The sequence below is a fragment of the Micromonospora sp. WMMD1274 genome, assembly GCF_049179035.1.
GTDB lineage: Bacteria > Actinomycetota > Actinomycetes > Mycobacteriales > Micromonosporaceae > Micromonospora > Micromonospora tulbaghiae.
On sequence record NZ_JBMHMG010000001.1, the window covers coordinates 634,106 to 862,545 of the forward strand.

General features: G+C 73.0%; 202 protein-coding genes and 1 pseudogene (2 of these 203 running past the window's edge). 83 read left to right on the plus strand and 120 right to left on the minus strand.

All coding sequences use genetic code 11. The features are described 5' to 3' along the window. Positions 1-679 carry the 3' portion of a DUF3159 domain-containing protein gene (locus ACN27D_RS02480; protein WP_421498449.1) on the plus strand. It extends 11 nt beyond the left edge of the window, so 679 of the gene's 690 nt are visible here — the last part of the coding sequence; its start codon lies off the left edge, out of view; it ends in the stop codon at positions 677-679. 288 nt (positions 680-967) lie between these two features. Here the strand turns inward: ACN27D_RS02480 and ACN27D_RS02485 are convergent, their stop codons facing one another. Beyond that, a complete protein-coding gene (locus ACN27D_RS02485) occupies positions 968-3,865 on the minus strand; it encodes a glycoside hydrolase family 48 protein (protein WP_358174707.1) in 2,898 nt (965 codons plus the stop codon). A gap of 853 nt (positions 3,866-4,718) precedes the next feature. Between ACN27D_RS02485 and ACN27D_RS02490 the strand changes: the two genes are divergently transcribed. Beyond that, a complete protein-coding gene (locus ACN27D_RS02490; RefSeq protein WP_120569055.1) occupies positions 4,719-6,212 on the plus strand; it encodes a GH1 family beta-glucosidase in 1,494 nt (497 codons plus the stop codon). A 46-nt stretch (positions 6,213-6,258) separates the two neighbouring features. Here ACN27D_RS02490 and ACN27D_RS02495 read toward each other — a convergent pair whose 3' ends face one another. Genes ACN27D_RS02495 through ACN27D_RS02505 form a run of 3 tightly spaced genes read right to left on the minus strand, consistent with a single transcriptional unit; the run spans position 6,259 to position 10,734 of the window. Beyond that, a complete protein-coding gene (locus tag ACN27D_RS02495; RefSeq protein ID WP_199733231.1) occupies positions 6,259-6,672 on the minus strand; it encodes a roadblock/LC7 domain-containing protein in 414 nt (137 codons plus the stop codon). Positions 6,673-6,677: 5 nt separating this feature from the next. Next, entirely contained in the window at positions 6,678-9,332 is a 2,655-nt protein-coding gene (locus tag ACN27D_RS02500) for a nitrate- and nitrite sensing domain-containing protein (protein ID WP_393157593.1), read from the minus strand. A 31-nt stretch (positions 9,333-9,363) separates the two neighbouring features. Then, positions 9,364-10,734 carry a gluconokinase gene (locus ACN27D_RS02505; RefSeq protein ID WP_358174577.1) on the minus strand — a complete coding sequence of 457 codons (1,371 nt, stop codon included), beginning with the start codon at positions 10,732-10,734 and terminating at the stop codon, positions 9,364-9,366. Between the two features lie 260 nt (positions 10,735-10,994). On the opposite strand from ACN27D_RS02505, the gene ACN27D_RS02510 reads away from it, so the two are divergent. Next, positions 10,995-12,914: a chorismate-binding protein gene (locus ACN27D_RS02510; protein WP_393157597.1), complete on the plus strand. Its 1,920-nt coding sequence runs from the start codon at positions 10,995-10,997 to the stop codon at positions 12,912-12,914. 66 nt (positions 12,915-12,980) lie between these two features. On the opposite strand, the gene wrbA is transcribed toward ACN27D_RS02510, so the two are convergent. Beyond that, positions 12,981-13,598 carry an NAD(P)H:quinone oxidoreductase gene (gene wrbA / locus ACN27D_RS02515; RefSeq protein WP_120569050.1) on the minus strand — a complete coding sequence of 206 codons (618 nt, stop codon included), beginning with the start codon at positions 13,596-13,598 and terminating at the stop codon, positions 12,981-12,983. A gap of 85 nt (positions 13,599-13,683) precedes the next feature. On the opposite strand from wrbA, the gene ACN27D_RS02520 reads away from it, so the two are divergent. Further along, positions 13,684-14,175: a GNAT family N-acetyltransferase gene (locus ACN27D_RS02520; protein WP_421498450.1), complete on the plus strand. Its 492-nt coding sequence runs from the start codon at positions 13,684-13,686 to the stop codon at positions 14,173-14,175. Positions 14,176-14,378: 203 nt separating this feature from the next. Continuing rightward, positions 14,379-15,482: a winged helix DNA-binding domain-containing protein gene (locus ACN27D_RS02525; RefSeq protein WP_421498451.1), complete on the plus strand. Its 1,104-nt coding sequence runs from the start codon at positions 14,379-14,381 to the stop codon at positions 15,480-15,482. Positions 15,483-15,562: 80 nt separating this feature from the next. Here ACN27D_RS02525 and ACN27D_RS02530 read toward each other — a convergent pair whose 3' ends face one another. The 4 genes from ACN27D_RS02530 to ACN27D_RS02545 are packed head-to-tail and all read right to left on the minus strand — an operon-like array spanning position 15,563 to position 19,906. Continuing rightward, positions 15,563-16,771, minus strand: coding sequence for an ABC transporter ATP-binding protein (locus ACN27D_RS02530; RefSeq protein WP_120569047.1), 1,209 nt, complete (start codon positions 16,769-16,771; stop codon positions 15,563-15,565). Between the two features lie 9 nt (positions 16,772-16,780). Then, positions 16,781-17,617 (minus strand): carbohydrate ABC transporter permease, encoded by an 837-nt coding sequence (locus tag ACN27D_RS02535; RefSeq protein WP_026268483.1) that lies wholly within the window; start codon positions 17,615-17,617, stop codon positions 16,781-16,783. 1 nt (position 17,618) lies between these two features. After that, complete coding sequence (locus tag ACN27D_RS02540; RefSeq protein WP_357897472.1) at positions 17,619-18,626, minus strand: carbohydrate ABC transporter permease; 1,008 nt, start codon at positions 18,624-18,626, stop codon at positions 17,619-17,621. Further along, positions 18,623-19,906 (minus strand): ABC transporter substrate-binding protein, encoded by a 1,284-nt coding sequence (locus ACN27D_RS02545; RefSeq protein WP_421498452.1) that lies wholly within the window; start codon positions 19,904-19,906, stop codon positions 18,623-18,625. The genes ACN27D_RS02540 and ACN27D_RS02545 overlap by 4 nt, the downstream gene beginning before the upstream one ends. 395 nt (positions 19,907-20,301) lie before the next feature. Here ACN27D_RS02545 and ACN27D_RS02550 point away from each other — a divergent pair, with 395 nt between their 5' ends. The 3 genes from ACN27D_RS02550 to ACN27D_RS02560 all read left to right on the plus strand — a co-directional run bounded on the left by ACN27D_RS02550 (position 20,302) and on the right by ACN27D_RS02560 (position 21,408). Then, positions 20,302-20,733 (plus strand): hypothetical protein, encoded by a 432-nt coding sequence (locus ACN27D_RS02550; protein ID WP_120569044.1) that lies wholly within the window; start codon positions 20,302-20,304, stop codon positions 20,731-20,733. A gap of 47 nt (positions 20,734-20,780) precedes the next feature. Then, entirely contained in the window at positions 20,781-21,056 is a 276-nt protein-coding gene (locus tag ACN27D_RS02555) for a hypothetical protein (protein ID WP_013287312.1), read from the plus strand. Between the two features lie 70 nt (positions 21,057-21,126). Next, complete coding sequence (locus ACN27D_RS02560) at positions 21,127-21,408, plus strand: SCO0607 family lipoprotein (protein ID WP_421498453.1); 282 nt, start codon at positions 21,127-21,129, stop codon at positions 21,406-21,408. A 12-nt stretch (positions 21,409-21,420) separates the two neighbouring features. Here the strand turns inward: ACN27D_RS02560 and ACN27D_RS02565 are convergent, their stop codons facing one another. From ACN27D_RS02565 to ACN27D_RS02575, 3 genes are all read right to left on the minus strand, one after another. Beyond that, positions 21,421-22,122: an AMIN-like domain-containing (lipo)protein gene (locus ACN27D_RS02565; RefSeq protein WP_421498454.1), complete on the minus strand. Its 702-nt coding sequence runs from the start codon at positions 22,120-22,122 to the stop codon at positions 21,421-21,423. Between the two features lie 389 nt (positions 22,123-22,511). Beyond that, positions 22,512-23,297: a DUF4184 family protein gene (locus tag ACN27D_RS02570; RefSeq protein WP_421498455.1), complete on the minus strand. Its 786-nt coding sequence runs from the start codon at positions 23,295-23,297 to the stop codon at positions 22,512-22,514. A gap of 22 nt (positions 23,298-23,319) precedes the next feature. Further along, complete coding sequence (locus ACN27D_RS02575) at positions 23,320-24,018, minus strand: HAD family hydrolase (protein ID WP_318334730.1); 699 nt, start codon at positions 24,016-24,018, stop codon at positions 23,320-23,322. A gap of 138 nt (positions 24,019-24,156) precedes the next feature. Here ACN27D_RS02575 and ACN27D_RS02580 point away from each other — a divergent pair, with 138 nt between their 5' ends. Continuing rightward, positions 24,157-25,482 carry a hypothetical protein gene (locus ACN27D_RS02580; protein WP_421498456.1) on the plus strand — a complete coding sequence of 442 codons (1,326 nt, stop codon included), beginning with the start codon at positions 24,157-24,159 and terminating at the stop codon, positions 25,480-25,482. A gap of 41 nt (positions 25,483-25,523) precedes the next feature. On the opposite strand, the gene ACN27D_RS02585 is transcribed toward ACN27D_RS02580, so the two are convergent. Beyond that, entirely contained in the window at positions 25,524-28,244 is a 2,721-nt protein-coding gene (locus ACN27D_RS02585) for an MGH1-like glycoside hydrolase domain-containing protein (protein WP_364809151.1), read from the minus strand. 42 nt (positions 28,245-28,286) lie between these two features. On the opposite strand from ACN27D_RS02585, the gene ACN27D_RS02590 reads away from it, so the two are divergent. The 4 genes from ACN27D_RS02590 to ACN27D_RS02605 all read left to right on the plus strand — a co-directional run bounded on the left by ACN27D_RS02590 (position 28,287) and on the right by ACN27D_RS02605 (position 35,149). Continuing rightward, positions 28,287-30,230 (plus strand): amylo-alpha-1,6-glucosidase, encoded by a 1,944-nt coding sequence (locus ACN27D_RS02590; RefSeq protein WP_421498457.1) that lies wholly within the window; start codon positions 28,287-28,289, stop codon positions 30,228-30,230. Between the two features lie 130 nt (positions 30,231-30,360). Continuing rightward, a complete protein-coding gene (locus ACN27D_RS02595; protein WP_421498458.1) occupies positions 30,361-31,686 on the plus strand; it encodes a glycosyltransferase family 4 protein in 1,326 nt (441 codons plus the stop codon). Between the two features lie 80 nt (positions 31,687-31,766). Next, complete coding sequence (locus ACN27D_RS02600) at positions 31,767-34,220, plus strand: protein kinase domain-containing protein (RefSeq protein ID WP_421498459.1); 2,454 nt, start codon at positions 31,767-31,769, stop codon at positions 34,218-34,220. A gap of 119 nt (positions 34,221-34,339) precedes the next feature. Beyond that, positions 34,340-35,149: a metal-dependent hydrolase gene (locus tag ACN27D_RS02605; protein WP_091427497.1), complete on the plus strand. Its 810-nt coding sequence runs from the start codon at positions 34,340-34,342 to the stop codon at positions 35,147-35,149. 1 nt (position 35,150) lies between these two features. Here ACN27D_RS02605 and ACN27D_RS02610 read toward each other — a convergent pair whose 3' ends face one another. Further along, the gene (locus tag ACN27D_RS02610; RefSeq protein WP_421498460.1) at positions 35,151-35,636 is read right to left on the minus strand and encodes a hypothetical protein; all 486 of its coding nucleotides are present in this window, start codon (positions 35,634-35,636) and stop codon (positions 35,151-35,153) included. Between the two features lie 383 nt (positions 35,637-36,019). Here ACN27D_RS02610 and ACN27D_RS02615 point away from each other — a divergent pair, with 383 nt between their 5' ends. From ACN27D_RS02615 to ACN27D_RS02645, 7 genes are read left to right on the plus strand one after another with little or no spacing between them, the layout of a single operon-like run. Next, a complete protein-coding gene (locus ACN27D_RS02615) occupies positions 36,020-37,066 on the plus strand; it encodes a LacI family DNA-binding transcriptional regulator (protein WP_364809597.1) in 1,047 nt (348 codons plus the stop codon). 40 nt (positions 37,067-37,106) lie between these two features. Then, a complete protein-coding gene (locus ACN27D_RS02620; RefSeq protein WP_121686106.1) occupies positions 37,107-38,702 on the plus strand; it encodes an FAD-dependent oxidoreductase in 1,596 nt (531 codons plus the stop codon). Between the two features lie 21 nt (positions 38,703-38,723). Next, positions 38,724-40,007, plus strand: a complete 1,284-nt coding sequence (locus ACN27D_RS02625) for an ABC transporter substrate-binding protein (RefSeq protein ID WP_120569026.1) — start codon at positions 38,724-38,726, stop codon at positions 40,005-40,007. An 11-nt stretch (positions 40,008-40,018) separates the two neighbouring features. Further along, positions 40,019-40,966: a carbohydrate ABC transporter permease gene (locus ACN27D_RS02630; RefSeq protein ID WP_120569025.1), complete on the plus strand. Its 948-nt coding sequence runs from the start codon at positions 40,019-40,021 to the stop codon at positions 40,964-40,966. Next, positions 40,956-41,798 (plus strand): carbohydrate ABC transporter permease, encoded by an 843-nt coding sequence (locus tag ACN27D_RS02635; protein WP_120569024.1) that lies wholly within the window; start codon positions 40,956-40,958, stop codon positions 41,796-41,798. Before ACN27D_RS02630 ends, ACN27D_RS02635 begins: the two co-directional genes overlap by 11 nt. Continuing rightward, complete coding sequence (locus ACN27D_RS02640; protein WP_421498461.1) at positions 41,795-42,715, plus strand: ROK family protein; 921 nt, start codon at positions 41,795-41,797, stop codon at positions 42,713-42,715. Before ACN27D_RS02635 ends, ACN27D_RS02640 begins: the two co-directional genes overlap by 4 nt. Beyond that, positions 42,712-45,066, plus strand: coding sequence for a DUF4127 family protein (locus ACN27D_RS02645; protein ID WP_421498462.1), 2,355 nt, complete (start codon positions 42,712-42,714; stop codon positions 45,064-45,066). Before ACN27D_RS02640 ends, ACN27D_RS02645 begins: the two co-directional genes overlap by 4 nt. A 36-nt stretch (positions 45,067-45,102) precedes the next feature. On the opposite strand, the gene ACN27D_RS02650 is transcribed toward ACN27D_RS02645, so the two are convergent. The 8 genes from ACN27D_RS02650 to ACN27D_RS02685 form a co-directional block, all read right to left on the minus strand. Next, entirely contained in the window at positions 45,103-45,819 is a 717-nt protein-coding gene (locus tag ACN27D_RS02650; RefSeq protein WP_421498463.1) for a VOC family protein, read from the minus strand. Positions 45,820-45,903: 84 nt separating this feature from the next. Continuing rightward, complete coding sequence (locus ACN27D_RS02655; RefSeq protein ID WP_120569019.1) at positions 45,904-46,497, minus strand: nucleotidyltransferase family protein; 594 nt, start codon at positions 46,495-46,497, stop codon at positions 45,904-45,906. A gap of 140 nt (positions 46,498-46,637) precedes the next feature. Beyond that, positions 46,638-48,338, minus strand: coding sequence for a bifunctional 3'-5' exonuclease/DNA polymerase (locus ACN27D_RS02660; RefSeq protein ID WP_421501099.1), 1,701 nt, complete (start codon positions 48,336-48,338; stop codon positions 46,638-46,640). 61 nt (positions 48,339-48,399) lie between these two features. Beyond that, on the minus strand, positions 48,400-49,356 hold the full coding sequence (locus ACN27D_RS02665) for a carbohydrate ABC transporter permease (RefSeq protein ID WP_013475962.1): 957 nt from the start codon (positions 49,354-49,356) through the stop codon (positions 48,400-48,402). A gap of 13 nt (positions 49,357-49,369) precedes the next feature. Then, positions 49,370-50,311 (minus strand): carbohydrate ABC transporter permease, encoded by a 942-nt coding sequence (locus ACN27D_RS02670; RefSeq protein ID WP_120569017.1) that lies wholly within the window; start codon positions 50,309-50,311, stop codon positions 49,370-49,372. 22 nt (positions 50,312-50,333) lie between these two features. After that, positions 50,334-51,746 (minus strand): N-acetylglucosamine/diacetylchitobiose ABC transporter substrate-binding protein, encoded by a 1,413-nt coding sequence (gene ngcE / locus ACN27D_RS02675; protein ID WP_120569016.1) that lies wholly within the window; start codon positions 51,744-51,746, stop codon positions 50,334-50,336. Positions 51,747-51,769: 23 nt separating this feature from the next. Beyond that, positions 51,770-52,519 carry an SIS domain-containing protein gene (locus tag ACN27D_RS02680; protein WP_120569015.1) on the minus strand — a complete coding sequence of 250 codons (750 nt, stop codon included), beginning with the start codon at positions 52,517-52,519 and terminating at the stop codon, positions 51,770-51,772. Next, complete coding sequence (locus ACN27D_RS02685) at positions 52,516-53,463, minus strand: MurR/RpiR family transcriptional regulator (protein ID WP_120569014.1); 948 nt, start codon at positions 53,461-53,463, stop codon at positions 52,516-52,518. Before ACN27D_RS02685 ends, ACN27D_RS02680 begins: the two co-directional genes overlap by 4 nt. Before the next feature lie 157 nt (positions 53,464-53,620). Between ACN27D_RS02685 and ACN27D_RS02690 the strand changes: the two genes are divergently transcribed. After that, positions 53,621-54,610: an N-acetylglucosamine kinase gene (locus tag ACN27D_RS02690; protein WP_421498464.1), complete on the plus strand. Its 990-nt coding sequence runs from the start codon at positions 53,621-53,623 to the stop codon at positions 54,608-54,610. A 139-nt stretch (positions 54,611-54,749) separates the two neighbouring features. Here ACN27D_RS02690 and ACN27D_RS02695 read toward each other — a convergent pair whose 3' ends face one another. From ACN27D_RS02695 to ngcE (ACN27D_RS02710), 4 genes are all read right to left on the minus strand, one after another. Further along, the gene (locus ACN27D_RS02695) at positions 54,750-55,232 is read right to left on the minus strand and encodes a hypothetical protein (protein WP_421498465.1); all 483 of its coding nucleotides are present in this window, start codon (positions 55,230-55,232) and stop codon (positions 54,750-54,752) included. Between the two features lie 85 nt (positions 55,233-55,317). Next, positions 55,318-56,223 (minus strand): carbohydrate ABC transporter permease, encoded by a 906-nt coding sequence (locus ACN27D_RS02700; RefSeq protein WP_120569012.1) that lies wholly within the window; start codon positions 56,221-56,223, stop codon positions 55,318-55,320. Then, a complete protein-coding gene (locus tag ACN27D_RS02705) occupies positions 56,220-57,128 on the minus strand; it encodes a carbohydrate ABC transporter permease (RefSeq protein ID WP_350816443.1) in 909 nt (302 codons plus the stop codon). Before ACN27D_RS02705 ends, ACN27D_RS02700 begins: the two co-directional genes overlap by 4 nt. Then, complete coding sequence (gene ngcE / locus ACN27D_RS02710; RefSeq protein WP_421498466.1) at positions 57,128-58,543, minus strand: N-acetylglucosamine/diacetylchitobiose ABC transporter substrate-binding protein; 1,416 nt, start codon at positions 58,541-58,543, stop codon at positions 57,128-57,130. Before ngcE (ACN27D_RS02710) ends, ACN27D_RS02705 begins: the two co-directional genes overlap by 1 nt. A gap of 163 nt (positions 58,544-58,706) precedes the next feature. Here ngcE (ACN27D_RS02710) and ACN27D_RS02715 point away from each other — a divergent pair. Then, positions 58,707-60,090, plus strand: a pseudogene (locus ACN27D_RS02715) (acyltransferase family protein). A 3-nt stretch (positions 60,091-60,093) separates the two neighbouring features. Here the strand turns inward: ACN27D_RS02715 and ACN27D_RS02720 are convergent. Continuing rightward, on the minus strand, positions 60,094-61,389 hold the full coding sequence (locus ACN27D_RS02720) for an aspartate aminotransferase family protein (RefSeq protein WP_120569009.1): 1,296 nt from the start codon (positions 61,387-61,389) through the stop codon (positions 60,094-60,096). Between the two features lie 117 nt (positions 61,390-61,506). Here ACN27D_RS02720 and ACN27D_RS02725 point away from each other — a divergent pair, with 117 nt between their 5' ends. Further along, on the plus strand, positions 61,507-62,469 hold the full coding sequence (locus ACN27D_RS02725; RefSeq protein ID WP_421501100.1) for a hypothetical protein: 963 nt from the start codon (positions 61,507-61,509) through the stop codon (positions 62,467-62,469). Between the two features lie 57 nt (positions 62,470-62,526). On the opposite strand, the gene ACN27D_RS02730 is transcribed toward ACN27D_RS02725, so the two are convergent. Then, a complete protein-coding gene (locus ACN27D_RS02730) occupies positions 62,527-63,213 on the minus strand; it encodes a Tat pathway signal sequence domain protein (RefSeq protein WP_120569007.1) in 687 nt (228 codons plus the stop codon). Between the two features lie 347 nt (positions 63,214-63,560). On the opposite strand from ACN27D_RS02730, the gene ACN27D_RS02735 reads away from it, so the two are divergent. From ACN27D_RS02735 to ACN27D_RS02745, 3 genes are all read left to right on the plus strand, one after another. After that, entirely contained in the window at positions 63,561-64,316 is a 756-nt protein-coding gene (locus ACN27D_RS02735; protein ID WP_421498467.1) for a TetR/AcrR family transcriptional regulator, read from the plus strand. A gap of 184 nt (positions 64,317-64,500) precedes the next feature. Next, positions 64,501-65,130 (plus strand): DUF6230 family protein, encoded by a 630-nt coding sequence (locus ACN27D_RS02740; RefSeq protein ID WP_120569005.1) that lies wholly within the window; start codon positions 64,501-64,503, stop codon positions 65,128-65,130. 1 nt (position 65,131) lies between these two features. After that, a complete protein-coding gene (locus tag ACN27D_RS02745) occupies positions 65,132-65,677 on the plus strand; it encodes a DUF6114 domain-containing protein (protein ID WP_121686066.1) in 546 nt (181 codons plus the stop codon). 36 nt (positions 65,678-65,713) lie between these two features. Here ACN27D_RS02745 and murD read toward each other — a convergent pair whose 3' ends face one another. Next, positions 65,714-67,060 (minus strand): UDP-N-acetylmuramoyl-L-alanine--D-glutamate ligase, encoded by a 1,347-nt coding sequence (murD, locus tag ACN27D_RS02750; RefSeq protein ID WP_358192961.1) that lies wholly within the window; start codon positions 67,058-67,060, stop codon positions 65,714-65,716. 87 nt (positions 67,061-67,147) lie between these two features. On the opposite strand from murD, the gene ACN27D_RS02755 reads away from it, so the two are divergent. Continuing rightward, a complete protein-coding gene (locus ACN27D_RS02755; protein WP_421498468.1) occupies positions 67,148-68,497 on the plus strand; it encodes a hypothetical protein in 1,350 nt (449 codons plus the stop codon). Between the two features lie 116 nt (positions 68,498-68,613). Here ACN27D_RS02755 and ACN27D_RS02760 read toward each other — a convergent pair whose 3' ends face one another. From ACN27D_RS02760 to ACN27D_RS02770, 3 genes are all read right to left on the minus strand, one after another. Continuing rightward, positions 68,614-70,437 (minus strand): PucR family transcriptional regulator, encoded by a 1,824-nt coding sequence (locus ACN27D_RS02760; RefSeq protein WP_421498469.1) that lies wholly within the window; start codon positions 70,435-70,437, stop codon positions 68,614-68,616. 99 nt (positions 70,438-70,536) lie between these two features. Further along, complete coding sequence (argG, locus tag ACN27D_RS02765) at positions 70,537-71,988, minus strand: argininosuccinate synthase (protein WP_120569000.1); 1,452 nt, start codon at positions 71,986-71,988, stop codon at positions 70,537-70,539. Positions 71,989-72,045: 57 nt separating this feature from the next. Further along, complete coding sequence (locus ACN27D_RS02770) at positions 72,046-72,858, minus strand: TrmH family RNA methyltransferase (protein WP_368666032.1); 813 nt, start codon at positions 72,856-72,858, stop codon at positions 72,046-72,048. Between the two features lie 102 nt (positions 72,859-72,960). On the opposite strand from ACN27D_RS02770, the gene ACN27D_RS02775 reads away from it, so the two are divergent. Beyond that, entirely contained in the window at positions 72,961-74,793 is a 1,833-nt protein-coding gene (locus ACN27D_RS02775) for a thiamine pyrophosphate-requiring protein (protein WP_252447645.1), read from the plus strand. Between the two features lie 4 nt (positions 74,794-74,797). Here the strand turns inward: ACN27D_RS02775 and ACN27D_RS02780 are convergent, their stop codons facing one another. Then, entirely contained in the window at positions 74,798-75,358 is a 561-nt protein-coding gene (locus tag ACN27D_RS02780) for a dihydrofolate reductase family protein (RefSeq protein WP_357897423.1), read from the minus strand. Between the two features lie 115 nt (positions 75,359-75,473). Between ACN27D_RS02780 and ACN27D_RS02785 the strand changes: the two genes are divergently transcribed. Beyond that, on the plus strand, positions 75,474-76,106 hold the full coding sequence (locus ACN27D_RS02785; protein WP_357897421.1) for a thymidylate kinase: 633 nt from the start codon (positions 75,474-75,476) through the stop codon (positions 76,104-76,106). A 12-nt stretch (positions 76,107-76,118) separates the two neighbouring features. Here the strand turns inward: ACN27D_RS02785 and ACN27D_RS02790 are convergent, their stop codons facing one another. From ACN27D_RS02790 to ACN27D_RS02805, 4 genes are all read right to left on the minus strand, one after another. Next, positions 76,119-78,329: a transglycosylase domain-containing protein gene (locus ACN27D_RS02790; protein WP_421498470.1), complete on the minus strand. Its 2,211-nt coding sequence runs from the start codon at positions 78,327-78,329 to the stop codon at positions 76,119-76,121. Between the two features lie 90 nt (positions 78,330-78,419). After that, positions 78,420-79,223 carry a hypothetical protein gene (locus ACN27D_RS02795; protein WP_121685176.1) on the minus strand — a complete coding sequence of 268 codons (804 nt, stop codon included), beginning with the start codon at positions 79,221-79,223 and terminating at the stop codon, positions 78,420-78,422. 125 nt (positions 79,224-79,348) lie between these two features. Next, the gene (locus tag ACN27D_RS02800) at positions 79,349-80,455 is read right to left on the minus strand and encodes an SPFH domain-containing protein (RefSeq protein WP_121685175.1); all 1,107 of its coding nucleotides are present in this window, start codon (positions 80,453-80,455) and stop codon (positions 79,349-79,351) included. A gap of 5 nt (positions 80,456-80,460) precedes the next feature. Next, positions 80,461-80,934 carry an NfeD family protein gene (locus tag ACN27D_RS02805; protein WP_120568994.1) on the minus strand — a complete coding sequence of 158 codons (474 nt, stop codon included), beginning with the start codon at positions 80,932-80,934 and terminating at the stop codon, positions 80,461-80,463. Positions 80,935-81,032: 98 nt separating this feature from the next. Between ACN27D_RS02805 and ACN27D_RS02810 the strand changes: the two genes are divergently transcribed. Continuing rightward, complete coding sequence (locus tag ACN27D_RS02810) at positions 81,033-82,343, plus strand: serine hydrolase domain-containing protein (RefSeq protein ID WP_421498471.1); 1,311 nt, start codon at positions 81,033-81,035, stop codon at positions 82,341-82,343. Positions 82,344-82,705: 362 nt separating this feature from the next. Here the strand turns inward: ACN27D_RS02810 and ACN27D_RS02815 are convergent, their stop codons facing one another. Then, positions 82,706-83,518, minus strand: a complete 813-nt coding sequence (locus ACN27D_RS02815) for a DUF3097 domain-containing protein (protein ID WP_421498472.1) — start codon at positions 83,516-83,518, stop codon at positions 82,706-82,708. Between the two features lie 161 nt (positions 83,519-83,679). Here ACN27D_RS02815 and ACN27D_RS02820 point away from each other — a divergent pair, with 161 nt between their 5' ends. Continuing rightward, positions 83,680-84,474 carry a hypothetical protein gene (locus ACN27D_RS02820; RefSeq protein WP_121685435.1) on the plus strand — a complete coding sequence of 265 codons (795 nt, stop codon included), beginning with the start codon at positions 83,680-83,682 and terminating at the stop codon, positions 84,472-84,474. Positions 84,475-84,537: 63 nt separating this feature from the next. On the opposite strand, the gene ACN27D_RS02825 is transcribed toward ACN27D_RS02820, so the two are convergent. From ACN27D_RS02825 to fabG, 4 genes are read right to left on the minus strand one after another with little or no spacing between them, the layout of a single operon-like run. Continuing rightward, positions 84,538-85,401 carry an HAD-IIA family hydrolase gene (locus ACN27D_RS02825; protein ID WP_192580785.1) on the minus strand — a complete coding sequence of 288 codons (864 nt, stop codon included), beginning with the start codon at positions 85,399-85,401 and terminating at the stop codon, positions 84,538-84,540. Next, the gene (locus ACN27D_RS02830; RefSeq protein ID WP_393377240.1) at positions 85,350-86,381 is read right to left on the minus strand and encodes a ferrochelatase; all 1,032 of its coding nucleotides are present in this window, start codon (positions 86,379-86,381) and stop codon (positions 85,350-85,352) included. The genes ACN27D_RS02825 and ACN27D_RS02830 overlap by 52 nt, the downstream gene beginning before the upstream one ends. Positions 86,382-86,438: 57 nt before the next feature. Continuing rightward, on the minus strand, positions 86,439-87,206 hold the full coding sequence (gene fabI / locus ACN27D_RS02835) for an enoyl-ACP reductase FabI (protein ID WP_120568990.1): 768 nt from the start codon (positions 87,204-87,206) through the stop codon (positions 86,439-86,441). 23 nt (positions 87,207-87,229) lie between these two features. Next, a complete protein-coding gene (gene fabG, locus ACN27D_RS02840) occupies positions 87,230-87,934 on the minus strand; it encodes a beta-ketoacyl-ACP reductase (protein ID WP_120568989.1) in 705 nt (234 codons plus the stop codon). A gap of 351 nt (positions 87,935-88,285) precedes the next feature. On the opposite strand from fabG, the gene ACN27D_RS02845 reads away from it, so the two are divergent. Then, positions 88,286-88,474, plus strand: coding sequence for a hypothetical protein (locus ACN27D_RS02845; protein ID WP_120568988.1), 189 nt, complete (start codon positions 88,286-88,288; stop codon positions 88,472-88,474). Positions 88,475-88,495: 21 nt separating this feature from the next. Here ACN27D_RS02845 and ACN27D_RS02850 read toward each other — a convergent pair whose 3' ends face one another. From ACN27D_RS02850 to ACN27D_RS02860, 3 genes are read right to left on the minus strand one after another with little or no spacing between them, the layout of a single operon-like run. Further along, positions 88,496-89,446, minus strand: a complete 951-nt coding sequence (locus ACN27D_RS02850) for a VWA domain-containing protein (protein ID WP_013287373.1) — start codon at positions 89,444-89,446, stop codon at positions 88,496-88,498. Next, positions 89,443-90,390 carry a DUF58 domain-containing protein gene (locus ACN27D_RS02855; RefSeq protein WP_421498473.1) on the minus strand — a complete coding sequence of 316 codons (948 nt, stop codon included), beginning with the start codon at positions 90,388-90,390 and terminating at the stop codon, positions 89,443-89,445. Before ACN27D_RS02855 ends, ACN27D_RS02850 begins: the two co-directional genes overlap by 4 nt. After that, positions 90,369-91,475 (minus strand): AAA family ATPase, encoded by a 1,107-nt coding sequence (locus tag ACN27D_RS02860; protein ID WP_421498474.1) that lies wholly within the window; start codon positions 91,473-91,475, stop codon positions 90,369-90,371. Before ACN27D_RS02860 ends, ACN27D_RS02855 begins: the two co-directional genes overlap by 22 nt. 254 nt (positions 91,476-91,729) lie before the next feature. Between ACN27D_RS02860 and ACN27D_RS02865 the strand changes: the two genes are divergently transcribed. From ACN27D_RS02865 to ACN27D_RS02875, 3 genes are all read left to right on the plus strand, one after another. Beyond that, complete coding sequence (locus ACN27D_RS02865; RefSeq protein ID WP_120568985.1) at positions 91,730-91,939, plus strand: hypothetical protein; 210 nt, start codon at positions 91,730-91,732, stop codon at positions 91,937-91,939. 73 nt (positions 91,940-92,012) lie between these two features. Next, positions 92,013-92,540 (plus strand): PH domain-containing protein, encoded by a 528-nt coding sequence (locus ACN27D_RS02870; protein ID WP_120568984.1) that lies wholly within the window; start codon positions 92,013-92,015, stop codon positions 92,538-92,540. A gap of 284 nt (positions 92,541-92,824) precedes the next feature. Next, complete coding sequence (locus ACN27D_RS02875) at positions 92,825-94,192, plus strand: PH domain-containing protein (RefSeq protein ID WP_421501101.1); 1,368 nt, start codon at positions 92,825-92,827, stop codon at positions 94,190-94,192. 33 nt (positions 94,193-94,225) lie between these two features. Here ACN27D_RS02875 and ACN27D_RS02880 read toward each other — a convergent pair whose 3' ends face one another. Further along, the gene (locus ACN27D_RS02880) at positions 94,226-95,296 is read right to left on the minus strand and encodes a phosphatase PAP2 family protein (RefSeq protein WP_120568983.1); all 1,071 of its coding nucleotides are present in this window, start codon (positions 95,294-95,296) and stop codon (positions 94,226-94,228) included. Positions 95,297-95,411: 115 nt separating this feature from the next. Between ACN27D_RS02880 and ACN27D_RS02885 the strand changes: the two genes are divergently transcribed. Next, entirely contained in the window at positions 95,412-95,816 is a 405-nt protein-coding gene (locus ACN27D_RS02885; RefSeq protein WP_121686027.1) for a thioesterase family protein, read from the plus strand. Then, positions 95,813-96,640 (plus strand): MBL fold metallo-hydrolase, encoded by an 828-nt coding sequence (locus ACN27D_RS02890; protein WP_121686023.1) that lies wholly within the window; start codon positions 95,813-95,815, stop codon positions 96,638-96,640. The genes ACN27D_RS02885 and ACN27D_RS02890 overlap by 4 nt, the downstream gene beginning before the upstream one ends. A gap of 13 nt (positions 96,641-96,653) precedes the next feature. Here ACN27D_RS02890 and ACN27D_RS02895 read toward each other — a convergent pair whose 3' ends face one another. Together ACN27D_RS02895 and ACN27D_RS02900 are read right to left on the minus strand one after the other, a co-directional pair. Continuing rightward, positions 96,654-97,556: an aminoglycoside phosphotransferase family protein gene (locus tag ACN27D_RS02895; protein ID WP_421498475.1), complete on the minus strand. Its 903-nt coding sequence runs from the start codon at positions 97,554-97,556 to the stop codon at positions 96,654-96,656. 7 nt (positions 97,557-97,563) lie between these two features. Further along, positions 97,564-98,073, minus strand: coding sequence for a MarR family winged helix-turn-helix transcriptional regulator (locus ACN27D_RS02900; protein WP_421498476.1), 510 nt, complete (start codon positions 98,071-98,073; stop codon positions 97,564-97,566). Between the two features lie 82 nt (positions 98,074-98,155). Here ACN27D_RS02900 and ACN27D_RS02905 point away from each other — a divergent pair, with 82 nt between their 5' ends. Beyond that, a complete protein-coding gene (locus ACN27D_RS02905) occupies positions 98,156-99,382 on the plus strand; it encodes a multidrug effflux MFS transporter (protein WP_252454381.1) in 1,227 nt (408 codons plus the stop codon). Positions 99,383-99,398: 16 nt separating this feature from the next. Here ACN27D_RS02905 and ACN27D_RS02910 read toward each other — a convergent pair whose 3' ends face one another. Next, positions 99,399-100,328 (minus strand): carbohydrate kinase family protein, encoded by a 930-nt coding sequence (locus tag ACN27D_RS02910; RefSeq protein ID WP_421498477.1) that lies wholly within the window; start codon positions 100,326-100,328, stop codon positions 99,399-99,401. Between the two features lie 335 nt (positions 100,329-100,663). Between ACN27D_RS02910 and ACN27D_RS02915 the strand changes: the two genes are divergently transcribed. Beyond that, on the plus strand, positions 100,664-101,785 hold the full coding sequence (locus tag ACN27D_RS02915) for a lytic polysaccharide monooxygenase auxiliary activity family 9 protein (protein ID WP_421498478.1): 1,122 nt from the start codon (positions 100,664-100,666) through the stop codon (positions 101,783-101,785). A 58-nt stretch (positions 101,786-101,843) separates the two neighbouring features. Here ACN27D_RS02915 and asnB read toward each other — a convergent pair whose 3' ends face one another. After that, the gene (gene asnB / locus ACN27D_RS02920; RefSeq protein ID WP_120568977.1) at positions 101,844-103,805 is read right to left on the minus strand and encodes an asparagine synthase (glutamine-hydrolyzing); all 1,962 of its coding nucleotides are present in this window, start codon (positions 103,803-103,805) and stop codon (positions 101,844-101,846) included. A 113-nt stretch (positions 103,806-103,918) separates the two neighbouring features. On the opposite strand from asnB, the gene ACN27D_RS02925 reads away from it, so the two are divergent. From ACN27D_RS02925 to ACN27D_RS02935, 3 genes are all read left to right on the plus strand, one after another. Further along, positions 103,919-105,394 carry an aminopeptidase P family protein gene (locus ACN27D_RS02925; RefSeq protein WP_421498479.1) on the plus strand — a complete coding sequence of 492 codons (1,476 nt, stop codon included), beginning with the start codon at positions 103,919-103,921 and terminating at the stop codon, positions 105,392-105,394. Positions 105,395-105,661: 267 nt separating this feature from the next. Beyond that, positions 105,662-107,407 (plus strand): hypothetical protein, encoded by a 1,746-nt coding sequence (locus ACN27D_RS02930; RefSeq protein WP_421498480.1) that lies wholly within the window; start codon positions 105,662-105,664, stop codon positions 107,405-107,407. Positions 107,408-107,692: 285 nt separating this feature from the next. Next, positions 107,693-109,582, plus strand: a complete 1,890-nt coding sequence (locus tag ACN27D_RS02935) for a hypothetical protein (protein WP_421498481.1) — start codon at positions 107,693-107,695, stop codon at positions 109,580-109,582. A 71-nt stretch (positions 109,583-109,653) separates the two neighbouring features. On the opposite strand, the gene pulA is transcribed toward ACN27D_RS02935, so the two are convergent. Together pulA and ACN27D_RS02945 are read right to left on the minus strand one after the other, a co-directional pair. Next, positions 109,654-115,149: a pullulanase-type alpha-1,6-glucosidase gene (pulA, locus tag ACN27D_RS02940; protein ID WP_421498482.1), complete on the minus strand. Its 5,496-nt coding sequence runs from the start codon at positions 115,147-115,149 to the stop codon at positions 109,654-109,656. Between the two features lie 143 nt (positions 115,150-115,292). Next, the gene (locus ACN27D_RS02945) at positions 115,293-115,982 is read right to left on the minus strand and encodes a cellulose binding domain-containing protein (RefSeq protein WP_421498483.1); all 690 of its coding nucleotides are present in this window, start codon (positions 115,980-115,982) and stop codon (positions 115,293-115,295) included. Between the two features lie 153 nt (positions 115,983-116,135). Here ACN27D_RS02945 and ACN27D_RS02950 point away from each other — a divergent pair, with 153 nt between their 5' ends. After that, positions 116,136-116,735 carry a GNAT family N-acetyltransferase gene (locus ACN27D_RS02950; protein WP_421498484.1) on the plus strand — a complete coding sequence of 200 codons (600 nt, stop codon included), beginning with the start codon at positions 116,136-116,138 and terminating at the stop codon, positions 116,733-116,735. A gap of 39 nt (positions 116,736-116,774) precedes the next feature. Here the strand turns inward: ACN27D_RS02950 and ACN27D_RS02955 are convergent, their stop codons facing one another. Next, positions 116,775-117,428 (minus strand): GOLPH3/VPS74 family protein, encoded by a 654-nt coding sequence (locus ACN27D_RS02955; RefSeq protein ID WP_421498485.1) that lies wholly within the window; start codon positions 117,426-117,428, stop codon positions 116,775-116,777. A 198-nt stretch (positions 117,429-117,626) separates the two neighbouring features. Here ACN27D_RS02955 and ACN27D_RS02960 point away from each other — a divergent pair, with 198 nt between their 5' ends. Further along, on the plus strand, positions 117,627-119,138 hold the full coding sequence (locus tag ACN27D_RS02960; RefSeq protein WP_013475927.1) for an APC family permease: 1,512 nt from the start codon (positions 117,627-117,629) through the stop codon (positions 119,136-119,138). A gap of 52 nt (positions 119,139-119,190) precedes the next feature. Here ACN27D_RS02960 and ACN27D_RS02965 read toward each other — a convergent pair whose 3' ends face one another. Together ACN27D_RS02965 and ACN27D_RS02970 are read right to left on the minus strand one after the other, a co-directional pair. Next, the gene (locus ACN27D_RS02965; RefSeq protein ID WP_030274248.1) at positions 119,191-119,580 is read right to left on the minus strand and encodes a hypothetical protein; all 390 of its coding nucleotides are present in this window, start codon (positions 119,578-119,580) and stop codon (positions 119,191-119,193) included. A 41-nt stretch (positions 119,581-119,621) separates the two neighbouring features. Further along, on the minus strand, positions 119,622-120,428 hold the full coding sequence (locus ACN27D_RS02970; RefSeq protein ID WP_357897397.1) for a hypothetical protein: 807 nt from the start codon (positions 120,426-120,428) through the stop codon (positions 119,622-119,624). Between ACN27D_RS02970 and ACN27D_RS02975 the strand changes: the two genes are divergently transcribed. The 3 genes from ACN27D_RS02975 to ACN27D_RS02985 all read left to right on the plus strand — a co-directional run bounded on the left by ACN27D_RS02975 (position 120,427) and on the right by ACN27D_RS02985 (position 122,007). After that, on the plus strand, positions 120,427-120,615 hold the full coding sequence (locus tag ACN27D_RS02975; RefSeq protein WP_141708223.1) for a hypothetical protein: 189 nt from the start codon (positions 120,427-120,429) through the stop codon (positions 120,613-120,615). The genes ACN27D_RS02970 and ACN27D_RS02975 overlap by 2 nt on opposite strands. A 41-nt stretch (positions 120,616-120,656) precedes the next feature. Further along, the gene (locus tag ACN27D_RS02980; protein WP_421498486.1) at positions 120,657-121,529 is read left to right on the plus strand and encodes a hypothetical protein; all 873 of its coding nucleotides are present in this window, start codon (positions 120,657-120,659) and stop codon (positions 121,527-121,529) included. A gap of 235 nt (positions 121,530-121,764) precedes the next feature. Then, complete coding sequence (locus ACN27D_RS02985) at positions 121,765-122,007, plus strand: hypothetical protein (RefSeq protein ID WP_421498487.1); 243 nt, start codon at positions 121,765-121,767, stop codon at positions 122,005-122,007. Between the two features lie 242 nt (positions 122,008-122,249). Here ACN27D_RS02985 and ACN27D_RS02990 read toward each other — a convergent pair whose 3' ends face one another. Both ACN27D_RS02990 and ACN27D_RS02995 read right to left on the minus strand, forming a co-directional pair. Further along, on the minus strand, positions 122,250-122,903 hold the full coding sequence (locus ACN27D_RS02990; protein WP_421498488.1) for a DedA family protein: 654 nt from the start codon (positions 122,901-122,903) through the stop codon (positions 122,250-122,252). Between the two features lie 23 nt (positions 122,904-122,926). Continuing rightward, on the minus strand, positions 122,927-123,283 hold the full coding sequence (locus ACN27D_RS02995; RefSeq protein ID WP_120568965.1) for a VOC family protein: 357 nt from the start codon (positions 123,281-123,283) through the stop codon (positions 122,927-122,929). A gap of 156 nt (positions 123,284-123,439) precedes the next feature. Here ACN27D_RS02995 and ACN27D_RS03000 point away from each other — a divergent pair, with 156 nt between their 5' ends. Further along, complete coding sequence (locus tag ACN27D_RS03000; RefSeq protein ID WP_421498489.1) at positions 123,440-126,295, plus strand: aconitate hydratase; 2,856 nt, start codon at positions 123,440-123,442, stop codon at positions 126,293-126,295. Between the two features lie 65 nt (positions 126,296-126,360). Here the strand turns inward: ACN27D_RS03000 and ACN27D_RS03005 are convergent, their stop codons facing one another. Continuing rightward, entirely contained in the window at positions 126,361-126,675 is a 315-nt protein-coding gene (locus ACN27D_RS03005; protein WP_387374084.1) for a hypothetical protein, read from the minus strand. 88 nt (positions 126,676-126,763) lie between these two features. Here ACN27D_RS03005 and ACN27D_RS03010 point away from each other — a divergent pair, with 88 nt between their 5' ends. The 4 genes from ACN27D_RS03010 to ACN27D_RS03025 all read left to right on the plus strand — a co-directional run bounded on the left by ACN27D_RS03010 (position 126,764) and on the right by ACN27D_RS03025 (position 129,178). After that, positions 126,764-127,531 carry a Scr1 family TA system antitoxin-like transcriptional regulator gene (locus tag ACN27D_RS03010; protein ID WP_421498490.1) on the plus strand — a complete coding sequence of 256 codons (768 nt, stop codon included), beginning with the start codon at positions 126,764-126,766 and terminating at the stop codon, positions 127,529-127,531. Next, positions 127,522-127,707, plus strand: coding sequence for a DUF397 domain-containing protein (locus ACN27D_RS03015; protein ID WP_421498491.1), 186 nt, complete (start codon positions 127,522-127,524; stop codon positions 127,705-127,707). Before ACN27D_RS03010 ends, ACN27D_RS03015 begins: the two co-directional genes overlap by 10 nt. Positions 127,708-127,923: 216 nt before the next feature. Next, a complete protein-coding gene (locus ACN27D_RS03020) occupies positions 127,924-128,889 on the plus strand; it encodes a trypsin-like serine peptidase (RefSeq protein ID WP_355116921.1) in 966 nt (321 codons plus the stop codon). Positions 128,890-128,971: 82 nt separating this feature from the next. Next, positions 128,972-129,178 carry a hypothetical protein gene (locus tag ACN27D_RS03025; RefSeq protein ID WP_145751957.1) on the plus strand — a complete coding sequence of 69 codons (207 nt, stop codon included), beginning with the start codon at positions 128,972-128,974 and terminating at the stop codon, positions 129,176-129,178. Between the two features lie 88 nt (positions 129,179-129,266). Here ACN27D_RS03025 and ACN27D_RS03030 read toward each other — a convergent pair whose 3' ends face one another. Next, positions 129,267-129,497 carry a hypothetical protein gene (locus tag ACN27D_RS03030; protein ID WP_120568960.1) on the minus strand — a complete coding sequence of 77 codons (231 nt, stop codon included), beginning with the start codon at positions 129,495-129,497 and terminating at the stop codon, positions 129,267-129,269. A gap of 95 nt (positions 129,498-129,592) precedes the next feature. On the opposite strand from ACN27D_RS03030, the gene ACN27D_RS03035 reads away from it, so the two are divergent. Next, positions 129,593-130,294, plus strand: a complete 702-nt coding sequence (locus ACN27D_RS03035) for a TetR/AcrR family transcriptional regulator (RefSeq protein WP_421498492.1) — start codon at positions 129,593-129,595, stop codon at positions 130,292-130,294. Positions 130,295-130,307: 13 nt separating this feature from the next. On the opposite strand, the gene ACN27D_RS03040 is transcribed toward ACN27D_RS03035, so the two are convergent. Next, complete coding sequence (locus tag ACN27D_RS03040) at positions 130,308-130,712, minus strand: SRPBCC family protein (protein WP_120568958.1); 405 nt, start codon at positions 130,710-130,712, stop codon at positions 130,308-130,310. 83 nt (positions 130,713-130,795) lie between these two features. Here ACN27D_RS03040 and ACN27D_RS03045 point away from each other — a divergent pair, with 83 nt between their 5' ends. Next, positions 130,796-131,266, plus strand: coding sequence for a YfbM family protein (locus tag ACN27D_RS03045; protein ID WP_258544911.1), 471 nt, complete (start codon positions 130,796-130,798; stop codon positions 131,264-131,266). Positions 131,267-131,346: 80 nt separating this feature from the next. Then, entirely contained in the window at positions 131,347-132,123 is a 777-nt protein-coding gene (locus tag ACN27D_RS03050; protein ID WP_421498493.1) for a hypothetical protein, read from the plus strand. A gap of 10 nt (positions 132,124-132,133) precedes the next feature. On the opposite strand, the gene ACN27D_RS03055 is transcribed toward ACN27D_RS03050, so the two are convergent. Then, positions 132,134-132,865: an SDR family oxidoreductase gene (locus ACN27D_RS03055; RefSeq protein ID WP_121683060.1), complete on the minus strand. Its 732-nt coding sequence runs from the start codon at positions 132,863-132,865 to the stop codon at positions 132,134-132,136. A gap of 95 nt (positions 132,866-132,960) precedes the next feature. On the opposite strand from ACN27D_RS03055, the gene ACN27D_RS03060 reads away from it, so the two are divergent. After that, the gene (locus ACN27D_RS03060; RefSeq protein WP_421498494.1) at positions 132,961-133,809 is read left to right on the plus strand and encodes a LysR family transcriptional regulator; all 849 of its coding nucleotides are present in this window, start codon (positions 132,961-132,963) and stop codon (positions 133,807-133,809) included. 8 nt (positions 133,810-133,817) lie between these two features. Here the strand turns inward: ACN27D_RS03060 and ACN27D_RS03065 are convergent, their stop codons facing one another. From ACN27D_RS03065 to ACN27D_RS03100, 8 genes are all read right to left on the minus strand, one after another. Next, a complete protein-coding gene (locus ACN27D_RS03065) occupies positions 133,818-134,297 on the minus strand; it encodes a GNAT family N-acetyltransferase (RefSeq protein WP_145751945.1) in 480 nt (159 codons plus the stop codon). Between the two features lie 28 nt (positions 134,298-134,325). After that, on the minus strand, positions 134,326-134,934 hold the full coding sequence (locus ACN27D_RS03070; RefSeq protein ID WP_013287415.1) for a GTP-binding protein: 609 nt from the start codon (positions 134,932-134,934) through the stop codon (positions 134,326-134,328). Continuing rightward, positions 134,915-135,304, minus strand: coding sequence for a DUF742 domain-containing protein (locus tag ACN27D_RS03075; protein ID WP_013287416.1), 390 nt, complete (start codon positions 135,302-135,304; stop codon positions 134,915-134,917). Before ACN27D_RS03075 ends, ACN27D_RS03070 begins: the two co-directional genes overlap by 20 nt. Further along, positions 135,301-135,726 (minus strand): roadblock/LC7 domain-containing protein, encoded by a 426-nt coding sequence (locus tag ACN27D_RS03080; RefSeq protein ID WP_013287417.1) that lies wholly within the window; start codon positions 135,724-135,726, stop codon positions 135,301-135,303. Before ACN27D_RS03080 ends, ACN27D_RS03075 begins: the two co-directional genes overlap by 4 nt. 66 nt (positions 135,727-135,792) lie before the next feature. Further along, positions 135,793-138,264, minus strand: a complete 2,472-nt coding sequence (locus ACN27D_RS03085) for a nitrate- and nitrite sensing domain-containing protein (protein WP_421498495.1) — start codon at positions 138,262-138,264, stop codon at positions 135,793-135,795. Between the two features lie 80 nt (positions 138,265-138,344). Next, positions 138,345-139,904, minus strand: a complete 1,560-nt coding sequence (locus ACN27D_RS03090; protein ID WP_421498496.1) for a prenyltransferase — start codon at positions 139,902-139,904, stop codon at positions 138,345-138,347. Continuing rightward, positions 139,901-140,776: a terpene synthase family protein gene (locus ACN27D_RS03095; RefSeq protein WP_421498497.1), complete on the minus strand. Its 876-nt coding sequence runs from the start codon at positions 140,774-140,776 to the stop codon at positions 139,901-139,903. The genes ACN27D_RS03090 and ACN27D_RS03095 overlap by 4 nt, the downstream gene beginning before the upstream one ends. After that, the gene (locus ACN27D_RS03100) at positions 140,773-142,110 is read right to left on the minus strand and encodes a cytochrome P450 (protein ID WP_199733040.1); all 1,338 of its coding nucleotides are present in this window, start codon (positions 142,108-142,110) and stop codon (positions 140,773-140,775) included. Before ACN27D_RS03100 ends, ACN27D_RS03095 begins: the two co-directional genes overlap by 4 nt. 312 nt (positions 142,111-142,422) lie before the next feature. Here ACN27D_RS03100 and ACN27D_RS03105 point away from each other — a divergent pair, with 312 nt between their 5' ends. Continuing rightward, on the plus strand, positions 142,423-142,671 hold the full coding sequence (locus ACN27D_RS03105) for a DUF2630 family protein (RefSeq protein WP_013287422.1): 249 nt from the start codon (positions 142,423-142,425) through the stop codon (positions 142,669-142,671). 46 nt (positions 142,672-142,717) lie between these two features. Here ACN27D_RS03105 and ACN27D_RS03110 read toward each other — a convergent pair whose 3' ends face one another. From ACN27D_RS03110 to ACN27D_RS03120, 3 genes are all read right to left on the minus strand, one after another. Next, the gene (locus tag ACN27D_RS03110; protein ID WP_120568948.1) at positions 142,718-143,647 is read right to left on the minus strand and encodes a serine protein kinase RIO; all 930 of its coding nucleotides are present in this window, start codon (positions 143,645-143,647) and stop codon (positions 142,718-142,720) included. A 219-nt stretch (positions 143,648-143,866) separates the two neighbouring features. Then, positions 143,867-144,511 (minus strand): HAD family hydrolase, encoded by a 645-nt coding sequence (locus ACN27D_RS03115; RefSeq protein ID WP_013287424.1) that lies wholly within the window; start codon positions 144,509-144,511, stop codon positions 143,867-143,869. Between the two features lie 59 nt (positions 144,512-144,570). After that, positions 144,571-145,416: a carbon-nitrogen hydrolase family protein gene (locus ACN27D_RS03120; RefSeq protein WP_030274210.1), complete on the minus strand. Its 846-nt coding sequence runs from the start codon at positions 145,414-145,416 to the stop codon at positions 144,571-144,573. 104 nt (positions 145,417-145,520) lie between these two features. Between ACN27D_RS03120 and ACN27D_RS03125 the strand changes: the two genes are divergently transcribed. The 6 genes from ACN27D_RS03125 (at position 145,521) to mug (ending at position 149,917) form a co-directional block, all read left to right on the plus strand. Then, positions 145,521-146,093 carry a TetR/AcrR family transcriptional regulator gene (locus ACN27D_RS03125; RefSeq protein ID WP_013287426.1) on the plus strand — a complete coding sequence of 191 codons (573 nt, stop codon included), beginning with the start codon at positions 145,521-145,523 and terminating at the stop codon, positions 146,091-146,093. A 104-nt stretch (positions 146,094-146,197) separates the two neighbouring features. Continuing rightward, positions 146,198-147,115 carry a TIGR04222 domain-containing membrane protein gene (locus tag ACN27D_RS03130; RefSeq protein WP_114920964.1) on the plus strand — a complete coding sequence of 306 codons (918 nt, stop codon included), beginning with the start codon at positions 146,198-146,200 and terminating at the stop codon, positions 147,113-147,115. Continuing rightward, the gene (locus tag ACN27D_RS03135) at positions 147,112-147,930 is read left to right on the plus strand and encodes a DUF692 domain-containing protein (RefSeq protein ID WP_421498498.1); all 819 of its coding nucleotides are present in this window, start codon (positions 147,112-147,114) and stop codon (positions 147,928-147,930) included. The genes ACN27D_RS03130 and ACN27D_RS03135 overlap by 4 nt, the downstream gene beginning before the upstream one ends. Further along, entirely contained in the window at positions 147,927-148,373 is a 447-nt protein-coding gene (locus ACN27D_RS03140) for a hypothetical protein (RefSeq protein WP_421498499.1), read from the plus strand. Before ACN27D_RS03135 ends, ACN27D_RS03140 begins: the two co-directional genes overlap by 4 nt. A gap of 31 nt (positions 148,374-148,404) precedes the next feature. After that, positions 148,405-149,166 carry an SDR family oxidoreductase gene (locus ACN27D_RS03145; protein WP_358194510.1) on the plus strand — a complete coding sequence of 254 codons (762 nt, stop codon included), beginning with the start codon at positions 148,405-148,407 and terminating at the stop codon, positions 149,164-149,166. A gap of 130 nt (positions 149,167-149,296) precedes the next feature. Then, on the plus strand, positions 149,297-149,917 hold the full coding sequence (gene mug / locus ACN27D_RS03150) for a G/U mismatch-specific DNA glycosylase (protein WP_121683069.1): 621 nt from the start codon (positions 149,297-149,299) through the stop codon (positions 149,915-149,917). A 133-nt stretch (positions 149,918-150,050) separates the two neighbouring features. On the opposite strand, the gene ACN27D_RS03155 is transcribed toward mug, so the two are convergent. The 3 genes from ACN27D_RS03155 to ACN27D_RS03165 all read right to left on the minus strand — a co-directional run bounded on the left by ACN27D_RS03155 (position 150,051) and on the right by ACN27D_RS03165 (position 153,204). Continuing rightward, a complete protein-coding gene (locus ACN27D_RS03155; RefSeq protein ID WP_421501102.1) occupies positions 150,051-152,033 on the minus strand; it encodes an ABC transporter ATP-binding protein in 1,983 nt (660 codons plus the stop codon). Positions 152,034-152,165: 132 nt separating this feature from the next. After that, positions 152,166-152,933: an enoyl-CoA hydratase/isomerase family protein gene (locus ACN27D_RS03160; protein WP_421498500.1), complete on the minus strand. Its 768-nt coding sequence runs from the start codon at positions 152,931-152,933 to the stop codon at positions 152,166-152,168. Between the two features lie 43 nt (positions 152,934-152,976). After that, positions 152,977-153,204 (minus strand): helix-turn-helix domain-containing protein, encoded by a 228-nt coding sequence (locus ACN27D_RS03165; RefSeq protein WP_007072022.1) that lies wholly within the window; start codon positions 153,202-153,204, stop codon positions 152,977-152,979. Positions 153,205-153,526: 322 nt separating this feature from the next. On the opposite strand from ACN27D_RS03165, the gene ACN27D_RS03170 reads away from it, so the two are divergent. Next, on the plus strand, positions 153,527-154,138 hold the full coding sequence (locus ACN27D_RS03170; protein ID WP_121683073.1) for a cadmium resistance transporter: 612 nt from the start codon (positions 153,527-153,529) through the stop codon (positions 154,136-154,138). 139 nt (positions 154,139-154,277) lie between these two features. Here the strand turns inward: ACN27D_RS03170 and ACN27D_RS03175 are convergent, their stop codons facing one another. Further along, positions 154,278-155,885: an ABC-F family ATP-binding cassette domain-containing protein gene (locus ACN27D_RS03175; protein ID WP_121685548.1), complete on the minus strand. Its 1,608-nt coding sequence runs from the start codon at positions 155,883-155,885 to the stop codon at positions 154,278-154,280. A 247-nt stretch (positions 155,886-156,132) separates the two neighbouring features. Between ACN27D_RS03175 and ACN27D_RS03180 the strand changes: the two genes are divergently transcribed. Next, on the plus strand, positions 156,133-157,047 hold the full coding sequence (locus ACN27D_RS03180) for a neutral zinc metallopeptidase (RefSeq protein WP_120573680.1): 915 nt from the start codon (positions 156,133-156,135) through the stop codon (positions 157,045-157,047). Between the two features lie 70 nt (positions 157,048-157,117). Here the strand turns inward: ACN27D_RS03180 and ACN27D_RS03185 are convergent, their stop codons facing one another. The 12 genes from ACN27D_RS03185 to ACN27D_RS03240 all read right to left on the minus strand — a co-directional run bounded on the left by ACN27D_RS03185 (position 157,118) and on the right by ACN27D_RS03240 (position 171,264). After that, positions 157,118-158,335, minus strand: coding sequence for an RCC1 domain-containing protein (locus tag ACN27D_RS03185; protein ID WP_421498501.1), 1,218 nt, complete (start codon positions 158,333-158,335; stop codon positions 157,118-157,120). 159 nt (positions 158,336-158,494) lie between these two features. Next, the gene (locus tag ACN27D_RS03190) at positions 158,495-159,133 is read right to left on the minus strand and encodes an acVLRF1 family peptidyl-tRNA hydrolase (protein ID WP_350816774.1); all 639 of its coding nucleotides are present in this window, start codon (positions 159,131-159,133) and stop codon (positions 158,495-158,497) included. An 86-nt stretch (positions 159,134-159,219) separates the two neighbouring features. Continuing rightward, complete coding sequence (locus ACN27D_RS03195) at positions 159,220-162,915, minus strand: M12 family metallo-peptidase (RefSeq protein ID WP_421498502.1); 3,696 nt, start codon at positions 162,913-162,915, stop codon at positions 159,220-159,222. 352 nt (positions 162,916-163,267) lie between these two features. After that, positions 163,268-163,939 carry a LysE family transporter gene (locus tag ACN27D_RS03200; protein WP_421498503.1) on the minus strand — a complete coding sequence of 224 codons (672 nt, stop codon included), beginning with the start codon at positions 163,937-163,939 and terminating at the stop codon, positions 163,268-163,270. Between the two features lie 579 nt (positions 163,940-164,518). Further along, a complete protein-coding gene (locus ACN27D_RS03205) occupies positions 164,519-164,947 on the minus strand; it encodes a metal-sulfur cluster assembly factor (protein ID WP_421501103.1) in 429 nt (142 codons plus the stop codon). 11 nt (positions 164,948-164,958) lie between these two features. Continuing rightward, complete coding sequence (gene sufU / locus ACN27D_RS03210) at positions 164,959-165,432, minus strand: Fe-S cluster assembly sulfur transfer protein SufU (RefSeq protein ID WP_252449348.1); 474 nt, start codon at positions 165,430-165,432, stop codon at positions 164,959-164,961. After that, complete coding sequence (locus ACN27D_RS03215) at positions 165,432-166,736, minus strand: cysteine desulfurase (RefSeq protein WP_421498504.1); 1,305 nt, start codon at positions 166,734-166,736, stop codon at positions 165,432-165,434. The genes sufU and ACN27D_RS03215 overlap by 1 nt, the downstream gene beginning before the upstream one ends. 8 nt (positions 166,737-166,744) lie before the next feature. Then, positions 166,745-167,518 (minus strand): Fe-S cluster assembly ATPase SufC, encoded by a 774-nt coding sequence (gene sufC / locus ACN27D_RS03220; RefSeq protein ID WP_421498505.1) that lies wholly within the window; start codon positions 167,516-167,518, stop codon positions 166,745-166,747. Then, complete coding sequence (locus ACN27D_RS03225; protein ID WP_120568930.1) at positions 167,518-167,862, minus strand: non-heme iron oxygenase ferredoxin subunit; 345 nt, start codon at positions 167,860-167,862, stop codon at positions 167,518-167,520. The genes sufC and ACN27D_RS03225 overlap by 1 nt, the downstream gene beginning before the upstream one ends. Beyond that, entirely contained in the window at positions 167,862-169,004 is a 1,143-nt protein-coding gene (gene sufD, locus ACN27D_RS03230; protein ID WP_393377184.1) for a Fe-S cluster assembly protein SufD, read from the minus strand. Before sufD ends, ACN27D_RS03225 begins: the two co-directional genes overlap by 1 nt. A 56-nt stretch (positions 169,005-169,060) precedes the next feature. Beyond that, a complete protein-coding gene (sufB, locus tag ACN27D_RS03235) occupies positions 169,061-170,491 on the minus strand; it encodes a Fe-S cluster assembly protein SufB (protein WP_013287447.1) in 1,431 nt (476 codons plus the stop codon). Continuing rightward, complete coding sequence (locus ACN27D_RS03240; RefSeq protein ID WP_357381045.1) at positions 170,488-171,264, minus strand: helix-turn-helix transcriptional regulator; 777 nt, start codon at positions 171,262-171,264, stop codon at positions 170,488-170,490. Before ACN27D_RS03240 ends, sufB begins: the two co-directional genes overlap by 4 nt. Before the next feature lie 98 nt (positions 171,265-171,362). Between ACN27D_RS03240 and ACN27D_RS03245 the strand changes: the two genes are divergently transcribed. Then, positions 171,363-172,325 carry a COX15/CtaA family protein gene (locus tag ACN27D_RS03245; protein ID WP_421498506.1) on the plus strand — a complete coding sequence of 321 codons (963 nt, stop codon included), beginning with the start codon at positions 171,363-171,365 and terminating at the stop codon, positions 172,323-172,325. 74 nt (positions 172,326-172,399) lie between these two features. Then, positions 172,400-174,067: a right-handed parallel beta-helix repeat-containing protein gene (locus tag ACN27D_RS03250; RefSeq protein WP_121685540.1), complete on the plus strand. Its 1,668-nt coding sequence runs from the start codon at positions 172,400-172,402 to the stop codon at positions 174,065-174,067. Between the two features lie 47 nt (positions 174,068-174,114). Here ACN27D_RS03250 and ACN27D_RS03255 read toward each other — a convergent pair whose 3' ends face one another. From ACN27D_RS03255 to ACN27D_RS03265, 3 genes are all read right to left on the minus strand, one after another. After that, positions 174,115-175,029: an ATP-grasp domain-containing protein gene (locus tag ACN27D_RS03255; protein WP_421498507.1), complete on the minus strand. Its 915-nt coding sequence runs from the start codon at positions 175,027-175,029 to the stop codon at positions 174,115-174,117. A 10-nt stretch (positions 175,030-175,039) separates the two neighbouring features. Then, positions 175,040-175,372, minus strand: coding sequence for a hypothetical protein (locus ACN27D_RS03260; RefSeq protein WP_013287454.1), 333 nt, complete (start codon positions 175,370-175,372; stop codon positions 175,040-175,042). 219 nt (positions 175,373-175,591) lie between these two features. After that, positions 175,592-176,551 (minus strand): heme o synthase, encoded by a 960-nt coding sequence (locus tag ACN27D_RS03265; RefSeq protein ID WP_120568925.1) that lies wholly within the window; start codon positions 176,549-176,551, stop codon positions 175,592-175,594. Between the two features lie 263 nt (positions 176,552-176,814). Between ACN27D_RS03265 and tkt the strand changes: the two genes are divergently transcribed. From tkt to pgl, 6 genes are all read left to right on the plus strand, one after another. Then, positions 176,815-178,953, plus strand: a complete 2,139-nt coding sequence (gene tkt / locus ACN27D_RS03270; protein ID WP_121685538.1) for a transketolase — start codon at positions 176,815-176,817, stop codon at positions 178,951-178,953. A 16-nt stretch (positions 178,954-178,969) separates the two neighbouring features. After that, a complete protein-coding gene (gene tal, locus ACN27D_RS03275; RefSeq protein ID WP_121685550.1) occupies positions 178,970-180,148 on the plus strand; it encodes a transaldolase in 1,179 nt (392 codons plus the stop codon). A 101-nt stretch (positions 180,149-180,249) separates the two neighbouring features. Continuing rightward, positions 180,250-181,821, plus strand: a complete 1,572-nt coding sequence (locus tag ACN27D_RS03280) for a glucose-6-phosphate isomerase (protein WP_421498508.1) — start codon at positions 180,250-180,252, stop codon at positions 181,819-181,821. Between the two features lie 50 nt (positions 181,822-181,871). Beyond that, positions 181,872-183,386 (plus strand): glucose-6-phosphate dehydrogenase, encoded by a 1,515-nt coding sequence (zwf, locus tag ACN27D_RS03285; RefSeq protein ID WP_421498509.1) that lies wholly within the window; start codon positions 181,872-181,874, stop codon positions 183,384-183,386. 31 nt (positions 183,387-183,417) lie between these two features. Next, positions 183,418-184,434: a glucose-6-phosphate dehydrogenase assembly protein OpcA gene (locus ACN27D_RS03290; protein WP_091331179.1), complete on the plus strand. Its 1,017-nt coding sequence runs from the start codon at positions 183,418-183,420 to the stop codon at positions 184,432-184,434. 69 nt (positions 184,435-184,503) lie between these two features. Beyond that, entirely contained in the window at positions 184,504-185,274 is a 771-nt protein-coding gene (gene pgl, locus ACN27D_RS03295) for a 6-phosphogluconolactonase (RefSeq protein ID WP_120568921.1), read from the plus strand. 141 nt (positions 185,275-185,415) lie between these two features. Here the strand turns inward: pgl and ACN27D_RS03300 are convergent, their stop codons facing one another. From ACN27D_RS03300 to rapZ, 8 genes are all read right to left on the minus strand, one after another. Further along, entirely contained in the window at positions 185,416-185,760 is a 345-nt protein-coding gene (locus tag ACN27D_RS03300; RefSeq protein ID WP_091420426.1) for an RNA polymerase-binding protein RbpA, read from the minus strand. Positions 185,761-185,890: 130 nt separating this feature from the next. Next, positions 185,891-186,151: a preprotein translocase subunit SecG gene (gene secG / locus ACN27D_RS03305; protein WP_013287463.1), complete on the minus strand. Its 261-nt coding sequence runs from the start codon at positions 186,149-186,151 to the stop codon at positions 185,891-185,893. A 95-nt stretch (positions 186,152-186,246) separates the two neighbouring features. Continuing rightward, positions 186,247-187,038, minus strand: a complete 792-nt coding sequence (tpiA, locus tag ACN27D_RS03310) for a triose-phosphate isomerase (protein WP_120568920.1) — start codon at positions 187,036-187,038, stop codon at positions 186,247-186,249. After that, on the minus strand, positions 187,039-188,238 hold the full coding sequence (locus ACN27D_RS03315; RefSeq protein ID WP_121685536.1) for a phosphoglycerate kinase: 1,200 nt from the start codon (positions 188,236-188,238) through the stop codon (positions 187,039-187,041). 52 nt (positions 188,239-188,290) lie between these two features. Beyond that, positions 188,291-189,295: a type I glyceraldehyde-3-phosphate dehydrogenase gene (gene gap, locus ACN27D_RS03320; RefSeq protein WP_120568918.1), complete on the minus strand. Its 1,005-nt coding sequence runs from the start codon at positions 189,293-189,295 to the stop codon at positions 188,291-188,293. 264 nt (positions 189,296-189,559) lie between these two features. Further along, entirely contained in the window at positions 189,560-190,540 is a 981-nt protein-coding gene (gene whiA, locus ACN27D_RS03325) for a DNA-binding protein WhiA (protein ID WP_018788213.1), read from the minus strand. A 54-nt stretch (positions 190,541-190,594) separates the two neighbouring features. Further along, positions 190,595-191,599, minus strand: coding sequence for a gluconeogenesis factor YvcK family protein (locus ACN27D_RS03330; protein ID WP_120568917.1), 1,005 nt, complete (start codon positions 191,597-191,599; stop codon positions 190,595-190,597). Next, the gene (gene rapZ / locus ACN27D_RS03335; protein WP_120573677.1) at positions 191,596-192,477 is read right to left on the minus strand and encodes an RNase adapter RapZ; all 882 of its coding nucleotides are present in this window, start codon (positions 192,475-192,477) and stop codon (positions 191,596-191,598) included. Before rapZ ends, ACN27D_RS03330 begins: the two co-directional genes overlap by 4 nt. Positions 192,478-192,706: 229 nt before the next feature. Here rapZ and recQ point away from each other — a divergent pair, with 229 nt between their 5' ends. Beyond that, positions 192,707-194,560 carry a DNA helicase RecQ gene (gene recQ / locus ACN27D_RS03340; RefSeq protein ID WP_421498510.1) on the plus strand — a complete coding sequence of 618 codons (1,854 nt, stop codon included), beginning with the start codon at positions 192,707-192,709 and terminating at the stop codon, positions 194,558-194,560. A 157-nt stretch (positions 194,561-194,717) separates the two neighbouring features. Here recQ and ACN27D_RS03345 read toward each other — a convergent pair whose 3' ends face one another. The 5 genes from ACN27D_RS03345 to rsgA all read right to left on the minus strand — a co-directional run bounded on the left by ACN27D_RS03345 (position 194,718) and on the right by rsgA (position 202,981). Further along, positions 194,718-195,368, minus strand: coding sequence for a C39 family peptidase (locus ACN27D_RS03345; protein WP_421498511.1), 651 nt, complete (start codon positions 195,366-195,368; stop codon positions 194,718-194,720). Between the two features lie 745 nt (positions 195,369-196,113). After that, positions 196,114-198,060, minus strand: a complete 1,947-nt coding sequence (gene uvrC, locus ACN27D_RS03350) for an excinuclease ABC subunit UvrC (RefSeq protein WP_421498512.1) — start codon at positions 198,058-198,060, stop codon at positions 196,114-196,116. A gap of 83 nt (positions 198,061-198,143) precedes the next feature. After that, positions 198,144-198,632 carry a Rieske (2Fe-2S) protein gene (locus tag ACN27D_RS03355; protein WP_121683574.1) on the minus strand — a complete coding sequence of 163 codons (489 nt, stop codon included), beginning with the start codon at positions 198,630-198,632 and terminating at the stop codon, positions 198,144-198,146. Between the two features lie 118 nt (positions 198,633-198,750). Beyond that, positions 198,751-201,693 carry an excinuclease ABC subunit UvrA gene (gene uvrA / locus ACN27D_RS03360; protein ID WP_421498513.1) on the minus strand — a complete coding sequence of 981 codons (2,943 nt, stop codon included), beginning with the start codon at positions 201,691-201,693 and terminating at the stop codon, positions 198,751-198,753. Between the two features lie 208 nt (positions 201,694-201,901). Beyond that, on the minus strand, positions 201,902-202,981 hold the full coding sequence (rsgA, locus tag ACN27D_RS03365; protein WP_121683572.1) for a ribosome small subunit-dependent GTPase A: 1,080 nt from the start codon (positions 202,979-202,981) through the stop codon (positions 201,902-201,904). A gap of 238 nt (positions 202,982-203,219) precedes the next feature. On the opposite strand from rsgA, the gene ACN27D_RS03370 reads away from it, so the two are divergent. Both ACN27D_RS03370 and ACN27D_RS03375 read left to right on the plus strand, forming a co-directional pair. Further along, positions 203,220-203,936 carry a maleylpyruvate isomerase family mycothiol-dependent enzyme gene (locus ACN27D_RS03370; RefSeq protein ID WP_421498514.1) on the plus strand — a complete coding sequence of 239 codons (717 nt, stop codon included), beginning with the start codon at positions 203,220-203,222 and terminating at the stop codon, positions 203,934-203,936. A gap of 8 nt (positions 203,937-203,944) precedes the next feature. After that, complete coding sequence (locus tag ACN27D_RS03375; RefSeq protein WP_120573676.1) at positions 203,945-204,598, plus strand: MBL fold metallo-hydrolase; 654 nt, start codon at positions 203,945-203,947, stop codon at positions 204,596-204,598. Between the two features lie 45 nt (positions 204,599-204,643). Here the strand turns inward: ACN27D_RS03375 and ACN27D_RS03380 are convergent, their stop codons facing one another. Together ACN27D_RS03380 and ACN27D_RS03385 are read right to left on the minus strand one after the other, a co-directional pair. Beyond that, the gene (locus ACN27D_RS03380) at positions 204,644-205,252 is read right to left on the minus strand and encodes a DedA family protein (RefSeq protein WP_421498515.1); all 609 of its coding nucleotides are present in this window, start codon (positions 205,250-205,252) and stop codon (positions 204,644-204,646) included. An 89-nt stretch (positions 205,253-205,341) separates the two neighbouring features. After that, positions 205,342-206,016, minus strand: coding sequence for a class I SAM-dependent methyltransferase (locus ACN27D_RS03385; protein WP_421498516.1), 675 nt, complete (start codon positions 206,014-206,016; stop codon positions 205,342-205,344). A 180-nt stretch (positions 206,017-206,196) separates the two neighbouring features. On the opposite strand from ACN27D_RS03385, the gene ACN27D_RS03390 reads away from it, so the two are divergent. Next, complete coding sequence (locus tag ACN27D_RS03390) at positions 206,197-206,400, plus strand: cold-shock protein (RefSeq protein WP_013287480.1); 204 nt, start codon at positions 206,197-206,199, stop codon at positions 206,398-206,400. Positions 206,401-206,449: 49 nt separating this feature from the next. Here the strand turns inward: ACN27D_RS03390 and ACN27D_RS03395 are convergent, their stop codons facing one another. The 5 genes from ACN27D_RS03395 to ACN27D_RS03415 all read right to left on the minus strand — a co-directional run bounded on the left by ACN27D_RS03395 (position 206,450) and on the right by ACN27D_RS03415 (position 211,699). Next, complete coding sequence (locus ACN27D_RS03395; protein WP_358174342.1) at positions 206,450-207,724, minus strand: MFS transporter; 1,275 nt, start codon at positions 207,722-207,724, stop codon at positions 206,450-206,452. Positions 207,725-207,776: 52 nt separating this feature from the next. Beyond that, entirely contained in the window at positions 207,777-208,352 is a 576-nt protein-coding gene (locus ACN27D_RS03400; RefSeq protein WP_120568909.1) for an ArsR/SmtB family transcription factor, read from the minus strand. 97 nt (positions 208,353-208,449) lie between these two features. Continuing rightward, entirely contained in the window at positions 208,450-209,358 is a 909-nt protein-coding gene (locus ACN27D_RS03405; RefSeq protein ID WP_120568908.1) for a hypothetical protein, read from the minus strand. Positions 209,359-209,528: 170 nt separating this feature from the next. Next, positions 209,529-211,178 carry a CocE/NonD family hydrolase gene (locus tag ACN27D_RS03410; RefSeq protein ID WP_393377148.1) on the minus strand — a complete coding sequence of 550 codons (1,650 nt, stop codon included), beginning with the start codon at positions 211,176-211,178 and terminating at the stop codon, positions 209,529-209,531. 2 nt (positions 211,179-211,180) lie between these two features. After that, on the minus strand, positions 211,181-211,699 hold the full coding sequence (locus ACN27D_RS03415) for a MarR family winged helix-turn-helix transcriptional regulator (RefSeq protein WP_091420471.1): 519 nt from the start codon (positions 211,697-211,699) through the stop codon (positions 211,181-211,183). Between the two features lie 136 nt (positions 211,700-211,835). Between ACN27D_RS03415 and ACN27D_RS03420 the strand changes: the two genes are divergently transcribed. Then, on the plus strand, positions 211,836-213,962 hold the full coding sequence (locus tag ACN27D_RS03420) for an MMPL family transporter (RefSeq protein WP_120568906.1): 2,127 nt from the start codon (positions 211,836-211,838) through the stop codon (positions 213,960-213,962). 54 nt (positions 213,963-214,016) lie between these two features. Here the strand turns inward: ACN27D_RS03420 and ACN27D_RS03425 are convergent, their stop codons facing one another. Beyond that, positions 214,017-214,886, minus strand: a complete 870-nt coding sequence (locus tag ACN27D_RS03425; protein WP_121683568.1) for a lytic transglycosylase domain-containing protein — start codon at positions 214,884-214,886, stop codon at positions 214,017-214,019. Between the two features lie 32 nt (positions 214,887-214,918). Then, positions 214,919-216,391 carry a DedA family protein gene (locus ACN27D_RS03430; RefSeq protein ID WP_421498517.1) on the minus strand — a complete coding sequence of 491 codons (1,473 nt, stop codon included), beginning with the start codon at positions 216,389-216,391 and terminating at the stop codon, positions 214,919-214,921. 131 nt (positions 216,392-216,522) lie between these two features. Here ACN27D_RS03430 and typA point away from each other — a divergent pair, with 131 nt between their 5' ends. Beyond that, positions 216,523-218,391 (plus strand): translational GTPase TypA, encoded by a 1,869-nt coding sequence (gene typA, locus ACN27D_RS03435; RefSeq protein WP_121682992.1) that lies wholly within the window; start codon positions 216,523-216,525, stop codon positions 218,389-218,391. Between the two features lie 583 nt (positions 218,392-218,974). Here the strand turns inward: typA and ACN27D_RS03440 are convergent. Further along, positions 218,975-219,640 (minus strand): class I SAM-dependent methyltransferase, encoded by a 666-nt coding sequence (locus tag ACN27D_RS03440; RefSeq protein WP_121686264.1) that lies wholly within the window; start codon positions 219,638-219,640, stop codon positions 218,975-218,977. Between the two features lie 73 nt (positions 219,641-219,713). Here ACN27D_RS03440 and ACN27D_RS03445 point away from each other — a divergent pair, with 73 nt between their 5' ends. Further along, entirely contained in the window at positions 219,714-220,577 is an 864-nt protein-coding gene (locus ACN27D_RS03445) for a serine hydrolase (protein ID WP_421498518.1), read from the plus strand. Positions 220,578-220,582: 5 nt separating this feature from the next. Here the strand turns inward: ACN27D_RS03445 and ACN27D_RS03450 are convergent, their stop codons facing one another. Continuing rightward, the gene (locus ACN27D_RS03450; protein WP_121686262.1) at positions 220,583-221,380 is read right to left on the minus strand and encodes a tyrosine-protein phosphatase; all 798 of its coding nucleotides are present in this window, start codon (positions 221,378-221,380) and stop codon (positions 220,583-220,585) included. Positions 221,381-221,424: 44 nt separating this feature from the next. On the opposite strand from ACN27D_RS03450, the gene ACN27D_RS03455 reads away from it, so the two are divergent. Together ACN27D_RS03455 and ACN27D_RS03460 are read left to right on the plus strand one after the other, a co-directional pair. Beyond that, complete coding sequence (locus ACN27D_RS03455; protein WP_421498519.1) at positions 221,425-222,522, plus strand: mandelate racemase/muconate lactonizing enzyme family protein; 1,098 nt, start codon at positions 221,425-221,427, stop codon at positions 222,520-222,522. A gap of 57 nt (positions 222,523-222,579) precedes the next feature. Continuing rightward, positions 222,580-223,710: an NlpC/P60 family protein gene (locus ACN27D_RS03460; RefSeq protein WP_421498520.1), complete on the plus strand. Its 1,131-nt coding sequence runs from the start codon at positions 222,580-222,582 to the stop codon at positions 223,708-223,710. A 57-nt stretch (positions 223,711-223,767) separates the two neighbouring features. Here ACN27D_RS03460 and ACN27D_RS03465 read toward each other — a convergent pair whose 3' ends face one another. Then, positions 223,768-224,766 (minus strand): TerC family protein, encoded by a 999-nt coding sequence (locus tag ACN27D_RS03465; protein ID WP_013287495.1) that lies wholly within the window; start codon positions 224,764-224,766, stop codon positions 223,768-223,770. Between the two features lie 390 nt (positions 224,767-225,156). Here ACN27D_RS03465 and ACN27D_RS03470 point away from each other — a divergent pair, with 390 nt between their 5' ends. After that, positions 225,157-225,450 (plus strand): antibiotic biosynthesis monooxygenase family protein, encoded by a 294-nt coding sequence (locus ACN27D_RS03470; RefSeq protein ID WP_013287496.1) that lies wholly within the window; start codon positions 225,157-225,159, stop codon positions 225,448-225,450. Between the two features lie 108 nt (positions 225,451-225,558). On the opposite strand, the gene ACN27D_RS03475 is transcribed toward ACN27D_RS03470, so the two are convergent. The 4 genes from ACN27D_RS03475 to uvrB form a co-directional block, all read right to left on the minus strand. Then, positions 225,559-226,458 (minus strand): DUF5753 domain-containing protein, encoded by a 900-nt coding sequence (locus ACN27D_RS03475; RefSeq protein WP_421498521.1) that lies wholly within the window; start codon positions 226,456-226,458, stop codon positions 225,559-225,561. An 85-nt stretch (positions 226,459-226,543) separates the two neighbouring features. Further along, complete coding sequence (locus ACN27D_RS03480; RefSeq protein WP_120568895.1) at positions 226,544-226,912, minus strand: VOC family protein; 369 nt, start codon at positions 226,910-226,912, stop codon at positions 226,544-226,546. A 24-nt stretch (positions 226,913-226,936) separates the two neighbouring features. Continuing rightward, positions 226,937-227,773: a helix-turn-helix domain-containing protein gene (locus ACN27D_RS03485; protein ID WP_421498522.1), complete on the minus strand. Its 837-nt coding sequence runs from the start codon at positions 227,771-227,773 to the stop codon at positions 226,937-226,939. A 25-nt stretch (positions 227,774-227,798) separates the two neighbouring features. Next, positions 227,799-228,440, minus strand: partial view of an excinuclease ABC subunit UvrB gene (gene uvrB / locus ACN27D_RS03490; RefSeq protein WP_120568893.1) — the end only. Its footprint extends 1,464 nt past the window's final position; 642 of the gene's 2,106 nt are visible here — the last part of the coding sequence; the start codon falls outside the window, past its right edge — the gene reads right to left on this strand; the stop codon is at positions 227,799-227,801.

Consider the following 228,440-nt stretch of genomic DNA (forward strand, 5'->3'; position numbering starts at 1 on the left):
GCCGCAGCGGCAACCGGCGGACGGGCCGCGGCCGGAGTCGCTGGCCGACCTGCTCGGCGGCCGGCGCGGGGCGGTGGACGCGACGCTTCCCCCGCTGGCGTTCGGGCTCGGCTGGGTGCTCGGTGGCCTGGGCGGCGGCGTGCTCGCGGCGGTGCTGACCGGCACGGCGGTGGCCGGCTGGCGGTGGCGGCGCGGCGACCGTCCCCGCTCGGTGCTGGTCGGGCTGCTCGCGGTCTGCGTGGCCGCGCTCGTCGCGTTGCGTACCGGCCGGGCCGCCGACTTCTTCCTGCTCCAGATCGCCGCCAACACCGCGAGCGCGCTGGCCTGGGCGGTGAGCATCGTGGTGCGGTGGCCGCTGCTGGGTGTGGTGGTCGGCACGGCGCTGGGCCAGCGCACCCGGTGGCGGCGCGACCCGGCGCTGCTGCGGGCGTACGGCCGGGCCAGCTGGGTGTGGGCGGCCACCTACGTGCTGCGGGTCGCGGTGCTCGTCCCACTGTGGCTGTACGGGCAGGTGGTCGCGCTCACAGTGGCGCGGGCGGCGCTGACCTGGCCGCTGATCGCGGCGGCGCTGACGGGGAGCTGGGTGGTGATCCGGCGCTCGCTGCCGGCCGGACATCCGGGGCTGCGGCACCCGGTGGACCCGGCGGACGCGGACGGTGTGGCGGCGCGCACAGAATAATGGAGAGGCCGCCACGGGGGGAGCGGCCTCTCCGTCAAATACGTTACTCCGTCCAGGGCCCGGATGTGATCCCGTGGACCGCTGAATTTTCCGTGCCTTTTCGCGCCATGGGTCGTCGCCGGGCGGAGTGGTGGGCCGGCCGGTCCGCTGCGTCGGCCGGACGGCCGGCCCACCCGGCCTGACCGTGGGCGTCAGGCCGTTCGCCGACCCGGCCGCTCCGTTCCCCCATCGGCCGGGTCGGCCTCCTCCGTGGGCGGGCTCTCACCCGCCCACGAAGGAGGGGTCACCTCACCCCTGCGGGAAGTAGGTGCCGTAGTCGGCGTACGCCATGGCGATGTCCGCCTGCGCCCAGAACCGGTGGTAGTTGAAGACCGGCTCGGGACCGCCGTCCAGGTACGCCTGCACCTTCGGCCAGTCCGGGTCGTTCTTGTAGAACGAGCGGATGTCCAGGAAGCTCTTGCCCGGGGCGATCGCGTCGCCGTTGGGCATCTTCCCGGTCCAGCCGTTGGGGACGTAGAGACCCTGGCCGTCGGCGGCGTTGTAGACGTCGTCGAAGCGCTTGTAGTCGCCGCGCTTCTCCGGCGTCGAGACGCCCTTGCTGTCGGCGGACGCCGAGAGCGCGTCCAGCAGACCCTTGGCGGTGTCCTTCGCCGCGGTGTTGCCGGACTTGGCCGCGTACGCGATGAGCGTGCGGGCGTAGGCGCCGGCGACGCCGACGTCCTGGCCCTTGACCGTCACCTCGACGTGCAGGTTGGTGTTCGGCTGCGGGCTGCTCGGGTTCCAGTTGGCCGGCTGGCCCGTCCACTTCATGTCCGACGGGATCGACCAGTTGGTGCCGACAGTGGTGTTGGCGATCGCCCACGGCACCCACTTGTCCAGCAGCGCCTTGGCCTTCGCGTTGCCGGTCTCCAGGTACAGCTCGGCGATGCGCTGCATCGACCAGGCCTGCATGCCGAACCACTGGTTCGACGGCGGGTCGTTGTAGACCGGGTCGACGTCGTAGAACATGCCGTAGAAGGTGGCGGTGCCGGCCGGCGGCTGGGCGTAGCTGCCGTCCCAGCTGTTGGTGGCGCCACCGGCGATGCCGCCCTCGGCGGACTGGAGCCAGGTGTAGAACTCCAGCTGCCGGTCGAGGCTCTTCTGCCAGTCGGAGACCGCGGTCGGCGACTTCGGCTTCAGCTCCGCGACGTTGGTCATGGCCCAGGCCGCAAACGGGTTCTGGTAGCCGAAGTGGCTGTGGCTGGAGCCGATCCGCCACGACCAGTTCTGCGAGGTGTCGTACGCGCCACCCCAGGCGTAGTACCAGGAGAGCAGGTAGTGCGCCGAGTCACGGCCGCTGGCGGCCGGGCAGGTGGACGCCCCGACGCAGTTGCCGATCTTCTTGAAGTACTTGTCGAACAGCGCGTAGCGCAGGTAGTCGCCCATCTTGGCGGCCTTGGCCACGGTGGCCGCCACGTCGGCCTGCTTGCCCTGCGCCTTGGCCCAGGTCAGCGCCCAGTAGGCGGCCTGGACGGCACGCGCGTCGGCGTCCGGGGCGTTGGTGTACTTCCACTGCTTGGCCGGGGCGCTGGACTCCTTGACGAACAGGTCCAGGTAGCCGTTCGGGCCGCCGTGCTTGAACGTGTCGCAGGACGGCTGCGGCACGGTCTCCCACACCGACTCCTGGGTGCCCCGCTGGAAGGTGTTGATGTACGCGGGCCGGGTGGTGCCGTCGCCGCAGCGGCCGTAGCCGTAGGTGTTGTCCACGTCGAGCAGCCAGTGCATGCCGTAGATGTCACCGGTGCCGTAGGTGGACTGCAGCTCCGAGCGCAGCGGATCCTGGCCGACCGGGACGCTGGCCTCCAGCGCCGACGGGTACTGGCTGGGCAGGTTGTGCTCGGCGGCGTACTGCGGGGTGCCGGGCGAGCCGGCGGTGGCCTGGTCGGCGTGCGACGGGATGATGTACTTCTCCATCACCGTCCAGGCGTTGTTGAACGGGGCCCAGTTCTGGGTGACCCGGCCGTACTGCGCCTCCAGCCAGAGCCAGAAGCTGAACGCCTCCGAGGTGGTCTCGTGGCCGTGGTCGGGTGCCTCGACGATCAGCGTCTCGATCGAGTGGTACGGCACGCCCTCGGGGCTGAAGTAGCCCGAGTTCTTGATCTTGCCGTACTGGTCGAGGAACTTCTTGATGTAGGCGTTGTCGCCGCCGGGGGTGTCGTTGTCCGCCTCGGTGGCGACGACGGAGATCGGGGCGTAGCCGGTGGCCGACGCGGTGATCGTGGCGGTGCCGCCGACCGTGTCGGAGTCCTCCGCGGCCGACACCGTGGCGGTGACGCCGGTGCTCCAGTTGCTCGAGGTGAGCGTCAGCGTGGACGGCGACACGGTGATGTCGCTGTCACCGGTGACGGCGAGGGTCACCGGCACGTTGGCCGTCGGCGCCGCGCTGAGCGTGTACCGGACCGTGGCGCTGCCGCCCTCGGCGACGGTGACCGCGGACGGGCTGGCGACCAGCCTCGGCCCGCTCGCCGCCGTCACGGTGAACGACTTCTCCGAGACGGCCGTGCCGCCCGCGTTGTCGTACGCCTTGGCCTGCACGGTGTAGCTGCCGGCCGGCAGGTCGAGCAGGTCGTAGCCGTACGGCGCGGTGGTGTCGGTGTTGACCAGCAGGCCGTTGCGGTAGAACTCGACCTTGCTGATGGTGCCGTCGGTGTCGCTCGCGGTCGCGGTCAGCGGCACGTCCGCCGGCGCCTCGAACGGGCCGGACGGCACGCTCAGGGAGACCGTCGGCGGCTGGTTGGTCTGCGCGCCGTTGCAGGCGACCCCGTTGAGGGTGAACGCGGTGGGCTTCGGGTTGCTGCCGCTGAAGCTGCCGTTGAAGCCGATGCTGGTGGACGCGCCGGTGGGCAGGCTGCCGTTCCACGACTCGTTCGTGGCGGTCACCTCGCTGCCGGACTGGCTCCACCGGGCCGACCAGCCCTGAACCACGCGCTGGCTGCTGTTCGGGAAGGCGAACTTCAGCGACCAGTTGTTCAGCGCGTCGCCCAGGTTCTTGATGGTGACGTTGGCGGTGAACCCGTTGTTCCAGTCGTTCGACGCATACGTCACGTCGCAGGCGGGCGCGGCCTGGGCGGCGCCCGCGGGCAGGGCCACCCCGCCTATGACGAGGGCGGCGGCGGCGAGCATCGCCGTGCGGCGACGTCTGGCCAGAAGTCTCATGTGGGCGGTGTCTCCTCGGACCGGGCCGGGACCTGGGGCCCCGGCGGGGCGCCTCCACGCGCCGACGGGGCGTACGCGGGGGGACGGAGGCGTCCGGAAAGGTGGTCGTCCCGGCCGTGCCGGGGATCGGGGCGCCGCACCGGTTCGTCACCGGGTGCCCTCGGCGGCCCGCGCTCGCGTTCACTGGCTCCGCGTGGCGTGACGAGAGTGTGACATGGAAGCGCTCCCACCACAACGGCCAGCGTAGATACGCGCTTCCATGTTTCGATCTCGTTTAGGGGCTTTTCCAAACCCGTGACGGGCGTTACAGTCGCAGCATCGCCGATGGGAGCGCTTCCATCGACGGAGATACAAGTACTGGATCGCCGGGTGCACCCGTGCCCGGCGCGTCGGCCAGAGGCCGACGGCGGACCAGCCCGGACGCCGCCGCCGGCCGTCACCCGCCAGACGGAGGGAGGTGGAACCAGAGCCACTCGCGTGGCCCGGCTCCCGCGCGACGCGCACGACGGACGCCAATTCCACTTCGTGCGTGTGTGCACCATCGGTGGGGACGGGGGTTGCCCTCCCCCGTCCCCACACTAAACCCCCGTTGTCGACGGCAAAAGAGGCCGACGGGACAGGCGTGACACGCCACCCGGACGGCCTTTCTCGCTATCCGCCCCACCCCTCGCCGCTCACGCCGCCGCGAGCGACGTTCCCGAGCGACGCCCCCGCCCACCCACTTTCCGGCCGCCCGCCGGCCGCGCCGCACGTCGCCGCGACCGCCGGATCGGGCCGGCCGCTCCCTGGCTATGATGGGAGCGCTCCCGGCCCAGGGCGGCCCGTCACTCCGAGGAGAAACCTCATGTCGTTACTCACCCGACGGCGCCTGCTCCGCCGCGCCGCCCTGTCCGCGACCGCGGCCGGCGCGGCCCGGACCGGGCTCGCCGGCGCCACCGCGGCCGGGATCGCCGCGTCGACCGTCGCGCTCGGCGGCTGCGACAGCCCGCCCGAGCGCACCACCGACCCGGAGCCGGACCGCGGGCTGCGTTTCCCGGACGGCTTCGCCTGGGGGGCGGCGACCTCGGCGTACCAGATCGAGGGGGCCGCGAAGGAGGACGGGCGGGGTGAGTCCGTCTGGGACACCTTCAGCCACACGCCGGGCCGGACCCGCAACGGCGACACCGGCGACGTCGCGGCCGACCACTACCACCGGTACGCGCAGGATCTGGACCTGATGCGCGACCTGGGGCTGCGCAGCTACCGGTTCTCCATCTCCTGGCCGCGTATCCAGGCCGACGGCTCCGGCCGCCCCAACCAGCGCGGCCTCGACTTCTACCGCCGCCTGGTGGACGGGCTGCACGAGCGCGGCATCGCCCCGATGGCCACGCTGTTCCACTGGGATCTCCCCCAGGCCCTCCAGGACGCCGGCGGCTGGGAGAACCGGGACACCGCGGAGCGCTTCGCCGAGTACGCCGACATGGTGTTCCGCGCCCTCGGCGACCAGGTGCCGGTCTGGCTGACCATCAACGAGCCGAAGACCGTGGTGCAGAACGGCTACATCTGGGGCCACCACGCGCCGGGCATCCGCGACGAGGACGCGGCGTACCTGGTCGCCCACCACCTCCAGCTCGGCCACGGCCTCGCCGTGCAGGCGCTGCGCGCCTCCGGTGGCACCGGCCGGATCGGCCCGGCGCTCAACCTGCACCCCTGCTACCCCGCCGACGACTCCGCCGAGTCGGCCGCCGCGACCCGCCTCTACGACGGCTACGAGAACCGCCTCTACCTCGACTCGATCTTCAAGGGCGCGTACCCGCAGGACGTGCTGGACGACCTCGGCCCGGCCAGCCGGATGGCCCGCGGCGTCCGCGACGGCGACCTGAAGATCATCTCCAGCCCGGTCGACCTGCTCGCCGTGCAGTACTACACGCCGATCTACGTCACCGCCGACGGCGGCACGGTCCGCAAGTGGCCCACCTCCGAGGCGGAGTGGCAGCAGATCTACCCGGAGGGCATGTACGACATCCTGACCCGGGTCACCCGCGACTACGGCCGGGTGCCGATCACCATCACCGAGAACGGCCTGCCCTGCCCGGACGTGCCCGGCGCGGACGGCAACGTCGACGACGCCGGGCGGGTCACCTTCCTGCGCGACCACTTCGCCGCCGCCCACCGGGCCATCGGCGACGGGGTGCCGCTGGAGAGCTACCACGTCTGGTCGCTGCTGGACAACTTCGAGTGGGCCGAGGGGTACGAGCAGCGCTGGGGCCTGGTGTACGTCGACTACGCCAGCCAGCGGCGGGTGCTCAAGCGCAGCGCCCACTGGTACCGCGACGTGATCCGCCGCAACGGCCTGTAGGCGACGGTGCCCGGCCGGCGCGATGCCGGCCGGGCACCGGGCCGCCTCAGCGCGGCAGCGCCTGCTGGAGTTCGGCGCGCAACGCCGGGGTGAGCATCTCGCCCGCCTGCTTGGCCAGCCGCGCCATCTCGTAGCCGACCACGCCGATGTCGGCGTCCGCCCCGGCCAGCGTGGCCAGGATCGAGCCGTCCCGGATCTGCATCACCAGGAAGTAGCCGCGCCCCATCTCGACCACCGTCTGCTTGACGACGTCACCGTCGAACATCTGGGCCGCACCGGCGGTGATGCTCATCAGGCCGGAGGTCACCGCGGCGAGCTTGTCCGCGTTGTCGCGCGGCAGGTGCGCCGAGATCGCCACCAGGAGCCCGTCGGAGGACACCACCACCGCGTGCGCCACCCCGGGAACGCGCTCCGCGAACGCGTTCACCAGCCAGCTCAGGTCGCGTGCCTCCTGGCTCAACGTCGTCACTGTCGTCGTCCTCCTTCATCGCGCGGCAGGTACATCTCGGTGGTCTCCTCGGCCTCGGCCCGCCGTACCCCGCTGTAGAGGCGCGACAGCATGCCGCCGACCGCCTCCGGGTCCGGCTCGTGCCGCACCACCGGGCGGTCGGCCGGGGCGGCCGAGGCGAGCTGGGCCATCGGCACGCGTACCGGCAGACCCCGCTCGTTCGTCCCTCCGGTCACCGGCGTCGCCGCCGGCGCCGGCGTCACACCCAGCGCCGACGCGGCCGGACCCTGCCGGCTGAACCACCCGCCGCCCGCCGCGCCGGCGTCCGGCGTGAGCACGTCCTCGGCCCGTCCCGGGCGGGGACGCGGCGCGGTCACCGGCGCGGCGGGCGGCGCCGGCGCAGCCGCCCCGGCGTCCGTCCCGTCGCCCAGCGGCCGCCCGGTCAGCGGGGACACCGGCAGCGCCGCGGGCTGGCCCGGCGCCGGACGCCATCCGGCCACCGGCAGTTCGGCGGTCGCCGCGGCGAGCGCAGCGGACGCGGTGACCGGGCCGGTGAGCATCGCCTGCGCCGTCCCGCGCACGAGCCGATTCGGCTCCGGCCGGCCCGCCTCCGGCGCGGGCGCCTCGGCCAGCAGCGCGACCGGGATCCGCACCCGGGCCACCAGGCCCTCCCGGCCCGAGCTCAGCCGCACCCGTACGCCGTGCCGGGCGCTGAGGTGGCTCACCACGAACAGGCCCATCCGTTCCGAGGCCGACACGTCGGCGGCCGGCGGCTCGGCGAGCACCGCGTTCGCCTCGGCCAGCGCCGGCGGGCTCATGCCCAGCCCCTCGTCGACGATCTGCACGAGCGCGCCCCGGCCGTCCGGTTCGACGACCACCCGCACCGCGGTGTCCGGACGGGAGAAGGCGGTGGCGTTCTCCAGCAGCTCCGCGAACAGGTGCACCAGGTCGCCCACCGCGTGCCCGACGACGTGCAGGTCGGTCCGGTTCTCGTGGCGCACCCGCTGGTACTGCTCGATCTCCGCGCTCGCGGCCAGCAGCACCGCGCCCAGGCCCACCGGGCGGTTCCACCGCCGGGTCGACTCGCTGCCGGCCAGCACCAGCAGGCTCTCGTCGTTGCGGCGCATGCGGGCGGCGAGGTGGTCGAGCTTGAACAGGTTCTCCAGCTGGTCCGGGTCGCTCTCCTCGCGTTCGAGCTCGTCGAGCAGCTCCAGCTGCCGCTCGACGAGCACCTGGCTGCGCCGGGCCAGGTTGACGAACATGGCGTTGACGTTGCGTCGCATCATCGCCTGCTCGACCGCCACGTCGACGGCGCTGCGGTGCACCGCCACGAACGCCTCCGCCAGCTCGCCGATCTCGTCCTGCGAGTCGATCACCGAGGGCGGCACGTCGATCGCGCCGACCGGGCGGTCGACTGTGCGCAGCCGTTGCAGCGTCAGCGGCAGATCCACCTGGGCGATCCGCAGCGCCTGGCCGCGCAGCTGCCGCATGGAGCGGGCCACCGACCGGCCGACCAGCAGCGAGATCAGCACCGCGGCCAGGAGCACCGTGGCGATCGCGCCGCCCACCAGCAGCGTGTCGCGCAGCTGGCGGGCGCTGGCGTCGTCGGCCTGGCGTACCGCGTCGGCGACGATCTCGCTCTCCAGCTGGCGGAACAGCTCCTGCCGCTGCTCGCTGGCCGCCCACCACTGGGTCGCGTCGAGCAGGGCCGGCTTCGTCTCGCCGCCGCCGGGCAGCGTCCGTTCCTCCATCCGGGTGGCGGCGACGAAGGCCGGATCGACCGAGGTGCGGTCGTAGCGACGGATCTGGTCGGCGGTCGCCGCGACCCGGAACGCGCCGAGGGCGGTGAGTTGCTGGGCTCGCAGGTCGCTGAGCGTCACCTGGTCGTCGGGCTCGTACCGGCCGGACCGGGCGGCGGCGTAGAGCTCCGCCCGGATGCGCGAGGACAGTTCCTTCACCCGGGACAGCTGCGCGTACCGCAGCACCGCCTCGGTCAGCTCCTGCCGGCCGCCGCCGGGCGACGGCTCGGCCAGCAGGTTCAGCAGCGCCGCGATCGACCGGTGGTAGTTGCTCAGCACGGTGTCGCTGGAGAGCACCGCGGGCGCCACCGCCGCCCGGATGTTCACCACCTGGTCGTACGCCTCGACCGCCTCGGAGTAGGAGACCCGCCAGGCCGCGTCGGCGTCGGCCAGCGGAGCGGCGGCGGCACGCAGGTCGGTCATCGCGCGGTCGGTGGCCTCCTGGAGCGGCTTCAGCGCGGCCACCGCGGCGTCCCGGTCGGTGCCGGCGCGGCGCAGCGCGGCCAGCTCGCCCGCGGTGCGGTCCCGCTCGTGCTGGAGCCGGTCGACGGCGGTGGAGATCTGCCGCCCGATGCCGACCTGCTCGGCGAAGGCGCTCAGCGTGGTGGTCTGCCCGACCAGCCCGCGGGTCTGGATGCCGGCCAGGACGAGGAACGCCAGTGAGGGGATCACCAGCACCGTGGCGAGCTTGGTGCCCATCCGCCAGTCCCGCAGCCGGAACCCGGAGCGCCGCCGGTGCGGCTGAGGGGCCGCGCCGCGCACCGGGTCGGGACCTGCGCCCACGGTTGCCTCCTCCTCCCGCCCCACCACGTCGGGGAGCGGAGTCCATCCAATCAGGCCGTCGGTCGGTGTCAACGGCCGCCCGGACGGCATGACCAGGACGGTCAGCGCCGCGGGTGGACGGTCACGCGTGCGAGGCGGCCTCGCCCGTCCGGCCGATCCCGGCGATCTCGTCGGCCTCCGCGATCCGGCCGAGCGCGACGAGCGCGGCGCCGGTCGCACCGATCTCCGGGTTGCGTTGCCAGCACACCCGGCGGGGCGCGAGCACGTCGAGGAACGCCCCGCGCCACCACGGCGAGGCGGTCAGCGCCCCACCGCCGAGGACCACCTCCATCGGCTCGCCGATACCGGCCTCCAGCAGCGTCAGGTCGTCGGCGACGAGCCGGCACAGTCCGCTCATCAGCCCGGCCAGGATGTCCACGGCGGTGGTGCCGAAGCTGAGCCCGCGCAGCTCCCCCGAGCCCGCCGGGGCGACACCCGGCGGCCGGTCGCCGCCGAAGCGGGGATTCGCGCGCACCGAGCCGGCGGCGCGGTCCAGCGCCGCCTCCAGGTCCGAGCCCTCCGGCAGCCGCAGCTCACGCGCCGCCCAGGCGAACAGGTTGCCGCCGCTGGAGTACGCCGCGCCGGTCACCACGTGGTCGTGGTCGACCCGGTACCGCCACAGCTGCCCGGGCAGCGGCGGCGGCTCCGCGCCGGCCGGCACGGCCTGGATCATGCGGACCGCGGCGGAGGTGCCGACTGTCACCGCCGCGCGGGTCGGGTCGACGCATCCCGAGCCGACGTTGGCGGCCGCGCCGTCGCCCACCGGCGGCGCCCACCGCGCGCCGGCCAGCTGCGGCCAGCGCCGCGCGTACGCCGCGTTCAGCCGGCCGTGCCAGCCCCGGGGGGCCAGTGGCGGCAACCGATCCGGGCGTACGCCGGCCAGCTCGCACGCCTCCGGATCCCAGTCCATGCGGCGCAGGTCGAGCAGCCCGGTGCCGGAGGCCAGCGAGATCGACATCGGGGCGTCGTCGAGCAGCGTGCCGAGCGCGTACTCGGCGAGCCCGGTGAAGCGTGCGCACCGGTCGACGCGCTCGCGCAGCCAGGGCAGCCGCACCGGCCAGTAGCAGCGGTGCCACCAGGTGCCGGTCCGCCGGTGGAAGTCCGCCGGGTCGGCCGGGCCGGTCGCGCCGGCCGGCGGCTCCGGCCGGGTGTCCAGCCAGGTCAGCACCGGCCCCGACGGTGTGCCGTCGGGCGTCAGCGGCAGCACCGAGTGCCACTGCGCAGAGGTGGCCACGAGGTCCACGTCCCGCAGGTGCCCACCGGCGGCCAGCTCGTCCAGGCACTCCACCAGGCACGCCAGGTAGGCCGGGCCGTCGAGCGTCCCGGTGCCGTCGTCCCCGGTGACCAGGTGCACCCGGCGGCGGGCCAGCGCGCCCGGGCGCGGCACGGCGTCCGCGTCGAGCACGAGGCCGCGCACCGAGGAGGTGCCCAGATCCAGAGCGAGAATGTCCATCGCCGGTCAACCTACCCGGCGGGACCGGCGGCCACTCCAAGATCCGTACCCGGTGACGCGCGATCGGGTTCCACGGCGCCTGTCGATCGCGTACAGTGACCGTCATGCCCGCGCACCTGTCCTGCTGGTGGCCCGCCGACCCGGCGGCCCACCCCCGCGCGTAGCTTCCCCACGCGGCCGCCCGACGAGGCGGCCGCCGGTCTCCCCCCGGCATCCCGGGTCGCCTTCACCGGCGGCCACCGGCCCACCGAGGAGACCCGATGATCCGCCTGTCCGACCCGCTCGCCGCCGTCGCGGCCGGCCGCGACCCCGGCCCGTTCGCGCTCGTCCGCCGCGAGGGCGCCGACCACGTCGACCTGTTCACCGGCCCGGTACGCACCGCCGGCGCGCTCGCCGACCTGCCGCTGCCCGAGGACGGCGCCGGCCCGCACACGCTGGCCCTGGTGCCGTTCCGGCAGGTCACCGAACGCGGTTTCGAGTGTGTCGACGACGGGCTGCCGCTGGAGTTCCTGGCGGTCGAGGCGCACCGGCGGATACCCCTGGCCGAGCTGCTCGACGACCTGCCCGACGCCGAGGTGCGCACCCGCGACGCCGGCTTCGACATCGCCGACGACGAGTACGCGGCGATCGTGGAACGGGTGCTGGCCGACGAGATCGGCCGGGGCGAGGGAGCCAACTTCGTCATCCACCGCACCATGCGCGCCACGGTGCAGGGCGACCCGCTGGCCGCGGCCCTGGCCGCGCTGCGCCGGCTGCTGCTGCGCGAGCGGGGCGCGTACTGGACGTTCCTGGTGCACACCGGCACCCGGATCCTGGTCGGCGCCAGCCCCGAGCGGCACGTCAGCGTCGCCGACGGGCTGGTCGAGATGAACCCGATCAGCGGCACGTTCCGGCACCGGGGCGAGACCGTCGACCGCTCCGCGCTGCTGCGCTTCCTGCACGACCCGAAGGAGGTGGAGGAGCTGTACATGGTGCTGGACGAGGAGCTGAAGATGATGGCCGTGGTCGCCGAGCACGGCGGCCAGGTGGTCGGGCCGTACCTGAAGGAGATGGCGCACCTGGCGCACACCGAGTACCTGCTGGCCGGGCGCTGCTCCCGGGACGTACGCGACGTGCTGCGGGAGACCATGTTCGCGCCCACCGTCACCGGCAGCCCGATGGAGAACGCCTGCCGGGTGATCGCCCGGCACGAGCGCACCGGCCGGCGCTACTACGCCGGGGTGCTCGCCCTGCTGGGCCGCGACGAGCAGGGCCGGCAGACGCTGGACGCGCCGATCCTGATCCGTACCGCCGAGATCTCGCCCGAGGGCGCGCTGCGGGTGCCGGTCGGCGCGACGCTGGTCCGGCACTCGACCACCGCCGGGGAGGTGGCCGAGACGCACGCGAAGGCCGCCGGTGTGCTGGCCGCGCTGGGTCTCGGCCCGGACGCGCCGCGCTCCGCGACCGAGCCGGCCGTCCGGTACGCCGACGACCCCGAGGTACGCGCCGCGCTGGCCGCCCGCAACGCCCCGCTGGCCCGGTTCTGGCTGGAGCAGCGGGAGCCGGGCGCGATCGCGCTGCGCGGGCTGGCCGGGCGGCGGGCGCTGATCGTCGACGGCGAGGACACGTTCACCGGCATGCTCGCCCACCAGCTCGGCGCGCTGGGCCTGGCGGTGACCCGGCGGGACTGGCCGGACCCGGGCCCGCTGGACGGATACGACCTGGTGGTGGTCGGCCCCGGCCCGGGTGACCCGCGGGACGCGGCCGCGCCGAAGATGGTGGCACTGCGGGCGCTGCTGACCGAGTTGCTCGCGTCCGGCCGGCCGACGCTCGCCGTGTGCCTGGGCCACCAGTTGCTCGCCGGGCTGCTGGGCCTGCCGCTGCACCGCCGCGACGCGCCGTACCAGGGGCTGCCGCGGGACGTCCCGGTGTTCGGGACGACCCGCCGGGTCGGGTTCTACGCCAGCTTCACCGCGCTCGCCGACGCGGACCGGGTGGCCGGCCCGTACGGCCCGGTCGAGGTGTCCCGCGACCCGGCCGACGGCGCGGTGCACGCGCTGCGCGGCGCGGGCTTCGCCGGGGTGCAGTTCCACCCGGAGTCGGTGCTGAGCCAGGACGGCACGAGGGTCCTGGCGGACCTGCTCGGACATCTGCTCGACCGGCCGGCGCTGAGCGCGCATGGAGCGGCCGATCGCGGGTAGGGCACTGGCGACCGGTGGTCCGGACGGGTTCGAGAGCCCCCGTCCGGCCACCGGTCGCCAGTCGGGTCAGCCGGCCATGCCCCGCTTCAGCGCGGCGCCCATCAGCACGGCGCGCTTGGCGGTGAGCGCGGTGGCGGCCAGGGCCACGTGGTCCGGGGCGACCTCGCCGTTGTTGCTGGTGTGCGAGGCGCCGTACGGGTTGCCGGCGACGAACTGGCTCGGGTCGGTGTAACCGGGGGTCACCACGATGCCGCCCCAGTGGTAGAAGACCGTGTACAGCGACAGCAGTGTGGCCTCCTGGCCGCCGTGCGACGTGGCGGTCGAGGTGAACCCGCTGTAGACCTTGTCGGCGAGCGCGCCGGCGGCCCAGAGCGGGCCGGTGGTGTCGATGAACTGCTTGAGCTGGGCGGCGATCATGCCGTACCGGGTCGGCGAACCCATGATGATCACGTCGGCCCAGGACAGGTCGTCCGGCTGCGCCTCCATCACGTCCTGGGTCTCCAGCCGGTGCGCCTGCCAGCCGGAGTTGGAGCGGATCGCCTCGTCGGGCGCCAGCTCACGTACCTTGCGCAGACGCACCTCGGCGCCGGCCTCCCCCGCCGCCTCGACCGCCGCCTGCGCCATCTGGTAGGTGATGCCGGTCGCGCTGTAATAGATCACCGCGACCTTGACCTGGCCATCCATCAGACGTTCCCTCCTCGTCTCGGGTCAGCTCCGGCGACTACCCGTTACTTGTTCCGTCAAACTCAGGGCGTGGCATGCTCTCCGGGTGGAGATCCGCACCGCCACGCCGGCCGACTGGCCGCTGATCTGGCCGTTCCTGCGCGAGATCGTGGCGGCCGGCGAGACGTACACCTGGCCCCGCGACGTCACGGAGGAGCAGGCCCGCAAGCTCTGGATGCCGCCGGCGCCGGCGCGGACGGTGGTCGCGGTGGCGCCGGACGGCGCGGTGCTCGGCTCGGCCAAGCTGGCGCCCAACCAGGGCGGCCCCGGCGACCACGTGGCGAACGCGTCGTTCATGGTCGCCCCGGCCGCCGCCGGGCGCGGCGTCGGCCGGGCGCTCGCCGCGCACGTGCTCGACGCGGCCCGGGCCGACGGCTACCGGGCCATGCAGTTCAACGCCGTGGTGGCCACCAACACCCGGGCCGTCGAGCTGTGGCGGTCGCTGGGCTTCGAGGTGATCGGCCGGGTGCCGGAGGGCTTCCGGCACCCCACCCGGGGGTACGTCGACCTGCTGGTCATGCACCGGCGCCTGGACTGAGCGTGGCTCAAGATTTGCGCAAGTTCCGTCCGCAACCGCTCTGCCCACCCAGCTCACACGGGATGCTGGTCGAACCGGCGCCGGCCGCAGCGGCCGCCCCCGCGCCGGGATCCTGAACGGGGGATCGCGCTGGTGTCGGCAGCGCCGCCGGCGCAGCGCGATCAGGGGCCTGGTTGTCGTACCCCGGGCCTACGCTGACGCCCGTGACCGTACGCCTCAATCGCGCCGAGGCGCTCGCGCTGCGAATGACCGGCCTGCTGCTACGCCCGCACCCCACCGCCCGCCCCGGGCGCGTCGCCGACGTCGTCGAGTGGTTCGGCGCCATGCAGGCGCAGGACGCGGCGAGCGGGCTGTGGTCGCTCGGCCTGCGCCTGCCCGGCTCCACCCAGGCCGACGTCCGCGCGGCGCTGGAGCGGCGCGAGGCGCTGCGCACCTGGCCCATGCGCGGCACCGTGCATCTGGTCCCGGCGCGTGACGCGCGGTGGATGCTGGAGCTGACCGGGGTGCGGACGCTGGCCGGCATCGCCGGGCGGTGGCGGCAACTCGGGCTGACCGTCGCCGACGGCGAACGGGCCGGTGACGTGCTGCGCGCGGCGCTGACCGGCGGCGGCCGGCTGGCCCGCGCCGAGTGCGTGGCGGCGCTGCGCGCGGCCGGGCTGGCCACCGACGGTCAGCGCGGCTACCACCTGCTCTGGTACGCCAGCCAGCGCGGCGTCACCTGCATCGCGCCGCACGTGGGCACCGAGCAGACGTTCGCGCTGCTCGACGAGTGGGCGCCCGACCCGCACCGCCCGGAGCGCGACGAGGCACTGGCGTTGCTGGCGCACCGCTACGTGCGCGGCCACGGCCCGGTGACCCGGCACGAGCTGGCCCGGTGGACCGGCCTGACGGTCACCGACGCGACCCGGGCGATCACCCTGGCCGGTGACCTGCTCGCCCCGGTCGAGGTCGACGGCGAGCCCGCGGTGGTCGACGCCGCGCTGCTCGACGCGCCCCGCGCGCCGGTCGACGACCTGCACACGCTGCCCGGCTTCGACGAATACCTGCTCGGCTTCAAGGACCGGTCGCTGATGCTCGACCCGGTGCACGCCGCGGCGGTGGTCCCCGGCAACAACGGCGTGTTCCGGTCGACCGTGGTGCGCGGCGGGCGCGTGGTCGGCACCTGGACGCGGACGCTGGGCGCGAAGGCGGTGACGGTCAAGCTGCAGCAGCTCGTGCCGTTCGACGCCGCGTTGCGTGAGCGGGTGGACGCCGCGCTGACGGGCTACGCCCGCTTCCTCGGGCTGGAGTTGCGCCACTCCTGGTGACTGCGTGGGCACCCGGGACGCGAGCAGGCCGAAGGGCCGGCGGCGCGCACTGCCACCGGCCCTTCGCCCGCATCCAGGGGTCAGTCGGCGAGCGCGCCGGCCGACCGGCCCTCGTGCAGCGTCAGGTTGCGGCCGCTGCCCGGGTCGAACAGGTGGATCTTCTCCAGGTTGAACCACACCCGGCGTGACTCACCCTCGCGTACCGGCGACTCCGCCGACAGCCGGGTGACCAGGTTCGACCCGGCGCCGGCGAAGTCCGCGGCGCCCGCGTCGGCGGCCAGCTCCTCCAGTTCGGCGGCGGTGGCCCGCTCCCCCTCGACGGTGAAGTAGACGTACTTGTCCGAGCCCATCGACTCGACGATGTCGACAGGCGCCTCGAACTCCATGCCCCGGCGGCGGGTCTCGTCGTCGATCAGCGCCGCGTCCTCGAAGTGCTCCGGGCGGATGCCCAGGATCAGCTCCCGGGGCGCGTCGCCGCCCTCCAGCTCGCGGCGGACCCGGTCGCCGACCGGCACGTCGCCGAGCGCGGTCCGCAGCCGGCCGTCCTCCACGACCGCGTGCACGAAGTTCATCGAGGGCGAGCCGATGAACCCGGCGACGAAGAGGTTGCGCGGGTGGTCGTACAGCTCCTGCGGCGGCCCGACCTGCTGCACCGCGCCGCCCCGCATGATGACCACCCGGTCGCCGAGCGTCATCGCCTCGGTCTGGTCGTGGGTCACGTAGACGGTGGTGGTGCCGAGCTGCTTCTGGAGGCGGGACACCACGGTGCGCATCTGCACGCGCAGCTTGGCGTCCAGGTTCGACAGCGGCTCGTCCATCAGGAACGCCTTGGGCTGGCGGACGATCGCCCGTCCCATCGCCACCCGCTGCCGCTGGCCGCCGGACAGGTTGGCCGGCTTGCGGTCCAGCAGCGCGGTCAGCTCCAGCACCTTCGCCGCCTCGTCGACCTTCTGGTTGATGGTCTCCTTGTCCATCTTCGCCAGCCGCAGCGGGAACGCCATGTTCTCCCGCACGGTCATGTTCGGGTAGAGCGCGTACGACTGGAAGACCATCGCGATGTCGCGGTCCCGGGGTGCCTTGTCGTTGACCCGCTCGCCGCCGATGCGCAGCTCACCGGAGCTGATGTCCTCCAGCCCGGCGATCATGTTGAGCGTGGTGGACTTCCCGCAGCCGGACGGGCCGACCAGGATCACGAACTCGCCGTCGGCGATCTCCAGGTCGACGTCCTGCACCGCGGTGGTCCCGTCCGGGAACCGCTTGCTCACCTTGTCCAGCACGATGTCGGCCATTGCTACCACCTATCCCTTGACTGCGCCGGAGGTCAGACCGGAGACGATGCGGCGCTGGAAGAAGAGCACGAACAGGATGATCGGCACGGTGATCACCACGGCGGCGGCGCAGATCGCCCCGGTCGGGTCCTCGAACTGCGACTCGCCGGTGAAGAACTGCAGCGCCACCGGGACCGTGCGGGACCGCTCGGTCGAGGTGAGCGTGATCGCGAACAGGAAGTCGTTCCAGCAGAAGATGAAGACCAGGATGGCCGTGGTGAACACGCCGGGCGCGGCCAGCGGCGCGATCACCCGCCGGAACGCCTGTGCCTGGGTGGCGCCGTCCATCTTGGCCGCCTTCTCCAGGTCCCACGGGATCTGCTTGAAGAACGCCGACAGCGTGTAGATCGCCAGCGGCAGCGCGAACGTGATGTACGGCAGGATCAGTCCGGGCCAGGTGTCGAACAGCCCGAGCTGCCGCTCGATCTCGAACAGCGGCGACACCAGCGACACCTGCGGGAACATCGCGATCAGCAGCGAGACGCCGACCAGCAGCTTCTTGCCCGGGAAGTCGAGCCGGGAGATCGCGTACGCGGCCATCGCCCCGAGCACCACCGCGATGGTGGTGGCGATCAGCGCGATGCCGATCGAGTTGACCAGGGCCCGGACGAACTGGTCGGTGTCGAAGATCGTCCGGTAGTTGTCCAGCGTCCACTCCCGCGGCCAGAACTTGCCGTCGGTGAGCGTGGCCGGGGTCTTGAACGACAGCGAGGCGATCCAGAGGACGGGGACCAGCGCGAAGACGACGACCACGACGTCCAGCAGGCCCCAGCGCACCTTCGCCCGCGTGGTGGTTTCCACTGCCATGTCAGCGCCTCTCCCCATCGTCGCTGCCCGGGGCAGCGGTGCCGAACAGCTTCACGAACACGAAGGCGATGATCGCCACGGTGATGAAGATCAGCACCGACATCGTGGAGCCGATGCCGAGGTTCAGGCCCCGGATCAGGTTGTTGTAGGCGAGCATCGACACCGACGACGTCTCGTTGCCGCCGTTGGTGAGCACGAAGATGTTGTCGAAGACCCGGAACGCGTCGAGCGTGCGGAACAGCAGCGCGACCAGGATGGCCGGCTTCATCACCGGCAGCATCACCTTGGTGAACCGCTGCCACGCCGTCGCGCCGTCGGTGGAGGCCGCCTTGAGCAGGTCCTCCGGCACCAGCGCCAGCCCGGCCATCAGCAGCAGCGCCATGAACGGGGTGGTCTTCCAGATCTCCGCCAGCATGATGATCGCCAGCGAGCTGGCCCGCTCGGTCAGCGGGGCGCTGCCGTCGAACAGGTTCGCCAGGTAGCCGGTGCCCGGCGTCCAGGCGTACCGCCAGGAGAACGCCGCGACCACCGTGACGATGCCGTACGGGATCAGCGCCGCGGTGCGCACGATGCCCCGGCCGACGAGCGTCCGGTGCATGATCATCGCCAGGCCCATGCCGAGCACCAGCTCGATCGCGACCGTGACCACGGTGATCAGCGCGGTGACCCCGAACGCGGTCCACCAGAAGTCGTTCGTCAGCACGGTGACGTAGTTCTCCAGGCCGACGAACTGCCGCTCGTCGGGGAAGCGCAGGTCGAAGCGTTGCAGCGACAGCCAGACCGAGTACAGGATCGGGTACGCGGTGACCAGCACCATGACCAACGCGGCCGGCGCGCACAGCAGCCAGCCGAGGCGCCGCTCGGCGCGCTTGTTCTCGCTCAGCGGGGCACGGGAGCCGCGCCGGGACCGCTGTTCCGGCACGGCGGCGTGCCGGCCGCCCGGCTGCTCGGCCTCGGCCTCGGCCTCGGCGGCGGCCTGCGCGCCGGCCGGCGTGGCGTTCACGCTCATGGCAGAACTCCCTTGGACTCCAGCGCGTCGGAGATCGCCTTGCGCAGTTCGTCAGCGGTCTGCTCGGGCCGGATCGCCGACGGCGGCGACAGGATCGCCGACATCACCGTGGAGATGCTCTGGTACGCCGGGGTCAGCGGGCGGACCGCCGGCTCCTTGAGCTCCTCCAGGATGGTCTCCTTCATCGGGTACGCCTCGGTCATCTCCGGGTCGTCGTAGACGGCCTCGATGGTGGGCGGCACGCCGTCGTTGACGGCGGAGAACTTCTGGTTCTCGGCGTTGCGCAGGCAGCGGGCCGCCTCGAACGACTCCTCCGGGTGCTTCGAGTAGGTGCTGACCGCCAGGTTGACCCCGCCGATGGTGACCTTGCTGGGGGTGCCCGGGTCGATGCCCGGCACCCGGGCCCACTTCACGTTCTTCGCCAGTTCGGGGTTGGCCTCCTGGAGCGCCGGATACACGAACGGCCAGTTCACCTGGAACGCGCCCTTGCCGGACTGGAACTCCAGCCGCACCGGGTCCTCCAGCGCGTTGCTGAACGACGGCGAGGTCACGCCCGACGTGGCGAACTTCTTGAGCTGGTCGAGCGCGCGCACCGCGCCGGCGTCCATCTCCGCCTTCTTGCCGTCGTCACTGAGGATCTTGCCGCCGGCGCTCTCCGCGAGCGTGTTGTAGAGGACCACGAGGCCCTCGTACTGGGCGCCCATGGTGAGCACCTGGTACGGCTTGCCCTGCTCCTTGAGCTGCTGGGCGGCGGAGATCATCTCGTCCCAGGTCTTCGGCGCCTGCGACACCAGGTCGGACCGGTACCACAGCAGCTGCACATTGGTGTTCTTGGGCGCGGCGTAGAGCTTGTCCTCGTACCGGGCGGTGTCCAGCGGGCCGGCCAGCGTGCCCTGCTCGACCTCGGCCTTGTCCTGGCCGGTCCACTCCCGGATCCACTTCGCGCTGGCGAACTCCTGCGTCCACGTGACGTCCAGGCCGAGCACGTCCATCCCGCTGTCCTGCGCGGCGAGGCGGCGCACCATCTGCACCCGCTGCTCGTCGGCCTCGCGCGGCAGCACCCGGTAGTCGATCCGGTACCGTCCCTGCGCCTGCGTGTTGCAGGTGTCGACCACCTTCTGCAGGTTCTGCTCGGGCGGGTAGTACAGGTTGATCGTGGGGACGCCGCCGTCGCCGCCGGATCCGCAGGCGGCCAGCGGGGCCACCAGCGCGAGCGCGGCGGCCGCCGCCACCGCGCGTCCGGCCGGCCGCCGTGCGGCCGTGTCGGGGACTCTCGTCATCACCCTCCCCCTCTCTTCGGCGAAGAACCGGGGAGTGAGCCGCGCCCCGGTGCACGGCGAGACGACCGGGGCATCGGCCCGATCGCCCGACGCCCCGGGCGTGTCGTGCGGCTGAACGTGCCCGACCTGCGACGGAGCGAAACATCACGGACATGTGACGGCCACGGCACGAACCGGGCCGGGCGATCGCGCGTCGTCCCACGTAGTGAAACGGCGAGGCTACCCAGCGTCAGCGGTCTGCACTAGCGTGGGGCTGGCTCCGTAGCCGGCGCGTCGCCGTCGACGCCGATGCGCCTCCGGCCGTCCCCCATCGCCCGCCCGATCGGTTGGTTCTGACGGGAAGTGCCGTGCGCCCGTTCCCCGGTTGGGCAGGATTCCCCCGAGGAGGTGCCGTCGTGCAGGACACCCGCGCTCTCGCCCTGACGTTCGAGGTGAGCGGCCTGCCCCCGGTCAAGACCGAGGCCCTGTCCATCTTCGCCGCCGGGCACCGGCAGGCGACGAGGGTCCGCACCCTGCTCCAGGCCGCCTGCACGGCGGCCCAGCGCACCGGGTGGACCCCGCTGACCGGGCCGGTCGAGGTGGACCTGACCCTGCGCTGTCCGCCCGGGCACCGCACCTCCGACGCCAGCACGCTGCTGGGCGGCGTGTGCGCGGTGCTCCAGGACAAGAAGCGGGTCTCCACCATCGGTCTCGCCCACCTCGGGGTGCTGGTCGACGTCGCGCTCTGGGCCGACGACCGGCAGATCCGCCGGCTGTCGTACGCCGAGGAGCCGGCGGAGGAGTTCTCGTATCTGGTCCGGGTGTCGGCCGTACCGACGATGGTTTGACCGACGTCCGCGGTGGGGTACCGCGGACGCCGAGGAAGGGAGTGCCGATGTCGGAGCCACATGTCACGCTCGATCCGAGCGGGCTCGACCCTGTGCAGCAGAAGCTGCGCGGCCCGCTGGAGGATCAGCTGACCTCGGCCCTGCAGGCGGCCGCCGACCGGGTCCGCGCCGGCTACGCGGGCGAGCCGGTGGAGGACGTCTGCCGTCGGTTGCTCGACGAGACCCGTTCCGGCCTGCACCCGGACATCGCGGCCGGCTTCCAGCCGGACATGGACGAGTTCTGCCGGGTGGCGGTGGCGATCGTGCGGGGCGAGCTGACCTGAGCCGGCGACGGCACACGATCTGAGTACGCGTACCGATGGCGGGTCCGCCCGCGGCGACGAGAATTCTCCCGTGCGAACTCGAATCATGATCGTTCTTGCCGTGCTCGGGCTGGCCGGGCTGATGGCGACCACCGGTTGTTCCCTGCGGCAGAGCATCTGCGGCAGCGACGAGTACCCGGTGATCGCGGTCGGCCCGCAGGGCGGCAGCTCCTGCGTGCCGGACGGGGAGGAACCGACGCCGCCGTACGTGCGCTACCCGGAGGGCAAGGAGCCGAAGCACGTCGACGACGAGTGGGACGTCTACTGGCGTACCCACGGCATCGACGAGAACAACACCATCATCGACCGCTGAGGCGGGGCCGCGTCAGCTCCGCCGCACGTCGACCGAGACGACGTGGGTGCCGTCGGGGCGGTCGCCCTCCCCCAGCCGCACCGGCAGCCGGCCGCCCTCGGGCGGCCGCAGGCCGAGCCCGAAGCTGAGGTGTCCCTCGAAGTCGCCGGCCACGGCCCATCCACGCAGCGTCGGGAAACGGATCGCCGCCGGCGGCAGGTCGGCCGTCGGGCCGCCGCGGGCGTCGTGCGCCTGGGCCGGATCGAACCGCACCGACAGGTACGCCGTGCCGGGCAGCGTGACCGGCGCGCCCCGCCCCTCGGTCACGACCTGCGGCACGTAGGCGACCTCGTAGGACGGGGTGGGTCCACGGAAGGCGAACGTGATCCGGCTGAACCCCTCCGCCGGGTGGTCGCCGACGTCGACCGCCACCAGGACGGGCAGCGGTTCCCCGGGCGGCGGGGTGACCGGCACCCGTACCCGGTGGGCCACCCGGACCGGCCCGCCGGGCACCGCCCAGCCCCAGGTGACGCGCCAGGATCCGACGGTCGACGCGGCCTCGGTCGGCACGGGCGGGGTGGGCGTGGCCTCCGGCGCCTCGGTCGCGGCCGGCGCGGACGGCGCCGCGGCCGTCGGGGTGGGCGCCGTGGACGCGCCGTCGTGGCCGGTCGCCGTGCAGGCCGCCGCGAGCAGCACGACCAGGCCGGCGAGCAGCGGTACGCGCTGAGGTGTCATGACTCAGTGTCGCTCCGTGACCGGCCCGCGCACCAGAGGTGTACCACCGGCAATCCGGGCGGCGGTGAGGGGTGCCGGACGGGTCAGGACCGGGTCCGCAACTCCCCGGTCCTGACCCCGGCCGTCCGGTTCGGTAGCGGTCTGCGCCGCGGGAACGCGGCAGGCGTGGCACGACGCCTTCCGCCGGGCTCCGCACGGCGAGCCGGTATGCCCGCACTCAGCTCCACGGTGCTCTTACCACCGGACTCCGGTGCGCCCCCGTCTCACCCCGACGAGACGTGGGCGCCGGCTCAGGTTAGGCGCGTCCGCGCAGGCCGGACAAGCGATGACCGGCGACCGCGCTTGTGATTGATGTCTATGCCGAATTGCGGCATGTCGGCGTAACGGGGTCAGCCGGTTTCGCGCTGTTCGACTTCGAGACGCGGACTGCGCCCGGCCGGTCGCGGCGGGGCGGTCCGGGCCGCGACGGCCCCGGCGACGAGCGCCAGCGCGGCCACGTGCAGCGCCCGGACGCCCGCCGGGGCGGGGACGCCGGCCGCCGGCAGCGCGGGCATCAGCAGCGCACCGAGCCCGGTGACCGCCAGCGCCACGCGCCAGAACACGTTCGGGTTCGCCTCCGGCGCCGGTCCGCGTACGCCGTCGGCCCGCAGTCCGCGGCGGGCCTCGTGCACGGCCAGGACGACCACCAGCAGCCCGCCGGCGAGACCGGCCACCACGTCCACGAAGCGGTACCAGTACACGCCGGTCACGGCGTGGAAGTCGGCGATCCCCAGCAGCCGGGGCAGCCGGTCGCTGTCGCTGACCCGGTCCCACCCCACGTGGCTGAACGCGCCGATGAGCGCCGAGCAGACGGTGACCTGCCAGGGATGGCGGACCCGGGCCAGCGTCGCGTACCAGGGCCAGCCGCACAGGCGCTGCCCGGGCAGGTGCACCGCGATGCCGGCGACCACCCTGCGCACCACCCAGGCGTACACGAGGGCGACCGGCAGGCACCACCAGAGCAGGCCGCCGAGCGTGTGCGTGCGCAGGTTCTGGGCCGGCGCCGTGCCGGTGAACAGGTACGCGACGTCCGGCGCCACCGCGCCGGTGCACAGCGCCACCCCGTCGAACCAGCCCGGCCGCCACAGCTTCAGCGGCAGCACCGGCGCCAGGTGCGACGGGAAGGTCAGCGGCACGTCCCGGACGTTACCGGCCCGGTCAGAAGTGGTGGACCAGGTCGGGGAACGCGGCCAGCCGGATCACCCGCTGGTCGGACGGGTCCAGCTCGTCGTGCTCCAGGACCCACGTGTTCTCGTTCGGGATGAAGACCGCGTTCATCCCGGCCGCCCGCGCGGGCAGGATGTCCGAGCGCGGCGAGTTGCCGATCATCCAGGCGGCGGCCGGGTCGAAGGCGTGCTCGCGGGCCAGCCAGCGGTACGTGTCCGCGTCCTTCTCCGGCACGATGTGCGCGGCGCGGAAGTGGTGCAGCAGCCCGCAGGCGTCCAGCTTGCGCTGCTGCTCCTCGCGCTCGCCCTTGGTCAGCAGCAGCAGTTCGTGCCGCCCGGCCAGGTCGTCGAGCGTCTCGGCCACGCCCGGCATCAACTCGACCTGGTGGCCGACCAGCGCGGCGGCGAGCTGCTCGATCTCGGCGCGCTCCCGCGCGGTGGCCGGACGCTCGCGCAGCTTCTCCAGGCACTCGCCGAGGCTGCGCAGGAAGACCTTGCTGCCGTAGCCGTGCGCGACGGCGTTCGCGCGCTCGATGTCGTCGAGCACCGCGCGGATCCGGGCCCGGTCCAGCGTGGGGTGGTCGAGCCAGGTGAGGAAGTCGTCGATGACGCGCTCGAACAGGACGTTGTTCTCCCAGAGCGTGTCGTCGGCGTCGAAGACCAGCACGGCGGCGTCCCGGCGCGACGGCATCGCGTCCCCCTCCCCCTCGCGGACCTCGCACACCGTACTGCCGGGTCGCCGGACGGGCCACGCGGATTATCCGGTCGGCGGCCCGTTACCGGCGGCTACCCGACTGCGGAATCCCTGGTCCGACGGCATGCTTCGGCCATGACGATCTCACCCGATCATCCACCTGGACGACGGCGCCGGCGGCGCGCCGCCGTCGCGGTGGCCGCGACGCTCGCCGTCGCGGGCGCGGCGCTGCCGGGATCCCCGGCACTGGCCGTCAACGCCTCACACACCACAGTGGTCGGCACCAACCCGGTCGACTGGACGCCGCACGCGCTGGACGGCACCGTCCACCGCATCCTCCAGATCGGCAACCGCGTGTACGTGGCAGGCACGTTCACCAAGGTGCGCAACGCCGGCCAGTCGGCTCAGCTGGCGATGCCCCGGCTGGTGGCGCTCGACGCGACCACCGGCCGGATCGACACCACGTTCCGGCCGCAGGTCAACGGCGCGGTCAAGGCGCTGGCCGCCGCGCCGGACGGCCGTTCGCTCTACATCGGCGGCGCGTTCACCACCGTCAACGGCACGGCGGCGTCCCGGCTGGCCCGGATCGACGCGGCCACCGGTGCCCGGGTCGCCGGTTTCACCACGCCGGCGCTGAACAACCAGGTCAACGACATGCGCCTGGTCGGCAACCGGCTGATCGTCGGCGGCGCGTTCCAGACCGTCGGCGGGGTGACCCGGCGTGCCCTGGCGGCGGTGAACGCCACCACCGGGGCGGCCGACGCGTCGGTCAACCTGAACCTGGCCGGCCCGCGCAAGACCACGTCCGGTGCCACCGCGCCGGTGAAGGTCGAGGCGCTGGACGTCTCCGCCGACGGCACCCGGCTGGTGTTCGCGGGCAACTTCAGCACTGTGGCGGGCGTGGCCCGGCACCAGCTCGCGGTGGCGAGCCTGTCCGGCGCGGGCGCCACGCTCTCCGGCTGGGCCACCGACCGCTACCAGCCGCAGTGCGCGCGGTCGATGCCGTCGTACCTGCGCGGGGTGGACATCTCCCCGGACGGCACCTGGTTCGCGGTGGTCACCACCGGCGCGGCCTTCCCGGGCACGCTCTGCGACACCGCGGCGCGGTTCGAGTTCGGTACGGCCACCGGCGGCAAGCAGCCGACCTGGGCCAACTACACCGGCGGCGACACGCTGCTGTCGGTGGCGGTGACCGGCGCGGCGGTCTACGTCGGGGGCCACCAGCGCTGGCTGGACAACCCGCAGGGCCGCAACTCGGCCGGTCCGGGCGCGGTGTCCCGGCCGGGCATCGGGGCGATCCACCCGACCACGGGCAAGGCGCTGCCCTGGAACCCGACCAAGGACCGGGGCGTCGGCACCCAGGAGCTGTACGCCACCGACCGGGGTCTGTGGGTCGGCAGCGACACCGTGACGGTGGCCGGCGAGTACCACGCCCGGCTGGCGTTCCTGCCGCTGCCCTGAACGAGTGGGGCGCGGCGGGGCTTCCCGTCGCGCCCTACACGTCAGCGGCGCAAGGTGAGGATCAGGTCGGCGACCAGCGCGGTCCAGCCGGTCTGGTGCCAGGCCCCCAGGCCGGCGCCGTTGTCGCCGTGGAAGTACTCCGGGAAACAGATCAGGTCGCGCCAGTCCGGGTGGGTCTGGAACAGCTGCGCGGCCCCGTAGATCGGCCGCCGCCCCCAGTCGTCGCGCGTGAACAGGGAGATCAGCCGCGCGGACAGGTCGTCGGCGATCTCGTCGAGCGTGCGCTTCACCCCGGACCGGGTCGGGTACTCGACCTGGAGGTCGTCGCCGAAGAAGGCGGCGTAGTCGCGCAGCGCGCTGATCAGCAGGAAGTTCGTCGGCATCCAGATCGGGCCGCGCCAGTTGGAGTTGCCGCCGAACAGGCCGCTGGTCGACTCGGCCGGTTCGTAGCCGACGCTGAACTCCTGCCCGCCGAGCGTCACCGTGAACGGCTTGTCCAGGTGGGCCCGGGACAGCGTGCGCAGCCCGTACTCGGAGAGGAACTCGTCGGTGTCGAGCATCCGGGCCAGCAGCCGCACCACCTGGTCCGGCGCGACCATCGACAGCAGCCGCTGCTGGCGGCCGTCCGGCCCGAGCCGGCGGGCGCCGATCACCTCGGCGTACTCGGGGCGGTTGGTGAGGAACCAGCGCAGCCGCGCGCCCAGCTCGGGCAGGCGGCGCATGGTCCGGGCGGTCAGCCGGGTGACCGCTGCCAGCGGCAGCAGGCCGACCACCGAGCGGACCTTCAGCGGCACCTTCGTGCCGTCGGCCAGACGCAGCACGTCGTAGAAGAACGCGTCCTCGGCGTCCCAGAGCCCCTGGTGGTACGCCGCCGCGGCGATGTACGCGAAGTGCTCGAAGAACTTGGTGGCGGTGTCCACGTACGCGCGGTCGTGCTCGGCCAGCACGATCGCCATGTCGAGCAGGTTGAGCGCGTACATGGCCATCCAGCCGGTGCCGTCGGACTGCTCCAGCGTCCCGGCGACCGGCAGCGCGGCCGAGCGGTCGAACGGGCCGACGTTGTCCAGCCCGAGGAAGCCGCCCTCGAAGACGTTGTTGCCGCCGGTGTCCTTGCGGTTGACCCACCAGGTGAAGTTGAGCAGCAGCTTGTGCATGACCCGGGCGAGGAACTCGTGGTCGCGGGAGCCGTCGATCTCGAAGACCTTCAGCGCCGCCCAGGCGTGCACCGGCGGGTTGACGTCCCCGAACGCCCACTCGTACGCCGGGATCTGCCCGTTGGGGTGCAGGTACCACTCGCGCAGCAGCAGCAGGATCTGCTCCTTGGCGAAGCCCGGGTCGACCCGGGCGATGGTGACGCAGTGGAAGGCCAGGTCCCATGCGGCGTACCAGGGGTACTCCCACGGGTCCGGCATGGAGATCACGTCGAAGCTGTTCATGTGCCACCAGGCGCTGTTGCGCCCGTGCCGGCGGCCGGCCGGCGGCGGCGCCGAGCCGGGGTCGCCGGCCAGCCAGCGCTCCACGTCGAAGTGGTAGAACTGCTTTCCCCACATCAGCCCGGCGATCGCCTGGCGCGCGACCAGGGCCTCGTCCGGCGTGGCGGCGGCCGGGATGACGCTGTCGAAGAACCGGTTCGCCTCGGCCCGGCGCGCCCACAGCACGGTGTCGAACCCGTCGCCCAGGTCGGCCGGGGCCGGTGGCGCGGCGGCCGGCGGCGGCGCGGTACGGGTCAGCCGCAGCCGGATCTGCCGCTGCTCACCGGCCGGCACGTCCAGCACGTAGTGCAGCGCGCCCTTCGTGCCGGTGCGGTCCGGGTTGACGGTGGCCGCGCCGGTCACCACGTGGTCGTTGATGCCGTCCTTCGGGTACGCGGACCGCCCCGGCAGCCCCCACAGCCGCTCGGCGTTGGTTTCGTTGTCGCACAGCAGCGGCACCGGGTCGCCGTCGCCGGACAGCAGGAGCTGGCCGAGCACCCAGTGCTCACCGACGAGCCGGGCGCCCGCCCGCTCCCCGGCCGCCTCGCCGGTGAGCTTCGGCATCCGGTCGGTGCCGGGCAGCCCCCACGCCCAGGTGTTGCGGAACCACAGCGTGGGCAGCACGTGCAGCGTCGCGTCCTCGTCGCCCCGGTTCGCCACGGTGACCAGCACGCACATGTCCGTCGGGGACGCCTTGGCGTAGTCGACGGTGACCGCCCAGTACCTGTCGTCGTCGAAGATGCCGGTGTCGACCAGCTCGTACTCGGTGTCGTCGCGGCCGCGCAGCGCGTTCACCGCGACCAGCTCGTCGTACGGGAAGGCGGCCTGCGGGTAGTGGTAGCGCCAGCGCATGAAGGAGTGCGTCGGGGTGCTGTCGAGGTACCACCAGTACTCCTTGACGTCCTCCCCGTGGTTGCCGCCGTCGCCGCCGAGGCCGAACATCCGCTCCTTGAGGATCGGGTCGCGCCCGTTCCACAGCGCGAGCGCGAAGCAGAACGTCTGCCGGTCGTCGCAGACGCCCGCCATGCCGTCCTCGTTCCACCGGTACGCTCGGGACCGCGCGTGGTCGTGGGGAAAGTAGTCCCACGCCGTGCCGTGTTCGCTGTAGTCCTCCCGTACCGTCCCCCACGCCCGCTCGGACAGATAGGGGCCCCATGCGCGCCAGTCCTGCTCCCCGGCGTCGGCCTGGGCGAGCCGGTGCCGCTCGGGGTCGGGGGACGCGGAGGTCGACCGGTCGGTGATCACTGGCACATCTTCGACGCCGCCGGGGTACTTCTCCACAGCGGCCATTGTCGTCGTGGCATGTCACACCTCGCTGCCGGTGGAGGAAAGTTGATCGACATCCGTTTCGGGCCGCGGGTCTGCGGCGAGCTGTCCGCCGCCGCCGCGCGGGAATGGCTGGTCACGGACGGGCGCGGCGGGTACGCCATGGGCACCGTCGCCGGACTGCGCACCCGCCGGTACCACGGGCTGCTCGTGGTGGCCGCTGACACGCCGGCGTCCCGCAAGGTGGGACTGGTGAGCCTCGACCCGGCGGTGACGCTGCCGTCGGGGCGGCAGGTCCGCCTGGGCGCGCACGAGTGGTCCTCCGGCGTGGTCGACCCGCGCGGCTTCGAGCTGCTGGAGCACTTCGACCTGGCCGACGGGGTGCCGCGCTGGCGGTGGCGCATCGGCGACGTGGTGATCGAACGCGAGATCGCCATGACGTACGGCCGCTCCTGCGTGGCGGTGGTGCACCGGCTGATCTCCGGCGGCCCGGTGCGGCTCGACCTGGCCGCGGCGTGCACCTGGCGCGACGCGCACGGCGAGCGGCGCGCCGACGGTCCGGCGCCCCGGCTGGAACCGGCGGCCGGCGGCGCGGTGGTCGACGGCGCGTACCGCCTGGCCGGGCCGGACTGGGCCCCGGAGGGGCAGTGGTGGCACGGGGTCCGCCACCGCACGGAGGCCGAGCGCGGCCTGCACCCGGACGAGGACCTCTGGTACGCGGGCCGGTTCACCGGCGCGCTCGACGAGCCGGGCGCGACCGTGTCGGTGCTGGCCTGGGCGGACGACCTGGCCGAGGAGCCGCCGCCGGCGACCGCCGTGGTCGAGGCGGCCCGGCGGCGCAGCCGGGCCGTGGTGGCGGCGGCGAAACCCGGCGACGCGGTCGAGGCGACGCTCGCGCTGGCCGCCGACGCGTTCGTGGTACGCACCGCCACCGGCCCGGACGTGGTCGCCGGCTACCCCTGGTTCGGGGCCTGGTCGCGGGACACGATGATCTCCTACGAGGGCCTGTTCCTGTGCACGAACCGGGCCGACGAGGGCCGGGACCTGCTGCGGGCGTACGCGGCCACGCTGAACGGGGGCATGCTGGCGAACACGGCCGACACCGGCCGGGTCGAGTACAACACCGTCGACGCCACGCTGTGGTTCCTGCACGCGGTCCACCGGCACGTCACAGTCACCGGCGACACCGACCTGGGCGACGAGCTGCTGCCCGCGCTGCACGGCGTGGTCGAGGCGCACGTGGCGGGCACCCGGTACGGCATCGGCGTCGACCCGGCCGACGGGCTGCTGGCCCAGGGCGGCCCGCCGGACGTGGCGCTCACCTGGATGGACGCCCGGGTGTACGGGGTGCCGGTGACCCCGCGTACCGGCAAGCCGGTCGAGGTCAACGCGCTGTGGATCAACGGGCTGGCCGGGCTCGCCGAGCTGACCGAGCTGGCCGGGCGCGACGCCACCGCGCTGCACGACCTGCACCGCCGGGCCGGCACCGCGTTCCGGGAGCGGTTCCCCGCCCCGGCCGGCTGGCTCCACGACGTGGTCGACGCGCCGGCGCCCGCGTACCCGCTGGGCGGGGCCGCGCACCACGACGACGACCTGCTGCGCCCCAACCAGCTGCTCGCCTGGTCCCTGCCGCACGCGCCGCTGGAGCCGGACGAGGCCACGCTGCGACGGATCACCGAGGCGCTGTTCACCCCGCTCGGCCCGCGCAGCCTCGCCCCGGACTCCCCCGGCTTCACCGGGCGGCACCGGGGCGGGCCCGCCGAGCGGGACTCCGCGTACCACCAGGGCACCGTCTGGCCGTGGCTGACCGGGCCGCTGCTCGACGCGTACCGCCGGGCCGGGCTGCCGACCGACGACCTGCTGGTGGGGCTCGTGGGCCACCTCGCCGAGGACGGCCTGGGCTCGGTGAGCGAGACCGCCGACGGCGCGGCACCGCACGCGGCCACCGGATGCCCGTTCCAGGCGTGGTCGGTGGCCGAGCTGCTGCGCGCGCGGCGGATGCGCCGGTAACGCGTTACAGACCGGCAACCGGCGCGTCGCCGCCGGTTATCGACCCCTGGGCAGGATGGGCGGCGACCCCACCGGACACCGCGGCGACGCCGCCGCCGGGGTGGGGACGCCACAACTCAAAGGGGGCCGCGTGTCAGCTGACGCCGAAGTGATCGACATCCAGCCCGCCCGGCGCCTGCGGGTGCTGCTGCTCTCCTGGGAGTACCCGCCGGTGCTCGTCGGTGGCCTCGGCCGCCACGTCCACGCGCTCTCCGTGGCGCTGGCCGCCGCCGGGCACGAGGTCACAGTCGTCACCCGCCACGCCGAGGGCGCTCCCCTGGAGGAGTACGCCGACGGCGTGCGCATCGTCCGCGCCGCCGAGGACCCGGTCCGGTTCCCGCTGGCCACCGGATCGCTGCTGGCCTGGACCATGGCGTTCAACCACACCCTGACCCGGGCCGCGCTGCGCGCCGCCTCCACCGGCTCCTACGACGTCATCCACGCCCACGACTGGCTCGTCGCGCACACCGCGATGACGCTGCGCGAGCACCTCGACGTGCCGCTGGTGACCACCATCCACGCCACCGAGGCGGGCCGGCACCAGGGCTGGCTGCCCGAGGAGATGAACCGCACCATCCACGGCGTCGAGCACTGGCTGAGCAACGCCTCCGGCCGGGTGATCGCCTGCTCCGGGTACATGCGCGACCAGGTGGCCCGGCTGTTCGGCGTACCGGCCGGGCGCATCGACGTGGTCGCCAACGGCGTCGACGACCGGGCCTGGCGGGCGCGGCCGCACGCGGTCGCCTCCGCCCGGGCGCGCTTCGCCGCGGGCGGGCCGCTCGTCGGGTACGCCGGCCGGCTGGTCTACGAGAAGGGCGTGCAGCACCTGGTGCACGCCGTGCCGCACCTGGCGAAGCGGCACCCCCGCCTGCGGGTGGTGATCGCCGGGGACGGGCCGTACAAGGACGAGCTGGTCGACCAGGCGCGGCGGCTGCACCTGGGGGACACGGTCCGGTTCGCCGGTTTCATGGACGCCACCCAGCTGCCCGCGGTGCTCGCCGCCACCGACGCCACTGTGATCCCCAGCCTCTACGAGCCGTTCGGCATGATCGCGCTGGAGGCGGCGGCCGCCGGAGCACCGCTCGCGGTGGCGCGCACCGGCGGGCTGGCCGAGATCGTCGAGCCCGGCGTGACCGGCGTGACGTTCCCGCACGGCGACCCGGACGCGCTGGCCGGCGCCGTCGACCGGCTGCTCGGCGACGAGGTCTTCGCCCGGCGGGTGGCGCGCAAGGCCCGGACCATGGTCAGCCGGCGGTACACCTGGTCCGCGATCGCCGCCCGGACCGCCGGAAGCTACGCCGCCGCCCGCCGCGACCACGACGCGTTCCAGGCCCGCCGGGCCACCGCCCTGCTGGCCGGCGACCGGTCCCCGATCGCCGTCCCGGAGGGCAACCTGCTCGCCGGCGCGGCAGGTTAGGGGCATGACGCACTGACAGGCGATAGGTACCGTCCGATCCGTTGGCTATTGTGGACCACTGACCAGCGGTGAGGAGTGCGGTGCGGGAGGTATTGATCGCGGGGCGGTACCGCCTGCTCGAACTGGTCGGCCGCGGCGGGATGGGCCAGGTCTGGCGGGCGCGCGACGAGGAGCTGCAACGCGAGGTCGCGGTGAAGCAGGTCGTGCCGCCGAACTGGCTCGCCGAGAACGAGCGGGACGAACTGCGCGCCCGTACGCTGCGCGAGGCGCGCACGTCCGCGCGCCTCAACCACCCCAACGTGGTGCGGGTCTACGACGTGGTCCGGGTCCAGGGCGAGCCCTGGCTGATCATGGAGTACGTCCCGTCCCGCTCGCTCCAGGAGATCATCGAGAGCGACGGGCCGCTGCCGCCCGGACGGGCCGCCGAGATCGGCCTGTCGGTGCTCGCCGCGCTGCGCGCCGCGCACGACGCCGGGGTGCTGCACCGCGACGTGAAGCCCGCGAACGTGCTGCTGGCCCGGGACGGGCGGGTGCTGCTCACCGACTTCGGGCTGGCGGTGTTCGAGGGCGGCGACGGCGCGATGACCCGGCCCGGCCTGGTCCTCGGCTCCCCCCAGTACGTGGCACCGGAGCGGGCCGCCGAGGGCGTGTCGAGCGTCGAGGCGGACATGTGGTCGCTCGGCGCCACGCTGCACGCCGCGGTGGAGGGCCGCTCGCCGTACGCCCGCAGCACCGCGATGGCCACGCTCGCCGCGCTCGCCACCCGGCCGCCCGACCCGGCCCCGCACGCCGGCCCGCTGATGCCGGTGCTGGCCGGGCTGCTGCGGCGCGATCCGCGTACCCGCCTCGGGCACCGCGAGACGGCGCGCCTGCTCGGCGTCGCCGCGGTGTCGGAGGCCGACGCGGAGGCCGCCGGCTCCGCGGTACGCGCCCCCGCCGGATCGTCCGACCGGCCGGCAGCCGGACGAGATGCCGACGGTCCGGCGGGTGACGAGCCGGGGTCACCGGGGAACCCGGCGGCTCCGGGCGGCATCTACCCGGACCTGATGCCGCCGGCCGCCGCCGCCCGCGCGTGGAGCCGGGCGGCGAAGCGCAGCGAATGGGCCCCGCCCGCCGAGGGCGACCGCGCGCCACCGTCCGGGGACACGGCCGGCGCCGCTGACCCGGCCGGCCGCGCTGTCCCGGCGGCCCGCGCGGACGCGGGGAGCCCGTCGTCCCCGGCCGGCCGTTCGGGGGCGGCCGGGCGCGTGGACGCAGGCGGTCCCTCGTCCCCGGGCGGCCCGCCGGATGCGAACCGTCGCGCCGAGGCCAACGGCGGCTCGGGTGCGGTCGCAGGCTCGGGTGCGGTCGGCGGTCCCACTGGGGGCGACGGCCGGGCCGCGGCCGGTGGTTCGGCCGGGATCGGCGGCTCGGGTGTGGTCGGCCGGGCGGCGGCGGTGGGCCGGGCGGCGCCACCGGATCGCGCCCGGGCCGGTGACCCGGAACGGAGCCGGGCCGGCGACCCGGAACGGGGACGCCCCGGTGACCCGGAGCAGGCCGCCCCGGACGCGACCCCGGAGCCGCCCCGGAGAGGGCCGGCCCGCCCGGGTCCGATCAGCCTCGGCCCGACGGTCCTCACCAGCTTCGTCGACCCGGGCAGCCCGGCCGGCCCGGAGTCGGCGCCCCGCGCCGACGCCCTCAGCCCGGTGCACATCGTCGGCCCCGGCGCCGCGCCGGTCGCCAAGCCTCCCCCGGTCGCCCACAGCGGGCCGGTCGACAGCGGCGCGGTGCATCCCGCCCCTCCCCGGCCCGCCGGGGTCCCCCGCCCCGCCGATCCCCCGCTGACCTCGGGTGACGGGAACCCGCTGCACCGCTGGGGACTCGTGCTGGGAGCCGTGCTGCTGGCCGTGGTGACCGGTGTGGGCACCGCGCTGGCGATCACCGGCGGCCGGGACGAGACGCCGCAGGCGGGCAGTTCGACCGAGGCCGTCGCCCGCCCCTGGGACCGCCCGCCCGGGCCGGGCGCGCCACCTCCGCCGTTCCCCTGCGTCCGGCCCGACGTGGCCGGCACGCCGGTCCGCAAGGGTCCGCCCCCGGACGACCCGCGGGTGACCGTACCGGCCGGCTGGGTCTGGCCCGCCGACACCGGCGGCTTCCGCATCGCCCTGCCCGCCGGCTGGCTGCAACTGCGTTCCGGCGACACCACCTGCTTCCAGGACCCGGCGACGCGTCGCATCCTGGGCGTCGAGCCGTACCCGGGTGGTGATCCGGTGGGCCGGCTGAAGTCGTCCGAGCGGGATCTGACCTCGGCCGGCCGGTTGCCGGACTACCTGCGGGTCCGGCTGGAGTCCGACGGCCCGGGCGCGGCGTGGGAGTGCCTCTGGACCGCGCCCTACGGGGAGCGGATGCACGCGATGCGCGTCCTGCCCGGCGAACGGGCCGGCTGGACGCTCGGCTGGACCACGTCCGACGCCGACTGGACCGCCGCCTCGAAGCAGTTCGCCGTCATCCGCGCGAGCCTCGGCACCGTCAAGCCCACCCGTACGGCAGGCTGAGGCGGCGCCCGCGGCCCCCCTTCCCCAGTGGACCGTCCGGCTGATGCCCCGCTGTCGCACGGGCTGACTACAGTGGCGTAGTTTTTGTGGATCAAGATCTTCGGGAAGGGCGAGCCGAGATGATGGGACCGTCCCACGCGCTCTCGGGCGCGGCGGTGTGGCTGACCGGCTCCTGGGCGATGGCCCAGTTCGCGGACTACCACCAGACACCGCTGGCCCTGGCGGTGGGCACCGCGGTCTGCGCCGGTGGGGCCCTCTTCCCCGACCTCGACCTGTCCGGGAAGGTCACCCGTAACCAGGGCGGCGCCACCGTGGCCCGCACGTTCGGTGTGGTCAGCCTCTTCGTCGCCGAGGTGATGGAGAAGATCTCGCTCGGCGTCTACTACGCCACCAAGCTCAGCAAGGATCCGCGCCGCAACAACGGGCACCGCACGCTGACCCACACCATCCCGTTCACTGTGCTCGTCGGCTGGGGCACCACCGCGCTGTGCGCCCACTACGGCAAGTGGGCGGTGGTCGGCATCCTCTTCTTCATGATCGGCCTGGCGCTGCGCGGGCTCTTCGACAAGTGGGCCGAGCGCGCTGGCTGGGTGGTGGTGACGCTGGTGTCCGCCGCCGCGGCCTGGTTCACGTTCGCCAACCTGCCCGGCGACCGGGGCTATCCGATGATCGGGCTCGCGGTCGGCGTGGGCTGTTTCGTGCACATCCTCGGCGACATGATCACCCGGGCCGGCGTGCCGATCCTCTGGCCCATCCCGATCAAGCGTCGCATGTGGACGATGGTCGGCCTGCCCAACAAGATCGCCCTGCGTACCGGCAGCAAGGCCGAGACGGTGGTGCTGCGCACCGCGATGACGATCCTGTCCGTGCTGGCCGCGGTGGGGCTGGTCGCCCCCTCGGTGCTGCAGCGCTTCGACATCCAGGTGTAGGTCAGCCCGCCTCGGCGCGCACCGCACGAGCCGTGGCCGCCCGGTGCCGGATCATCCGGGCCGTCCATCCCACACCGCCGGCGGCGAGCACGTACGCCGCCGTCGGCGGGAGGACCAGCAGCGCGGCGATCCCGGCCACCAGCGGCACCCGGGTGCCGGGCACGTCCGTGGCGACCGCCGTCGCGGCGGCGTACCCGGCGGCCAGCACGACCGCGACGAGCCCGGCGAATGCGAGCGCCGGACCGGTCCGCCGCCGGCCCGCGGCCTCACCGAGCGCGACCGCCGGCGCGAACAGCAGCGGCAGCGCGGCCACGCCGAGCAACGCCGCGATCAGCACCAGCAGTGGTCCGGCCAGCGGGCCGCCCGGGTCGGCGCCGGTGACGAGCGCGTACGCCAGCAGCCCGAGGTAGCCGACGACCGCCTCCGCGACGACGACGAGCCACGCCGCCGCGGCTCCCGCGAGATGACGAGCGACAGTGCTGCCCACGTTGTCCCCTCCCCCGTACGGACGGCGCCACGACCGTCCGATGAGAACGGTAGTGCCCGGGGTTGCGGCGGGCAGAGGCCGCACCCGACATCACTCTGAGTAGGGAAGCAGTAGTCGTCGATCGTCCGTGTGGACGATCGACGACACGCTAATGCGCATTAGCGCCGAGGTTCGCCTACTGTCGCGCGCTCGGTCCACCCTTGTCAAGATCTCCCGCCCGAACAGCCGCCGGGCGGCGGCGCTCGCGCTGCTAATCCGCATTAGATCAGGGAGTTCATCGAATGGAAATCTCCCGGCCACCCCTTGACAGGACGCCGGGAGAGCAGCGAGGCTCCATCCCGACCCGATCGCTAATACGCATTAGCGGCAGTGGAAGGACCGACGTGACTCCTCCCCCCAGGCGTGTCACCCAGCGTGACATCGCGCGAATGGCCGGCGTCAGCCAGGCGACCGTGTCGCTGGTGCTGAACAACCGCACCGACGCCGACGTGCGGATCGCGCCGGAGACACGGGACCGGGTGTTGCAGGTCATCGCCGAGACGGGGTACGCCGCCGACCCGGCCGCCCGCCGCCTCGCCTCCGGGTTCAACCGGATCATCGGCGTCTTCACCTACGAGCCGGCCTTCCCCAGCGGCAGCCGGGACTTCTTCCACCCGTTCCTGCTCGGCATCGAGGAGTACGCCGAACGGGTCGGCTGCGACCTGCTGCTGTTCACCAGCGCGCCGGTGGTGGACGGCCGGCGGCGCATCTTCCACCAGGACAACCGGCTGCGCCTGGCCGACGGATGCATCCTGCTCGGCCGGGAGATCGACGGCGCGGAGCTGCTCCGGCTCAACCGCGACGGGTTCCCCTACGTCGCCGTCGGTCGCCGCGACGACGCCGGCGGACCGGTGCCCTACGTCGGCGCCGACTACGCCAGCGCGGTCCACCGGCTGGCGGAGCGGGCGCTGGACCTGGGGCACCGGCGCCTGACGTACGTGGGCATGGGCACCGCGGCCGAGTCCTCGCACGACCGGCGCAGTGGTTTCCACGCCGGCGCGGCCGGCGCGGAGAGCGCCCGCCAGATCACCGCGACGGCGGAGACCGCCGACGCAACAGTGGACGACCTGCGGGCCGACGGCAGCACCGTCGCCTTCGTGGAGGATTTCGCCACCGCCGTGGCGCTGGAGGCGGCCGCCCGCCGCAAGGGGCTGACGGTGCCCGGTGGCCTGTCCGTCGTGACCCTCGGCGACCCGACCGTCCCGGTGCCCACCGACATCACGTTCACCGGGTTCCGCATCCCGCGCGAGGAGATGGGCCGCCAGGCCGTCGAGGTGCTCACCGGCGTCATCGACGGCAGCGCCGGCGGCCTCCAGCAACGGCTCCTGCCCTGCGAACTCGTCGAGGGCGACACCCTCGGCGTCCCTGGAACGGCGGCCGACCGGCGCTGACACGCCCGGCCGCGCAACTGGAAGGAAGCAAGTGGTACTAATGCGTGCGGACGTCCTCGTCGTCGGGGGCGGACTGGGCGGTGTCGCCGCGGCGCTGGCCGCGGCCCGTGCCGGGCGGTCCGTCATCCTGACCGAGGAGTTCGACTGGCTCGGCGGGCAGCTCACCAGCCAGGCGGTCCCGCCGGACGAGCACTCCTGGATCGAGCAGTTCGGCGCCACCGCGAGCTACCGGGAGTTGCGCGACGGCATCCGCGACTACTACCGCCGCCACTACCCGCTGACCGAGCGGTCCCGGGCGTGGACCGACCTGAACCCGGGCGCCGGCTGGGTGAGCCGGCTCTGTCACGAGCCCCGGGTGGCGGTCGCCGTCCTGGAGCAGATGCTCGCGCCGTACCGGGGGTCCGGGCGGCTGACGGTGCTCCAGCCGTACCGGCCGGTCGCGGCCGAGACCGACGGCGACCGGGTCACCGGCGTCACGCTCGCCCACCGGGACCGCGACGAGCGGATCGAGGTGGAGGCGCCGTACGTCCTGGACGCCACCGAGACCGGTGAGCTGCTGCCGCTGACCGGCACCGAGTACGTGACCGGGTTCGAGTCGCAGGCGCAGACCGGTGAGCCGAGCGCGCCCGCCGAGGCACAGCCGCTGAACATGCAGGCGGTGTCCGTCTGCTTCGCGCTGGACCACGTCGACGGAGACCACACCATCGACCGTCCCGCCGGCTACGACTTCTGGCGCGACTACAAGCCCGACTTCTGGGGCGACCGGCTGCTGTCCTGGCGGTCGCCGCACCCGCGCACGCTGGAGATCGTCGAGCGCAGCTTCACCCCGAACCCGGACGACGACCCGCTCGGCGTCAACGCCGACCAGCGGCTCAACCCGGGCGACGGCAACCTGTGGACGTTCCGGCGCATCGCGGCGCGGCGCAACTTCGTCGACGGCGCGTACGGCAGCGACATCACACTCGTCAACTGGCCGATGATCGACTACTTCGAGGGACCGGTCATCGACGTGCCGAACGCGTCCTGGCACCTGTCCCAGGCGCGCGAGCTGTCGTACTCCGTCCTGTACTGGCTGCAGACCGAGGCGCCCCGCCCCGACGGCGGCACCGGCTTCCCCGGGCTGCGGCTGCGCGGCGACGTGACCGGCAGCGCCGACGGGCTGGCGCAGGCGCCCTACATCCGGGAGTCGCGCCGCATCCGCGCCGAGTACACGGTGGCCGAGCAGGACCTCTCCCTCGCGGTACGCGGCGAGCACGGCGCGGTGAGCTACCCCGACTCCGTCGGCGTCGGCATGTACCGCATCGACCTGCACCCGTCGACCGGCGGCGACAACTACATCGACGTCGGCTCCTGCCCGTTCGAGATCCCGCTCGGCGCGCTCATCCCGCAGCGGATGGAGAACCTGCTGCCGGCCGGCAAGAACATCGGCACCACGCACATCACCAACGGCAGCTACCGGCTGCACCCGGTCGAGTGGAACGTCGGTGAGGTCGCCGGCCTGCTCGCCGACTTCTGCCTTGCGCGGGGCGAGTCCCCGCGCGCGGTCCGCGGCACCCCCCGCCTGCTGGCCGAATTCACGGACCGCATCTCGGCCGCCGGCGTGGAATGCCGCTGGCCGCAGGTCGCGGGTTACTGAACCCCCGGTGAGGAGACGAAAGTGAGATACGGAAGATTGTCCGGTCTGGTCGCGGCGACCATGGCCGGTGTGCTCGCGCTTACTGCCTGTGGCGGTGGCGACGGGGCCGAGGACGACGGTCCGGTCAGCCTGCGGATGGCCGTCTGGTCCGCCAACGAGGCGCACATGAAGCTGTTCAACGAGATCGCCGACGAGTACCGGAAGAACAACCCGGACGTCGCGGAGATCAAGTTCGACCCGCTGCCGTTCGAGAACTACACCACGACGCTGACCACGCAGATCGCCGGTGGCAACGCGCCGGACCTGGCGTGGATCTTCGAGAACTCGGCTCCGGACTTCGTCGCCTCCGGCGCGCTGCGCCCGCTCGACGACACCCTGAAGAAGGCCGAGGGCTACCAGTACGACGACCTGTCCCCCGCCACGCTGAAGCTCTGGCAGGACGACGGGAAGCTCTTCGCGTACCCGTTCTCGACCTCGCCGTTCGGCGTGTTCGTCAACAACGACATGCTCAAGAAGGCCGGGCAGAAGACGCCGGCCGAGCTGATCGCGGCCGGTCAGTGGAACTGGGACACCGCGCTGGCCGCCGCCGGCGCCACCGCGGCGAAGTCCGGCAAGGCCGGGCTCGTGTTCCGCGACTTCGACTACAAGGGCTGGGACAACCTGGCCACGTTCTGGACCGGCTGGGGCGCCCAGGCGTGGAGCGAGGACGGCCGGAGCTGCGGCTTCAACAGCCCGGAGATGGTCGAGGCGATGACCACGCTGCACAAGGCGATCTTCACCGGCAAGGCGCTGCCCGGACCGGGCACGACTGCCGACTTCTTCGCCGGTGACGCGGCCATGACCGTCACCCAGATCTCCCGCGCCTCGCTGCTGAAGGACGACGGCTTCGAGTGGGACCTGGTCCCGCTGCCGGCCGGCCCGAAGGGTCCGTACGCGGTGTCCGGCCAGGCCGGCATCGGCGTGCTGAAGAAGAGCCCGCACGCCGAGCAGGCCGCCGACTTCCTGGCCTTCTTCACCAACCCCGCGAACTCGGCGAAGCTGGCCCAGTTCTTCCCGCCGCCGCGGCAGTCCCAGCTCACCGCCGAGACGCTGGCCAAGACGAACCCGAAGCTCAAGCCGGAGCAGCTCCAGAAGGTCGTCATCGACGGCATCACCAACGGCGTGGTCAAGCCCAGCCACGCCGGGCAGGCCGAGCTGAGCCAGCAGGTGCGTGCCGCGCTCGACCCGCTGTGGCAGGCGGACGCGGACGTCAAGGGCGTACTCGACGGCGTCTGCACCAAGATCCAGCCGCTGCTGGCGAAGTAGGGCCGAGGATCATGACCCAGACGGACACCAGGGTGGGCCCGGCTGCTGCCGGGCCCGCCCCGGGCCGGGCCCGGCCGTTCTGGACCACCCGCCGCCGGGACCAGCTCACCGGATACCTGTTCATCACCCCGCAGTTGCTCGGCAGCGTGGTCTTCGTCATCCTGCCGCTGGTCCTCGTGTTCTGGTACAGCCTGCACGAGTGGAACGTGCTGGCCGGCAGCTTCGACTACATCGGCACCGACAACTACGCCGCGCTGGCCGACGACCCCAACCTGGGCCCGGTGCTGCGGTCGACCGGCCTGTTCTCGGTCGGTCTGGTCGTGTTCAACCTCGGCCTGGCGCTGCTGCTGGCCGTCCTGCTCAACCAGAAGCTGCGCGGCACGATCGTGTTCCGCACGCTGTTCTTCTCCCCCGTGGTGGTCTCGCTGGTCGCGTGGACCATCGTCTGGGGCTTCCTGCTGCAGGACAACGGCGGCGTCAACGGCCTGCTCGACACCATCGGCGTCGACGGGCCCAACTGGCTGCGCGGCGAGGGCACGGCGATGCTGTCCGTGATCGTCGTGCAGGTGTTCAAGAACGTCGGCCTGAACATGGTGCTGTTCCTGGCCGCGCTCCAGGGCGTGCCGGCCGAGCTGTACGAGGCCGCCGAGGTCGACGGCGCGAGCCGGATGCGCCAGTTCTGGCGGATCACCGTGCCGCTGATCAGCCCGACGATCATGCTGACGTCGATCATCACGGTGGTCGGCTCGTTGCAGGTGTTCGCGCAGATCGCGGTGCTCACCCAGGGTGGGCCCGGCACCTCGACCACGGTGCTCGTCTACTACCTCTACCAGCAGGCCTTCCAGTTCCATCACTTCGGCTACGGCGCGACGCTGTCGATCCTGCTGTTCGTCATCGTGCTCGCGCTGACGGTGCTGCAGTGGCAGATGCGCAAGAGGTGGGTCTTCCATGAATCGTGAGCTGTCCCGGCGGACCAAGTTGGTGCTCTACGGCGTACTGATGGTCCTGGCCGTTCCGTTCGTGTTCCCCACGTGGTGGATGGTCACCTCGTCGCTGAAGCCGGTGGCGGACATCTTCTCCTTCCCGCCGCAACTGCTGCCGACCGATCCGCGGGTGGACGCGTACCGGCGGGTGTTCGAGCTGCAGCCGTTCGGGCAGCAGTACCTGAACAGCCTCTACATCGCGCTGCTGGTCACCGTGGGCACGCTGGCCGTGGCGTCGCTGGCCGGGTACGCGTTCGCGCGGATCCGGTTCCGGGGGCAGAACGTGTTGTTCCTGGTCGTCCTCGCGGGCCTGCTCATCCCGAGCGAGGTGACGATCGTGCCGCTGTTCCAGATGTTCTTCAAGCTCGACCTGATCGACACGCACTGGCCGCTGATCCTGGTGCCGATCTTCGGGGCGCCGAGCGTGCTGGCGACGTTCATCATGCGGCAGTTCTTCATCAGCCTCCCCGGTGAGCTGGAGGAGGCGGCCCGGGTCGACGGGCTGGGACGCTTCGCCACGTTCTGGAAGATCGCGCTGCCGCTGTCCCGGCCCGCGCTCGGCGCGGTGGCCATCTTCACGTTCCTGCACAGCTGGAACCTGTACCTGGAACCGATCGTGTTCCTGTCCTCGCCGGACAAGTTCACCCTGCCGCAGGCGCTCACCCAGTTCGTCGACGCGTACGGCGGCCCGATGTGGGACGTCCAGCTCGCCGCGGCGTCGATGACCGCCCTGCCGGTGCTGGCGGTGTTCGTCATCGCGCAGAAGCAGTTCGTCGAGGGCCTCGCGCACACCGGCCTGAAGGGATGACCGGGCCGGTCGTCGGGATCGACATCGGCGGCACCAAGACCGCCGCCGCCCTCGTCGGTCCCGGTGCGCGGGTGCTCGACCGCCGGGAGGCGCCGACCCCCGCCCGCGGCGGGCCGGCCGCGGTGCTGGACACCGCCGCCGGCCTCGCCGCGGACCTGCTCGCCGCCGCCGGCCCCGGGCCGGTCGGAGTGGGCACCGCGGGCACCGTCGACCCGGCGACCGGCGTCATCAGGTACGCGACCGGCAGCCTGCCCGGGTGGGCCGGCACCCCGGTGGCCGACGAGCTGGCCGCACGGCTCGGCCGGCCGGTGCGCGTCACCAACGACGTGAGCGCGGCGGCGCTCGGCGAGTGCTGGGCCGGCACCGGACGGGGCCGGGGGCACGTGCTGCTGGCCGCCGTCGGCACCGGGCTGGGCGGCGCGATCGTCCGCGACGGGCGGGTCGAGGGCGGCGCCCGGGGCGCAGCCGGCCAGCTCGGGCACCTGCCGGTCCCGGACGCACACCGGCTGCGCTGCGGCTGCGGCCGGTACGGGCACCTGGAGGCGGTCGCCTCCGGCACCGGCCTGTCCGCCGCGTACGCGCTGGCCGGCGGTGACCCGGTCGCCGGGCGGGAGGTGGCGCGGCGCGCGGCGGCCGGTGACGCGACCGCCCGGCAGGTCGTCGAGCGGGCCGGCGCTGCGCTCGGCGCGGCACTGGCCGGGCTGGTCGCGCTGCTCGACCCCGAGGCCGTCCTGGTCGCCGGTGGCGCCGCCGGCACCCTGCTGCCCGCCGCGACTGCCGCCTACCGGGCGGAGCTACCAGGCGGCTGGGCGCACGTGCCACTGCTTCCCGCGGCGCTGGGCGCCGACGCGGTGGTGGTCGGCGCCGCCCGGCTCGCCACCGCACCGAACCGCCACGACGGAGGGACCAGCACGTGAGTGTCCTGGACGAACTGGCCGGCGGGCTGGTCGTGTCCTGCCAGCCCCTGCCCGACGACCCGGACGACCCGATGCGCGACCCGTACGTCCAGGCCCGCGTGGCCGCCGCCGTGGTCCGTGGCGGCGCGGTGGCGGTCCGGGTCAACGGCCCCGACGACGTGCGGGCGGTACGCGCCGCCGTCGACGTGCCGGTGATCGGGCTGTACAAGCACGGCACGCAGGGCGTGTTCATCACCCCGACCGCCGGGCACGCCCTCGAAGCGGCGCGGGCCGGGTCGCACGTCGTCGCGGTGGACGCCACCGACCGGCCCCGGCCCGACGGCCGGACCTTCGCCGACACCGTCCGCGCGGTGCACGAGCAGACCGAAGCGCTGGTCCTGGCCGACGTCTCCACAGTGGCCGAGGGCGTCGCCGCCGTCGAGGCCGGCGCGGACGCGGTCGCCACCACGCTGTCCGGCTACACGCCGGCCGGCCCCACGATCGACGGGCCCGACCTCGGGCTCGTGGCGCGACTCGCCGCGCTGCTGCCCGTGCCGGTGATCGCCGAGGGGCGCTACCGCACCACGGAGCAGATCAGCCGGGCCTTCGAGGCGGGGGCCCACGCGGTGGTGACGGGCAACGCGGTCACCTCACCGCTGTGGATCACCCGCCGGCTGGTTCCGGCCACCCCCCCGGGCGGCGAGCGCACCGGAGAAGAGGGAGCATCGATGAAGAGAAGAACGCTTCTTGCGGCCACCGGCGCGGCCGGCCTGGCAACCGTGGCCCTCGGCGGCCCCGCCGTCGCCCGGCCCGCCGGCCGGGGACCGAGCGTGGCGCTGGTGCCGCTGGACGACCGGCCGGTCAACACGTACTGCGCCGAGATGACCGCCGCGAGCGCCGGCGCCGAGGTGCTGCTGCCGCCGCGGGACCTGCTGGGCCGTTTCTTCACCCCCGGCGACGGCGCCGGCATCGCCCAGTGGCTCGACGGCACCGACGGCGTCGACGGGTACGTGATCTCGGTGAGCATGCTGGCGTACGGGGGCCTCATCGCCTCGCGTACCGCCGCACCGGCGCTGGCCGACGCGTTGCGCAACCTGGAGGCGATCCGGCGGCTGCGCACGCGCGGGTCCGACACGGTGATCGAGGTGCACGACACGATCCAGCGGCTCGCCGTCACCAGCACCGGCACCGACCTGGACAACTACCGTGACCTGCTGGTCCAGTGGGCCAAGCTGTACGACCAGGTGGTCAACCTGGGCCAGGAGGCGCTGCGGGCCCAGCTCGACGCCGTACGGGCGCGCATCCCGGACGCCGTGGTCGAGGACTACCTGGCCGCCCGGGCACGCAACCACCAGGTCAACCGGCTGATGGTGGAGTGGGTGGCGGACGGGACGATCAGCCACCTGGTGCTCTCCGAGGACGACACCGCGCCGGTCGGCCTGGCCCGTGCCGAGCGGGTCGAGCTGGAGGCGCTGGTGGCGCGGCTCGGCGTCGGCGACCGGGTGGAGATCTTCCCCGGCGCCGACGAGGTCAACGCGCTGCTCGTCGCGCGCGTCGTCGCGGCCGGCGCCGCGCCCACCTACCGGGTGGAGTACGCCGGGGTGTCCGGCGAGGGCTGGACCGCCGCGCTGGAGGGCATCCCGTTCGCGGAGAACATCCGCCGGCACGTCACCTCGGTGGGCGGCCGGGTGGTGACCGGCGACGCGGACATCGTCCTCGCGGTGAACACCCCCTCGGCGGCGGCCGGGCAGCGGGCCGCCGACCTGGACGCGTTCGTCGGCCGCATCGGCGAACTGCTGGCCGCCGGCACCCCGGTGATCGTGGTGGACCCGCTGATCGTCAACAAGGGCGACCACGACCTGGTGTCCCGGATGGAGTCCCGCCTGGACCTGCCGGCGCTGCTGTCGTACTCGGGGTGGAACACCGGCGGCAACGCGCTCGGGCTGGCGCTCGCGCACGGCACCGCGCGGTGGGCGTACCTGCGCTCGTCCGGCAGCGGCTTCGGCGTGCCGGAGCTGCGTGGGCCGGCCCGGGCGCACGCCGAGTACCTGCTCTACCGGTTCGTCAAGGACGACCCGTGGAAGAACGTGGTGCAGGTCGAGGCGTACGCGCACGCCCGGGCGCAGGGCTGGGATCCGCTGGCGCTCACCGCCGAGCAGAAGCGCTACTTCGACGGCTGGGTACGCGACCGGCTGGTGCCGCTGACCGAGCGGTACTTCGCCGACCACTTCGCCGGGCACGAGCTGGTGCTCGGCCGACGCGGACGCAAGACGTTCACCGCGACGCTGGACCGGGTCACGGCGGTACGGGTCGAGCTGCCGTGGGACCGGCTGTTCGAGGTCACGCTGGAGCCGAGCCTGCGGCTGCGCTGACCGGTGCGGGTGCGGTCCCCCGGGGCCGCACCCGCCTCAGCGGGGTGTCAGCAGGCAGAACTCGGTGCCGTCCGGGTCGGCCAGCACCACGTCGCCGGCGGTGTGTCTTCCCGTACCGGCCCGGGTCGCGCCGAGCGCCAGCAGCCGGTCGATCTCCGCGTCCCGGTCACCGTCCGCGACCAGATCCAGGTGTACGCGGTCCCCGTCGCCGCGGTCCATCAGCGGCGGGCCGCTCCAGGTGACCTTCGCGCCTCCGCGCGGCGACTGGATCGCTGTCTCCTCGTCCTGGTCCCAGACCAGCGGCCAGCCCAGCGCCTCGCTCCAGAAGAGGCCGGCGGCCCGCGTCCCGTCGCAGTTGACCGCGCCGACCGGGCCGCAGCCGGCGAGGAAGGTGTTGCCCGCCCCGATTACGCAGAACTCGTTGCCCTCGGGGTCGGCGAGCACCACCTGGTCGTCGTCCGGGCCCTGGCCGATGTCGATGTGCCGTCCGCCCAGCGCCAGCGCGCGGTCGACCGTCTCCTGCTGGGCCTGCGGCGACGCGCTGGTCACGTCGAAGTGCACGCGGTTCTGCACGGTCTTCGGCGCATCGCTGGGCAGGAAGCGGATGCGGAAGTCGCTGTGGGCGTCCGGGCCCAGCGCCACGCCCTCGCGCGGGTCGTCGATGATCTCCCGGCCCAGCACCCCGGACCAGAACCGCGCGAGTCGTCGTGGGTCGCCCGCGTCGAGGCTGACCGCGTAGAGGCGTACCGCCATCGGCCCGTCTCCGATCCGCCGCCGTCGTCGGCAGGTCAGGAGCGTAGGCCGGGCGGTCCGGGCGCGCAGCCGGATTTCGGGCCGTCAGGCGCCGACGCGCTGTTCGGGGATGGACAGGCCGTAGAGCGCCATCAGTTCCGGGCTGTCGATCCGGCTGCCGTCGGCCACCGAGTCGCAGGCGATGTCGACGATCTGGTCCTTGTGCGCCAGCAGGTACGGCCGCGCCCCCACGTCGGCGCTGGCGAGCGTGGCGATGCCGGACCAGTGCCGGCGGCCGAACAGCATCGGGTAGCCGCGCAGCCCGTCGTAGGTGGCGCAGACCAGCACGTCCGGGTACGGCAGCGCGGTGACCCGGCGGACCGCCGCCGCGGTGAGCCCGGGCATGTCCACCGGCACCACGACCACCGCCTCGATGTCGTCGTCGGTGAGCGCGGCGAGCCCGGCCCGGATCGAGGAGCCCACGCCGGTGCCCCAGGCGCGGTTGACCACGACAGTGGCGCCGCTCAGGTCGGTGGTCTGCCGCACCTGCTCGGCCGCCGCGCCCAGGACGACCACGACCTGCGCGCAGCCCGCCTCGGCCATCGTGTCGATCATCTGGCTGACCAGCGGCTTCTCGCCCTGGTGCAGCAGCGCTTCGGGTCCGCCGATGCGGCGGCCGCCACCGGCGGCGATGATCATTGCAGCGATCCGGTTCAGCGGTGCCCCCTCGATCTGGGGACGGACCGGGCACAGCCGCCCGGTCCGTCCCGTCGTACGCACACCGGACCCAACGAGCACGGCCGGGGGCAAGTAGCGGGGCAAAACGGAAAATTGCGTGACTATGCCGCGTCCGCGTAGCAGTCGACAGTGGACAGGTCGAGCGGAAACCGGACCGGGGTGTCGCCGAACAGCAGCCGGGTGGCCCGCGCGCCGGCGGCGGTGACCGCCTCGGCGACGACCGCCGCCTGCCCGGCCGGGCAGTGCACCACCACCTCGTCGTGCTGGAAGAAGACCAGCTCCGCCTCCGTCCCGGCCAGCTCGGTGCGCAACGTGGCCAGCAGCGTGGAGGCCCACTCGGCGGCGGTGGCCTGGATGACGAAGTTGCGGGTGAAGCGCCCCCGCGAACGGGCCGCCCGGGCCGACGGGCTGTGCGGATCGGCCCCGCCCTCCGGCAACGGCTCCTCCCCCTCGGCGAACCCCGCCGACCCGGGCGGGCAGGTACGCCCCAGCCAGGACCGGACCAGCCTACCCGCCTCACCGGTGCGCGCCGCCGCCTCGACGTAGCCGAACGCGGTCGGATAGTTCTTCCGCAGCACCGCCAGGGCCGGCACCGCCGCCCCGCCGGTCTGCCCGTACATCGCCCCGAGCAGGGCCACCTTGGCCTTCGCCCGGTCACCGGCGAACGCGTCCCGGGCCAGCGCGGCGTAGAGGTCACCGGCGCCGCCCGCCGCGGCGAGCCGCTCGTCGCCGGAGACCGCCGCGAGCACGCGCGGTTCGAGCTGACCCGCGTCGGCCACCACGAACGTCCAGCCCGGGTCCGCCACCACCGCCTGCCGGATCACCTTCGGGATCTGCAACGCCCCGCCGCCCCGGGTCGCCCACCGGCCGGAGACGACGCCGCCGGGCACGTACTCCGGGTGGAACCGGCCGCCGGACACCCAGGCGTCGCGCCAGGCCCAGCCGTGCGCCGTCCAGATCCGGTACAGCTCCTTGTATTCCAGGACCAGCGGCGCCGCCGGGTGCTCCACCCCGCGCAGCACCCAGGCGCGCGTGTTCGGCAGGTCCACGCCCGCTCGGGCGAACGCCCGCAACAGCTCCGCGGGCGAGTCGGCGTGCACCTGGCGTACGCCGAACGCGTCAGCGATCCGCGCCTGCAACTCGGCCAGCCGGCGCGGCGGCCCGCCGACCGGGGACGCCTCGCCGAGCAGGTCGGCCAGGATCGCGTCGTGCACGTCGGCGCGCCAGGGCAGGCCGGCCGCGCCCATCTCGGCGGCCACCAGCGCGCCCGCCGACTCGGCGGCCACCAGGAGACGGAACCGGCCGGGATGGGTGGTCGCGGCGATCCGGGCGAGCTGGTCGGCGTACACCCGGGTCAACGCCGTGATGCCCGGACCGGGCGGGCCGGACGGCGGCTCGAACAGCGCGGCCTGGGCGTGGCCGGGCGGCTCGGGCGGGCGGGGCGCCGGGTCCGGCGGGACCGGCGCGCCGGTGACCCGGGCCCAGGCGGCGGGCAGCGCGCGGGGCTCGCCCCACCGGCCCGCGTGCCCGAGCAGCAGTGCCTCGGTCAGCTCGACGTCGTGGCAGCGGTCGAGCCGCACCCCGGCGCGCAGCAGCGCCGGGTAGACGCCCGCCCAGGCGGCCCAGAGCCAGCGGGGACGCCCGGCGGCCTCCCGGGCGGCCACGGCGGCGGCCAGGTCGGCCACCTCCTCGGCCGGACCGGCCGGGGTGCCGTCGGCGTGCAGCGGTTGCAGCACGCCGCCGCCCCGCTCGTCCGCCACCACCACCAGCACGGACGCGATTCTGCCCGGTGCCACCGACAGACCGGGGCCCCGGCTCGTCGAGCCGGGGCCCCGCGCGTCACCTGCCGACGCCTCCCGCGCGTTACTTGCCGACGCCTGCGGTGAGGCCGGACTGCACCTGGCGCTGGAAGACGATGTACACGATCAGCACCGGAAGCATCGCCATGGTGACGCCGGCGAACAGTCCGGACCAGTCCGACTTGTAGCCCTGGTTGACCGACAGCTCGATCAGCCCCTGGGCGATCACCTGGTTCTTCGGCTCGCCGGAGACCGACTGCATGAGCAGCGTCGGCAGGTACCACTGGTTCCACTGGCCGAGCACGTTGAAGATGCCGATGCTGATCAGGCCCGGCTTGGCCATCGGCAGCATCACGCTGAAGAACGTACGGGTGTGCGAGGCCCCGTCGACCTGGGCCGCCTCGGCGATCGAGTCGGGCAGCGTCCGGAAGAACGAGTGCATGAAGAAGATCGTGAACGACAGCGACCAGGCCACGTAGACCAGGATCAGCATGAGGTGCTTGTTCGGGCCGAGCAGCGGGAGGCTGACCCCGGTGTTGTAGACGCCCTTGAACAGCGGCACCGCGGCCAGGTAGATCGGCAGCGTCAGCCCGGACAGGAACATCCAGTAGATCAGCCGGTTGCCGCGGAACTCGTAGCGCGCCAGCGCGTACGCGGCCATCGAGCCCAGCAGCATCGTCAGCGTCACGCTGAACACCAGCACGAGCAGCGTGTTGAGGAAGAAGCTGTCGATCCCGGCGGTCCAGGCGCGGGCGAAGTTGTCCCACTGCAGCGCATCGGGGATCAGCGACAGCGGTTCGCGGATCACCTCCGAGTCGGTCTTGAGCGCCGACATCACCACCCACAGCAGCGGGTAGACCACCATGATCGCCCAGACCGCGAGGAACAGGTGGGAGAAGCCGTTGAAGATCCGGCCGCCGAAGCCGTTGCCGACGTCCTTCGCGCGCCGGTCCGCCGGCGGCCGGTCCGGCGGCGCCGTGTCGGACCGGGCCGGGCCGGAGGTGTGGGTCACAGTGCTCATCGTCCAGACCTCCTCAGTACTCGATCCGCTCACGGCGGGTGATCCTCAGCTGGAGCGCGGCCAGCAGGATGGTGAAGATGGCCAGCGCGACGGCGATCGCGCAGGCGTAACCGAACTGGCCCTTCTGGAACGCGTTGAACTGGATCACCGAGGCGAAGATCTCGCTGGCGTGGTTCGGCCCGCCCTGGCTCGGCGTCATGACGAAGACCAGCGCGTACATGTCCAGCGCGATGAAGCCCAGATAGACCCAGGCGACCGAGATGCTGTCCCGCAGCAGCGGCAGCGTCACCTTGAAGAACGTGTGGAACCGGCCCGCTCCGTCGAGGATCGCGGCCTCGTAGATGTCCTTCGGGATCGACTGCATCGCGGCGGAGAACAGCACCATGTAGAAGCCGGCGCCGCTCCACACCGCGATGAACAGCAGCCACCAGAGCACCGCCGGCACGCCGAGGAACGGCTCCGGGTCGGCGGTGAAGGCGATCGGGTTGTCCGCGTCGACCAGCCCGATCTTGATGAGCAGGCCGTTGATCAGGCCCTGCCCGTCGGTGCGGTAGATCTGCTGCCACATGACGGCGATGACCACCAGCGACAGCACCTGCGGGAAGAAGAAGATGACCTTGTAGATCCCGGAGCCGAACACCCCGCGGATGCCGGCCCTGTCCTCGCGTCCGCCCACGTTGAGCAGGAACGCGAGGAACAGGGCCAGCGCGATCGTGAACAGCGGCACGGTGACCAGGAAGAACACGTTGTGCCAGAACGCCTTCCGGATCAGCTCGTCGGAGAACAGCCGGACGTAGTTGTCCAGCCCGACGAAGCGCTGAGAATCGGAGTACCCACCCCAGTCGGTGAGCGAGTACCCCGCCGCCTGGGCGAACGGCCACACCACGTAGAACAGGTACAGCGCGACGGGCAGGGCCAGGAAACCCGTGACGAAACGCGCGACTCCGTGCCGCATTGGACTCACTTCCTCGCGGTGATCAGGCGGTGCGGGTCTGCTTCTTGATCGACGAGTCCTTGGCGACCTTGTCGGCGGCCGCCTGCATCTTGTCGACGAACTGCTGCGCGGTCAGGCGGCCGGCCATCAGCTCCTCGGAGAGGTTCTGGCTCTCCTTGTCCAGGTCGGCGTAGAAGTCCGGGAACTTCACCGAGATCAGGTCCGAGCTGCCGTTCTTCATCAGCGAGTTCGCCGACGCCAGCGCGGTGTCCTGGACGTTGTCGCCGGAGCCCTTGGTGGAGGCCAGCGACTTGGTCAGCTCGGCGAACTTCGCCGAGCCGGCCTTGGAGAGGATGGCCCGCAGGAACTCCTTCGCGGCCTCCTTGTTCGGCGCCTTGCTCGGCACCACGAAGCCCTCTCCGGAGGAGGCGAAGACGTCCTTGGCGGCCTTGTCGCCGCTCTTGCTCCAGTAGTCGGAGATGGTCATCTCGAAGCCCGGCGGGATGGTCGCGGCCATCTCGTTCTTCAGCCAGGTGCCGACCTGGATGAAGGCCGCCTTGCCGTCCAGGAACGCCTGCTGCGACTGGGTGTGGTCGAGCTTGCCCGGCAGCAGCAGCCTGTCCTTGACCAGCTTCTCCCACGGCTCCAGCGCCGCGACGATGCCGTCGGCCTTCCAGGCGCCGTCCTTCAGGTTGTCGATGTCGACGACGGCCTGCTTGCCGACCGCCTTCCAGATGCTGGCGAACAGCGCCCAGCGCGGGTAGTAGCCGTGCACCGCGTCGTGCACGTACGGCGCCATGCCCTTGGCCTTGATCTTCGGCGCGAGCGCGAAGAACTCGTCCCAGGTGGTCGGCGCCGTCCACCCCTCCTTCTTGAACAGGGCGGCGTTGTACCAGTTGCCCCAGACCGTGTACGCGACGTTGACCACGTAGAACTTGCCGTTCTGCGTGCCGTCGGCGACGGTGCCCGGCAGCAGGCTGTCGGCCACAGTCCCCTCGCTGTCCCAGGCCGGCGCGGTGAGCAGGTCGTCCAGCGGCTCGATCGCGCCCTCGTTGATCAGCGTGCTGCGGTCCATCATGTCGGCGCCCGAGTTCATCACCAGGTCGCTCGGCTGGGTCGCCATCTTGGGCTGCTCTTCGGTCTTGATCTTCTGGGTCGAAGACATGTTGACCGTGACGTTCGCGTGCTTGGCGTTGAAGATGACCTTGTCTTCCTTGGCCCACTGGTCGCCCAGGCCACCGTTGAAGACGACCACCTTGACCGCGCTGCCGTCCTTGACGCCGAACGGGTTGTCCTTGCTCTTGGCCGCGCCGCCGCCGTCGGACTTGCTCGGCTCGCTGCCGGCGCACGCGCTCAGCAGACCCGCCGCCGGTACGGCCAGCAGACCGGCCGCCGCGGCGCGCCGCAGCAGGGTCCGACGGCTGACGTCGCCGAACTTCTCGGGGGAAACCGACATCTTGTCTCTCCTTGTGGGTCGGGTCAGGCGGTCCGCCGGAGACGCCCGGCGTACCGCGACTCGAGGGCGAGGTTGTGCTCGTCCCCACCGGGGACGTTGGCGGAGAGGTAGACAGGGGGTACCTCTCCGGCCTGGTGGAACCGTCGTACGACCTCGGCGGTCAGCAGCTGCGCCAGCAGCGCCGCGGTGACCGACGAGACCGCACAGACCGCGCCGCCGCCCTCGAGCGGCAGCAGTGCGTCGCCGTACGGCGCGCCGTTGTCCAGCACGACGTCGGCGAGGTCGGCGAGCCGGTGCCCGGAGGGGTGCCGAGGAGCTACCCGGGCGGTGTGCTCGACCGAGGTGACAGCGATCAACGGATGGCCGCCGCGCTTGACCAGCGTCGCCAGCTCGACCACCGAGCCGTTGATGCCGGACTGCGAGGCGACCACGAACACGTCCCCCGGCTGCGGCGCCGCCAGGGCGTAGAGCTGGTGCGCCACGGCCGGGTCGCGTTCCAGCTTCGGGTCGGCGAGCACGTCGCGGGGCGCGTCGCCGTGCAGCACGAGGTCGTGCAGGGACAGCCGGTTGGCGGGGACCAGGCCGCCGGCCCGGGCGACCAGCTCGGCGGCGAACGCCTCCGAGTGACCGGCGCCGAACGCCTGGAGGACGCCGCCCGCGCGCAGCCCGGAGGCGATCAGGTCGGCGGCCCGGTCCACCGCCACAGCCTGGCTGTCCACCAGCCGGTCGAGCACCGGGCGGACCGCGTCGGCGTACCGCTGGGCACTGATCATGAGAGGGCCCCCTTCGCGGCCTTGTGCCCGTCGACGGCCTGGGCGGTACGCCGGAAGGCCGCGTGGGCGCGGTCGTGGGTGCGCTGCGCCACCGCGATGTAGAGCAGGTCGAGCACGACGAGCTGGGGGTGCCGGGCGGAGAGCGCGTCCGGCCGGAACGTGGTGGCCTGGCTGGCGGTGACCAGCACGATGTCGGCCAGCTCGGCCAGCGGCGAGCGGGGGAAGCCGGTGAGCGCGACGGTGGTGGCGCCGCGGCTGCCGGCCTCGGCGAGCAACTCGATCGTCTCCCGGGTCTGACCGGTGTGCGAGATGCCGAGCGCGACGTCCCCGGCGCCCAGCAGCGCGGCGCTGGCGAGCCCTTCGTGCACGTCGCTCCAGGCCCACGCGGCGACGCCGATGCGGTGCAGGCTGAACTGCATCTCCTCGCCGACGAGCGCGCTGCCGCTGGCGCCGAAGATGTTCACCCGGCTGGCCCCGGCGATGGCGACCGCCGCGCGTTCCACCTCGGCCAGGTCGAGCAGCGCGGCGGTGTCGTGCATGGCCCGCGTGTCGGCGGCCATGATCTGGTCGAGCACCCGGGACAGCGGGTCGCCGGGCTGGATCTCCCGTCCGATGTCGACGGTCCAGCCCGCCGAGCGTGCCCGACCGGTCTCGGCGGCGATGCCGAGCCGCAGGTCGGCGTAGCCCTCGAAGCCCATCGCCCGGCAGAACCGGGTGATGGTCGCCGGTGACGTGCCGCTGCGCTCGGCCAGCTCGACGATTGTCGCCCGGGCCGCCGCCTCCGGGTCGCTGAGCACGTGCTCGGCGACCCGGCGCAGCGCACCGGTCAGCTCCCCCGTACCGGCCCGGACCCTGGCCAGCACCCCGTCGGCGCCCAGCCGGTCGGCCGGACCGGCATCGACCACCGCGGTCGCCGCGGAAGTCTCCACCTCGTGCTCGGCCATCGGCGGAAGCCTTTCGGAAAAGAGTGTTAACTGTTAGTGGTAAAAGTTCTTACTGAAGGGCCCTCCGTGTCAAGGGCGTGGGCGAAGTTTTCAAACTGTTACCTGGCGCACCGACGCGATCTTGCGCCCGGCGACGCGGCCGACCAGCATGAGGACCATGTCGGACACCGTCGTGGTCGGCCTCGACGTCGGGGGCACATCCACCCGCGCGACAGCGCTGAGCCTCGACGGCACCCGCCTGGGCACCGGCCGCGCCGGCGGCGGCAACCCCACCAGCCACGGCGCCGAGCGGGCCGCCGCCGAACTGCTCGCCGCCCTGCGCGCGGCGCTCGCCGACATCGACGCGATCCGGGTACGCGCCGGCGTGATCGGCCTCGCGGGCGCCGGCCGCCTCCTGGCCGACCCGCACGGCCGCGACGCGTTCGACCACGCGTGGGCCGAGGCGGGGCTGCGTTGCCCGTACGCCGTGCACGGCGACGCGCTGGTCGCCTACGCCTCCGGCACCGCCGCCCCGGACGGCACCGTGCTCGTCGCCGGCACCGGCGCCATCGCCGCCCAGGTACGCGACCTGCGGCTGGACCGCACCGCCGACGGCCACGGCTGGCTGCTCGGCGACGCCGGCTCGGGGTTCTGGCTCGGCCGCGAGGCCGTCCGCCGGCTGCTGACCGACCTGGACCGCGCCGACGCCCCCGGCGACCTGGCCCGGCAGGTGCTGGCCGAGCTGACCGGCACGACCGAGGTGGACGACCAGCCGCGCGTCACCGCCGGCGCCGTGGTGCAGGCGGTGACCCGGCGGCCACCCGTGGAACTGGCCCGGCTCGCGCCGCTCGTGGCCTCGTCGGCCCGCGACGGGGAACCGACGGCAGTCGCGCTGATCACCGAGGCCGCGGCTCTGCTGGCGGAGAGCGTCTCCCGCATCCGCCCCTCCGGCGCGACCGATCCGGTGGTGCTCGGGGGCGGGCTGCTCACCGGCGACACCCCGCTGGCCGGTGCGGTCCGTGCCGAACTGGCCGGACGGTGGCCGGGCGCACCGCTGCACAGCGCCGGGGACGGGGCGGCCGCCGCGGCCTGGCTCGCCGCCCGCGACCTGCCCGAGGTGACCGACCCGGCGGCACTGCACACCCGCCTGGTCCCCTCACCCACCTGACCCGCCCCGCCGCGCCGCCCTGCGCTGTGCTCGGCCGTTCGGGTGGAACGCCATGGGTGTCAAAATGCCGGTTCGACACCCATGACGTTCCACCCGCCGTTTCCGGCAGACGTTCGCGTGCGCGGGGTTTCCGGGCTGATCAGTATCGGTCTTGCGGGTTCGGCTGATTCGGGTGCCAGCCCTGCTGAGCGGGCTGAGCCGGGTACCCCTGCGGCGCGGCGCCGTATGGGGCGGGCTGGAACTGGGCGGGCTGGCCCTGGGCGGGCGGGTACGCCGGACCGGGCTGACCGTGCCCCGCACCCGGGTACATGCCCTGCTGCTGGCCGCCCGGGTACTGCTGCGCGCCCGCGAACTGCGGCGCGGCGGCCTGCTCGCGGGCCTCCTTGCGTGCCTTCACGGCGCGCACGATCAGCAGGATCGGCAGCACGAAGACGTAGAAGAAGATCCGGTAGCTGTCGCCGTCGAAGAGGAACAGCAGGTAGAAGCCGTACCCGAAGAAGGCCAGGCCGATGACCACGTTGAGGATCCGCGAGCCCTTGCCCTGTTCCTTGACGGCTATGCCCACCGCGATCATCGCGATGCCGCCAAGCAGCAGCAACAGCGTGTAGAGGAGGAAGAACATGAGATTCCTGTCGATAGATGAGCGTGCCGGCTCACCCTAGGTCAGCTCGCTCCTCCCCACTGCCCCGTTGCCTGTGGCAACGACCTCACTTGAGCTGCCCGGCGGTCAGTCCGGACTGGACCTGGCGCTGGAACGCCACGTACACCACGAGCACCGGCAGCACCGCGATGGTCAGGCCGGCGAACAACTGGGCGTAGTCACCGGCGTAGCCCTGGCTCACCGCGAGCGAACTCAGCCCCTGGGCGAGCATCCGGTCCTGCCCGTCGCCGGGCAGCAGCACCTGCGGCAGCAGGAACTGGTTCCAGTGGTTCAGGAAGTTGAAGATGCCGACACTGATCAGTCCCGGTCTCGCCATCGGCAGCATCACCCGGAAGAACAGCCGGAAGTGACCGCAGCCGTCGATCAGCGCGGCCTCCGCCACCGACGTGGGCAGCGTCCGGAAGAACGCGCTCAGGAAGAACACGGTGAACGGCAGCGAGTAGGCCGTGTAGACCAGGATCAGGCCCGGCCAGGTGCCGAGCAGGCCGACGCTGCGGACCACGAAGAACAGCGGCACCAGCGCCAGGAAGACCGGGAACATCATGCCGCCGACGAACAGGTAGTAGACCACCTGCCGGCCGCGGAACTCGTAGCGCGCGAAGACGTACGCGGCGGTGGCGCCGAGCAGCATGGTCAGGCTCAGCGAGCCGGCCACCACGACCAGGCTGTTGAAGAAGAACCGGCCGATGTGGGCACTGGTCCAGGCGCGTGACCAGTTGTCGAACCGCAGCGCCTCGGGCAGCCCCCACGGCTCGGCGATGATCTCGCCGTTGGTCTTGAGCGAGCTGAGCACCATCCAGGCCAGCGGCAGGACCGTCATGGCCGCCCAGAGCAGCAGGAAGCCGTGCGAGAAGACGTTCGCCACGCCCAGCTCGCGGCGCGGGGGCCGGTCGGCGGGGGCGGTCGCGCGGGTCGTCTCGGCGGCCGGGGCGCCGGTGTCCACGGTGGTCACGAGTACTCGATCCGATCACGCCGGGCGGTGCGCAGCGCCAGCACCGCCACCGAGAGGGTCAGGAAGAACATCGCCACACCGATCGCCGAGGCGTACCCGAACTTGTTCTCGCTGCCGAACGACGTGTCGTACATCCGCAGCCCGATCACGTCGGAGGAGAAGTTCGGCCCGCCGTTGGTCATGAGCTGGACCAGGATGAAGCCGTCCAGCGCCGCGATGGCGAGGTAGATCCACGCGACCTGGATGGTGTCCCAGAGCAGCGGAATGGTGATCTTCCGCAGCATCGTGGTGCGGGACGCGCCGTCGAGCAGCACCGCCTCGTAGATGTCGCGCGGGATCGCCTGCATGGCGGCGCCGAAGAGCACCACGTAGAAGCCGACGTTGCTCCACACCATCACCGCCAGCACGCACCAGAACGCGAAGCGCGGGTCGCCGAGCCAGGCCGGGGTGGCCAGCCCGACGGCGCGCAGGGCGCCGTTGAGCAGGCCACTGGTCGGGCTGTAGATCTCCTTCCAGAGCAGCGCGATGATCACCACCGAGAGCACCTGCGGGAAGAAGTAGACGAGCCGGTAGACCGAGGTGCCGCGCACCCCGGTCACACCGGCCCGGCCCTTGCGACCGCCCATGGTGAGCATGCTGGCGAAGAACAGCCCCAGCCCGATCGTCACCACCGGCAACACCGCGAGCAGGATCGCGTTGTTCTTCAACGCGTTCCACACATACCCGTCGTGCAGCAGCGTGCGGAAGTTCGCCATCCCGACCGGGTCGGCCTGCGCGGAGTAACCCATCCAGTCGGTGGTGGAGATCTGAAAGGCCTGGAGGTACGGCGAGAGCACGAAGATGCCGTACAGCGCCAGTGGGGGTAGCAGGAACGTGAGGATCAGGGGGAGGCGGCCCTGTCGCATCACGCCGACCGCTTGTACTTCTTGACCGAGCTGTCCTGGGCGATCGAGTCGGCGCCCTTCTGGCACTGGTCGAGGAACTCGGCCGGGGAGGTCCGGCCGCTGAAGAACTCGCCGCAGGCCGCGTCGACGAGGTTGCGCTCCAGCTTGCGGTAGTAGTTGTTGTAGACCCAGTTGAAGCCGTTGGAGCCGGACGCGTCGAGCGCCTTGACCACGGTGCTGAGCCCGTACGGCAGCTCGATGCCCTCGGTGGCGCCGGCGACCACGGGCAGGCTGGCGACCTTCCGGGTGAAGTCCTGGGCGCCCTTGCGGGACAGCATGGTCCGGAAGTACTCCAGGCCACCGGCGACGTTGCGCGCCTTCGCCGGCACCATGAACGGCTCGCCCGCGGTGCCGCGGATCGCCTCGTACGGCAGCTTGTCGCCGCTGCCCAGGCTCGGCGTCGGCGCGACCGTCATGTTGAAGCCGGGCGGGGTGACGTCCTTCTGCTCGCTCTCCAGCCAGGAGCCGCAGGAGATGAACGCGGCCTTGCCCTGGCACCACGCGGTCTGCGACTGCTTGTGGTCCAGGCCCGGGGAGCCGTCGAGGATGAACTTGTCCTTGACGATCTGGTGCCAGGCGTCGGCGGCGGTCTTCATGGCGTCCGACTTCCAGGCGTTGGGCTCCAGGTTGTCGATCGCCAGCGCCACCGACGGTCCGCCGAGCTTGATCGCGGTGGAGATCAGCGGCCAGCTCATGTAGCGGGGGTGCACACCGGCGTACGTCCAGGGGGCGATGCCCGCGGCCTTGATCCGCCGGCAGAGCGCGATGTGGTCGTCCCAGGTCTTGGCGTCCTCCCAGCCGCGGTCGGCGAACAGCTTGGCGGAGTGCCAGATGCCGTACACCGTGTAGGTGTAGTTGAGCACCAGGAACCGGCCGTCGTAGGAGCCGACCTCGACGGTGCCGGGCAGCAGCGTGTCCTTGACCGTCTTGCCGGGCGTGTCGAGGCTCGGCGCGGCGAGCAGCTCACTCAGGTCGGCGAGCGCGTTCTGGGAGACCAGGCCGTTGAAGTCGATCTGGCCGGCGCCGGAGTTGTTCACCACGTCCGGCGGGCTGCCGTCGACGAAGCGGGGCTGGAGCGTCTTGCTGATCTCCGCGGTGGCCGAGTGCTTGATCTCCGCCTTCGGGTACCGCTCCTTGTACATGGCCTCGTGGGCCTTGGCGTAGTCCTCCCCGAAGCCGCCGTTGAAGATCACCACCTCCAGCGGGGCGTCCTCGGCGACGCCGAGCGGGTTCTGCTCGCTCTTGGTGCCCTTGTACGCGTCCTTGTCGCCCTCGTCGCCGCCACCGGAGGTGGCGCAGCCGGCGAGCAGCCCCGCGGCGGGGGTGGCCAGCAGACCGGCGGCGGCGCTGCGCCGTAGGATCTCACGCCTGTTCATCGCATCTCCTCGGTCCGGGTACACGCGGTGAGCACCCTGTCGCTTGTCTTCACAAGACGCACTTCTAATGAAGAATTTCTACGACAGTGCGACGGGGACCACAAGACCTCTCGACCGATCCGTTATCCGTACCGGTCGGAGCCGGCTGGCCTAGCCTGACCTCATGCGCCGCCTGCGGCAGCTCGCGCAACGCACGCCGCCGGGGCGGGAGCGCTACGTCGACCTGCTCCGGGCCCTGGCCATCACCATGGTCGTGCTCGGCCACTGGGGCGTCACCGCCGTCGGGTACGACGACGGCCGCCCCGCCGGCCACTCCGCGCTGGCGGATCTGCGCTGGGCCTGGCCGCTGACCTGGGTGGCCCAGGTGATGCCGGTGTTCTTCCTGGTCGGCGGCTACGCCAACGCCGCCTCGCTGGCCGCCCGCCGGCGCCGGGGCGGGTCGGCGGCCGGATGGCTGGTGGACCGCAGCGCCCGGCTGGTCCGGCCCACCACCGTGTTGCTGCTGGTGCTGGCCGCGGGCGCGGGGATCGCCACGCTGCGCCGACCCGGCGCAGGTGCGCACGGTGGCCTGGTTCGCCACCATCCCGCTGTGGTTCCTGGTCGCCTACGTCGCCGTGGTGGCGCTGACCCCGCCGATGTACGCGCTGCACCGCCGGTTCGGGCTCGCCGTGCCGGTGGCGCTCGTGGTCCTGGTGGCGCTCGGCGACCTCGGCCGGCTCCTCGGCCCGGCCGCGCTCGCCGACGGCAACTACCTGTTCGGCTGGCTGGCCGTACACCAGGTCGGGTTCGCCTGGTACGACGCCGCCCGACCGGACACCCGCGCCGAACACGCCGCGCCGCGTGGCCTGTTCCGCCGCTGCCTGCCGCTGTCCGGCCGGGCCGGCGCGCTCCTGCTCGGCGGTGGGCTGGTCGCGCTGGTGCTGCTCACGGCGGTCGGGCCGTACCCGGTGGCGATGCTCCACATACCGGGCGAGCGGCTGGACAACGCGGCGCCGCCGAGCCTGGCGCTGATGGCCGCGGCCGCCACCCAGCTCGGACTGATCCTGCTGCTGCGGCGCCCGGCCGGGCGCCGGCTGCGCCGGTCCGGCCCCTGGCAGGCGGTGCTCGCGGTCAACGCGGTGGTGCTCACGCTCTTCCTCTGGCACCTGACCGCCGCGGTGCTGCTCGTCGGCCTGCTGGACGCGCTCGGCGTGCTGCCCACTCCCCCGGTCGGCTCGGCGGCCTGGTGGGCGTGGCGCGTACCGTGGCTGCTCGCGCTGGCCGCGGTGCTGGCCGTGCTGGTCGCCGTCTTCGGGCCGGTCGAGGCCCGCACCCGCCGCCCGCCCGCGACCGGGCCGGCCGGGACGGGCCGACGGCGGCTGCGCGCCGGTCTGGCCGTGGCCGGGTACGCGGGCGTGCTCGTCGGCCTGCTGCTGAACAGCCTCGCGCCCAAGACCGCGCCGGAGCCGCTGGGCCTGCCCGCCCCGGCGCTGGTGGCGTACCTGGCCGGGGCGGGTCTGCTGCGGCTGCTCAGGTCCGGACGGGTGGGACGACGCCGGCCGGGTTGACGGTCACGCCTCGATCGAGGCGCGGATCGCGTCGACCATGATCGCCAGACCCTCCCGGGCCTCGTCCTCGGTGAGCGTCAGCGGCGGGCCCATCCGGATCACGTTGCCGTACAGGCCGCCCTTGCCGACCAGCAGGCCGCCGGCCCGGCACGCCTCGAACACGCGGGTGGTCAGCGCCGCGTCCGGCTCGACGGTTCCCGGGTGGACGAACTCGACGGCGAGCATCAAGCCCTTGCCGCGCACCTCGGCGACCTGCTCCAGCCCGGCGGTGGCGGCGCGCAGGCCGTCGCCGAGGATCGCGCCGACCCGGGCGGCGTTGGCCTGGAGGTCGTGGTCGAGCAGGTAGTCGAGCACCGCGTTGCCGGCGGCGGTGGAGACCGGGTTGCCGCCGAACGTGGAGAAGCTGATCGCCGGAACCGACTCCAGCACCTCGGCCCGGCCGACCACCCCGGCGAGCGCGAAGCCGTTGCCGATGCCCTTGGCGAACGTGAGCAGATCCGGTGTCACGCCGTGCGCCTGGTAGCCCCAGAAGTGCTCGCCGGTACGGCCCCACCCGGTCTGCACCTCGTCGCTGATCAGCAGGATGCCGTGCTCGTCGAGCACCTTCTTCCAGGCGGCGAAGAGCCCGTCCGGGCCGTGCACGAAGCCGCCCACGCCCTGGACCGGCTCGGCGATCAGGCAGGCCACGTCGCCCGCGGTCTGGGTGGCGAGCACCTCGCGCAGGTCCTCGACCGCCGCGTCGACCCGGTCGGCCGCGTCGAGCCGGGCCAGCAGCCCGCGCAGCCGTTCACCGGAGTGCAGCCAGGCCACCTGCAACGGGTTCAGCGCGCTGGCCGACCAGCCGCGGTTGCCGGTGACGCCCATCGTCGCGTACGACCGGCCGTGGTAGCTGTTGCGCACCGCGAGGATCTGGTGCGAGCGCCGGTGATTCGTGGCGACCAGCAACGCGGCCTCGTTCGCCTCGGTGCCGGAGTTGGTGAAGAAGACGCGGGCGTCGGGGATGCCGGAGAGCCGGGCGATCTTCTCGGCCAGCTCGACCTGCTGACGGATCAGGTAGAGCGTCGAGGTGTGCACGAGGCCGGTACGCAGCTGCCGTTCGACCGCCTCGCGGATCTCCGGGATGTCGTGACCGACCATCGTGGTCAGCACCCCGCCGAAGAAGTCCAGATAGGTCCGGCCGGCCGCGTCGGTGACCCGGCGGCCGGAACCGGTCACCAGTTCCAGCGGTTCGGCGTAGTAGAGCGGCATCCAGGACGGGAGCACGGCCCGGTGCCGGGCCAGCAGGTCGTCGGAGGTCATCGGCGCACCCTTCAGCGGAGGTGGATCCCCGCACGTTCCCACCACGACCGGGGCCGGGACAACCGGCACTGTGCGAGTCGGCCCGGCGGTAGCATCCGCCGGGTGCGGACGGATCGGGTGACGCTGCCGGGCGGCGCGGCGGGGACGACGCGGGAGCGGCTCCTCGCCGGGGTCGGGTCCTGGGTGGAGTCGGCGCCGGTGCGGCGTCTCGTGGCGCACTTCGGCGGTGACTGGCCGGGCGGCGACCTGACGGCGGTGCTGGCCGGGCTGGACGCGTTCTCCGCCCGCCGCTGGGACTTCCGGCAGGGACGGGAACGCCCGGACGCCCGCGAGCCGGCGTTCGATCCGGCCACCGCCGGGCTGGTGCTGAGCGCCGCCGCCGAGCTGGGCCTGGTCCGCGCCGTCGCGCCGGCCCGATCCGGGTACGCGCACCTGCTGGTGCTCGGCGGGCTGGCGCACGCCTGCCTGCGGCGCACCGCGTACGCGGCGGTGCTGGCCCGGAGCGCGGCCGAGGTGACCGGCGAGGTGGCGGTGCTGGGCAGCTTCCGGCCGCTCTCCGCGGCCGAGTCCGGGGTGCTCGACGCGGCCGGACTGTCCGGCTGCGCCACCGAGGTGGACGTCCTCGACGCCGGTGTGCGGCTGGCGTTCGGGGTGGACGAGCCGGACGACGAGCGCGGCGAGCCGGCCGGCCATCCGCACCGGTCCTGGTCCTCGCGCACCTACCGGCCGGCCGGGCTGCCACCGGTACGGGTGCTCGCCGCGCCGTCGAGCGAACCGGACCGCCGTCGCGCGCACACCGCCGACACGCAGCGGTTCTGGGCCGAGCACGTGCGGCTGCGCGCGGACGACCCGGTGCTGATGGTGACCGCCCCGATCTACGTGCCGTTCCAGCACTGCGACGCGCTGCGGACACTCGCCGTGCCGTACGGGTGCGGCATCGAGACCGTCGGGGTGGACCCGGTCGCGCGCGCCGCGGTCGACGTACCGGAGCCGACGCTGACGCCGGGCCGCTACCTCCAGGAGATCCGGTCGGCGCTGCGGTCGATGCGCGCGCTGCACATGACGCTGACGGCCGGCTGAACCGGCGCGCGGGCCGGTGCCCGGCGAATCGCCGCGCACCGGCCCGGGAGCCGGGTGTCAGTTGACGTAGACCGCCGGGCTGCCGGTCTTGCTGGTGTCCCTCACCGGCGAGTACGTCGCGGTGAAGTACGCGGTGCCGAAGCAGAGCGACGGGCCGGAGAACTTGGTGAGCGGCTGGTTGGTGAAGCTGATCGAGTTGGTGGCGTTGGACGCCGTTCCGGTGAGCGAGTTCGTGCTCGTCCGGTAGACGCAGGTGATCGCGCCGAGCAGCGAGTTGAGCACGACGGTGCTCTGGATCGGCGCCGCCGCGGTCCCGGAGATCTTGACCACGCCGGCGCTGGTCACCGAGGTGGTGTAGGGCAGGTTGTTGACCGTCACGCTCTGCACGCCGGTGGTGCCGAAGACGTTCGTCGTGCAGCTGGAGAACGACTGCGCGGTCAGGCTCTCGGTCGCGGTGCCGGGAGCGGTCGGGTTGGTCAGCACCTTGGCGCTGAAGCTGGACGCGGCGCACTTGATGCCGGTGGTGCCGCTGGTCGAGTTGTAGAACGTGGCGTTGGTGCCGCTGCGCAGGCTGGCCTGGATGACGTCGCCCACCGACACGGCGGTGCCGGCGACGGTCGGGTAGGTCAGCACGGCGCTGGCGAGCGAGGTGGTGGGTGCGGCGGTGGCGGGGGCGGCGCCGACCAGACCGGTCAGCAGCGTCAGGGCGGCGAGGCCCGCGCCGATACGTCCGTACCTGGGCATGGTTGTTCCTTCCGGCGGTGGGACAGGAAACGGTGCCGGCGGCGTCCGGAGCGGACGGAGCCGGTGGGTGCGGCGGCCGGGATGGGGCCGCCGGTGGTGGTGCGCCGGTGCGGCCTCAGCGGGCCGGGCGGCGTGGCGCAGTGCGGCGTCGCCGCGTCACCTGGCTCTCTCCGGTCTTGGGGGGACGGGTCCGCGCGGCGATAATGGCAGCCATCCGGCCCTCCTTCGACGCGTTTCGGGTGACCGATCAGGAGAGATCACCAGCGGTGACGAGGCGTGAACTGAGCGTGTCGAAAGTTATAAACCCCGGAGGGTCGTAAAGTCAACGCATCAAGAAAGGTCGATGAGTGACAGTCCCGAGCCCGCCGTCGCCGGCACCCGTGCCCCTGCCGGGCGCCCGCCACGGCCGCGACCCGGACCGCGCCATCAAGCGCGGCCCGCGGCGCGTGCCGGCCGAGGAGGTGGCGGCGACCCAGCGCGACCGCCTCTTCGACGGGCTGGTCCGGGAGGTCGCCACCCGGGGGTACGACAACGCCCGGGTCAGCGACATCTGCCACGCCGCCGGGGTCACCCGGCCCGCGTTCTACGCGCTGTTCAGCGGCAAGCAGGACGCGTTCCTGGCCGCGTACCGGCACGGCATCGCCGTGGTGTCGCAGCTGATGGAGCACGCGTACCGCGACGCCGGCCCGGCGTGGCCGGAGGCCGCCCGGGCGGCGCTGCGCACGCTGCTCGACGTGCTGGCGAGCGTGCCCGCCTTCGCCCGGATGGCACTGGTCGAGGTGGACGCGGCGGGCCCGGACGCCCGCCGGGAGCGCGACGCGCTGCTGCGCAGCTTCCGCCGGTTCTTCGCCGGCGCCGGGCCGGATCCGGCCGACGTGGACCGGGACGCACTGTTGTCCACTGTGGTCGGGGGCATCCACGCCACCATCCGTGAGCGGGTGGCGCAGGGGCGGGCCGAGGAGCTGCCGCTGCTGTTGCCGGCACTCACGTACGCGGCCACCGCGCCGTTCCTCGGCCCGCGGGAGGCGGGCCGCGTCGCCCGGGCGGACCGGGCGGACGACGGCCCGGCCACCACCGCGCCCTGCGCGCCCGGCCAGCCCTGAGCGATGGAAAACCGCAGCGGTTTTTCACTTTGGCCGCTTTTGGCAAATGCCGCTCAACGATCTGCTACAGGCAGTTGACCGCCCCTTTACTCAGCGGTAACTTCGGCCTGCGCCCCTCGGCGCATACATCCTGCGAAGCCAATTCACATCGTCGCAGGTGAATTGATCTCGAAAGGGGCCCGGCATGCCGGAGCAGATCGAGCAGATCGAGACCGATCAACCGAGAAGCGGCGTGCGCTGGCGCCGGTTCGCCGTCACGTTCGGCGCTGTGGCGGCCGGCGCGGCCGGCATGGTGGTGCTGACCGCGCAGGGTGTGCTCGGCGCGCAGTTCGCCATCTCGGGCATGCCGTTCACGGTCACCGCCGACAAGCTGGAGGGCACCGGGTTCGAGCAGTTCGCCACGCTCGACCAGATGATCCCGGACAGCCCCAACCAGGGCGACACCGGCGGGCAGGTGCTCGTGATCGTCTCGGCCATCGACAAGGCCGAGCTGACCAATCTCTGCCAGAGCATCAACCTGGGCGGGACCAACCTGCGGATCACCGCCGGCAATTCCGGCAAGCCGGTGACCGCCCGCACGCTCGTGGTCGACGGCGACGAGATCGCCGGTAACGCGTCCTTCAAGAACATCGACGTCGGGCAGGACGCCAGCACCGTCGACAAGGTCCCCGGGGTCAAGGGCAACCCGGGCGTGTTCGCCCAGCAGGCCGACACCGTGACCATCACCAACCTGCGGCAGAACAACTACGCCACCACCGCCGCCGTCTTCACGCTGCCCAACCTGCGCATGGGCTTCAGCTCCGAAGGGTGCTGACGTGACCGCAGGACAGCACGCGGCGCCCGCCGCCGGCGTTCGCACACGCTGGCGGCGCTGGCGCCGGGCGCGGCCGTTCACCGCCGGGCTGCTCATCGCGCTCGGCGGCGCGGAGATGCTCGTGACGCTGCGCGCACCGCTCGGGGTGCTGCTGCACGTCGGGCCGCAAGGGCTGGCCGCGTACCTGGTCCCGGCCATCCTGGTCATCTGTGGCGTGCTGCTGATCACCACGCCGCAGCAACGCGTCTTCTACGCGGTGCTCTCCCTCGTGCTCGGGCTGGTCTCCTGGCTCACCTCGAACCTGGGCGGGTTCCTGATCGGCATGCTGCTGGCGCTCGTCGGCGGCGCGCTCGCGTTCGCCTGGACGCCGGTCAAGACGCGGGCGGCCCGCACCGCACCGGAGGCGGGGCCTGCCGAGACCGGGCCCACGGAGGTCGCGCCCGCGCAACGGGAGCCGGTCGACCGGTCCGCGCCCACGGAGTCCCTCGACGCGATCCTGTCCGCCGAGCCGTCGCCGCACCGGGACGCCCGGGCGGAACGCGGCTGACCGAGCGGGCAGCGCCGCGCGGGCGGCCGGCGCCGCTCAGCGGGCGGTGTCGGCCACCGCCTGCGCGAACACCTCCGAGCGGTGCTCGAAGTTGCGGAACCGGCCGTAGCTCGGCGCCGCCGGGGACAGCAGCACCACACCCCCGGCCGGGGTCAGCTTGCGGGACAGCCCGACGGCGGCGACCAGGTCGTCGGCCAGCTCGGTACGCACCGACGGCAGCCCGGACAGCGCGTCCACGATGCGGGGGCCGCTGTCCGGCACACCGATCACGGTGATCTCCCGGCCGGCCAGGTGCGCGCGCAGCGGGCTGTAGTCCAGCCCCCGGTCGGCGCCGCCGACGATCACGGTCAGCGGCCGTCCCTCGTACGCGTCGATGGCGTGCATGGCCGCGTACGGGCTGGTGGCGAGCGTGTCGTCGACGAACGTGAGCCCGGACGGGTCGGCGATCTCGGTGAGCCGGTGCGCCAGGCCCTGGAACTCGGCGACCGCCACGGCGAGGCTGTCCTTGCGCGCCACCACGTCGACGCCGAGCGCGTCCAGCACGGCCAGCGCGACACAGAGGTTGCCCTCGTTGTGCCGGCCGACCAGCGGCAGCACCGCGCGCGGGAACAGCGGCGTGTCCCGCAGGTGGAACCACTGTGCGCCGTCCGGTCCGGTGGCCACGTGCGTGGTGTCCGGCGAGCCGGCGCGTACCGCCGCCCGGTCACCCAGCTCGGCCGCCAGGCGAGGGTCGGCGCCGTTGACCACGACGGCGTGCGGACCGTGCGCGATCAGGTTCAGCTTGTCCCGGTAGTACTCGCGCTCGCCGCCGTGCGCGTCCAGGTGCTCGGGGAACAGCGCGGTCACCACCGCCACCCGCGGCGAGTCGGTCAGGTCGGAGCACTGGTAGCTGGACAGCTCCAGCACGTACAGCTCCGCCTCGGGCAGGTCCAGCAGCGGCACCCCGATGTTGCCGCCGAACACGTTCGGCCGGTCCATCGCGGTGAGCAGGTGGCTGATCAGGCTGGACGTGGTGCTCTTGCCCTTGCTGCCGGTCACCCCGACGGTCCGGTCCGCGTGGTCGGCCATCCACAGCGCGCTGCCCTGCGTGACGGGCACGGACCGGCGGCGCAGCTCCACCATCCACGGATGGGTGTTCGGCACGCCCGGCGAGCGGACCACCACGTCGGCGGCGGCCAGGCGCTCGAAGCCCTCCTCGCCGGTGACGAGCGGCGCCGCGGCGGCCAGCGGACCGTCCCAGGGCAGCGTGAGGAAGTTGGCGCTGTCGTCGACGACGACCAGGCCGGCCGGCCCGTGCGCGGCGATCGCGGTCACCGCGGCCCGGCCCTCGCGGCCGGCGCCCCAGACGGCGACATGACGTCCGCGCAGATCAGACAGGCGCACGGGCTCTCCTCGGACTCGGTCGACGCACGGCGGGCAGGGTCCGGCCCAGCCGGACACGGACGGACGAACCAGGGCCTAGTATGGCGTGTGCCCAACGAGCAGCTGCGGCGGATGGACGCCTTCACCTTCCCGTCCTACTCGATCGACTTCGCCACCGGCGAGGTCCTGTTCGACTACGCCCTGACCGGTCCCGACGGCGAGCAGCGGTTCACCGAGGTGATCACGCTTCCGCTGCCGGCCGAGCCCGTCTCCGACGCCACGGCGGCCACCCTGGCCCGGGTGCTGGAGCTGCTGCACGTGGTCGCCGGCGTCAGCTACTACAAGGCCGCCGCGCCGCCGCGGCTGGTGCTGCCCGCGCCGCTGGGCGCCGCCGCCGTCGAGCTGGTCACCGCCGTCTACACCAAGGGCCTCGCCGAGTACGCGTACCGCAACGAGCTGCCGCACGTGCTGGAGCTGCGTCCCGAGGTGCCGTCCGGCACGGTGGACCCGGCCGTGCCGGTGGACAACTCCGACCGCCGTCCGCTGTCGGCGGTGGGCGGCGGCAAGGACTCCATCGTCACGCTGGAGGCGCTGCGCCGCGCCGGCCTCGACCCGGTGCCGTTCTCGGTCAACCCGAACCACGTGATCGTGTCGGTGAACGAGGCGTCGGACCTGGTGCCGCTGGCCGCCCGGCGGCGGCTGGACCCGGTGCTGTTCGAGCTGAACGCCGCCGGCGCGCGCAACGGGCACATCCCGGTCACCGCGATCAACTCGCTGATCGCCGTGGCGACCGCCGTCCTGCACGGGCTCGGCCCGGTGGTGATGTCGAACGAGCGTTCCGCGTCCGACCCGAACCTGATCTGGAACGGCCACGAGATCAACCACCAGTGGTCCAAGGGCGTCGAGGCGGAAGGGCTGCTGCGCGCGGCGCTGGGCGAGCACGCCGGGCTCACCGAGCCGTACTTCTCGTTGCTGCGTTCCCTGTCCGAGCTGCACATCGCCCGGCTGTTCGCCGAGATCGACCGGTACGACGCGGTGGTGACCAGCTGCAACGCGGCGTTCAAGCTGCGGGACGCGAGCGAGCGCTGGTGCCGCGACTGCCCGAAGTGCCGGTTCGTGTTCCTGGCCATGGCACCGTTCATGCCCCGGGAGCGGCTGACCGGCATCTTCGGCGGTGACCTGCTGGCCGACGAGACGCAGATCCCCGGCTACCGGGAGCTGCTCGGCATCGACGGGCACAAGCCGTTCGAGTGCGTGGGCGAGGTGGAGGAGTCGGTGGTCGCGCTGAGCCTGCTCGCCCAGCAGGACCAGTGGCGCGACGCCCCGGTGGTCCGCGCCCTGGTGGCGGCGCTGCCCGACACCGCCTGGCAGGCGGCGGCGACCTCCGACGTGTTCACCCCCGGCGGCGACAACTTCGTCCCCGCCCCTTACGCCAAAACCCTGACCGCCCTGACCTGACCCTCCCCGCCCACCCCACCCCGCCCCGTCGATCATGAAGTTGGCGGGGCGGATTCGGGCGAAACACCGGCTCAACCTCATGATCGACGGGGCGGGACCGGCGTGACGGGGCGGGGTCAGGGGGTGCGGACGGCGTCCAGGGCCAGCAGGGCCACGTGCAGGGACAGGCACCTGTCGACCGAGTCGAGGTCGGCGTCGAGGATGCGGCCGATACGGGCCAGCCGCTCGTAGAACGCCGGCCGGGACAGGTGCGCGGCGGCTGCACCGGCCGACTTGTTCCGCCCCTGCTCCAGGTACGCCCGCAGCGTGCCCAGCAACTGCTCCCGTGGATGCTGGGCGTCGTAGGCGAGCAGTGGCCCGAGTTCACGCTCGACGAACGTCTGCAACCTGGGCTCGTCGCGTAACAGGTGCAGCAGCCCGGCCAGCCCGACGTGCGGCAGGCGGTAGCAGGGCAGATCGCGGGGATCCCGCCGGGCCGCCTCGGCGACCTGCCGCGCCTCGATCAGTGACCGGCGTGCCTCGCGCAGGCTGCCCACGCCGGACCCGGCCGCCACCACGATCGCGGCTCGGGGCGGCGCGTCGACCGGCCGCGCACTCGCCGACGCCACGGCCCGTCCGGCGGGACGGTCCGGAGCGTCCAGCGGGCGGGCCGGGCGGGCGGCTGGGGCGGCCGGCGCGGCGGGGGCGGCGTCGAGGCGTACCCGGCGCAACGCGGCGGCGAACGCGGACAGTGCCTTCTCCTCGGCGGCCGGGTCGGGGAGCGCCAGCAGCGCGCCCACGGCCTGGTCGTCGAGCGGGCTGGTCAGCGCGGTGAGCTTGGCGTCCCGGACGGCCTGGCTGACCGCCTCGGCGAGGTCGCGCAGCCGGGCCGGGCCGGCTTCCGGGCCTTCGGCGTCGGTGTCGCGGCGCCCGCCGCGCCGGGCGGGGGCGGGCTCGTCGTCGGGGGTGCCCGCGTCGCCGGCGGGCTCGTCGGCGCGGTGCCGGACCACGACGCCGACCAGGTGCCGGCGGTCCAGGACGACGCCGAGCGCCTTGGCTCGCAGCGCCACCTCGTCCACCGGGCGGGAGTGGTCGATCAGCGCGGTCAGCAGCGTGCGGTGGATCTGCCGTTCCAGGCCCTCGGCGTCGCGCCGGATCAGCCGGCCCAGGGCCAGCGTGGAGGCGGCCCGTTCGATCAGGATGGTGAGCCGGGTCGGCGGGGTGGACTCGGTCGCCGGCCAGCGCAGCAGCAGCCGTCCCCAGTCCTGGCCCCGCGCGCCGACGGTGGTGACGAGCCAGCCGCTGTCCGGGTCGTACGCGGTGCGCCCGGGCGGGCGGATCTGCCGCGAGTGCCGTTCCCAGCCGTCCAGCAGCAGTTCGGCGTTCTCCCCCGCCGGGTCGTACGCGAGCACCTGCCGGGACAGGTTCTCCAGCACCATCGGGCAGCCGGCCAGCTCGGCGGCCTGCCGCAGTACCTCGGCCGGTTCGGCGCCCTCGACCGACAGTTCGGTGAACCGCTGGTGGATCTCCTCGGTGGCGCGCAGCTCGGTGAGCTGGGCGTCCACGATCAGCGCGTGCACCGCCTCGGTGATGCGGACGAACGGGGTGCCCCGGCGCAGCTCGATCAGGGGCAGGCCGCGGCGTTCGGCGGCGGCGGCCATCACGCGGGGCACTCCGCTGACGTAGCGGCGGCCCAGCTCGACGGCCAGCCCGGAGACGCCGACGTCGGCCAGAGCGCCGATGAACTCGCGGAGCCCGGCGTCGTCGCCCGGCAGCCCGATCCCGGTGGTGAGGACCAGCTCCCCGCCGCCGAGCAGGGTGGCGATGTCCGGCACCTCGGCGATGTGCACCCACCGCACCGGCCGGTCCAGCCCGGCGGTCCCGGCGACCAGGCGGGGCGCGCCGTTGCGCACGGGCACCAGGTCCAGCACCTCACGCACGGTAGGGAACACGGGCGACACGCTACCCTGCGTCACCACCGTTGCCGAAAGCCACACCGCCCGCCGGCCCGCCGAGAAGGCGGGGACCGGCGGGCGGGCAGACGGGACGAGCCGTGGCGATCAGTCGACGCCGAACTCCATCGCGGCCCGGTCGAGCGCCTCGTCCTCGGCGGTGGGCACGCCCCGGGACGCGATGGCCTCCGCGCCGCCCTGCGGCATGGCGCCGATCAGCCCGGTCGAGGCCGCCTGGGCGGCGCCGACGATCCGCTGCGGGGTGCCGCCGCCGACCATGCCGACGGAGGCGTACTGCTCCAGCTTGGCCCGGGAGTCGGCGATGTCGAGGTTGCGCATGGTGAGCTGGCCGATCCGGTCGGCCGGGCCGAACGCCGAGTCCTGGGTGCGCTCCATCGACAGCTTGTCCGGGTGGTAGCTGAACGCCGGACCGGTGGTGTCCAGGATCGAGTAGTCCTCGCCCCGGCGCAGCCGCAGCGTCACCTCGCCGGTGACCGCCGTGCCGACCCAGCGCTGCAGCGACTCGCGCAGCATCAGCGCCTGCGGGTCCAGCCAGCGGCCCTCGTACATGAGGCGGCCGAGGCGGCGGCCCTCGTTGTGGTAGTTGGCGAGCGTGTCCTCGTTGTGGATGGCGTTGACGAGCCGCTCGTAGGCGGCGTGCAGCAGCGCCATGCCGGGGGCCTCGTAGATGCCCCGGCTCTTGGCCTCGATGATCCGGTTCTCGATCTGGTCGGACATGCCCAGGCCGTGCCGGCCGCCGATGGCGTTGGCCTCCAGCACCAGGTCGACGGCGCTGCCGAACTCCTTGCCGTTGATCGTCACCGGGCGGCCCTGGTCGAAGCCGATGGTGACGTCCTCGGTGGGGATCTCCACGGACGGGTCCCAGAACTTGACCCCCATGATCGGCTCGACCGTCTCGATGCCGGTGTCCAGGTGTTCGAGCGTCTTGGCCTCGTGGGTGGCGCCCCAGATGTTGGCGTCGGTGGAGTACGCCTTCTCGGTGCTGTCCCGGTAGGGCAGGCCGCGCTCCAGCAGCCACTCCGACATCTCGGTGCGGCCGCCCAGCTCGGTGACGAAGTCGGTGTCCAGCCACGGCTTGTAGATCCGCAGCTGCGGGTTCGCCAGCAGGCCGTACCGGTAGAACCGCTCGATGTCGTTGCCCTTGAACGTCGAGCCGTCGCCCCAGATCTGCACGTCGTCGGCGATCATCGCCCGGACCAGCAGCGTGCCGGTCACGGCCCGGCCCAGCGGCGTGGTGTTGAAGTAGGCCCGCCCGCCGGAGCGGATGTGGAAGGCGCCGCAGGTCAGCGCCGCCAGCCCTTCCTCGACCAGCGCGGCGCGGCAGTCGACGAGCCGGGCGACCTCGGCGCCGTAGGTGTGGGCGCGGCCGGGCACCGAGGCGATGTCGGGCTCGTCGTACTGGCCGATGTCAGCGGTGTAGGCGCAGGGGACGGCGCCCTTGTCGCGCATCCACGCGACGGCTACCGAGGTGTCGAGGCCGCCGGAGAAGGCGATGCCGACACGTTCGCCGATGGGCAGGGAGGTGAGAACCTTGGACACAAGGAAGATTATGCACGGCGTCGCATGGTCATGCAAGCTGGTCGAGGGAGCCGGTCCTCAGAGCGCGTCCTCCCGCCCCAGCTCCCAGAACGCCACCGCCGCGGCGGCGGCCACGTTCAGCGAGTCCACGCCGCGCCGCATCGGGATCACCACCCGCACGTCGCTGGCCGCCTGCGCCGCCGCGGTCAGGCCCGGCCCCTCGGCCCCGAGCAGCAACGCCGCCCGCTCGCGCTGCGCCGGGGTCAGCCGCTGCATCGGTACGGCATCCGGCGCTGGTGTCATCGCGAGCACCGTGAACCCGGCGGCGCGGACCTGGTCCAGCCCGTCGGGCCAGCGGTCGAGCCTGGCGTACGGCACCGCGAACACCTCGCCCATGCTGACCCGTACGCTGCGCCGGTAGAGCGGGTCCGCGCAGGTGGGAGACAGCAGCACCGCGTCGACGCCGAGCGCGGCGGCGCCCCGGAAGATCGCACCCAGGTTCGTGTGGTTGTTGACGTCCTCCAGGATCACCACCCGCCGGGCGGCGGCCAGCACCTCGTCGGCCGGGCGCAGCGGCTTGCGGTGGAACGACGCGAGCACGCCGCGGTGCACGTGGAAGCCGGTGGCGCGCTGGAGCACGTCCGGCGTGGCGGCGTACACCGGCGCGTCACCGGTGTCCAGGTCGGCGAGCTGGTCGACCCGCTTGGCGTCGACCAGGTACGACCGGGCCGGGTAGCCGGCCCGCAGCGCCCGCCGCAGCACCAGCTCCCCCTCGGCGATGAACAGCCCGTGCGGCGGTTCCCAGCGGGTACGCAGCTCCACGTCGGTGAGCGCGCGGTAGTCGGCGATCCGGTCGTCGTCGGGGTCGGTGATCTCGTGGACGGGCACCAGGCGATTCTGCCCGGCCCGCCCGGCCGCTCCGGCGCGGGCCGGGTTTCCGTCGTCCCGGGCGGGGAACGGAGCCGGAAGGCCGACGGTGACGGAGGGACCAGGATGGGCGCGGATCACGACGGCAACCTCCCCCGCGACGCCACAGTCGCCGACTACCTGGTGGCCCGGCTCGCCGAGTGGGGCGTGCACCGCTACTACGGCTACCCGGGCGACGGGATCAACGGCATGACCTCGGCGCTGCAACGCGCCGAGGGCCGCGCCCGGTTCATCCAGGTCCGGCACGAGGAGACCGCCGGTTTCGCGGCCGGCGCGCACGTCAAGTACGGCGGCGGACCGCTCGGCTGCGTGGTGGTGACCAGCGGTCCGGGCGCGATCCACGCCCTCAACGGCCTCTACGACGCCAAGCTCGACCACCAGCCGGTGGTGGCGCTGCTCGGGCACACCGCGCTGCCCGCCGAGGGCGGCGGCTACTACCAGGAGGTGGACCTGCTCTCGCTCTACAAGGACGTGGCCTCGGCCTTCCTGGCCCAGCTCGACGACCCGTCGCAGGCCCGGCACCTGGTGGACCGCGCCTGCCGCACGGCACTGGCCCGGCGTACCGTGACCGCCCTGGTCCTGCCCTCCGACGTGCAGGACCTGCCGGCGGTGCCGCACCCGCCGCACGCCCACGGCTACTACCACACCAGCGCCGTGCCGAGCAGCACGCCGACCGTGCCGCCGGAGGCCGACGTGCGCCGCGCGGCCGAGGTGCTGCGCGGCGGTGAGCGGGTGGCGATGCTGGTCGGGCAGGGCGCGCTGGGCGCCGAGGACGAGGTACGCCGGATCGCCGACCGGCTCGGCGCCGGGGTCGCCACCGCGCTGCTCGGCTTCACCGCCGTCGACCACCGGCAGCCCTGGGTGACGGGCGCGATCGGCCTGCTCGGCAGCCGCCCGAGCTGGCAGCTCATGCGCGAGTGCGACCGGCTGCTGATCGTCGGCAGCCAGATGCCGTACTCGGAGTTCTACCCGCCGGAGGGCCAGGCCCGGGCGGTGCAGATCGACATCGACGGCACCCGGATGGGGTTGCGCTACCCGACCGAGGTGAACCTGACCGGCGACGCCGGGCCGACGCTGCGCGCCCTGCTCAAGGAGCTGGGCCCGGGGCCGGGCCCGACCGCCTGGCGGGCCACCCTCGCCGACGCCACCGGCAAGTGGCGGGCCTCGCAACGCGAGGTCGCCGCCCAGCCCGCCGACCCGGTCAACCCGCAGTCGCTGTTCGCCACGCTCGACGACGCGCTACCGGACGACGCCATGCTCGCCGTGGACTGCGGCACCGCCACCGCCTGGTACGCCCGGCACGTGCGGGTCCGCCCCGGCATGCTGGCCAGCCTCTCCGGCACGCTGCTCTCGATGGGCGGCGGGATGCCGTACGCGCTGGCGGCGAAGTTCGCCCACCCGGACCGCCCGGTGATCGCGCTGCTCGGCGACGGGGCGATGCAGATGAACGGCGTCAACGAGCTGATCACGGTGGCGAAGTACTGGCGGGAGTGGGCCGACCCCCGGTTCGTCGTGCTGGTGCTCAACAACCGGGACCTCGCGTTCGTCAGCTGGGAACAGCGGTCCGGTGAGGGCACGCCGATGTTCCCGGACAGCCAGGATCTGCCGGACGTGGCGTACCACAGGTGGGCGGAGGTGCTGGGCCTCGGCGGCGAGCTGGTCGACTCCCCCGCCCGGGTGGACGGCCTGTGGCAGCGGGTGCTCGACGCGGACCGGCCGGTGGTGGTCAACGCGGTGGTGGACCCGGCAGAGCTGATGCTGCCGCCGCACTTCACCGCCGAGCAGGCCCGCAAGACCGCCGCGGCGGTGCTGCGCGGGGACAGCGACCGGGCCGGCATCGTGCGGCGCGGCGTGCCGGCCGCGCTCGCCACGTACCGGCCCCGCCGCCGGGGCCGCTGAGGCGTCAGGCCCGCGCGTAGCGCAGCAGCACCGACCGCCCGTCGAACGTGCGCGTCTCGACCAGCCGCAGGTGCTGGCGGGCCAGGTCGGGCAGCACCTGCCGCCCGCCGCCGAGCACCACCGGATGCACGATCACCTCGTAGGTGTCGACGAGCCCGAGCGCGGCCAGCGCCGTCGCCGCGCCGGTGCCGCCGGTGACCAGCAGGTCGCCGGGGAACCGCTCGCGGACCTCGGCGAACTCCTTCGCCAGGTCGCCGCCACCGACCACCACGGCGCCGTGGGAAGCCTCGGCGAGCGTCCGCGAGACCACGATCTTCGGGGTACGCCGCCAGATCGGCGCGAACGCCAGGTCGTGCGGATGGTCGGAGATCGACTCGACCTGCGGCCAGTAGGAGGACATCATCTCCCACACCCGCCGCCCGTAGACGAAGGCGGCGGCCCGCTCGGCCAACCCGATCGAGTACGCGGACAGCTCCTCCCCCATCTCCGGCCAGTCGAACTCGCCGTTCGGCCCCTCGATGAAACCGTCGACCGACGTGTGCACCCCGTAGACGACACTGCCCATGATGTGTTCCTCCGCGTCGCACGGCGCCCCCGGAACGGGCGCGCTCGCCGGTGGGTCGGAGCCGGCCGGGCGGATCCGACAACCCGGCGTCGTCGATTCCGGCTAGCCTCCCGGCGTGGCCCGCCCCGTGATGATCGCACTGATCGGTGTCGACGGTTCCGGCAAGACGACCCAGGCCAGGGCGCTCGCGGCGCGGCTGCGCGAGCGAGGCGTCCCGGCGCGGTACTTCGAGAACGCCGGTGGCCGGCCGCTGTGGAACCGGCTGGCCCGGGCGTTCGGCCGCGCCGACGGGGTGGCGCTGTTCGGCCGTACCCTCTATCCGGCGCTGGAGGCGACGGTGCGCGCCGCGGCGATGGCCCGGACCGTCGCGGTGGCCCGCCTGACCGGACGGGTGGCGGTGCTGGACCGGTGGACCTGGTGCCAGGACGTGATCATGGCGGCCCGGGGCGACCGGGGACGGCGCGTGGTGCGCGCCGCGTACGCGGTCTTCCCGCGCCCGGCGGTGGTGTGCTTCCTCGCCACCTCCCCCGAGGTGGCGCGGCTGCGGGTGGCCGCGCGGGGCATCGACACCGAGGAACCGGCGCACCTGCGGGCGCTGGACGCCGCCTACCGGGCGCTGCCCGACTTCGGCACGTTCACGGTGCTCGACGGCGACCGCGCCCCGGCGGAGGTGGCCGCCGCCCTGGACGCCGCGCTCGACGCCGCGCTGACGACCCGGGCGACCACCCCGCCTCCACCGGACGCGTGAGGCGGGCCCGGCTCAGCCCCGCTCGCGCAGCCAGCGGAGCACGTCGGAGGGCAGCTCGCGGTCCTCGCGGTCCTCGCGCTGCTCGCGGCGGTCCGGCTCGGTCCGGCGGGGCGGCTGCGGGCGCTGCGGGTCGCCGACCAGCGCCCGGCTCGGCGCGGTGAAGCCGGCCACCGGCTTGCCGGTGAGGGCGGTCCTGATGGTCCGGGCCACCGCGTCGATCACCTTCGCCTGCACGGCGGAGCCGACCAGGTCGGTGACGTCGTCCGGGTTGGCGGCGATGCCGGCCACCGCGACCTGCGGGGTGTACCCGACGAACGTCTCGGTGGCGTTGCGCTCCGAGCTGCCGGTCTTGCCGGCCACCGGGCGGCCGACGATCGAGTCGACGGCGGTGGCGGTGCCGCCGTTGCACTGCCCGAACGCGGACTGCTGGCCGACCGGGCACCGGGCCGCGTCGGTGGCGGCGCGGGCCACGTCCGGTTCGAGCACCCGCTTGCAGGACGGCTGCGCCACGTCGACGGCGTCGCCGTCGGGCGCGGTCACCGAGACCACCGGCAGCGGCGTGCAGTACGTGCCCTCGGCGGCCACCGTGGCGTACGCGTTCGCCAGGTCCAGCGGGGTGGTGGCGGCCACACCGAGCGTGAACGCGCCCCAGTTCGCGGCGTTGTCGCGGGCGAACGCGGCGTCGGAGTCGGCGCGGAAGGTGATGCCGAGACGCTGGGCCATCTCCACCACCTTGTCCTCGCCGACCTGCTCGGCCAGCCAGACGAAGTACGTGTTGACGGACCGGCCGAAGCCGTCCCACATCATCCGGTAGCCGTCCATCCACTGCGGGTTGGCGTTCGCCGGGCACCACGTGCCGTCGCAGTTGCCCTCGTCGTCCGAGGCGTACCGGGTGGGCAGCCGGCTCGGGGCGTCGAAGCCGGTGGCCAGCGGCTTGCCGGCCTCCAGCGCGGCCAGCATGGTGAACATCTTGAACGTCGAGCCGGCCTGGTAGCCGTCGACGCTGGCGCCGCCGGAGATCAGCGGGTTGACCGTGTTCGGGTGGTTGGCCTGCCCGTCCGGGTTGTCGTCGAGGCTGTAGTGCCGGTTCACCGCCATCGCGAGGACCCGGCCGGTGCCGGGCTCGACCGCCGCGATCGGCAGCGCCCGCTTGTTGCCGTACCCGTAGACCTTGGTGGCCTGCTCCTGCGCGGTCTCCTGGATCTTCGGGTCAAGCGTGGTGACGACGCGGTAGCCGCCCCGGCGCAGCGCCTGCTCGCGCTCCTCGGGGGTGCTGCCGAAGGCCGGCTGGGTGACCCACCAGCGGCGCAGGTAGTCGCAGAAGAAGCCCCAGTCGTCGTGGCCCTGGGCGGTGGCGGTGCAGCCGTTGGGCTGGGCGGTCGGGCGCAGCTTCAGCGGCTCGGCCTTCGCGGCGGCGGCCTGCTGCGCGGTGATCGCGCCGGTCTCGGCCATCGCGTCGAGCACGTACCCCCGGCGGGTCAGCGCCTGGTCCTTGTCGCCGTCGATCGGGCTGTACGCGTCGGGCGACTGCACCAGGCCGGCGAGCAGCGACGCCTCGCCCAGCGTCAGGTCGGCCGGCGCCTTGCCGAAGTAGCGCTGGCTCGCGGCGGCGACGCCGTACGCGCCGGAGCCGAAGTACGCGATGTTGAGGTAGCGGTTGAGGATCTCGTCCTTGGACAGCGACTGCTCCAGCGCGTTGGCGTACCGGATCTCCTGGAGCTTGCGCCCGACTGTCTGCTCGGTGGCGGCCTGCCGCTCCTCCGGGGTGCGGTTCGGGTCGGTCTTGAGCACGTTGCGGACGTACTGCATGGTCAGCGTGGAGCCGCCCTGCTCGGTGCCGCCGCCCTTGACGTTCGCCACCAGCGCCCGGGCGATGCCGCGCAGGTCCGCGCCGCCGTGCGAGTAGAACCGCCGGTCCTCGGCCGCGATGATCGCCTGCCGCATCACCGGGGCGATCTCGTCCAGCGACACGTCGGTGCGGTTCACGTCGTAGAACGTGGTGATCAGCGTCTTGCCGTCGTTGGCGTAGAGGTAGGAGCGCTGCGGCTGCACCGGGGTGCGCAGCGCGTCGGGCAGGTCCGCGTACGCGCCGAGCGCCGCCCGGGCGGCGAACCCGCCGAGCAGTCCGCCGGGAAGCGCGGCGACCGCGAGGACGAGCCCGGCGAGCAGGCCGGCCAGCAGCACGGTGAACAGCCGCGACAGCGGCGACCTGGGAGACGGCATGGACGCAAGGATTGCCACGAAAGCCGCCTACCGGCCACCTCGCCAGGCAACTGTCAGTTACTTCACGGCGACCTCCCAGCCGAGAAACGGTCAGCCCGCCCCGAGTGGGCCCTTCGGTGACGCGGGCGGCACCGGCGCGGCGGCGACGCTGGCCGCCGCGGCGTCCCGGGCGATCGTCTCGGGCACCAGGCGGCCGCTGCGGTAGCCGATGCCGATGCCGGCGACCAGCACGAAGATCGCACCGAACGTCTGGAGCGAGCCGATCAGCGCGCCGCCCAGCCCGAGCAGCGGGGCGGCGATCATCAGCATGGTCCCGTCGCCGTAGGAGAACATCCCGGACCGGGCGACCGACCAGCCGGTGAGGAACCAGCCCACGCTGTAGAGGGTGGCGCCGAACAGCACGATGCCGCGCGCGGTCACGCCGAACACCGGTGTCTGCTCGGCCAGCCCGGCGAACGGCAGCATCAGCACCATCCCGCCGATGCTCGCGAGCAGCCCGGCCAGCGCGACGCGGCGGCAGCGGGTGGCGGCGAGCAGGCCGGTGAGCGCGAGCAGGGCGAGCAGCCCCAGCCACACCGCTGCGACCCAGCCGACCAGGTAGAGCGCCCGGCCGTCGGCCGGGTACGGGTCGTTGCCCACGCCGCCGTCGCTGGCCATCGCCACCAGGCCGTAGAGGACCGCGTACGCCGGGAGCAGCCAGACCGCCGCGCGGGCGAACCGGCGGATCGACCAGGCCCAGGTCGCGTCGGTGGCCGGCGCCCCGGGGCCGGGTTCGGAGACGAACGGCAGGACCCCGAAACCCCCTCCGGTACGCCGGGAGCCGATCGGTCCGGCGGGGTCGTGCGCGCCGGGGACCGGGGTACGGGAGAACAGCCGGTTCGCCGGGTCCTTCATACGTCACCTCGTTCGCGCCGTGGCCCGGGACGCGCAACGGCGCTCCGGCCCTGCTCACCACCCGTCCTCAAGACCGATGGTGGCAGCCGCCGGAGCGCCGTATGAGGGATTCTCGGATTTGCCGGTCAGCCCCGCTCGCGCTGGTCCGCCGGGTCGTTCACCAGGCTCGCCGGCGACACCGGCTCCGGCGCGGGCAGACCCTTCGGGTTGTTGCCGCCGGTGGCCTGCGCCTCGGCCACGCGTACCTCGTCGTGGATCTCCTGGGCCGCGATGGCCGCGGCCTCGGCGGCCTCGGCGGCCTCCCGCTCGACCTCGCCGGCGCTCTTGGCGGCCTCCGGCGACGGCTGGTCGCCGACCATGTTGGCCAGACCGCCCAGCGCGCCACCCATGCCCTCCAGGGCCTTGGTCAGCTCGGTCGGCACGATCCAGACCTTGTTCGCAGTGCCGTTGGCGATCTGCGGCAGCGCCTGGAGGTACTGGTAGGCCAGCACCTTCTGGCTCGGGTTGGCGGTGTGGATCGCGTCGAAGACGGTACGGATCGCCTTGGCCTGACCCTCCGCCTGGAGGATCCGGGCCTGCCGGTCACCGTCGGCGCGCAGCACCGCGGCCTGCTTCTCACCCTCGGCGGTGAGGATCTGCGACTGCTTGTGCCCCTCGGCGTTGAGGATCGCGGCGCGGCGGTCCCGCTCGGCGCGCATCTGCTTCTCCATCGAGTCGCGGATGCTCGGCGGCGGCTCGATCGCCTTGATCTCGACCCGGGTCACCTTGATGCCCCAGCGGCCGGTGGTCTCGTCCAGCACGCCGGACAGGTGCCGGTTGATCTCCTCGCGGCTGGTCAGCGCGCGCTCCAGGTCCAGCGAGCCGATCACGTTACGCAGCGTGGTGACGGTGAGCTGCTCGATGGCCTGGAGGAAGTTGGAGATCTCGTAGGTGGCGCGAACCGAGTCGACCACCTTGAAGTAGAGAACCGTGTCGATCGAGACGACCAGGTTGTCGGAGGTGATCACCGGCTGGGGCGGGAAGCTGACCACCTGCTCGCGCATGTCGACCTTGGTACGCACCGCGTCGACGAACGGCACCAGCAGGTTGAGGCCCGGGTTCAGCGTGCGCTTGTACCGGCCGAGCCGCTCCACCACGTCCTGACGCTGCTGCGGCACGATCCGTACCGCCTTGAACAGCGTCACCACACCGATCAACGCCACCGCGATCATCAGGATCGCAAGAAACTCCATACCGTTCACCTTTTCGCTTCGGGCAGCTCGCCCGGGGTGGAAATGTCGTCCTGCCATACCAGGGCGGTAGCGCCCCGGACCTTGATCACCTGCACCCGCTCACCCTCGGCGTACGTGCGCGTCGCGTCGTACGAGCGGGCCGTCCACAGCTCACCATCGATCTTGACCATGCCCCGGTCGGCGTCGACCGGCTCCAGGACCACAGCGGTGGCCCCCTCCAGCGCCTCGACCCCGAACGGCTGCTCCCCGGTCTCCAGCGCCGGCCGGGCGTGCCGCCGGACCACCGGACGGACCACCGCCACCGACAGCGCCGACACCACCGCGAAGATCACCGCCTGGAGCGCCACCGGCGCACCGAGCGCCGCGGCGCCGGCAGCGGCGAACGCCCCGACCCCGAACATGATCAGGAAGAGCGTCGTCGTGAAGATCTCGGCGACCGCTAATACCACACCCAGAACGATCCAGAAGACGGCGTCCACGAGAACAATCCTGACACGTCAACGCACGTGTCATCGAACTGTCATGATCGCTAGGCTCGGCACGGCGTACCGCACCCCCGGCCGACGAGGAGGACGACATGTCCCTGCTGCCCGAGACCGCGCGTCAGGTGGACCTGCTGGTCGCCCGGGCCCAGGCCGAAGGACGAGGCCCCTCGCTCGCGCTCGGCGTGGTCCGCGACGGCCGGCTGGCGCACCTGGCGGTCGCCGGTGAGACGCCCCGCCCGGACGGCGACCTGCAGTACCGGGTCGGCTCGATCACCAAGACCATGACCGCGGTGCTGGTGATGCAGCAGCGCGACGCCGGCCGGCTCGCGCTGGACGACCCGCTCGACGCGCACCTGCCCGGCACCCCGGTCGGCTCGGTCACCGTGCGCCGGCTGCTCGGCCACGTCAGCGGCCTGCAACGCGAGCCGGACGGCGAGTGGTGGGAGCGCGCCGGGGGCACGGACCTGGACACGCTGCTGGCCGGACTGACGCCGGACAAGATCGCCCACCCGCCGCACTTCGTCTACCACTACTCGAACCTGGCGTACGGGCTGCTCGGCGGCGTGCTGGAACGGATCACCGGCACGCCGTGGGCGCAGTTGCTGACCGAGCGGCTGCTGGCGCCGCTGGGCATGCGCCGCACCACGTACCACCCCACCGAGCCGTACGCCACCGGCTACGTCGTCCACCCCTGGCACGAGACGCTGCGGGAGGAGCCACGTACCGACACCGGCGCGATGGCCCCGGCCGGGCAGCTCTGGTCGACGGTCGAGGACCTGGGCCGCTGGGCCGCGTTCCTGGCCGACCCGGACCCGGCGGTGCTCTCCCCCGCGACACTCACCGAGATGTGCGCCCCCATGGTGATCAACGACCTGGACTCGTGGAGCGGCGGGCACGGCCTCGGCGTGGAGCTCTACCGGGTCGGCGACCGGGTGTACGTCGGGCACGGCGGCTCCATGCCCGGGTACGTCGCCGGCCTGGCCGTGCACCGGCCCACCCGCACCGCGGTGGTCAACTTCGCCAACTCGTACGGGCTGCGCGGCCACCACATCGGCGCGCTCGGCCGGGAGGCACTCACGCTGGTGCTGAACGCCGAACCGGCCGCGCCCGCCCCGTGGCGCCCGGCCGACCCGCCCGCCGCCGACGTGGCCGCGCTGACCGGCCGCTGGTGGTGGATGGGCGGCGAGTACGAGTTCCGCGTCGACGCCGTCGGCGACCTGGTCGGCGGTCAGGTGGGCAGGCCGCTGCTCCGGTTCACTCCCGAGGGACCGGACCGGTGGCGGGGCCGCTCCGGCTCCCAGGACGGCGAGATCCTCACCGTCGTCCGAGACGACTCCGGCACCCCGGTAGCCCTGGACATAGCGACTTTCGTCCTGACCCGCTCCCCCGACGAGCTCCCCTGACCCCACCCCCACCCCCGCTCCCGCCGATCTTGCACTTGTGGCCCTCATTTCGCCCCGCTATGCCCGATCCCCAGGGACCACAACTCCATGATCGACGCACCCCCGCACCGCTCAGCGCGGTGATCAAGGAGTTTGTGTCGGCGTTGATCTCCAGCACGCCCGCGAACTCCTTGATCAACCTGGCGAGGGGCGCGAGGGGCGTCGGAACAGAGCCCGGAAGGAAGCCCGGGGAGGGGCGGGCGGAGCTGGCGCACGGCGGGTCCGGGGGCGACCGTGACCGGCGCAGGGATCAAGCCTGACCGCCCGGAGCCGGGCACGGTCGCCCCCGGACCCCGACCGCAACCACCCAGGACCGCAACCCGTCAGACCGGCTCGGTGACGAAGTCGATCAGGCGCTCCATGGCGTTGATCAGCGGCGTCTCCACGTCGGCGAAGCTGTCCACCCGGGACAGGATGTGCCGCCACATGTCCGCCGGCTCGGCCACCCCGAGCGCCGCGCAGACGCCCTCCTTCCAGGGCTGCCCCGGAGGCACCACGGGCCATGCCGGGATGCCGAGCGCCGCCGGGCGCACCGCCTGCCACACGTCGACGTACGGGTGCCCGGTGACCAGCACGTACGGCGAGTTGACCCGGGCCACGATGCGGCTCTCCTTCGAGCCGGGCACGAGGTGGTCGACGAGCACGCCGAGGCGGCGGGACGGGCCGGGCGCGAACGCGCGCACCTCGTCGGCGAGCGCGTCGATGCCGTCGAGCGGTTCCACCACCACGCCCTCGATGCGCAGGTCGTCGCCCCAGATCCGCTCGACCAGCGCGGCGTCGTGCACCCCCTCGACCCAGATCCGGCTGGCCTTGGCGACCTGCGCCCGTACGCCGTCCACAGCGATCGAGCCGGACGCGGTACGCCGACGTGCGGCGGGCACCGGGGCGCGGGCGGGCCGCCGCAGCGTGACCGGCTTGCCGTCGAGCAGGAACGCGGCGGGCAGCAGCGGGAAGTTGCGCCGCCGCCCGTGCCGGTCCTCCAGCACCACAGCGCCGGAGTCGAAGCCGACCACGGCGCCGCAGAATCCGGAGTCGGCGTCCTCGACCACCAGGTCGGGTTCGGCGTCGACCTCGGGGGTCACCTTCCGTCGTCGCCAGTCGCCGGCCAGCACGTCCCCGTCGTATCGCCCCGCCATGCCGCAGACGCTAGCCAGCGTCCCGGCGTGTCGCTCGGCGACGCGCCGACCGGGCCACCATCCGTCGGCACGAAACGGTGCGAAGGGGGTAGTTGGGGCCAGGTCGCGCCGCCGGAGCGGCAGCCGAGACAGCAGCGGCGCGGAGCACGTACCCTTTCCGCATGTCCTCCCCCGCAACGGGCGCGGCCACACTGGCTCCGCGCCGGTCGAGCCGGTTCGTCGCCTGGGTGCGTGCCTGGCGAGCCGGCCTGGTGCCGTTCGACGAGGTGGCCGACGCCGTCGCCGGCGACGAGGAGCACCTCGTCGCCGACGCCCCCGGCACCTGGACCGACGTGTCGCTGCGGGAGGCGCTGCCCAGCCTCGCCAAGCACTCGCCCGACGACATCCGCCTGGTGCTGCCCGCGCCCGGCGACCCGCGGGGCCTGCCCGGTCCGGGCGCGTTCGCCGGGGCGGCGCTGGTGGCGGGCGAAGCGGTGGTGGCGAGCGGGATGGGGCTGGTGCCCGAGGTCCGTACGCACACCTCCGGCTCGGGGATGACCTGGGAGACGGTGCTCTGGCGGGTCCACCCGCTGCCGGCGGACGCGCCGAAGGCGTCGCTCGCCACGCCGGGTGCGGCGGAGGCGGAGGCCGAACTGGCCGCCGTGCTGGCCGAGACCACCGCGACGCTGACCCGGCTGGACGTGGCGCAGTGGCGGCCCGAACTCGCCGGGGCGCTCGCCGCGCTGCGCCGCCCGGACGGCGCGACCGACCTGCCGCCCGGCTTCGACCCGCGGGCCCGCCGCCTGTTCGCCCGCGCGGCGGTGCTGGACCGGGTGCTCGCGCTGGCCGGCGAGAGCGCGCCGGGTGGCGCGGTAAACACCTACGAGGCGCAGCAGCGGGACGCGGCGTTGCGGCCGCTGACCACCGCGTGCCGGCAGGCCCTGGTGGCCGCCTGCAACGCGCCGCTGCGGCTCTAGCGCCGCAGGCACCACCGACAGCGGCCGGGCGAGCAGCGGCCGGAGCGGCGGGAGAGCTCGCGCTCAGACCTCGTCGATCAGGTCGGCCACCGAGTCGACGATCCGCGACGGCCGGTACGGGTACCGCTCCGCCTCGGTCCGGCTGCTGATGCCGGTGAGCACCAGGATCGTCTCCAGCCCGGCCTCCAGGCCGCACAGGATGTCGGTGTCCATCCGATCGCCGATCATCGCGGTCGACTCGGAGTGCGCGTCGATGGTGTTCAGCGCCGAGCGCATCATCATCGGGTTGGGCTTGCCGACGAAGTACGGGTCGACGCCGGTCGCCTTCGAGATCATCGCCGCCACCGAGCCGGCCGCCGGCAGCGCGCCCTCCATCGACGGGCCGGTGGCGTCGGGGTTGGTGCAGATGAATCGCGCGCCGTCGTTGATCAGCCGGATCGCCTTGGTTATCGCCTCGAAGCTGTAGGTGCGCGTCTCCCCCAGCACCACGTAGTCCGGGGCGAAGTCGCTGAGCACGTACCCCACCGCGTGCAGCGCCGTGGTCAGGCCGGCCTCACCGATCACGTACGCGGTGCCGCCCGGCCGCTGGTCGGCCAGGAACTGGGCGGTGGCCAGCGCGGACGACCAGATCGCCTCCTCCGGCACGTCCAGCCCCATCCGGGCCAGCCGGGCCTGGAGGTCGCGCGGCGTGTAGATGGAGTTGTTCGTCAGCACCAGGAACGGCTTGCCGGAGGCACGCAGCTTCTTGACGAACTCCGGGGCGCCGGGCACCGGCTGCCCCTCGTGCACCAGCACGCCGTCCATGTCGGTGAGCCAGCTCTGCACCGGCTTGCGGTCAAGCATCGTGTCGTCCCCAGGGTGTCGTCGGGTCGGGCTCAGGGCCGGCGGGCCGGGGGCACGCAGCACAACGCCGGGCAGGTGTCCCAGGCGGGCAGCTCGCCGAGGCGGCGGCGCAGCCGCTCGCCGTCCGGGGCGGTGCGCTCCAGAACCAGCTCGCGGACCATCGCCACGAACCGCGGATCGGTGCCCGGCGTACCGGCGCGGACGAAGTCCAGGCCGAGCTGCTTGGCCGTCTCCAGCGCCTCGGTGTCCAGGTCCCACACCACCTCCAAGTGGTCGGAGACGAAGCCGATCGGGCTGACCACCACGCCCGTCACGCCCTGCTCGGGCAGCGTGGCCAGGTGGTCGTTGACGTCCGGCTCCAGCCACGGCACCTGCGGCGGCCCGGACCTGCTCTGCCAGACCAGGTCGTACGCCAGGTCGGGCGCGGCCGCGGCGTGCACCAGCCGGGCGGCCTCCTCGAGCTGGGCGGTGTAGCGGCCGCCGTGCGGGCCGGCGGTGGCCGCCGCGGACATCGGGACCGAGTGCGCGGTGAAGACCAGCCGGGTGCTGTCCCGCTTCGCCGGGTCGAGCTGGGCCAGCGCGGCCCGGACCGCGTCGACGTGCGGCTCGATGAAGCCGGGGTGGTCCCAGAACTGGCGGAGCTTCTCGATCAGCGGGGCGTCCGGGCCGACCGCGGCGCGGGCCGAGGCGATGTCCTCCTGGTACTGCCGGCAGGAGGAGTAGCCGCCGTACGCGCTGGTGACGAACGCCAGCGCCCGGGTGATCCCGTCGTCGCGCATCCGCGCGACGGTGTCGGCGAGCATCGGATCCCAGTTGCGGTTGCCCCAGTAGACCGGCAGGTCGACGCCGTTGGCGGCGAAGTCCTCGCGGATCGCCGCGAGCAGGTCACGGCACTGCTGGTTGATCGGCGACACCCCGCCGAAGTGCATGTAGTGCTCGGCGACCTCGGCCAGCCGGTCCGGCGGCACTCCCCGCCCCCGGGTCACGTTCTGCAGGAACGGGAGAACGTCCTCGGGCCGCTCCGGGCCGCCGAAGGAGACCAGCACCAACGCGTCGTACGCCATGGGGACCATTGTCCCTCGCGGCCCGGGGCGGCGCGGCGGCCACCCCGGGTCCGGGTGTCAGGCGCCGATGGCGTGGTAGCCGCCGTCGACGTGGACGATCTCGCCGGTGGTGGCCGGGAACCAGTCCGACAGCAGCGCCAGGCAGGCGCGGGCGGCCGGCTCCTGGTCGGTCAGGCTCCAGCCCAGCGGCGCCCGCTCGGTCCAGGCGTCCTCGAACTGGTCGAAGCCCGGGATGGACTTGGCGGCGATGGTGCGCAGCGGGCCGGCCGCGACCAGGTTGCTGCGGATGCCCTGCTTGCCCAGGTGCAGCGCCAGGTAGCGGGAGGCGGACTCCAGCCCGGCCTTGGCCACGCCCATCCAGTCGTAGACCGGCCACGCCTTGGTGGCGTCGAACGTGAGACCCACCACCGCGCCGCCGGCGGACATCAGCGGCAGCGCGGCCATGGCGAGGGACTTGTACGAGTAGGTGGAGACCTGGAGCGCGGTCGCCACGTCCGCCCAGGGGGCGTCGAGGAATCCGCCGCCGAGGCAGCTCTGCGGGGCGAAACCGATCGAGTGCACGACGCCGTCCAGGCCGTCGACGTGCTCGCGTACCTTGTCGGCCAGCCCGGCCAGGTGTTCCTCGTTGCTGACGTCCAGCTCGATCACGGGCGCCGGCTCGGGCAGGCGCTTGGCGATCCGCTCCACCAGGGAGAGCCGGCCGTAGCCGGTGAGCACGACCTGGGCGCCGTTCTCCTGGGCGAGCTTCGCCACCGAGAAGGCGATCGACGCGTCGGTGATGACGCCGGTGACCAGCAGCCGCTTACCGGCGAGAAGTCCGGACATTGCGTGTCTCCTCCGTGCTCTGCTCAGTGACCCATGCCGAGGCCGCCGTCGACCGGGATGACGGCGCCGGTGACGTATCCCGCCGCGTCCGAGGCGAGCCAGGTGACGACGCCCGCGACCTCGTCCGGGGTGGCCATCCGGCCGGCCGGGATCGACTTGCGGATCTCCGCCTTGCGCTCCTCGGGCAGGCCCGCGGTCATGTCGGTGTCGATGAAGCCGGGTGCCACCACGTTCGCGGTGATGTTGCGGGTGCCCAGTTCGCGGGTGATCGAGCGGGCCACGCCGACCAGGCCGGCCTTGCTGGCCGCGTAGTTGACCTGACCCGCGCCGCCGGAGAGACCGACCACTGAGGAAATGAAGATCATCCGTCCCCAGCGGCCGCGGAGCATCTTCGTCGAGGCCCGCTTGGCGACCCGGAACGAGCCGGTCAGGTTGGTGTCGAGGACGCGGGCGAACTGCTCCTCGGACATCCGCATGATCAGCGTGTCGTCGGTGATGCCGGCGTTGGCGACCAGCACCTCCACCGGGCCGAGTTCGGCCTCGATCGCGGTGAACGCGGCGTCGACCGACTCGGCGTCGGTCACGTCACACCGCACACCGAACAGGCCCTCGGGGGCTTCGCCGCTCCGGTACGTCACCGCCACCCGGTCGCCCTGCTTGGCGAACGCCTGCGCGATGGCCAGGCCGATCCCCCGGTTCCCGCCGGTCACCAGCACGGTTCGGGCCACGGATCCCCCTCTGCTCCAGTGATCTCTCGGTCGGTCGGAGCCTAGGGGTTACCGACAGGTAAGCGCTAACCCGCGCAGGTCACAGGGCCACTCCCGCCGGGGTCCGCGGGACCGGTCGGCCGCGTGCGCGACACCCGCACCCCCGGTGTACGATCACCGGGTCTGCGGGCCGCTCTGCGCCCGCGTTCCGGGCCCCGCCGACCGACAGGAGGTGATCGCTGTGCGAGATAGCGATCCTCCCAGTCGTGGCCGGGCCCACCGTCAGCCCCGCTGAGCCACGGCTCCGTCGACGCGGCTGACCCGCTTCCCGCCCTCCGCACCGCATCCGCTCTCCGGCCACACCTGCCGGGGGTGGCCCTGCCGCGCGGCGGAGCACCCGGTCACGACTTCGTGCGCGTACGCCCCGACCCCCATCGGCCCGCACCGGGCCGACCGTCGCCACGGAGCACACTCATGAGCCGTTACGTCGCCCCGCTGGGCTTCACCCTCGCCGCCGTCTGGGTGGCCGTCCTGTTCGTGCTGGCCGGCGGCGGTCACTGACCACCGCCGGCCGGTTCCGGCTCAGACCAGCCGGGACGTCCAGAGCAGACTCAGCCCGCCCGCGCACAGGGCCAGCAGCAGCGCGATCCCCGCGTACCACTGGGTGATCTCGCGCGGCTCGGTCCGGTAGCCGATCGAGCTGCCCATGTCCTGGTAGACCTGCTTCAGCTCGCTGGCCGACGCGGCCTCGTAGAAGAAGCCCTGCGTGGTCTCCGCGAGCTGGGACAGCGCGGTCCGGTCCACCGGCACCCGCTGGAGCTGTCCGCCGATGTCGACCTGACCGGAGTCGGTGCCGAACGCGATGGTGGACACCGGCACGTTCGCGGCCTGCGCCGCCGCGGCGGCCTCCTCGACCGAGCGGCCCGACGTGCGGTAGCCGTCGGACAGCAGCACGATCCGGGCCGGCGGGATGCCGGCGGCGCCGTCGGCCGGCACCGAGCGGATCGCCTCCAGGCAGGTGAACACCGCCTCGCCGGTGGCGGTCGCCTCGGCCAGCACCAGCCCGTCGATCGCGGTGGTGACGGCGGCCCGGTCCTTGGTCGGCGGCACCAGCACGTTCGCCGACTTGGCGAACGAGACGAGTCCCAGGTTGTAGCTCTCCGGCAGTTCGCCGACGAACTGCTTGGCCGCCTCCTGCGCCGCCTCCAGGCGGTTCGGCGACACGTCGTCGGCCTGCATGGACAGCGACACGTCGATGGCGAGCATCACGGTGGCCCGTTCCAGCGGCTCGCGGGTGTCGATCGCCGGGCGGGCCAGCCCGGTCGCCAGCACCAGCAGGCAGAGCAGGAACGCGGTCGCCGCGACGTGCCGCCGCCAGCCCAGTCCCTTGGGCGCGACGGTGCGCAGCAGGTCGACGTTGGTGAACCGCAGCGCGTACTGCCGGCGGTGCAGTTGCCGCCAGACGTACGCGGCGGCGAGGGCGAGCACCGGCAGCACGGCGAGCAGCCACCACGGTTGCAGAAAACGGATCATCGAGTCGTCCCTCGGGTGCGGGCGTGCCGCTGCGCGGCGACGAAACGCACCATGTCCAGCAGCCAGTCTCGGTCGGTACGCAGGCGCAGGTGGGCCGCGCCCGCGGCGCGCAGCTCGGCGGCGATCGCCAGGCGCTGGGCGGCCGCCGCCTCGGCGTACCGGCGGCGCAGGCCCGGGTCGGCGGTCTGCACCTCGTGCAGCTCTCCGCTCTCCGGGTCGACCACCGGCAGCACCCCCACGTCGGGCAGTTCCAGTTCCCGCGGATCGACCACCTCGACGGCCAGCACGTCGTGGCGGACCCGCAGCTTACGCAGCGGCCGGCCCCACTGCGGCGGCGACGCGAGGAAGTCGGAGATCACCACCGCCACGCCGCGCCGCCGGGGCGGCCGGTTGAGCATGTCGACGAGCGCGCCGAGGTCGCTGCGGCCGGGCCGGATCTCGGCGCCGGCGACCGCCCGCAGCAGCCCCTGCGCCTCCTTGCGGCCTCCGCGGGCGGGCAGCCGCAGCACCGTCCCGGGACCGCCGGTGCCGACCACCGCGCCGATCCGGTTGCCGCCCCGCACGGTGAGGTGGGCCAGCGCGGCGACTGCGGCCACCGCCACGTCCCGCTTGAGCCACCGTCCGGTGCCGAAGTCCAGGCTGGCCGACATGTCGACGGCCAGCCAGGTCTCCAGTTCGCGGTCGGCCACCGTACGCCGCACGTGCGGCATCGTGGTGCGGGCGGTGACCGGCCAGTCCATCCGGCGCACGTCGTCGCCGGGCCGGTACTCCCGGGACTCCCCCGCCTCACTGCCCGGACCGGGCAGCAGCCCGGCGTAGTCGCCCTGGAGCAGCCCGTCCAGCTTGCGGGTGACCATGAGCTGGAGCCGCGCCAGCGCGGCCCCCGAGCGGTCGCCGGTGGCGCTCAGCCGGGTGGGCGAGGTCACGGCCGCTGCCCGGGCCACCCGTTGTGCGGCACGGCCGGCGGCGGTGGTGCCGCCTGCTGGCGGGGCGCGACGGCGGGCAGCGGGATGGTCGACATCACCCGGTGCACGATGTGGTCGGCCGGTACGTCGTCGGCGAGCGCATCGTAGCTGAGCACCAGCCGGTGGCGCAGGATGTCCGGCGCGATGTCCTGCACGTCCTGCGGCAGCGCGTAGTCCCGGCCGCGCAGCAGCGCCAGCGCGCGGGTGGCCCGGACCAGGCCGAGCGAGGCGCGCGGGCTGGCGCCGTACTGGATGAGCTGGGCCACGTCGGGCATGCCGTGCTCGGCCGGCGCCCGCGTGGCGAGCACCAGCCGGACCGCGTAGTCGACGAGCGCGTTGTGCACGAACACCTGGTCGGCCTTGTGCTGGAGTGCGACCAGGTCCGGGGTGTCGAACACCCGGGCCGGCTCGGGCGGGGCCACGCCCATCCGGTAGACGATCTCGCGCTCCTCGGCGTCGGTCGGGTAGCCCACGACGATCTTCATGAGGAACCGGTCCCGCTGCGCCTCCGGCAGCGGGTAGACGCCCTCCTGCTCGATCGGGTTCTGGGTGGCCATGACCAGGAACGGGTCGGGCACCCGGTGGCTCTCGCCGCCGATGGACACCTGCCGCTCGCTCATCACCTCCAGCAGCGCCGACTGCACCTTGGCCGGCGCGCGGTTGATCTCGTCGGCGAGCAGGAAGTTGACGAAGACCGGGCCCAGCTCGACGTCGAACTTCTCGCTGGACTGCCGGTAGATCCGCGTGCCCATGATGTCGGCGGGCACCAGGTCGGGGGTGAACTGGACCCGGGCGAACGAACCGCCGACGACCCGGGCCAGGGTCTCCACGGCGAGCGTCTTGGCCACACCCGGGACGCCCTCCAGCAGGCAGTGGCCCCGGGCCAGCAGCGCGACGAACATCCGCTCGACCATCCGGTCCTGGCCGACGATCACCCGCTTGGTCTCGAACAGCGCCCGCTCCAGCAGCGTGGCGTCCTGTGCCGGGGTGGTGCCCGCCGGGGGCGGCGTGTCCGGCGCCACCTCGGTCGGGTTCGGCACGTCGGGTGTGGTCGGCTGGGCCACCGGTCCTCCACAGCAGGGTCGTCGTCGCGGCGTGGTGCGTATCAAGACTGTCATGCCTCGCTGAGAGCCGAGGGTGGGAGAGGCACGATTTTCGCCGCGCCGTCCGGCCACGCCGTCCCGCCGCGCGGGAAACGCTGAACACGGGTGGACAACAAGGGGTCCGCCGTGTGTACGATTCACCCCGTCGCCGGGCGGCTCCCCCCGTGGCCGCCCGGCGCTAAAACTCCCGGCGTGCGGCCTCTAGACTCGCCCCGGTGACGACTCCCACCACCCCGGACGAGACGCTGATCTGCTCGGCGCGGGGGTGTCGCGCACCCGCCGCCTTTCAGCTCCGCTGGCACAATCCCCGCCTGCACGCGCCGGACCGGCGCAAGACCTGGCTGGCCTGCCCGGAGCACCGGGGCTCCCTCGGTGACTTCCTCGAGGCACGCGGCTTCCTCCGCGAGGTGGTCCCGCTTCCCTGATCGCCTACGCTCGAAGCGTGAGCGAGCAGATGATCCGAGCCCGTACCGGCGGCGAGCACGGCAGGTCCTCCCGGTGAGCGGTGACGGCCCCGCCGGCGTTCCGCCCGCCTCGCGCAGCGCGTTGGAGCCCTGGCCGGACACGGTCCGCTGGCAGCCGATCTCGCGCGACCTGATCTGGGTGGAGCTGATCCGGCTCGGCATCGGGCTGGCCGTGGCGCTCGTGGTGCTCGGCGTGGCCTGGGCGCTGTCCGGGCACTGGCTGCTAGGTGCCGCCGTCGGCGTCGCGCTGCTCATCGGCGTCTGGCGGTCGGTCACCATCGTGCGCGCGGTCCGCGCCTGGGGGTACGCCGAGCGCGACGACGATCTGCTCGTGCGGCACGGCCTGCTGGTGCGGCGGCTGTCCATCGTCCCGTACTCGCGGATGCAGTTCGTCGATGTGAGCGCGGGTCCGCTGGAGCGCGCGTTCGACCTCGCCACAGTGCAATTGCATACGGCGGCCGCCGCGAGCGACGCCCGCGTGCCCGGGCTGCGTCCGGCCGAGGCGTCCCGGCTGCGCGACCGGCTCACCGCGCTGGGCGAGGACCGGGCGGAGGGCCTGTGAGCGAACGGAGCGACTCCGGCGCCCCGCCGCCCCACGACGACCGGCCCGATCCGACCCCCGGCCCGCCCGCGCCGGGTTACGGACCACCGCCCGTCCCCGGACCACCGCCCGGGTACGGACCGCCACCCGGACACGGACCACCGCCCGGACACGGACCACCGCCCGGGTACGGACCGCCACCCGGGTACGCACCGCCACCCGGCCATGGGCCGCCCGGCTCGGCCGCGCCCGGATACGGGCCACCGCCCGGTACCGACGCGGCGCCCGGGCCGTGGCCCGCGCCGCTGCCGCCGTACCCGGGACCGTGGGGTCCGGCCGCCGGGCCGCCCGCGGGCGGCGAGGAGCCACGGCAGCGGCTGCACCCGCTCAGCCCCGCGCTGCACGGCGCGAAGTCCCTGGTCGTGGTGATCGCCGGGCTCTCCTGGTCGACGCTGTCCCGCGTCGGGTTCGGCTGGTTCGCGGCGCTGGTCACCGTCTTCGTGCTCGGCGCCACGGTGCTGTCGGTGGTGAGCTGGTGGAACACCGGCTACCACCTGGTGGGCCGCGAGCTGCGGGTGTACGAGGGCCTGCTGTGGCGGCGCACCCGGGCCATCCCGCTGGAGCGGTTGCAGGCGGTGGAGGTGGTCCGACCCCTGCTGGCCCAGCTCACCGGCCTGGCCGAGCTGCGGCTGGAGGTGGTCGGCGGGGGCAAGACCGAGGCGCCGCTGGCGTACCTCAGCGTGGCCGAGGCCACCGCGTTGCGGCAGCGGCTGCTCGCGGTGGCCGGTCGATCCGCCCCGGCGCCGGCTCCGGTGGCCGAGCCCGGCGCGCCGGTCGCGCCGCCCGTGCCGGAAGGACGCCGGCTGCACGCCGTCCGCAACCAGGACCTGCTGATCAGCCAGTTGCTCACGCCGCAGGCGTTCCTGCTGCCGCTGGGCCTGGTGTTCGTCGGCGCCCAGTTCCTCTCCGAGGGCTCGTGGTCGTTCATCGCGGTGGCCAGCACGCTCACCGCGATGGCCGGCGTGGTGCTGCAACCGATCCGCCGGGTGCTCGACGACTGGAGCTTCCGGCTCGACCGGGACGACGGCACGCTGCGCGTGCACAACGGGCTGCTGGAGACGCGGGTGCAGACAGTGCCGCTGCACCGGGTGCAGACGGTACGGGCGACCTGGCCGCTGCTGTGGCGGATGAAGGGGTGGCTGCGGCTGCGGCTGGAGGTGGCCGGCTACTCGGCCGGTGAGCCGGACGACCGCAACCGCCCGGACCGGCTGCTGCCGGTCGGCGACGCGGGCACCGGCGCGATGGTCGTGGCGGAGGTGCTGCCCGGCGTGCGGCTGGACGCGCTGCCCGCCACGCCGCCCCCGTCGCGGGCCCGGTGGCTGCGCCCGCTGAGCCGCAAGGTGGTCGGCGCCGGTCTCGACGAGCAGGTCTTCGTGGCCCGCTCCGGGCTGCTGACCCGGCAGTTGACGCTGGTGCCGTACGCGCGGATCCAGAGCGTGCGCGTCACCCGCGGTCCGGTGCAGCGGCTGCTGCGGCTGGCCACCGTGCACGCGGACACCGCCGGTGGGGCCGGGGCGGCGGCCGTCGACCGGGATCTGGCCGACGCGTGGGAGCTGGCCGCGGAGCTGACCGAGCGGTCGCGGGCCGCCCGCCGTACCGACAGCGGGCGCTGACCGGCCCGCGGTGGCGGACCGGCCGGTGCGGGTCTACCGGCGCTCGGCGGGCACCGCGTCCCGGTCGCCGGCCACCCGGTCCGGGGTGTCGGCGGCGGTGTCGTCGTCGGCGGTCGGCGCCCCGGCCGCGACGGCGGGCTCGCCGGCCCGGCGGGCCCGCCGGGCCGCCCACCAGCGCTCGGCCAGGCCGACCACCAGGAACGTCATGCCCACGTACGCCCAGCCGACGAGCACGTCGATCAGGTAGTGCTCGCCGCTGTACATCAGCGTGAACGTCATCGCCAGCGGGTACGCGAGCATCAGCGGCCACCAGCGCTTGCGCACCGACCGCATGAAGAACAGCACCACGAACAGCGCGAACGCGGTGTGCAGCGACGGCATCGCGGCCACCGGGTTGGAGGCGATCTGCCCGGCGTTGAGCAGGTTGCCCGCGCCGTGCATGCCGATCTCCTTCCAGCCCCGGGTGGAGATCCGCGCGACCTCGGTCAGCAGGCCGTTCTGCGCCGCCCACCACGGCGGCGCGGCCGGGTAGGCGAAGTAGGTGACCAGGCCGGCCGCGCACAGGAAGCCCCAGCGGGACATGTACGCGATCCAGCGCTGCCGGTTCCGCATCCACAGCACTGCGGCGGCGGCGAACGTCGCCACGAAGTGCGAGAAGTAGATCCAGCTCACCAGCACGTCCCACCAGCGCACCTCGGACGCGTCGTACAGGCGCTCCTGGAGCCAGATCGTCGGCACCTCGCCGCCGGTGAGCCATCCGGTGAGGAAGCGGTCGGCGACGATCAGCTCCATCGCGTGCGGGGTGGCGCCGTTGTCGGCGAATCCCCGGGACAGGTTGTACGCCGCGAGCAGCAGCACCACCGGGATCCAGTCCCGGGCGAACCGCAGGTGGGTGCGCCACGGGCGGGCCGAGTTCCACGCGACCGTGCCGGCCCAGATCCACAGGAACGCGTACGCCGGGTCGGTGGGCAGGCCGATGGCGAGCCAGGCGACGACGAACGCGACGCCCCAGATGGTCATCGCGATCACACGGCGGCGCCCACCGTCGGGCGACTCGGTGGTCGCGTCGGGGGCGGGGGTCGGAGATTGTGTCAGCTCGGCCATCGCGGACAAGGTTAACGGCGGGCGGCCGGTGGGCCTGCGGGCGGGCGGCGACGACCGGACCGGCGGCGGCTCGGACGCCGGACGGCCACGGGTCGGCTGCACTAGGCTCGGCCGCATGCAGGAGCAGCCGGAGTCGCCCTTCTCGCCGGGCCTGACCGCCCGGGTCGAGCTGACAGTGACCGACGCCGACACCGCGCAGGCGGTCGGCTCGGGGGACGTGCCGGTGCTCGGCACACCCCGGGTGCTGGCGCTGGCCGAGGCGGCGACGGTGGCCGCCACCGCGACCCGGATGCCCTCCGGGTCGACCACGGTCGGCGTACGGGTGGAGCTGGAGCACCGCGCGGCCACCCCGGTGGGGCGTACCGTGGCGGCCCACGCCGAGCTGGTGAAGGTCGACGGCAAGCGGCTCGTCTTCGACGTGACGGTCACCGACGGGCCCACCGTGGCGGCGCAGGGGCGCGTCGAGCGGGTGCTCGTCGACCGGCAGCGTTTCGTCGAGCGGGCCCTCGGCCCGTCATGACCGCCGGGTTCTCCGAGGTCGCCGCCGGGGTGCACGTGCTGCGCGAGCCGACGCTCGCGGTGAACGTCGTGCTGGTGGTCGGTGACGGCGCGGCGCTGCTGGTGGACACGCTCTCCACCGCCGGGCAGGCCCGGGAGCTGGCGGAGGCGGCCCGGGCGGTGACGCCGTACCCGTGGACGATCGTGAACACGCACCACCACTTCGACCACTGCTTCGGCAACGCCACGCTGGCCGGGCCGGAGACCGCGATCTACGCGCAGGCCCAGGCCGCGGCGGCGCTGCGGGACCGGTCCGACGCGGTGCGCCGCGCCGCGTACGAGGAGATGCACGCCGGGCATCCGGCGCTGGCCGAGGAGCTGGCGCACACCGAGCTGCGGGCGCCGACGCACGAGGTGCACGAGGAGACGGTGCTCGACGTGGGCGGCCGGCGGGTGGTGCTGCGCCATCCCGGGCACGGGCACACCGACGCCGACCTGGTGGTGCACGTGCCGGACGCGGACGTGCTGGTCGCGGGCGACCTGGTGGAGCAGAGCGGGCCACCGGCGTTCGAGGAGTCGTACCCCCTGAAGTGGCCGGACGCGCTGGCCGACCTGCTGCGGATGACCACGCCCGCGACGGTGGTGGTGCCCGGTCACGGCGAGCCGGTCGGCGTGGACTTCGTCCGCGAGCAGCACGCGCAGCTCGCGCGGCAGGCGTGGCTGATCCGGGCCGGGCACACCGGCAGCGCCCCGCCGGAGCGGGTGGCGGCCGAGTCGCCGTTCGGCGCCCGGCCGGGTCTGATCGCTGCCCGCCGCGGCTACGCGGAGCTGGACGGCACGGCCTGACCGGCGGCCGGGCTCATCCGGCGTCGGCCAGGATCTCGCGGAGGCGGTTGCGGCACTCGGCGACGAACGCCGGGAACGTGTCCCAGTAGTAGGAGACGCCGCTGGCCGCCACCCCGAGCGCCCAGGCGCGGGCCCGCGCCCAGGTCACGTCGTCCACGCCGAGCGCCTCGCGGTAGGCCTGCCGGGCCGGCGGCGGGAGGTCCCAGATCGGCGCGTGCTCGGCGTCGGGGTGCCCGACGGTCAGGCCGCCGAAGTCGATGACCGCCCGCAACCGGCCGTCGTGCACGAGCAGGTTGGTGGGCTTGAGGTCACCGTGCAGCCAGACGTGCGGGCCGGCCGGTTCGGGCAGGTCGAGGGCGTCGCGCCAGAGCCGGACCAGGGTGTCGACGTCCGTCTCGTCGCCGATGCGGCTGCGGCAGTCGTCGAGCGCCGCCGAGATCCAGGTGTCGCAGGGACGCAGCGCGCCGCCGCGGTATCCGCTCAGGTCGCCCGCGCGGGTCGCGCCGAGCAGGTCGGCCGCGTGCAGGTGCCGGACGAACACGGCCAGGTCGGCGCCGAGCGCGGCCCAGTCGCCGACGGTGCCGGGCCGGACCTCGTCGCCCGGTATCCACCGTTGCACCGACCAGGGCAGCGGGAAGGCGTCGGCCGGGACGCCGGCGTACACCGGTTCCGGCACCCGGTACGGCAGCAGCGGCGCGAGCCGGGGCAGCCACCGCTGTTCCTTGCGCAGGGCACCGGCCTTCTCCGCGGTCCGGGGCAGCCGGACGAGCAGGTCGGCGCCGAGCCGGTACATCGTGTTGTCGGTCCCGGCGCCGGCCGGTGTCAGCGGCAGCGCGGCCCACTCGGGGCGCTGGTCGGCCAGCAGTGCCCGGACGACCTGTTCGTCCACGGGTATCTCGTCCTGGTGCAGCGCCATCCGGTGATCATGCGGGGCGGGCCGGTGCGACGGCCACCGGGTTTCCGGAGGCCCGCCCGGGCGGTTCCGGCCGGGCATGTCCCCGCAGGGCGCCGAGCAGCGCGTCGAGGTGCGGGGCGGCGGCCAGGATCGCCGCCCGCGCCGCCGGATCCAGCTCGGCCAGGGCCTCGTCGAGCAGCGCGGCCCGGTTGGTCTCGTAGTCGGCCATCCGCGCCCGGGCGGCCTCGGTCACGTGCAGCCGCAGCACGCGGCGGTCGACGGGGTCGCGGTCACGGGCCAGCAGCCCGGCGTCGGTGAGGTCGCGGACCAGTGTGCTCACCGTGTTGGGCGCGGTGCAGAGGCGACGGGCCACCTCCTTGCCGCTGATCCCCGGCGTCTCCCGGACCAGCAGCAGCAGCTCCACCTGCGCCTCGGGCAGCGGGTCTCGTCGGACGCGCGCCCCGGTCCGCCGGCGCAGGAGCCGGTGCAGCTCCCCCACGACCGCGCCGACGCGCGCGACCTGCTCGTTCGTCGCCACGGGGTCACCCGCCTCACATCGCAATAGTTCTGACTACAGATGTAAGGTACCCCGGACGCACCGATCCAGGGGGTACCCACTCGTGAGCAACGCCGCGCCGGCCGCCGCGCGCCCGACCGCCGACCGCACCACGGCCACCACCGGCGGCGTGACGCTGCTGGTGCTGCTCGGCACGCTCACCGCGATCGGCCCGCTGTCGCTGGACATGTACCTGCCGGCGTTCCCGGCCATGACCCGCGACCTCGGCGCCGACCAGGCCGGCATCCAGCTCTCGCTGACCACCTGCCTGATCGGTCTCGCCCTGGGCCAGCTCGTCACCGGTCCGCTCAGCGACCGCTGGGGGCGCCGCCGTCCGGTGCTGGTCGGCGTGGTCGCGTACACGGTGCTGGCGCTGGCCTGCGCCGCGGCGCCGAACGCCCCGCTGCTGGCCGCCGCGCGGTTCGCCCAGGGCGTCGCCGGTGGCATGGGCGTGGTGGTCGCCCGCGCGGTGGTCCGCGACCTCTACTCCGGCCGGGACGCCGCGAAGTACTTCTCCCGGCTCACCCTGGTCTTCGGCGTGGCGCCGGTGGCGGCGCCCGGCGTGGGCAGCCTGGTGCTGCGGTTCGGCTCGTGGCGGGCCGTCTTCGTGACGCTCGCCGTCATCGGGGCGGTGCTCGCCGTCGCGGTCGCGCTGCGCCTGCCGGAGACGCTGCCGGCCGAGCGCCGCAGCACCGGCGGCCTGGGAGGCACCGTCCGGACCATGCGGTCGCTGCTCGCCGACCGGGTCTACCTCGGGTACGCGCTGACGCAGGGCTTCGCGTTCGCCGGGCTGTTCGCGTACATCTCCGGGTCGTCGTTCGTGTTCCAGGACGTCTTCGGCGTCTCCGCCGCGGTGTTCAGCGTCATCTTCGGCGTCAACGCGCTCGCCCTGGTGGCGGTCGGGCAGGCCAACGCCCGGCTGCTCGACCGGTTCACGCCGCGCCGGCTGCTGGTCACCACGCTCGTGGTCGGCGTGGTCACGGCGGTCGGCGTGCTGACCGGCGCGCTGGCCGGCAGCCTGGCCGTGACGGCGGTGGCGCTGTTCGCCTTCGTCGGCTCGCTCGGCATGGTGATGCCGAACAGCACCGCGCTGGCGCTGGACGCGCACGCCCGGCACGCGGGCACCGCCGCCGCGCTGATGGGCGGCATCCAGTCGGTGGTGGGCGCGCTGGCCGCGCCGCTGGTCGGGCTCGGCGGCGAGGGCAGCGCGCTGCCGATGGCGGTGGTCCTGGCCGGCGCCGCGTTCCTGTCCCTGACCGCCGTCCTGACGATGGCCCGCCCCCGCCCCTGAGCGCGGGCCGGGCGGATCACGGGAAGCGGGCGGCCACCCGGGCGCGGGTGGGCATGGCGGTGGCGCCGCCCGGGGACTCGCACACCACCGCCGCCACCCGCAGCGCGAACGCGACCCGCTCCCGCCAGCCGGTCGGCTCGACCGGCTCACCGGCGGCCAGCAGGTCCGCCACCAGCGCGCCCATCACCGAGTCGCCCGCGCCTGTCGCGTCCACCGCGTCCACCTTCGGCGCGGGTACGCGTACCACGTCGTCGGCGGCGGCGACCAGGGCGCCGTCCGCGCCGAGCGTGACCACGACGGTGCTCGCGCCCAGTTCCCGCAGGTACGCGGCGACGCCCTCGACCGGCTCGTCCGGGTAGAGCAGCCGCGCGTCGGCGGCGCTGAGCTTGACCAGGTGCGCCCCGGCGGCGAACTCGGCGACCACCGTCCGCAGCCCGTCCAGCGCGCCCGGCGCGGTGAGCAGGCGGGGCCGCACGTTCGGGTCGAACACCCGCAGCGCGCCCGCGATCGACCAGGCGCGCCGGGCGGCGGCCAGCACCGGCGGGTCGAGCAGCACGATCGAGCCGCAGTAGAGCACGTCCGCGCCCTCGACCAGCGCCACGTCCAGGTCGTCCGGGCCGAGCAGCGCGTACGAGCGGGGCTCGCCGTAGAAGCGGAAGTCCGGCTCCGCGCCGGCGAACGTGGCCACCGCGAGCGCGGTCGGCGCCGGGACCGTCACCGTCCCGCTCACGTCCACGCCGGCGTCGGTGAGGAAGGCGCGGATCCGCCCGGCCAGCGCGTCGTCGCCGAGCGACCCGACGAACCGCGCGTCCCCGCCGAGCCGGGCGATCGCCACCGCCACGTTGAGCGGGCCGCCGCCGATCGCCTGCCGGTAGACGGGTTCCCCGTCGTGCTCGGCGTCGAGCAGGTCCACCAGCGCCTCGCCGAGCACCACCGCGTAACCCATCCTGGCTCCCCTCGTCGTCCTCCCTCCGATCCTGGCGCATGCCGGGGTCGCGGCGCGTCCGGACCCGGGCATCGAGCGGCACCTATTGCGAGCCGCGTCCCGACGTGGTGGGATGGCGATGCCGGGTGACGACGCGGGGGGCTGCCGCGTCGCCGGCTGCCGGGTCGAGCCGACGCGAGGGCATCCACGGTCCGTGGCAACGGACCGCAGGCGGTGCGCGCCCGCCGACGGCCCCGGCCGCACACCGACCGGGCGCGGGCACCGCGATCGTCGCATCCGCTCGTCCCAGCGGAGCGGGCCGAACCGGGCCTCGCTCCGCGAGTCAGGAGATCCCCGTGCACCGAACCCGATCCCGTACGGCCGCGTTGCTCACCGCGGCCGCCACCCTGGCCCTGGGCGCGTTCGCCCTGGCCACCAACTCCGGACCGGCGGCCGCGCACGGCGCGGCCATGACGCCGGGCGCCCGCACCTACCTGTGCTGGAAGGACGGCCTCACCGGAACCGGTGAGATCCGGCCGAACAACCCCGCCTGCTCGTCGGCGGTGGCCACGAGCGGGGCGAACTCGCTGTACAACTGGTTCAGCGTGCTGCGCTCCGACGCCGGCGGGCGGACCGTCGGGTTCATCCCCGACGGCAAGCTGTGCAGCGGCGGCAACCCCGGCTTCAGCGGGTACGACGCGGCGCGCACCGACTGGCCGGTCACCCACCTGACGGCGGGCCGGTCGATCGAGTTCCGGTACAGCAACTGGGCCCACCACCCGGGCACGTTCTACTTCTACGTGACCAAGGACAGCTGGAGCCCGAACCGGCCGCTGGCCTGGAGCGACCTGGAGGAGCAGCCGTTCCTCCAGGTGACCAACCCGCCGCAGCGCGGCGCTGTGGGCACCAACGACGGCCACTACTACTTCAGCGGCAACCTGCCGTCGAACAAGAGCGGCCGGCACATCATCTACTCGCGCTGGGTGCGCTCGGACAGCCAGGAGAACTTCTTCGGCTGCTCGGACGTGACGTTCGACGGCGGCAACGGCGAGGTGACCGGGATCGGCTCGGGCGGCAGCAACCCCCCGACGACCGCGCCGCCGACCACCGCGCCCCCGACGACCGCGCCGCCGACCTCACCTCCGCCGGTGACGAGCAGCCCGACCATGCCGTCCGGCTCCTGCATGGCGGTGTACAAGGTGGTCACCGCCTGGGGCGGCGGCTTCCAGGGCGAAGTGACGATCATGAACCACAGCACCCGGACGTACTCCGGGTGGACCGCGAACTGGACCTGGCCCAGCGGCCAGACCATCAACCAGGTGTGGAACGGCACGTTGAGCGGCAGCGGGGCGTCGGTGAGCGTCTCCAACGCCGCCTACAACGGCAGCGTCCCGCCGGAGGGCACCACCACGTTCGGCTTCACCGCGAACTTCTCCGGCACCAACACCCTTCCGACAGTCACCTGCACCGGTCGGTGACCAGGCACTGAGAAGGGCCCCCGGGATTTCCCGGGGGCCCTTCCTCGTCACGCTCGGGTCAGCGGACCATGCTGCCGACGACCGGCTTGGTGAGCAGCGCGGACTGGTTGCGCTGGATGCCCGGGTCGAGCGTCTTGGCCACGAAGATGGCGTGCCAGATGCAGAAGATCAGCACGGTCCACACCTTGCGGGAGTGGTCGGCCTCCTCCCGCTTGTGCTCGTCCAGCAGGCGCAGCGCGTACGACAGGTCGATCAGGTCACCCGCGCCCGAGGTGGACAGCACGTGCCGCGCCCACTCGTACATCTCGCCGCGCAGCCAGACCCGGGTCGGGGTCGGGAAGCCCAGCTTCTTGCGGTTGACGATGGCCGGCGGCACGACGCCCTGCAGCGCCTGGCGCATCGCGTACTTGGTGGCCTCGGAGCGGGGCGGCAGCTTCAGGTCGACCGGGATGCCGGCGGCGACGTTGAACACCTCCCGGTCCAGGAACGGCACCCGCACCTCCAGCGAGTGCGCCATCGAGATCCGGTCGGCCTTGACCAGGATGTCGCCGCGCAGCCAGGTGTAGAGGTCGACGTACTGCATCTTGGTGACGTCGTCCAGCTCGGTGCACTCGGCGTAGATCGGCGCGGTCACGTCGGTGTAGCGCACCGAGGGGTCGTAGCGGCGCAGCAGGTGCTGCTTCTCCTCCTCGGTGAACATCCGGGCGTTGCCGTAGTAGCGCTCCTCGATCGGGGTGGTGCCGCGCTCCAGGAAGCTCTTGCCCTTGACGCCCTGCGGGATGGCCTTGGACACCGCGCGCAGGCCCTTCTGCACGCCGTCGGGCAGGCTGTTGACCGCGTTGAGCGACAACGGCTCCCGGTAGATCGTGTAACCGCCGAAGAACTCGTCCGCGCCCTCACCGGACAGCACCACCGTGACGTGCTCGGCGGCCTTCTTCGCCACGAAGTACAGCGGCACCAGCGCCGGGTCGGCGACCGGGTCGTCCAGGTGCCAGACGATCTTCGGCAGCGCCTCGATCATGTCCTGCGGCCCGATCTTGGTCGGGATCGTGGTCACGTCGAGGTGCCGGGCCGAGTCCTGGGCCACGTCGATCTCGGAGTAGCCCGGCACGTCGTAGCCGACGGTGAAGGTGAGGATGTTCGGGTTGAACTCGCGGGCCAGCGCCACCACGGCGGTGGAGTCGATGCCGCTGGACAGGAACGAGCCGACCGGCACGTCCGAGCGCATGTGCATCCGGACGCTCTCGCGCAGCGTCTCCCGGATGTCGTGGTAGAGCCGCTGCTCGTCGGAGACCGGGGCCGGCCGGAACACCGGGCGGTACCAGCGGCGCACCTCGATCCGGCCACCCGGGGTCCAGGTCAGGTACTCCCCCGAGCCGATCCGGCTGATCCCCTTGTGCAGCGTGCCCGGCTCCGGCACGTACTGGAGGGTCAGGTAGTGGCTCAGGTTGGCGGTGTCGATGCCCGCGTCGCCCTGGTACGCCGAGTGCGCGAACGGCAGCAGCGCCTTCTTCTCCGAGGCGAGGTAGAGGCCGTCCTGGGTTTCCAGGTAGTGCAGCGGCTTGATGCCGAAGTAGTCCCGCGCGCCGAAGGCCCGCCGCTCCTGCCGGTCCCAGATCACGAACGCGAACATGCCGCGCAGCTTGGTGAGCACCTGCTCACCCCAGTAGTGGTAGCCGGCGACGATCACCTCGCCGTCGCCGTTGGTGGCGAACTGGGCGCCGTAGTCGCGGATCAGCTCGTCGCGCAGCTCGATGTAGTTGTAGATCTCGCCGTTGAAGGTGAGCAGGTAACGCCCACCCGCGTAGGGCAGGGGCTCGTGGCTCAGCGCCACGTCGATGATCGCCAGGCGCTTGTGCGCGAACACGCCGTCCGCGTACCGGCCGGAGGCGTCGCCGACCACCTCGACCCCTGTCTCGTCCGGGCCGCGGTGGTGCAGGCACTCCAGTGCGCCGGCGATGTTGTCGCGGTGGGCGGCGGCGTCGCCGCGCGCGCTGAAGAAGGCCAGGAGTCCGCACATGGTCGCCATCTTTCCACGCGCCGGAAGCCGTCGTCGCGGCACCGCAGGCACCTCCCGCTGTCGTGCGCGCGGTACCGTCGGGACCAGCGACGAGGCTCAGGGAGGGGCGGATCATGGCCGAGGAGCGGACCCGGCAGGGCAAGGCGGCGGACGGCACGGAGTCGCACGACCCGGATTTCCCGGAGGCGTTCCTGTCGTTCATGCGGCAGGGCTGGCGGGACACCGAACTGCCGGTCACCCCGCGCCCGGAGGTGCCCAACCACGCCAAGCGGCGGGCCGCGCTGGCCGAGGCCTTCCCGGGCGAGACGCTGGTCATCCCCACTGGCAACGAGAAGGTACGCGCCAACGACACCGACCACCGGTTCCGGCCGGGCAGCGACTTCGCGTACCTGACCGGCGACCTGGAGCCGGACAGCGTCCTCGTGCTGCGGCCGGGCGGCGAGTCCACGCTGTTCATGCGGCCCCGCTCGTCCCGGGCGACCGACGAGTTCTTCCGCAGCCGCCACGGCGAGCTGTGGGTGGGCCGCCGGCCGACGCTGCGGGAGAAGTCCACCGAGCTGGGCCTGCCGACGGCCGACCTGAGCGAGCTGGACGCGGCGCTGGCCGAGCTGGCGCCGGGGCGTACCCGGGTGCTCCGCGGTTTCGACGCCCGGGTGGACGCGGCCGTGCGTCCCTACGACGGCGCGCGCGCCGAGGGGCAGCCCGGCCGCGACCGGGAGCTGGCGATCGCGATCTCCGAGCTGAAGCTGGTCAAGGACGAGTGGGAGATCGCGCAGCTCCAGGAGGCGTGCGACGCCACGGTGCGCGGCTTCGAGGACGTGGCACGGGCGCTGCCGGCCGACCGCGGGGTCTCCGAGCGGCTGCTGGAGGGCGTCTTCGCGCTGCGCGCCCGGCACGACGGCAACGACGTGGGCTACGGCTCGATCGTCGGGGCGGGCGAGCACGCCACGATCCTGCACTGGGTGCACAACCACGGCGCGACCCGTCCGGGTGAGCTGCTGCTGATGGACATGGGCGTGGAGAACCGCAACCTCTACACCGCCGACGTGACCCGGGTGCTTCCCATCGACGGCCGGTTCACGCCGTTGCAGCGTCAGGTCTACGACGCGGTGTACGCCTCGCAGCAGGCCGGCATCGAGATGTGCCGGCCCGGCGTGGCGTTCCGGGACGTGCACCTGGCCTCGATGCGGGTGCTGGCCGAGGCGCTGAAGGATCTCGGGCTGCTGCCGGTGAGTGTGGACGAGGCGATGGACCCGGCCTCCACGGTCTACCGGCGGTGGACGCTGCACGGCACCAGCCACATGCTCGGCATCGACGTGCACGACTGCGCCAACGCGCGCAAGGAGACCTACCGCGAGGGGCCGCTCGGCGAGGGGTACGTGCTCACCGTCGAGCCGGGGCTCTACTTCCAGCCGGAGGACGAGCTGGTTCCGGAGGAGCTGCGGGGCATCGGCGTGCGGATCGAGGACGACATCCTGGTCACCGCGGACGGTCCGGTGAACCTGTCGGCCGGGCTGCCGCGTGCCTCCGCCGAGGTGGAGACCTGGCTGGCCGAGCAGCGTGAGGCGGGCCCGCGCCTGCCCGGCTGATCCTCGCGGCCGCGATCTCCGGCGGGCCCCACCACCGCGCCTTCTCCGGGCAGGTGGTGGGGCCCGCCGTCGTCTGGGCCGTTGCGGTCCCCCTGACGTGGTTGGTCACCGACCGCCGTTCGTGGGAGGAATGCGGGCTTTTTTCGGATACGTCTTCCTCGCGAGGAACCTTCTCATACGGTGCTGATCAGAGGCTACAACCGGTTTGTAGCTGGTCGCCCGGCCTGGGGCGGTGCGACCCGTTTGGGAAGAACCGAAAGGGCTCTCATGTCGAACGACGTAACGACACCCGACGGCGGCGCTCCGATGGCGCCCCCGCCGCGGACGAGCAAACGGCGGGCGCTCTGGGTCGCCACCGGCGTGGCCGGGCTGACCGGCGTCGTCGGGCTGGCGGCGCTCGGCGGTCTCGCCGCCCGCGACGACAAGTCCGGCACCGAACCGGTGGCGGAGAACCACGCCGCCGCGCCGCAGAACGCCGGTGACGAATCCCGCGCCGAGGGCGGGAAGGACGGCGAGAAGGGCGAGGACGGGTACGGCAAGGACGGCAAGGACCGTGGCGAGTGGGGCGCGGACAAGGGCGAGTGGGGCAAGGACGGCAAGGACGACCACGGCAAGACCCGCGAGGTCGCCTGCGACGACGACGCCCTGGTCGACGCCCTCGAACTGGCCAACCGCGACCACGGCGGCACCATCAAGCTCGCCGAGAACTGCACCTACGAACTCGGCGTCAAGGACCGCAAGTTCGGCTCCGCCCTGCCCGAGATCAAGCAGGACGTCACCATCAAGGGCAACGGCTCCACCATCAAGCGCGACGCCGAAGACACCTTCCGCATCTTCCGCGTCGTCGACGGCGGCGACCTCACCCTCAAGGACCTCACGGTCTCCGGCGGAAACGCCAACGAGTTCAAGTACCCCGGACCGTCGGTGCCGAAGGCGGCCGGACCGGACGGCAAGGACGACGACAAGCGGTTCGAGGGTGACGGCGGCGCGCTCCTGGTCGAGCGCGGCGGCAGCGCGCACCTGCACAGCGTGAAGCTGGTCGACAACAACGCCGAGGGCGACGGCGGCGCCATCGCCAACTACGGCCGCACCTGGCTCAAGGAGAGCAAGGTCGTCGACAACCACGCCCAGGGCGACGGCGGCGGCGTCTACAACGAGGGCATCCTCAAGGTCGAGGAGACCCACGTCGACGACAACACCGCCGGCGGCAACGGCGGCGGCATCGCCAACGGCGGCGGTGCGCACCACGACGGGCCGGTCGACCTGGCCTCGGCCGCGAAGGCCGACAAGGGCGAGCACGGCAAGCACCGCGCGGGCACCGTCGAGATCACCGGGGCGTACGAGGGCAAGGACGCCTCACTGAGCACGCTGAGCCACAACCGGGCGGGTCGCAACGGTGGTGGCGTGTTCAGCAGCGGCGGCTGGGTCACGGTCTCGTTCACCGCCATCGGCGGCAACGTCGCCTGCGAGAACGGTGGTGGCGTCTACGCCGAGAACACCGATCTGCTGCTGGAGAAGGTCCACGTGGCGGGCAACCACGCCGACGGCGACGGTGGCGGCGTGGTGACGACCGGCGGGCGGGACTGGGCCGGCAACGGCGCCGAGAAGGACGGCCTCGCGGGGAGCGCCACGATCGCCGACAGCGCCGTCGTGGACAACACGGCCGGGCGGTTCGGCGGCGGCATCTACAACGGCGAGTGGCTCATCAAGATCGAGGACGGCTTCCTCGCCCGCGACCACGACAAGGACGACAACGCCACCCTCACCATCCGCGACACCGACATCAAGGGCAACACCGCCCTCAACGGCGGAGGCATCTTCAACAACAAGGCGAAGATCACCCTCACCAAGACCCACGTCACCAAGAACACCGCCACCGACTCCAGCAAGCTCCACCGGGTCGCCGGCGGCGTCCTCAACAACGAAGGACGCGTCAAGCTCGACGACAAGTCCCTCATCAGCAACAACGACCCCACCAACTGCGCCAACACCGTCGAGGACTGCTTCAACTGACGGAACCACCACATAACCGGGGAGCCCTCCCCGCGCCACGGCGCGAGGAGGGCTCCCACCCCGGAGCAGCCCTACTGGCCGCGGTGTCCCCCGCCGGGGCATCCGGACCGCACTGCGCCCGCCCATCCCACCCGCACCCTTATGCGGGTTTTTTTCGTGTATGACCACGAGGCGAAGAAGGTTCTCATACGGTCATCTTCAGCAGCTACAACCGATTTGTAGCGAAGGCCGCCTCGCCAGGGCGAAGCGACCTTGTCAGGTACAAGGAGAGGGCAGAGAGCTCCGATGTCCAACTACCTTCGCAATAACGATGACGCCACCAGCAAGACCATCTCCCCGCTCCGGCGTCGCCGGATGTGGCTCGCCACCGGCGTTGTGGGCCTGACCGGAGCGGTCAGCCTCGCCGGCGTGGCCTACGCGACCACCGGTGCCACCGGCCCGCACCGGCTCGCCGACGTCAAGTGGTCGACCACGCAGCAGCTCAGCGACGGCGACCACGGCGACAAGGGTGAGTACGGCAAGGACGGTTACGACAAGGACGGGCACGAGAAGGACGGGTACGGCAAGGACGGCAAGGACCGTGGCCAGGAAGGCCGCGACCGTGGCGAGTGGGGCCCGGACAAGGGCGAGTGGGGCAAGGACGGCAAGGACGACCACGGCAAGACCCGCGAGGTCGCCTGCGACGACGACGCCCTGGTCGACGCCCTCGAACTGGCCAACCGCGACCACGGCGGCACCATCAAGCTCGCCGAGAACTGCACCTACGAACTCGGCGTCAAGGACCGCAAGTTCGGCTCCGCCCTGCCCGAGATCAAGCAGGACGTCACCATCAAGGGCAACGGCTCCACCATCAAGCGCGACGCCGAAGACACCTTCCGCATCTTCCGCGTCGTCGACGGCGGCGACCTCACCCTCAAGGACCTCACCGTCAAGGGCGGAAACGCCAACGAGTTCAAGTACCCGGGTGGCGGGGCTCCCGGCGGCGGCCAGCCGCCGGCCGCCGCTCCGGCTGCCGCCCCGGCGGTGGCGGCCCCGGCCGCGGCCCCGGCTGTCGCGGCTCCGGCCGCGGCGACCACTGCCGTCACTGCCGCGCCGGTCGCCGACGGCGGCATGAACGGCGGCAAGGACGACGACAAGCGCGTCGAGGGTGACGGCGGCGCACTGCTCGTCGAGCGCGGCGGCAGCGCCTACCTGGACAACGTCAAGCTGGTCGACAACAACGCCGAGGGCGACGGCGGCGCCATCGCCAACTACGGCCGCACCTGGCTCAAGGAGAGCAAGGTCGTCGACAACCACGCCCAGGGCGACGGCGGCGGCGTCTACAACGAGGGCATCCTCAAGGTCGAGGAGACCCACGTCGACGACAACACCGCCGGCGGCAACGGCGGCGGTGTGGCCAACGGCAGCGGCCTGTCCGGTGGGCACGGCCCGGCGGCCTCCGCCGCGCCGAAGGGCTACGACAAGAAGGAGAAGCACCACGAGGCCGGCACGGTCGAGATCTACGGTTCCGACCACGGCAAGGACGGCGTGAAGTCGAGCCTGTCGGACAACCGCGCCGGCAAGAACGGTGGCGGCCTGTTCAGCAGCGGCGGCACCGTCACGGTGTCCTTCACCGCGATCACGGGCAACACCGCCTGCGAGAACGGTGGCGGCGTCTACGCCGAGAACACCGACCTCGACCTGGACAAGGTGCACGTCGCCAAGAACCACGCCGACGGCGACGGAGGCGGTGTCGTGGTCACCGGCGGCAAGCACTGGGGCTACCCGAACGACAAGGAGCACGCCAGCGCCACGATCGCCGACAGCAAGATCGCCGACAACACCGCCAACCGGTTCGGCGGCGGCATCTACAACGGCGAGTGGCTCATCAAGATCGAGGACGGCTTCCTCGCCCGCGACCACGACAAGGACGACAACGCCACCCTCACCATCCGCGACACCGACATCAAGGGCAACACCGCCCTCAACGGCGGAGGCATCTTCAACAACAAGGCGAAGATCACCCTCACCAAGACCCACGTCACCAAGAACACCGCCACCGACTCCAGCAAGCTCCACCGGGTCGCCGGCGGCGTCCTCAACAACGAAGGACGCGTCAAGCTCGACGACAAGTCCCTCATCAGCAACAACGACCCCACCAACTGCGCCAACACCGTCGAGGACTGCTTCAACTGACCTGACGGTCCGCCGGTACGCGACCGGCCCCCTGCCACGTGACGTGGCAGGGGGCCGGTCGGCCTTGCCGGTCAGCTCTGGACGAACACCGCCACGCTGCGCGCGGGCACGGTGAACGTGCCGGCGGCCCGGTCGAACGACGCGGTACGCAGCGCCGGGTCGGCCGAGTTCCGCAGCACCGGATGCAGCGCCACGTTCGCCCCGCGCAGCCCGGTGACGGTCTGCTCCGCCGTCTCCGGCGTGGCGTTGAAGACGACTGTCACCGACTTCCACTTCCCGTCCAGCCCTCGCGCGTCGAGGGTCATGGTGAGCACGCCCGGGGTCTCCTTCGTCCCGGACAGCGGGAACGCCACCCGCTTCTGCACCTGCTCGGCTGTGTCGAGCCCGAACACCGGCGAGGACCGGCGGACGCGCAGCAGCTCCGCGTACCGGGCGTCGGCCAGCTCGATCGCCGCGCAGTCCGGCACCAGCGACGGATCGGCCAGCAGCGGCTTCGCGTACGACCACTTGTCCTTGTTGTCCGCCTCCGGCGGCAGGCCGGCGCCGAACCCGTTGCCCTGGGCGCAGTCCCACCGGATCTGGTTGAACCAGTCACCGGAGTTGTACGAGTTGCGGTCCAGCGACTTCGAACGCAGCCGCTCGGAGCCGGCGGTCACGAACCCGGCGCCCTGCCCGAGCGCTGTGGTCGCCAGCGCGAGCACCTGCATCCGGGCCCGGTCCTGTGCCGAGGTCCCCTGCGGCAGCTTGTACGCCAGCGCGTCGTACAGGATCTCGTTGTCGTGCGCGTCGACGTAGGTGACCGCCTCGCCCGGCGCGGCCGTGTATCCGGCCGGGGCGCCGTTGTAGTCGACCTGGGCGCCGGTGACCCGCTTGCCGGTGGAGTCGGTGAACCGGTAGCCGCGCAGGTTCCCGGTCAGCCCCACCTTGATCAGGTCGTGCTGGTGCAGCAGCCGGGCCCGCTGCTCGGCCGCCGGGCCGTTCACCTCGTCACCGTTGGGGTCGGTGTAGAGGCCGGAGGCGAAGCCCTGCACCCGCGGGTTGGCGTCGAACGGGCCGCCGCCGCGCACCGCGTCGCGGAGCCGGTCGTTGAACGTGCCGACGCCGGTGCCGGCCATGTTGGCCTGGGTGGCCTGCGTGAACCGGGCGTCGTCGGCGACCTCGCCGAAGTTCCAGCCCTCGCCGTACAGCAGGATCTTGCGACCGTCCACGCCGTCGCGGGCGAGCGTGAGCTTGTCCAGCGCGGCCCGTACGGCCAGGATGTTCGCCTTCGGGTGGTGGCCCATCAGGTCGAACCGGAACCCGTCCACCTTGTACGCCTTGGCCCAGGTGACCAGCGAGTCCACCACGAGCTTGCCCATCATGGCGTGCTCCGGGGCGGTGTTGGCGCAGCAGGTGGAGTTCGCGACGGTCCCGTCGTCCAGCAGCCGGTGGTAGTAGCCGGGCACCACCTGGTCGAGCACCGACTTCGGGTCGGCGCCGGCGGCCGAGGTGTGGTTGTAGACCACGTCCATGACCACCCGCAGGCCGGCCTGGTTCACCCCGGCGACCATCCGGCGGAACTCGGTGGTGCGCTTCGCGCCGTTCGGGTCGACGGCGTACCCGCCCTCGGGCACCGTGTAGTGCAGCGGGTCGTACCCCCAGTTGTAGCCGTCGGTGCCGGCGACCGCCGCGACGCATTTCTGCTGTTCGTCGGAGTCCGGCGGCAGCGCGGCCAGGTCGCAGGCCGGCCGGGCCTGGTCGGCCCGCTTCTCCGGGATGGTGGCGAAGTCGAAGGCCGGCAGCAGGTGCAGGTGGTTGACCCCGGCGTCGCCGAGCGCCCGCAGGTGCTTCATGCCTGCCGTGTTCGGGTCGGTGAACGCCAGGTAGGTGCCCCGGCGCTCGGCCGGGACCGTGGTGTCGGCGATGGAGAAGTCCCGCACCGACAGCTCGGAGATCTGGACCTTCGACGCCGGCGGGGCGGCCGGCTTGCGCAGGTTCGCCCAGCCGGCCGGTGCGAGCGCCGGGTCGGTCAGGTCGACGATCTGGCTGTGCGTGGAGTTCGGGGCGAGCGCCACCGAGTAGGGGTCGGTCACCGACGCGGTGACCATCTTCTGCGTGGCCGGCTGCCACGCCTGCACCCGATAGCGGTAGTAGCGGCCGTTCCACGCCTTCGTGCCGCGTACCGACCAGACGCCGGTGCGGTCGTCGCGGCGCATCGCCACGCTGGTCGGCTGGGCCGTGGGCGAGTCGTACAGCTCCAGCGAGACGGTCCGCGCGGTCGGCGCCCACACCGCCAGGGTGGGCACCCGACCGGCGAACGTCGGGCCGAGCTTCGCGCCGGTCGCCGCCGCGTAGACGTCGTCGAGCACGCCGGGGATCTGCACGCCGGTGGCGGCGAGCAGCGCACCGTCGGCGTCCCGCTCGGTCACCACGATCTGGCCGCGCAGCGCCGCCGGCACCCGGGCCAGGTCGGCGCGGTCGAGCGTGAAGGCGTGCGAGGCCCAGAGATGGGGGTACGCCTGCCGTTGCGCCTCGGTCAGCCCGTTGCGCTGCGCCCGCAGCCCGATGGTGGTGTACGTGCCGGTCAGCTCGCCGTCGGCGAGGCCGATCCCACCGGCCGGGGCGACGGCGAGCGCGTACCGCCTGCCGTCGGTCGGCCCGGTCGCCCAGGCGACTGTGGACCTGTCGATCCACTGCGCCTTCTGCTTGGTCAGGTCGAGGTCCTTGGCGGCGCCGGACGTGGTGGTGGGCAACAACCGTCCCTTGACGCCGGCGAGCAGCCACACCTCGCGTCCGGCGGAGGCGAAGTCGAGCCGCTGGTCCTCGGGCTGGTCCTTCTCGTCACCGGAATGAATGATGTAGCTCAGCCCGGTCGCCCCGGCGGCGAGGGGCACCCGGAACACCGCCCCGTACGCGTCGATCTTCTCGGGCTTGAGCGGGGCGGCCCAGTCGGTCGGGGTGGCCGCGCCGTCCCACAGGTGCAGGCCCCAGCCGTCGTAGTTCCCGTCGGCCTTGCGCCAGTGGATCAGCGCCGTGTCCTGGGCGACGGGCGGGTCGGGCTCGCCGGTGGCGGCCTGCCGCGTCGGGTAGACCGCCGGGTCGCCCTGCTTGACCCAGACCTCGCCGGTCGCAGTCACGTCGATGGTGCGGTCGTTCGCGACGTCCTTGTTGCCGTCGCCGTCGATCACGAGGAATCCGACCGACTTCGCGCCGGGCTTGAGCTTGACCCAGGCGAACCGGCCGTACGAGTCCTCACCGGCGAACGGCTGCCCGGCGGGCCACTGCGTCACGTACGCCGGGTCGATGTCGCCCCAGGCGTACAGCCGCCAGTCGTCGTACCCGCCGGCCGGGCGCTGGTAGTGCACGATCGCCCAGTCGCGTGACGCGCCCTGTGCGGGGGTGCCGACGGTGCCGGTGGCGCGGGCGGTGGCGGTGCGGCCCTTGCCGTCGCGGACCACCGCCTTGTACTCCACGCGGGTGCCGCCGGGCAGGCCGGTCAGGTCGTGGTGCACGGTGTACGGCGCGCGCTGCGCGCTGCCCAGCAGCGTCCACTTGCCGCCCGCGACCCGGGCGGCGAACGTGACGGTGGCGAGCGGGTCGCCGGTCACCTGGGCGGTGACGGCGGCCTTGCCGGGGACCGGGGTGTCGCCCGGCTCGGTGATCGTGATCGTCGGTGCCCCGGCCTGCGGGATCGCCCGGTCGGCCTTCAGCACCAGCGCCGACATCGCCGGCACTGTGACGCTCAGCTTGCCGTCCGCGCCGGCAGTCGCGCCCGCGGCGCCGCCGTACACGCCGGTGAAGCGGGCGCCGGCCGACCAGGTGTCCACCGTGACAGTCTGCGGCGTCGCGGCGTTGTTCACCGCCGCCACGTACTCGATCCGGTCGGCGGGCAGGACGCGGGAGAACACGAACACGCCCGGCCCGTCGGCCGCGTGCCGGGTCACCTGCACGCCGTCGCGCAGCGCCGGGTGCGCCGACCGCAGCTCGCCCAGCTCGGCGATGGTCCGGTAGAGCGGGTGGCGGGTGTCGTACTGGTCGGCGGCGTGGGTACGGGTGGTGCCGATCAGGTCGTCGTCGAGGTAGTCGGCGGTCCGTGAGGCGAACATGTCCTGCCGGGCGTCCTTGTCGCCGCCCGGTCCGGTGAAGCCCTGCTCGTCGCCGGAGTAGACGACCGGCTGGCCCCGGGTGAGGAACATGAGCTGGTGCGCGAGCCGGCTGCGGTTCAGCTGGGTGGCGTCGTCACCGCCGGCGGCGGCGACGAACGAGCCGATCCGGCCCATGTCGTGATTGCCCAGGAACGTGGTGAGCCGGTTGGCGTTCGTGTCCCGCGCGGAGTACAGGTCGTCCTTGGCGTAGACGTCGGCGAGCGCCTTGGCCGAGCCGTCGGCGGCGGCGTACCCGCGTGCCGCCTCCTGGAACGAGAAGTCGAGCGTGGCGGGCAGTCCGCCCTGCCGCACGTAGGTGGACTGGATCTCCTGCTCGGCGCTGTAGACCTCGCCGAACATGAAGAAGTCCTTCTTGCCGGCCTTGGCCGCGGCGGCTTCGACGCCGCGCGCGAACTGCGGCCAGAAGTCGAGGTTCGTGTGCTTGACCGTGTCGAGGCGGAACCCGTCCACGCCGGCCTTGCCGATCCACTGGGCGTAGATGTCGGTCATGCCGCGGACCACCTCGGGACGTTCGGTCCACAGGTCGTCGAGGCCGAAGAAGTCGCCGTACTCGCTGTTCTCCCCGGCGAACGTGGAGTCACCGCGGTTGTGGTACATGGTCGGGTCGTTCAGCCACGCCGGCACCTTGACCTTCGCGTCGGCCGGGGTGGCGAACACCGGGGTGTACGGGAACGACTTCTCGTTCACCGCCGGGAACCTCCGGGTGCCGTCGGCGTAGTTGCGGTCCTCGAAAGGGCGTCCCTGCGCGTCGCGGTAGGGGGCGGTCTTCTTGTCCACGTAGCCGTACTTGTCCTCGGCGTACCGGATGACGTCGGCGGTGTGGTTGACGATGATGTCGAGGTAGACCTTGATACCCCGCCGGTGGGCCAGGTCGACCAGCTTCTTCAGCTCGGCGTTGGTGCCGAAGTGCGGATCGACCTGGGTGAAGTCGGTGATCCAGTAGCCGTGGTAGCCGGCCGAGACGTCCGCGCCGGTGCCCTGCACCGGCCGGTTCTTGAAGATCGGCGCGAGCCAGATGGCTGTGGTGCCGAGGCCCTGGATGTAGTCCATCCGGTCGATCAGGCCCTTGAGGTCGCCACCGTGGTAGAAGCCCTTGTCGGTCGGGTCGAGGCCGGTGGTGAGCCGGCCGCCGGTCAGGCCGCCGGTGTCGTTGCGCTTGTCGCCGTTGGCGAACCGGTCCGGCAGGACGAAGTAGAACTGCTCGGCCTTCTTGGTGCCGGCGGCGGCCTTGAGCAGAGCGTCGGGGGACGGCTCGCGGTTCCACTGCGGAGCGTTGCCGGCGGCCAGGACGTCGGGGGTGGCGGCCGGGCCGGTGGCGTCGGCGCCGAGCTGGTGGAGGGCCACCGGCACGCCGACGAGAGTGAGTACGAGGGAGGTGACCAGGGCGAGCAGCGCCTTGGGGGATATCGGCGGCGGTTTCATCGACGGCCTTTCTCTGGTCGCTGATTCGCCCGCACGCTAGCCCTTGCCGAAACATTCTGCAATACCTTGCAAACACTGCCGCAATAAAGCAGTCACCTTGCAAGAGGAGGCATCCGACGCCGACCCCTGGCGGGCCGCGCGACCTACCGTTCGGCGCAGGGTGTGCCGTCGACGGTGCAGCTCACCGGCCGGGTGCCGGCCCGCTCGATGTGGAACCGCACCGGCAGCGACTGCCCGGGGGCCAGGTCGAACCCGCTGCGGTAGGTGAACACGCCGTCGTCGAAGCGGAACACGCCCTGCTCGGCGCCCTCGACCCAGGCGGTGACCAGCCGGCCACCCGGGAACACCGCGCGCACCGTCCAGCCCCGCGCCGTACGCGCGGTGTTGACCAGCAGCACCTCGCCGATGAAGCCGCCGTCGAAGGCGCTCATCACGCTGTACCGGCCGGTCACCGCGGACGGCGGCGGCGCGGGAGGCGGCGGCGGGGGCAGCACCGGCCGGGCCACGCCCCGAGGGCTGGGGGTCGGCGCGGCCGGCGTCGGCCGGGCGGGCAGCACCGTGGACCGGGGAGACAGGCCCGGCACCACCGGAGCGGTGGCGGCCACCGGCGACGGGCCGGTGGCGCTGACCGCCGTGGGCGTCAGCGGGACGTGCGGCAGCGACATCACCGGATCCGCCGGACCGGCCGCCGGGAACGTACGCCGGCCCCGCACCGAGCCGAGCGCCACCACCAGCAGGACCACCATCACGACCACGCCCGCGGCGACGAGGATCCAGGGGGACGAGGTCATGGCGGTCCCGGGCTGCGGGCCGGGACGACGCGTGCGGGACATGGTCCTCCTGTCGGGGTCCGGGCCAGCGTAGCCACACGGACCGGGTCGCGGCGAGCACTCCGATCGGGGCCTGCCGCACGGCGTGGACACCTGATACCTTGCACGCCGATCAATGACCACAATGGCTCGTCGAGCCGGTAGGACGGTTGGCCAGTGAGTGAGTGGCAGGGCAACATCCGGCGGGCGTCCACGGCGGACGCAGCCGTCGTGACCGCGATCCTCGCCGAGGCGTTCATGCGGGATCCGGTGAGCGGCTGGGTCTTCCCGGCCGACGACCACCGCGCCCGGGTCCATCCCGCCTTCTTCGGACCGTTCGTCGCGCTGGCGCTGCGCACCGGTGAGGTGCACGTCGCCGGAGACGGCCTGGGCGCCACGCTCTGGCTGCCCACCGGCGAAGGACACGACGCCGACGAGGGCGACGAGTTCGACGAGATGGAGGCCGCGATCGGCGCGGAGGCCATGAAGCGGTTCGGTGTGCTGGACGAGATGATGAGCGCCCGGCACCCGGCTGAGCCGCACTGGTACCTGCCCTTCATCGCGGTACACCCCGACCATCACGGCAAGGGCGTCGGCTCGGCGCTGCTGCGTAACAAGCTGGCCGAGCTGGATCAGGCCGGCACCGCGGCGTACCTGGAGGCCAGTTCGCCGCGCAACGCCGCGCTCTACGAGCGGCTCGGATTCCGGCGCCGCCCGCTCACGCTGGACCTGCCGGAGGGCCCCAGCCTCTACCCGATGTGGCGCGACCCGACCTGACCGGCGCCGTCCCGCCCCGGCTCGGCCCGGGGCGGGACGTCATCGCCGTACCGTCGTGGTGGTGACGTCTAGCGCGCCCACGACGGCGGCGAGCAACCCTTCGAGCTGAGCCGGCAGGAACCGGCGGCAGTCGCGCATCCGCGTGGCCACCTGCGGATCGAAGATGTGCGCGGCCAGCCCGACCGCCTCGGCGAGGGTCGCCAGCAGCAGCGTCCCCGGGTCCAGCTCGGCCGGGGAGGAGTGCATCAGCATCGCGGTCAGCCGCACCCGCGGTGAGGCCGCCTGGTTCGGGTCGATGGCCGGCCAGCGCACCATCCGGCCGATCAGCTTGCCCTGCTCACGGCGGAGCACGCCGGCGGTGACCAGCCGGGTGCCCACCCGCTCGTTGATGTTGAGCTGCGTCCGCAGGTAGCGGATCCACAGCCGGGCCGGATGCGCCCCCTCGCGGCGCAGGATCTCGGTGATCAGCAGGTCGGTGAGCGGCTCCTGCCACAGCCGCGGATCGACAGCGGCGATCCCCCCTCCGTCGAGGGCGATCCGGCCCTCGAACATCAGCTCGGCGAGCGCGGCGCCGGCCAGCCCGCACTCCAGCCGGTCGACGGCGACATGTGGCTTGCCGGTGAACTCGTCGTGTCCGATAAGGAACAGCGCATCCGCAAGCCGGTAAGTGGCCTGCGCCCCGGGGTAGGTCATGGTCCATCCTCGAACGGTGGCCGTGATCGTCGACACGGGACGGTACGGCATGACCACGCACAGCTCAATTCCGGCCGATCACGCGCACCCCAATCGATATCGAAGCGGGGTTGTCACGATCAGTGATCACCAATACCCTGCTTCAGGTTGTTCCGAAGTAGACACCTCAATCCCCTCACCCCCTCCCCTGGAGAAGCCTTGTCCTCCGATCCGTTCTTCTCCGACGGTGGGCTGCGCCGCGGTCGTCTCGGCACCGCTCACCTCGTCTTCTTCACCGTCGCCGCGTCCGCCCCGCTGACCGTTCTCGGCGGTGGTGTCACCACCATGTACGCGGTCAGCGGCAACATCGGCGCCGCGCTCGGATACGTGCTCCTCGCCGCCGTGCTGGCCGTCTTCGCCACCGGCTACGCCGCGATGAGCCGGTACGTCGCCAACGCCGGCGCGTTCTACGCGTACATCGCCAACGGTCTCGGCCGGGCCGGCGGGGTGGCCGGCTCGGCTGTCGCACTGGCGGCGTACAACGCGATCCAGATCGGTCTCTACGGCCTGCTCGGCGCGATCCTGGGCGACTTCATGGACGCCAAGACCGGCATCAGCCTCGACTGGTGGGTCTGGGCGCTGCTGGCCTGGGTGTTCATCGGCGCGCTCGGCGTCCTGCGCATCGACCTCAACGCCACGGTCCTCGCGGTGCTGCTCATCCTCGAGTGCGTGGCCGTGCTGATCTTCGACCTGGTCGCCTTCGCCAACCCCGACGGCGGCACCGTCACCACCGCCGGCATCAGCCCCGGCCACCTGTTCGGCGCCGGCTTCGGCGCGGTGCTCGCGTTCACCATCGCCTCCTTCACCGGCTTCGAGAGCGGCGCCATCTACAGCGAGGAGGTCAAGGACCCGCGGCGCACCGTGGCCCGGGCCACCTACATCGCGGTCGCGTTCACCGGCCTGTTCTACGCCTTCTCCGCCTGGGCGCTCACAGTGCTCACCGGTCCGGAGAACGCCCCGGCGGCCAGTGCCGAGGCGGGGCCGGGCATCATCTTCGGCGCGCTCGACCAGTACACCGGCGCGGTCGTCGCGGACATCGCCAACGTCCTGTTCATCACCAGCGTGCTGGCCGCCCTGCTGTCGTTCCACAACGGCGTGGCGCGTTACCTGTTCGCCCTGGGCCGGGAGCGGGTGCTGCCGGGCTTCCTCGGCGCCACCTCCAGCCGCAGCGGCGCGCCCGTCGCGGGCTCGCTCGTGCAGAGCGTCCTCGCAGTGGTGGTGTTCCTGGCGTTCGCGATGACCGGCCGTGACCCGGTCATCGACCTGTTCACCTGGCTGTCCGGCGCCGCGGCGGTCGGCGTCGTGCTGCTGATGACGCTCACCTCGGCCTCCGTGGTGGGCTTCTTCCGGGGCCGCCCCGGCCCGGAGAGCGCCTGGCAGCGGGCGATCGCCCCGGCGCTCGGCACGGTCCTGCTCACCGCCGTGCTGCTGGTGCTGCTGTTCAACTTCGACGCGCTGCTCGCCCCCGACACCGCGAGCTACCTGAAGTGGCTGCTGCCGGCGATCCCGGTGGCGGCGGGCGTGGTCGGCCTGATCTGGGGCGCGATCCTGCGTACCAGCCGGCCGGACACGTACCGCCGGATCGGCCAGGTCACCGAGGAGGGCCTGCACGAGCCCGGCCTGCACCCGGCGCCCGAGGCCGACCGCTGGGCCGGCGCCCACCACCGCTGACGCCCGTCGGCGCGGCGGCCGGCCCGCGTGGCCGGCCGCCGCGCCAGCACGATCAGGCGGTACGGATGACTGTGCAGATAACCGGGCCGTCCTCGGTGGTGCGCAGCAGGTAGCGGTAGCGCTCGCCGGGGACCGCGCCGCCCTGGCTGTCCAGGAACTCCCAGCGCACCGCCACCTCGGTGAGCAGCGCGGAGATCTGCTGCACGTCCTCGATCTGCGCGTTCGCGGCGACGAGTTCCCGCTCCTGGTAGTCGGGCGCGGCGCCGACGAAACTGAGCGCCACCGCAGCGGGCGAGGTGAACGAGAAGCTGTAGGTGTCGGCGACCACCAGCCCGGGCAGGGCGTAGCAGCCGGCGATGGCCGGCACGTCGGCAGTGGTCAGCGCCACGCCGTACCGGTCGAAGAAGTCGGTGAGCGTGTCGAGGTCGGTGGAAGCCGTCACGACGCTCCTCATTACCGGCCCGCCCCGGCGGCAAACCTTCCTCAGCGCGGCGGGATCCGTACCTCGATCTCGGCACCGAGGTGCGCGCCGCCGCTGAGGGCCAGGTCGTCGCCGCTCCAAAACCGGCCCGGGTCGTACCAGTTGGGCCGTCGCCCGGCGGGCAGCAGGCCCATCGCCTCATAGGTCACCGCGACCACCTCGGCGCAGTACGCGGTCTCCAGCGCGGCGGCGTTCTCCCTGCCGGCGTCGCCGATCCTGCTCGTGTCGCCGGTCTCGCCTCGGAGGCCGGTATCGCCTCGGTAACCGGTATCGCCGGCCCTGCCCCGGCTGCCGGCCTCGCCCCTGTCGATGATCCTGTTCAGGATGCCGATCTGGTTCCGGTCGCCGGTCCTGCCCCGGAGGGCGCCGAGGCTCAGGCGGCGCGGGTGCGGCAGCCGGCCCCGCGCCCACCGCCAGGCGAGCTGCGCGGTGGACGGGAACGGCGTGCCGTCCAGGCGAGCCACGGTACGCAGCACCGCCTCCTCCATCGCCGTGCCGGCCGGTGGTTCGAGCTGGCGCAGCCAGCCCCGCTGGCCGTACCGGTTGGCCCAGACGCAGACCGCGTCCCGCAGGTCGTGCAGCTGCACGCCGCGCTGGTGGGTGCCGGTCCACATGTCCGGCAGCGAACGCCCCAGCTCGGCGTGCCACATCAGCGGCGGCATGTCGTCGAGCACCACCGCCATGCCGACGTGGTTCACCGGGCTGTTCGTGGTGAGCTGGATGGCCCGGTCGGGCACGCTGCGTCCGCGGAACACCCACAGGTCGCCGGTGCGGGTCAGCTCCACGGCCTCGTCCAGGCTGATGCTCATGGAGGACTACCCTATGCGGATGCGGCAACGGATGCGGTGGTGGAAGGTACTCGGTCTCGCGGGTCTCGCCGGCGTCGCGGCGACCGGAGTGGTGGTGGCGCGGGCCGAACGGCGGCGCCGGGCGTACACCCCGGAGGAGATCCGGGACCGGCTGCGCGAGCGGCACGCCAAGGCCTCCTCGTCCTGACCGGACAGTCGGGGGCGGCGGATTCTCCTACCATCGCAATGATGGGAACCGTTTTCTGGGAGAGCCCGTTCGTCCTCGATCCTCCGCCCGCCGCCGTCGAGCGGCACGGCGACGTCGACCTGCACGTGCCCACCGGCGACGGCCGGCATCCCGCGGTCGTCGTCGTGCACGGCGTACCGGGACCGCCCGAGGCGCCCGACGCGCGGGACTGGCCGCTCTACCGGGGCTACGGCGCGCTGCTCGCCGAGGCGGGCGTGCTGGCCGCGATCCCCCGGCTCACAGTGGCCAGCCCGGACGACCTGTACACGGTCGCCGCCCGGGTCGCCGCCACCGCCGAACTGCTTCGCGCCGACCCGCGCGTCGACCCCGACCGGCTCGGCCTCTGGTTCTTCTCCGGCGCCGGCCTGCTGCTCGGCGACTGGCTCCGCGACCCGCCGGTCTGGCTGCGCGGCGTGGCCGCGACCTACCCGCTGCTGGCCCCGCTTCCCGGATGGCCCCCGGTGGACCCGCGCTTCCGCCCGATAGACGCCCTCGACCTGCCCGCCGGCGCCGCCCACAGCCCGGCGCACCCGGTCGCCGCCCCGCCCTCGGACGCGGCCGCCCCCGTCGACGCCGATGTCGACGTCACGCGAGCAGCCTCTTCCTCTTCCGATGTCGCGGGGTCCGACGCCGCGCGGGCGGAGGGTGCGGCACGGCCGACGCTCGTGCTGACCCGGGCGGGGCGGGAACGGCCCGAGGTCGCTCCCACCATCGAGGCGTTCACGGTGGTCGCGCGGCGGCGCGGCATCCCGCTGTGCGTGGTGGACGTGCCGAACGGACAGCACGGATTCGAGGCGCTGGACCACACCGAGGAGTCCCGGGCCGCAGTTCGCACCGCCCGCGAAACCCTGCTCACCCTGCTCACCACCCCCTGACCCCGGCCGCACCGCCCATTTTCCAGGACTACTGTCCCGCAAGGCGGAGCGCGCAGAGATCTTGGTAGGAAACGGCCCTCATAGGGGCCATTTCCTACCAAGATCTCAACCAACCCAAGGGGTGACCGCGATCAGCGCACCCCAACAGCACCACAGCACCCCCCGCCCGACCGCACCCACCGCGTTGATCATGAAGTTGGCGGCGACAAATCGGACACCAGCCACCGCCAACTTCATGATCGACGGGGCAGGGCAGCGCACCCGGCGTCGCGCGCATCCCGTGCACCCCACTCACCCGGTCCGGCGGTCCACCGCGCCCCGCCCCTGCCCGGCCGCCGGTCGCCCGCCCATCGCCCATCCGGCCGAGCTGTCCCGCCTGTCCCGCCTGTCCCGGCCCGCTCCGGTCCGCCCCACCCCGCCGACCCGGCCCCTCCCGTCCGCCCTGCTCCACCCCACCCGCCTCGATCCGCGTCGGTGATCAAGGAGTTCGTGTCCCTGCGGGAGCCCTCCCAGGACACAAACTCCTTGATCACCGCGCGGGGTGCGCCGGGACGAAAGGCGAGCCAGCACGAAAGCGAGCCGGCCTGAAGGCGAGCCGGCCTGAAGGCGAGCCGGCGTCAGGGCGGAACGGGGCGAGGAGAGCGCGGTACGGGCCTGGCCGGTGATGCCCTGGAAGCGCTGGACTGGGTCGTCCGCCTTCTGGCCGTGGGGCGAAGGGGGTCAGCGGTCGGCGGCGGGGACCGGGGCGGGCTGCTCGGAGGGCTCGGACACGTGCAGGCGCTTGGCTCGGCGGCGCAGCCACGCGGTGCTGACCACGCCGGCCAGCACGGCCAGCACCAGCCCGGCCCAGGAGATGTCCTTGAGCCAGTGCTCGGCGGTCTGCCCGAGATAGAACAGCAGGTAGGTGGTGCCGAACGCCCACACCAGCCCGCCTGCGGCGTTGGCGACCAGGAACCGGCGGTACGGCACGCGCAGCGCCCCGGCGAGCGGCCCGGCGAGGATGCGCAGCAGCGCGACGAACCGCCCGAAGAACACCGCCCAGACGCCGTGCCGGGCGAAGCTCAGCTCGGCGCGGGCCAGGTGTGCCGGGCCGAGGTGTTTCGGGAAGCGACGGCCGAGCCGTTCCAGCAGAGGGCGGCCACCTCGGCGGCCCACCGCGTACCCGATGGAGTCGCCGATGATGGCGCCGGTGGCCGCGGCGGTCGCCACCCACTCGGGCCCGACGGCGCCGGTGGCGGCGAGCAGCGCGGCGCTGACCAGCACGATCTCGCCGGGCAGCGGAATGCCCATGCTCTCCACGCCGATCACGCCGCCCACGAGCAGGCAGATCAGGGCCGGCGGGAGCGCGGCGAGCCAGTGCTGTACGTCGACCACCCGCCGACCCTACCCGCGCCGGGTCAGCCCGCGGGGGCCAGGAACTCCAGCCGGTTGCCGTGCGGGTCGTACGTGTGGAACCGTCGCATGCCGGGAATCTCGTCGTCGCCCCAGGTCACGGCGTGTCCGGCGGCGTCGAGGCGGGCGGCCAGCTCGTCCAGGTCGGGGCGCAGCAGCGCGGGGTGCGCCTTGCGGGCGGGCCGGAAGTCGTCCTCGACGCCCAGGTGCAGCTCGGTGTCGTACCCGGTGAACCAGCAGCCACCGCGGGCGGCGAGGGCCGGGGGTTTGGGCTTCTCGGTGAGGCCGAGCAGGCCGGTGTAGAAGGAGCGGGACGCGTCCTCGGAGCCGCGGGGGCAGGCGAGCAGGACGTGATGGATCATGGTGGCACCTCCTCGTCCCGCAGCGTGGCACGAGGTTGCACGAATAGCAAGACGGACGTACGGTTTTGTAGAGACCGACGCAGGTAAGTGTTGCCTAAGCACGGCAGCGCCCCGGTCGGTGCGACAAACTGCTCAGGACTACTCACGGTCGCTGGTGTGAAGGAGTACGACGTGGCGAGCCTCGACACCTTCGGTGCGAAGACCCAGCTACGCGTCGGAGACGCGAGCTACGAGATTTTCAGGATCGACAAGGTGGAGGGCCACGAGCGACTGCCCTACAGCTTGAAGATCCTGCTGGAGAACCTGCTGCGGACCGAGGACGGCGCGAACATCACCGCCGACCACATCCAGCAGCTCGGCGCGTGGGACGCCACCGCCGACCCGAGCGTGGAGATCCAGTTCACCCCGGCCCGGGTGCTGATGCAGGACTTCACCGGCGTGCCCTGCGTGGTCGACCTGGCCACCATGCGCGAGGCGGTCCGTGACCTGGGCGGCGACGCCACCAAGGTCAACCCCCTCGCTCCGGCCGAGCTGGTCATCGACCACTCGGTCATCGCCGACCTGTTCGGCCGCGAAGACGCCTTCGAGCGCAACGTCGAGCTGGAGTACGAGCGCAACAAGGAGCGCTACCAGTTCCTGCGCTGGGGCCAGACCGCGTTCAACGAGTTCAAGGTCGTCCCACCGGGCACCGGCATCGTGCACCAGGTCAACATCGAGTACCTGGCCCGTACGATCATGGAGCGCAACGGCCAGGCGTACCCGGACACGGTCGTCGGCACCGACTCGCACACCACCATGGTCAACGGCCTGGGCGTGCTGGGCTGGGGCGTCGGCGGCATCGAGGCCGAGGCCGCGATGCTCGGCCAGCCGGTCAGCATGCTGATCCCCCGCGTGGTCGGCTTCAAGCTCTCCGGTGAGATGCCGGCCGGCACCACCGCCACCGACCTGGTGCTGACCATCACCGAGATGCTGCGCAAGCACGGCGTGGTCGGCAAGTTCGTCGAGTTCTACGGCCCCGGCGTGAGCGCCGTGCCGCTGGCCAACCGCGCCACCATCGGCAACATGTCGCCGGAGTACGGCTCGACCGTGGCGATCTTCCCGATCGACGCCGAGACCGTCCGCTACCTGGAGCTGACCGGCCGCGACGCTCAGCAGGTCGCGCTGGTCGAGGCGTACGCCAAGGAGCAGGGCCTCTGGCACGACCCGGAGCGCGAGCCGGAGTACTCCGAGCGCCTCGAGCTCGACCTGAGCACCATCGAGCCGTCGCTGGCCGGCCCGAAGCGCCCGCAGGACCGGGTGCCGCTGGGCAGCGCCAAGACGCTGTTCCGCGCCGCGCTCAGCGACTACGTGGCCGCCGACGAGACCGGCGGCGACCCGGGCCGCAAGCCGGGCGTGCCGCAGCAGGAGAAGCCGTTCGGCGCCGACGGCCCGGCCGACGAGGCGTCGGCCGAGTCGTTCCCGGCCAGCGACTCCCCCGCCAACGGCGTCAACGACCCGGCGGACGCGCCGCGCGACCTGGAGACCGCCGCTGTGGGCGCGGGCGGCCGGGCGAGCAATCCGGTACGCGTGACCAGCGCCGACGGCGTCGAGTACGAGCTGGACCACGGCGCCGTGGTGATCGCCGCGATCACCTCCTGCACCAACACCTCGAACCCGCAGGTGATGATCGGCGCCGCGCTGCTGGCCCGCAACGCGGTGGAGAAGGGCCTGGCCCGCAAGCCGTGGGTGAAGACCACCCTGGCGCCGGGCTCGAAGGTCGTCATGGACTACTACGACCGTGCCGGCCTCACGCCGTACCTGGAGAAGCTCGGCTTCAACCTGGTCGGCTACGGCTGCACCACCTGCATCGGCAACTCCGGCCCGCTGCCGGAGGAGGTCTCCGCCGCCGTCAACGACGGTGACCTGGCGGTCGTGTCGGTGCTGTCCGGCAACCGCAACTTCGAGGGCCGGATCAACCCGGACGTCAAGATGAACTACCTGGCGTCCCCGCCGCTGGTGGTCGCGTACGCGCTCGCCGGCACCATGGACATCGACCTGGCCAACGAGCCGATCGGCGAGGACGCCCAGGGCAACCCGGTGTTCCTGCGGGAGATCTGGCCGAACAGCGCCGAGATCCAGGACGTCATCGCCTCCGCGATCGGCGCGACCGGCTTCAGCGCCGCGTACGCCGACGTGTTCGCCGGTGACGAGCGCTGGCAGTCGCTGCCGACCCCGACCGGTGACACGTTCTCCTGGGACGGCGAGTCGACCTACGTGCGCAAGCCCCCGTACTTCGAGGGCATGCAGCAGGAGCCGACCCCGGTGCAGGACATCGCGGACGCGCGGGTGCTGGCCAAGCTGGGCGACTCGGTGACCACCGACCACATCTCCCCGGCCGGTTCGATCAAGGCGGACTCCCCCGCCGGCAAGTACCTGGCCGAGCACGGCGTGGCCCGGCACGAGTTCAACTCGTACGGCTCCCGCCGGGGCAACCACGAGGTGATGATCCGGGGCACGTTCGCCAACATCCGGCTGCGCAACCAGCTCGTCCCGGGCGTCGAGGGCGGCTTCACTGTGAACCACCTGACCGGCGAGCAGACCTCGATCTACGACGCCTCGATGGCCTACCAGGAGGCGGGCGTCCCGCTGGTCATCCTGGCCGGCAAGGAGTACGGCTCCGGCTCGTCGCGTGACTGGGCGGCCAAGGGCACCATGCTGCTGGGCGTGAAGGCGGTCATCGCCGAGTCGTACGAGCGGATCCACCGCTCGAACCTGATCGGCATGGGCGTGCTGCCGCTGCAGTTCCCGGGCGGCGAGACCGCCGAGTCGCTGGGCCTGACCGGCACCGAGACGTTCTCGATCAGCGGCGTCACCGCGCTCAACGACGGCGACACCCCGCGTACGGTGAAGGTCACCACCGACACCGGCGTGGAGTTCGACGCCGTGGTCCGCATCGACACCCCGGGTGAGGCGGACTACTACCGGCACGGCGGCATCCTGCAGTACGTGCTGCGCCGCATGATCGCGAGCTGATTCGCGTACGGCTGACACAGGGCCGCTTCCCGCTCCGGCGGGGAGCGGCCCTCGCCGTACCGTGGTCATCGCAGCCGGAGCGCGACGGCGCGTGCCTCGGAGTCGGTGAGCGGCAGGAACCACAGGAAGCGCCGCACGATCGCGACCGGGTCCGGGCCGTCGGGCCGGCCGCGCAGGTCGCGGATGGCCTGCCGGGTGAGCCGGGAGAACTCGGGGATCATCGTGGCGCGGCGGGCCGCGTCGGTGGGCGCGGCCCGCAGGGTCGGGCACGGCCAGGGCTCGCCGCAGCGGTCGCAGCGCCAGGCCGGACCGCACGCGCGGTGGCCGGTCAGCGGCAGCACCACCCGGGGGTACGCCGATGTGGGTGTCGGTTCGGTCATGCCCCTACCGTGCCGAGGGTGCCCGAACAATCACACAGCGTTGTGTAATCTCCTTCGGACAGTTCTTTTGCTCCGGGGAGGAACGGGCATGAACCATGCCTTCGTCACCGCGCTGGCCGGTGCCGGCCACACCGCCGAGAGCCTGGCGGAACGGCTCGGACTGCACCCGAAGACGGTGGCCCGATGGGCGAACCCCGGACACATCCCGCAGAGCCGGCACCGCGCGACTGTGGCGAACCTGCTGGGCCAGCCGATCGAGGCGCTCTGGCCGGACACGGTCCGCCGCCGCGAGCCGGTCTGGTTCCGCCCGTGGGTCGACATCGAACGCGAGGCGGTCGCGCTGCGAGCCTTCCAACTGGCCTGGGTGCCGGGCCTGTTGCAGACCGAGGCGTACGCCCGGGCCACGTTCATCGGCCAGCCGCTGACCGCCGACGAGATCACCGACCTGGTCACCGCCCGGCTGGACCGGCAGGTCATCCTCACCCGCCCGCGCGGGCCGCTGTACGTCGTGGTGCTCGACGAGCAGGTGCTGCGCCGCGCCGCCGCCGGCGACCGGGCGCTGATGGCCGCGCAGGTGACCCACCTGCTCGCCTGCGCCGAACTGCCGAACGTGCAGCTCCACGTGGTACCGGTGGACACGCCGACCTATCCCGGGCTGGACGGGCCGTTCGTCATCGCGGAACTGCGCGACGGCAACCGGGTGGCGCATGTGGACAGTCAGGCCCGCGCGCAGATCATCGAGCAGCCCTCGGAGATTGCTACCCTGGAGCGTCGGTGGGAACGCATCCGGGGCGAGGCGCTGCCTCGCGCGCGGACCCTGGAACTGCTGAGGGAAGTGGCGGCGGCATGGACCTGAGCGGCGCCCGGTGGCGCAAGAGCACCCGCAGCGGCGGCAACGGCGGCGACTGCGTCGAGGTCGCCGGCAACCTGCCCGGTGTGGTCGGCGTCCGCGACTCGAAGGACCCGGCCGGGCCGGTGCTCACCTTCACCCCGGCCGCGTGGATCCGGTTCGTGACGTCGACCCGCCGCTGAGCGGGCCGAAAGGGCCACCCTTTCGCCCATCCCACGCATTGAGAAATTGCTGTTCGATGAATTCCGTCGCCCCCGATCGCACATCCGACACTGCAAACAATCGACGTCCATGATTCGTTGACACGCTCCGAATACCGTCGATACGTTGCCGGCATCGCGATGAACAACGGGGGCGCTCCAGTTTCGATCCGGGAATCGAACACTGGGAAGGATTTCATGAAGACGACGATCAAACTTCTGGCCCTGCCGGCCCTGATCCTGCCGGCGATCCTCGCCGGCACTCCGGCGCTGGCCGGCACCGGCACCACCGCGGGCACGGCCGCTCCGGCCGCTGTCACGTCGATCGAGCGCAAGGCGGGGTCGTCCGCGCAGGCCAGGGCATACTGGACGGCCGAGCGCATGGCGGCGGCCACTCCGGCCGACGAGGTGGAGAAGTCCGCCGGCCCGGTCACCCAGAGCCCTGCGGCGGAGCGGGTGCGGCGCTTCGCGGAGGCGGTGGCGCCGAAGGACGGCAGCGGCTTCGGCGCCCAGCTGAACGAGTCGATCACGGTGGGGAAGATCTTCTACACCAGCTCGACCGACGGTCTGGGCCACTACTGCTCCGCGAGCGTGGTGAACAGCCCGGCGCGCAACATGGTCTTCACGGCCGCGCACTGCGTGCACGACGGGCCGGGCCGGGACTGGCACACCGCGAACTGGATGTTCGTGCCGTCGTACCGCAACGGCGCGCAGCCGTACGGCACCTGGGACTGGTCCACGCTCGCGGTGCCGAGCGGCTGGATCAGCACCCGCGAGCGGCAGTACGACGTGGCGGTCGCGCTCGTCTACGGCAGCCGGTCGATCGTGGACGCGGTCGGCGCGAACGGGCTGCTCACCGGCGGTGGCCGGGCGTACCACTACGACATCTTCGGCTACCCGAGCAACAAGGACAGCGGTGAGGTCCAGTGGGTCTGCTCGGGCACGTCGCGGGACGCGGGCAGCAACCGGATCGAGATGAACTGCGGCTTCGGGGGCGGTTCGAGCGGCGGTCCGTGGTACTACAGCTACGACAACACCACCAGGCGCGGTGACGTGCACGGGGTGATGAGTTACTCGAGCGGCTCGAACACGAACGGCTCGCCGTACTTCTCCGCCGCGGTGGTGGGGACGCTCTACAACACGTACGCGAACGACACCTGGTGAACGACGTCCGCCTGGTGTGCCGCCCGGCGCACCAGGCGGACCGGTGCCGGTCGGACCGGCACCCGGCCCCGGAGGAGGCGACATGTCCCATCGTGTGCTGCTCGGCGCGGCCGCCGTCGCGGCGCTCGCCGTGGCCGCGGCCGTCGTGGTCGTCGCGGCTCGCGACGGGGGCGCGCGGCGACCGGCACCGCCCGGCCCGGTGGTCGCGACGCACAATCCGAGCCCCGGCGCCACCGATCCGTCCGAATACTGGACGAGGGAACGAATGCGGGACGCGATCGGCGACTGATTCACCGAATTGCGTCCGCCGGATCTGCGGCCGCCGGAATCGAATGCGCAATTCCCATTCCCAGCGAGTCATGAGTGCCGGCGAGTCCTCACGGAACAGTGTCGGAGTAGACCTCGACGTCGTAGAGCAGTTGCACGTTGCGGCGGCCGTTGGTGACGCCGACGAAGACCGGGTCACCGGCCGGGGTGCGACCCTGGCGCCACACCTGTTCCCGGGCCGCTTCCCGCGACTCGTGATGGACGCCGCCCTCGCGATGCGTCTGGAGGACGCGGCGGGCGGTGGTGGGGTCGCTGTCGAGGTGGATCCGCAGCAGGGGCACGGCGCGCCCTCCTGCCTACTGTCGACGCCGGACTTTCGCCTGTTCGATCAGCTTACCGTTGTTAAGCTGCCTGTCCAGTGAACTAAAGTGGCTCCATGACAGCGACAGAGCCCGGTGCACCGACGACACCGGTGTGGCTGCGGGCAGTGCCGCCGCGGGCGCGGCGCAAGCCGCCGCTGACCCTCGAACGCATCGTGGAACTCGCGGTGACGGTGCTGGACGAGCAGGGCGTCGAGGGCCTGACGATGCGCTGCCTCGCCCAGCGGCTCGACGTGACCGCCACCGCGCTCTACTGGCACGTGAAGACGAAGGACGACGTCCTGGACCTGGCCGTCGACCACATCTTCGGCGAGGTGCCGGTGCCGGACGACGGCGACGACTGGATGGACGACGTCCGTGTCCTCGTCCGGGCGTGGCGCGGCGCGATGCTGCGCCATCCCTGGGCACCCCGGCTGGTCGGACGCCCGATGCTCGGGCCCAACGTCCTGGCCCGTACCGAGTTCCTCCAGTCGGCGCTCGTGCGCGGCGGCTGCGGCGGTCTTCACCTCGCAGTCGCCACGAGAATGCTGGCCAACTACGTCATCGGCGCCTCGCTCACGGAGGCCACGTGGCGCCAGACCGCGGACCCGGGCGCGAGAGCCGCAGCCCGCGACCACATCGCCGCGAGCGCCGGCGCCTATCCGACCCTCAGCGCCTCCGGCCATCTCGACGACACCCGATGGGACGACGACCTGCTGTTCGAGAAGGGCCTCGACGCTGTCATCCACGCGGCGGCACGGGCAGGAACGCCGGACTGACCACGCTCGCCTCTCAGCCGGCGGCGCTCTCCAGCACGGCCTTGAGCCGGGCCAGGTCCGCCTGAACGAGCGCGGTGTCCCGGTCGAAGTCCGCGTCGCTCATGCCGGGCATCCGCCGCAGGCTGAACACCACCTCGGTGGCGTCCCCGTCGGCGATGGCGCGCAGCGGCACGTAGACCGTCTCGCCCGACGGCGTCAGCACCTCGTGGTCGAGCACGCCGTACTCGTTGGCCGGGGCGAAGGTCAGCCGCGCCCGCCCCTCGGGCGTGTCCACGTACCAGTGGCCGTCGACGAGCACGACCGAGCCGCCGAGGCCCGGGGCCCAGCGGGGCAGGTTCGCCGGGTCGGCGGCGAAGGCGTAGACCTCCGCGACCGGACGGTCGATGTGGACGCTGAGGTGCCGGGACTCCGAGGCCATGCGCCGATGATGGCACGCTGTCGGACGCCCGCGTTACGCTGCCGCCGATTCCGACCGACACCTCGGGAGACGACCACATGGGCATGGTGTTCACCGCACGCCGGCTGTCCGGCGAGGACCTGGCGACGGTGCTGGCCGACCCGGACGCGGTCGGCACGCTGTTCGACGGCGGTCCGGACGAACTCGACCTCGACAAGGCGTGGCACGGGCTGCACTACCTGCTGAACGGCACCACGTACGAGGTCCGGGGCGACGCCGGCCCGGCGATCATCGGGGGCGACCCGATCGGGCCGGACCTCGGCATGGGCCCGGCCCGGCTGCTCATGCCCGACGCCGTGCGCGCCGTGGCCGCCGGGCTCGACGCGGTGGACGACGCGACGCTGCGGGCCCGCTTCGATCCGGCGGCCATGTCGGAGGCCGAGATTTATCCGCACATCTGGGACGACGGCGAAGACGAGTTCGACAACTACCTGCTGCCGAACTTCACCGCCCTGCGCGACTTCTACCGCGACGCGGCGGCGAGCGGAGACGCCGTGCTGCTCGCCGTCACCTGACCCGCCGGAAACGAGCCGCTGGAGACGAGCCGCCGGCAACGGGTGCGCGCCGACGGCCCGGGCGCCGGTAGCGTGCCGGCGTGGGACTCGACGCGTTCGTGTACTGCCGGTGCTGGCAGGACGGCCTCGCCACCCCGTGCCCGGTCGGGCCGGTCGGCTACGACGAGGACGGCTGTCTCGCGTTGTTGCGGCCGTGGGAGGGCAACAAGGCCGCGCACCGCACGTTCGACGCCTGGCAGGCGGAGGCGTGCCCGCACAAGGCAATGGAGCAGGCGAACGAGCACGTGTCCAACTGGGCCGGTGTGCGGCTGTTCCAGCAGGCGCTACGCGCCGCCGGCGAGCACCGTTTCCCGACGCTCGCCGCCGCGCTGCCGGACGCCAACGGCGGCTCACTCACTGCCGACCAGGCAGCGGTCGCGCTCGCCGAGCTGGACGCGTTCGCCCGCACCGCCCGGATCACCGACGAGGTGGAGCTGGTCGACGAGGCGACCGGCGCGGTCGTGATGCAGTACGTCGAGGCATACCGCGGATTGTTCATGTTCGGCCCGGGCTTTCAGGCGGGCGTCGATCCGGACGGCTTCTTCGTCCTCGACCGCGCCGACCCGCCGGTCACGCTGTTCCGGGCCGTCCGGTTCGGCCAGCGGCCGCTGCCCGGCGACCGGGTGGAGTTCACCACCGGCGGGACGCGGACGGTGGTGGCGATGCGGCCGGTGGGCGAGCACGGCGAGCCGCCGCCCGAACGGCTCGCGGTACGGACCCGGAGCCGGTCGGGCGGCGACTTCGCCTACATCGTGGAGCCGCTGCGCCGGCTGTGCGCGGCGTCGGTGGCGACCGGCAACCCGGTCATGTGGTACTGACGAGCGCCGCTCACCACGGGATCGTGCCCGCGTCCTCGAAGTAGCCGCCGGTCGGCCCGTCGTCCGGCAGCGTCGCCAGCCGGATTCCGATCGCCGCGCCCTGCTGTGGGGTCCGCACGCCCCGGAAGCTGTTGAGGTCGGTCGCGGTGAAACCCGGGCAGGCAGCGTTGATCAGGATGCCCGTGCCGGCGAGCGCCCGCGCGTACTGGATGGTCACCGCGTTGAGCATGCTCTTCGACGGCGAGTACGCCACCGACAGCGGGCCGGTCTGATGTTCGCCCTCCGAGGCGCTCTGCCGGGTCAGCGAGCCGACGCCACTGGACATGTTGACGATCCGCGGCGAGGCCGAGCGGCGCAGCAACGGCAGCATCGCCTCGGTCACCCGGACCACCCCGATCACGTTCACCTCGACCGCGGTCCGGATGGTCGCGAGGTCGACGTCACCCGGGTGCTGCGGCATGCCACCCGTCACGCCCGCGTTGTTGACCAGCACGTCCAGCCCGCCGGCCTCCGTCTCCAGCAGCCGGGCGGCGGCGGCCACGCTCGCGTCGTCGGTCACGTCCAGCGGTACGCCGAACGCGTCCACGCCGCCCGCGCGCAGCTTCGCGACCGCCTCCGCGAGCCGCTGCTCGTCCCGGGCGCCGACGCCCACCCGCCAGCCCAGCGCGCCCAGGCCCGCCGCGATCTCGTACCCGATGCCCTTGTTCGCGCCCGTCACCAGCGCGATCGTCCGTTCGCTCATGCTCTCGATCCTGTCCGCGCGGCGGGCGGGCCTCCAACACCACCTCGGTAGCGGCCGATACCCGGCGGGTATCGATCCGGCGGTACGGTGGCGGGATGGAGACGCGGGAGCTTCGCTACTTCGTCGCGGTCGCCGAGGAACTGCACTTCGGCCGCGCCGCGCGCCGCCTGGGCATCGCCCAGCCGCCGCTGTCGCGCGCGATCCGGCAACTCGAACGGCGCCTCGGCGTGACGCTGCTGGAACGGGACAGCCGCAGCGTCGCGCTCACCGCCGCCGGTGCGGTGCTGCTCCGGGAGGGCCGGGCCGCCCTGGACGCCGTGGCCGCCGCCGACCGCCGTACCCGCCGCGCCGGTCAGGCCGTGAACGGCGGCCCCGGGCTGGTGCTGGCGACCAAGGCGGGCGCGTCGAGCGAGCTGCTGCCGAAACTGCTCGACGCGTACGCGGCCGAGCCGGACGCGGTCCCCGTCGAGGTGCTGCTGTGCGGCATCGGCGAACAGGAACGGCTGCTGCGCGACGGGCGGGCCGACGTGGCGCTGCTGCACCTGCCGTTCGACTCGACCACCGGGCTGGACACCGAGGAACTCGTCACCGAGCAGCAGGTGGCGGTCCTGCCGGCCGCCCATCCGCTGGCCCGGCGGCCGCACCTCCTCATGGCCGAGGTGGAGACGCTGCCCGGCCTGCCGATGCCGCGCTGGCCCCGGGCCGACGGGTCGTATCCGGACGGTCCGGGCCCCGAGGTCCGGGAGCACGCCCAGTTGTTCCAGCTCATCGCGCTCGGCCGTACCGTTGTGGTGCTGCCGGAGTCAGTCCGGACGCTGCTGCTCGCCGACCTGGTAGCCGTGCCGGTGCCGGACGCTCCGGCGGTGACCACTGTGATCGCGTGGCCGCCGCACAGCCGGTCCCGGTCCCTCGCCGCCCTGATCCGGACCGCCACCCGCCTGTAGGGACCGCCCTACGACAGGTCCTTGCGCATCTGCTGGGTGACCACCCGGTAGCCGGACGTCTCGTACAGCTTGCGTGCCGTCTCGTTGGCGCCGAAGACGTTCAGCTCCAGCGCCTGCGCGCCCCGCTCCCGGGCCGCCCGCTCCCCGGCCGCGAGCAGCGCCCGCCCGAGGCCCCGGCCCCGGTGCCCGGCGGCGACCTCGATGTCGTAGAGGAACGCGCAGCCGGCGAGCCCGCGCGGGTGGGTGAGGCCGATCCACAGGCGTCCCACCGGCGAGCCGTCGGCCAGCACGCCGAGCAGGAACAGCATGCCGGGCGTCGCCATGCCCTGCGGCAGGAAGGCCGCGCTTTCCCGCCGGGCCCGGTCGAGCGCCTCCTCCGGAGTCCAGTTGCCGGCGGCCACGTGCTCCCGCGCGTAGCCGGCGGCGAGTTCGTCCTGCCAGCTGTCGAACTCGTCCGGGGTCATCGCCCGGACGCTCACCTCGGTCATCGCCACTCCCCCGTCGATGTGTGACCGTTCAGTCCTCGGCGGCGCGGCGGCGCGCCTCCCGCAGCTTCATGGCGTGCTCCAGCAGCGTGATCAGCACCTCCTTGGCCGACTCCCGCTTGCGCGCGTCGCACAGCACCACCGGTACGCCCGGGTCCAGGTCGAGCGCGGCCTGCACCTCGTCGAGACGGAACGTCTTGGCGCCCTCGAAGCAGTTCACCGCCACCACGAAGGGCGTACCGCGCCCCTCGAAGTAGTCGATCGACGGGAAGCAGTCGGCCAGCCGGCGGGTGTCGGCGAGCACCACCGCACCGAGCGCGCCGAGTGCCAGCTCGTCCCAGACGAACCAGAACCGGTCCTGCCCGGGCGTGCCGAACAGGTAGAGCACCAGGTCGTCGCTGATGGTGATGCGGCCGAAGTCCATCGCCACGGTGGTGGTCGACTTCTCCTCGATGCCGGACAGGTCGTCGATGCCGATCCCGGTCTCGGTCAGCACCTCCTCGGTCCGCAGGGGCCGGGTCTCGCTGACCGCGCCGACCATCGTGGTCTTGCCGACGCCGAACCCGCCCGCGATCAGGATCTTGATCGCGGTGGGCAGCGGCGCGGCGCCCGCCGGCCGCTCAGAGCGCCCGTAGTCCATTGATTACCGCCTCGAAAACGTGCTCGTCGGGAAGGCCGGCGGTGGTCGCGCGCGGCTCGCGTACCTGTACCAGGCTGCGGGCGGCCAGGTCTCCGAGGAGGACCCGGACCGTGCCCACCGGCAGGTCGAGATGGGCGGCGATCTCGGCCACGGAGAGGATCCGCTGGCAGAGGCCGACGATCGCCACGTGCTCCGGGCCCAGCCCGGACTCCGACCCGACATCCGTGCGGGTCGAGGTGACCAGCGAGATCAGGTCGAACGTGCCGGTCACCGGGCGGGCCCGGCCTCCGGTCACCGCGTACGGGCGCACCACCGGGCCGGCGTGGTCGTCCACCCACTCCTGCTCCGCGGAGTCCCCCCGGCCGGTCATCGTGCCGCGTTCTCGCCGAGGGGCTGTTCCCGGGTCGGTGACGCGACGAACCGGCCGACCCGGGTGACGAGCATGGCCATCTCGTACGCGATCAGGCCGACGTCCGCGTCCTCCGAGGCCAGCACCGCCAGGCAGGCGTTGCGCCCGGCCGCGGTGACGAACAGGAAGGAGGACTGCATCTCGATGATGGTCTGCTGTACGTGCCCGCCACCGAACCGCTTGCCCGCGCCGCGGGCCAGGCTCTGGATGCCGGCCGCCATGGCCGCCAGGTGCTCGCCGTCGTCCCGGCTCAATCCGCGGGACGAGGCCATCAACAGTCCGTCGGTGGAGAGCGCCACGGCGTGCTCCGCCTGCTTGACCCGGCCGACCAGGTCATCCAGCAGCCACGTCAGATCCGCGCTCGAAGCCGTCTTCTGCGCCACTCGTCGTCCTCATCTTCCCGGCTTGTGTGCCGTCAACTTCCGGTTTCCGTCGCGTCGACGTCCCGGTCAGGTAACCTGCTCGTCCGCGTCGGCCGGCCCGCCGCCGGCCCCCTGGGCTCCACCGAGCAAGCGCGCGGCATCGGTACGGCCGCGTCGCGTACCGCTCTGGTAGGAGCTCATCATCCGGCGCACCTGCTCCGGTGCACGCGCCGTGTCGTCGTCGTCGGCGGCGTCGTCCTCCGCCTCGGTCTGGTCGTGCCGCAGCTCCGGCGCGAGGCTGGCCTGGCGTACCCGGACCGGCAGTCCCGCGTCGGTGACCGGCGCGGTCTCCGGCTCCGTCGCCGGCGACGCGTCAGGCTCGTCGGTCGTGGCGGCGGGCCGCCGCTCCACCACCGCCAGCTCCGTGGTGGGCCCCGCCACCCCGGGCTGCCGCTTACGGGTACGCGCGGGCAGCCCGGAGGGGGTCAGCCGGGGTGCCCGCGTCACCGGCTCCGGCGCCTGCGGGGCGGGCTCGGCCGGCTGGTCCGGTTCGGTGTCGCCGTCCGGGCCGGACGGGGTCGCCGGCCCGTCGCCGTCGCGCGTGCTCCGCGCCGGATCCGGTGCGGGCGCCGCCGGCAGGGCCGTCCCGGGGGCGGGCAGGGCGTCGGCCGCGTCGGCGCCGTCGGCGGTGATCAGTTCACGCGGGATCAGCACCACCGCCGTCGTCCCGCCGTACGCGGACTCCTTGAGCTGCACCTTGACGCCGTGCCGCTCGGTGAGCCGGCTGACCACGAACAGGCCGAGCCGGGCGGCGTCGGCCAGGTTCAGCTCGGACCGGTCGACGATGCGCGCGTTGGCGGCGGCCAGCTCGTCGGCGCTCATGCCGAGGCCGCGGTCCTCGATCTCGACGGCGAAGCCGTTGGCCACGAGCTGGCCGCGGACCTCCACGGTGGTCTGCGGCGGTGAGAAGGAGAGTCCGTTCTCGATCAGCTCGGCCAGCAGGTGGATGACGTCACCGACGGCGCGGCCGGTGAGCGCCACCTCGCCCAGCGGGCGCACGGTGACCCGCGTATAGTCCTCGACCTCGGCGACGGCGCCGCGGACCACGTCGACCATGGGGACGTTGCGCCGCCAGGCCCGGCCCGGAGTCGAGCCGGAGAGCACGATCAGGTTCTCCGCGTTGCGCCGCATCCGGGTCGCCAGGTGGTCGACCCGGAACAGGTCCTCCAGCTCCTCGGCGTCGTGTTCCCGCCGTTCCATCGCGTCCAGCAGCGTGAGCTGCCGGTGCACGAGCGCCTGGGTGCGCCGGGCCAGGCTGAGGAACACGTCGCGTACGCTGCGGCGCAGCTCGGCCTGCTCGACGGCGGTGCGGACGGCGGTCTCCTGGACGACGTTGAACGCCTTGCCCACCTGGCCGATCTCGTCGTCGCCGAACTGCAACGGTGGCGCCTCGCGGGCGACGTCCACCTCCTCGCCGCGGCCCAGTCGTTCCACCACGCTCGGCAGGCGTTCGTGCGCCAGCTTGAAGGCGGCCTCGCGCAGCCGTTCGAGCTGGCGGACGAGCGCCCGTGCCGTGGTGATCGAGACGACCACGGACGCGATGACGGCGATCAGGCCGAGACCGGCGGCGAGCACCAGCCGCACGATGACGCCGATCGCGACCGGCATGGCCCGGGACACGATGTCCTCACCGCCGGCGAGGATCACCTCCCGCAGGTCGGCCATCGCCTTCTCGGCGGCGGCCTGCCACGCCGCGGCGCTCACCGGCGGGCGCACCTCGGCGCCCTTGGCCGCGAGCACCTGGTCCTGGAGCGTGCGGAGCTGCTGGAACGCGTCGCCCTCGACCATCCGTTCGAAGCGGGCGCGGTCGCTCGGGGCGAGTTCCCGGGAGGTGCGGTCGGCGAGGAACCACTGCGCGCCGACCAGGCGGGCGAACGCGGTCTGCTCGCCGACGGTGATCCGGTTGGCCGCGATCGCGCCGGTGATCAGCGCGTCCTGTTGGGACAGCAGCTCCCGGGACCGGTTGAGGTCGATGAGCGCGGCGGTGTCCTCGGCGATCTCGTCGTCGTCGAGGCCGCCGAGGGCGTCGAACACCGCGAAGATCCCGTCGACCGCCTCGTCGTACGCGATGAGCGTGGTGGTCCGGTCGATGGTCTTGCGGCTGACGTCGGCGCGTACCTGGCCGAGCTGGTCCAGCTCGGTCTTCAGCTCGTCGAGCCGGCTCATCAGTTCTTCGCTGGCCGGGATCTCGGTGCGCCAGTCCCGCACCGAGCGCCACAGCGCGCCGGCGGTCTCGTCGGTACGGGCGCGCTGGGCCTCCAGCTCCTGCAACCGGCCCGGGTCGGACTCGCCGAGGTAGCGCAGCGACAGCCGGCGCTCGGCCTGCAGCTCCTGCAGCAGCGGGTCGCTCGGCTCGAAGACGCGCGCGTTGAGCGTCTGCACGCCGAGCAGGTTGAATCCGTCCCGTACGGTCACCCACGCGGCGAACGCCCAGAGCGCGGTCAGCGACGCCAGCAGCGCGATGATCTTCGTACGGAGATTCGTACTGCGGGAACCCATCACACCGTCCTGGCCCGGTCTTCGGTCGGTTCGGAATCCGATCGACTCCGGCGCACGCTAGCAGCCGTCGTGAACCTCATTCAAGCGATCCTGATCATGGTAGGTGCGGCCCTGGTCCGGGTCGCCCCGGCGCCGCCGGAGGCCGCCAGCACCGCGGCGCGCACGATCCGCGTCGGGCGGTAGAGGTCCTTGTCGTGCCATAGTGCCGGTTCGCCGTCGCATCCGTCCAGCTCGGACAGTCGACGCCGGCCCCGCGCCAGCGCCGACGTGATCCGGGGGTCGCCGGACCGGCCCGCGTCGGCCAGCGCGAGCACCGCGTACGCGGTCTCCTCGGCGGTGCCGTCCCACCGTCCCCAGGAACCGTCCGGACGCTGCGTGTCCAGCAGCCAGGCCACCCCTCGCTCGACCGCGGCGCGCGCCGCGCCGTCCGGCGCGTGGTCGGCCAGCGCCAGCAGCACCGCGTACGTGGCGTAGTACGGCGAGGCGTGCCAGCGGTCCTCCCACCGGCCGTCCGGCTCCTGCCGCTCCAGCAGCCACTCGGTGACCCGGCGCCGGGCGCCGGTGACGCCGGGCGCGCTCGGCTGCTCGCCGAGCGCGTCGAGCACGTGCGCGTTCGTGGTCAGCGACGCCCCGTCCTCCCCCGGCCAGGTGCAGAAGTGCGCCCCGGTGTCGAACCCGGCCAGCGGCGCGACACCCGGCGCCCGGCCCAGCCGCGCCAGCGCGTAGAGCGTGACCGCCGTGGTGTCGGCGTCGGCGGGCAGGCCGGGCGCGGTGGCCGCGCCGGACGGTCCGACCGCGGCGTGCAGCTCGGTCAGCACCGGCTCGGGCGCGCCGACCGGCACGCCGGCCCGGACCAGGATGCCGAGCACCCAGGCCCGCTCGAACACGGTGATCGGGCTGGCGCAGGGCACCGGGCCGGGCCGGGCGACAGCGTTCAGGTAGTCCAGGGCGGGCCCGGGCTCCGGCCCGCCGAGCCAGGCGGCGGTGGCGGCGGGTGAGGCGCCGACCGCGCCGCTGGCCGAGGGACGCACCCCGGACGCGCGGTACGCCAGCTCGCCCGCCACCTCCAGCGCGTGCGCCAGCTTCTCCGGCACCGGCCCCCCGGTGGCGAGCAGTCCGCGTACCCGGGTCAGCCGGGCCGGGTCGAGACCGGCCGGCAGCGGCAGGCGGGGCCGGCCGGCCCACTCGGCCAGCCCGGGTGGCGGACCGGAGGGCCCGTCGAGGTGCCGGTCCACAGCCGTCAGCAGCGCCGGCACGATCAGGTCGGTGGCCGGCAGGTCCGGCGGGGCGCCGGCGCGCAGCGCGCCGGTCAGGTACGCCAGCCCCCGGTGCGCGGCGGCTGCGGGCGCGGCGGCCGGCCCGTCGCGGTGCAGCACGGCCAGCAGCGCCTCGACCGCGCTCAGCGTCGGCACCAGCGCGTACCCGCCGGGGCCACCCCAGCCGCCGTCCGGACGCTGCCGGGCCAGCAGCCAGGCCATGCGCCGGTCGTGGCCGTCGAGCCACGGCGCGAGCGCGACCAGGCGCCCGGTCTCGTAGACCGACGGCGACGTCTGCCCCTCCGGTTCGCCGCCGAGTGCGGTGATCAGGTCGTGCGTGGTCCCGGACCGGGTGGCGGGCACCGGTCCGGCGGTGAGGGTCACCGCACGCCCCAGAAGTCGGTGTTCCGGTAGAAGCCGGTGGTGAAGCCGAGCTGCCGGGACAGGAAGTCGGCCTCCCGGGGCACCTCGCCGGCCAGCTTCGCCAGCAGGACGCGGCAGTGGTCGACCTGCTCGGCGAAGCGCCGCTCGACCTCGGCCGGGTCGTCCACCAGCAGCAGCGCGTTGAGGTCGCCGGACTCGGCGTCGCGGCGGTGGGTGCCGAGGTCGTTGACCAGGCGCAGGGCCCGCTGGACCTCGTCGCCGACCTCGATCAGCCGTGCCAGCGTGGCGGCGTCGGACACCGATCCGGTGTGGATCCAGTGCGCCACGTTCACCACCGTGGCGGCGAGGTTGTCGGCGTTGGCGAGGTAGTCGGCGAGTGTGGGGCGGCCGGTACGCCGCCAGTCCCACTCGCGGGCCATCGCGTCGAGCGTGCGTGCCATCGTGTCGCGCCAGTGGCCGCGCAGCGCCGGGTAGGCGGGCGCGGCGGCGACGTCGTCGCGCAGCTCGGCGAGGAACCGGCCCAGCGGGTCGCCGGACTCGCCGCCGTCGAGCACGTCCAGGCAGACGCCGGTGATCCGGTCGACCTCGGCCCGGCTGGTGGCCTGGTGGTCGACCAGCCAGTCCACAGCGAAGCCCCAGAGCACCGCGCGGTTGGTCACGGCGAGTTCGGCGGCGCTGTGCCAGGGCGCGCTGAACGCCATCGCCTGCGCGATGCTGCTGAACAGCGTCGCGTCGAACGGGTCGCCGGGGAACAGCTCGGGGTGCGCGGCGGCGGCCCTGCGCAGGCCGCGCTGGCCCTGCGCGGCCAGCGCGCAGACCCGGCCCTGCTCCGCGGCGACGGCGAGCGGATCGAGTGTCGGCCCGTCGGTCATGCCCGCTCCGTCCGCCCGGCGGCGACGAGCGTCAGCTCGACCCGCTCGCGCGGCCGCAGCGCCGCGGCCAGCCGGAGTCCGGGTACGCCGGGGCGGTGCAGCCGGAACCGGTAGCGGCTGAGCATGGTGGCGAGGATGAGCTGGGCCTCCAGGTAGAACAGGTACATGCCGAGGCACTGGTGCGGCCCGCCGCCGAACGGGAAGTGGGCGTACCGGTGGCGGGCGCGGACGCGCTCGGGGCGGAACCGTTCCGGGTCGAACTCGTCCGGGCGGTCCCAGAACTGCCGCATCCGCTGGGTGATCAGCGGGCTGACCGCCATCGTGGCGCCGGGCTCGATCGGCACGCCGTCGATGACGTCCCCGGCGACCGCGCGGCGCGGGATGATCCACCCGATCGGGTAGAGCCGCAGCAGCTCGTCCAGCACCATCCGGGTGTACGTGAGCCGGCTCAGGTGCTCGCGGCGTACCGGCTCGCCGCCGACCACCTCGTCGATCTCGGCGTAGAGCCGCTCGGCCACCTCGGGGTGCTGGTCCAGGTGCGGCCAGGCCCAGGTCAGCACGTTGATGGTGGTCTCCGTGGTGGCGGCGAACATCGCCACCGTGTCGTTGCGGACCTGCCGCTCGTCGAGTTGCCGCCCGTCCTCGGTGCGGGCCTGCCAGAGCGTCGAGATGACGTCGTCGCCCTGGTCGGCGGACTCCCGCGTCTGGCGGACGATCGGCACCAGCACGTCGTCGACGATGCGTACGGCGCGGGCGAACGTGCGGTCGCCGGGCATCGGCAGGGACAGCGGAGCGAACGGCACAATGATCCGGGGGATGACGGCGGTGGCGATCCGGTCCTGCGCCTCGATCACGCGCATCGCGTCCGGCACCGAGATCCGGTCGGCGAACAGCACCTTCATGATCGCCCGGCTGACGATGCGCGCCTGCTCCACGCCGATGTCGACCGGCTGCCCGGCGCGTGCCGGCTCGTCCAGTTCCCCGACCGCGTCGCGGATCGCGTCGGCCATGCCGTCGACCAGCGCCTCGACCCGCTTGGCGGTGAACATCGGCTGGAGCATCCGCCGGCTGGCCGACCAGATCTGCCCCTCGCCGAGGATCCCCTCGCCGAACAGCCGCTTGACCGGGCGCCAGAACAGCCCGTCACCGGCCCGCTCGTAGTTGTCCGCGCGGTCCCGCAGGACGTGCTGCACGTGCCTGGGGTGGGTGACCAGGTACGGCCGGAACGAGCCGAGGTTGAGCCGGACCAGTTCGCCTTCGGTACGGTTACCGATGTCGATGAGAGCCCGGGCGGGGTCGCGGAGCACCGCCGGCAGGATCTGCCGCAGCGGCACGATTCGGGGTCGGCCGGTGGGCCTCGGTGTGTCCGTTGGTTCGGGCACCTGAACGCTCCCTCGGTTGACTCAGGGTCGCGACTCCGTATCGACCCGTGACGTTGCCCGCGAGCATGCCATCCTGAGCCGCAGATCAAAAGGCAGGTCGGAGGATATTTCACGTAACAACAATCTCTTTGTCGAGAATGGAGCCCGTGGGATATGCGTCACTGGCGTACACAGTGGCCGTTGCGGAGCGCGAGCGACGCTCACCTATCCACGGACGGCGGCAGAACGCGGGCGCGGACCCGTCCGCTGTGCCAAGCTTCGGGCATGGACGACAAGACCATCCTCAGCCGGATCTCGGAACTCGTCGACGAGGAGCACCGGCTGCGCGCCGACGCGCAGCAGCACGAGGCCGGCACCGACGACGAGGCGCGGGAGCGGCTGCGCGCGCTGGAGGAGTCCCTGGACCAGTGCTGGGACCTGCTGCGCCGCCGCCGGGCCGCCCGCCAGGCGCACGGCGACCCGGACGCCCAGGGCGAGCGCCCGGTGCCGGAGGTCGAGCGCTACCTGCAGTGACCCGGACCGGCGTCCCGGGCGGTCTCCCGCCCGGGACGCCGGCCGGTCAGCGGATGCCCGCCTCCCGCAGCAGCGCCTCGGTCAGCGCCGCCGGATCGGTCACCGTCGCCGGCATCCCGCGGGCGGTGAACCAGGCGGCCACCACCCGCACGTCGCGGGCCAGGAAGTCGGCCCCCTGCGGGTTGGCCACCACGTCGACCACCTGCGGCAGGTCGATCATCACCAGCCGGCCCGCGTGCACCAGCAGGTTGTACGGGGACAGGTCGCCGTGTGCGTACCCGGCCCGGGCCAGCACCGTGAGCGCCTCCACGAGCTGCTCCCACAGGTCGCGCAGCTCGTCGTCGTCGGGCCGGACCTGGGCCAGCCGCGGCGCGGCCTCCCCCGCCTCGGCGTCGCCGACGAACTCCAGCATCAGCTCAGTGCCGAGCAGCTGCACCGGATAGGGCACCGCGATCCGCCCGGAGGCGGCCCCGATCTCCCAGAGCTGGGACAACGCGGCGAACTCGGCCGCCGCCCACTGCCCGGCGATCATCTGCCGGCCGAACGCGGTACGGCCGGTCATCGCCCGCATCTCCCGCGACCGCCGCACCCGGCGGCCCTCCAGGTAACCGGCGTCGCGGTGGAAGAGCCGGTGCTGGGCGTCGCGGTAGCGCTTGACCGCCAGCAGGCAACTGCGGTCGGTGTCCGGAACGGCCCGGCGGACCAGGTGGACGTCCGCCTCCTTGCCGGTCTTGAGCACCCCGAGCTCGGTGTCCCGGGCGGCCAGCTCGGTGACCAGCCAGTCCGGGTGCGGCTCGGGGCCGTGGACGGCCTGGTCCCAGGAGGACCAGGCGTCCTCCGCCTCGGGCTCGGCGTCCGGGTCGGTGAGGGTCGGCGGGGTGTGCCGCCCCCGCTTCAGGAAGTCGGGTTCGTCGTCGTCGAAGCGGCTCTTGCCGCGGCCACGGCGCTGCGGCGCCGGGAAGTCGTGATCGCGCACGGGTGGATCTGTCCTTCGATCGAGGCTGGTGGAGGCAGGTGGAACGACCCTGCGAAGACGGCCATGACCGACCTCCTCTCCTCGACCGGGCACACCCCGGCTGCGCACTCGCGCGGCACCATGCTCGTACCCCGCCCGGGGCAGGTCAACGGATTTTCCGCGCCGCCACCCGGGCCGCGGTGTCGCCGCGCCCCGTCGCCGCGCCGTCGTCGCGCGCGGTCAGCCGGCGAGGACGGCCGCGACGGCCGCGATCAGCCCGTCCTCGATCCGGGTGGGCGCGAACCTCGGGTCGGACCAGCGGCGTCCCCGGTGCAGCCAGACGCTGGGCAGGCCCACCGCCGTCGCGCCGCCGATGTCCGCCTCCGGACTGTCGCCGACCACCCACGCGCCCCGCAGCGGCATCCGGGCCCGCTGGGCGGCGAGCGCGAAGATCCTCGGGTTGGGCTTGCTGACGCCCGCCTCCTCGGAGATCACCCAGTCGGCGACGTACCGGTCCAGGCCGGTCTTGCGGATCTTGGCGTCCTGTTGACGGGACGCGCCGTTGGTGACCACCACCGGCACCCAGCCGGCGTCGGCCGCGATCCGCAGCGCGCAGGCCACCAGCGGGTCGAGCCGCATGTGCGCCACCACGCCGTCGTGCAGCTCGTCGACCAGGTCGATCGAGGGGATGCGCAGCGCGTACCGGTCGCGGATCGCATCCGCCACGTCCCACCTGTTGGTCAGCCCGTCCGCGTCCACGGACACCAGCCAGTCGAGGTCGGCCCGGGGCGCGCCGATGCCGTCCAGGAAGCGTTCTCCCCAGGCGCGGAACGGCCCGTCGCGGTCCAGCAGGGTGTTGTCCAGATCGAGCAGGAGCAACGGCACCTGGGCACCCTACGGGAACGGCTGGAGCACCGACAGGGCCGAGGGCCCCGCCACGGCGATCAGGCGACGAGGACGGCGCGATCCGCCCCGGCGTCGAGCGGGCGGTCCAGCAGCATCGTGTGCGCCGCGCGGGTGGCGGCCAGCGCGTCCGGGTCGAGCGTGGCCACCAGCACGTCCTCGCCGGTGTCGGCGCCCCGGGCCAGCGGCCGGCCCTCCGGGTCGTACACCGCCGCGCCGCCGTTGAACCGCCACGGATCGGTGCCGCCGACCGAGTTGGCGAACACCACGTACATCGTGTTGTCCAGCGCCCGGGCGGCGTAGTAGAGGTCGCGGCGGTGCGCCGAGCCGGCCAGGTAGCCACTCGGGCAGAGGTAGCCGTGTGCGCCGTCGCCGGCGGCGGCCCGCGCGTGCTCCGGGAAACAGCCGTCGTAGCAGACGCCCAGGCCCAGCCGCCACGTGTCGACCTCGATCGTGGCGCCCCGGCGTCCGGCGTCGAACAGCTCCCGCTCGCCGCTCCAGAGCTGCTGCTTGTCGTACGCGGCGGTGACAGTGCCGGCCGGGTCCACGACGAGCGAGGAGATGGTGCGCCGCCGGTCGGGGTGGCGGACGGCGGCGCCGATCACCACTGCCGCGCCCGCGTCGGCGGCGGCGGAGCGCAGCGGGTCCAGCCGGGCGTCGGTCACCCGGCCGTCGGCGTCGGCAGCCACGTCCGTGGCGTCCGGATCGGCGCCGAGGGTCGGCGGGTGGTACGCCGGCAGGAACAGCTCGGGCAGCACCACGACGCGGGCGCCCTCGGCCCGGGCGACGAGGCGGGCGGCGGCACCGGCGTTGCCGGCGACGTCGCCGGGGACCGGCTGGGCCTGGACGGCGGCGACGGTGAGCGGGCGCGCGGGAGGGGCGGTCACCCGCCGATCGTAACCACCGGACGGCGGCAGATGATCAAGCGTCGGAGCATCTCAAGCCGTACGTACGGTTTGCATCGGCCGGTTCCACCTGCGACGATCCGTTCGTGCCCAGAGTAAGTCAGGACCAGCTCGACGCGCGCCGACAGGAGATCCTCGCGGCGGCGCGGGCGTGTTTCGCCCGGCACGGCTACGAGGGCGCCACCGTGCGGCGGCTGGAGGAGGCCACCGGCCTGTCCCGGGGCGCGATCTTCCACCACTTCCGGGACAAGGACTCCCTGTTCCTCGCGGTGGCCGAGGACGACGCCGCCGCGATGGTGGAGACGGTGGCCCGCAACGGCCTCGTGCAGGTCATGCGCGACCTGCTGGCCCGGGCCGTCTCGCCGGACACCACCGGCTGGCTCGGCAGCCAGCTGGAGGTCTCCCGCCGGCTGCGCACCGACCCCGCCTTCGCCAAGCGCTGGGCGGAGCGTTCCGAGGCCATCGCCGGGGCCACCCGGGAGCGCCTGCTGCGCCAGCGCGAAGCCGGCGTGCTCCGCGACGACGTGCCGATCGACGTGCTGGCCCAGTTCCTGGAGCTGGCCTACGACGGGCTGGTGCTGCACCTGGCGATGGGCCGTCCGGCCGGCGACCTGGCCCGGGTGCTCGACCTGGTCGAGGAGGCCGTCCGCCGGCACTGAACCGGCGCCGGTCTCGGTCCGGTAACTACCCCGCTCCAGGAGATCGACTCTGGCGCGCCTGCTCCACAATGAGCCGCGACCCCTCCGCGCGACAGGAGCAGACGATGACCCCCTCCGACACCTGGGGCATCCCCGGCCCCGTCTTCCTGCGCTGGTACCTGCTGCTCGCCGTCGTCCTGGTGGTCGGCGCGATCGTCTACCGGCGGCGGATGCTGGCGGGCACGGCGGTGACCGCGTACGGCGACCTGGGTCCGCAGCAGGTCGCGTACCTCAACGGTGGTGACCAGCTCGCCGTCTGGGCCGCGCTCGGCGGGCTGCGCCACTCCGGCGCGGTCGGCGTACGACCGGACCGGCGGCTCACCACGGGCGGCCCGCTGCCGGCCGGGGCCACCCCGCTGGACCAGGCGGTCCACCACGCGGCGAGCCGGGGTCTGCGTACCCGGGAACTGGCCGCCGACGAGTGGGTCCGGCGCGCGCTCGACGACCTGCGCGACGGCCTGGTACGCCGGGGCCTGGCACTGGACCAGGAGCGGCGCCGGACGCTGCGGCGCGGCGCGCTGCTGGTCGGATTCCTGCTGGCGATCGGCATCGTGCGCGCGGTCTCCGGGCTGCTCAACGACCGGCCCACCGGCTGGCTGCTGCTCAGCCTGTTCCCGCTCGGCCTGGCGTTCGTGCTGCTCAACCGCGTGCCCTGGCGTACCCGGGCGGCCACCGCCGCGCTGAACGACATGCGCCGCCGGCACGCCTGGCTGCGGCCGGCCGCCGGGCCCGCGTACTCCACGTACGGCGCGACCGACGTGGCGCTGGGCGTGGCGCTGTTCGGCACCGCCACGCTCTGGACGATGGACCCGGGCTTCGCGGAGCAGGCCGAGATCCAGCGGCAGGCGATGGGCAACGCGGGTGGGGCCAGCTCCGGCACCTCGTGCGGCGGCGGGGCGACCGCCGGCGGCGGCTCCTGCGGGGGCGGCAGCTCGTGCGGCGGGGGTGGTGGCTGCGGCGGGGGCGGCGGGTGCGGCGGATGAGCGGCCCGTCCGGCGTCGGCATCGGCTGGCGCCCCGAGATCGCCGGTTTCGTCGCCGGGCTGCCGGGGCTGCGCTTCGTCGAGGTGGTCGCGGAGGCGGTCGCCCCGGCCGGGCCGCTCCCGGACGGGCTCGCCGAGCTGCGCGGACGCGGCGTCGACGTCGTACCCCACGGGGTGCGGCTGTCCCTCGGCGGCGCCGAGCCGGTCGACCCGGCCCGGGTCGCGCACCTGGCCGGGGTGGCCGCGGCCCTGGACGCGCCGCTGGTGAGCGAGCACATCGCGTTCGTGCGGGCCGGCGGCCTGGAGGCCGGTCACCTGCTGCCGCTGCCGCGCAGCCGGGAGGCGGTCGCCGCGGTGGTGGCGAACGTGCGGCGGACGCAGGCGGAGCTGCCGGTGCCGCTGGCCCTGGAACCGATCGCGGCGCTGTTCGACTGGCCCGACGACGAGCTGGACGAGGCGGACTTCCTCACCGAGATCCTCGACGCCACCGACGCGCTGCTGCTGCTCGACGTGGCGAACGTGCACGCCAACGCCCGCAACCGGGGCGGTGACCCGGCCGCGCTGCTGGACCGGCTGCCGCTGGAGCGCATCGCCTACGTGCACGTGGCGGGCGGCGCCGAGCACGGCGGCTTCTACCACGACACGCACACCGACCCGGTGCCCGAGGCCGTCCTCGACCTGGTCCGCGAGCTGTGCGCCCGGCGCCGCCCGCCCGCGCTGCTGCTGGAGCGCGACGGGCACTACCCGCCCGCCGCCGAGCTGCGCGCCGAACTGGACGCGTTGGCCGCCGCGTCCGGCCACCCGGTGGTCACGTGAGCGGCGACCTGGCGGCCCGGCAGGCCGAGCTGGTCGCCGCGCTCGTCGCCGGTGGACCGCTGCCGCCCGGCTTCGCCCCGGCCCCGGTCGAGGCAGCCCGCCGGGCGCTGCTGCGCAAACGCGCCGGCGACGTGGCCCGGCACTGGCCGCTGCTCGCCGCCGGCCTCGGCGCGGACTGGCCGGCCACGTTCACCGCGTGGGCCGACAGCCGTCCCACGAACGGTTCCCTGCGCGACGGCTGGGACCTGGCCCGCGACCTGCGCGACCGGGGCACGCTGCCGCCGCTGGGCGCGGAGGAGCTGGCCGCGCGCGATGCCGCGAGCCGCTACGACGGCCGCCGCCCGCCCCGCCCACGCCGGCTGCCGGCCCTCGCCCGGACCGGCGGCGCCGTCGCGGTTCAGGTCGCCGGCCGGGTACGCCTGCTGCGGCCCGCCCCGCGCTGACAGGCACCCGCCGGTACGGCAGGATCGGTGCATGGATCTCGGACTCGCCGACCGGGTGTACGTGCTCACCGGCGCCTCCGGCGGCCTCGGCTTCGCCACCGCCGAACAACTCGTCGCCGACGGCGCCCGGGTGGTCATCTCCGCGCGTACCCCGGAACGGGTGGCCGCCGCCGTCGAGGCGCTCGGTGACCCGCGGCGGGCGATCGGGCTGACCGCCGACCTCACCGACCCCGCCACGCCGCAACGGCTCGTCGCCGCCGCCCGCGAACACTTCGGACGCCTCGACGGCGCGCTGATCTCGGTCGGCGGCCCGCCGCCCGGCACCGCCGCCACCGTCACCGACGAGCAGTGGCGCGAGTCGTTCGAGACGGTCTTCCTGGGCAGCGTCCGGCTCGCCCGCACGATGGCCGGGGCGCTCACCGACGGCGGCGCGATCGGGCTGGTGCTGTCCACCTCGGTACGCGGGCCGCTGCCCGGCCTCGGCATCTCCAACGGCCTGCGGCCGGGCCTCGCCGGCGTCGCCAAGGACATGGCCGACGAGTTCGGCCCGCGCGGCGTACGCGTGGTCAGCCTGCTGCCCGGACGGATCATGACCGACCGCAACCGGGAGCTGCTGGCCGGCTCCGGCGACCCCGAGCGGGCCCGCGCGCAGGCCGAGGCGGCGATCCCGCTCGGGCGCATCGGCGACCCGGCGGAGTTCGGCAGGGTGGCCGCGTTCCTGCTCTCCCCCGCCGCCGGGTACGTCACCGGGATCACCGTCCCGGTCGACGGCGGCGCGCTGCGCGGACTGTGACGGTGGGCGCGGTGGTCGGGCTCCCCGCGAGGGCGGCGGCTCCGGTGAGCCGGCTTTCCGCGGCGGCTCCGGTGAGCCGGGTGCGGATGGCCGCGACCGTGGCGGGCCGGTCGTACGGGACGGTGGGCCGATGAGCGATCGACGACGGCCGGGCGGTGGACGGCCCGAGGCCGCGCCCGGACCCGGCACGCCCGCCCGCCGCCACCCCCGGCCCAGCCGCGAGCAGCTCGCCGCGGCGGCCGACCGGCTGCTGCCCGACGTGATCGCGCCCGGCCTGGACGTGCTGTTCGTCGGCATCAACCCGGGCCTGTGGTCGGCGGCCACCGGCTGGCACTTCGCCCGCCCGGGCAACCGGTTCTGGCCCGCCCTGCACCGGGGCGGCTTCACGCCACGGCTGCTGCACCCCAGCGAACAGGACACGCTTCCGGCGCTGGGCCTCGGCATCACCAACATGGTGGCCCGGGCCAGCGCCCGCGCCGACGAACTCACCGCCGCCGAACTGGTCGACGGCGCGGCCACGCTCACCGCGAAGGTCGAGCGTTTCCGGCCGCGCTGGGTGGCGGTGGTCGGGGTGACCGCGTACCGGATCGGGTTCGCCCGGCCGAAGGCCGGTTTCGGGCCGCAGCCGGAGACGCTCGCGGCGGCCCGGCTCTGGGTGCTGCCCAACCCGAGCGGCCTGAACGCCCACTTCACCCCGGAGACGCTCGGCGCCGCGTTCGCCGAGCTGCGTGCCGAGGTCGTCGCGGGTTAGGGCTCCGGTCGTCGCCGCGTTCGTGCCGTCAGTCGTCACCGCGCCCCACCGTGACAAAAACTGTCGCGGGCCGGTCGTCCGGCGCCGCCCGGCTGTCGACGGCCCGGCGCCGCGATGTGGTCTCGCCGGGCCGCTAGTTGGCGGCTGCCGGGGGCATGGCCTCGTGGGCGACGTAGGTGCCCATCGGCACCGTGGTCACCACCGGCTCGGGCTGCTCCGCCTCGGCGTGGGGCGTCGGCGAGTCGGTGACCGCGAACTGGGTGCGGTACAGCTCGGCGTACAGGCCACCGACCGCCACCAGCTCGTCGTGCCGGCCGCGCTCGACGATCCGGCCCTCGTCGAGCACGAGGATCTGGTCGGCGTCGCGCACCGTGGAGAGCCGGTGCGCGATGACCAGCGCGGTACGCCCGGTCAGCGCCACCGACAGCGCCCGCTGCACCGCCGCCTCGCTCTCCGAGTCCAGGTGGGCGGTGGCCTCGTCGAGGATCACGATCGACGGGGCCTTGAGCAGCAGCCGGGCGATGGCGATGCGCTGCTTCTCGCCGCCGGAGAAGCGGTAACCCCGCTCGCCGACCGTCGTGTCGAGCCCGTCCGGCAGCGCCCGGACCAGGTCGGCGACCTGCGCGCCGGCCAGCGCCGCCCAGATCTCGTCGTCGGTGGCGTCCGGCTTGGCGTAGCGCAGGTTCTCCCGGATCGTCTCGTGGAACAGGTGCGAGTCCTGGGTGACCACGCCGATCTCGTCGCGGAGCGAGGCGAGCGTCGCGTCCCGTACGTCGACGCCGCCGACCAGCACCTGGCCGTCGCTGACGTCGTAGATCCGGGAGATGAGCATGGACAGCGTCGACTTTCCCGCGCCGGAGGGGCCGACCAGGGCCACCATCTGCCCCGGCTCGACGGCGAACGAGACGCCCCTGAGCACCGGCTCGTTGACCGTGCGGTCGAGGGTCGAGACCTCCTCCAGGGAGGCGAGCGACACCTCGGCGGCGCTCGGGTAGCGGAAGCGCACGTCGCGGAACTCGACCCGGCCGTTGCCGCGCGGCACCGGCACCGCGCCGGGCTTCTCGGCGATGGACGGGCGCAGGTCGAGCACCTCGAAGACCCGGTCGAAGGAGACGAGCGCGCTCATCACGTCGACCCGGACGTTGGACAGCGCGGTCAGCGGGCCGTAGAGACGGGTCAGCAGCAGCGCCAGCTTGACCACGGTGCCGGCGCTGACCGCCCCGGTGACCGCGAGCCAGCCGCCGACGCCGTACGTCAGCGCCTGGGCCAGCGACGCGACGAGCAGCATCGCGACGAAGAACGTCCGCGAGTACATCGCGGACTGGATGCCGATGTCGCGCACCCGCTCGGCCCGGCGGGCGAACCGGTCGGCCTCCACCTCCGGCGCGCCGAACAGCTTGACCAGGAGCGCGCCCGCCACGCCGAACCGCTCGGTCATCGTCGCGTTCATCTTGGCGTCGAGGTTGTACGACTCGCGGGTGATCTCGGCCAGCCGCCGGCCGACCCGGCGGGCCGGGATGATGAAGATCGGCAGCAGCACCAGCGCCAGCACGGTGATCTGCCACGACAGCACGAGCATCGCCCCGGCGGTGAGCACGAGCTGGATGACGTTGCTGACCACGCCGGACAGCGTCGAGGTGAACGCCCGCTGGGCGCCGAGCACGTCGTTGTTGAGCCGGCTGACCAGGGCGCCGGTCTGGGTGCGGGTGAAGAACTGCAACGGCATCCGCTGGACGTGGTCGTACACCCGGGTGCGCAGGTCGAGGATGATGCCCTCGCCGATGCGGGCCGAATACCACCGCTGGACCAGGGAGAGCAACGCGTCGGCCACGGCCAGCGCGGCGATGATCAGGGCGAGCCGGACCACAGTCGAGCGGGCGTCCGCGCCGCCCACGGCGATCGCGTCGATGACGTCGCCGGCGAGCAGCGGCGTGGCCACGCCGATCACCGCGGCGACGATCACGGTGATCAGGAAGACGACGATGTCGCGCCGGTAGGGCCGGGCGAACGCGACGATCCGCCGGGCGGTGCCGCGCTTGAGCTCGTGGGCGGAGACCTCGTCGCGGTTACGCAGCGACCGGAGCATGCTCCAGCCGCCCATGCCGCCGCCGGCCATCGGGTGGGACACTCGTCACCTCCGGGTCGTCGGGGCAGCATGAACCGTCGGAGTCCATTCTCCCGACGCCTGTGACAACCTCGCGAGTAACCCAGATCTTCCCGGACGGTCCTTACGAAATCGCCGTCCCGGCTATTCGCCCCGCCCGGCCAGGTCCCGGATCCGCCGGGTCTGCGCCTCCCGCTCGGCGCGCTGCTGCTCGGCGTGCGAGCGCCCGGTCGCGCCCGCGAGCAGCGCCTTGATCTCGACGATCGCGTCCCGGTTGTTGGCGAGCAGCCCGGCGGACAGATCACGCACGGCGCCGTCCAGCTCGTCGTTCGGCACCACGAGCGTGGCCAGGCCGATCCGGTCCGCCTCGGCGGCGTCCATCCGCCGGCCGGTGGCGCAGATCTCCAGCGCCCGGGAGTAGCCGACCAGCTCGACCAGGCGGCGCGTGCCGGCCAGGTCGGGAACGAGGCCGAGGGTCACCTCGGCCATCGAGAGCTTCGCGTCGGTGGCGAGCACCCGCATGTCGCAGGCCAGCGCGAGCTGGAAGCCGGCGCCGATGGCGTGGCCCTGCACGGCGGCGATCGACACCACGTCGGGCCGGTGCAGCCAGGTGAAACCGCCCTGGTACGCGGCGATCCGGTCGGCGCACTCCACCTCCGGCATCGCGGCCAGCTCGGCGAAGGAGCCCGGCCCGGTCGCACCGGCGACCGCCAGGTCCAGGCCCGCGGAGAAGGCTCGCCCCTCTCCGCGTACGACGACGACGCGCACGTCGCCGGGCAGGTCGCGAGAGAAGTCGCTCATCGCGCGCCACATCGCCGGGGTCTGCGCGTTGAGCACGTCGGGCCGGCACAACGTCACCGTCGCGACCGGCCCGTCGCAGTCGAAGCGCACTCCGGTCGTCTCGGCGGTCACCGGACGCCCCGGAACGCGCTGATGGACGACGCTGGGGGGCGGGTCACGCCTTCTTCCGGCGCCGGGCGCCGCCGCGCTGCCGCAGCTGCACCCCGGACTCGGTGAGCACACGGTGGATGAACCCGTAGGAACGGCCCGTCGAGGCCGCCAGAGCACGGATGCTCTCACCCCCGGTGTACCGCTTTACCAGGTCTTTGGCGAGCGTCTGACGCTCGGCCCCGACGATCCGGCGACCCTTCTCAGTGCTGGTGGCTGTGCCGGTGGCTGCCATGCTGATTCCTCACGTCCCAGACTGTGCGGTTCGGATACGGTCCCACCTATTAGACCGCCTCGAACGATCATGCGCCAGATATCAACTATTCGCCAACCGACACGCTACGCAATGTCAGCTTCCCGATAGAGTGATCCTTCCGGCCCGCTGATCCGTACCGCCCCCGCCGGACAGGCCTGTCGGCGCCACCGCGGCGAGGTGCCGGCGTCCTCCCGCATGATCGACACCACCTCCCCGAGGTGGCCGGCACGCCGCGCTCCGGATACCGCCACCACGGCGACCTGGTGTGGATCATCCGACGGCCGGTGCGGCGGGCCGTATCGTGCCCGGGGTGATTGACACGATCACGGCCGCTGCGGGCGCCGCCGGCGTCTTCGCCGCCACCAACCTCGACGACGTCGTCGTGCTCACCGTGCTCTTCGTGGCCGCCCGGCGGACCGGGCGTCCCCGCCCGTGGCAGATCGTCGCCGGGCAGTACGCGGGCATCGGCGCGCTCGTCGCGGTCGCCGTGGTGGCCGCCGCCGGGCTGCTCGTGGTGCCGGACCCGTGGCCCGGCCTGCTCGGGCTGCTGCCGATCGCGCTCGGCGTCCGCGCGCTGCTGACCCGGCGCGACGACGACGAACCGCCGGCGGTGGTCGGCAGCCTGCTCGGCGTCGCCGGGGTGACTGTGGCGAACGGCGCGGACAACATCGCCGTCTACGTGCCGGTGTTCCGTGCCCTCGACCCGGTGACCGGCCTGATCTGGCTGCTGGTGTTCGCCGTGCTGGTGGCCGTGTGGTGCGCGGTCGCCGCCGCGCTCGGCGGGCACCCGCGGGTGGTGGCGCTGGTCGGCCGCGCCGGCCACTGGCTGGTCCCGGCGATCTTCATCGCCATCGGCGCGACCATCCTGCTCACCTCCGGCGTCCTCCCCCACCTGGCCGCCCTCCCCACCTGACCGCCCACCCCGCCCCACCCCGACCCACCCCGCCCTCACCTCGTCGATCATGAAGTTGACGGCGATCTGGATCTCCAAAACTGCCGTCAACTTCATGATCGACCGGGAAAGAGGGGGGCGGGAGGGGGCGGGGGCGGGGTCAGGCCAGCTCTACCAGCTCCAGGAGGTCGTCGGACCAGGCGTCCTCGTCGCCGTCGGGGAGCAGGATCGCGCGGTCCGGCTTGAGCGCGGTGACCGCGCCCGGGTCGTGCGTGACCAGCACGATCGCGCCCGGGTAGCGGGCGATCGCGTCGAGCACCTGCTCGCGGCTGACCGGGTCGAGGTTGTTCGTCGGCTCGTCCAGCAACAGCACGTTGGCGCCGGAGCAGACCAGCGTGGCCAGCGCCAGCCGGGTCTTCTCGCCGCCGGACAGCACACCGGCCGGCTTGTCCACGTCCTCGCCGGAGAACAGGAACGCGCCGAGGATCTTGCGCAGATCTGTGTCGGTCTGGTCGGACGCGGCACTGCGCATGTGCTCCAGGATCGTCCGGTCCACGTCGAGCGTCTCGTGCTCCTGGGCGTAGTAGCCCAGCCGCAGTCCGTGCCCGGGGCGCACCTCGCCGGTGTCCGGCTCCAGCAGCCCGCCGAGCATCCGCAGCAGCGTGGTCTTGCCGGCGCCGTTGAGGCCGAGGATGGCCACCCGGGAGCCGCGGTCCACCGCCACGTCGACGTCGGTGAAGATCTCCAGCGACCCGTACGACTTGGACAGGCCGGTCGCGGTCAGCGGCGTCTTGCCGCACGGCGCGGGGCTCGGGAACCGTACCTTCGCGACCTTGTCCGCGACGCGGACCTCGTCCAGGCCGGAGAGCAGGCGCTCGGCGCGCCGGGCCATGTTCTGCGCGGCGACGGTCTTGGTGGCCTTGGCCCGCATCTTGTCCGCCTGCGCCATCAGCGCGCCGGCCTTCTTCTCGGCGTTGGCCCGCTCCCGGCGGCGGCGCCGCTCGTCGGTCTCCCGCGCCTCCAGGTACGCCTTCCAGCCCAGGTTGTACGTGTCGACCACGGACCGGGTGGCGTCCAGGAACCAGACCTTGTTGACCACGGCCTCCAGCAGCGAGGCGTCGTGGGAGATCACGATCAGGCCGCCCTTGTGGTTGGCGAGGAAGCCGCGCAGCCAGGTGATCGAGTCGGCGTCGAGGTGGTTGGTGGGCTCGTCGAGCAGCAGGATGCCGCCGCCGTTCTCGCCGGCGTCGCGGAACAGGATCCGGGCCAGCTCGATACGGCGGCGCTGACCACCGGAGAGCGTGCCGATGGTCTGCGCCAGGGCCCGGTCGGGCAGGCCCAGGTTGGCGCAGATCCGGGCCGCCTCGGCCTCGGCCGCGTAGCCGCCGAGCGAGGCGAACTGGTCCTCCAGCGCGCCGTAGCGGCGGACCAGCCGCTCGTCGTCGGCGCCCTCGGCGAGCTTGTCCTCCAGCTCCTTCATCTGGGCCATGAGCACGTCCAGGCCGCGGGCGGAGAGCACCCGGTCCCGGCCGGTGACGTCCAGGTCACCGGTACGCGGGTCCTGCGGCAGATAGCCGATGGCGCTGCGCCGGTCGATCTGGCCGCCGTACGGCTGGCCCTCCCCGGCGAGCACCTTGAGTGTGGTGGTCTTGCCGGCGCCGTTACGGCCGACCAGGCCGATCCGGTCCCCCGGCTGCACCCGCAGGGTGGTGTCGGACAGCAGGATCCGGGAACCGGCGCGCAGTTCCAGGCCGGTGGCAGTGATCATCTCGGAGTACTCGCTCTCGGGTCCGGAAAGGCTGATTCAGGGCACGCGAAAGCGCCGGCGGGTGGTGATTTCCCGTCGGCGCGGGGCCGTTCAGCCTTCGCAGCGCAGCACGGGAGCAAGTGTACCGGGCTCCGCGGACCCCTTCCGCCGGATTACCGTTCAAGATCATCGGGTACGGAAACCGCCGTCCGGACCCGGTCCGGTACCGCAACCACCACAAACGGACACATCGGTGATCGGGGTCAACATGGAGCTGAACGAGAACGCGCGGGTCGACACCAGCCAGGTGGACGACCGGCGAGGGTCCGGCGGAGGCGGCGGGATGGGCATTCCGATCCCGATCGGCGGCGGCCGCGGCGGGATCGTGGGCATCATCATCGCCGTGCTCGTCGCCCTGGTGGGCGGCGGATTCGGCCTCAACGCCGCCACCAACGGCGGCGGCTCCGAGCAGGGTGACAACACCTCGCTGGAGCAGAAGTGCTCGGCGCAGGACGCGCTGGAGCAGCTCGACTGCCGCAACACCCTCTACGTCAACTCGATCCAGGCGTACTGGCGTACCGCCATGCCGGAGGCGTTCGGCGAGCAGTACAAGCCGTCGAAGACGGTGTTCTTCAGCCAGAACGTCAGCACCGCCTGCGGCGCCGCCGACTCCGGGGTGGGCCCGTTCTACTGCCCGGCCGACGACCAGGTCTACATCGACCTCACGTTCTACCGGCTGCTCGCCGACCAGCTCGGCGCCAAGGGCGAGTTCGCCCAGCCGTACGTGCTGGCCCACGAGTACGGCCACCACGTGCAGGACCTGCTCGGCACCGAGGCGCAGATGCGCCGCCAGCAGCAGCGCGACCCGCAGAGCGCGAACGCGCTGTCGGTGAAGCTGGAGCTGCAGGCCGACTGCTACGCCGGCGCGTGGGCGAAGAACGCCACCGGCACCGCCGACGAGCGCGGGCAGAAGATCTTCAAGAGCATCACCGAGGAGGACATCTCGCAGGCCATCGACGCCGCCGAGAAGATCGGCGACGACGCGATCCAGGAGCGCTCCGGCCGGCCGGTGAACCCGGACGAGTTCACCCACGGCACCTCGGAGCAGCGCAAGCAGTGGTTCACCAAGGGCTTCACCACCGGTGACCCGAAGTCCTGCGACACCTTCGGCTCGGGGGCCTGAGCCGTTCCGTGCATCGGCCCGCACCGCCGACCTGGTCGGCGGTGCGGGCCGATGTCGTTTCCGGGGCCGGTCAGGCCGGCAGGGTCACCTGACCCGGGGTGGACCGGTTGACGGTCGTCCCGTCACCGAGCTGGCCCCCGCTGTTGTCACCCCAGCACCACAGGGCGGCGTCGGTACGGATCGCGCAGCCGTGATCGGTGACCGCGAGTCCGCCAGTCCAGCTGGTGGCCGTACCGACCTGGGCGGGCGCGGACCGGTGGGTGGTGCTGGCGTCGCCCACCTGCCCGGCCGAGTTCTTGCCCCAGCACCACAGGCTGCCGTCGGTGCGGGACGCGCAGGTCGTGTCGCTGCTCGCGGCGATCCGGTTCCACGTGGTGGCGGTGCCGATCTGCACCGGCGCGGTCCGGTACGTGCCGCTCACGCCGAGCTGCCCGTACCCGTTCTCACCCCAGCACCACAGCGCGCCGGAGCGGACCCCGCAGGTGTGCGCGTACCCGGCCGCCACGCCGGTCCACCCGGTCGCGGTGCCGACCTGCGCGGGCGCCGTCTGGGGCGCGAGGTTGCCGAGCCCGAGCTGGCCGTCCGAGCTGGACCCCCAGCACCAGAGCGTGCCGCCGGTCCGGATACCGCAGGTGTGCCCGTAGCCGGTCGAGACGCTCACCCAGTCGGTGGCCGTGCCGACCTGCAACGGGGTGTTCGCGACGTACGGCGAGGCGCCGACGCCCAGCTGGGTGGTCCGGTTGAAGCCCCAGCACCAGAGCGTGCCGTCGGTGCGTACCGCGCAGGTGTGCTGAGGGCCGGCGTCGACCCGGGCCCAGGTGGTCGCGGTGCCGACCTGCACCGGGGCGCTGCGGCTGGTGGTGGTCCCGTCGCCGAGCTGGCCCCGGAAGTTCGAGCCCCAGCACCACAGCGTCCCGTCCGTGCGTACCGCGCAGGTGTGCCCGGAGCCGGCGTCGACGCCGGTCCAGGTGGCGGTGCCGACCCGCGCCGGGGCGCTGCGGTTCGTGGTGGTCCCGTCGCCGAGCTGGCCGCCGTAGTTCGAGCCCCAGCACCACAGTCCCCCGTCGGTGCTGATCGCGCACGTGTGCGCGCCGCCCGCGGTGACGCTGGTGACGGTGGGCGCGGCGAGCGCGGCGCGCTCGACCGGGCCGGCGGCCGCATTCGCAGTACCGGCCGTCAGTGTCGCGGTGAGCACGAGGCTTCCGGCGCTCATCGCCGCCGCGGCGACGATGAACCTCGTCGCACGGCGCCACCGGGCCCGCAGCCGGCCGTCCTGATATCCGCTCATGAAGTTGTTCTCTCCCAACGATGTCGGATGGCGGAGGCGAAGCGGGCCCTGCGGGTCGCCCGGAGACCCGCCGCTTCGTGACACCGACCTTATGCATCGAGTCGATTCGATGCATCATCGACGAGCGGGATTGAGCCGTCTTGAGGTGATCTTTCCTGTTCAGCGGACCAGGATGTGGACCGCCCGCGCGGCGGCGACGGCGGCCACCAGCACCGCGTGCCGGGGCTCCGGCACGTCGAGCAGGCGCGGCGCGCGCAGCGCCGCGAGCGGGGCCAGCCGCCGGTCGGCCAGCACCGTGTCCACCGCGCGCCGGTCGCCGCCGCACACCAGCGCCGCCAGCGTGCCCGCCTCCGGCAACAGCAGGCGTACGGCCAGCTCGGCCGCGTCGCCCAGCGCGGCCTTCGCCTGGTTGTCGCGCCGCCGGGCGAACCGCTGCTGGGACCAGCCGCCCGCCGCGGTGCGGCCCTGCACATACCGGGTGTCCACCTTGGAGACCACCAGATCGGTGCCGTCGGCGACACCGACCGCCACCGCGCCCTTGCGGGCCAGGAGCAGACCGAGCCGGCGGGCCGCCGTGGCGGAAGCGACGAATCCGGGTACGTCAGCCGACGCGCTCGCGCCGGGCGGGGTGTGCAGCTCGGCGGTGGCGTCGTCCGGGGCGGTGAGCAGCAGCCCGTACTCCTGGACCGTCGTGGTCGGCGGGCCGTGCCGGTCGGTGAAGCCCTCGACCCAGCGGGCGACGCGGCCGGGGTCGACCTCGACCCACCGGCCGCCCCCGGCGGCGGGTCGGCTGCTCATGGCCCGACGGTACGCCATCGACGGAACCCGAGACGCAACGCGGGAGGACACCGGTGCCGGTGCCCTCCCGCGCGTCTGCCGCGTGATCAGTGGACGGTCAGGTTGCCGCCCTTCAGCTTGACCTCGGCGGTCGCGCCGCCCGTCCAGTCGGACGAGAAGAGCAGCGAGCCGCCCCGCCACAGGGTCACCCCGACGGTGTCGTTCCTGCCGGGTGCGCCCCGGTCGGTCACCGTCACGGCCAGGGTCAGACCGGAGGCCACCAGCTTGCCCTTGCTGTCGTACAGGGCGGCCTGGTAGCGCACCTGGGCGACCTTGCCCGCCGAGGTGACGCCGAGCGCGTCGACGGTGCCGGCCTCGATCGTGTACGACTTCCCGCCGGAGCGGAACTCGACCTCGGCCTTGCCCGTGGCGGGCTTGTTCGCCTTGCCCGGCTTCGCGTTCAGCTCCACCTCGACTGTGGAGTTCACGTCGGCCGGGTAGGTCCCCGCCGAGCGGGTGGCGGTGAACTCGCCGCCGCCGGTGAGGAACCCGCCGTCGGAGACGGCGACCGTGACCTGGGCGGTGGTGCTGCCCGTGTAGTTGCCGCCCACCGTCGCGGTGACGGTGTGCGTGCCCTTCGGCAGGGTGGCCGTGCACGCCGCGGACGCGGTGGTGGTGGCCGTGCCGAGCAGGTCGAGCACTCCGGTGCAGAGCGTCACGCCACCCGAGGTGAAGGTGACTGTGGCGGTACGGATGTCACCGGCCATGGTGTCCGTCGCGCCGGGCAGCACCGAGCTGTCCCGGAGCACGGCCCGCAGCAGGGCCTGGCCCGACGTGCCGCCGGTCGCGGTGTTCACGAGCGTGTCACCGGCCCAGCTGACCGCCGCGTCCTCGGCGGCGACGGTGACGGTGAACGACGTGCTGCCGGTCAGCCCCGAACCGTCGGACACGGTCACCGTGACCGGGTAGTCACCCGGGGCCGCCGTGGTGCTGCCGGCGACCGTCCAGGTGCGCGACCCGGGCCGGACGTCCGTCGCCGAGGTGCTCGTGACGGCCAGGGAGAGGCCGGCGGGCAGCCCGGTGGCCGCAGCGCTCAGGTCCGCGCCGGCGGTGTCGCCGTCGGTCGCGGTGACCGTGACGGCCGGCGAGAGCGCGTCGCTGTACTGCACGCTCACGCCGCCGGCCGGGGCGGTGCTGGTGACGGCCGGGGCGGACCGGATGGTGAAGTCGGCGTCGTTGACGTCGAAGAAGACGTTGCCGACCGCCTCGATCTTGATCCGGGCCTTCCCGGTCGCCACGTTCGGCAGCGTCACCGTCGCGGTTCCGGTGTTCGCGGTCTGCTCCGCCAGCACGTACGGGAAGGTCTGCCCGCCGTCGGCGGACAGCGAGATCTTCACCTGGGCGGCGTTCACCGGCGCCACGTCGGTGCCGGCCACGTCCCACGTCACGGTCTGGGTCGAGCCGCCGTCCAGGACGGCCGCGGTGTCCTGCGAGGTCACCAGGAACGGACCCGCGTCCGGCGCCAGCACCACGGCGACGTCGGCGCTGCCGATGCCGCCGCCACCCAGTCGCCCGTCCCGGGCGGTGAGCTTGAAGTGCAGGGTCCGGTCACCGGCCATGCCGACCCAGTCGCGGGTGGGCAGGAACTCCGAGTAGCAGTCGACCAGCTCGGCGGGCACGTTCGAGGCGCCACCGGTGGCCGGCGGCGCAGGCGGGGCCGGGCAGGTGCCGGTGGCGGCGTTGGTGTTGCCGGCCAGGATCTGCGCCATGTCCGGGAAGACCCGGGTCGAGTCGGTGGTGACCGAGTTCAGACCCGGCGAGTGGTACTTCAGCGTGTCGGTCGGCGACACGATCGCCGCCTCGCCGAACACCCGGAACAGCGGACCGTTGACCTTCGTGTTGTTCGTCAGCGCGGTGCCGGTCGTGGCACCCCTGTCGTTCTGCTCCCACAGGTACGTCACCGTGTCGCCGTCGGCGTCGGTGGCGCTGCCGGTCAGCGCGAACGGCGTACGCACCGGGATGGTGACGGTCTCCGGGACGGTGACCACCGGGGCGTGGTTGGTGGTCTCCTCGACCAGCCAGCCGCCGTTGTCGATGGCACCGCCCTTGGCCGTCTCGCCGACGAAACCGGAGGCGCCGGAGACGTTCGTCAGCTCCAGCGACGCCACGTTGGTGGTGGCCAGCGTGCCGCCGAAGGTCACCTGGAAGCCGTTGTCGTTGAGGGTGCCGCTGCCGCCAAACGCCGCCACGGTGACCGTCGCACCGGCCGGCCAGCCGGCGATGCCCTCGATGGCGGCCTTGATGCCGGCGGTGGTGTAGTTGACGCCCCGCACGATCGGCGCCGAGTCGCTGCCCGCGTAGCTGACGGTGAACGAGTCGCCGTCGGCGTCGAACCCGTACAGCGAGACGTTCTGCACCTCGTTGATCGCCGGACGGTTCGAGGTGACGTAGTTGGTGATCTCGGTGTAGCTGCGGTGCGACCAGTACGGGTCGCTGTGCGGCTGGAGGTTGTCCTGCTGGCAGATGCCCGCGTACGCCATGATCGACGAACCGCTGCCCGGCTCGTACGAGTTGGCCGCGCTGCGGTTGCCGCCCGAACAGTTGTACTGCGTGCCGTTGAACGTGTGGTTGCCGGCGAACTGGTGACCCATCTCGTGCGAGACGTAGTCGACCGCGTAGAAGTCGCCGACCGGCGTCGGCAGGCCGGTGCAGCCCTGCGCCTTGCCGTTGCCGCCGATCACGCCGAGGCTCGCCACGCCGCCGCCGTTGACGCCCAGGCCGACGTGGCCCACGTCGTAGTTGCTCGCGCCGACGAGCTGGCCGAGCACGATCCGGTTACGGCTGAGAGTGCCGCTGCCGCAGGACGTGAGCTGCGCCGGCGTGAAGCAGGCCGCCGCGCCGCACGGGCCGTTCGGCTCGGTGGCCAGGGCCGGCGTGTTCAGGTTCGTCTTGTCGGTGTCGTTGATCAGCACGAGCCGGATCGCGGTCTCGTCCTCGTAGATCTGAGTCACCCGGTTCATCAGCGTCACCTTCGCGGCGGTGACGTTCTCCGCGCCGAAGTAGGTGGCGTACGACGGGTCGGTCACCAGCGCCACCCGGTAGGTGCGCAGCTTCACCAGCGGCCCGGCCGGAACCTCCGCCTCGGCGATCTCCTCGGCCAGCGCGTGCGCCTCCTGCGAGACGTCCTCACGCTCGACGAACTCCCCCTCGGGGTGCTCCAGGTCGCGGGCGAAGTAGCTCGCGTAGAGGCTCTGGTCGCGCTGGTAGTACGGGTCGATGTACCAGTTGCCCTTCGCCGAACGGACCGAGGCGTGGAACCCGAGCGGGGTGAGGTCCGCGCGGATGGTCGCCGTCGGGTCGTCCAGGCCCTTGCCGGCGTACGTGGTGATCTCCGGGTGCTTCGCGGCCAGGCCGGCCTCCATGACCGGCGAGTCGACCAGCTCGAAGCGCTGGAACGTGCCGTCCGGAGCGGGCAGCGACACCACCTGCTTCGCCACCCGGGCCACCGCCACGCGGTCCTCGGCCGGCGCCTTGTCCAGCAGGCCCTTCATGGTGCCGCGGTCCAGCTTGTACGCGGCCAGCCGCTTGGCCTTGACGGCGGCGTTGCGGCCCGCCTTGGTGGCCGCCGGTTTGCCGTCCACCTTCTGCCACGGTCCGTGGACGGCGGGTGCCGCGGAGACGGGCGCGGGCGCCGCGAGAACGGGAAGCGTCGCCGCGGCCAGCGCGGCGACGAGGAGGGCAGCGGTCCGTCCGCGCCGGGCGGGTTGCCCGTCGCGCGGCGGGCGCCCGAGGATGATCCTCAAGTCTTCTCCCTGTTCGGTCGGGTGTGGACCGGCACACGACCGGCGGGGATGACCGGACGTACGTGAACGGTCCACGGATTGTTCCGTGACCCTAGGACCACTCGTGAGCCCGAACATCACCCGCAAAGACGATGTGGTTCTACCTGGACGGTGATCCGGGCCGTCCCGGCCTACGGGATCCGCGCTTCGCTCAGCGGCGACGGCCGACCTGACGGCCGAGCACACCTGTGGTCGGACGCGGGACCGGAACGGTGCCTTCCGTCAGCCGCAACCGCCGGTTCGGCCGATCCCCGGGTAACGGAGCATGAACCGGTCCGCAATCGGCCCGACACATTGGCCGGGTCCACGTCGGTCACACGCCGAGCACCGTGGCGACTGCGAGAGCGGCGATGATGACGCTGGACAGCAGCGCGGTGACCCGCCGCCCCCGGGCGCCGGTGAGGGCCCGGCCGATCAGCGAGCCGCCCCCGGCGATCAGCACCTGCCAGCTCGCCGAGGCGAGGAACACGCCGAGGGTGAAGGCGGCAGCGGCCGGCGGGCCGGTGTCGAGCACGTCACCACGGCCGAGGACGAGCGCCACGAAGTAGACCACAGTGGCCGGGTTGAGCAGGGTCAGCGCGAGAACCGCGCCGAACGCCCGCACCGGCGTGTCCAGGCCACCCCGCACGCCCGGCTCCTGCGTCGTGCCCGGCGGGTGCGTTGTGACCTGTGGGCTCGACGGGTGCGTTGCGGCCGGTGGGCGCAGCGCGCGCCAGGCGGTGAGGCAGGCGAGAGCCAGCAGCACCCCCGCGGCGACCAGCCGCAGCGGACCCGCGAACGGCGCGAGCCCGCTCGCCACCGCGGCCCCGCCGAGCGCCGCCACGGCGGCGTAGAGCCCGTCGGCGGTGGCCACGCCGAGCGCCGCGGCCGCACCGACCCGGAACGAGGTACGCGCGCTGAGTCCGAGAATGAGGATCGCGATCGCGCCGACCGGAATGGCGACGCCGTAGCCGGCGACCAGGCCGGCCAGGAACGCCCCGGTCACGACGACGGATGATGGGTCGAGGCGGCCGAGGGCAGGGTGCGCTGTCGACGCGCGGCGGTGGCCGCACGGACAGGAGCCTGCTTCGGGTACGCCTCGATCACCCGCTCATCCTGCGCCCCACGCCCTCACCCCGCGACCGCTTTTCCCCCGCGCCCGCACGCGCACCCCGCGGCTGGGCTGGAGATCTTGGTACTCGTCGTTCCCGGTCCCGCCGCCGGTGGCAGTGCCGTCAGCCCACCTTGATCGACACCACTACGCCGAGGTGGCGGCATCAGACCCACTCCGACCACACCACTTCGGCGAAATGGTGTCGATCAAGCCGTAAAGGCGGACAGGTTCCCACAACGAGGGAGCCGAATCCCGGCATGAGGGAGGCGAGGAGGTCTCAGAAGGAAACGGCCACCCAAGGGGCGATCTCATACCAAGATCTCGCCGTCCACGGCCCCGCCGCCTGTGGCAGTGCCGTCAGCCCACCTTGATCGACACCACTACGCCGAGGTGGCGGCATCAGAGCCACTCCGACCACACCACTTCGGCGTAACGGTGTCGATCAAGCCCGTGGCGGTGACCGGGGAACGGTCAGACGTTGAAGCCGAGCGAGCGGAGCTGGTCGCGCCCCTCGTCGGTGATCTTGTCGGGGCCCCACGGCGGCAGCCAGACCCAGTTGATCCGGATGTCGTTGACCAGGCCGCCGCCGGGACCGGTGGTCAGTGCCTGCCGGGCCTGGTCCTCGATGACGTCGGTCAGCGGGCAGGCCGCCGAGGTCAGCGTCATGTCCAGGGTGGCGACGTTCTCGTCGTCGACGTGGACGCCGTACACCAGGCCCAGGTCGACCACGTTGATGCCCAGCTCGGGGTCGACGACGTCCTTCATCGCCTCCTCGATGTCACCGATCGCGGCCTTGCCGCCCGCCGGGGCCGGGGCCGCCGCACCCGCGGCCGCACCGTCGGCAACAGTCCCGTTGACGGCGGTGCCGTCCGTCGCCACCGCGCCGGCCTCAGGGGTCATGTTCTCGTCGCTCATGCCTTCACCTCCGGGCTCACGCCCACCCCGGCGCGTGCCGCGGCGTCCTTGAACGCCATCCACGACAACAGCGCGCACTTGACCCGGGCCGGGTAGCGCGCGACACCCGCGAACGCCACCCCGTCTCCGAGCACGTCCTCGTCCGGCGTGACCTGGCCCCGCCCGGACATCAACTGCACGAACGCCTCGTGCACCACGGCGGCGTCGCTCGCGGCCTTGCCGCGCAGCAGCTCGTGCAGGATGCTCGCCGACGCCTGGCTGATCGAGCAGCCCATCCCGTCGTACGAGATGTCGGTGAACACGCTGCCGTCGGTCGCCACCCGTACGGTGATCTCGTCGCCGCAGGTCGGGTTGACGTGGTGCGCCTCGCCGACCCGGGCGGCCGGGTCCGCCGCGTCCCGCAGGCCGCGGCCGTGCGGGTGCTTGTAGTGGTCCAGGATGATCTCCTGGTAGAGGGATTCAAGTTGCATCAGTCGAACACCTTCCGCACCCGCTCCAGACCCGCCACCAGGGCGTCGATCTCCGCGGTGGTGGTGTAGAGGTAGAACGACGCCCGCGTCATCGCCGGCACCCCGAACCGGGTGCACACCGGCTTGGCGCAGTGGTGCCCCACCCGCACCTGCACGCCGAGCGAGTCGAGCACCTGCCCGACGTCGTGCGGGTGCACGTCACCGAGCGCGAACGAGATCGTCCCGCCCCGGCCCACCGGCACCGTCGGGCCGAAGATCCGCAGGTCCGGCACGGCGGCGAGGGCGTCCAGCGCGTACGCCGTCAGCTCCTTCTCGTGCCACTGAACAGCCGGCATGCCGATCGCGGTGAGGTAGTCCACGGCCGCGCCGAGCGCCACCGCCTCGGCGATCGGCGGGGTGCCCGCCTCGAACCGGGCCGGCGGCGCGGCGAACGTCGAGCCCGCCATCGTCACCGTCTCGATCATCGAGCCGCCGCCCATCACCGGGGGCATCGCGGCGAGCAGCTCGCCCCGGCCCCACAGCACGCCGATCCCGGTCGGGCCGCACATCTTGTGCCCGGTGAAGACGATGAAGTCGACGTCGTAGTCGACCACGTCCATCGGCAGGTGCGGCACCGACTGCGAGCAGTCGAGCAGCAGCAGCGCGCCGACCTCACGGACCCGCGCGGTGATCCGCGAGGTGGCGTTGACGGTGCCGAGGATGTTCGACATGTGCACCAGCGAGACGATCTTCGTCCGCTCGGTGACCAGGTCGTCCAGGCCGGACTCGTCGAGCCGGCCCTGGTCGGTGACCGGGAACCAGCGCAGCGTCGCGCCGGTGCGCTCCGCGAGAAGCTGCCACGGGACGATGTTCGAGTGGTGCTCCATCTCGGAGATCACGATCTCGTCGCCGGGGCCGAGCCGGAACCGGGGGTCGCCGTCCGCGCGCAGCGAGGCGTTCGAGAAGGCGTACGCCACGATGTTGATCGCCTCGGTGGAGTTCTTGGTGAACACCACCTCGTCCACGCTCGGCGCGTTGATGAACGCGGCGATCTTCGCCCGCGCGCCCTCGTACGCCTCGGTGGCCTCGGTGCCCAGCGTGTGCACCGAGCGCGACACGTTGGCGTTGTGCAGCGCGTAGTGCTCGGCGAGCACGTCGAGCACCTGCCGCGGCTTGTGGGAGGTGTTCGCGCTGTCCAGGTAGACGAGCGGGTGACCGTTGACCTCCCGGTCGAGGATCGGGAAGTCGGCCCGCACCTTCGCCACGTCGAAGCGCGGCACGTCGTCGTACTGCGGCATGCCCGCCGGGATGGCCATCGAGGTCATGTCGAGTCTCAGGCCCGCGCCGCGCCGGCCCCGGCGACGTACCGCTCGTAGCCCTCTTCCTCGAGCTTGTCGGCCAGCTCGCGGCCGCCCTGCTCGACGATCCGGCCGGCCACGAAGACGTGCACGTAGTCGGGCTTGATGTAGCGCAGGATGCGGGTGTAGTGGGTGATCAGCAGCAGGCCGGTGTCACCGGTGTCGCGCACCCGGTTCACGCCCTCGCTGACCACGCGCAGCGCGTCGACGTCCAGGCCGGAGTCGGTCTCGTCGAGGATGGCCATCTTCGGCTTGAGCAGCTCCAGCTGCACGATCTCGTGCCGCTTCTTCTCACCGCCGGAGAAGCCCTCGTTGACGTTGCGCTGGGCGAACGCCGGGTCCATCTGGAGCTTCTCCATGGCGCCGCGCAGGTCGCCGGCCCAGGTGCGCAGCTTCGGCGCCTCGCCGTCGATGGCGGTCTTGGCGGTACGCAGGAAGTTGGCCACCGACACGCCGGGGACCTCGACCGGGTACTGCATGGCCAGGAAGAGGCCGGCGCGGGCGCGCTCGTCGACGGACATGGACAGCACGTCCTCGCCGTCGAGGGTCACCTCGCCGCCGGTGATCTCGTACTTCGGGTGACCGGCGATCGAGTACGCCAGCGTGGACTTGCCGGAGCCGTTCGGGCCCATGATGGCGTGCGTCTCGCCGGAGCGCACGGTCAGGTCGACCCCGTGCAGGATCGGCTTGAGCTCACCCTCGGGCAGCTTGACCGACACCTTCAGGTCGCGGATCTCCAGGGTGCTCATCAGCGGGTCACTCCATTGCTCGGCAGCGGACGGCCGTCGCCGTCCACGGAAAGGTAGATGTCACCGTCACGGACTTCGACGGCATAGACGGGTACGGGTTCGGTCGCGGGCAGCCCGGTGGGCTCACCGGTACGCAGGTCGAAACGGGATCCGTGCAGCCAGCATTCCAGCGTGCAGCCCTCGACCTCGCCCTCGGACAGCGCCACGGCGGCGTGCGAGCACTCGTCGTGCACGGCGTAGAACACGTCGTCCTCGCCGTGCACGATCGCGACCTGCACGCCGTCCACGTCGGCGCTGATCGCGGTGCCCTTCGGCACGTCCTCGGTGGAGCAGATCTTGAGCATCAGGCGCCGGCCTTCGCCAGCCGGGCCTCGATGGCGTCGCCCAGGCGCTCGCGCAGGTCCTCGACCGGGATCTTGTTGATCAGCTCGGCGAAGAAGCCGCGCACCACAAGGCGCCGCGCCTCGGCCTCCGGGATGCCCCGGGCCATCAGGTAGAACAGCTGCTCGTCGTCGAACCGGCCGGTCGCGCTGGCGTGCCCGGCGCCGGCGATCTCGCCGGTCTCGATCTCCAGGTTGGGTACGGAGTCGGCCCGCGCGCCGTCGGTGAGCAGCAGGTTCCGGTTGATCTCGTACGTGTCGGTGCCGGTGGCCTCGGCGCGGATCAGCACGTCGCCGACCCAGACCGTGTGCGCGTCGTCGCCCTGCAGCGCGCCCCGGTAGCCGACGTTGCTGCGGCAGTCCGGCACGGTGTGGTCGACCAGCTGACGGTGCTCCAGGTGCTGGCCGGAGTCGGCGAAGTAGACGCCGTACAGCTCGGCCTCGCCGCCGCGCTGGGTGTACTCCACCGACGTGTACTGCCGGACCAGGTCGCCGCCGAGGCTGACCTGCACGTGCAGGATCCGGGCGTCGCGGCCCAGCCGCACCTTGAGGTGCTGCGCCTGCACCGCGTCGTCGGCCCAGTCGGCGACGGTGACCAGGGTCAGCTTCGCCCCGTCGCCCACGGTCACCTCGACGTTGTCGGCAAGCGTGGCCGAGCCGACGTGCTCGATCACCACGGTGGCCTCGGCGAACCGGTCCACCTCGACGAACGTGTGGCCGAAGGCGAGCGCCTCGGCGTTCTCGCCGACCACCCGCAGGCGCACCGGCTGCTGCACCACCGCGTCGCGGTCGACGCGCACCAGCAGCGCGCCGTCGGCCCCGCCGTACGCGAGCGCGCTGACCCGGTCGAACGGGGTGAGCACGCTGCCCATCCGGGGGTCGTCCCGGCCGATCCGGTCGACGGTGACGCCCTCGGGCAGGTCACCGTACTCGTGCCGGACCGCGCCGGTCGTGCCCTGCGCCGACCCGGTCAGGCCGCGCAGGCGCTTGAGCGGGGTGAAGCGCCACTCCTCCTCCAGGCCGGTCAGGGCCGGGAAGTCGGCGACGTCGTACGAGCGGAGCGCCTGCGACTTGGTCGTGGGCGGTGCGGAAGCCTGGGTAGTCATCTCTTCCTTGGTCTGTTCTACGACGAGGTGTCAGGTGAGGCGGAGGGCGGGCGGCGTCAGCCGACCGCGCCCTCCATCTGCAGCTCGATCAGGCGGTTGAGCTCCAGCGCGTACTCCATCGGGAGCTCCTTGGCGATCGGCTCGATGAAGCCGCGCACGATCATCGCCATCGCCTCGTCCTCGCTCAGGCCCCGGCTCATCAGGTAGAAGAGCTGGTCCTCGCTGACCTTGGAGACGGTCGCCTCGTGCCCCATCGACACGTCGTCCTCGCGGATGTCGACGTACGGGTAGGTGTCGGAGCGGGAGATCGTGTCGACCAGGAGCGCGTCGCACTTGACGGTGCTCTTGCTGCTGGTCGAGCCCTCCAGCACCTGGACCAGACCGCGGTACGAGGTGCGGCCGCCGCCCCGGGCGATCGACTTCGACACGATGGTCGAGGAGGTGTGCGGCGCGGCGTGCACCATCTTGGCGCCAGCGTCCTGGTGCTGGCCCTCGCCGGCCATGGCCACCGAGAGCACCTCGCCCTTGGCGTGCTCGCCGGTCATGTAGACCGCCGGGTACTTCATGGTGACCTTGGAGCCGATGTTGCCGTCGACCCACTCCATGGTCGCGCCCTCGTGGCACACGGCGCGCTTGGTGACCAGGTTGTAGACGTTGTTCGACCAGTTCTGGATGGTCGTGTACCGGCACCGGGCGTTCTTCTTGACGATGATCTCCACGACGGCGCTGTGCAGCGAGTCGGAGGAGTAGATGGGCGCGGTGCAGCCCTCGACGTAGTGCACGTACGCGCCCTCGTCGACGATGATCAGCGTCCGCTCGAACTGGCCCATGTTCTCCGTGTTGATCCGGAAGTAGGCCTGCAGCGGGATGTCCACGTGCACGCCCTTCGGCACGTAGATGAACGAGCCACCGGACCAGACGGAGGTGTTCAGCGCGGCGAACTTGTTGTCGCCGACCGGGATGACCGTGCCGAAGTACTCCTTGAACAGGTCCTCGTGCTCCTTGAGCGCGGTGTCGGTGTCGAGGAAGACGACGCCCTGCTCCTCCAGGTCCTCACGGATCTGGTGGTAGACGACCTCGGACTCGTACTGCGCCGCGACGCCCGCGACCAGGCGCTGCTTCTCCGCCTCCGGGATGCCGAGCTTGTCGTAGGTGTTCTTGATGTCCTCGGGCAGGTCCTCCCAGGAGGTGGCCTGCTTCTCGGTGGACCGCACGAAGTACTTGATGTTGTCGAAGTCGATCCCGGTGAGGTCGGCGCCCCAGTTCGGCATCGGCTTGCGGCCGAACAGGCGCAGGCCCTTGAGCCGCAGGTCGAGCATCCAGGCCGGCTCGTTCTTCTTGGCCGAGATGTCCCGCACCACCGCCTCGCTGAGGCCGCGCTGGGCGGACGCCCCGGCGACGTCGGGGTCGGCCCAGCCGTACTCGTAACGGCCGAGGGCCGCGAGCTGCTCCTCCTGGGTCAGGGGCTGGACGATCTGCTCGGTCATCTATCTGTCCTCACAGTGGTGACGGTGGAACCGGACTGGGCGGGAATGTGCGTGGTGCACACGCCGTCGCCGTGCGCGATGGTGGCCAGGCGCTGTACGTGAGTGCCGACCAGACGGGAGATCACTTCGGTCTCGGCCTCGCACAGCTGAGGGAACTCGGCGGCCACGTGCGCCACCGGGCAGTGGTGCTGGCAGAGCTGGCCGCCGGAGGCGATCGTGGACGCGTTGGCAGCGTAACCCTCGGCGGTCAGCGCGCCGGCGAGTGCCTCCGCCCGCGCGAGCGGGGCGTCTCCGGCGTCCTCCATGGCCGCCCGGCAGCGGGTCTCCAGCGCGGAGACCTGCTCGGCCGCGAACGCCGCGACCGCCTCGGTGCCGCCGGTGCGGGCGATCCACCGCAGCGCGGCGGTAGCCATGTTGTCGTAGTGGTGGGTGCCGCAGCGACCGCGGCCCGCCTCGGTGAGCGCGAAGACCTTGGCCGGGCGGCCGCGCCCGCGACTGCCGCGGACGGTCTGGTCGCGGGCGACCACGTCACCGTCGGCGAGCATCGCGTCGAGGTGGCGGCGGATCGCGGCCGGGCTCAGGCCGAGCGCCGTGCCGAGCTGCGCGGCGGTGGTGGGACCACGCTCCAGCAGCAGCTGGGTGACCCGGTCGCGGGTCGACAGGTCGGCCGGAACGGTCTCCCGCTCGCCGGGCCGTACGCCGCGACGTGCGCGCGAACCACCGGCGACCGGACCGGTCACCGGCGTTCGGGAGAGCGCCGCCGCGTTTTTCACAACAGCAACGTTACGTAATTCGCGGAGGGCCCGCAAACCCGGGGTCCGGTGATTCCGACCACCGGGGTGCCGGAGTCACCCGATCGGGATCAACTACGGTGCGTAGGATTCGCTCCGTGAAGCGATCCGTCCGGTTTCCGGTCTCCGCCACGCTGCTGCGCCGCCTCGCGCTCGCCTCGATCATCGCGAACGTCGCGATCGTGGTCACCGGCGGGGCCGTCCGGCTCACCGCCTCCGGCCTCGGCTGCCCCACCTGGCCCCGGTGCACCGAGGACTCCTACACCACGACGCCCGAGATGGGCGTGTACGGGGTGATCGAGTTCGGCAACCGGCTGCTCACCTTCGCGGTCGGGATCATCGCGCTCGCCGTGGTGCTGGCCGTGCTGGCGCACCGTCCGCGCCGCCGCGGGACGCTGCCGCTGGCCGTGGGCGTGCTGTTCGGCATCCCGGCCCAGGCGATCATCGGTGGCATCACCGTGCTCACCAACCTCAACCCGTGGGTGGTCGGGCTGCACTTCCTCGCCTCGATGGCGGTGATCGCGGTCGCGTACGCGCTCTGGCGGCGCGTCAAGGACCCGGACGGGCCGGTGTCCCCGACCGTGCCGGCGCCGCTGCGTACGCTCGCCTGGATCACCACCGCGGTGAGCGCGTCGGTGCTGGTGGTCGGCACGTGGGTGACCGGCAGCGGACCGCACGCCGGCGACCACGGCGCGGCCCGCAACGGCCTGGACCCGGCGGCGATCTCCCAGGTGCACGCCGACGGCGTCTTCCTGCTGATCGGCCTGTCGGTGGCGCTGTACTTCGCGTTCCGGGCGGTCGGCGCGGCGCGGGCGGCGCGGGCCGCCGCGGTGCTGATCGCGGTCGAGCTGGGCCAGGGCGTGATCGGCTTCGTCCAGTACTTCACCCACCTGCCCGCCGTGCTGGTCGGCGCGCACATGCTCGGCTCCTGCCTGGTGTTGCTGGCCACGCTGGGCGTGCTGTGGGCGACCCGGGAGCGGCTGCCGGCCACCCCGGAGGCCCCGGCCGTGCCCGCCGAGCAACGGGTGGGCGCCGCCGCCTGAGTGCGGGCGTTACCGCGCGGCGGGAGCGGGAAAGCGGTCCGGGCCACCGACCGTCCGCCCGAGGGGAGCTCCCCGTGTCCCGCAAGAGCCTCTCCACCACCACCCCGCAACGGCTGACCCCGGTCGCCGGCGCGCCGCTGTGGTGCGACGCCCGCGAGTACGGCCTCACCGGCGACGGGGTCACCAACGACCAGCCCGCCCTGGCGGCGCTGGTGGACCGCCTCGGCGCCGGGTACGACGCCGACGGCCGGGCCCGGGTGATCTACTGCCCGCCCGGCCTGTACTCGATCCGCGACGCGGGCACCGTCTGGCGCAGCGGCGTCTCGCTGCTCGGCGCCGGTCCGGCGGCGACCCGCTTCCTGCTCAGCAACGAGGGCAACCGCAGCGCGCCAGTCCCGCTCGCCTACTGGACCACCGTGCAGCACGGCGCGGACCGGGACCGGCACATCGCCGACTGCTCGTTCACCGACTTCGAGATCGACGGCTCCGGCGTGGCCCAGACCGCCTACGACTACCTGGCCAAGGGGCTGGGCCTGCAGTACGTGGTGCGCGGCGTGTTCCGCAACCTCTACATCCACCACACCGGCGCGACCGGCCTGGGCTGCGACTTCCTCCAGGACAGCCTGATCGACGGGGTGGTCGCGGTGGGGTGCGGCCGGCTGGACAACGGCGACCAGATGGGCGGCGCGGGGATCGGCGTCGGCATCGGCGGCTGGGGCGACGTGGAGCGCCTCACCATCGCCAACTGCACCACCATCGGCAACGGCACCAACGGCATCTTCCTGGAGCTGCAGAAGGACTACTGGACCCCGCCCCGTGGCATCCGGATCATCGGCTGCCACAGCCAGGCCAACCGGTTCGGCATCTCCGACTGGGGCGCGGACGGGCTGATCGTCTCCGGCTGCACCATGACCAACAACCTGGAGGCCGGCTTCGACGTGTCGGGCAACGGCACCGCCGGGGTGGCCGGGCGCGGCGGCCTGGTCACCGGCTGCGTGATCGACTACAACGTCGGCGACGGCATCAGCATGGGCAACACCCCCGGCCCGTACGCGGTCCAGGCCAACCGGATCAGCCGCAACGGCGGCTTCGGCTACCACGAGCACGACCTGGGCCACGGCTACCGGGGCGCGGCGGCCGACGTGGTGATCCAGGACAACGACATCCGGGAGAACGCGCTGGACGGCATCCGGATCGACCGGCCGATGCTCGACACGTCGATCGTCGGGAACCGGATCCGGGACAACGGCCGCCGCTCCGCCCCGGCCGGCACCGGCTCCGGCGAGGCGGTGCGGTACGGCCCCCGCGAGGTCACCGACGGCAACGCCGACTGGCCGGCCGGCGGGCACCGGGGCAAGGTGGTGCGGGTCGGCTCCCGGGACGCCGTGGTGTCCGACAACAGCGCCGACCGGCTCTCCCTGGCCGAGGTGCGCCCGGACGGCTCCACCGGCTGGAGCGCCGCCACGCCGGGGCCCGGCACGGCGTACGAGCTGCCCGACTCACCGCCCGCGTGCGGCGGCATCACGATCGCCGCGCCGTTCGACTCGGCCACCGTGCGCGGCAACCGGATCTGGCACCGGGACGCCGACACCCAGGCGTACGGCATCTGGGTCACCGAGGCGGGCAGTTGCGTCTCCTGCGCGTTCGAGGACAACGACCTGGCCGGCACCGAGGCCGCGCTGCGGCTGGACACGCCGCCGATCGGGGGCCGCTGGGCGCGCAACCACAGCGACCGCGACTGAGCGTCGTGCCGGTGCGGGCCGTCGCGGCGGTCACCCGGCCGGTGGCCTCAGCGGCGGGCCAGGTGGGTGAGCACCGCGTCGGCGAGCCGGTCCGGGGCGCCGTCGGCGTACCCGACGAACAGGCTCGGCTCGGTCAGCTCCAGCTCGACCAGCACGGGCGCGCCGTCCGGGCCGGGGATCAGGTCGACCCGGGCGTAGAGCAGGCGGTCCGGGCCGCCGGGCACCACCGCCAGCACCTTCTCGGCCACCGCGCGCTGCTCCGCCGTGGCGGCGCGGGCGTCGATCCGCTCCTCCTTGTAGAGCGCGGCCTCGCCCAGGTCCGGCCCGGTCAGCATCGGACCCTTGCGGATCGCGTGGCTGAACGCCAGGCCGCCGGGGCCGGCCAGGAACAGCAGCGCGGTCTCCCCGGCGGTGTCCACCGCGCCGAGGTACGGCTGGACCATGGTGACCCGCCCGGCTTCGGAGAGCCGCCGTACGTGGGCCACCGCGAGCTCACGGTGCTCCAGGTCGGTCAGGTCGTAGCGGCCGGTGTCCTGGCTGCCGGCGCTCACCGCCGGCTTGATCACGTGCTCGCCGCGGGCCGGGGGCGTCCACGCCTGCCCCGGCTCGACCCACTCCGTCGGGACGGTGGGCACTCCGGCGGCGGCCAGCTCGGACAGGTAGCGCTTGTCGGTGTTCCAGGCGACCACGTCGGCCGGGTTGACCAGGGCCGGCACCGTACGCGCCCAGGCCACGAACTCGTCCCGCCGCCGCGCGTAGTCCCACGGGGAGCGGAGCACGACCAGGTCGTACCCGGGCCAGTCCACCGAGGGGTCGTCCCAGACCGCGATCTCGGTCGTGACGCCGCGGTCGGCGAGCGGGCCGAGCGCGAGCCGGTCGTCCGGGTCGAGGCCGGGCAGTTCGGCGCAGGTGACGAAAGCGACCCGGGGTCTCCCCCGGGTCGACTGGTGGTGGTTGGTCATTCGGTATATGTCAACGGGCCATCGTGCGCCGGGCCATCGACCGCCACAGGTCGTTGCTCGGACGCATCTGGTCCATCAGTTCACGCTCCCAGGCGTTCTCGACGTCGACCCCGGCCTTCGCGCAGGCCTGCCGCGCGACGTCCGTGCCGTCGGCGAACTGGTCTGCCCATACCCCGTCGGAACCCACGAGGACGATCCGTGCGCCGCGCTTGCCGACGTACTCGATGACCGCCTTCGCGCCGCCGTGCCCGGCGGCGAACGACTTGATGCCCGCGACCAGGCCGTTGGGGGCCTGCTCGGCGGTCTTGTCAGCCGTCAGCGTCGTATCGGAACCATCTGCCATGACGCGAAGCCTAAGCAGAGTTCCACCCGGATGTGCGAGAACCATGAACTGAATGTGATGCCAATTACCCATCGGTTTAAGAAGAACCACAGGTAATTCGCCCGTACATGTCGCTTATATCTGGGTGAAACGGGCAGGCGGGATCGTCACAATCTGTCCGGGTTGGACCCGTCCGGGAAAGCCCGAAAAAAATTTCTGATGAACCGCCGGACGGGCGGGTCAGAGCAGCGCGTCGAGCGCGACGGCCGCGAACAGGATCGTGAGGTACGTGGTGGACCAGTGGAACAGCCGCATCGGCTTGACCGCCTCGCCGCGCGTCGCGCGCCGGCACAGCTTGTGCGCCTCGACGAGGAAGATCCCGCCGACCACGAGCGCCGTGACCCCGTAGATCGGGCTCATCCCGAGCGGCCAGACCGCCAGCGAGGAGAGCACCGTCAGCCAGGAGAAGCCGATGATCTCGGCGTTGACCCGCCGGACCGAGGCCACCACCGGCAGCATCGGCACCCCGGCGCGGGCGTAGTCGGCCTTGTACTTGATGGCCAGCGCGTAGAAGTGCGGCATCTGCCAGAAGAAGACCACAGCGAACAGGCCCCACGCGGCCGGCGCCAGCGAACCGGTGACAGCGGCCCAGCCGATCAGCACCGGCGCGGCCCCGCAGATGCCGCCCCAGAACGTGTTGGCGGCCGTGGTCCGCTTCAGCCACAGCGTGTAGACCAGGTCGTAGTAGGCGATCGCGGCCAGCGTCAGCACCGTCGCCAGCCAGTTCGTCGCCGCCGCCATCAGCGCCACCGAGACGGCCGCCAGCACCAGGCCGAAGACCAGGGCGCTGCGCGGCGACACGGTGTGCGCGGGCAGCGGGCGGCGCTTGGTGCGCCGCATGAGCTGGTCGATGTCGCGGTCGATGTAGCAGTTGATGACGCTCGCCGCGCCGGCCGCGAGCGACCCGCCGACCAGCACCACGGCGACCAGCCACAGCGACGGCATCCCGCCGTGGGCGAGCATCATCGCCGGCACGGTGGTGACCAGCAGCAGCTCGACGATCCGCGGCTTGGTCAGCGTCACGTACGCCGCCACCACGGCGCGTACGTCCCGCCGGCCGCTCGCCGGCGCCTCCGCCACCGCGCCCACCGGCGACTGCCCGGCAGGGTTGCTGACGGGGCGCTCGGTGATCATGCTCACGGATTGCCACCTTCCGGCATCGGCGGGGGAGGTCGTTCGGCCCGGACCGCTGCGGGTCCACACACCGCCCCACACACTACGCGGCGTCGTTTTCGCTGCCCCGTGGACCCGGCAACGGTGCGAGCCGTCACACCTGGGGTTGAACGACCGGACGTCCGCGATCCGTACAGAACAGCATGCTGAGATCCCCGGGCGGACGTTTAGCACCGCTCGATAGGGTCATCAGTGAGGGTTCCGCCCATCTGCCGAGGAGCACAACCATCGTGGCTGCCAACCGACCCGAGCTTCCCGCTCTCAACTGGTCCGACCTCGACCGCAGGGCCGTCGACACGGTCCGCGTGCTGGCCATGGACGCCGTGGAGAAATCCGGCAACGGCCATCCGGGGACGGCGATGAGCCTCGCCCCGGCGGCGTACCTGCTCTTCAACCGGGTCATGCGGCACAACCCGGCCGACCCGAACTGGGCCGGGCGCGACCGGTTCGTGCTCTCCGCCGGCCACTCCAGCCTGACGCTCTACATCCAGCTCTTCCTCTCCGGCTACCCGCTGTCGCTGGACGACCTGAAGGCGCTTCGCCAGTGGGGCTCGCTCACCCCGGGCCACCCGGAGCACGGCCACACCCCGGGCGTCGAGACCACCACCGGCCCGCTCGGCCAGGGCCTCGGCAACGCGGTCGGCATGGCCATGGCCGCCCGCCGCGAGCGCGGCCTGTTCGACCCGGAGCCGGACCGCGCCGACTCCCCGTTCCGGCACGACATCTGGTGCATCGCCTCCGACGGTGACATCGAGGAGGGCATCACCCACGAGGCCAGCGCGCTCGCCGGTCACCAGCAGCTCGGCAACCTCTGCGTGATCTACGACGACAACGAGATCTCGATCGAGGACGACACCCGCATCGCCAAGAGCGAGGACGTGGCGGCCCGCTACGAGGCGTACGGCTGGCACGTGCAGACCGTCGACTGGCGCAGCGGCGACGCCGACCAGGGCGACTACCACGAGGACGTGGAGGCGCTGTACCAGGCGCTGCTGGCGGCCAAGGCGGAGACCGGCCGGCCGTCGTTCATCGCGCTGCGCACGATCATCGGCTGGCCCGCGCCGAACAAGCAGAACACCGGCAAGATCCACGGCTCGGCGCTCGGCGCGGACGAGGTCAAGGCCACCAAGGAGATCCTCGGCTTCGACCCGCAGCGCACCTTCGAGGTCGACGAGGAGGTGCTCAAGCACGCCCGCCAGGTGCTGGAGCGCGGCGCGCAGGAGCAGGCCGAGTGGACCACCGGATTCGACGCGTGGGCGCAGGCCAACCCGGAGCGCAAGGCGCTGTGGGACCGGATGGCCACCCGTACGCTGCCGACCGGCTGGACCGACGCGCTGCCGACCTTCCCGGCGGACGCCAAGGGCGTCGCCACCCGGGCCGCCTCCGGCAAGATCCTGGAGGCCCTGGCGCCGGTGCTGCCCGAGCTGTGGGGCGGCTCGGCCGACCTGGCCGAGAGCAACAACACCACGATGAAGGGCGAGCCGTCGTTCGTCCCGGCCGCGCACGCCACCAAGGACTTCCCCGGTGACGAGTACGGCCGCACGCTGCACTTCGGCATCCGCGAGCACGCCATGGGCTCGATCCTCAACGGCATCGCCCTGCACGGCGGCACCCGCCCCTACGGCGGCACGTTCCTGGTGTTCAGCGACTACATGCGCCCGGCGGTGCGGCTGGCCGCGCTGATGAAGCTGCCGGTGACGTACGTCTGGACGCACGACTCGATCGGCCTCGGCGAGGACGGCCCGACGCACCAGCCGATCGAGCACCTGACCGCGCTGCGGGCCATCCCCGGCCTGGACGTGGTGCGCCCGGCCGACGCCAACGAAACGGTCTGGGCTTGGCGGCAGGCGCTGGAGCACACCGACCGGCCGACCGCGCTGGCGCTCAGCCGCCAGGCGCTGCCGACGTTCGACCGCACCGACCTGGGCGGCGCCGAGGGCGTCGCCAAGGGCGGGTACGTGCTGGCCGAGGCGTCGAACGGCAAACCGCAGGTGATCATCGTCGGCACCGGCTCCGAGGTGCAGCTCTGCCTCACCGCGCGGGAGCGGCTGGAGGCCGACGGCACCCCCACCCGGGTCGTGTCCATGCCCTGCCAGGAGTGGTTCTTCGCCCAGGACGAGGCGTACCGGGAGTCGGTGCTGCCTCGCGGGGTAAAGGCACGGGTGAGCGTGGAGGCGGGCATCGCGATGTCGTGGCGCGCGATCGTCGGCGACAGCGGCGAGTGCGTGAGCATCGAGCACTACGGCGCCAGCGCGCCGCACACCGTGCTCTTCGAGCAGTTCGGGTTCACCCCCGACCGGATCGTGGCCGCCGCGCACGCGGCGCTGACCCGGGTGGGCGACATCACCGGTTTCACGACCGGCAACTGAGGGGAGCGTGGACGGCATGACGGACAGGCTGAAGGAGCTCCAGGGCGCCGGTGTGGCGATCTGGCTCGACGATCTTTCCCGGGTACGGCTGAGCTCCGGCGGGCTGGACAAGCTGCGCCGGGAGAGCCACGTCGCCGGGGTGACCACCAACCCGACGATCTTCGCGAAGGCGCTGAGCGACGCCGACGAGTACGACTGGCAGCTTCGTGACCTCGCCGTACGCGGCGTGGACGTCGAGGAGGCGGTCCGCATGCTCACCACGTACGACGTGCGGTGGGCCTGCGACGTGATGCGCCCCTCGTACGACGTCAGCGACGGCGTGGACGGCCGGGTGTCGATCGAGGTGGACCCGCGCTCGGCGCACGACGCGGCGAAGACCGTCGCCGAGGCCAAGGCGCTGTGGTGGCTGGTCGACCGGCCGAACCTGTTCATCAAGATCCCGGCCACCGAGGAGGGCCTGCCCGCGATCACCGCGACGCTGGCCGAGGGGATCAGCGTCAACGTCACGCTGATCTTCGGCCTGGACCGCTACTCGCAGGTGATGGACGCGTTCCTGGCCGGCCTGGAGCAGGCGCAGGCCAACGGGCACGACCTGTCGAAGATCGGCTCGGTCGCCTCGTTCTTCGTCTCCCGGGTCGACACCGAGGTGGACAAGCGGCTGGAGAAGATCGGTTCGGACCGGGCCAAGGCGCTGCGCGGCAAGGCGGCGGTCGCCAACGCCCGGCTGGCGTACGAGCGCTACGGCGAGGTCTTCTCCTCGGCGCGCTGGCAGAAGCTGGCCGACGCGGGCGCCCACCCGCAGCGCCCGCTGTGGGCCTCCACGTCGACGAAGAACCCGGACTACCGGGACGTCATCTACGTCGAGGAGCTGATCGCCCCCGGCACCGTCAACACCATGCCGGAGCCGGTCGTCCACGCCTACGCCGAGCACGGCGAGACGAAGCCGGACACTGTCACCGTCGCGTACGACGACGCCCGTCAGGTCTTCGCCGACCTCCAGTCGGTGGGCGTGGACCTGTCCGACGTGATCGCCACGCTGGAGCGCGAGGGCGTCGAGAAGTTCGAGGCGAGCTGGGTGGAGCTGCTGGAGGGGGTCAAGAAGTCCCTCGCCGAGGCGGCCAAGGGCTCGGGCAGCCCGCACCGGGCCGCCGGGGAGAACGCGCAGGCGGCGCAGCAGGCCGGCGGCAACGCGTGACCGACGGCGTCCGACGCGTCCCGGGGCCGGGCCCCGGGACGCGTCGCGCCGTACCGTGGAACGGGTGAGGTGGTCTGCCTTGAACGAGCCGAGGTGGCGCGGTGAGTGACCTGCTGGCCGGGCGGGCGGACATGGCCGCCGGTCTGGCCGTGCGCGGGGCCGACGCCCTCGGTGCGGCCACCCGTGCCACGCTCGTCTCCCACGACGTACCGGCCCGGCTCGCCGCCGCGGACCCGGTCCTCTGGGGGCCCGCCGCCGAGCCGGCGGCCCTCGCCCGGCTGGGCTGGCTGCACGCCCACCGGCACAGCCGGGACCTGCTCCCCCAGCTCGCCGAACTGGCCGCCGAGCTGGACGACCTGGACCACGTGGTGCTGGCCGGCGCCGGCGGCGACACGCTCGCCGCCGAGGTGGTCGCCGAGTGCCTGGGCCGGCCGGTGACGGTGCTCGACACCGCCGATCCGGGGCCGGCGCGGGCCGCGCTCGCCGACCGCCCGGCGCGTACCCTCCTCGTGCTCGCCGCCCGGCACGGCCTCGACCGGACCACCGACGCCCACCTGCGGGTCTACCGGCAGGCGTGGGCGGACGAGGGCCCGGATGCCGCCCGGCACGTCGTGGTGGTCACCGAGCCCGGCTCGGAACTCGCGGCGCGCGCCGACGAGCTGGGCGCTGTGGTGCTCCCGGCCGAGCCCGGCACGTCCGGGCCGTGGGCCGCGCTCACCGCGTTCGGCCTGGTCCCGGCCGCGCTGGCCGGCGCGCCGGTGGCCGAGCTGCTGGACGAGGCCGAGGCGCTCACCGGCGCGCTCGACCGGGATCGGGACAACCCGGCACTGGCGCTCGGCGCGGCCCTGGGCGCGGCGCCCGGCACCGGCCGGGACACGATCGCGCTGGTCCCCGACGGCACCGGCCTCGACGGCCTGGGCCGCTGGGCGGGCGCGCTGCTCGCCGACGCCACCGGTGGACGTCTGCTGCCGGTGGTGGCGGAGTCCCCCGACTCCCCCGGCGCCACCGGTCCGGGCGTGCTCACTGTCGGTCTCGGCGGCGCCCTCGGCGCCGGTGTCGGACCGGGCGTGGCCGCCGACGTCGCGGTCAACGGTCCGCTCGGCGCACACCTGCTCACCTGGGCCTACGCCGCCGCGACCGCCGCGGTGACGCTGCGGACCGACCCGTTCGCCGCGCCGCCGGACCCGGCGGACGACGACGCGGCGCCGGAGAGCGGGCCGCCGTCGTCGGTCGAGGGCACGATCGAGGTGTACGCCCCGAGCGGCGCACCGGCCGACCTGACCGGCGCGCTGCGCTGGCTGCTCGACGGGCTGGGCGAACGGGAGCACCTCGTGGTGACCGCGTACCTCGACCGGCACGCCGACGCGGCGATCGCCGGGCTGCGCCCGCTGCTGGCGCGGGCCGCCGGACGCCCGGTCACCTTCGGCTGGGGACCGCGCCGGCCGCACCACACCGACCCGCGCGGCCGGCACCTCCAGATCACCGGTGCGGTCACCGATGATCTGGAGGTGCCCGGCCGTCCGTACACCTTCGCGCAGCTCCAGGCGGCCCAGGCCGCCGGCGACCGGCGGGCCCTGGCCGGCCGGGAGCGACCGGTGCTGCGACTGCACCTGACCGAGCGGGCGGCGGGTGCCGCCCAGCTCCTGGACACGGCCGGACGGACACGCACGTGACGATCAATGACCTGGAATCAGCGGACCGAGACGCAGGAGGAGGTGGCCCGGTGAACCCGCTGCGCGATCCGCAGGACCGGCGGCTGCCCCGGATCCCCGAGCCGTGTGCCCTGGTGATCTTCGGGGTGACGGGTGACCTGGCCCGCAAGAAGCTGCTGCCGGCGGTCTACGACCTGGCCAACCGGGGGCTCCTGCCGCCCGGCTTCGTGGTGCTGGGCTTCGCCCGACGGGACTGGGGCGACGGCGACTTCGAGTCGGTGGCGCACGACGCGGCCAAGAAGCACGCGCGTACCCCGTGGCGGGAGGAGGTGTGGGCCCGGCTCGCCGGCAACATCAAGTTCGTCGGCGGCTCGTTCGACGACGACGCCGCGTTCGACCACCTCGCCGCCACGCTCGACGAGCTGCGCGACACGCACGGCATCCCCGGCAACGCCGCCTTCTACTTCTCCATCCCCCCGGCGGCCTTCCCGGTGGTGCTCAAGCAGCTCGCCCGCACCGGCATGGCGGACAACGCCAAGTCCGGCGGCTGGCGGCGCGTGGTGGTGGAGAAGCCGTTCGGCAACGACCTGCCCTCGGCCAAGGCGCTCAACGACCTCGTCGACGACGTCTTCACCCGCCAGGACGTGTTCCGGATCGACCACTACCTGGGCAAGGAGACCGTCCAGAACATCCTGGCGCTGCGCTTCGCGAACAACCTGTTCGAGCCACTGTGGAACTCCAAGTACGTCGACTCGGTGCAGATCACCATGGCCGAGGACGTCGGCATCGGCACCCGCGCGGCGTTCTACGACTCCGTCGGCACCGCTCGCGACGTGCTCCAGAACCACCTGCTCCAGTTGCTCGCCCTGGTCGCCATGGAGGAACCGACGAGCTTCGACGCCGACGAGATCCGGGCCGAGAAGCTCAAGGTGCTCAAGGCGATCACCGTGCCGCACGACGTCTCCGAGGACACCGTGCGCGGCCAGTACCTGCCCGGCTGGGTGGGCGGCGAGCGGGCCAAGGGCTACCTGGAGGAGGAGGGCGTCCCGGAGGGCTCCACCACCGAGACGTACGTGGCGGTGAAGCTGGGCATCCAGAACCGCCGCTGGGCCGGTGTGCCGTTCTACATCCGGGCCGGCAAGCGGCTGCCCCGGCGGGTCACCGAGGTGGCCATCATGTTCAAGAAGGCGCCGCACCTGCCGTTCAACGTCGCCGACATGGAGTCCCTCGGCCCCAACCAGCTCGTCATCCGGGTGCAGCCGGACGAGGGCGTGGTGCTGAAGTTCGGCTCCAAGGTGCCGGGCACCACGATGGAGGTCCGCGACATCGCGATGGACTTCCAGTACGGCGAGGCGTTCACCGAGTCCAGCCCCGAGGCGTACGAGCGGCTGGTGCTGGACGTGCTGATCGGCGACCGGACGCTGTTCCCGGACGCCGCCGAGGTGGAGCAGAGCTGGCAGGTCGTCGACCCGCTGGAGCACGCCTGGGAGGGCACGACCCCGGAGCCGTACCGGGCCGGTGAGTGGGGGCCCCGGGCCGCCGACGAGATGCTGGCCCGCGAGGGCCGGGCTTGGCGAAGAGCGTGAGCGAGCACTGCGAGCGAACCAGGAGGCTCCATTGATCGGGCTGTGGGACACCACCGGCAACGAGGTGGTCAAGGCGCTGGCCGCGGAACGGCGCAGCGCCGGCGGAGTGGCGAGTGGCATGGCGCTCACGCTGATCGTGGTGGTGGACGAGAAGCGGGTACGCGAGGCGGAGGCGGCGGCCACCATCGCCGCGGCGGCGCACCCGTGCCGGCTGCTCGTGGTGGTCCGCTCCGATGTGGAGCGCGACCGCAACCGGCTGGACGCGGAGATCGTCGTGGGTGGCCGGCTCGGGCCGTGCGAGGCGGTGGTGACCCGGATGTACGGGCGCCTCGCGCTGCACGCCGAGTCGGTGGTGATGCCGCTGCTGGTGCCGGACGTGCCGGTGGTGACGTGGTGGCACGGTGAGCCCCCGGCGGAGATCTCCACCGATTTCCTCGGCGTGGTCGCGGACCGGCGGATCACCGACTCGGCGCAGGCCGCCGACCCGATCGCCGCGCTGCGGCAGCGGGCCCACGACTACGCCCCGGGCGACACCGACCTGGCGTGGACCCGGATCACCCCGTGGCGCACGCTCGTGGCGGGCGCGTTCGACACCACCCAGGCCCGGGTCACCGAGGCCAGCGTGGTGGCTCCCCCGTCGGACCCGACGGCGGCGCTGATGCGCGGCTGGCTGAAGGCCCGGCTCGGCATCGACCCGGTCCTGACCGCCACCGACGAGTTCCCCCGGATGCGCCAGGTGCAGTTGCGCTGCGCCAACGGCGACGAGCTGACGCTCACCCGGGACGACAGCATCGCGGTGTTCCGGCGTACCGGGCAGGAGGACCGCACGCTGCCGCTGGTCCGCCGGCCGCTCGGTGACGAGCTGGCCGAGGAGCTGCGCCGCCTCGACGCCGACCAGGTGTACGCGGAGGCGCTCGGCGCTGCGGCCGGGATCACCGGGCTCGACCAGCGCCCGGCCCAGCGGGTGCACGTGTGGAAGGATCCGGCGACCGCCCAGCGGGCCGAGGCCGGCGTGACCGCGCACGCGGGCGCGACCGCGAACGAGTGACCGCCCGGACCGGGCGGTCGGAGGCACAGGTGACCGCCGGTGGGCGGTCGGAACACGAGGGCACGACGGATGACTGAGGCGAGTGTCGCCGTACACGCCGACCCCGACCTGCTGGCGCAGGCGGTGGCGGCCCGGCTGGTGGTGAAGCTGCTCGACGCGCAGGCCGAGCGCGGCCAGGCGTCGGTGGTGCTGACCGGCGGGCGGATCGCCGCGGCGGTGTACCGGGCGGTCGGGCAGCTGCCCGCCCGGGACGCGGTCGACTGGTCCCGGGTCGACGTGTGGTGGGGCGACGAGCGGTTTCTGCCCGCCGGCGACCCGGACCGCAACGAGACGCAGGCGCGGGCGGCGCTGCTGGACACGGTGCCGCTCGACCCGGCCCGGGTGCACCCGATGCCGGCGTCGGACGGCCCCGCGGGTGACGACCCGGAGGCGGCTGCCGCCGGGTACGCGCGGGAACTGGCCGCCGCCGCGCGGCCCGGGAACGCGGTGGTGCCGCACTTCGACGTGCTGATGCTCGGCGTCGGCGAGGACGGGCACGTGGCGTCGGTGTTCCCGGAGCACCCGGTGCACCACGACAACCGGCCGGTCAGCGCGGTGCGGGGCAGCCCGAAGCCGCCGCCGGTGCGGACCACGCTGACCCTGCCGACGATCAACACGGCCGAGGAGGTCTGGCTGATCGCCGCCGGGGCGGACAAGGCCCGGGCGGTGGGCATGGCGCTGGCCGGGGCCGGGCCGGTGCAGCTGCCGGCCGCCGGGGTGCGGGGCGTCTCGCGTACCCTCTGGCTGCTGGACCGGGCCGCCGCGGCGAACGTGCCGCCGCGGCTGCGCAGCCTCCGCTGATCCCGGTCGTGGTCGGGCCCCTGCCGGGGCCCGTCCACGATCTGGCGATCGACGACGCCAGCTCGCCGAAGTGGCGGCATCCGGGGCACCCCGACACGCCCACCACCCCGAACTGGCGATCGGCGACGCCAACTCGCCGGCTCAGGCGCGGCCGCGACGCCGGCGCAGCGCGTCGAGGGCCTCGGCGAGGAGTGCCTCACCCTCCTCCGGCGTGCGCCGCTCCTGCACGTACGCCAGGTGGGTCTTGTACGGCTCGGCGCGCTGGCGGCCCGGCGGGTCGCCCGGGTCGGGGCCGGCGGGCTCGCCGCAGCGGGGGCACTCCCAGGAGGCGGGCGTCTCCGCCTCGGCCGCGATCAGGAACTCGACCCGGTGCCCGTGGCGGCACCAGTAGACGACCGGTCGGCGCGGCGCGGGCTCGACCCGCTGGTCGAACCGCTCGGGGGCGGACCCGACCCGGGTGCCGCGGATGACGTTGTTGCTGGGCACGGTTGCTCGCTCCCTGTCGTCGGAGGGGACCGCCGCCGGAGGGGATGGGCGACGGGCGACGCGCGGAGAAACAAAACTGCGCGCGGTCCGTGACGGACCGCGCGCAGATTGTACGCTTCTCAGCGCCGACTCAGGTGCCGCTGGCCATCTGCAGCCGCAGCCAGAGCCCGAGCCCGACGATGCACGCGAACCAGACGATTCCCACCAGAACGGTGTAGCGGTCGAGGTTCTTCTCGGCCACCGACGAACCGGCCAGGCTGGAGCTGACGCCGCCGCCGAACATGCTCGACAACCCGCCGCCCTTACCGCGGTGCAGGAGGATCAGCAGGGTGAGCAGGACGCTCGTGATGACCAGCAACACGATCATCGTGTAGGCGAACCAGATCGGCATGGCGGGGGTCAGTCCTCTCGTTGCGATCACTGCCCGGACCTGTCGGGCACTGCGGCACCGACCGGTGGACGGGCAGCGTCAAGGATAGCGAGCGATCAGCGAGCGATGTGCTCCGGGAACCGGCAGATCTGCGCGAACTCCTCCGCGTCCAGGCTGGCGCCCCCGACCAGAGCCCCGTCCACGTCCGGCTGCGCCATGATCGCGGCGACGTTCGACGCCTTGACCGACCCGCCGTACAGGATCCTGACCTGCTCGGCGGTGCCCTCGTCGTAGGTCTCGGCGATGCGCTTGCGCACCGCGCCGCAGACCTCCTGGGCGTCGTCCGGGGTCGCCGTCTTGCCGGTGCCGATCGCCCAGACCGGCTCGTACGCCACGACGACCTTGGTGACCTGCTCGGCGGTGAGCCCCTTCAGCGCGCCGTCGAGCTGGTCGCAGCAGTGCCGCACCTGACCCGACTGCTCCCGGACCTCCAGGCCCTCGCCGATGCAGAGGATCGGGGTGAGCCCGTTCGCCAGCGCCGCCGACACCTTCGCGTTGACCAGCGCGTCGTCCTCGTGGTGGTACTGCCGCCGCTCGGAGTGGCCGACCACCACGTAACCGCAGCCCAGCTTGGCGAGCATCGGACCGGCGATGTCACCGGTGTACGCGCCCGACGGGTGCGGCGACAGGTCCTGCGCGCCGTAGCCGATCAGCAGCTTGTCGCCGTCCACCGCCGTCTGCACGGTACGCAGGTCGGTGAAGGGCGGCAGCACCACGCACTCGACGTCGGTGAGCTGCTTCTCGTTCAGGCTCGCGGCCAGCTTCTGCACCAGCAGGTTGGCCTCGAGGTGGTTCAGGTTCATCTTCCAGTTGCCGGCCATCAGCGGCCGGCGGGTCGTGCTCGCCATTCAGTTCTCCAGGGCCGCGATGCCGGGGAGGGTCTTGCCCTCCAGGTATTCCAGGGAGGCGCCACCACCGGTGGAGATGTGCCCGAACGAGGACTCGTCCAGGCCCAGCGCGCGCACCGCCGCGGCCGAGTCGCCGCCGCCGACCACGCTGAACGCGTCGGCCTTGGTGATCGCCTCGGCCACGCCCCGGGTGCCGTTGGCGAACGCCGCCATCTCGAACACGCCCATCGGGCCGTTCCAGAAGACGGTCTTCGCCTGCGACAGCGCGGCGGCGAAACCGGCCACCGTCTCCGGACCGATGTCCAGGCCCAGCCGGTGACTGGGGATGCCGTCGGCCGGCACGGTGTCGTGCGCGGCGTCCGGCGCGAACGCGTCGGCGGCCACCACGTCGACCGGGAGCATGATCTTGCCCGGCGCGCGCTCCATCAGGTTGCGGCAGGTCTCGACCATGTCCTTCTCCAGCAACGACGTGCCCACCTCGTGGCCCTGGGCCTTGAGGAAGGTGAAGCACATCCCGCCGCCGATGAGCAGCCGGTCGACGGTCGGCAGCAGCGCCTCGATCACGGCGAGCTTGTCGGAGACCTTCGAGCCGCCCAGCACCACCACGTACGGCCGCTCCGGCTCGCCGGTGAGACGGCTGAGCACCTCGACCTCGCGCAGCACCAGCCGGCCCGCGAAGTGCGGCAGCCGGGCCGGTACGTCGTGCACGCTGGCGTGCTTGCGGTGCACCGCGCCGAACGCGTCGTCGACGTAGGCGTCGCCGAGCGCGGCGAGCTGGTCGGCGAACGCGCCCCGCTCCGCGTCGTCCTTGCTGGTCTCGCCGGCGTTGAAGCGCAGGTTCTCCAGCAGCGCGACCTGGCCGTCGGCCAGGTCGGCCACCGTGGACCGCGCCGAGTCGCCGACGGTGTCCTCGGCGAAGTGCACCGGGGCGCCGAGCAGCTCACCGAGCCGCCCGGCGACCGGGCGGAGGCTGAACTGCGGGTCCGGCGCGCCCTTCGGGCGGCCCAGGTGCGAGCAGACGACCACCTTCGCGCCGGCCTGCACCAGCGCGCTCAGCGTCGGCAGGACGGCCCGGATCCGGCCGTCGTCGGTGATCTCCCCGGTCTGCTTGTCGAGCGGGACGTTCAGGTCGGCGCGCACCAGCACGCGCCGACCCGACACCCCCTCGGCGAGCAGGTCGTCGAGGTTGCGGATCGTCACAGAGCCAGCCCTCCGTTCGTGACTGCGGGGCTCGCAAGCTCGCTCCTCGCACTCACAGGGACTGACCCACCAGCTTGACCAGGTCCACCAGGCGGTTCGAGTAGCCCCACTCGTTGTCGTACCAGCCGACGACCTTGACCTGGTTGCCGATCACCTTGGTCAGCGGCGCGTCGAAGATGCACGACGCCGGGTCGGTCACGATGTCGGCGGAGACGATGGGGTCCTCGTTGTAGGTGAGGATGCCCCGCAGCGGGCCCTCGGCGGCGGCCTTGAGCGCGGCGTTGACCTCGTCCACGGTGGTCTCCCGGCCGACCTCGACGGTCAGGTCGGTGGCCGAGCCGGTCGGGATCGGCACGCGCAGCGCGTAGCCGTCCAGCTTGCCCTTCAGCTCCGGCAGCACCAGGCCGATGGCCTTCGCGGCACCGGTCGAGGTCGGCACGATGTTGAGCGCGGCGGCCCGGGCCCGGCGCAGGTCCTTGTGCGGCGCGTCCTGCAGGTTCTGGTCCTGCGTGTACGCGTGGATGGTGGTCATCAGACCCTGCTTGATGCCGAACGTGTCCTGCAGGACCTTCGCCATCGGCGCGAGGCAGTTGGTGGTGCAGGAGGCGTTCGAGATGATGTTGTGCTTGGCCGGGTCGTACTGGTCCTGGTTGACGCCCATGACCACTGTGACGTCCTCGTTCTTCGCCGGAGCGGAGATGATGACCTTCTTGGCCCCGCCGTCGAGGTGCGCCTTCGCCTTGGTGGCGTCGGTGAAGAAGCCGGTGGACTCGATGACCACGTCGGCGCCGACCTCGCCCCACGGCAGCTTCGCCGGGTCCTTCTCGGCGTACGCCTTGATGGTCTTGCCGCCCACGGTGATCTCGTCGGCGGTGGCCTTCACCTCGTGCGGGAGGCGGCCCAGGATGCTGTCGTACTTGACAAGGTGGGCGAGCGTCGCGTTGTCGGTCAGGTCGTTGACCGCCACGACCTCGACGTCAGCGCCGGACGCCAGCACTGCCCGGAAGAAGTTGCGGCCGATCCGGCCGAAGCCGTTGATGCCAACCCGGATGGTCACAGGTCCCATCTCCTCGCGTTCTGGTCCGCCGGCGTCAGACCGCGGCCGGCGGAGGTGTGTGCGCCGACCGTTGGAGCCGGCCGTCGACATGTCATCTCGGCCACCCCGCCGCGGTCACGGAGACCTGACCGCCCGAGGCGGTGAGCACGGCGAGGAGCGCCTGTTCCGGCCCCCTTGCCGTACGCAGCGACCATATCCGAGCGCGCGGCGTCGCGCTGCGGCGGGTGGTGATCCCGCTCGCGGTGCACTGCCGCCCGAGTCCTATCAGACCACGAGCATGTCCGGCGTGACTGCCGCTTCCGTATCCGGGATGCCCAGGTCACGGGCACGCTTGTCGGCCAGCGCGAGCAGCCGGCGGATCCGGCCGGCGATGGCGTCCTTGGTCAGCGGCGGCTCGGCGAGCGCGCCCAGTTCCTCCAGGGAGGCCTGACGGTGCTCCAGGCGCAGCCGCCCGGCCGAGGTCAGGTGGTTCGGCGCGTCGTCGGCGAGGATCTCCAGCGCACGGGTCACCCGGGCGGCGGCGGCCACCGCGGCGCGCGCGGAGCGGCGCAGGTTCGCGTCGTCGAAGTTCGCCAGCCGGTTCGCGGTCGCGCGCACCTCCCGGCGTACCCTCCGCTCCTCCCAGGCCAGCACGCTGGAGTGCGCCCCTATGCGGGTGAGCAGCGCGGCGATCGCGTCTCCGTCCTTGACCACCACCCGGTCCACGCCGCGCACCTCGCGGTTCTTGGCGGTGATGCCGATGCGGCGGGCGGCGCCGACCAGCGCCAGCGCCGACTCCGGACCCGGGCAGGTGATCTCCAGCGCGCTGGAGCGGCCCGGCTCGGTGAGCGAGCCGTGCGCCATGAACGCGCCCCGCCAGGCCGACACGGCACAGCAGACGTTCGCGGCCACCACGTGCGGCGGCAGGCCGCGCACCGGGCGGCCCCGCACATCGAGCAGGCCGGTCTGCCGGGCGAGCGCCTCGCCGTCCTTGACCACCCGCACGATGAAGTGGCTGCCCTTGCGCAGCCCGCCGGAGGCGAGCACGTGGATCTCGCTCGGGTAGCCGTACACCTCGGCGATCTCCCGCCGCAGCCGCCGCGCCACCGCGCCGGTGTCCAGCTCCGCCTCGACCACGACGCGGCCCGACACGATGTGCAGGCCGCCGGCGAAACGCAGCAGGGCGGCCATCTCCGCCCGCCGACAGCAGGGCTTGGGCACGTCGACCCGACTCAGCTCGTCCTTGACCGCAGCCGTCATCGCCATAGTGCGCCCCCTCACGGACCGGTTCCGGCGTGTCGCCGGTGATTACGTACGTGTCTAACGATCGGCGCGCAGGACAGGCACCAGCGCGGCGCCCAGGGCGGCTGGATCATGACGGGGCGTGCCGTCCAGGACGGCGACGGGAGCGAGGACCAGCCGGGCACCCAGCGATTCTGCCGCACGTTCGACCGCCGCGGGATCACCCACCGCCGTGGAGTCGGCGAGCACCCGGTCCACCTTCAACTCGGGCAGATAGCGCCGCAGTGTGTCCAGATGGTCGGGCAGGGAGAGCCCCGAGGTCTCCTTCTCGGCCACCAGGTTGAGCGTCACCAGCCGCCGCGCCGGGCTGGACACGATCGCGTCGGCCAGGCCCGGCACCAGCAGGTGCGGCAGCACGCTCGTGTACCAGCTGCCCGGCCCGAAGATCAGCCAGTCCGCGGCGCGTACCGCGGTCACCGCCTCGGCGCACGCGGCCGGCGCGGACGGGTTGAGCCGCAGCGACTCGACGGTGCCCGGGGTGACCGCGACCTGGTGCTGGCCGCGCACCGTGGACACCTCGTCCGGGTGCTCCGGGTCGGCGCCGCGGACCCGGGCCTCGATCCCGACCGGCTGGCGGGACATCGGCAGCACCCGCCCCACCGCGCCGAGCATCGCCCCGGCGTGGTCGAGCGCGGCCACCGGGTCGCCGAGCAGCTCGGTCAGCCCGTGCAGCAGCAGGTTGCCGACCGCGTGGCCGGCGAGCGAGTCGCCGACCGCGACCGGCACCGGCGCGGCGATCGTCGGCGCCGGCGGCACCGCGGCGGCGAAGCGGTGCTGGAACAACGCCGCGCTGCGCCGGGTGGCCGGATGGTCGCCGGCCAGCGCGACGAGCGCCTGCCGCAGGTCGCCGGGCGGCAGGCCGCCGCGCTCGGCGCGCAACCGGCCGCTGGAGCCGCCGTCGTCACCGACGGTGACCACTGCGGTGATGTCCAGGTCCAGTTCGGGTACGCAGTGACGCAGCGCCCGCAGCGACGCCGAGAGCCCGTGCCCGCCGCCGAAGGCGACCACCCTGGTCGGGGTCACTCCCGCCCCAGGTCCCGGTGCTGGGCGTTGGCGGCGATGCCGGAGTGGCGCAGCCGGGAGGCCAGCTCCTCGGCGATGGCCACGCTGCGGTGCTTGCCGCCGGTGCAGCCGACCGCCACGGTCAGGTAGCGCTTGCCCTCCCGCTCGAACCCGGCGGTGGTGGCGTTGACCAGGTCGGCGTAGCCGGCCACGAACGCGTCGGCGCCCTCCTGGCCCAGCACGTACGCGCTGACCGCCTCCTCGCGGCCGGTGTGCTCGCGCAGCTCCGGCACCCAGTACGGGTTCGGCAGGAAGCGGGCGTCCATCACGAAGTCGGCGTCCGGCGGCAGGCCGTACTTGAAGCCGAACGAGATCACGGTGATCCGCAGCCGGCGGGCGTCCTCGCCGCCGAACAGCTCCTCGACCCGGCGGCGCAGCTGGTTCACGTTCAGGTGGCTGGTGTCGATGATCACGTCGGCCTGCTCGCGGGCCTCCTCCAGCAGCGCCCGCTCGACCGCGATGCCGTCGGCCAGCCGCCCGTCGCCCTGAAGCGGGTGCGAGCGGCGCACGCTCTCGAACCGCCGGATCAGCACCTCGTCGTCGGCGTCGACGAAGACCACCCGGGGCTGGAAGCCGCGCTCACGCAGCTCCCGGATCGCCCCGGCCAGGTCGGTGGAGAACGCGCGCGAGCGCACGTCCAGCACCATCGCCGTACGCCGGGCCGCGCCGCCGGCCTTGAACGCCAGCTCGGCCATGTCCAGCAGCAGCGCCTGCGGCAGGTTGTCGACCACGTAGTAGCCGACGTTCTCCAGCGCCCGCGCCACGGTGCTGCGCCCGCCGCCGGACAGGCCGGTCACCACCACCAGGGAGGTCTCCGACTCGGCCGGCGCCGGTCGCACCGGCGTCGTCTCCGCCTCGGTCGGCCCCAGGTCACCCGCTGTACGCGCCTCGCTCACCCGCTACCCCCAGCCGTGGCGCCGCGGCCGGTCGGCCGCGCATGGTCAATCAGCGACTCTAACGGCTGCGACCCCGCCCGGGATTCCACGGGGTGACGACCGGAACATGTCGGCGGCCCCGGGACGGCTCGCCGGGACGGGCGGTGTCGGGGGACGCTCGTAGACTGCGCGGATGGTCTCCCCCACCGACGAGCGGACCGACGCCCCCCGGACCGCCGACGCGCTCGAGGTGCTGCGCCGGGTCTTCGGGTACGACGCCTTCCGCGGCTTCCAGCAGGAGGTCGTCGAGCACGTGGTGGCCGGCGGCGACGCGCTGGTGCTCATGCCCACCGGTGGCGGCAAGTCGCTGTGCTACCAGATCCCGGCGCTGGTCCGCGACGGCGTGGCGGTGGTGGTCTCGCCGCTGATCGCGCTCATGCAGGACCAGGTCGACGCGCTCACCGCGGTCGGCGTCCGGGCCGGGTTCCTCAACTCGACCCAGGACCCCGCGCAGCGGCGCCGGGTCGAGGCGGCCTACCTCGCCGGTGAGCTGGACCTGCTCTACCTCGCCCCGGAAGGGCTCGCCGTGCGCTCCACGCTCGGCCTGCTGGAACGCGGCCGGATCGCGCTGTTCGCGATCGACGAGGCGCACTGCGTCTCGCAGTGGGGGCACGACTTCCGCCCCGACTACCTCAACCTGTCGATGCTGCACGAGCGCTGGCCGGACGTACCGCGGATCGCGCTGACCGCCACCGCGACCCGGGCGACACGCACCGAGATCGCCACCCGGCTGCGGCTCACCGAGGCCCGGCACTTCGTGGCCAGCTTCGACCGGCCCAACATCCAGTACCGCATCGTGCCCAAACGGGAACCGCGCAAGCAGTTGCTCAGCCTGCTGCGCGACGAGCACGCCGGCGACGCCGGCATCGTCTACTGCCTGTCCCGGGCCTCGGTGGAGAAGACCGCCGAGTTCCTGGTCGCCAACGGCATCCCCGCGCTGCCGTACCACGCCGGGCTGGACGCCGCGACCCGCGCCGCCAACCAGCAGCGCTTCCTGCGCGAGGACGGCCTGGTCATGGTCGCCACCATCGCGTTCGGCATGGGCATCGACAAGCCCGACGTACGCTTCGTCGCCCACCTCGACCTGCCGAAGTCGGTGGAGGGCTACTACCAGGAGACCGGCCGCGCCGGGCGCGACGGGCTGCCGTCGACGGCCTGGCTGGCGTACGGGCTCCAGGACGTGGTGCAGCAACGCAAGATGATCGAGACGTCCGAGGGCGACCTGGCGCACCGGCGCAACCTCGCCGCCCACCTGGACGCGATGCTGGCGCTCTGCGAGACGGTCCGCTGCCGCCGCGCCCAGCTGCTCGAATACTTCGGCGAGACCGAGGTGGCCGACTGCGGCAACTGCGACACCTGCCTCGACCCGCCCGAGTCCTGCGACGGCACCGTCGCCGCGCAGAAGCTGCTGTCCACCGTCTACCGGCTCGACCGCGAACGCAACCAGCGCTTCGGCGCCGGGCACAGCATCGACATCCTGCTCGGCAAGCACACCGACAAGATCGACCAGCACGGCCACGACGCGCTGAGCACCTTCGGCATCGGCACCGAACTGCGCGAGGCCGAGTGGCGTGGCGTGGTGCGGCAACTGCTCGCCGAGGGTCTGCTGGCCGTCGAGGGCGACTACGGCACGCTGGCGCTGACCGAGGCCAGCGCGGACGTGCTCGGCCGCCGCCGTACGGTCACCCTGCGCAAGGAGCCGGAGCGCCCGGCCGGCCGGTCCGCCAAGCCCCGGGGCGCTGCCACCGTCGTCGCCGACCTCTCCCCCGCCGCCGCGCCCGTCTTCGAGCGGCTCCGCGCGTGGCGCGCGGCCACCGCCAAGGAACAGGGCGTCCCGGCGTACGTCATCTTCCACGACGCGACGCTGCGGCAGATCGCCGCCGAGCCGCCCGCCTCACTGGCCGAGCTGTCCCGGGTGAACGGGGTCGGCGAGAACAAGCTCGCCAAGTACGGCGAGGCGATCCTGGCCGTCCTCGCCGAGTCCTGACACACGCGAAAGGGCCCGACCCCGTGGTGGGGTCGGGCCCTTCCGGTGTGCTGTGGCCTCGCTCTGGTTCACGCGGTGGTGCTCTGGCCCGCGAGGTCGTGCTGGCCGCATTGGCTGCGTTTCTTGCTCTGCAGCCATCGGTGCGGCGGTGTTGGTCTTAGCTGGTGCTGTAGCCGCGGGTGGCGATCCAGTCGGCGAGGTTGTCGATGCTCATCCGGTAGGTGGCGGTGTTGGGGTTGGCGCTGTCGGCGATGGTGACGGTGTGGCCGTCGTCGCGGTAGCCGATGACGCTGATGTAGTGGCCGCCTTCGAAGGAGTGGGTGTTGCCGTCGGTGTCGGTGGCGGTGCCGGCGATGTTGGCGACCACGGCCCGGCCGGCGTCGACGGTCTTGACCACGTCGGTGCGCAGGGTGTCGGTCTGCTTGTCGTCGGCCTTGGGGGTGCTGATCTCGACCGACTTGTAGGCGTTGCTGGCGCCGGTCTCCTTGTTCAGCACGGGGGTGATGTCGTTGATGCTGTTGGTGCCGGCCTCGGTGGTGCCCATCTCCTTGGCCATGGCGTGCACGTCGATGTTCTTGCCCTGCACGGACAGGGCGTTACGGGCGGCGGCGGGGCCGCAGAAGTAGAAGTTGGGCTGGGCCTCGTAGCGCACGTCGAGTTCCCGCTCACCGTGACCCTTACGGTCGGCCACCACGCTCGTGGTGGTGGGGGCGGCGTGGGCGGCGATCGCGGGTCCGGCGATGCCACCGGCGGTGGCGGCGATACCGGCAGCGGTCAGAACGGTCTTACGCAGCAGAGTGGTAGCCATGATGGTTGCCTCCCTGAAGGGGGATGACCGCGGCGGGGGTGCCACGGAGGGGAAAAGTCTTGGGGGTGGGTGCCCGGCGAAGGGCTGGCACGCGGGCGACCCAGGGGGCCTGCTGTCCGCGGCTCGGGATGTAACGACGACCGGGCGGGGGTCATTCCCTGACCTGGCGATCCGCTCGGGGTGCCTGTTCGGCGCTCGACCCGGTGCCTCGGCGGTCAGCCATGTACAACGCCCCGCGCCCGCCACCGATTCCACCCTCACGATGGCACCGACCACAGCCCCGCCCCCGCACCGCACCGGACATCGCGGACCGAACCACCCGGCCGGGCGCGGATGGCCCCGCCCCGGTCGCGGACGGGCCGTCAACTGTCGCCCTCGAACGCCAGCCCGGCACAGATCCACCCCGGCCGCGTGCGCGATCTTGCAGTTTGCTCCCCGGCGAACCTCGCAAAGCGGGCAACCCTGGGGCACCAAGTGCAAGATCGCGCGGGGCGGTTCGTGAGTGACCCGGGTGACGGCGCACCGCCCCCAGGAAGTGGACTGCGGCTTCCGCCCATCGGGACACGGCGGCGCATAAACGAGATCTTGGTACCGGATGGCCCCCATAGGGGCGCTTCCGTACCAAGATCTGCCACGGCCTCCGGAGGTGAGCTTGGGGAGCCGGCTATCAGTGGAACGTTGTGGGTGTCAAACGGGCGCGGAGACACCCATGGGGTTCCATCTGGGGTGGTGAGCGGGGGGCGGGTCAGGGACGGGGGGCGGGGTCGGTGGTGCTGGAGCCGTCCAGCGCGGCCAGGATCGCCTCGGCCGTACGCCTGCCCACCCCGGGCACCTCGGTGATCTCCTCCACGGTGGCGGACGACAGCCGCTTCAGTGAGCCGAAGTGCCGCAGCAGCGCCTTGCGGCGTACCTCGCCGAGGCCGGGGACGTTGTCCAGCGCGGATTCGGTCATCCGCTTGGAGCGCCGCTGGCGGTGGAACGTGATGGCGAAGCGGTGCGCCTCGTCGCGTACGCGTTGCAGCAGGTAGAGCGCCTCGGAGGTGCGCGGCAGGATCACCGGGAACTCGTCGTCGGGCAGCCAGACCTCCTCCAGCCGCTTGGCCAGCCCGCAGAGCGCCACGTCGTCGATGCCCAGCTCGGCGAGCGCCTTCGCGGCTGCGGCGACCTGGGGCGGGCCGCCGTCGACCACGACGAGCTGCGGCGGGTACGCGAACTTGCGCGGCCGCCCGGTGGTCGGGTCGATGCCGGGCCGGTCGGGGTCGGAGGCGGTCTCCTCGCCCAGCTCACCGGTTTCGGCGCGGGCGTCGAGGTAGCGGGCGAAGCGCCGCCGCAGTACCTCGGACATGGCCGACAGGTCGTCGGTGGCGCCGCGCACGATGAACCGGCGGTACTCGCTCTTGCGCGGCAGCCCGTCCTCGAACACGACCATGCTGGCGACCACGTCGGTGCCCTGGATCTGGGACACGTCGAAGCACTCGATGCGCAGCGGCGACGTGTTCATGCCGAGCGCGTCGGCGATTTCGTCGAGCGCCTGGCTGCGGGTGGTCAGGTCACCGGCCCGCTTGAGCTTGTGCCGGGCCAGCGCGTCCTTGGCGTTGCGTTCGACGGTCTCCAGCAGGGACCGCTTGTCGCCGCGCTGCGGCACCCGCAGCGACACCCGGCTGCCCCGGCGGGCGGTGAGCCACTCGGCGAGCGCGTCGGCGTCGCCTGGCAGCTCGGGCACGAGCAGTTCGCGGGGCACGTCGGCCTCGCCCTGCTCACCGCCGTACACCTGGGTGCAGAAGTGGTGCACGAGGTCGCCGGTGGTCAGCTCCTCGGTCTTCTCCACCACCCAGCCGCGCTGGCCGCGCACCCGGCCGCCGCGGACGTGGAAGACCTGCACGGCGGCTTCGAGCGGGTCGTCGGCGAAGGCGACCACGTCGGCGTCGGTGCCGTCGCCGAGCACCACCGTCTGCTTCTCCATCGCCCGGCGCAGCGCCGCGACGTCGTCACGCAGCCGGGCGGCCCGCTCGAACTCCAGCTGCTCGCTGGCGTCGAGCATCTCCTTCTCCAGCCGCCGGACCATGGTGTCGGTGCGGCCGGCCATGAAGTCGCAGAAGCCGTCGACGATCTCCCGGTGCCGTTCGGCGGTGACGCTGCCGACGCACGGCGCGGAGCACTTGCCGATGTAGCCGAGCAGGCAGGGCCGGCCGACCTGCCCGGCCCGCTTGAACACCCCGGACGAGCAGGTCCGCGCCGGGAAGACCCGCAGCAGCAGGTCGAGCGTCTCGCGGATCGCCCAGGCGTGGGAGTACGGCCCGAAGTAGCGCACGCCCTTGCGCTTCACCCCGCGCATCACCTGCAACCGGGGATATTCCTCGTCGAGCGTGACCGCGAGATAGGGGTACGACTTGTCGTCGCGGTAGCGGACGTTGAACCTGGGGTCATACTGCTTGATCCAGGTGTATTCCTGCTGGAGCGCCTCGACCTCGGTGGCGACGGTGATCCAGTCGACCGACTCGGCGGTGAACACCATCTGCCGGGTGCGCTGGTGCAGGCCGACCGGGTCGGCGAAGTAGGAGTTGAGCCGGCTGCGCAGGTTGCGCGCCTTGCCGACGTAGATCACCCGGCCGGTGCCGTCGCGGAAGCGGTAGACCCCTGGCGACTCCGGGATGGTGCCGGGCGCGGGACGGTAGGTCGAGGGGTCAGCCACGCTGTCAAGCCTAGTCCGCACCCCTGACACCCGACCGGAGCCGCGCCCCCGCCGACCACCGGCCGGCGGGGGCGCGGAACAGGTCAGGCCAGCTTGATCTGGTCGCCGTCGACCTTGATCTCCTTCGCCGCGAGCGGCTTGGTGGCCGGGCCGCCCTTCACCGAGCCGTCGACGATCGAGAACCGGCTGTTGTGGCAGGTGCAGTTGATCGTGCCGCCGTCGACGTTCGACACCGGGCAGCGCTGGTGCGTGCAGATCGGGTCGAACGCCTTGAACTGGCCGGCCTCGGGCTGGGTGATCACCACGCCCTGGCTGGCGAAGACGGCACCGCCGCCGACCGGGATGTCCGAGGTGCGCGCCAGCGCGCTGCCGCCGTCCCGGTCGCCGCCGCCGGCGTCGCCGGTCGCGGTGGCGCCGGGCGGGCCGCCGCTGGTCGGGGCGAGCCCCGGGGACGCGTCGTCGTCGCTGCCGCAGCCCGCGAGCACCACGGCCGCGCCGAGCGCTCCGGCTCCGGCGAGCAGGGTACGGCGGCTCTGGGTGACCGGTCGGGTCAGCGCCTGATCATCACTCATGTCCGGCCTTTCTCTCGGCTTACTGCGGAAACACGCACCAGCGTGGGGCACGGTTCATACTGGCGCGTCACAGGCCGGGCATTCGCTGCCCGGCCTGCGAGAACGCGTACCGGATGAGTCAGCGCGCCCCGGCGGGGACCTTGCGGGCGCGCGACTTGGGGCTGCCGTTGGCCTTGGCCGCCCGGGTGGTGGCCGCCTTGGCGCCCTTGGCCTCGCCGTCGAGCTTGAGGATCGGCCGCAGGAACTGCCCGGTGTGGCTCTCCGGCACCTCGGCGACCTCTTCCGGCGTGCCGGTGGCGATGACGGTGCCGCCCCGGTGACCGCCCTCCGGCCCCATGTCGATGAGCCAGTCGGCCGTCTTGATCACGTCGAGGTTGTGCTCGATGGTGATGACCGTATTGCCCTTGTCGACCAGGCCCTCCAGCACCATCAGCAGCTTGCGGATGTCCTCGAAGTGCAGGCCGGTGGTGGGCTCGTCGAGCACGTAGACGGTGCGGCCGGTGGAGCGCTTCTGGAGTTCGGAGGCGAGCTTGACGCGCTGCGCCTCGCCGCCGGACAGCGTCGGCGCGGGCTGGCCGAGCCGGACGTAGCCGAGGCCGACGTCGACGAGCGTCCGGAGGTGCCGGTGGATGGCCGGGATGGCGGAGAAGAACTCGGCCGCCTCCTCGATCGGCATGTCCAGCACCTCGGCGACCGTCTTGCCCTTGTAGTGCACCTCCAGCGTCTCGCGGTTGTAGCGCGCGCCCTTGCACACCTCGCAGGGGACGTAGACGTCCGGCAGGAAGTTCATCTCGATCTTGATGGTGCCGTCGCCGGAGCACGCCTCGCAGCGCCCGCCCTTGACGTTGAACGAGAACCGGCCCGGGCCGTACCCGCGGACCTTGGCCTCGGTGGTCTCGGCGAAGAGCTTGCGGATGTGGTCCCAGACGCCGGTGTAGGTGGCGGGGTTGGAGCGCGGCGTCCGCCCGATCGGCGACTGGTCCACGCCGACGACCTTGTCCACGTTCTCCAGGCCGGTGATCCGGGTGTGCCGGCCGGGCACCAGCCGGGCGCCGTTGATCTGGTTGGCCAGCACGGTGTAGAGGATGTCGTTCACCAGCGTCGACTTGCCCGAGCCGCTGACGCCGGTGACGGCGATGAGCTGGCCGAGCGGGAAGCTCACGGTGAGGTTGCGCAGGTTGTGCTCGCGCGCGCCGTGCACCACCAGCTCGCGGCCCGGGGTCTGCGGCCGGCGGGTGGCCGGCGTCGGGATGGACTTGCGCCCGGACAGGTACGCCCCGGTGACCGACTCGGTGTTGTCGAGCAGCGCCGGCACCGACCCGCTGTGCACGATCTCGCCGCCGTGCTCACCCGCGCCGGGGCCGATGTCGACGATCCAGTCCGCCACCCGGATGGTGTCCTCGTCGTGCTCGACCACGATCAGCGTGTTACCCAGCCCGCGCAGCCGCAGCAGCGTCTCGATGAGCCGGTGGTTGTCCCGCTGGTGCAGGCCGATCGACGGCTCGTCGAGCACGTAGAGCACGCCGACCAGACCGGAGCCGATCTGGGTGGCCAGCCGGATGCGCTGGGCCTCACCGCCGGAGAGCGTGCCGGCCGGGCGGTCCAGCGAGAGGTAGTCCAGGCCGACGTCGAGCAGGAACTTCAGCCGGGCGTTGATCTCCTTGAGGACCCGCTCGGCGATCATCTTCTGCCGGTCGGTCAGCTCGATGCCGGCCAGCAGGTCGGCCGCCTCGCCGACGGAGAGGTTGCAGACCTCGGCGATGCTCTTGCCGGCCAGCGTGACCGCGAGCACCTCCGGCTTGAGCCGGGTGCCGCCGCAGGCCGCGCAGGGCACGTCCCGCATGTAGCCCTCGTACTTCTCCCGGGACCACTCCGACTCGGTGTCGGTGTGCCGGCGCTCGATCCACTGCACCACGCCCTCGAAGCCGGTGTAGTAGGAGCGCTCGCGGCCGTACTTGTTGCGGTAGCGCACGTGCACCTGGTCGTCGGAGCCGTGCAGGATCGTCTTCTGTGCCCGCGACGGCAGCGCCCGCCACGGCGTGTCGATGTCGAAGTGCTCGGCCTCGCCGAGCGCCTCCAGCAGCCGCAGGAAGTATTCGAGGTTGTGCCCGGTGGCCCAGGGCTGGATCGCGCCGTCGCGCAGCGTGCGCTCCGGGTCGGGGATGACCAGTTCCGGGTCCACCTCCTTCTTGGTGCCGAGGCCGGTGCACTCCGGGCAGGCGCCGTACGGGGCGTTGAAGGAGAAGACGCGGGGTTCCAGGTCCTCGATGGCGAGCGGGTGGTCGTTCGGGCAGGCCAGGTGCTCGGAGTAGCGCCGCTCCCGGGCCGGGTCGTCCTCCGGCAGGTCGACGAAGTCGAGCAGCACCAGGCCGCCGGAGAGGCCGAGCGCGGCCTCGACCGAGTCGGTCAGCCGCTGCTTGGCGCTGGGCTTGACGCTGAGCCGGTCGATCACCACCTCGATGGTGTGCTTCTCCTGCTTCTTGAGCTTCGGCGGCTCGGTCAGCGGGTGCACCACGCCGTCGACCCGGGCCCGGGCGTAGCCCTTGGACTGGAGCTCGGCGAACAGGTCGACGTACTCGCCCTTGCGGCCGCGCACCACCGGCGCCAGCACCATGAACCGGGTGCCCTCGGCCATGGCCAGGACCCGGTCGACGATCTGCTGCGGGCTCTGCTTGGAGATCCGCTCGCCGCAGATCGGGCAGTGCGGCTCGCCGATGCGGGCGAACAGCAGACGGAGGTAGTCGTAGACCTCGGTGATCGTGCCGACGGTGGAGCGCGGGTTGCGCGAGGTGGACTTCTGGTCGATGGAGACGGCGGGACTGAGGCCCTCGATGAAGTCGACGTCGGGCTTGTCCATCTGGCCGAGGAACTGCCGGGCGTACGACGACAGCGACTCGACGTAGCGGCGCTGCCCCTCGGCGAAGATGGTGTCGAACGCCAGGCTCGACTTGCCCGAACCGGAGAGCCCGGTGAAGACGATCAGGGCGTCCCGGGGCAGGTCGAGACTGACGTCACGCAGGTTGTGCTCGCGCGCGCCACGGATGATCAGTCGGTCGGCCACGGTGCGTGTGCTCCCGGAAGAAGAATGTGAGGCGGATCTGTGCACCAGACGCCGGGTCTGGGTGGTTTTCACAGGTTGTCGGGGCGCAGAAAAGACGCCTCGGCAACTCTAGCCCCGACGTATGACAACTTCCGTCGCGCGAACATTCCCCCAGCTCAGGCCGGTCGGGCGCGAACCACGCAGGTCGGCCCGACCGGCCCGGGCCGGTTCAGAATGCCCCGGGAGCGGGCGGGGTCGCCGGACGCCCGGTGCGTCGCCGCCCGCCCCGCCAGCCACCCCGCCGTTCGGCCGCCAGCCGGGCCGCGCGCCGGCCGCTCTCGTGCTCGATCTCCCGCTGCAGCCGGCGCCAGCTCTCCCAGCGGCGCACCGGCAGTTCCCCGTCCTCCAGCGCCTCCCGCACCGCGCAGCCCGGCTCGGCGTCGTGGGCGCAGTCGCCGTACCGGCAGCCGGCGGCCAGCTCGGTGATGTCGGCGAACGCCCGGTCCAGGCCGGACGCGCCGTCGAGCAGGCCGACCGCCCGTACGCCGGGGGTGTCCAGCACCGCTCCCCCACCCGGCAGCGGCACCAGCGACCGCCAGGTGGTGGTGTGCCGGCCCTTGCCGTCGACGCGGCGGATCGCCTGGGTGCGCATCACGTCGGCGCCGGCCAGCGCGTTGACCAGGCTCGACTTGCCGGCGCCGGAGGGGCCGAGCAGGCCGAGCGTGCGTCCCGGGGCGACGTGCCGGCGCAGCGGCGCCAGGCCGGTGCCCCGCTCGGCGCTGACCGGCAGGACCGGCACCCCGGGCGCGAGGTCGGCCAACTGCCGGGCCACCGCCGCCGGGTCGGCGGCCAGGTCGGCCTTGGTGAGCACGACGAGCGGCTCCGCCCCGGATTCGTGCACCAGGGAGAGCAGCCGTTCGATCCGCGCGGCGTCCGGTTCCGGGTGCACCGGCTCGACCACCGCGGCGGCGTCGAGGTTGGCGGCCAGCACCTGCCCGCTGGCGTCCTTGCCCGCGGTACGCCGCACCAGGGCGGTACGCCGCGGCAGCACCGCCTCCACCGTGACCGGGCCGTCGGGCCAGGTGGACAGCAGTACCCAGTCACCCGCGCAGGGCAGCGCGGTCAGGTCGCGGGCGGCGGCGGACAGCACGCCGCCGCCGAGGCTGGCCCGCACCGGCCCTTGCGGGCACAGCACGGTGCAGACGCCCCGGTCCACCCGGGCGACCCGCCCGTGACGGTGGCCGGCACGCCGGTCGAGATGGGCCGCCCAGCCGGCGTCCCAGCCGAGGGCGGTCAGATCGAGAGTCATGGTGTCCTCATCGGTGTCGAGGGGAGGTACGGCGGAGCACACGCGTTGCGACCGGCATGCGCACCACCTCCTCTCCGACTCCCGGTGCCGCGTTCGCGACGACGTGGACCCCGGCGCGTCCGGCGCCGGCGGCGATGTCGTCGGCCCCGACGGTAGGTGGCACGACGACGCGCCGAAAGCGATTTCCCCCCGGGCACGGCCCGGTCCGGCCCGCTAGGGTCGGACGCGTGAGAACGAGATGACGAGCGACCCCCTGCTGCTGACCGGCGCGCTGGCCGAGGCGAACGACCGGCTGCTGCGTACCGTGTCCGGCCTGACCGCCGCGGACGTCGCGGCACCCTCGCTGCTGCCGGGCTGGACCCGCGCGCACGTGCTCACCCACCTGGCCCGCAACGCCGACGGGTTCGTCAACCTGCTCACCTCGGCGCGCACCGGCGAGGAGATCCCGATGTACGCCTCGGCGCAGGCCCGCGCCGACGACATCGACACCGGCGCCGGCCGCGGCCCGGCCGACCTGCTGGACGACGTACGCCGCAGCGGCCAGCGCTTCGACGCGGCGGTCGCCGCGATGCCCGTGGAGGCCTGGGGCGCCACGGTGCAGACCCGGCGCGGCCCGTGGCCGGCGGCGATGCTGGTCTGGGGCCGGCTGCGCGAGGTCGAGGTGCACCACGTCGACCTGGCGACCGGTTACCGGCCCGCGGACTGGCCGGAGGCGTTCGCCCAGCGGCTGCTGCACGAGGTGGTGACCGGGCTGGCCGGCAACCCGGCCGCACCCGCCATGGTGCTGCGCTTCGACGGCGCGGCGTCCGAACTCGTCGTGGGTGACCCCGAGGGGGCGCCCACGGTCACCGGCCCCGCGCCGGAACTCGCCGCCTGGCTGACCGGCCGGGGCGCGGGCGAGCTGCTCACCGTCGAACCCGACGGCCCTCTGCCGAACCCACCGGAATGGATCTGAACATCGTCATGACCTACACCGGAGACGTCACGCCCGGCGGTCCGCCGGCCGTGCGCGAGCTCGACCGGCTCACCGTCACCAAGCTGTCGGTGGGCCCGATGGACAACAACGCCTATCTGCTGCGCTGCAACGCCACCGGCGAGCAGGTGCTGATCGACGCCGCGAACGAGGCGCCGCGCCTGCTGGAGCTGGTCGGCGACGGTGGTCTGGCCGCCGTGGTGACCACGCACCAGCACATGGACCACTGGGTCGCGCTGGAGGAGGTGGTGGCCAAGACCGGGGCGCGCGCGCTGGTGCACGCCGACGACGCCGAGGGTCTGCCCATCGAGGCCGAGCGGCTCGGCGACGGCGACACGGTGCCGGTCGGCGACTGCGCGCTGGAGGTCATCCACCTGCGCGGGCACACGCCGGGCTCGATCGCGCTGCTCTACCGCGACCCGGCCGGCACCCCGCATCTTTTCACTGGAGATTCACTTTTTCCGGGTGGAATCGGTAACACGGACCAGGACCCGGAGCGTTTCGGCCGGCTCATCGACGACGTCGAGGCCAAGCTCTTCGACCGGCTGCCGGACGACACCTGGTTCTACCCCGGCCACGGCAAGGACAGCACCATCGGCGCCGAGCGGCCCGCGTTGCCGCAGTGGCGCGCCCGCGGCTGGTGAGCACGCCCGGTCCGGCCTCCCCCGTGACGGCCGGGCCGGGCGCGGTCAGCCGGTGACCGTCCGCAGCCGGCGCCGGGTGGCGAGCAGCACCGGACCGGCCAGCAGCAGCCCGACCGCCATGGTCAGCACCGTCGGGTTGAGCGCGCCGGGCAGCAGGCCGGTCAGCGTCCGCGCGGCGAGCCCCAGCGCCACGTAGAGCCCGGCCCACGCGGTGGCCCCCAGCGCCGCGCAGGCCAGGAACCGCCGGTACGACATCCGCAGCCCGCCGGCGGCCAGCGGCAGCAGCGCGTTGAACACCGGCAGGAACGGCGCCACCAGCACGATCCGTCCGCCGCCGCGGTGCAGCAGCGTCTCGGCGGCGGCCCAGCGGGACTCGCCGATCCAGCCGCCCACCCGGCTGTCCCGCAGCCGCCCGCCCCAGCGCCGGCCGGCGAAGAAGCTCAGCGACCAGCCGGCCAGGCAGCCCGCGACCACCGCCGCGACGGTGAGCGCACCACCGGCCGGACGACCCGCGCCGACCGCGGCCAGGACCGCGGCGTCGCCGGGCACCAGCACCCCGATCAGGGGTACGGCGTCGGCGAGCATGACCACGCCGAGCAGCCCCATCAGCAGGATGGTGGGCAGCTCACCGGCGGCGGCCACGATCTCGTTCATGAGCTGCACGCTATGCCCCGGCGGCACGCCGGCACATCGGGCATGATCCCCCAGTGGTCCCCGACACCCGCCCGGGCGGACCCTTAGGGTCAGCGGGGTCGCAGCACCTGCACCCGGCGTACCGGGGAGTCGACCGAAGGTTCGGTGGTCGGCACCGGATAGCTGGCCACCAGCTCCAGTCCGTCCGGCGGCAGGTGGCCCCGGTCCGGGTCGCCGACCAGCACCTGCACGCCGCGCGCGGCGCACCGTCGCAGGTAGGGCAGGACCCGGGCGGCCAGGCCCGCGTCGTAGAGCGCGTCCCCGGCCACCAGCAGGTCGGCGGCGGCCACCCCGTCGAGCAGGTCGGCGCCGTCGGCGGCGACCCGGACCCGGTTGGCCCGGGCGTTGACGGTGACCGCCGCCACCGCGTACGGGTCGATGTCGTTGGCGACCACCTGGTCGGCCCCGGCGAGCGCGGCGGCGATGGCGACCAGCCCCGATCCGGCGCCCAGGTCGAGCACCCTCCGCCCGGCGACCAGTTCGGGGTGGTCCAGCAGGTGCCGGGCCAGCGCCTGGCCACCGGCCCAGACCGACGCCCAGTACGGCGGCGGCAGCGACCGCCCGGCGGCGGCCTCCATCCGGGCCCACCACAGGATGGCGTCCTCGGCCAGGTGCAGGCACACCTCCGGCACGAACGGCGTACCGACCAGGCGCAGGCGGTCCGGGCCCCCGCCGGGTGCCGCGATCTCCTGCTCCAGGTCGGCCAGCGCCGTCTGCCTGTTCATCGGGGCAAGCATGCCGTGCCCGGCCCGGCGGCGGGCACTTTTTCCGGTCGCGCACGTATTCACGGGCGCGCCGCGCGCTTCCGGCAGCGAATTCCGGTCCGGACGGTTACTGTCGGGGTGGTACAGGGCGATCACCGGCTGCGGAGCCGGTGCTCGCTCGCATTGAACAGGGAGAGACGCATGGCAACCGGCACGGTCAAGTGGTTCAACTCGGAAAAGGGCTTCGGCTTCATCGAGCAGGACGGCGGAGGCCCGGACGTGTTCGTCCACTACTCGGCCATCCAGAGCAGTGGCTACCGCGAGCTGAACGAGGGCCAGAAGGTCGAGTTCGAGGTGACCCAGGGGCAGAAGGGCCCGCAGGCGGACAACGTTCGTCCGATGTAACGCGTGCCGGTGGCGGCGGTCGGGCTCCGACCGCCGCCGCAGTGCATCATCAGGACGGCGCGGTCGGCAGGTCGCGCCGTCTCCGTAGTGGCCCGGCCAGCAGGATCAGCGGGGTCAGCGCCAGCCAGGCGGTCATCACCCGGATCGCGCCGCCCGGCCCCCACGCCGCGCCCAGCGCTCCGGCGAGCAGGGCGGCCAGCGGAATCGTCCCGTAGTTGAGCAGATGCATGCTCACCGTGACGCGGCCGAGCAGCCGGTGCGGCGTGTACGTCTGCCGGAAGCTGCCCTTGACCACGTTGCCGACGGCGACGCCGAGGCTCACCAGCACCCCGCCGAGCACCAGCCAGCCGGTGCGCGCGCCCGGGCCAGCGAGCGGGATCAGCAGCGCGGGCGGTCCGGTCAGGGCGCCGGCGACGAGAAGCGTGCGGGCGCTGCCGAGCCGGCGGGACAGGCGCGCGGCCAGCGCGGCGCCGATCACGCCACCGAGGCTGGCGAGTCCGATCAGGAGGCCGACCAGCCCGGCGGGCAGCTCGGCCGAGCGGACCAGGAACACCACGAGCACCGCCTGGTAGCCGGTGAGCCCGATGTTGCTCGCCGCCCCGAAGACCGTCAGCACCCGCAGGTACGGGTCGCGCACGACGAACCGCAGCCCGGCGGCGACCTCCCGGCGCAGCGACGCCGTACCGGCGGGACGGTGCGGCCGGGCCTCGACGGCGCGGATGCGGCGCAGGCACAGCGCGGAGAACAGGAAGCTCAGCGCGTCCAGCGCCACCGCTGCCACCGCGCCGACGATCTGGGCGACCAGACCGGCCAGACCGGGCCCGACGAGGTAGCTCGCCGTCTGGGTGGCGTGCAGCCGGGCGTTGGCCTCGGGCACCTGCTCGGGACGCAGCAGCGTGGGCAGGTAGACCTGGTCGGCGGTCTCGAAGAACACCCGGGCCAGCCCGGCGCCGAGCGCCACGACCAGCAGGTGGCCGACGGTGAGCAGTCCGAGCAGGGCCGCCACCGGCACGCTCGCGAACAGCGCGGCGCCGGCCAGGTCGGCGGCGATCATCACGGGCCGGCGGCGGACGCGGTCGACCCACGCTCCGACCGGCAGGCCGGCGAGCAGCCACGGCAGCCACGCGGCCGCGGTGAGCACCGCCACCTGGAACGTGGTCGCGTCGAGCACCGCGACCGCCACCAGCGGCAGCGCCACGACTGTCATGTTGCTGCCCACGGCGCTGACCGTGTGGGCGGTCCAGAGCAGCCGGAAGTCGCGGTGCCGGAACAGACCGCCGCGCGGCGGGGCGGGGCGCTCGGACGGGCGCGCGGGGGCGGTCACCACGGGCACCCCGGTAAGGCGTTCGCGGCCGGCGCCGGAACGCTGTGGGCGGTCACGGACGGCCCGGGACGCCGTGGGCGAACACGAAGACCGGTTCCCGGCGCTGCCCGTCGTCGGGCACCGGCCGGTCGGCCCACCGGGTGAGCAGGGCGATCACCTCGCGCCCGAGCGCCTCCAACTCGTCCGGGGTCAGGTGCAGCCAGTGGTCGGTGCTGAACGGTGCGTCGTTCCACGCGGCGTGCGTCTCGTCGGACGCGGTGTGCCAGGCCCGCACCAGCTCGGTGTGCCGCGCCAGGTTGAGCGAGCCGGCGGCCTCGACGACCACCCGGGTGGACGGGTCGTCGCCGAAGTCGGACTCGGACCAGCGCACGCCCCGGCTGCGGGGCTTCCACCAGCGTTCCCGGCGGTCGCGGGCCAGCTCGGGCGCCTCGACCAGCAGGTCGGCGGCGGCGAGCACCTTGAGGTGGTGGCTCACGTTCGCCGGCGCCTGGTCGGTGTGCTCGGCGAGCATGCCGACGGTGCACGGGCCGTACACCTTGAGCACGTCCATGAGGCGGCGACGCAGTGGGTGGGCGAGCGCGGCGAGCACCCGCGAGTCGGTGACCTGGCGGACGGTGTGCTGTTCCATGCGGCGAGTCTGGCATCCGCAAGAGTTGTTGCGCAACACCTCTTGCCGAATTGACCGGACCGCGGCGCCGCGACGCGAGGGTCGCGGCGCCGGACGGTCAGGCGGTCAGCCGGCGGGACAGTTCGTCGGCCACGTCCCGGGCGATCTGCGGCGGGATGGCCTCGGCGATCTTCTCCGGCGGCAGCCCGGCCAGCACCCCGGAGACGATCTGTTCCTCGTCGGTGAAGTCCTTGCCGGACAGCTCGTTCACTTGCGCCACCAGCGCCGGCCACGCGCGCAGCATCGCCAGCATCTGCTGCAACGGCGAGTTCGCCATCGGCGGGTTGACCAGGCCGGTGGTGTTCACCGGTGAGATGAGCCAGTTGCGCAGGTTCTGCAGGTCGGCCAGGACGTCGCCGACCGTGCGGCCCTTCGAGCCGGTGTTGCCGATGAGCTTGTCGGTCTGTTCCATGTCGTCCTCCGGTTTCACGACGGCGATCATCCCGATCGCGGTGAGGTAGCGGCGGAACAGCGGGGTCTGGTCCCGCCCCGCCTTTGTGGAGTCGCGGAAGAAGCTGAAGTGGGTGTGGAACAGGTGGCTGCTGTCACCGCTGGTCCGCCGGCCCAGCCGGTCCCAGCGGCGCACCGTCCGCCCGTCCGGGGAGTAGATGATCTCCCGGATGTCTCGGGTGTCGGCCGCGTTCGCCGCGCACTGCGCCACCATCCAGGCGGAGAAGGTCCGCAGGTTGTGCGTCCCGCCGCCGGAGCGGACGGAGAACGTGCCGACGTCCAGCGCCGACGCGTACAGCGTCAGCCCGGACCGGTCCCGGCTGGACTCCACCACCGAGTAGTCGTTCGTGACGACCCGGTCGGAGCCGCAGTGGTAGCCGCCGCGATGGTTGACGTCGCCGACGATGCCGACCTCCGCCGGCTCCAGGTCGTCGGCGCGTACGGCCTTCTTGTCGACGTTGAGGTAGGTGAGTAACAGGTTCCGGACGGCCAGCAGGTTCGCCGGGGCCGACGTCATGGCAGCTCCCCTTCCGATCGATGACCGGCGAGGGCACAGCAATCACACCGCGTGATGACATGCGATCCGCGGACGCGCCCCGCCGGATAACTGCACGGCACCGGGCACTTGCTCCGAGCTTAACCACGGTTAGGCAAAAGTGCCCAGCTCAGAGGCGGTTTTTTGAACTATCAGCCCGCTGTGGACGGTGCCGGCACGAGCGGCAGCACCAACGCCGAGGGATGCTCACGATCGTGGAGGATCTCCCGCCAGCCAGCACGGAGGGTCACAGCGGTGCCGAGTGGCTCGCCGGTGCCGGGGTTGCGCGCGTAGCGGGGGTGGGCGCCGCCGGAGACCTGCACCCGCAGCCGGTGCCCGGACGCGAAGCGGTACGCCGTCGGCCAGAGCGTCACCGGCACGGTGACCACTCCGGACGGATCGCGCGGGAACCGCCCGGGTTCGACGCGGACCAGGCCGTCGCAGACGTTCCAGGAGCGTCCGCGCCGGTCCACGTCGCACAGACGCACGAACACGTCCAGGTACGACAGTTCGCTGCGCAGGTGGATCTCGGCGCGTACCGGCCCGGCCACCTCGACCGGGTCACGCAACGGCTCGCTGGTGTAGGTGAGCACGTCGGGGCGGGCCTCGACCGGCCGGTTGTCCACCGCGCCGGCCCGCTGGGCGACAAGCAGCGGGCCACCGAGCGACGGGGTGGGGTCGGCCGGGTCGTACCAGATCCGGTCCGGCGCGCCGCGCTCCTGCGGCTCCGGGGCCAGCCCTCCCGCGGAGCGCAGGTGCCACCGGGCGGGCGTGGCCGGTGGCGGCCAGTCCGGCAGGTCACGCCAGCCGCCGCCGGCGCCGCCGACGTGCACCCGCACCGGCGCGCGTTCCGGCCCGGGCCGCCCGGCCAGGTGGGTGTCGAGCCAGTCCAGGCCCTCCCGCAGCGAGGCCAGGAGCAGCCCCGGGCTGCCGTGCGTCCACGGCCCGACGACCAGGCGGGTCCGCGCCCCGGCGGCCCGCAGGCGGGCGTAGTCGTCGAGCTGGGCCGGCAGGAAGATGTCCTGCCAGCCGCTGACCATGGCGACCGGCGCGCGGACCTCGGTGATCCGGTCGCCGAAGACCCGGGTACGCCAGTAGTCGGCGTCGGGGGTGTGGTGGCGCAGCCACTCCTGGAAGAACGGCACCGTCACGCCGGTGGCGACCCGGTCGGCCTCGGCCAGCGGCAGGTGCGCCAGGGCGCGGGCGAGCCGGGGCTGGCCGCGCTTGAGTTCCCACTGCCGGGCCAGCCAGGGCACCGTCTGCGCCTGGAGCAGCTCGGCCCAGGTGAGCACCGTGTCCAGCGCGAACGACTCCCCCGCGTACGTCGAGTCGCGGGTGGCCGACGCGGTCACCACGGCGACCATCGCGCGCAGCTCGTCGCCCGCCTCGGCGGCGAGCGCCCACTGTACGAAGCCCTGGTAGCTGGCGCCGAACATGCCGAACGCGCCGGTCCACCACCGCTGGCGGCGCAGCCAGTCCAGCGTGTCCAGGCCGTCCTCGCGCTCGTGCACGAGCGGGGCGAACTCGCCGCCGGAGCCGAACGTGCCGCGGCACGACTGGATCACCACGTGGAAGCCCCGCTCGGCGATCAGGCGGCCCAGCAGCCGGACCGGCCCGCCCCGCCCGTACGGGGTGCGGATCAGCACGCACGGCGCGGCGGGCAGGCCGGGCGCGTAGTGGTCGGTGCGCAGCGTCACGCCGTCGCGTACCCGGACCGGGATGTCCCGGGTGACGGCGACCCGCCCGGTGCGGGCGGCGGGCAGTCGTAGCGCCGCGGTGGCGGCCCGGGTGACCAGCCGCATGATCAGTCGGCCGGGCCGGAGGCGGCCCCGCGACGGGGTGCCGCGCGGATCTCGTCCCGGTGGGTCCGCATGGAGTGCACCATCTCGGCCATGAACCGGTGCACCACCGCCAGCTCGTCGTCGCTGAAGCGCTCCATCACCTCGTCGGTACGGCGACCCAGCGGCCCGAAGAAGCTCTGCGCGAGCGTGGCGCCGCGGTCGGCGTAGTGCAGGAGGATCTTGCGCCGGTCGGCGGTGTCCCGGTCGCGCCGGATGTGGCCGCCGCGTTCCAGCCGGTCGACGAGCGCGGTCACCGAGCCGGAGGAGAGGTTGAGCGCCTCGCCGAGCCGGCCGGGGGTGATCGGGTCGCCCACCAACTCGGCCTCCATGACCGCGATCAGTGCGTACAGGTCGGTGGCGTTGAGCCCGTGCAGGCCGGCGAACGCGTGCCCGATGTGCTGCGCGTCGACCGAGTAACGACGCAGGTCGTTGGTGATGTCGGCCACCATGCGACCGCGTGGGTCGTCGCGTCGCCGGTACATCCTGTGCGCCGCCACCGCTTGCCGCCACCCCCTGTCGAACAGTTCCGGTTGCAGCATAGAACCACCCCGGATAATCTCGCTCATCAAGATACTCGTTAAGAGAGAATCCCCCGCGACCAATATGTGAGGGCATCAGATGTCTCTGTTCACCCGCGTCGTCCGGGGCCGGCTGGCCGCCTGGCTCACGCTGGCCGCCGCGCTCGTCGTCGGCGTGGTCGCCTTCGGGCTGCCGAAGCCGGACAATCCGGCGCCCGTCTCCGACACCGGCCTGTCCGTGGAGTGGCAGTCGACACAGGTCGAGCGGCTCCAGGAGCAGTTGCCCTCCAAGGACGCCCAGACCGCCCTGGTGGTGGTCAGCCGCGCCGACGGGGGCCCGCTCAGCGGCGCGGACCGCAGCACGCTCGACGGCATCTCCGGCGACCTCGGCTCGCTCGCCGCCGGCGGGCGGGTCTCCCCCGCCCAGGTCTCCCCGGACGGCACCGTGGCGCTGGTCGCGGTGCCGCTGTCCACCGAGGGCGGGCCGTCGGCGGTGGTCGACGAGGTGGAGAAGCTCCGCGAGGCGGTCGGTGACCTGCCCGGCGAGCTGACCGTCGAGGTCACCGGCGGGCCCGCGTTCACCGCCGACCTGGGCAAGGTGTTCCAGGGCGCCGACACCACGCTGCTGCTGGTCACCGCCGCCGTGGTGGCGGTGCTGCTGCTCGTCACCTACCGCAGCCCGTTCCTGTGGCTCGTGCCGCTGCTGGTGGTGGGCGCGACCGAGCAGATCACGCTGCGCGTGGTGGAGTCCCTCGTACCGGCCTTCGGCATCTACCTGCCCAGCGGGCAGGTGACGGGCATCGCCAGCGTGCTGGTGTTCGGCGCCGCCACCAACTACGCGTTGCTGCTCATCGCCCGCTACCGCGAGGAGCTGCGCCGCGAGGAGGACCGGTTCGCCGCCATGCGGTCCGCGCTGCGCCGCACCGCCGAGCCGATCCTGGCCAGCGGCAGCACGGTCGTCCTCGGCGTGCTCACGCTGCTGCTGTCCGAGCAGGAGACCAACCGGGCGCTCGCCCTGGCCTGCGCCACCGGCGTGATCTTCGCCATGCTCTCCGCGCTGTTCGTGCTCCCCGCCGCGCTGCTGCTGTTCGGCCGGGGCCTGTTCTGGCCGTTCGTCCCCCGCGTCGGCAGCGCCGCCCGCGAGGGCCGGATCTGGGGCCGCCTCGGCGAGCTGGTCGTCCGCCGGCCGCTGCCGGTCGCCGCGCTCGCCGTCCTGCTGCTCGCCGGCCTCGCCCTCGGCGGCCTGGGCATCCGCACCGGGCTGTCCGAGACCGAGCAGTTCAGCGAGAAGCCGGAGGCGGTCGCCGGAGCGGAGACGCTCGCCCGGGCGTTCCCGGCCGGCAGCACCCAGCCGGTCGCGGTGCTCACCACCCCGCAGGCCGCCCAGGCCGTCCTCGCCGCGGCCGGCGGCGTCGACGGGGTCGCCTCGGCCCGGCCAGGCGCCGCCGGGGACCGGGTCGCCCAGATCGACGTGGTGCTCACCGCCGAGCCGGGCAGCGCCGCGTCCGACCGGGCCGTGGTGGCGCTGCGCGACGCCGTGTCCGCCGTACCGGACTCGGCACCGCCCGCCGTGGAGGGCGCGGACGCCCCCGACGGCGCCCTGGTCGGTGGTTCGGTCGCCGCGACGTACGACTCGAACGAGGCCAACACCAAGGACCTCAAGCTGATCCTGCCGCTCATCCTGCTGCTGGTCGGCGCGGTGCTGGTGCTGCTGCTGCGCGGACTCCTGGCGCCGCTGCTGCTGGTGCTGACCGTGATCGCTTCGTTCTTCGCCAGCCTCGGCGCGGCCTGGCTGCTCTTCGACCACGTGCTGGACTTCCCGGCGCTGGACAGCGGGGTGCTGCTGCTCGCGTTCGTGTTCCTGGTGGCACTCGGCGTCGACTACAACATCTTCCTGGTCACCCGGGCCCGGGAGGACGCCCGGCGCAGCGGCACCCGCGACGGCATGCTGTCGGCGCTGCGGGTTACCGGCGGCGTCATCACCAGCGCCGGCATCCTGCTCGCGGCGGTGTTCGCGGTGCTCGGCGTGCTGCCGCTGATCACGCTCACCCAGATCGGCATCATTGTCTGCATCGGCGTGCTGCTGGACACGCTGCTGGTCCGGACCGTCCTGGTGCCGGCGCTGGCGTTCCTGCTCGGCGACCGGTTCTGGTGGCCCGGACGGATCACCCGGGACGCCGACGCGTCCACCGGGGCGCCGGCCGAGCCGGTTCCCGCACGGGACTGAACCGGCGGGCGGGGGCCGGCGTACGCGCCGGCCCCCGCCCGATCGTCCGGTCGCTCAGAAGCTCAGGCACTCGCACTCGGTCATCAGCGCCCGCACGTTGCGCACGTACTGCGGGTTGGGGATGGCCAGCGGCTGGTCCTCCCGCGCCACCGCGCCGTGCCCGTAGTTGTAGGCGGCGATCACGGCGTTGAGCAGGCAGGAGTTCAGCTCGCTGGTGCACAGCGAGGCGTCGAGCCGGTAGTCGGACTCGAAGTACATGTCGCCGATGTACTTGGTCAGCCAGGCCAGGTAGGTGCCGCCCAGGTAGGCGTTGTCCCGGTAGGCGTCGATGTCGTACGACTGGCCGAACCGCTGGTTCATCCACTCCGCCGTGGCCGGCATGACCTGCATCAGCCCGACCCCGCCGTCACAGGCGATGATGTTGGACTGCCACCCGCTCTCCTGCCAGGCGGTGGCCTTCAGCAGCGCCGACGGGATGCGGATGTCCGGCGCCGAGGTCGGCCAGTAGGTGCGCGCCGCGGCGTCGGCGAGCGCCGCCTTGACCTGGCTCTGGCTGGCCTTGGTGCCCCGGTAGGTCGGCTTGCAGCCGTCGTCCACCGGCTTCGGCGGCGCCGGTGGCACCTGGGTCTCGGTCGGCGGCTTCGGCCGGGCCAGCGGCGCCGTGGTCGTGCGGGTCGGCTTCGCCCGCGGCTTCGGTTTCGCCGACGCGCTCGGGCTGGGCCGCCCGCCCATCGCCGCGACCGCCGCCGGCTCCTCGCTCGGCGCGTCGGCCGGCGCTTCCTGGGGTTGCTCCGCCGGCGCCGCCGTGGGCAGTTCCACGGCGACCTCCCGGACCGGCTGTTCCTGTTCGCCGCACGCCGTCAGCGTGGCCGCCGCGAACAGCGCCACCACCGTCACGGCCCACCGGCCGAGTCCTCGCCGCATCGGACCTCCCCGTAGTCCCCCGTCGGCGCACCCTAGCAAGGATCGACAGGTCCGGGGGGTACCCGCGACGCGGGCCGGCGCCGCCGGGGCCGGGGCGGCGACTCCGCCGGGACCGCGCCGGCCGGCCGAGCCCCGGGCTCGGCGTCGGCGGGCCGCTCGTCGCGGTCCGCCAGCCGGTTCCGGGTCGCCCACGCCACCACGAACACGGTCGTCCAGGCGAGGCCGAGCAGGACCGCCGTGACGGTGCCGCTGGCCGTACTGAAGCCGAGGTAGAGCCGCGCGCCGGTGACAGTGACCACCCCCGCCGACGCGGCCGTCCACACCGCCGCGCCCACCGGCCAGCGGGCACCCCGCGACAGCAGCCAGGCGAGCGTGCCGAAGCTCGCGGTCACCACCGCGTTCTGCGTCGGGAACAGGTCACCGGGGCGGTCCGGGCCACCCGGACCGGTCAGGTCCGCGACGACGACGAGCAACACCAGCGGTACGGCGGCGCCGACAGTGCCCAGCACGCCGAGCGGGTCGGCCCGCCACGCCCGGCCCCGCCGCGCCACCACCGCGGCCACCACCGCCACCGCGGCGATCAGCACCCAGCCGCGCAGCACCGACACCGCGAGCAGCGCCGTGTCGACCACACCCGGGGTACGCCGGGCGGCGAACCAGTCGGCGACCAGCCCATCGAGGACACCCAGCCCGCTGTGCGCGACGACCGCCTCCAGCAGGACCGCCACGCCCAGCCCGGCGACGAACAGCAGCGCCAGCCCCAACGCCAGGTTGATCAGCAGGGTCCAGGCCGGGCCGACCCGCATGGCGACCAGGAAGAACAGCACCCCGTACCGGGCCCGCAGCCAGCGCAGCGGCGGCAACGCGGCGGCCCGCGCCGCCAGCGCGCGTACCGGGTCCGGGTTGCGCCCCAGCCAGCGGCCGGCGAGCACCACGGCGAGCAGGCACAGCAGCAGGGCCAGCACCGCTCCGGTGGCCCGGCCGAGCAGCTTCGACACCCGCTCGTACGACTCACCGGCCAGGTAGCCGGCCAGCACCGAGGCGCCGACCCAGCTCGCCACCCCGGCCAGGTTCCACGGCGCGAACCGCCGGTACGGCATCCCCGCCGACCCGGCCAGCCGGGGCGCCAGCGTGCGGGCGAACGCGATCCAGCGGGCGGCGAGCACGCCCCGGCCGCCGAGGCGCTCCAGCAGCGAGTCGGCCCGCCGCCACCGGTGCGCGCCGATCCGGGCCCCCACGCCCGAGGCGCGCAGCCGGGGGCCGTAGCGGCGGCCCGCCCGCCACGCGAGTGTGTCTCCGATCACGGCGGCGGCGGTCATGACCACCAGCACGGGCGCGAGGCGCAGCGTCCCCGCGTACGCTAGGAAGCCGACCAGAAGCAGGGTCGCCTCGCCGGGCATCAGCAGCCCGACGATCACCGCGGTCTCCGCCGCGACGATCGCCGCGGCGGCCAGGTAGATCAGCAGGGGCGGCAGCTCCTGCAGCCAGCTCAGCAGGTCAGGCATCGGACACCCCGCACGGGTGTCAGCATGCCAGTCGCTGGAACGGTCGGCACAGCACTTTCGACGCAGATCCGGGCGATCTCGGGGTGACCCCGAGGCGTGCCCCGGCAACCGCAGACAGGAGTATGGAGGGTATGCAGCTACGCACCGACCTCCGCAACGTCGCCATCATCGCCCACGTCGACCACGGCAAGACGACCCTGGTCGACGCCATGTTGCGGCAGGCCGGCGCCTACGGCGCCCGTGGTGAGACCACCGAGCGGGTCATGGACTCGATGGACCTCGAGCGCGAGAAGGGCATCACCATCCTCGCCAAGAACACCGGCGTGCGGTACATGCCGGCGGACGGCTCGGAACCGGTCACCATCAACATCATCGACACCCCCGGTCACGCCGACTTCGGCGGCGAGGTCGAGCGCGGCCTGACCATGGTCGACGGTGTGGTGCTGCTGGTCGACGCCAGCGAGGGCCCCCTGCCGCAGACCCGGTTCGTGCTCCGCAAGGCGCTGCGCGCCCGGCTGCCGATCATCCTGGTGATCAACAAGGTGGACCGTCCGGACGCCCGGATCAAGGAGGTCGTGGACGACACCTACGAGCTGTTCCTCGACCTGGACGCCGACGAGGAGCAGATCGACTTCCCGATCGTCTACGCCTGCGCCCGCGACGGCATCGCCTCGCTGACCCAGCCCGCCGACGGCGCCGTCCCGGACGACAGCAGCAACCTGGAGCCGCTGTTCCGCACGCTGCTGGACACCATCCCCGCGCCCGCGTACGACGAGGGCGCGCCGCTCCAGGCCCACGTCACCAACCTCGACGCCTCGCCGTTCCTGGGCCGGCTCGCGCTGTGCCGGGTCCGCCAGGGCACGATCAGCAAGGGCCAGACCGTGGCCTGGTGCCGCACCGACGGCAGCACCCAGCGGGTACGCATCTCCGAGCTGCTGATGACCGAGGGCCTGGAGCGCAAGCCGGCCGAGTCCGCCGGGCCGGGCGACATCATCGCCGTCGCCGGCATCCCGGAGATCATGATCGGTGAGACGCTGGCCGACGCCGAGAACCCGGTGCCGCTGCCGCTGATCACCGTGGACGAGCCGGCCATCTCGATGACCATCGGCACCAACAACTCGCCGCTGGTCGGCCGGGTCAAGGGCGCCAAGGTCACCGCCCGGATGGTCAAGGACCGGCTCGACAAGGAGCTGATCGGCAACGTCTCGCTGCGGGTGCTGCCCACCGAGCGGCCGGACGCCTGGGAGGTGCAGGGCCGCGGCGAGCTGGCCCTGGCGATCCTGGTCGAGCAGATGCGCCGCGAGTCCTTCGAGCTGACCGTCGGCAAGCCGCAGGTCGTCACCAAGGAGATCGACGGCAAGACCTGCGAGCCGGTCGAGCGGCTGACCATCGACTCCCCGGAGGAGTACCTGGGCGCCATCACCCAGCTCCTGGCCACCCGCAAGGGCCGGATGGAGCAGCTGGTCAACCACGGCACCGGCTGGATCCGGATGGAGTGGCTGGTCCCGGCGCGCGGCCTGATCGGCTTCCGGACCGAGTTCCTCACCGAGACCCGCGGCACCGGCATCCTGCACCACGTCTTCGAGTCGTACGAGCCGTGGTTCGGCGAGCTGCGCACCCGCAACAACGGGTCGCTGGTCGCCGACCGGTCCGGCGCGGTCACCGCGTTCGCGATGACCAACCTCCAGGAGCGCGGCCAGCTCTTCGTCGAGCCGGGCACCGAGGTGTACGAGGGCATGATCGTCGGCGAGAACTCCCGCTCCGACGACATGGACGTCAACATCACCAAGGAGAAGAAGCTCACCAACATGCGCTCGTCCACCGCGGACGAGACCGAGAAGCTGATCCCGCCGCGCAAGCTGTCCCTGGAGCAGGCGCTGGAGTTCTGCCGCGAGGACGAGTGCGTCGAGGTCACCCCGGCCGCGGTGCGCATCCGCAAGGTGGTGCTGGACCAGACCCAGCGCGGCCGGATGGCCGCCCGCCGCAAGCACGCCGGCTGACGCACCGCCCGCTCACGAGCCCACAACCGGAGCCCGGCCCGCCCCTTCGGCGGACCGGGCTCCCCCCTTCCCACCGGTCGCCGGCCGGCGGCCGGCGGTCGCCGGTCGATCATGAGGTTGGCGGCAGTTCCGGAGATCAAGTCCGCCGCCAACTTCATGATCGACGGGCGGGCGGGCGATCTTGGTACGAAATGGCCCTCATGGGGGCGCTTTCCTTCCAAGATCTCCGCGCGTCTCGTTGTGTGGACGCGGGATCCCGGTGCTCGGGATCAGGCGACGAGGGCGGCCGGTGCGGGCAGGGCGGGGGTGAGGTGAAGGGCGAGAGTGGATCGCCGGGCTGGAGCGAGGGCGGGCCGGCAGCGGAACCTGCCCGCCGACGGACGAGCGCGGCGACGGGCGCGAGACGACGCTACGGGCGCGAGGCTGGCGACAGATGCGAGACGGCGAGACGCGCCACGAGCCCACAGCGCGCAACCGGACGCGGGACAGCGCCACGAGCCCACACCGCGCAACCGGACGCGGGACGCACCACGGGGCCATTACCGCGCCTCGGACGCGAGGTGAAGTCACGGCAACGCTGGTGTCAGTGCGGTTTGGTGGCCGCCAGGGCCAGGACGTCGGGGACGGGGCCGGAACCGGACTCCACCACCCGGGTCAGCCGCAGTCCGGCGGCCGCCACGGCGTCCAGCAGTCCGGCCAGGGGCAGGTGCCAGGCGCCGACCCGGGCCCGGACCCCGACCGAGTTCCACGAGCGGACCGTGTGCTCACGCGAGGCGTACCCGCCGTCGATCACGATCCGCTCCGGTTCGGACCGGTCGGCGAACGCGCCGACGAAACACGGGTGCACGCCGACGTGCACCAGCCGGCCGCCGGGCGCCAGCACCCGCGCCGCCTCGGCGACCGCCGCCGGGTAGTCCGGCATGTCGGTGTGCGAGAGCACGCAGACCACCGCCGGCACGGCGCCGCCGGCCAGCGGCAGCGCGGTCGCGTCGGCCCGGGCCACCGGCAGCCGGGCGCGGGCGTGGCGCAGCTGCCCGCCGGACAGGTCCACCCCCACCGGTGTCCACCCGAGACGGCGCACCTCGGCCGCGTGCGCCCCGGTGCCGCAGCACAGGTCCACGCACCGGCCCGGCCCGTCGCCCAGCAGGTCGGCCAGCACCGACCGGACCCGGTCCATGTAGACCGACGAGGTCTCGCTGGCGTACTCCTCGTACCAGTCGGCGATGTCGTCGTACAACGGGGTCGTCATCTCCGCACGCTAGCCCCGTATCCGGGTCCGCCGCTGCCCCGCGTACGCCGCGGCGATCGGCTACGGTGCGGTCATGATCTGGGAGGAGCTCGACGCGCACCTGGACAAGGTGCCCGGCATCGTCTCCGCGTACGCGGGCCGGCCCGGCGCGCGACCCACGTGGATGCGGCGGGCCGACGCCACCCACTACGCGGCGAGCACCATGAAGCTCGCAGTGCTGGTGGCGCTGTTCCGCGCCGCCGAGGCCGGTCGGCTCGACCTGGACGCGCCGGTGCCGGTGCGCAACTCGTTCGACTCCGCGCTGTCCGGCGCGCCCCGGTTCGCCAACGACCGCGACTACGACAACGACGAGGCGGTCTGGGACCGCGTCGGCGGCGAGGCGTCGCTGCGCTGGCTCGCCGAGCGGATGATCGTCCGGTCCAGCAACCTGGCCACGAACATCTGCATCGGCCAGGTGGGGCTGCCCGCCGTGGCGCAGGCGTGGGCGCTCGCCGGGGCGCGGCACAGCGTCACCGGCCGCGGCATCGAGGACTTCGCCGCCCGCGACTCCGGCATCGACAACCTGGTCACCGCCGCCGACCTGGCCGCACTGCTCGGTGAGCTGGCGCTCGGCGCGACCCGGCCCGGCCCGCTCGCCTCACCGGCCGGCTGCGCCGCCATGCTCGACGTGCTCGTCGCGCAGGAACACCGCGAGGACCTGGCCGCCGGGCTGCCCGACGGCACCCGGATCGCGCACAAGAACGGCTGGGTACGCGGCGTGCGACACGGCGCGGGCGTGGTGTTCCCGGACGACGCGCCGCCGTACACGATCGTCGTCTGCACCACCACCGACCTGGCCGACGGCGGCGCGGACGGCGAGGTCGAGGACGACGCCTGCCGCCTGATCGCGCACGTCTCGGAGCGGGTCTGGGCCGCCCGGCACGACCTGGCTGGCTGACCCAGCTACTCCAGCAGCCGCTCGCGCAATGCGGCGCGGTCGGCGTCGGTCACCCCCAGACCGTCCCGCAGGTACGCCTCGAACGAGCCGTGCGCGCGGCGCACCTCGTCGTAGGCGGCGTCCAGGTATTCCGGGCGCACCTCCAGCAGCGGCCGGGCCACCGCCGGGTCCAGGTCCGGCCGGCGCTGGATCATCGCCGACAGCAGCACCTCGCGCAGGCTCTCGGTCAGCTCGTTGTGCACGAGGTAGTCGGCGCGGATCGCCTCCTCCTCCACCCCCAGCGCGGTCAGCAGCACCACCGACAGCCAGCCGGTCCGGTCCTTGCCGGCCGAGCAGTGGAACAGCAGCGGCAGGTTCGCGCCGTCGGCGGCCAGCCGCACCGCTTCGCCGAACCCGGCCCGCGCCGACTCACCGGTGACGAACCAGCGGTAGATCGCCGTCATCGCCCCCGGCATGCCCTCGCGGGCCAGCGCCGCGTACGCGTCCAGGTCGTGGCCCTGCAACACCGCCGAGACGTACGTGAACACCGGGTGCGCCGCGTCGTAGACCGGCAGGTGCACGGTGCGGGGCTCCCCCACCAGCCGGTCCGGCGGGGCCACCGCCTGCTCGTGGACGTCGCGCAGGTCCACCACGCACGCCGGGCCGAGCTTGCCCAGCACCGGCAGGTCCTCGTCGGTCAGCCGGCCCAGCGCGGGCGTGCGGATGAGCCGTCCCGCCCGTACCCGCCGCCCGTCGGTCGTCGGCAGTCCACCCAGGTCACGCGCATTCGGCGCGCCCACCAGCTCCCATTCCCGCCCGGCCATCGGCCCTCCCCTGCTCGGTGCCAGTTGGCTATAGGGTGCCCCACATGACGATCGCCGCGGTACGCACCCACCGGCTCTCGGCCCCCTTACACACCCCGTTCGTCACCGCGCTGCGCCGCACCACCACCGTGGACACGCTGGTCGTGGAGGTGATCGACGGCGACGGGCGCTCGGGTTTCGGGGAGGCGCCGCAGGTCTGGCAGGTCACCGGCGCGTCGGTGGCGGGCGCCGAGGCGTGCGTCCGCGAGATGCTCGCGCCGCTGCTGATCGGCCGCGACGCCGACGACCTCCAGGCGGCCTGCGCGCTGGTGCGCCGCGCCGTGGTGGGCAACGAGTCGGCGAAGGCGGCGCTCGACGTGGCGCTGCACGACCTGGCCGCGCGGCGGCTCGGCGTACCCCTGGTGCGTCTGCTCGGCGGCACGGCGCTGCGCGTGCCGACCGACGTCACGCTGGCGGCCGGTGACGCGGTGGACCTGGCCGCGACGGCGGCGCGGCGCGGTGCCGAGGGGTTCACCGTGCTCAAGCTCAAGGTCGGCACGGACGCCCGCGGCGACCTGGACCGGGTCCGTGCGGTGCGGGCCGCGGTCGGGCCGGACGTGCGGATCCGGCTGGACGCCAACCAGGGCTGGACGCCCCGGGAGGCGGTCCGGGTGATCCGGGCGATCGAGGACGCGGGGCTCGACGTGGAACTGGTCGAGCAGCCGGTGCACCGCCGCGACCTGGACGGGCTGGCCTGGGTCAGCGACCGGGTGGACCTGCCGATCCTGGCCGACGAGTCCGTCTTCGACGTGCGCGACCTGGTCGAGGTGATCCGGCGGCGGGCCGCCGACATGGTCAACGTGAAGCTGGCCAAGTGCGGCGGCCTGCAACCGGCCCGCACGCTGCTCGACCTGGCGGCCGCGCAGGGCATGGGCACCATCGTCGGTTCGATGATGGAGGGGCCGGTCGGGGTGGGCGCCGCAGCCAGCCTGGTCGCCGCCTACGGCACCACGGCCGTGTCGGACCTCGACGCCGCCTGGTGGCTGGCCTGGTCGCCGGTCGCCGGGGGCATCCGGTACGAGGGCGCGAGCGTGCTGCTGCCGGATGCGCCGGGGCTGGGCGTCACCGGGCTACGTGAAGCTAAAATTCAGACACATGCTTGAGCATCGTCAGAATTTTTCATATGGTCGCCCCGACGACCACCGCAGAGAGGGGTACGCGTGGCGCCTCAGCCCGGCCGCCGGGCCGTCGTACGGGTACCGGTGGCGACCCTCTGGACCGCGCCCGAGGCGGTACGCCCGATCGATTGTCCCGCCCTCGCCGGCTCCCCCGACGTCGCCGCCTGGATCGCCGGCATGGACCGCGACCAGCTCGTCGGTGACTGCGTCCTGACCCAGCTGCTGCTCGGCGAGCCGGTGCGCGTCACCGAGACCCGGCCGGACGGCTGGGTACGGGTGGTGGCGCTGGGCCAGCCCGCGGCGAAGCTCGGCGCGGACGGCTACCCGGGCTGGCTGCGGGCCGCCCACCTGGCCGATCCCGCCGACGCCGGCCCGTCCTCCACTCATCCGGCCGACGCCGGCCCCGCCGGCCCCGCTCTGTCCGGCACCGTTCCGGCCGGGCCGGTCGGTGCCGGCCCATCCGGTCCTGGCCCGTCCGGTCCCGGTCCGTCCGGCTCCGGTCCTTCCGGCTCCGGTCCGTCCGGTCCTGTCCCCGCCGGTAGCGGTTCGGCCGGTTCCGGTTCCGGTCCGGCCGGCACCGGTTCGGCCGCCGACCGGCCGCTGACCGTCGACGTCGCCCACACCGCGTTGCGCGCCGGGCCGGACGGCGACGCGGCGCTCACCGGCGTGGTCCTCGGCACCCGGCTCACCCCGGCCGGGCCGGCGGTGGACGGCAGACGACCGGTCCGCGTACCCGGGCGGCCCGACCCGCTCTGGGCCACGGAGGACGACCTGGTGCCGCTGCCCGCCGAGCGTCCGGAGGCCGAGAAGGTGCTCGCGGTCGCCGAGCGGCTGCGCGACCTGGTCTACGTCTGGGGCGGCATGTCCACCGACGGCATCGACTGCTCCGGGCTGGTGCACCTGGCCTGGCGGCGGTACGGGATCACGCTCCCCCGCGACGCCGACGACCAGGCGGCGGCGACCTCGCGGGTGCCGCTGGACGCCGAGCGCCCCGGCGACCTCTACTTCTTCGCCCGGCCCGGCCGGCGCATCCACCACGTCGGGATCGTGTCGGCCGAGCCGCGCGGCGGCCGGCGCCGGATGCTGCACGCCTGCTATCTGACCCGCCGGGTGGTCGAGGAGGAGCTGCCCGCCGACCGGACCGCCACCCTCGTCGGCGCCCACCGCGTCTGACCCCGGACACGCCGCGGGGCGCCCCCGGGATGGGAGCGCCCCGGCGGTACGGGTGGGTCAGCGGCGGGCCTGAGCCAGTTCCCGGCGCCGGTCCCGCGACGACTTCGCCAGGCTGGCGGCCGTGGCCACGGCCAGGGTGCCGAGGATGACCGTGAGCGAGAGCCAGATCGGGATGTGCGGGGCCCACGCCACGTGCTCGCCGCCGTTGATGAACGGCAGGTTGTTCTCGGCCAGCGCCTCCAGCACCAGCTTGACGCCGATGAAGCCGAGCACCACGGCGAGGCCGTAGCTGAGGTAGATGAGCCGGTCCAGCAGGCCGCCGAGCAGGAAGTAGAGCTGCCGCAGTCCCATCAGCGCGAACACGTTGGCGGTGAAGACCAGGTACGGCTCCTGGGTGATGCCGAAGATCGCCGGGATCGAGTCCAGCGCGAAGATCAGGTCGGTGGTGCCGATCGCGATCATCACGATCAGCATCGGGGTGAACAGGCGCCGCCCGTGTTCGTGGGTGGTCATCCGCGCGCCGTCGTAGTCGCGGGACAGCGGCAGCGCCTTGCGGCTCCACCGGATCAGCAGGTTTTCGCTGAACTCGTCCTCGTCCGGCTCGCCCTGCCGGGCCAGGTTCACCGCGGTGTAGATGAGGAACGCGCCGAAGATGTAGAACACCCAGGAGAACTGGGAGATCAGCGCCGCGCCGGCCGCGATGAAGCCACCCCGCATGATCAGCGCCAGGATGATGCCGACGAGCAGCACCTTCTGCTGATACTGCCGGGGCACCCCGAACCGGGCCATGATGATCACGAAGACGAAGAGGTTGTCCACCGAGAGGCTGTACTCGGTGAGCCAGCCGGTGTAGAACTCCCCTGCCACGCGGCCACCCGCGGTGAGCCAGAGGACCACGCCGAAGAGCAGCGCCAGGCCGACGTAGAAGCCCACCCACAGGCTGGACTCGCGGACGCTCGGCTCGTGCGGCCGCCGGCCGATGATGAACAGGTCGGCGAGCAGGACCGCGATCATCGCGATCAGCGTTACCGCCCACACCAATGCGGACACGTTCAAATCCATCCTCCGGCAGACACGCTGCGTCGGGCACACCGTACGCCCGGGTGCGGTGCCGGGGTGCGTCGACGCTGACAGGGGTGACTGTCGGAGGTCTCTTCCGCCGGAGCCCGCGTGCCGGGTTCCGACCGACGGAGCCGGGTCGGGCCACCGGGGGTGCCGGCGCTCTTCCGTGCTGACGACTCCGTCGCGGGGGAATACTCCCCTCCTCGGCCGCCATTGTTCACCATCGCACCCGGGTGGCGCATCTCCGGGCCGCCCGTCGATGTCTCGACGTGCCGCGGCTCACGTCCCGCGGCGCGTCCTAGGAGGCTAGTCATGTGGCTGTGCGGGGCGCCGGGATGTCACCCGGGACGCACCGGCGGCGGGCCGGCATGGCAGGCTGCCAGCATGGTTCTTGAGGTCGCGCTGATCGATGTCACGCCCGGACACGAGGACGAGTTCGCCGCCGCCTATGCGCAGGCGCGGCCGATCCTCGCCGGCGCCGAGGGCTGCCGCTCCGTGCGGATGACGCGGGGCGTGGAGTCGCCCACCCGGTTCGTGCTGCTCGTCGAGTGGGACTCGGTCGAGGCGCACGACGTGAACTTCCGCCAGACCGAGCGGTTCGCGCAGTGGCGCGGCCTGATCGGCCCCCACTTCGCCGGCCCGCCGCTGGTCGAGCACTTCATCGACGTTCCGGCCTGAACTGTCGTACCGCTGTCGTAGCCTGCGCGCTGCGCGGCCACCGGTCCCGACGGTCATCGGGGGCGCCGGGCCCGGTGGTCGCGCCGCACCGACGGCGGGCCGTGCGCCTCACTCCAGCTCGTGCGGATCGCGCGGCCGGGGCACGGGCGCCGCACCGAGCCGCCGGGCCACCAGCTCGGCGGAGGCGTCCGCCGGCAGCGCCGCCGCCAGCAGCCGCTCGATGACGCGCTCGTAGTGGGTCACGTCCGCCTCGGCGACCAGCCGCAGGTCGGTCGTGAGCGTCTCCACCAGCACGGTGCGCGGGTCCTCCGGGTCCGGGTAGGAGTAGTACGAGAACGGCGCCAGCGGGTGCGGCCCGTCGCCGCTCGACGCCGCGGACCGCAGCACCCGGACGGTGACGCGGGGCCGTTCGGCGAGCGCGAGCAGGTGCCGCATCTGGTCGCGCCACACGTCGGAAGGCAGGCCGTCCGGGTCGCAGACGCGCTCGTCCACCAGCGCGGTGTAGTGCGGCGGGTCCGGCCGGATCAGCAGTTCCTGGCGCGCCACCCGGGCGCGCACGTCGGCCTCCACGTCCACCTCCCCGGCCAGCGCCGCGCCGGCCGACACGCGCAGCCGGGCGTACGCCGGGGTCTGGAGCAGCCCGGGCACGAGCACGCACTGGTACTCCACGATGCGCTCCGCGCCCGCCTCCAGCTCGGCGTACGCCCGCTGACGCTCCCCCATATCGCCGAGCGCCTTCGACCAGCCCCGGCCGGTGGCGGCGTCACGCGCGATGACGATCAGCTCGTCGCGCTGCGGCGACGGCACCTCGTAGACGTCGAGCAGGTCGAGCACGTCGGCCAGGTCGGGCCGGCTCTGCCCCAGCTCGATGCGGGACAGCTTCGAGGTGGACGCCCAGCCCAGCCGGGCGCAGACCTGTTCGAGCGTGAGCGACTCGCGACGACGCAGCCGGCGCAGCTCCACACCGAGCCGCGCCCTCCGGACCACAGGACTTGCTGACAACGGCATGCACGCCTCCCGGGAGGGAGCGTACGCATCACCGTCACGCTCGGCAATACCTCGCCCACACAGCGCAACCGTGCGGGCGACGCGGTCACGGGCGGTAGGTGCCGAACGACCAGACCAGCCCGATCAGGTCGCGCGCGACGTAGTCGCGGGAGCCGTAGTCGGTGTCGAACGGCGCCCGGACGATCTCCGCACCGGCCGCCCGGGCCCGCTCGTGATGCGCGTCGACGTCCTCGATCGCCAGGTAGACGCCGTAGTCGTCGTCGGCCGGGCGGGACCGCGGCGCCGGCCCCGGACCGAGCATCACCAGGTCGCCAGCGAACGCCAGCTCGACATGGACGACGGTGCCGTCAGGCAACTCGTGCACCTCGCGCACGGTCAGGCCGAACGCCGAACAGAGGAAGTCGACGGCGGCTCGCACGTCGGGATACCGCAAGACGGGATAGACGCTCTGCATGCCGTCAGTCTGCCGCCGGGCCGGTCAGACCGGATTGGACGAATGCGATCCAGGCCCGGTCAGCGCGGCCGGAGTGGCACCGGCGAACTCGCGGAACTCCCGGATCAGGTGTGACTGGTCGTAGTAGCCCCACCGGGCGGCCCGCTCCGCCCACCCGGCGTCGTCCGGCACGGCGGCGTCCACGGTGAGCAGCGTCCGGCCCAGGCTCGCGTACGCCCGCTCGAAGCGCAGCAGGCGGGCGACGGTCTTCGGCGGCAGGCCGAACTCCCGCCGGAACCGGACCGACAGGTGACGGCGGGACCAGCCCACCTCCCCGGCGAGCGCGGCCACGCCGACCGCTCCCCCGCTGCCGTCCAGGCGCCGCCAGGCCGCCAGCAGGTGCGGGTCCACCGGCGCGGTCGACGCCAGCCGCGCGACCAGGGCCGCGTCGAGCCGGGCGAAGCGCTCCGGCCAGCCCGGCTCGCCGGCCAGCTCGTCGCGCAGCCGGGCCAGCCAGCCCGCAACCGCGTCGACCGGCACCGCCCGGTTGGTCAGCTCGGCCAGCGGCAGCCCGAGCAGGCGGCGGGCCGCCGGGCCGGTCAGCAGCACCTGCACCCCGGTGCCCGTCCCGGCCGTCCGGGTGGCGCACCAGCCGTCGAACGGACCGGCCAGGAAGGCGTTTCCGGCGCATCCGCCCCGGTCGGGAACACGCGGGTCGGTCACGTCCAGCGGGTCGCCCCAGCCGAGGATCAGCACGACGAACGCGCCCGCCGCCTCCCGGCGCACGAGCGGGACGGGCGCGTCCTCGCGGTAGCCGAGGTAGCGGTCCACCCACTGGCGCAGCCGCGGGTCGGGCCGCCCGATGACGGCCTCGGTCAGCATCGCGCCGCCCCGGCCGTCGCGCCGGTCACCGGACCCCTGCGGCGTCCATCCCGCGCAGTTCCTTCTTGAGGTCGGCGACCTCGTCGCGGATCCGCGCGGCCAGCTCGAACTGCAACTCGCGCGCGGCGGCGAGCATCTGGTCGTTGAGCTCCTGGATGAGGTTGGCCAGGTCGGCCCGGGCCATCCCCTCGCGCGACGGGGTAGCGGCGGCGCCCCGGCGGCTGCGCGTCTCCTTGACCGGCGCCTTGCCCCGGGACAACTGCCGCACGGCCCCGCCGACGTTGCTGTTCTCGGTGTCCTCCGCCTCGCGGTAGATGTCGTCGAGGATGTCGTGGATCTTCTTGCGCAGCGGCTCCGGGCTGATGCCGTTCGCCTCGTTGTGCGCGATCTGCTTGGCCCGGCGCCGGTTGGTCTCGTCGATCGCGCTCGCCATCGACGGGGTGATCTTGTCGGCGTACATGTGGACCTGGCCGGAGACGTTACGGGCCGCGCGGCCGATGGTCTGGATCAGCGACCGGCCGCTGCGCAGGAAGCCCTCCTTGTCGGCGTCGAGGATCGCCACGAGCGAGACCTCGGGCAGGTCGAGGCCCTCCCGGAGCAGGTTGATGCCGACCAGCACGTCGTAGTCGCCCTTGCGCAGCTCGCGCAGCAGCTCGACGCGGCGCAG

Coding starts and splice junctions, on each gene's coding strand:
- ACN27D_RS02490 (WP_120569055.1), top strand. CDS start 4,719: ATGTCGTTACTCACCCGACGGCGCCTGCTCCGCCGCGCCGCCCTGTCC.
- ACN27D_RS02500 (WP_393157593.1), bottom strand. CDS start 9,332: ATGCCGTCCGGGCGGCCGTTGACACCGACCGACGGCCTGATTGGATGG.
- ACN27D_RS02505 (WP_358174577.1), bottom strand. CDS start 10,734: ATGGACATTCTCGCTCTGGATCTGGGCACCTCCTCGGTGCGCGGCCTC.
- ACN27D_RS02510 (WP_393157597.1), top strand. CDS start 10,995: ATGATCCGCCTGTCCGACCCGCTCGCCGCCGTCGCGGCCGGCCGCGAC.
- wrbA (WP_120569050.1), bottom strand. CDS start 13,598: ATGGATGGCCAGGTCAAGGTCGCGGTGATCTATTACAGCGCGACCGGC.
- ACN27D_RS02530 (WP_120569047.1), bottom strand. CDS start 16,771: ATGGCCGACATCGTGCTGGACAAGGTGAGCAAGCGGTTCCCGGACGGG.
- ACN27D_RS02535 (WP_026268483.1), bottom strand. CDS start 17,617: ATGGCAGTGGAAACCACCACGCGGGCGAAGGTGCGCTGGGGCCTGCTG.
- ACN27D_RS02540 (WP_357897472.1), bottom strand. CDS start 18,626: ATGAGCGTGAACGCCACGCCGGCCGGCGCGCAGGCCGCCGCCGAGGCC.
- ACN27D_RS02545 (WP_421498452.1), bottom strand. CDS start 19,906: ATGACGAGAGTCCCCGACACGGCCGCACGGCGGCCGGCCGGACGCGCG.
- ACN27D_RS02555 (WP_013287312.1), top strand. CDS start 20,781: ATGTCGGAGCCACATGTCACGCTCGATCCGAGCGGGCTCGACCCTGTG.
- ACN27D_RS02565 (WP_421498454.1), bottom strand. CDS start 22,122: ATGACACCTCAGCGCGTACCGCTGCTCGCCGGCCTGGTCGTGCTGCTC.
- ACN27D_RS02575 (WP_318334730.1), bottom strand. CDS start 24,018: ATGCCGTCGCGCCGGGACGCCGCCGTGCTGGTCTTCGACGCCGACGAC.
- ACN27D_RS02580 (WP_421498456.1), top strand. CDS start 24,157: ATGACGATCTCACCCGATCATCCACCTGGACGACGGCGCCGGCGGCGC.
- ACN27D_RS02585 (WP_364809151.1), bottom strand. CDS start 28,244: ATGGCCGCTGTGGAGAAGTACCCCGGCGGCGTCGAAGATGTGCCAGTG.
- ACN27D_RS02605 (WP_091427497.1), top strand. CDS start 34,340: ATGATGGGACCGTCCCACGCGCTCTCGGGCGCGGCGGTGTGGCTGACC.
- ACN27D_RS02620 (WP_121686106.1), top strand. CDS start 37,107: ATGCGTGCGGACGTCCTCGTCGTCGGGGGCGGACTGGGCGGTGTCGCC.
- ACN27D_RS02630 (WP_120569025.1), top strand. CDS start 40,019: ATGACCCAGACGGACACCAGGGTGGGCCCGGCTGCTGCCGGGCCCGCC.
- ACN27D_RS02635 (WP_120569024.1), top strand. CDS start 40,956: ATGAATCGTGAGCTGTCCCGGCGGACCAAGTTGGTGCTCTACGGCGTA.
- ACN27D_RS02640 (WP_421498461.1), top strand. CDS start 41,795: ATGACCGGGCCGGTCGTCGGGATCGACATCGGCGGCACCAAGACCGCC.
- ACN27D_RS02650 (WP_421498463.1), bottom strand. CDS start 45,819: ATGGCGGTACGCCTCTACGCGGTCAGCCTCGACGCGGGCGACCCACGA.
- ACN27D_RS02655 (WP_120569019.1), bottom strand. CDS start 46,497: ATGATCATCGCCGCCGGTGGCGGCCGCCGCATCGGCGGACCCGAAGCG.
- ACN27D_RS02665 (WP_013475962.1), bottom strand. CDS start 49,356: ATGAGCACTGTGACCCACACCTCCGGCCCGGCCCGGTCCGACACGGCG.
- ACN27D_RS02670 (WP_120569017.1), bottom strand. CDS start 50,311: ATGCGGCACGGAGTCGCGCGTTTCGTCACGGGTTTCCTGGCCCTGCCC.
- ngcE (WP_120569016.1), bottom strand. CDS start 51,746: ATGTCGGTTTCCCCCGAGAAGTTCGGCGACGTCAGCCGTCGGACCCTG.
- ACN27D_RS02680 (WP_120569015.1), bottom strand. CDS start 52,519: ATGATCAGTGCCCAGCGGTACGCCGACGCGGTCCGCCCGGTGCTCGAC.
- ACN27D_RS02685 (WP_120569014.1), bottom strand. CDS start 53,463: ATGGCCGAGCACGAGGTGGAGACTTCCGCGGCGACCGCGGTGGTCGAT.
- ACN27D_RS02690 (WP_421498464.1), top strand. CDS start 53,621: ATGTCGGACACCGTCGTGGTCGGCCTCGACGTCGGGGGCACATCCACC.
- ACN27D_RS02695 (WP_421498465.1), bottom strand. CDS start 55,232: ATGTTCTTCCTCCTCTACACGCTGTTGCTGCTGCTTGGCGGCATCGCG.
- ACN27D_RS02705 (WP_350816443.1), bottom strand. CDS start 57,128: ATGCGACAGGGCCGCCTCCCCCTGATCCTCACGTTCCTGCTACCCCCA.
- ngcE (WP_421498466.1), bottom strand. CDS start 58,543: ATGAACAGGCGTGAGATCCTACGGCGCAGCGCCGCCGCCGGTCTGCTG.
- ACN27D_RS02720 (WP_120569009.1), bottom strand. CDS start 61,389: ATGACCTCCGACGACCTGCTGGCCCGGCACCGGGCCGTGCTCCCGTCC.
- ACN27D_RS02730 (WP_120569007.1), bottom strand. CDS start 63,213: ATGCCCAGGTACGGACGTATCGGCGCGGGCCTCGCCGCCCTGACGCTG.
- ACN27D_RS02740 (WP_120569005.1), top strand. CDS start 64,501: ATGCCGGAGCAGATCGAGCAGATCGAGACCGATCAACCGAGAAGCGGC.
- ACN27D_RS02775 (WP_252447645.1), top strand. CDS start 72,961: ATGGGCGCGGATCACGACGGCAACCTCCCCCGCGACGCCACAGTCGCC.
- ACN27D_RS02780 (WP_357897423.1), bottom strand. CDS start 75,358: ATGGGCAGTGTCGTCTACGGGGTGCACACGTCGGTCGACGGTTTCATC.
- ACN27D_RS02790 (WP_421498470.1), bottom strand. CDS start 78,329: ATGCCGTCTCCCAGGTCGCCGCTGTCGCGGCTGTTCACCGTGCTGCTG.
- ACN27D_RS02795 (WP_121685176.1), bottom strand. CDS start 79,223: ATGAAGGACCCGGCGAACCGGCTGTTCTCCCGTACCCCGGTCCCCGGC.
- ACN27D_RS02800 (WP_121685175.1), bottom strand. CDS start 80,455: ATGGAGTTTCTTGCGATCCTGATGATCGCGGTGGCGTTGATCGGTGTG.
- ACN27D_RS02810 (WP_421498471.1), top strand. CDS start 81,033: ATGTCCCTGCTGCCCGAGACCGCGCGTCAGGTGGACCTGCTGGTCGCC.
- ACN27D_RS02815 (WP_421498472.1), bottom strand. CDS start 83,518: ATGGCGGGGCGATACGACGGGGACGTGCTGGCCGGCGACTGGCGACGA.
- ACN27D_RS02820 (WP_121685435.1), top strand. CDS start 83,680: ATGTCCTCCCCCGCAACGGGCGCGGCCACACTGGCTCCGCGCCGGTCG.
- ACN27D_RS02830 (WP_393377240.1), bottom strand. CDS start 86,381: ATGGCGTACGACGCGTTGGTGCTGGTCTCCTTCGGCGGCCCGGAGCGG.
- fabI (WP_120568990.1), bottom strand. CDS start 87,206: ATGTCCGGACTTCTCGCCGGTAAGCGGCTGCTGGTCACCGGCGTCATC.
- ACN27D_RS02850 (WP_013287373.1), bottom strand. CDS start 89,446: ATGATCCGTTTTCTGCAACCGTGGTGGCTGCTCGCCGTGCTGCCGGTG.
- ACN27D_RS02880 (WP_120568983.1), bottom strand. CDS start 95,296: ATGGCCGAGCTGACACAATCTCCGACCCCCGCCCCCGACGCGACCACC.
- ACN27D_RS02885 (WP_121686027.1), top strand. CDS start 95,412: ATGCAGGAGCAGCCGGAGTCGCCCTTCTCGCCGGGCCTGACCGCCCGG.
- ACN27D_RS02890 (WP_121686023.1), top strand. CDS start 95,813: ATGACCGCCGGGTTCTCCGAGGTCGCCGCCGGGGTGCACGTGCTGCGC.
- ACN27D_RS02895 (WP_421498475.1), bottom strand. CDS start 97,556: ATGGCGCTGCACCAGGACGAGATACCCGTGGACGAACAGGTCGTCCGG.
- ACN27D_RS02910 (WP_421498477.1), bottom strand. CDS start 100,328: ATGGGTTACGCGGTGGTGCTCGGCGAGGCGCTGGTGGACCTGCTCGAC.
- asnB (WP_120568977.1), bottom strand. CDS start 103,805: ATGTGCGGACTCCTGGCCTTCTTCAGCGCGCGCGGCGACGCCGCCGCC.
- ACN27D_RS02925 (WP_421498479.1), top strand. CDS start 103,919: ATGGCCGAGGAGCGGACCCGGCAGGGCAAGGCGGCGGACGGCACGGAG.
- ACN27D_RS02930 (WP_421498480.1), top strand. CDS start 105,662: ATGTCGAACGACGTAACGACACCCGACGGCGGCGCTCCGATGGCGCCC.
- ACN27D_RS02935 (WP_421498481.1), top strand. CDS start 107,693: ATGTCCAACTACCTTCGCAATAACGATGACGCCACCAGCAAGACCATC.
- pulA (WP_421498482.1), bottom strand. CDS start 115,149: ATGAAACCGCCGCCGATATCCCCCAAGGCGCTGCTCGCCCTGGTCACC.
- ACN27D_RS02945 (WP_421498483.1), bottom strand. CDS start 115,982: ATGTCCCGCACGCGTCGTCCCGGCCCGCAGCCCGGGACCGCCATGACC.
- ACN27D_RS02955 (WP_421498485.1), bottom strand. CDS start 117,428: ATGACCTACCCCGGGGCGCAGGCCACTTACCGGCTTGCGGATGCGCTG.
- ACN27D_RS02975 (WP_141708223.1), top strand. CDS start 120,427: ATGGAGGACTACCCTATGCGGATGCGGCAACGGATGCGGTGGTGGAAG.
- ACN27D_RS02970 (WP_357897397.1), bottom strand. CDS start 120,428: ATGAGCATCAGCCTGGACGAGGCCGTGGAGCTGACCCGCACCGGCGAC.
- ACN27D_RS02980 (WP_421498486.1), top strand. CDS start 120,657: ATGGGAACCGTTTTCTGGGAGAGCCCGTTCGTCCTCGATCCTCCGCCC.
- ACN27D_RS02985 (WP_421498487.1), top strand. CDS start 121,765: ATGATCGACGGGGCAGGGCAGCGCACCCGGCGTCGCGCGCATCCCGTG.
- ACN27D_RS02995 (WP_120568965.1), bottom strand. CDS start 123,283: ATGATCCATCACGTCCTGCTCGCCTGCCCCCGCGGCTCCGAGGACGCG.
- ACN27D_RS03005 (WP_387374084.1), bottom strand. CDS start 126,675: ATGACCGAACCGACACCCACATCGGCGTACCCCCGGGTGGTGCTGCCG.
- ACN27D_RS03010 (WP_421498490.1), top strand. CDS start 126,764: ATGAACCATGCCTTCGTCACCGCGCTGGCCGGTGCCGGCCACACCGCC.
- ACN27D_RS03015 (WP_421498491.1), top strand. CDS start 127,522: ATGGACCTGAGCGGCGCCCGGTGGCGCAAGAGCACCCGCAGCGGCGGC.
- ACN27D_RS03020 (WP_355116921.1), top strand. CDS start 127,924: ATGAAGACGACGATCAAACTTCTGGCCCTGCCGGCCCTGATCCTGCCG.
- ACN27D_RS03025 (WP_145751957.1), top strand. CDS start 128,972: ATGTCCCATCGTGTGCTGCTCGGCGCGGCCGCCGTCGCGGCGCTCGCC.
- ACN27D_RS03035 (WP_421498492.1), top strand. CDS start 129,593: ATGACAGCGACAGAGCCCGGTGCACCGACGACACCGGTGTGGCTGCGG.
- ACN27D_RS03040 (WP_120568958.1), bottom strand. CDS start 130,712: ATGGCCTCGGAGTCCCGGCACCTCAGCGTCCACATCGACCGTCCGGTC.
- ACN27D_RS03045 (WP_258544911.1), top strand. CDS start 130,796: ATGGTGTTCACCGCACGCCGGCTGTCCGGCGAGGACCTGGCGACGGTG.
- ACN27D_RS03055 (WP_121683060.1), bottom strand. CDS start 132,865: ATGAGCGAACGGACGATCGCGCTGGTGACGGGCGCGAACAAGGGCATC.
- ACN27D_RS03060 (WP_421498494.1), top strand. CDS start 132,961: ATGGAGACGCGGGAGCTTCGCTACTTCGTCGCGGTCGCCGAGGAACTG.
- ACN27D_RS03065 (WP_145751945.1), bottom strand. CDS start 134,297: ATGACCGAGGTGAGCGTCCGGGCGATGACCCCGGACGAGTTCGACAGC.
- ACN27D_RS03070 (WP_013287415.1), bottom strand. CDS start 134,934: ATGGACTACGGGCGCTCTGAGCGGCCGGCGGGCGCCGCGCCGCTGCCC.
- ACN27D_RS03075 (WP_013287416.1), bottom strand. CDS start 135,304: ATGACCGGCCGGGGGGACTCCGCGGAGCAGGAGTGGGTGGACGACCAC.
- ACN27D_RS03085 (WP_421498495.1), bottom strand. CDS start 138,264: ATGGGTTCCCGCAGTACGAATCTCCGTACGAAGATCATCGCGCTGCTG.
- ACN27D_RS03095 (WP_421498497.1), bottom strand. CDS start 140,776: ATGACCGACGGGCCGACACTCGATCCGCTCGCCGTCGCCGCGGAGCAG.
- ACN27D_RS03105 (WP_013287422.1), top strand. CDS start 142,423: ATGGACGACAAGACCATCCTCAGCCGGATCTCGGAACTCGTCGACGAG.
- ACN27D_RS03130 (WP_114920964.1), top strand. CDS start 146,198: ATGACCCCCTCCGACACCTGGGGCATCCCCGGCCCCGTCTTCCTGCGC.
- ACN27D_RS03135 (WP_421498498.1), top strand. CDS start 147,112: ATGAGCGGCCCGTCCGGCGTCGGCATCGGCTGGCGCCCCGAGATCGCC.
- ACN27D_RS03145 (WP_358194510.1), top strand. CDS start 148,405: ATGGATCTCGGACTCGCCGACCGGGTGTACGTGCTCACCGGCGCCTCC.
- mug (WP_121683069.1), top strand. CDS start 149,297: ATGAGCGATCGACGACGGCCGGGCGGTGGACGGCCCGAGGCCGCGCCC.
- ACN27D_RS03155 (WP_421501102.1), bottom strand. CDS start 152,033: ATGGCCGGCGGCGGCATGGGCGGCTGGAGCATGCTCCGGTCGCTGCGT.
- ACN27D_RS03165 (WP_007072022.1), bottom strand. CDS start 153,204: ATGGCAGCCACCGGCACAGCCACCAGCACTGAGAAGGGTCGCCGGATC.
- ACN27D_RS03175 (WP_121685548.1), bottom strand. CDS start 155,885: ATGATCACTGCCACCGGCCTGGAACTGCGCGCCGGTTCCCGGATCCTG.
- ACN27D_RS03180 (WP_120573680.1), top strand. CDS start 156,133: ATGGAGCTGAACGAGAACGCGCGGGTCGACACCAGCCAGGTGGACGAC.
- ACN27D_RS03185 (WP_421498501.1), bottom strand. CDS start 158,335: ATGAGCGGATATCAGGACGGCCGGCTGCGGGCCCGGTGGCGCCGTGCG.
- ACN27D_RS03190 (WP_350816774.1), bottom strand. CDS start 159,133: ATGAGCAGCCGACCCGCCGCCGGGGGCGGCCGGTGGGTCGAGGTCGAC.
- ACN27D_RS03205 (WP_421501103.1), bottom strand. CDS start 164,947: ATGACCCCTGAGGCCGGCGCGGTGGCGACGGACGGCACCGCCGTCAAC.
- sufU (WP_252449348.1), bottom strand. CDS start 165,432: ATGCAACTTGAATCCCTCTACCAGGAGATCATCCTGGACCACTACAAG.
- ACN27D_RS03215 (WP_421498504.1), bottom strand. CDS start 166,736: ATGACCTCGATGGCCATCCCGGCGGGCATGCCGCAGTACGACGACGTG.
- sufC (WP_421498505.1), bottom strand. CDS start 167,518: ATGAGCACCCTGGAGATCCGCGACCTGAAGGTGTCGGTCAAGCTGCCC.
- ACN27D_RS03225 (WP_120568930.1), bottom strand. CDS start 167,862: ATGCTCAAGATCTGCTCCACCGAGGACGTGCCGAAGGGCACCGCGATC.
- sufD (WP_393377184.1), bottom strand. CDS start 169,004: ATGACTACCCAGGCTTCCGCACCGCCCACGACCAAGTCGCAGGCGCTC.
- sufB (WP_013287447.1), bottom strand. CDS start 170,491: ATGACCGAGCAGATCGTCCAGCCCCTGACCCAGGAGGAGCAGCTCGCG.
- ACN27D_RS03255 (WP_421498507.1), bottom strand. CDS start 175,029: ATGACCAACCACCACCAGTCGACCCGGGGGAGACCCCGGGTCGCTTTC.
- ACN27D_RS03260 (WP_013287454.1), bottom strand. CDS start 175,372: ATGGCAGATGGTTCCGATACGACGCTGACGGCTGACAAGACCGCCGAG.
- tal (WP_121685550.1), top strand. CDS start 178,970: ATGACGGACAGGCTGAAGGAGCTCCAGGGCGCCGGTGTGGCGATCTGG.
- pgl (WP_120568921.1), top strand. CDS start 184,504: ATGACTGAGGCGAGTGTCGCCGTACACGCCGACCCCGACCTGCTGGCG.
- secG (WP_013287463.1), bottom strand. CDS start 186,151: ATGCCGATCTGGTTCGCCTACACGATGATCGTGTTGCTGGTCATCACG.
- tpiA (WP_120568920.1), bottom strand. CDS start 187,038: ATGGCGAGCACGACCCGCCGGCCGCTGATGGCCGGCAACTGGAAGATG.
- whiA (WP_018788213.1), bottom strand. CDS start 190,540: ATGGCGATGACGGCTGCGGTCAAGGACGAGCTGAGTCGGGTCGACGTG.
- recQ (WP_421498510.1), top strand. CDS start 192,707: ATGGTCTCCCCCACCGACGAGCGGACCGACGCCCCCCGGACCGCCGAC.
- ACN27D_RS03345 (WP_421498511.1), bottom strand. CDS start 195,368: ATGGCTACCACTCTGCTGCGTAAGACCGTTCTGACCGCTGCCGGTATC.
- ACN27D_RS03355 (WP_121683574.1), bottom strand. CDS start 198,632: ATGAGTGATGATCAGGCGCTGACCCGACCGGTCACCCAGAGCCGCCGT.
- rsgA (WP_121683572.1), bottom strand. CDS start 202,981: ATGACTCTCGATCTGACCGCCCTCGGCTGGGACGCCGGCTGGGCGGCC.
- ACN27D_RS03370 (WP_421498514.1), top strand. CDS start 203,220: ATGACGAGCGACCCCCTGCTGCTGACCGGCGCGCTGGCCGAGGCGAAC.
- ACN27D_RS03375 (WP_120573676.1), top strand. CDS start 203,945: ATGACCTACACCGGAGACGTCACGCCCGGCGGTCCGCCGGCCGTGCGC.
- ACN27D_RS03380 (WP_421498515.1), bottom strand. CDS start 205,252: ATGAACGAGATCGTGGCCGCCGCCGGTGAGCTGCCCACCATCCTGCTG.
- ACN27D_RS03385 (WP_421498516.1), bottom strand. CDS start 206,016: ATGAACAGGCAGACGGCGCTGGCCGACCTGGAGCAGGAGATCGCGGCA.
- ACN27D_RS03390 (WP_013287480.1), top strand. CDS start 206,197: ATGGCAACCGGCACGGTCAAGTGGTTCAACTCGGAAAAGGGCTTCGGC.
- ACN27D_RS03400 (WP_120568909.1), bottom strand. CDS start 208,352: ATGGAACAGCACACCGTCCGCCAGGTCACCGACTCGCGGGTGCTCGCC.
- ACN27D_RS03405 (WP_120568908.1), bottom strand. CDS start 209,358: ATGACGTCGGCCCCGGCGAACCTGCTGGCCGTCCGGAACCTGTTACTC.
- ACN27D_RS03410 (WP_393377148.1), bottom strand. CDS start 211,178: ATGCGGCTGGTCACCCGGGCCGCCACCGCGGCGCTACGACTGCCCGCC.
- ACN27D_RS03415 (WP_091420471.1), bottom strand. CDS start 211,699: ATGTACCGGCGACGCGACGACCCACGCGGTCGCATGGTGGCCGACATC.
- ACN27D_RS03420 (WP_120568906.1), top strand. CDS start 211,836: ATGTCTCTGTTCACCCGCGTCGTCCGGGGCCGGCTGGCCGCCTGGCTC.
- ACN27D_RS03425 (WP_121683568.1), bottom strand. CDS start 214,886: ATGCGGCGAGGACTCGGCCGGTGGGCCGTGACGGTGGTGGCGCTGTTC.
- ACN27D_RS03430 (WP_421498517.1), bottom strand. CDS start 216,391: ATGCCTGACCTGCTGAGCTGGCTGCAGGAGCTGCCGCCCCTGCTGATC.
- typA (WP_121682992.1), top strand. CDS start 216,523: ATGCAGCTACGCACCGACCTCCGCAACGTCGCCATCATCGCCCACGTC.
- ACN27D_RS03440 (WP_121686264.1), bottom strand. CDS start 219,640: ATGACGACCCCGTTGTACGACGACATCGCCGACTGGTACGAGGAGTAC.
- ACN27D_RS03445 (WP_421498518.1), top strand. CDS start 219,714: ATGATCTGGGAGGAGCTCGACGCGCACCTGGACAAGGTGCCCGGCATC.
- ACN27D_RS03450 (WP_121686262.1), bottom strand. CDS start 221,380: ATGGCCGGGCGGGAATGGGAGCTGGTGGGCGCGCCGAATGCGCGTGAC.
- ACN27D_RS03455 (WP_421498519.1), top strand. CDS start 221,425: ATGACGATCGCCGCGGTACGCACCCACCGGCTCTCGGCCCCCTTACAC.
- ACN27D_RS03470 (WP_013287496.1), top strand. CDS start 225,157: ATGGTTCTTGAGGTCGCGCTGATCGATGTCACGCCCGGACACGAGGAC.
- ACN27D_RS03475 (WP_421498521.1), bottom strand. CDS start 226,458: ATGCCGTTGTCAGCAAGTCCTGTGGTCCGGAGGGCGCGGCTCGGTGTG.
- ACN27D_RS03480 (WP_120568895.1), bottom strand. CDS start 226,912: ATGCAGAGCGTCTATCCCGTCTTGCGGTATCCCGACGTGCGAGCCGCC.
- ACN27D_RS03485 (WP_421498522.1), bottom strand. CDS start 227,773: ATGCTGACCGAGGCCGTCATCGGGCGGCCCGACCCGCGGCTGCGCCAG.